General features: G+C 60.4%; 213 protein-coding genes, 3 tRNA genes and 1 other RNA gene (2 of these 217 cut by a window edge). 110 read left to right on the top strand and 107 right to left on the bottom strand.

Features of this window, described 5'->3' with window-relative positions:
- Together glpK and ACPF9B_RS02380 are read left to right on the top strand one after the other, a co-directional pair.
- On the top strand, positions 1 to 1428 hold the 3' portion of the coding sequence (gene glpK, locus ACPF9B_RS02385) for a glycerol kinase GlpK (RefSeq protein ID WP_424178972.1). Its footprint begins 60 nt before the window's first position; only the last 1428 of its 1488 coding nucleotides appear in the window; the start codon falls outside the window, past its left edge; the stop codon is at positions 1426 to 1428.
- Entirely contained in the window at positions 1428 to 2546 is a 1119-nt protein-coding gene (locus ACPF9B_RS02380; RefSeq protein ID WP_424178970.1) for an iron-containing alcohol dehydrogenase, read from the top strand. The genes glpK and ACPF9B_RS02380 overlap by 1 nt, the downstream gene beginning before the upstream one ends.
- Before the next feature lie 42 nt (positions 2547 to 2588).
- On the opposite strand, the gene uraH is transcribed toward ACPF9B_RS02380, so the two are convergent.
- Positions 2589 to 2933 carry a hydroxyisourate hydrolase gene (gene uraH, locus ACPF9B_RS02375; protein ID WP_007205590.1) on the bottom strand — a complete coding sequence of 115 codons (345 nt, stop codon included), beginning with the start codon at positions 2931 to 2933 and terminating at the stop codon, positions 2589 to 2591.
- A gap of 167 nt (positions 2934 to 3100) precedes the next feature.
- Here uraH and ACPF9B_RS02370 point away from each other — a divergent pair, with 167 nt between their 5' ends.
- From ACPF9B_RS02370 to ACPF9B_RS02355, 4 genes are all read left to right on the top strand, one after another.
- Complete coding sequence (locus ACPF9B_RS02370; protein ID WP_424178967.1) at positions 3101 to 4492, top strand: cytochrome ubiquinol oxidase subunit I; 1392 nt, start codon at positions 3101 to 3103, stop codon at positions 4490 to 4492.
- 5 nt (positions 4493 to 4497) lie between these two features.
- On the top strand, positions 4498 to 5508 hold the full coding sequence (locus ACPF9B_RS02365) for a cytochrome d ubiquinol oxidase subunit II (RefSeq protein ID WP_007205592.1): 1011 nt from the start codon (positions 4498 to 4500) through the stop codon (positions 5506 to 5508).
- A 96-nt stretch (positions 5509 to 5604) separates the two neighbouring features.
- Positions 5605 to 5681: transfer RNA gene (locus ACPF9B_RS02360), tRNA-Met, on the top strand.
- 66 nt (positions 5682 to 5747) lie between these two features.
- Positions 5748 to 7160, top strand: coding sequence for an FAD-binding oxidoreductase (locus tag ACPF9B_RS02355; RefSeq protein ID WP_424178965.1), 1413 nt, complete (start codon positions 5748 to 5750; stop codon positions 7158 to 7160).
- Positions 7161 to 7246: 86 nt separating this feature from the next.
- On the opposite strand, the gene hemC is transcribed toward ACPF9B_RS02355, so the two are convergent.
- A complete protein-coding gene (gene hemC / locus ACPF9B_RS02350; RefSeq protein ID WP_424178963.1) occupies positions 7247 to 8191 on the bottom strand; it encodes a hydroxymethylbilane synthase in 945 nt (314 codons plus the stop codon).
- Between the two features lie 94 nt (positions 8192 to 8285).
- On the opposite strand from hemC, the gene hemE reads away from it, so the two are divergent.
- A complete protein-coding gene (gene hemE, locus ACPF9B_RS02345) occupies positions 8286 to 9320 on the top strand; it encodes a uroporphyrinogen decarboxylase (protein ID WP_424178961.1) in 1035 nt (344 codons plus the stop codon).
- Positions 9321 to 9478: 158 nt separating this feature from the next.
- On the opposite strand, the gene hemF is transcribed toward hemE, so the two are convergent.
- Complete coding sequence (gene hemF, locus ACPF9B_RS02340) at positions 9479 to 10357, bottom strand: oxygen-dependent coproporphyrinogen oxidase (RefSeq protein ID WP_007205597.1); 879 nt, start codon at positions 10355 to 10357, stop codon at positions 9479 to 9481.
- 99 nt (positions 10358 to 10456) lie between these two features.
- Between hemF and ACPF9B_RS02335 the strand changes: the two genes are divergently transcribed.
- Positions 10457 to 10843 carry a hypothetical protein gene (locus tag ACPF9B_RS02335; RefSeq protein WP_424178959.1) on the top strand — a complete coding sequence of 129 codons (387 nt, stop codon included), beginning with the start codon at positions 10457 to 10459 and terminating at the stop codon, positions 10841 to 10843.
- Here ACPF9B_RS02335 and ACPF9B_RS02330 read toward each other — a convergent pair whose 3' ends face one another.
- The 3 genes from ACPF9B_RS02330 to clpS are packed head-to-tail and all read right to left on the bottom strand — an operon-like array spanning position 10844 to position 12988.
- Entirely contained in the window at positions 10844 to 11647 is an 804-nt protein-coding gene (locus tag ACPF9B_RS02330) for an SDR family NAD(P)-dependent oxidoreductase (protein WP_007205599.1), read from the bottom strand.
- A gap of 20 nt (positions 11648 to 11667) precedes the next feature.
- Complete coding sequence (locus ACPF9B_RS02325; RefSeq protein WP_424178956.1) at positions 11668 to 12639, bottom strand: class I SAM-dependent methyltransferase; 972 nt, start codon at positions 12637 to 12639, stop codon at positions 11668 to 11670.
- A 25-nt stretch (positions 12640 to 12664) separates the two neighbouring features.
- Complete coding sequence (gene clpS / locus ACPF9B_RS02320; RefSeq protein ID WP_242601250.1) at positions 12665 to 12988, bottom strand: ATP-dependent Clp protease adapter ClpS; 324 nt, start codon at positions 12986 to 12988, stop codon at positions 12665 to 12667.
- Between the two features lie 279 nt (positions 12989 to 13267).
- On the opposite strand from clpS, the gene ACPF9B_RS02315 reads away from it, so the two are divergent.
- Positions 13268 to 14836, top strand: coding sequence for a serine hydrolase (locus tag ACPF9B_RS02315; RefSeq protein WP_424178954.1), 1569 nt, complete (start codon positions 13268 to 13270; stop codon positions 14834 to 14836).
- 66 nt (positions 14837 to 14902) lie between these two features.
- Here the strand turns inward: ACPF9B_RS02315 and ACPF9B_RS02310 are convergent, their stop codons facing one another.
- The 5 genes from ACPF9B_RS02310 to ACPF9B_RS02290 all read right to left on the bottom strand — a co-directional run bounded on the left by ACPF9B_RS02310 (position 14903) and on the right by ACPF9B_RS02290 (position 21348).
- Positions 14903 to 16507, bottom strand: coding sequence for an ABC transporter ATP-binding protein (locus ACPF9B_RS02310; RefSeq protein ID WP_424178952.1), 1605 nt, complete (start codon positions 16505 to 16507; stop codon positions 14903 to 14905).
- The gene (locus ACPF9B_RS02305) at positions 16504 to 17679 is read right to left on the bottom strand and encodes an ABC transporter permease (protein WP_007205604.1); all 1176 of its coding nucleotides are present in this window, start codon (positions 17677 to 17679) and stop codon (positions 16504 to 16506) included. The genes ACPF9B_RS02310 and ACPF9B_RS02305 overlap by 4 nt, the downstream gene beginning before the upstream one ends.
- Positions 17676 to 18758: a microcin C ABC transporter permease YejB gene (locus tag ACPF9B_RS02300; RefSeq protein ID WP_007205605.1), complete on the bottom strand. Its 1083-nt coding sequence runs from the start codon at positions 18756 to 18758 to the stop codon at positions 17676 to 17678. Before ACPF9B_RS02300 ends, ACPF9B_RS02305 begins: the two co-directional genes overlap by 4 nt.
- A gap of 3 nt (positions 18759 to 18761) precedes the next feature.
- Positions 18762 to 20648, bottom strand: coding sequence for an extracellular solute-binding protein (locus ACPF9B_RS02295; protein WP_424178949.1), 1887 nt, complete (start codon positions 20646 to 20648; stop codon positions 18762 to 18764).
- Between the two features lie 187 nt (positions 20649 to 20835).
- Positions 20836 to 21348 carry a c-type cytochrome gene (locus ACPF9B_RS02290; RefSeq protein WP_040483214.1) on the bottom strand — a complete coding sequence of 171 codons (513 nt, stop codon included), beginning with the start codon at positions 21346 to 21348 and terminating at the stop codon, positions 20836 to 20838.
- A 122-nt stretch (positions 21349 to 21470) separates the two neighbouring features.
- Here ACPF9B_RS02290 and ACPF9B_RS02285 point away from each other — a divergent pair, with 122 nt between their 5' ends.
- A complete protein-coding gene (locus ACPF9B_RS02285; protein WP_424178946.1) occupies positions 21471 to 22328 on the top strand; it encodes a prephenate dehydratase in 858 nt (285 codons plus the stop codon).
- 61 nt (positions 22329 to 22389) lie between these two features.
- Here the strand turns inward: ACPF9B_RS02285 and nudC are convergent, their stop codons facing one another.
- Positions 22390 to 23358, bottom strand: a complete 969-nt coding sequence (nudC, locus tag ACPF9B_RS02280) for an NAD(+) diphosphatase (RefSeq protein WP_424178944.1) — start codon at positions 23356 to 23358, stop codon at positions 22390 to 22392.
- Between the two features lie 107 nt (positions 23359 to 23465).
- Here nudC and ACPF9B_RS02275 point away from each other — a divergent pair, with 107 nt between their 5' ends.
- Together ACPF9B_RS02275 and ffs are read left to right on the top strand one after the other, a co-directional pair.
- Positions 23466 to 25304, top strand: a complete 1839-nt coding sequence (locus ACPF9B_RS02275) for a bifunctional 2',3'-cyclic-nucleotide 2'-phosphodiesterase/3'-nucleotidase (RefSeq protein WP_424178942.1) — start codon at positions 23466 to 23468, stop codon at positions 25302 to 25304.
- Positions 25305 to 25344: 40 nt separating this feature from the next.
- An RNA gene (gene ffs, locus ACPF9B_RS02270) (signal recognition particle sRNA small type) lies at positions 25345 to 25441 on the top strand.
- A gap of 536 nt (positions 25442 to 25977) precedes the next feature.
- Here ffs and ACPF9B_RS02265 read toward each other — a convergent pair.
- From ACPF9B_RS02265 to ACPF9B_RS02250, 4 genes are all read right to left on the bottom strand, one after another.
- Positions 25978 to 26735, bottom strand: a protein-coding gene (locus tag ACPF9B_RS02265; RefSeq protein WP_424176587.1) for an IS5 family transposase whose coding sequence is annotated in 2 segments (ribosomal slippage) — positions 25978 to 26411 and positions 26411 to 26735 — 759 coding nt in all. Because the reading frame shifts where the segments join, the coding sequence is not laid out codon by codon here.
- Positions 26736 to 27116: 381 nt separating this feature from the next.
- Complete coding sequence (locus ACPF9B_RS02260; protein WP_424178940.1) at positions 27117 to 28220, bottom strand: tyrosine-type recombinase/integrase; 1104 nt, start codon at positions 28218 to 28220, stop codon at positions 27117 to 27119.
- Positions 28221 to 28223: 3 nt separating this feature from the next.
- The gene (locus ACPF9B_RS02255) at positions 28224 to 28508 is read right to left on the bottom strand and encodes a hypothetical protein (RefSeq protein ID WP_424178938.1); all 285 of its coding nucleotides are present in this window, start codon (positions 28506 to 28508) and stop codon (positions 28224 to 28226) included.
- A 186-nt stretch (positions 28509 to 28694) separates the two neighbouring features.
- Positions 28695 to 28768, bottom strand: a tRNA-Cys gene (locus tag ACPF9B_RS02250).
- A gap of 193 nt (positions 28769 to 28961) precedes the next feature.
- On the opposite strand from ACPF9B_RS02250, the gene neuC reads away from it, so the two are divergent.
- Genes neuC through ACPF9B_RS02235 form a run of 3 tightly spaced genes read left to right on the top strand, consistent with a single transcriptional unit; the run spans position 28962 to position 32659 of the window.
- Positions 28962 to 30086, top strand: coding sequence for a UDP-N-acetylglucosamine 2-epimerase (neuC, locus tag ACPF9B_RS02245; RefSeq protein WP_424178936.1), 1125 nt, complete (start codon positions 28962 to 28964; stop codon positions 30084 to 30086).
- A complete protein-coding gene (locus ACPF9B_RS02240) occupies positions 30070 to 31332 on the top strand; it encodes a 3-deoxy-D-manno-octulosonic acid transferase (protein ID WP_424178934.1) in 1263 nt (420 codons plus the stop codon). The genes neuC and ACPF9B_RS02240 overlap by 17 nt, the downstream gene beginning before the upstream one ends.
- The gene (locus ACPF9B_RS02235; RefSeq protein WP_424178932.1) at positions 31325 to 32659 is read left to right on the top strand and encodes a 3-deoxy-D-manno-octulosonic acid transferase; all 1335 of its coding nucleotides are present in this window, start codon (positions 31325 to 31327) and stop codon (positions 32657 to 32659) included. The genes ACPF9B_RS02240 and ACPF9B_RS02235 overlap by 8 nt, the downstream gene beginning before the upstream one ends.
- On the opposite strand, the gene ACPF9B_RS02230 is transcribed toward ACPF9B_RS02235, so the two are convergent.
- Positions 32656 to 33810 carry an acetoin utilization protein AcuC gene (locus tag ACPF9B_RS02230; protein WP_424178930.1) on the bottom strand — a complete coding sequence of 385 codons (1155 nt, stop codon included), beginning with the start codon at positions 33808 to 33810 and terminating at the stop codon, positions 32656 to 32658. The two genes, ACPF9B_RS02235 and ACPF9B_RS02230, sit on opposite strands and share 4 nt — an antisense overlap.
- Positions 33811 to 33843: 33 nt before the next feature.
- Between ACPF9B_RS02230 and ACPF9B_RS02225 the strand changes: the two genes are divergently transcribed.
- The 5 genes from ACPF9B_RS02225 to ptsP all read left to right on the top strand — a co-directional run bounded on the left by ACPF9B_RS02225 (position 33844) and on the right by ptsP (position 38991).
- Positions 33844 to 34314, top strand: a complete 471-nt coding sequence (locus ACPF9B_RS02225) for an NUDIX hydrolase (RefSeq protein ID WP_007205617.1) — start codon at positions 33844 to 33846, stop codon at positions 34312 to 34314.
- A 55-nt stretch (positions 34315 to 34369) separates the two neighbouring features.
- Positions 34370 to 34759 (top strand): DUF1178 family protein, encoded by a 390-nt coding sequence (locus ACPF9B_RS02220; protein WP_007205618.1) that lies wholly within the window; start codon positions 34370 to 34372, stop codon positions 34757 to 34759.
- Positions 34759 to 35406: an SDR family NAD(P)-dependent oxidoreductase gene (locus tag ACPF9B_RS02215; RefSeq protein ID WP_424178927.1), complete on the top strand. Its 648-nt coding sequence runs from the start codon at positions 34759 to 34761 to the stop codon at positions 35404 to 35406. The genes ACPF9B_RS02220 and ACPF9B_RS02215 overlap by 1 nt, the downstream gene beginning before the upstream one ends.
- 70 nt (positions 35407 to 35476) lie before the next feature.
- Positions 35477 to 36715, top strand: coding sequence for an aspartate kinase (locus ACPF9B_RS02210; RefSeq protein ID WP_213394008.1), 1239 nt, complete (start codon positions 35477 to 35479; stop codon positions 36713 to 36715).
- Positions 36716 to 36750: 35 nt separating this feature from the next.
- Positions 36751 to 38991, top strand: coding sequence for a phosphoenolpyruvate--protein phosphotransferase (gene ptsP / locus ACPF9B_RS02205; RefSeq protein WP_424178925.1), 2241 nt, complete (start codon positions 36751 to 36753; stop codon positions 38989 to 38991).
- On the opposite strand, the gene ACPF9B_RS02200 is transcribed toward ptsP, so the two are convergent.
- Both ACPF9B_RS02200 and ACPF9B_RS02195 read right to left on the bottom strand, forming a co-directional pair.
- Complete coding sequence (locus tag ACPF9B_RS02200) at positions 38982 to 39782, bottom strand: EcsC family protein (RefSeq protein ID WP_424178923.1); 801 nt, start codon at positions 39780 to 39782, stop codon at positions 38982 to 38984. The two genes, ptsP and ACPF9B_RS02200, sit on opposite strands and share 10 nt — an antisense overlap.
- A gap of 15 nt (positions 39783 to 39797) precedes the next feature.
- Positions 39798 to 40313, bottom strand: a complete 516-nt coding sequence (locus ACPF9B_RS02195; RefSeq protein ID WP_424178921.1) for a GNAT family N-acetyltransferase — start codon at positions 40311 to 40313, stop codon at positions 39798 to 39800.
- 70 nt (positions 40314 to 40383) lie between these two features.
- On the opposite strand from ACPF9B_RS02195, the gene ACPF9B_RS02190 reads away from it, so the two are divergent.
- The 3 genes from ACPF9B_RS02190 to ACPF9B_RS02180 are packed head-to-tail and all read left to right on the top strand — an operon-like array spanning position 40384 to position 42403.
- Positions 40384 to 40995, top strand: a complete 612-nt coding sequence (locus tag ACPF9B_RS02190) for a flavin reductase family protein (protein ID WP_424180319.1) — start codon at positions 40384 to 40386, stop codon at positions 40993 to 40995.
- Complete coding sequence (locus ACPF9B_RS02185) at positions 40992 to 41876, top strand: S-methyl-5'-thioadenosine phosphorylase (protein ID WP_424178919.1); 885 nt, start codon at positions 40992 to 40994, stop codon at positions 41874 to 41876. The genes ACPF9B_RS02190 and ACPF9B_RS02185 overlap by 4 nt, the downstream gene beginning before the upstream one ends.
- Positions 41873 to 42403 (top strand): adenine phosphoribosyltransferase, encoded by a 531-nt coding sequence (locus tag ACPF9B_RS02180; protein ID WP_424178917.1) that lies wholly within the window; start codon positions 41873 to 41875, stop codon positions 42401 to 42403. Before ACPF9B_RS02185 ends, ACPF9B_RS02180 begins: the two co-directional genes overlap by 4 nt.
- 223 nt (positions 42404 to 42626) lie before the next feature.
- Here ACPF9B_RS02180 and ACPF9B_RS02175 read toward each other — a convergent pair whose 3' ends face one another.
- The 10 genes from ACPF9B_RS02175 to coxB all read right to left on the bottom strand — a co-directional run bounded on the left by ACPF9B_RS02175 (position 42627) and on the right by coxB (position 51531).
- Positions 42627 to 44039: an FAD-binding oxidoreductase gene (locus ACPF9B_RS02175; protein ID WP_424178915.1), complete on the bottom strand. Its 1413-nt coding sequence runs from the start codon at positions 44037 to 44039 to the stop codon at positions 42627 to 42629.
- A complete protein-coding gene (locus ACPF9B_RS02170; protein ID WP_007205628.1) occupies positions 44040 to 44624 on the bottom strand; it encodes a GNAT family N-acetyltransferase in 585 nt (194 codons plus the stop codon). It lies immediately after the preceding gene.
- Complete coding sequence (locus tag ACPF9B_RS02165; RefSeq protein WP_007205629.1) at positions 44624 to 45892, bottom strand: M16 family metallopeptidase; 1269 nt, start codon at positions 45890 to 45892, stop codon at positions 44624 to 44626. Before ACPF9B_RS02165 ends, ACPF9B_RS02170 begins: the two co-directional genes overlap by 1 nt.
- Complete coding sequence (gene thrC / locus ACPF9B_RS02160) at positions 45889 to 47274, bottom strand: threonine synthase (protein WP_007205630.1); 1386 nt, start codon at positions 47272 to 47274, stop codon at positions 45889 to 45891. The genes ACPF9B_RS02165 and thrC overlap by 4 nt, the downstream gene beginning before the upstream one ends.
- 2 nt (positions 47275 to 47276) lie before the next feature.
- The gene (locus ACPF9B_RS02155) at positions 47277 to 47957 is read right to left on the bottom strand and encodes an SURF1 family protein (protein ID WP_424178912.1); all 681 of its coding nucleotides are present in this window, start codon (positions 47955 to 47957) and stop codon (positions 47277 to 47279) included.
- A gap of 77 nt (positions 47958 to 48034) precedes the next feature.
- A complete protein-coding gene (locus ACPF9B_RS02150; RefSeq protein ID WP_007205632.1) occupies positions 48035 to 48838 on the bottom strand; it encodes a cytochrome c oxidase subunit 3 in 804 nt (267 codons plus the stop codon).
- Positions 48839 to 48863: 25 nt separating this feature from the next.
- Positions 48864 to 49478, bottom strand: a complete 615-nt coding sequence (locus ACPF9B_RS02145) for a cytochrome c oxidase assembly protein (protein ID WP_007205633.1) — start codon at positions 49476 to 49478, stop codon at positions 48864 to 48866.
- Positions 49475 to 49678 carry a hypothetical protein gene (locus tag ACPF9B_RS02140; protein WP_007205634.1) on the bottom strand — a complete coding sequence of 68 codons (204 nt, stop codon included), beginning with the start codon at positions 49676 to 49678 and terminating at the stop codon, positions 49475 to 49477. The genes ACPF9B_RS02145 and ACPF9B_RS02140 overlap by 4 nt, the downstream gene beginning before the upstream one ends.
- The gene (gene cyoE / locus ACPF9B_RS02135; RefSeq protein WP_424178909.1) at positions 49672 to 50625 is read right to left on the bottom strand and encodes a heme o synthase; all 954 of its coding nucleotides are present in this window, start codon (positions 50623 to 50625) and stop codon (positions 49672 to 49674) included. Before cyoE ends, ACPF9B_RS02140 begins: the two co-directional genes overlap by 7 nt.
- A gap of 78 nt (positions 50626 to 50703) precedes the next feature.
- Positions 50704 to 51531 (bottom strand): cytochrome c oxidase subunit II, encoded by an 828-nt coding sequence (gene coxB / locus ACPF9B_RS02130; protein ID WP_007205636.1) that lies wholly within the window; start codon positions 51529 to 51531, stop codon positions 50704 to 50706.
- 180 nt (positions 51532 to 51711) lie between these two features.
- On the opposite strand from coxB, the gene tldD reads away from it, so the two are divergent.
- From tldD to ACPF9B_RS02105, 5 genes are all read left to right on the top strand, one after another.
- On the top strand, positions 51712 to 53133 hold the full coding sequence (gene tldD, locus ACPF9B_RS02125) for a metalloprotease TldD (protein ID WP_424178907.1): 1422 nt from the start codon (positions 51712 to 51714) through the stop codon (positions 53131 to 53133).
- A gap of 174 nt (positions 53134 to 53307) precedes the next feature.
- Positions 53308 to 54438 carry a DNA-processing protein DprA gene (dprA, locus tag ACPF9B_RS02120; RefSeq protein WP_424178905.1) on the top strand — a complete coding sequence of 377 codons (1131 nt, stop codon included), beginning with the start codon at positions 53308 to 53310 and terminating at the stop codon, positions 54436 to 54438.
- Between the two features lie 134 nt (positions 54439 to 54572).
- Positions 54573 to 57200, top strand: a complete 2628-nt coding sequence (gene topA, locus ACPF9B_RS02115; protein ID WP_424178903.1) for a type I DNA topoisomerase — start codon at positions 54573 to 54575, stop codon at positions 57198 to 57200.
- A gap of 73 nt (positions 57201 to 57273) precedes the next feature.
- A complete protein-coding gene (locus tag ACPF9B_RS02110; RefSeq protein WP_007205641.1) occupies positions 57274 to 57978 on the top strand; it encodes a CoA transferase subunit A in 705 nt (234 codons plus the stop codon).
- Positions 57978 to 58616, top strand: a complete 639-nt coding sequence (locus ACPF9B_RS02105) for a 3-oxoacid CoA-transferase subunit B (RefSeq protein ID WP_007205642.1) — start codon at positions 57978 to 57980, stop codon at positions 58614 to 58616. The genes ACPF9B_RS02110 and ACPF9B_RS02105 overlap by 1 nt, the downstream gene beginning before the upstream one ends.
- 54 nt (positions 58617 to 58670) lie before the next feature.
- On the opposite strand, the gene ACPF9B_RS02100 is transcribed toward ACPF9B_RS02105, so the two are convergent.
- Complete coding sequence (locus ACPF9B_RS02100; RefSeq protein WP_424178900.1) at positions 58671 to 59510, bottom strand: lytic transglycosylase domain-containing protein; 840 nt, start codon at positions 59508 to 59510, stop codon at positions 58671 to 58673.
- A 350-nt stretch (positions 59511 to 59860) separates the two neighbouring features.
- Here ACPF9B_RS02100 and ACPF9B_RS02095 point away from each other — a divergent pair, with 350 nt between their 5' ends.
- The 15 genes from ACPF9B_RS02095 to pdeM all read left to right on the top strand — a co-directional run bounded on the left by ACPF9B_RS02095 (position 59861) and on the right by pdeM (position 75358).
- Positions 59861 to 60034 (top strand): Flp family type IVb pilin, encoded by a 174-nt coding sequence (locus ACPF9B_RS02095; RefSeq protein WP_424178898.1) that lies wholly within the window; start codon positions 59861 to 59863, stop codon positions 60032 to 60034.
- Between the two features lie 184 nt (positions 60035 to 60218).
- Positions 60219 to 60392, top strand: coding sequence for a hypothetical protein (locus ACPF9B_RS02090; protein WP_007205645.1), 174 nt, complete (start codon positions 60219 to 60221; stop codon positions 60390 to 60392).
- Between the two features lie 300 nt (positions 60393 to 60692).
- Entirely contained in the window at positions 60693 to 61526 is an 834-nt protein-coding gene (gene cpaB, locus ACPF9B_RS02085) for a Flp pilus assembly protein CpaB (protein ID WP_424178896.1), read from the top strand.
- Positions 61527 to 61843: 317 nt separating this feature from the next.
- Complete coding sequence (locus ACPF9B_RS02080) at positions 61844 to 63274, top strand: type II and III secretion system protein family protein (RefSeq protein WP_424178894.1); 1431 nt, start codon at positions 61844 to 61846, stop codon at positions 63272 to 63274.
- Positions 63275 to 63287: 13 nt separating this feature from the next.
- Complete coding sequence (locus ACPF9B_RS02075) at positions 63288 to 63944, top strand: OmpA family protein (protein ID WP_007205648.1); 657 nt, start codon at positions 63288 to 63290, stop codon at positions 63942 to 63944.
- 234 nt (positions 63945 to 64178) lie between these two features.
- On the top strand, positions 64179 to 65423 hold the full coding sequence (locus ACPF9B_RS02070) for an AAA family ATPase (protein WP_424178892.1): 1245 nt from the start codon (positions 64179 to 64181) through the stop codon (positions 65421 to 65423).
- Positions 65424 to 65432: 9 nt separating this feature from the next.
- Entirely contained in the window at positions 65433 to 66872 is a 1440-nt protein-coding gene (locus ACPF9B_RS02065; protein ID WP_424178890.1) for a CpaF family protein, read from the top strand.
- Positions 66873 to 66880: 8 nt separating this feature from the next.
- On the top strand, positions 66881 to 67843 hold the full coding sequence (locus ACPF9B_RS02060; RefSeq protein WP_424178888.1) for a type II secretion system F family protein: 963 nt from the start codon (positions 66881 to 66883) through the stop codon (positions 67841 to 67843).
- A gap of 10 nt (positions 67844 to 67853) precedes the next feature.
- Positions 67854 to 68804: a type II secretion system F family protein gene (locus ACPF9B_RS02055; protein WP_424178886.1), complete on the top strand. Its 951-nt coding sequence runs from the start codon at positions 67854 to 67856 to the stop codon at positions 68802 to 68804.
- A 14-nt stretch (positions 68805 to 68818) separates the two neighbouring features.
- Positions 68819 to 69379, top strand: coding sequence for a tetratricopeptide repeat protein (locus tag ACPF9B_RS02050; RefSeq protein WP_007205653.1), 561 nt, complete (start codon positions 68819 to 68821; stop codon positions 69377 to 69379).
- 26 nt (positions 69380 to 69405) lie between these two features.
- Complete coding sequence (locus ACPF9B_RS02045; RefSeq protein ID WP_424178884.1) at positions 69406 to 70260, top strand: tetratricopeptide repeat protein; 855 nt, start codon at positions 69406 to 69408, stop codon at positions 70258 to 70260.
- 4 nt (positions 70261 to 70264) lie between these two features.
- Positions 70265 to 70756 (top strand): prepilin peptidase, encoded by a 492-nt coding sequence (locus tag ACPF9B_RS02040; protein WP_424178882.1) that lies wholly within the window; start codon positions 70265 to 70267, stop codon positions 70754 to 70756.
- Between the two features lie 120 nt (positions 70757 to 70876).
- Positions 70877 to 72187: an ATPase gene (locus tag ACPF9B_RS02035; protein WP_424178880.1), complete on the top strand. Its 1311-nt coding sequence runs from the start codon at positions 70877 to 70879 to the stop codon at positions 72185 to 72187.
- Between the two features lie 70 nt (positions 72188 to 72257).
- Positions 72258 to 74675: a ligase-associated DNA damage response DEXH box helicase gene (locus ACPF9B_RS02030; RefSeq protein ID WP_424178878.1), complete on the top strand. Its 2418-nt coding sequence runs from the start codon at positions 72258 to 72260 to the stop codon at positions 74673 to 74675.
- A gap of 38 nt (positions 74676 to 74713) precedes the next feature.
- Positions 74714 to 75358, top strand: coding sequence for a ligase-associated DNA damage response endonuclease PdeM (gene pdeM / locus ACPF9B_RS02025; protein ID WP_040483221.1), 645 nt, complete (start codon positions 74714 to 74716; stop codon positions 75356 to 75358).
- Positions 75359 to 75419: 61 nt separating this feature from the next.
- On the opposite strand, the gene folD is transcribed toward pdeM, so the two are convergent.
- The 16 genes from folD to ruvC all read right to left on the bottom strand — a co-directional run bounded on the left by folD (position 75420) and on the right by ruvC (position 90628).
- Positions 75420 to 76313, bottom strand: coding sequence for a bifunctional methylenetetrahydrofolate dehydrogenase/methenyltetrahydrofolate cyclohydrolase FolD (gene folD / locus ACPF9B_RS02020; protein WP_424178876.1), 894 nt, complete (start codon positions 76311 to 76313; stop codon positions 75420 to 75422).
- A gap of 160 nt (positions 76314 to 76473) precedes the next feature.
- Positions 76474 to 78150: a formate--tetrahydrofolate ligase gene (locus ACPF9B_RS02015; protein ID WP_424178874.1), complete on the bottom strand. Its 1677-nt coding sequence runs from the start codon at positions 78148 to 78150 to the stop codon at positions 76474 to 76476.
- A gap of 103 nt (positions 78151 to 78253) precedes the next feature.
- A complete protein-coding gene (locus tag ACPF9B_RS02010; protein ID WP_424178872.1) occupies positions 78254 to 78832 on the bottom strand; it encodes an MOSC domain-containing protein in 579 nt (192 codons plus the stop codon).
- A 153-nt stretch (positions 78833 to 78985) separates the two neighbouring features.
- Positions 78986 to 80881 carry an ATP-dependent zinc metalloprotease FtsH gene (ftsH, locus tag ACPF9B_RS02005; protein WP_007205662.1) on the bottom strand — a complete coding sequence of 632 codons (1896 nt, stop codon included), beginning with the start codon at positions 80879 to 80881 and terminating at the stop codon, positions 78986 to 78988.
- Between the two features lie 126 nt (positions 80882 to 81007).
- Entirely contained in the window at positions 81008 to 82210 is a 1203-nt protein-coding gene (tilS, locus tag ACPF9B_RS02000; RefSeq protein ID WP_424178870.1) for a tRNA lysidine(34) synthetase TilS, read from the bottom strand.
- A complete protein-coding gene (locus ACPF9B_RS01995) occupies positions 82201 to 83022 on the bottom strand; it encodes a tetratricopeptide repeat protein (RefSeq protein WP_007205664.1) in 822 nt (273 codons plus the stop codon). The genes tilS and ACPF9B_RS01995 overlap by 10 nt, the downstream gene beginning before the upstream one ends.
- Before the next feature lie 17 nt (positions 83023 to 83039).
- On the bottom strand, positions 83040 to 83570 hold the full coding sequence (gene pal / locus ACPF9B_RS01990) for a peptidoglycan-associated lipoprotein Pal (RefSeq protein WP_007205665.1): 531 nt from the start codon (positions 83568 to 83570) through the stop codon (positions 83040 to 83042).
- Positions 83571 to 83648: 78 nt separating this feature from the next.
- Positions 83649 to 84965, bottom strand: a complete 1317-nt coding sequence (tolB, locus tag ACPF9B_RS01985; RefSeq protein ID WP_007205666.1) for a Tol-Pal system beta propeller repeat protein TolB — start codon at positions 84963 to 84965, stop codon at positions 83649 to 83651.
- A gap of 100 nt (positions 84966 to 85065) precedes the next feature.
- Positions 85066 to 86175, bottom strand: a complete 1110-nt coding sequence (locus ACPF9B_RS01980; protein WP_424178867.1) for an energy transducer TonB — start codon at positions 86173 to 86175, stop codon at positions 85066 to 85068.
- A 1-nt stretch (position 86176) separates the two neighbouring features.
- Positions 86177 to 86653, bottom strand: coding sequence for an ExbD/TolR family protein (locus tag ACPF9B_RS01975; protein WP_007205668.1), 477 nt, complete (start codon positions 86651 to 86653; stop codon positions 86177 to 86179).
- Position 86654: 1 nt separating this feature from the next.
- Positions 86655 to 87329 carry a protein TolQ gene (tolQ, locus tag ACPF9B_RS01970; protein WP_007205669.1) on the bottom strand — a complete coding sequence of 225 codons (675 nt, stop codon included), beginning with the start codon at positions 87327 to 87329 and terminating at the stop codon, positions 86655 to 86657.
- Between the two features lie 110 nt (positions 87330 to 87439).
- On the bottom strand, positions 87440 to 87823 hold the full coding sequence (ybgC, locus tag ACPF9B_RS01965; RefSeq protein ID WP_007205670.1) for a tol-pal system-associated acyl-CoA thioesterase: 384 nt from the start codon (positions 87821 to 87823) through the stop codon (positions 87440 to 87442).
- Positions 87823 to 88440, bottom strand: a complete 618-nt coding sequence (locus ACPF9B_RS01960) for a hypothetical protein (RefSeq protein ID WP_424178864.1) — start codon at positions 88438 to 88440, stop codon at positions 87823 to 87825. Before ACPF9B_RS01960 ends, ybgC begins: the two co-directional genes overlap by 1 nt.
- Entirely contained in the window at positions 88441 to 89460 is a 1020-nt protein-coding gene (gene ruvB, locus ACPF9B_RS01955; RefSeq protein WP_424178862.1) for a Holliday junction branch migration DNA helicase RuvB, read from the bottom strand.
- Positions 89461 to 89468: 8 nt separating this feature from the next.
- Entirely contained in the window at positions 89469 to 90125 is a 657-nt protein-coding gene (gene ruvA / locus ACPF9B_RS01950) for a Holliday junction branch migration protein RuvA (protein WP_007205673.1), read from the bottom strand.
- Complete coding sequence (gene ruvC / locus ACPF9B_RS01945; RefSeq protein WP_007205674.1) at positions 90122 to 90628, bottom strand: crossover junction endodeoxyribonuclease RuvC; 507 nt, start codon at positions 90626 to 90628, stop codon at positions 90122 to 90124. Before ruvC ends, ruvA begins: the two co-directional genes overlap by 4 nt.
- 288 nt (positions 90629 to 90916) lie before the next feature.
- Here ruvC and ACPF9B_RS01940 point away from each other — a divergent pair, with 288 nt between their 5' ends.
- On the top strand, positions 90917 to 91120 hold the full coding sequence (locus ACPF9B_RS01940) for a DUF1127 domain-containing protein (protein ID WP_424178860.1): 204 nt from the start codon (positions 90917 to 90919) through the stop codon (positions 91118 to 91120).
- A gap of 55 nt (positions 91121 to 91175) precedes the next feature.
- Here ACPF9B_RS01940 and ACPF9B_RS01935 read toward each other — a convergent pair whose 3' ends face one another.
- The 4 genes from ACPF9B_RS01935 to ACPF9B_RS01920 all read right to left on the bottom strand — a co-directional run bounded on the left by ACPF9B_RS01935 (position 91176) and on the right by ACPF9B_RS01920 (position 94489).
- Positions 91176 to 91529, bottom strand: coding sequence for a hypothetical protein (locus tag ACPF9B_RS01935; RefSeq protein ID WP_007205676.1), 354 nt, complete (start codon positions 91527 to 91529; stop codon positions 91176 to 91178).
- An 87-nt stretch (positions 91530 to 91616) separates the two neighbouring features.
- On the bottom strand, positions 91617 to 92507 hold the full coding sequence (locus tag ACPF9B_RS01930; RefSeq protein ID WP_424178858.1) for a 50S ribosomal protein L11 methyltransferase: 891 nt from the start codon (positions 92505 to 92507) through the stop codon (positions 91617 to 91619).
- A gap of 52 nt (positions 92508 to 92559) precedes the next feature.
- On the bottom strand, positions 92560 to 93210 hold the full coding sequence (msrA, locus tag ACPF9B_RS01925; RefSeq protein WP_424178856.1) for a peptide-methionine (S)-S-oxide reductase MsrA: 651 nt from the start codon (positions 93208 to 93210) through the stop codon (positions 92560 to 92562).
- Positions 93211 to 93259: 49 nt separating this feature from the next.
- The gene (locus ACPF9B_RS01920) at positions 93260 to 94489 is read right to left on the bottom strand and encodes an MFS transporter (RefSeq protein WP_424178854.1); all 1230 of its coding nucleotides are present in this window, start codon (positions 94487 to 94489) and stop codon (positions 93260 to 93262) included.
- Between the two features lie 123 nt (positions 94490 to 94612).
- On the opposite strand from ACPF9B_RS01920, the gene ccoG reads away from it, so the two are divergent.
- The 9 genes from ccoG to ACPF9B_RS01875 all read left to right on the top strand — a co-directional run bounded on the left by ccoG (position 94613) and on the right by ACPF9B_RS01875 (position 104348).
- On the top strand, positions 94613 to 96028 hold the full coding sequence (ccoG, locus tag ACPF9B_RS01915; protein WP_424178852.1) for a cytochrome c oxidase accessory protein CcoG: 1416 nt from the start codon (positions 94613 to 94615) through the stop codon (positions 96026 to 96028).
- Positions 96025 to 96495: a FixH family protein gene (locus ACPF9B_RS01910; RefSeq protein WP_007205681.1), complete on the top strand. Its 471-nt coding sequence runs from the start codon at positions 96025 to 96027 to the stop codon at positions 96493 to 96495. Before ccoG ends, ACPF9B_RS01910 begins: the two co-directional genes overlap by 4 nt.
- Positions 96492 to 98639 carry a heavy metal translocating P-type ATPase gene (locus ACPF9B_RS01905; RefSeq protein WP_424178849.1) on the top strand — a complete coding sequence of 716 codons (2148 nt, stop codon included), beginning with the start codon at positions 96492 to 96494 and terminating at the stop codon, positions 98637 to 98639. Before ACPF9B_RS01910 ends, ACPF9B_RS01905 begins: the two co-directional genes overlap by 4 nt.
- Positions 98636 to 98791 carry a cbb3-type cytochrome oxidase assembly protein CcoS gene (ccoS, locus tag ACPF9B_RS01900; protein WP_007205683.1) on the top strand — a complete coding sequence of 52 codons (156 nt, stop codon included), beginning with the start codon at positions 98636 to 98638 and terminating at the stop codon, positions 98789 to 98791. Before ACPF9B_RS01905 ends, ccoS begins: the two co-directional genes overlap by 4 nt.
- A gap of 189 nt (positions 98792 to 98980) precedes the next feature.
- Entirely contained in the window at positions 98981 to 99265 is a 285-nt protein-coding gene (locus ACPF9B_RS01895) for a co-chaperone GroES (protein WP_007205684.1), read from the top strand.
- Positions 99266 to 99316: 51 nt separating this feature from the next.
- A complete protein-coding gene (gene groL, locus ACPF9B_RS01890; RefSeq protein WP_424178847.1) occupies positions 99317 to 100957 on the top strand; it encodes a chaperonin GroEL in 1641 nt (546 codons plus the stop codon).
- 425 nt (positions 100958 to 101382) lie between these two features.
- Positions 101383 to 102636 carry a Hint domain-containing protein gene (locus ACPF9B_RS01885; RefSeq protein ID WP_424178845.1) on the top strand — a complete coding sequence of 418 codons (1254 nt, stop codon included), beginning with the start codon at positions 101383 to 101385 and terminating at the stop codon, positions 102634 to 102636.
- A 94-nt stretch (positions 102637 to 102730) separates the two neighbouring features.
- Positions 102731 to 103567 (top strand): DMT family transporter, encoded by an 837-nt coding sequence (locus ACPF9B_RS01880; RefSeq protein ID WP_424180317.1) that lies wholly within the window; start codon positions 102731 to 102733, stop codon positions 103565 to 103567.
- A 55-nt stretch (positions 103568 to 103622) separates the two neighbouring features.
- A complete protein-coding gene (locus ACPF9B_RS01875) occupies positions 103623 to 104348 on the top strand; it encodes an alpha/beta fold hydrolase (protein ID WP_007205688.1) in 726 nt (241 codons plus the stop codon).
- Positions 104349 to 104392: 44 nt separating this feature from the next.
- Here the strand turns inward: ACPF9B_RS01875 and ACPF9B_RS01870 are convergent, their stop codons facing one another.
- From ACPF9B_RS01870 to ACPF9B_RS01860, 3 genes are all read right to left on the bottom strand, one after another.
- Positions 104393 to 105460 (bottom strand): 5-(carboxyamino)imidazole ribonucleotide synthase, encoded by a 1068-nt coding sequence (locus ACPF9B_RS01870; protein WP_424178843.1) that lies wholly within the window; start codon positions 105458 to 105460, stop codon positions 104393 to 104395.
- Complete coding sequence (gene purE / locus ACPF9B_RS01865; RefSeq protein WP_424178841.1) at positions 105453 to 105941, bottom strand: 5-(carboxyamino)imidazole ribonucleotide mutase; 489 nt, start codon at positions 105939 to 105941, stop codon at positions 105453 to 105455. The genes ACPF9B_RS01870 and purE overlap by 8 nt, the downstream gene beginning before the upstream one ends.
- Positions 105942 to 106008: 67 nt before the next feature.
- On the bottom strand, positions 106009 to 106227 hold the full coding sequence (locus tag ACPF9B_RS01860; RefSeq protein WP_007205691.1) for a YdcH family protein: 219 nt from the start codon (positions 106225 to 106227) through the stop codon (positions 106009 to 106011).
- Positions 106228 to 106385: 158 nt separating this feature from the next.
- Between ACPF9B_RS01860 and ACPF9B_RS01855 the strand changes: the two genes are divergently transcribed.
- Both ACPF9B_RS01855 and ACPF9B_RS01850 read left to right on the top strand, forming a co-directional pair.
- Positions 106386 to 106799, top strand: a complete 414-nt coding sequence (locus tag ACPF9B_RS01855) for an Hsp20 family protein (protein ID WP_007205692.1) — start codon at positions 106386 to 106388, stop codon at positions 106797 to 106799.
- Between the two features lie 3 nt (positions 106800 to 106802).
- Positions 106803 to 107027 (top strand): DUF1150 family protein, encoded by a 225-nt coding sequence (locus ACPF9B_RS01850; protein ID WP_007205693.1) that lies wholly within the window; start codon positions 106803 to 106805, stop codon positions 107025 to 107027.
- Between the two features lie 59 nt (positions 107028 to 107086).
- Here ACPF9B_RS01850 and ACPF9B_RS01845 read toward each other — a convergent pair whose 3' ends face one another.
- Both ACPF9B_RS01845 and trxB read right to left on the bottom strand, forming a co-directional pair.
- Positions 107087 to 108811 carry a bifunctional sulfate adenylyltransferase/adenylylsulfate kinase gene (locus tag ACPF9B_RS01845; protein WP_424178838.1) on the bottom strand — a complete coding sequence of 575 codons (1725 nt, stop codon included), beginning with the start codon at positions 108809 to 108811 and terminating at the stop codon, positions 107087 to 107089.
- Positions 108812 to 108984: 173 nt separating this feature from the next.
- The gene (gene trxB / locus ACPF9B_RS01840; RefSeq protein WP_040482871.1) at positions 108985 to 109953 is read right to left on the bottom strand and encodes a thioredoxin-disulfide reductase; all 969 of its coding nucleotides are present in this window, start codon (positions 109951 to 109953) and stop codon (positions 108985 to 108987) included.
- 153 nt (positions 109954 to 110106) lie between these two features.
- On the opposite strand from trxB, the gene ACPF9B_RS01835 reads away from it, so the two are divergent.
- On the top strand, positions 110107 to 110607 hold the full coding sequence (locus ACPF9B_RS01835; protein ID WP_040483226.1) for an Lrp/AsnC family transcriptional regulator: 501 nt from the start codon (positions 110107 to 110109) through the stop codon (positions 110605 to 110607).
- A gap of 133 nt (positions 110608 to 110740) precedes the next feature.
- Here ACPF9B_RS01835 and ccoP read toward each other — a convergent pair whose 3' ends face one another.
- From ccoP to ccoN, 4 genes are read right to left on the bottom strand one after another with little or no spacing between them, the layout of a single operon-like run.
- On the bottom strand, positions 110741 to 111613 hold the full coding sequence (ccoP, locus tag ACPF9B_RS01830; RefSeq protein ID WP_424178835.1) for a cytochrome-c oxidase, cbb3-type subunit III: 873 nt from the start codon (positions 111611 to 111613) through the stop codon (positions 110741 to 110743).
- Complete coding sequence (locus ACPF9B_RS01825; RefSeq protein ID WP_007205698.1) at positions 111610 to 111825, bottom strand: cbb3-type cytochrome oxidase subunit 3; 216 nt, start codon at positions 111823 to 111825, stop codon at positions 111610 to 111612. The genes ccoP and ACPF9B_RS01825 overlap by 4 nt, the downstream gene beginning before the upstream one ends.
- Before the next feature lie 11 nt (positions 111826 to 111836).
- Positions 111837 to 112592 (bottom strand): cytochrome-c oxidase, cbb3-type subunit II, encoded by a 756-nt coding sequence (ccoO, locus tag ACPF9B_RS01820; protein ID WP_424178832.1) that lies wholly within the window; start codon positions 112590 to 112592, stop codon positions 111837 to 111839.
- A gap of 12 nt (positions 112593 to 112604) precedes the next feature.
- Positions 112605 to 114200 (bottom strand): cytochrome-c oxidase, cbb3-type subunit I, encoded by a 1596-nt coding sequence (ccoN, locus tag ACPF9B_RS01815; RefSeq protein WP_040482872.1) that lies wholly within the window; start codon positions 114198 to 114200, stop codon positions 112605 to 112607.
- 217 nt (positions 114201 to 114417) lie between these two features.
- Here ccoN and ACPF9B_RS01810 point away from each other — a divergent pair, with 217 nt between their 5' ends.
- On the top strand, positions 114418 to 115251 hold the full coding sequence (locus tag ACPF9B_RS01810; protein WP_007205702.1) for a universal stress protein: 834 nt from the start codon (positions 114418 to 114420) through the stop codon (positions 115249 to 115251).
- Between the two features lie 63 nt (positions 115252 to 115314).
- Here ACPF9B_RS01810 and fnrL read toward each other — a convergent pair whose 3' ends face one another.
- From fnrL to ACPF9B_RS01795, 3 genes are all read right to left on the bottom strand, one after another.
- Complete coding sequence (gene fnrL / locus ACPF9B_RS01805; protein WP_007205703.1) at positions 115315 to 116040, bottom strand: transcriptional regulator FnrL; 726 nt, start codon at positions 116038 to 116040, stop codon at positions 115315 to 115317.
- Between the two features lie 113 nt (positions 116041 to 116153).
- A complete protein-coding gene (locus ACPF9B_RS01800; RefSeq protein WP_424178829.1) occupies positions 116154 to 117035 on the bottom strand; it encodes a lysophospholipid acyltransferase family protein in 882 nt (293 codons plus the stop codon).
- 99 nt (positions 117036 to 117134) lie between these two features.
- The gene (locus ACPF9B_RS01795; RefSeq protein WP_424178827.1) at positions 117135 to 118157 is read right to left on the bottom strand and encodes a LacI family DNA-binding transcriptional regulator; all 1023 of its coding nucleotides are present in this window, start codon (positions 118155 to 118157) and stop codon (positions 117135 to 117137) included.
- A gap of 89 nt (positions 118158 to 118246) precedes the next feature.
- On the opposite strand from ACPF9B_RS01795, the gene ACPF9B_RS01790 reads away from it, so the two are divergent.
- The gene (locus tag ACPF9B_RS01790; RefSeq protein WP_424178825.1) at positions 118247 to 119419 is read left to right on the top strand and encodes a phytanoyl-CoA dioxygenase family protein; all 1173 of its coding nucleotides are present in this window, start codon (positions 118247 to 118249) and stop codon (positions 119417 to 119419) included.
- Positions 119420 to 119470: 51 nt separating this feature from the next.
- Positions 119471 to 119665, top strand: a complete 195-nt coding sequence (locus ACPF9B_RS01785; protein WP_424178823.1) for a hypothetical protein — start codon at positions 119471 to 119473, stop codon at positions 119663 to 119665.
- Here ACPF9B_RS01785 and iolG read toward each other — a convergent pair.
- The 5 genes from iolG to iolD are packed head-to-tail and all read right to left on the bottom strand — an operon-like array spanning position 119662 to position 125188.
- Positions 119662 to 120657, bottom strand: a complete 996-nt coding sequence (iolG, locus tag ACPF9B_RS01780) for an inositol 2-dehydrogenase (protein WP_424178821.1) — start codon at positions 120655 to 120657, stop codon at positions 119662 to 119664. The genes ACPF9B_RS01785 and iolG overlap by 4 nt on opposite strands.
- A 1-nt stretch (position 120658) precedes the next feature.
- Positions 120659 to 121498, bottom strand: coding sequence for a class II fructose-bisphosphate aldolase (locus ACPF9B_RS01775; RefSeq protein ID WP_424178819.1), 840 nt, complete (start codon positions 121496 to 121498; stop codon positions 120659 to 120661).
- A complete protein-coding gene (locus ACPF9B_RS01770; protein ID WP_007205710.1) occupies positions 121495 to 122334 on the bottom strand; it encodes a 5-deoxy-glucuronate isomerase in 840 nt (279 codons plus the stop codon). The genes ACPF9B_RS01775 and ACPF9B_RS01770 overlap by 4 nt, the downstream gene beginning before the upstream one ends.
- A gap of 12 nt (positions 122335 to 122346) precedes the next feature.
- On the bottom strand, positions 122347 to 123315 hold the full coding sequence (gene iolC, locus ACPF9B_RS01765) for a 5-dehydro-2-deoxygluconokinase (protein ID WP_424178817.1): 969 nt from the start codon (positions 123313 to 123315) through the stop codon (positions 122347 to 122349).
- Between the two features lies 1 nt (position 123316).
- A complete protein-coding gene (gene iolD / locus ACPF9B_RS01760; RefSeq protein ID WP_424178815.1) occupies positions 123317 to 125188 on the bottom strand; it encodes a 3D-(3,5/4)-trihydroxycyclohexane-1,2-dione acylhydrolase (decyclizing) in 1872 nt (623 codons plus the stop codon).
- A 111-nt stretch (positions 125189 to 125299) separates the two neighbouring features.
- On the opposite strand from iolD, the gene ACPF9B_RS01755 reads away from it, so the two are divergent.
- The 3 genes from ACPF9B_RS01755 to ACPF9B_RS01745 are packed head-to-tail and all read left to right on the top strand — an operon-like array spanning position 125300 to position 128459.
- The gene (locus tag ACPF9B_RS01755) at positions 125300 to 126415 is read left to right on the top strand and encodes a Gfo/Idh/MocA family protein (RefSeq protein ID WP_424178813.1); all 1116 of its coding nucleotides are present in this window, start codon (positions 125300 to 125302) and stop codon (positions 126413 to 126415) included.
- A 13-nt stretch (positions 126416 to 126428) separates the two neighbouring features.
- Complete coding sequence (locus ACPF9B_RS01750) at positions 126429 to 127319, top strand: sugar phosphate isomerase/epimerase family protein (RefSeq protein WP_424178811.1); 891 nt, start codon at positions 126429 to 126431, stop codon at positions 127317 to 127319.
- A gap of 6 nt (positions 127320 to 127325) precedes the next feature.
- Positions 127326 to 128459 (top strand): Gfo/Idh/MocA family protein, encoded by a 1134-nt coding sequence (locus ACPF9B_RS01745; protein ID WP_424178809.1) that lies wholly within the window; start codon positions 127326 to 127328, stop codon positions 128457 to 128459.
- On the opposite strand, the gene ACPF9B_RS01740 is transcribed toward ACPF9B_RS01745, so the two are convergent.
- A complete protein-coding gene (locus ACPF9B_RS01740) occupies positions 128456 to 129454 on the bottom strand; it encodes a LacI family DNA-binding transcriptional regulator (protein ID WP_007205716.1) in 999 nt (332 codons plus the stop codon). The two genes, ACPF9B_RS01745 and ACPF9B_RS01740, sit on opposite strands and share 4 nt — an antisense overlap.
- Before the next feature lie 186 nt (positions 129455 to 129640).
- On the opposite strand from ACPF9B_RS01740, the gene ACPF9B_RS01735 reads away from it, so the two are divergent.
- From ACPF9B_RS01735 to iolB, 4 genes are all read left to right on the top strand, one after another.
- The gene (locus ACPF9B_RS01735) at positions 129641 to 130576 is read left to right on the top strand and encodes a sugar ABC transporter substrate-binding protein (RefSeq protein WP_007205717.1); all 936 of its coding nucleotides are present in this window, start codon (positions 129641 to 129643) and stop codon (positions 130574 to 130576) included.
- A gap of 72 nt (positions 130577 to 130648) precedes the next feature.
- Positions 130649 to 131764: an ABC transporter permease gene (locus tag ACPF9B_RS01730; RefSeq protein ID WP_007205718.1), complete on the top strand. Its 1116-nt coding sequence runs from the start codon at positions 130649 to 130651 to the stop codon at positions 131762 to 131764.
- Position 131765: 1 nt separating this feature from the next.
- Positions 131766 to 132548 carry an ATP-binding cassette domain-containing protein gene (locus tag ACPF9B_RS01725; protein ID WP_007205719.1) on the top strand — a complete coding sequence of 261 codons (783 nt, stop codon included), beginning with the start codon at positions 131766 to 131768 and terminating at the stop codon, positions 132546 to 132548.
- Positions 132548 to 133342 (top strand): 5-deoxy-glucuronate isomerase, encoded by a 795-nt coding sequence (iolB, locus tag ACPF9B_RS01720; protein ID WP_007205720.1) that lies wholly within the window; start codon positions 132548 to 132550, stop codon positions 133340 to 133342. Before ACPF9B_RS01725 ends, iolB begins: the two co-directional genes overlap by 1 nt.
- Before the next feature lie 18 nt (positions 133343 to 133360).
- Here the strand turns inward: iolB and ACPF9B_RS01715 are convergent, their stop codons facing one another.
- Positions 133361 to 135670 carry an adenosylcobalamin-dependent ribonucleoside-diphosphate reductase gene (locus ACPF9B_RS01715; protein ID WP_424178805.1) on the bottom strand — a complete coding sequence of 770 codons (2310 nt, stop codon included), beginning with the start codon at positions 135668 to 135670 and terminating at the stop codon, positions 133361 to 133363.
- Between the two features lie 184 nt (positions 135671 to 135854).
- Here ACPF9B_RS01715 and ACPF9B_RS01710 point away from each other — a divergent pair, with 184 nt between their 5' ends.
- The 3 genes from ACPF9B_RS01710 to ACPF9B_RS01700 all read left to right on the top strand — a co-directional run bounded on the left by ACPF9B_RS01710 (position 135855) and on the right by ACPF9B_RS01700 (position 139224).
- Positions 135855 to 136286 carry a DUF1489 family protein gene (locus ACPF9B_RS01710; RefSeq protein ID WP_007205722.1) on the top strand — a complete coding sequence of 144 codons (432 nt, stop codon included), beginning with the start codon at positions 135855 to 135857 and terminating at the stop codon, positions 136284 to 136286.
- A gap of 74 nt (positions 136287 to 136360) precedes the next feature.
- Positions 136361 to 137902, top strand: coding sequence for an AMP-binding protein (locus ACPF9B_RS01705; protein ID WP_424178803.1), 1542 nt, complete (start codon positions 136361 to 136363; stop codon positions 137900 to 137902).
- A 101-nt stretch (positions 137903 to 138003) separates the two neighbouring features.
- On the top strand, positions 138004 to 139224 hold the full coding sequence (locus ACPF9B_RS01700; protein WP_424178801.1) for an MFS transporter: 1221 nt from the start codon (positions 138004 to 138006) through the stop codon (positions 139222 to 139224).
- Here ACPF9B_RS01700 and hisG read toward each other — a convergent pair whose 3' ends face one another.
- The 3 genes from hisG to hisS are packed head-to-tail and all read right to left on the bottom strand — an operon-like array spanning position 139225 to position 142465.
- Positions 139225 to 139914: an ATP phosphoribosyltransferase gene (gene hisG / locus ACPF9B_RS01695; RefSeq protein WP_424178799.1), complete on the bottom strand. Its 690-nt coding sequence runs from the start codon at positions 139912 to 139914 to the stop codon at positions 139225 to 139227.
- Positions 139908 to 140987 (bottom strand): ATP phosphoribosyltransferase regulatory subunit, encoded by a 1080-nt coding sequence (locus ACPF9B_RS01690; protein ID WP_007205727.1) that lies wholly within the window; start codon positions 140985 to 140987, stop codon positions 139908 to 139910. Before ACPF9B_RS01690 ends, hisG begins: the two co-directional genes overlap by 7 nt.
- A complete protein-coding gene (gene hisS, locus ACPF9B_RS01685; RefSeq protein WP_424178797.1) occupies positions 140987 to 142465 on the bottom strand; it encodes a histidine--tRNA ligase in 1479 nt (492 codons plus the stop codon). Before hisS ends, ACPF9B_RS01690 begins: the two co-directional genes overlap by 1 nt.
- A gap of 163 nt (positions 142466 to 142628) precedes the next feature.
- On the opposite strand from hisS, the gene ACPF9B_RS01680 reads away from it, so the two are divergent.
- On the top strand, positions 142629 to 142832 hold the full coding sequence (locus tag ACPF9B_RS01680) for a SlyX family protein (protein WP_424178795.1): 204 nt from the start codon (positions 142629 to 142631) through the stop codon (positions 142830 to 142832).
- An 18-nt stretch (positions 142833 to 142850) separates the two neighbouring features.
- Here ACPF9B_RS01680 and dnaE read toward each other — a convergent pair whose 3' ends face one another.
- A complete protein-coding gene (gene dnaE / locus ACPF9B_RS01675) occupies positions 142851 to 146417 on the bottom strand; it encodes a DNA polymerase III subunit alpha (protein WP_007205730.1) in 3567 nt (1188 codons plus the stop codon).
- Between the two features lie 89 nt (positions 146418 to 146506).
- On the opposite strand from dnaE, the gene ACPF9B_RS01670 reads away from it, so the two are divergent.
- The 8 genes from ACPF9B_RS01670 (at position 146507) to ACPF9B_RS01635 (ending at position 156092) form a co-directional block, all read left to right on the top strand.
- Complete coding sequence (locus ACPF9B_RS01670) at positions 146507 to 146803, top strand: ArsR/SmtB family transcription factor (protein WP_007205731.1); 297 nt, start codon at positions 146507 to 146509, stop codon at positions 146801 to 146803.
- Between the two features lie 166 nt (positions 146804 to 146969).
- Positions 146970 to 148325 carry a xanthine dehydrogenase small subunit gene (locus tag ACPF9B_RS01665; protein ID WP_424178792.1) on the top strand — a complete coding sequence of 452 codons (1356 nt, stop codon included), beginning with the start codon at positions 146970 to 146972 and terminating at the stop codon, positions 148323 to 148325.
- Complete coding sequence (gene xdhB / locus ACPF9B_RS01660) at positions 148322 to 150694, top strand: xanthine dehydrogenase molybdopterin binding subunit (protein ID WP_424178790.1); 2373 nt, start codon at positions 148322 to 148324, stop codon at positions 150692 to 150694. Before ACPF9B_RS01665 ends, xdhB begins: the two co-directional genes overlap by 4 nt.
- Positions 150691 to 151428, top strand: coding sequence for a xanthine dehydrogenase accessory protein XdhC (gene xdhC, locus ACPF9B_RS01655; protein ID WP_007205734.1), 738 nt, complete (start codon positions 150691 to 150693; stop codon positions 151426 to 151428). Before xdhB ends, xdhC begins: the two co-directional genes overlap by 4 nt.
- Complete coding sequence (locus ACPF9B_RS01650; RefSeq protein ID WP_424178788.1) at positions 151425 to 152948, top strand: ABC transporter ATP-binding protein; 1524 nt, start codon at positions 151425 to 151427, stop codon at positions 152946 to 152948. Before xdhC ends, ACPF9B_RS01650 begins: the two co-directional genes overlap by 4 nt.
- A gap of 51 nt (positions 152949 to 152999) precedes the next feature.
- Positions 153000 to 154079: an ABC transporter permease gene (locus ACPF9B_RS01645; protein ID WP_007205736.1), complete on the top strand. Its 1080-nt coding sequence runs from the start codon at positions 153000 to 153002 to the stop codon at positions 154077 to 154079.
- Complete coding sequence (locus tag ACPF9B_RS01640) at positions 154079 to 154993, top strand: ABC transporter permease (RefSeq protein ID WP_424178785.1); 915 nt, start codon at positions 154079 to 154081, stop codon at positions 154991 to 154993. The genes ACPF9B_RS01645 and ACPF9B_RS01640 overlap by 1 nt, the downstream gene beginning before the upstream one ends.
- 25 nt (positions 154994 to 155018) lie before the next feature.
- The gene (locus ACPF9B_RS01635; protein ID WP_424178781.1) at positions 155019 to 156092 is read left to right on the top strand and encodes a BMP family ABC transporter substrate-binding protein; all 1074 of its coding nucleotides are present in this window, start codon (positions 155019 to 155021) and stop codon (positions 156090 to 156092) included.
- Between the two features lie 48 nt (positions 156093 to 156140).
- Here ACPF9B_RS01635 and ACPF9B_RS01630 read toward each other — a convergent pair whose 3' ends face one another.
- Positions 156141 to 157706 carry an alanine/glycine:cation symporter family protein gene (locus ACPF9B_RS01630; RefSeq protein WP_424178779.1) on the bottom strand — a complete coding sequence of 522 codons (1566 nt, stop codon included), beginning with the start codon at positions 157704 to 157706 and terminating at the stop codon, positions 156141 to 156143.
- Complete coding sequence (locus ACPF9B_RS01625) at positions 157703 to 158143, bottom strand: universal stress protein (protein WP_424178777.1); 441 nt, start codon at positions 158141 to 158143, stop codon at positions 157703 to 157705. Before ACPF9B_RS01625 ends, ACPF9B_RS01630 begins: the two co-directional genes overlap by 4 nt.
- A 316-nt stretch (positions 158144 to 158459) precedes the next feature.
- Here ACPF9B_RS01625 and ettA point away from each other — a divergent pair, with 316 nt between their 5' ends.
- The 3 genes from ettA (at position 158460) to ACPF9B_RS01610 (ending at position 160982) form a co-directional block, all read left to right on the top strand.
- Positions 158460 to 160115: an energy-dependent translational throttle protein EttA gene (gene ettA, locus ACPF9B_RS01620; RefSeq protein ID WP_007205741.1), complete on the top strand. Its 1656-nt coding sequence runs from the start codon at positions 158460 to 158462 to the stop codon at positions 160113 to 160115.
- Positions 160116 to 160332: 217 nt separating this feature from the next.
- Positions 160333 to 160539 carry a cold-shock protein gene (locus tag ACPF9B_RS01615; RefSeq protein WP_007205742.1) on the top strand — a complete coding sequence of 69 codons (207 nt, stop codon included), beginning with the start codon at positions 160333 to 160335 and terminating at the stop codon, positions 160537 to 160539.
- 233 nt (positions 160540 to 160772) lie between these two features.
- A complete protein-coding gene (locus ACPF9B_RS01610) occupies positions 160773 to 160982 on the top strand; it encodes a cold-shock protein (RefSeq protein ID WP_040482878.1) in 210 nt (69 codons plus the stop codon).
- A 56-nt stretch (positions 160983 to 161038) separates the two neighbouring features.
- Here ACPF9B_RS01610 and ACPF9B_RS01605 read toward each other — a convergent pair whose 3' ends face one another.
- Positions 161039 to 161716 (bottom strand): arylesterase, encoded by a 678-nt coding sequence (locus ACPF9B_RS01605; RefSeq protein WP_424178774.1) that lies wholly within the window; start codon positions 161714 to 161716, stop codon positions 161039 to 161041.
- Between ACPF9B_RS01605 and ACPF9B_RS01600 the strand changes: the two genes are divergently transcribed.
- A complete protein-coding gene (locus tag ACPF9B_RS01600) occupies positions 161715 to 162404 on the top strand; it encodes an ABC transporter ATP-binding protein (protein ID WP_424178772.1) in 690 nt (229 codons plus the stop codon). The two genes, ACPF9B_RS01605 and ACPF9B_RS01600, sit on opposite strands and share 2 nt — an antisense overlap.
- Entirely contained in the window at positions 162401 to 164917 is a 2517-nt protein-coding gene (locus ACPF9B_RS01595) for an ABC transporter permease (protein WP_424178770.1), read from the top strand. The genes ACPF9B_RS01600 and ACPF9B_RS01595 overlap by 4 nt, the downstream gene beginning before the upstream one ends.
- A 2-nt stretch (positions 164918 to 164919) precedes the next feature.
- On the opposite strand, the gene gltX is transcribed toward ACPF9B_RS01595, so the two are convergent.
- Positions 164920 to 166239 carry a glutamate--tRNA ligase gene (gene gltX / locus ACPF9B_RS01590; RefSeq protein ID WP_424178768.1) on the bottom strand — a complete coding sequence of 440 codons (1320 nt, stop codon included), beginning with the start codon at positions 166237 to 166239 and terminating at the stop codon, positions 164920 to 164922.
- Between the two features lie 141 nt (positions 166240 to 166380).
- Here gltX and ACPF9B_RS01585 point away from each other — a divergent pair, with 141 nt between their 5' ends.
- Positions 166381 to 167292, top strand: a complete 912-nt coding sequence (locus tag ACPF9B_RS01585; RefSeq protein WP_424178766.1) for an MBL fold metallo-hydrolase — start codon at positions 166381 to 166383, stop codon at positions 167290 to 167292.
- Here ACPF9B_RS01585 and ACPF9B_RS01580 read toward each other — a convergent pair whose 3' ends face one another.
- On the bottom strand, positions 167293 to 168954 hold the full coding sequence (locus ACPF9B_RS01580; RefSeq protein WP_424178764.1) for an NAD+ synthase: 1662 nt from the start codon (positions 168952 to 168954) through the stop codon (positions 167293 to 167295). It abuts the gene before it with no gap.
- 149 nt (positions 168955 to 169103) lie between these two features.
- On the opposite strand from ACPF9B_RS01580, the gene ACPF9B_RS01575 reads away from it, so the two are divergent.
- A complete protein-coding gene (locus ACPF9B_RS01575) occupies positions 169104 to 170513 on the top strand; it encodes an MORN repeat-containing protein (protein ID WP_424178762.1) in 1410 nt (469 codons plus the stop codon).
- Positions 170514 to 170524: 11 nt separating this feature from the next.
- Here the strand turns inward: ACPF9B_RS01575 and ACPF9B_RS01570 are convergent, their stop codons facing one another.
- Together ACPF9B_RS01570 and ACPF9B_RS01565 are read right to left on the bottom strand one after the other, a co-directional pair.
- Positions 170525 to 172048, bottom strand: coding sequence for a cryptochrome/photolyase family protein (locus ACPF9B_RS01570; protein WP_424178760.1), 1524 nt, complete (start codon positions 172046 to 172048; stop codon positions 170525 to 170527).
- Positions 172045 to 172710: an SDR family NAD(P)-dependent oxidoreductase gene (locus tag ACPF9B_RS01565; protein ID WP_424178757.1), complete on the bottom strand. Its 666-nt coding sequence runs from the start codon at positions 172708 to 172710 to the stop codon at positions 172045 to 172047. The genes ACPF9B_RS01570 and ACPF9B_RS01565 overlap by 4 nt, the downstream gene beginning before the upstream one ends.
- A gap of 242 nt (positions 172711 to 172952) precedes the next feature.
- Between ACPF9B_RS01565 and ACPF9B_RS01560 the strand changes: the two genes are divergently transcribed.
- The 7 genes from ACPF9B_RS01560 to ACPF9B_RS01530 all read left to right on the top strand — a co-directional run bounded on the left by ACPF9B_RS01560 (position 172953) and on the right by ACPF9B_RS01530 (position 181319).
- Positions 172953 to 174509 (top strand): 2-isopropylmalate synthase, encoded by a 1557-nt coding sequence (locus ACPF9B_RS01560; protein WP_424178755.1) that lies wholly within the window; start codon positions 172953 to 172955, stop codon positions 174507 to 174509.
- Between the two features lie 287 nt (positions 174510 to 174796).
- Positions 174797 to 175834: a rod shape-determining protein gene (locus ACPF9B_RS01555; RefSeq protein ID WP_007205754.1), complete on the top strand. Its 1038-nt coding sequence runs from the start codon at positions 174797 to 174799 to the stop codon at positions 175832 to 175834.
- A 24-nt stretch (positions 175835 to 175858) separates the two neighbouring features.
- Complete coding sequence (gene mreC, locus ACPF9B_RS01550; RefSeq protein WP_424178753.1) at positions 175859 to 176782, top strand: rod shape-determining protein MreC; 924 nt, start codon at positions 175859 to 175861, stop codon at positions 176780 to 176782.
- Entirely contained in the window at positions 176775 to 177314 is a 540-nt protein-coding gene (locus ACPF9B_RS01545; RefSeq protein ID WP_007205756.1) for a hypothetical protein, read from the top strand. Before mreC ends, ACPF9B_RS01545 begins: the two co-directional genes overlap by 8 nt.
- Positions 177311 to 179251 carry a penicillin-binding protein 2 gene (gene mrdA / locus ACPF9B_RS01540; protein ID WP_007205757.1) on the top strand — a complete coding sequence of 647 codons (1941 nt, stop codon included), beginning with the start codon at positions 177311 to 177313 and terminating at the stop codon, positions 179249 to 179251. The genes ACPF9B_RS01545 and mrdA overlap by 4 nt, the downstream gene beginning before the upstream one ends.
- Positions 179248 to 180387, top strand: coding sequence for a rod shape-determining protein RodA (gene rodA, locus ACPF9B_RS01535; protein ID WP_007205758.1), 1140 nt, complete (start codon positions 179248 to 179250; stop codon positions 180385 to 180387). The genes mrdA and rodA overlap by 4 nt, the downstream gene beginning before the upstream one ends.
- Complete coding sequence (locus ACPF9B_RS01530; protein WP_424178750.1) at positions 180387 to 181319, top strand: 2-hydroxyacid dehydrogenase; 933 nt, start codon at positions 180387 to 180389, stop codon at positions 181317 to 181319. The genes rodA and ACPF9B_RS01530 overlap by 1 nt, the downstream gene beginning before the upstream one ends.
- A gap of 91 nt (positions 181320 to 181410) precedes the next feature.
- On the opposite strand, the gene ACPF9B_RS01525 is transcribed toward ACPF9B_RS01530, so the two are convergent.
- Entirely contained in the window at positions 181411 to 182190 is a 780-nt protein-coding gene (locus ACPF9B_RS01525) for an SseB family protein (protein ID WP_007205760.1), read from the bottom strand.
- A gap of 4 nt (positions 182191 to 182194) precedes the next feature.
- Positions 182195 to 183064 (bottom strand): NAD(P)-dependent oxidoreductase, encoded by an 870-nt coding sequence (locus ACPF9B_RS01520; RefSeq protein WP_424178748.1) that lies wholly within the window; start codon positions 183062 to 183064, stop codon positions 182195 to 182197.
- A gap of 272 nt (positions 183065 to 183336) precedes the next feature.
- Between ACPF9B_RS01520 and ACPF9B_RS01515 the strand changes: the two genes are divergently transcribed.
- The 4 genes from ACPF9B_RS01515 (at position 183337) to ACPF9B_RS01500 (ending at position 186709) form a co-directional block, all read left to right on the top strand.
- Positions 183337 to 183990, top strand: coding sequence for an ABC transporter ATP-binding protein (locus ACPF9B_RS01515; protein WP_424178746.1), 654 nt, complete (start codon positions 183337 to 183339; stop codon positions 183988 to 183990).
- Positions 183974 to 185533, top strand: a complete 1560-nt coding sequence (locus ACPF9B_RS01510; protein ID WP_424178744.1) for a capsule biosynthesis protein — start codon at positions 183974 to 183976, stop codon at positions 185531 to 185533. Before ACPF9B_RS01515 ends, ACPF9B_RS01510 begins: the two co-directional genes overlap by 17 nt.
- Complete coding sequence (gene kdsA / locus ACPF9B_RS01505; protein ID WP_424178742.1) at positions 185533 to 186366, top strand: 3-deoxy-8-phosphooctulonate synthase; 834 nt, start codon at positions 185533 to 185535, stop codon at positions 186364 to 186366. The genes ACPF9B_RS01510 and kdsA overlap by 1 nt, the downstream gene beginning before the upstream one ends.
- A gap of 268 nt (positions 186367 to 186634) precedes the next feature.
- Positions 186635 to 186709, top strand: a tRNA-Gln gene (locus ACPF9B_RS01500).
- 215 nt (positions 186710 to 186924) lie between these two features.
- On the opposite strand, the gene ACPF9B_RS01495 is transcribed toward ACPF9B_RS01500, so the two are convergent.
- From ACPF9B_RS01495 to ACPF9B_RS01435, 13 genes are all read right to left on the bottom strand, one after another.
- On the bottom strand, positions 186925 to 188175 hold the full coding sequence (locus tag ACPF9B_RS01495) for a c-type cytochrome (protein WP_424178740.1): 1251 nt from the start codon (positions 188173 to 188175) through the stop codon (positions 186925 to 186927).
- Between the two features lie 13 nt (positions 188176 to 188188).
- Positions 188189 to 188344 carry a hypothetical protein gene (locus tag ACPF9B_RS01490; protein ID WP_007205768.1) on the bottom strand — a complete coding sequence of 52 codons (156 nt, stop codon included), beginning with the start codon at positions 188342 to 188344 and terminating at the stop codon, positions 188189 to 188191.
- A 27-nt stretch (positions 188345 to 188371) separates the two neighbouring features.
- The gene (locus tag ACPF9B_RS01485; RefSeq protein WP_424178738.1) at positions 188372 to 189523 is read right to left on the bottom strand and encodes a P-loop NTPase; all 1152 of its coding nucleotides are present in this window, start codon (positions 189521 to 189523) and stop codon (positions 188372 to 188374) included.
- A gap of 21 nt (positions 189524 to 189544) precedes the next feature.
- Positions 189545 to 190528, bottom strand: a complete 984-nt coding sequence (locus ACPF9B_RS01480; protein WP_424178736.1) for a formate dehydrogenase subunit gamma — start codon at positions 190526 to 190528, stop codon at positions 189545 to 189547.
- Between the two features lie 13 nt (positions 190529 to 190541).
- Complete coding sequence (gene fdh3B / locus ACPF9B_RS01475) at positions 190542 to 191138, bottom strand: formate dehydrogenase FDH3 subunit beta (RefSeq protein WP_007205771.1); 597 nt, start codon at positions 191136 to 191138, stop codon at positions 190542 to 190544.
- A 15-nt stretch (positions 191139 to 191153) separates the two neighbouring features.
- Entirely contained in the window at positions 191154 to 194123 is a 2970-nt protein-coding gene (locus ACPF9B_RS01470; RefSeq protein ID WP_424178734.1) for a formate dehydrogenase subunit alpha, read from the bottom strand.
- Complete coding sequence (locus ACPF9B_RS01465; protein ID WP_007205773.1) at positions 194123 to 194335, bottom strand: hypothetical protein; 213 nt, start codon at positions 194333 to 194335, stop codon at positions 194123 to 194125. The genes ACPF9B_RS01470 and ACPF9B_RS01465 overlap by 1 nt, the downstream gene beginning before the upstream one ends.
- A 62-nt stretch (positions 194336 to 194397) precedes the next feature.
- Positions 194398 to 194892, bottom strand: a complete 495-nt coding sequence (locus tag ACPF9B_RS01460) for a TorD/DmsD family molecular chaperone (RefSeq protein WP_424178732.1) — start codon at positions 194890 to 194892, stop codon at positions 194398 to 194400.
- Between the two features lie 240 nt (positions 194893 to 195132).
- Positions 195133 to 195780 carry a DUF3306 domain-containing protein gene (locus ACPF9B_RS01455; protein ID WP_424178730.1) on the bottom strand — a complete coding sequence of 216 codons (648 nt, stop codon included), beginning with the start codon at positions 195778 to 195780 and terminating at the stop codon, positions 195133 to 195135.
- A gap of 3 nt (positions 195781 to 195783) precedes the next feature.
- Entirely contained in the window at positions 195784 to 196314 is a 531-nt protein-coding gene (locus tag ACPF9B_RS01450; protein ID WP_007205776.1) for a DUF3305 domain-containing protein, read from the bottom strand.
- A gap of 10 nt (positions 196315 to 196324) precedes the next feature.
- Positions 196325 to 197314, bottom strand: a complete 990-nt coding sequence (locus ACPF9B_RS01445) for a DUF6352 family protein (RefSeq protein WP_424178728.1) — start codon at positions 197312 to 197314, stop codon at positions 196325 to 196327.
- On the bottom strand, positions 197314 to 197874 hold the full coding sequence (locus ACPF9B_RS01440) for a DUF6505 family protein (RefSeq protein ID WP_424178726.1): 561 nt from the start codon (positions 197872 to 197874) through the stop codon (positions 197314 to 197316). Before ACPF9B_RS01440 ends, ACPF9B_RS01445 begins: the two co-directional genes overlap by 1 nt.
- Complete coding sequence (locus ACPF9B_RS01435; protein ID WP_007205779.1) at positions 197871 to 198605, bottom strand: biotin/lipoate--protein ligase family protein; 735 nt, start codon at positions 198603 to 198605, stop codon at positions 197871 to 197873. Before ACPF9B_RS01435 ends, ACPF9B_RS01440 begins: the two co-directional genes overlap by 4 nt.
- 158 nt (positions 198606 to 198763) lie before the next feature.
- On the opposite strand from ACPF9B_RS01435, the gene ACPF9B_RS01430 reads away from it, so the two are divergent.
- Positions 198764 to 200668 carry a 4Fe-4S dicluster domain-containing protein gene (locus ACPF9B_RS01430; protein WP_424178724.1) on the top strand — a complete coding sequence of 635 codons (1905 nt, stop codon included), beginning with the start codon at positions 198764 to 198766 and terminating at the stop codon, positions 200666 to 200668.
- Positions 200669 to 200742: 74 nt separating this feature from the next.
- Here ACPF9B_RS01430 and ACPF9B_RS01425 read toward each other — a convergent pair whose 3' ends face one another.
- From ACPF9B_RS01425 to ACPF9B_RS01415, 3 genes are all read right to left on the bottom strand, one after another.
- Positions 200743 to 201465, bottom strand: a complete 723-nt coding sequence (locus ACPF9B_RS01425; RefSeq protein ID WP_007205781.1) for an ABC transporter ATP-binding protein — start codon at positions 201463 to 201465, stop codon at positions 200743 to 200745.
- Positions 201459 to 202163, bottom strand: coding sequence for an ABC transporter permease (locus ACPF9B_RS01420; protein ID WP_007205782.1), 705 nt, complete (start codon positions 202161 to 202163; stop codon positions 201459 to 201461). The genes ACPF9B_RS01425 and ACPF9B_RS01420 overlap by 7 nt, the downstream gene beginning before the upstream one ends.
- Before the next feature lie 164 nt (positions 202164 to 202327).
- Positions 202328 to 202882, bottom strand: coding sequence for a YaeQ family protein (locus tag ACPF9B_RS01415; protein ID WP_007205783.1), 555 nt, complete (start codon positions 202880 to 202882; stop codon positions 202328 to 202330).
- Between the two features lie 239 nt (positions 202883 to 203121).
- On the opposite strand from ACPF9B_RS01415, the gene ACPF9B_RS01410 reads away from it, so the two are divergent.
- Genes ACPF9B_RS01410 through ACPF9B_RS01400 form a run of 3 tightly spaced genes read left to right on the top strand, consistent with a single transcriptional unit; the run spans position 203122 to position 206658 of the window.
- Positions 203122 to 204105: a TAXI family TRAP transporter solute-binding subunit gene (locus ACPF9B_RS01410; RefSeq protein WP_424178721.1), complete on the top strand. Its 984-nt coding sequence runs from the start codon at positions 203122 to 203124 to the stop codon at positions 204103 to 204105.
- Positions 204102 to 204578 (top strand): DUF1850 domain-containing protein, encoded by a 477-nt coding sequence (locus tag ACPF9B_RS01405; RefSeq protein WP_424178719.1) that lies wholly within the window; start codon positions 204102 to 204104, stop codon positions 204576 to 204578. Before ACPF9B_RS01410 ends, ACPF9B_RS01405 begins: the two co-directional genes overlap by 4 nt.
- Before the next feature lie 31 nt (positions 204579 to 204609).
- The gene (locus tag ACPF9B_RS01400; RefSeq protein WP_007205786.1) at positions 204610 to 206658 is read left to right on the top strand and encodes a TRAP transporter permease; all 2049 of its coding nucleotides are present in this window, start codon (positions 204610 to 204612) and stop codon (positions 206656 to 206658) included.
- A 58-nt stretch (positions 206659 to 206716) separates the two neighbouring features.
- On the opposite strand, the gene doeB is transcribed toward ACPF9B_RS01400, so the two are convergent.
- On the bottom strand, positions 206717 to 207733 hold the full coding sequence (doeB, locus tag ACPF9B_RS01395; protein ID WP_007205787.1) for a N(2)-acetyl-L-2,4-diaminobutanoate deacetylase DoeB: 1017 nt from the start codon (positions 207731 to 207733) through the stop codon (positions 206717 to 206719).
- A complete protein-coding gene (locus ACPF9B_RS01390; protein WP_424178716.1) occupies positions 207691 to 208875 on the bottom strand; it encodes a M24 family metallopeptidase in 1185 nt (394 codons plus the stop codon). Before ACPF9B_RS01390 ends, doeB begins: the two co-directional genes overlap by 43 nt.
- A 169-nt stretch (positions 208876 to 209044) precedes the next feature.
- On the opposite strand from ACPF9B_RS01390, the gene ACPF9B_RS01385 reads away from it, so the two are divergent.
- Entirely contained in the window at positions 209045 to 210424 is a 1380-nt protein-coding gene (locus ACPF9B_RS01385) for an aspartate aminotransferase family protein (protein WP_424178714.1), read from the top strand.
- Positions 210425 to 210535: 111 nt separating this feature from the next.
- Here the strand turns inward: ACPF9B_RS01385 and ACPF9B_RS01380 are convergent, their stop codons facing one another.
- The 5 genes from ACPF9B_RS01380 to ACPF9B_RS01360 form a co-directional block, all read right to left on the bottom strand.
- On the bottom strand, positions 210536 to 212827 hold the full coding sequence (locus ACPF9B_RS01380; RefSeq protein WP_007205790.1) for an arginine/lysine/ornithine decarboxylase: 2292 nt from the start codon (positions 212825 to 212827) through the stop codon (positions 210536 to 210538).
- Between the two features lie 152 nt (positions 212828 to 212979).
- Entirely contained in the window at positions 212980 to 213375 is a 396-nt protein-coding gene (gene cueR / locus ACPF9B_RS01375) for a Cu(I)-responsive transcriptional regulator (RefSeq protein ID WP_040483235.1), read from the bottom strand.
- 10 nt (positions 213376 to 213385) lie between these two features.
- On the bottom strand, positions 213386 to 215686 hold the full coding sequence (locus tag ACPF9B_RS01370; protein ID WP_424178712.1) for a heavy metal translocating P-type ATPase: 2301 nt from the start codon (positions 215684 to 215686) through the stop codon (positions 213386 to 213388).
- A gap of 249 nt (positions 215687 to 215935) precedes the next feature.
- On the bottom strand, positions 215936 to 216661 hold the full coding sequence (locus ACPF9B_RS01365; protein ID WP_424178710.1) for a DsbA family protein: 726 nt from the start codon (positions 216659 to 216661) through the stop codon (positions 215936 to 215938).
- Positions 216662 to 216694: 33 nt separating this feature from the next.
- Positions 216695 to 217270, bottom strand: coding sequence for a L,D-transpeptidase (locus ACPF9B_RS01360; RefSeq protein WP_424178708.1), 576 nt, complete (start codon positions 217268 to 217270; stop codon positions 216695 to 216697).
- A 225-nt stretch (positions 217271 to 217495) separates the two neighbouring features.
- Here ACPF9B_RS01360 and ACPF9B_RS01355 point away from each other — a divergent pair, with 225 nt between their 5' ends.
- The 9 genes from ACPF9B_RS01355 to ACPF9B_RS01315 all read left to right on the top strand — a co-directional run bounded on the left by ACPF9B_RS01355 (position 217496) and on the right by ACPF9B_RS01315 (position 223978).
- Positions 217496 to 217780 carry an STAS domain-containing protein gene (locus ACPF9B_RS01355; protein WP_007205795.1) on the top strand — a complete coding sequence of 95 codons (285 nt, stop codon included), beginning with the start codon at positions 217496 to 217498 and terminating at the stop codon, positions 217778 to 217780.
- A complete protein-coding gene (locus ACPF9B_RS01350) occupies positions 217780 to 218151 on the top strand; it encodes a response regulator (RefSeq protein WP_007205796.1) in 372 nt (123 codons plus the stop codon). Before ACPF9B_RS01355 ends, ACPF9B_RS01350 begins: the two co-directional genes overlap by 1 nt.
- A complete protein-coding gene (locus tag ACPF9B_RS01345; protein WP_424178705.1) occupies positions 218151 to 220244 on the top strand; it encodes a chemotaxis protein CheA in 2094 nt (697 codons plus the stop codon). The genes ACPF9B_RS01350 and ACPF9B_RS01345 overlap by 1 nt, the downstream gene beginning before the upstream one ends.
- Positions 220228 to 220695: a chemotaxis protein CheW gene (locus ACPF9B_RS01340; protein ID WP_007205799.1), complete on the top strand. Its 468-nt coding sequence runs from the start codon at positions 220228 to 220230 to the stop codon at positions 220693 to 220695. The genes ACPF9B_RS01345 and ACPF9B_RS01340 overlap by 17 nt, the downstream gene beginning before the upstream one ends.
- Complete coding sequence (locus ACPF9B_RS01335) at positions 220692 to 221591, top strand: CheR family methyltransferase (RefSeq protein WP_424178703.1); 900 nt, start codon at positions 220692 to 220694, stop codon at positions 221589 to 221591. Before ACPF9B_RS01340 ends, ACPF9B_RS01335 begins: the two co-directional genes overlap by 4 nt.
- Before the next feature lie 3 nt (positions 221592 to 221594).
- Positions 221595 to 221981 carry a response regulator gene (locus ACPF9B_RS01330; protein ID WP_007205801.1) on the top strand — a complete coding sequence of 129 codons (387 nt, stop codon included), beginning with the start codon at positions 221595 to 221597 and terminating at the stop codon, positions 221979 to 221981.
- Complete coding sequence (locus ACPF9B_RS01325) at positions 221978 to 222337, top strand: hypothetical protein (RefSeq protein ID WP_007205802.1); 360 nt, start codon at positions 221978 to 221980, stop codon at positions 222335 to 222337. Before ACPF9B_RS01330 ends, ACPF9B_RS01325 begins: the two co-directional genes overlap by 4 nt.
- A gap of 127 nt (positions 222338 to 222464) precedes the next feature.
- Positions 222465 to 223451: a CheB methylesterase domain-containing protein gene (locus ACPF9B_RS01320; RefSeq protein ID WP_007205803.1), complete on the top strand. Its 987-nt coding sequence runs from the start codon at positions 222465 to 222467 to the stop codon at positions 223449 to 223451.
- The gene (locus ACPF9B_RS01315; RefSeq protein ID WP_007205804.1) at positions 223448 to 223978 is read left to right on the top strand and encodes a chemotaxis protein CheD; all 531 of its coding nucleotides are present in this window, start codon (positions 223448 to 223450) and stop codon (positions 223976 to 223978) included. The genes ACPF9B_RS01320 and ACPF9B_RS01315 overlap by 4 nt, the downstream gene beginning before the upstream one ends.
- 32 nt (positions 223979 to 224010) lie before the next feature.
- On the opposite strand, the gene ACPF9B_RS01310 is transcribed toward ACPF9B_RS01315, so the two are convergent.
- Positions 224011 to 225879, bottom strand: coding sequence for an acyl-CoA synthetase (locus ACPF9B_RS01310; RefSeq protein ID WP_424178700.1), 1869 nt, complete (start codon positions 225877 to 225879; stop codon positions 224011 to 224013).
- 108 nt (positions 225880 to 225987) lie between these two features.
- Positions 225988 to 227373 carry the 3' portion of an ABC transporter transmembrane domain-containing protein gene (locus ACPF9B_RS01305; RefSeq protein ID WP_424178698.1) on the bottom strand. It continues 405 nt past the right edge of the window, so 1386 of the gene's 1791 nt are visible here — the last part of the coding sequence; the start codon falls outside the window, past its right edge; it ends in the stop codon at positions 225988 to 225990.

The following is a 227373-nucleotide window of genomic DNA, read 5'->3' as shown; positions in this document are numbered from 1 at the left end:
CCCGATATGCGGATCGTGGCGACAGCGCAGGAAGAATTCCCGCAGCATTATCCGGCCTCGGGCTGGGTCGAACATGACCCCTCCGACCTGTGGGCCTCGACCGCGGCAACCGCACGGGCGGCCATCGAAAAGGCAGGTCTGAAAGCCAAGGATATCGCCGCCATCGGCATCACTAACCAGCGCGAAACCACGCTGGTCTGGGACCGCAAGACCGGCAAACCGATCCATAACGCAATTGTCTGGCAGGACCGCCGCACTGCCGATTTCTGCGCCAAATTGCGCGCGGACGGGCATGAAGACATGATTACCCGCCGCACCGGCCTGCTGGTCGATCCCTATTTTTCCGCAACCAAGCTGAAATACATTCTTGATGTCGTGGACGGCGCGCGTGACCGCGCCCGCAAGGGTGAACTGGCCTTCGGGACCGTAGACAGCTGGCTGATCTGGAACCTGACCGGCGGGCGCAGCCATGTGACCGATGCCACCAATGCCGCACGCACGATGCTTTATGACATCCACAAAGGAAGGTGGAGCCAGACAATCTGCGACCTGTTCGACATCCCGCAGGCCATGCTGCCGCAGGTTCGCGATTGTGCCGCCGATTTCGGACATACCCGCGCCGATCTGTTCGGCCATGAAATCCCGATCCTTGGCGTTGCAGGCGACCAGCAGGCCGCGACCATCGGACAGGCCTGTTTCCAGCCCGGCATGGTAAAATCCACCTATGGCACCGGCTGTTTTGTAGTGCTGAACACCGGCGATACGCCTGTCGCCTCGACCAATAAACTGTTGACCACCATTGCCTATCAGCTGGACGGCAAGCCCACGTATGCGTTGGAAGGGTCGATCTTTATCGCGGGGGCTGTCGTGCAATGGTTGCGCGACGGGATCAAGGTGATCCGCGCCGCCCCCGAAACCCAAGGGCTGGCCGAAACTGCCGATCCGTCGCAGGACCTGATCCTTGTGCCTGCTTTCGTGGGCCTTGGCGCGCCTTACTGGGCGCCGCAGGCACGCGGCGCGATCTTTGGCATGACCCGCAATTCGGGGCCTGCGGAATTTGCCCGCGCGGCACTGGAATCCGTCGGCTACCAGACCCGCGATCTGCTCGAGGCGATGCAGGCCGACTGGACCCGCGATGCCGCCGAGCCGTCCTTGCGCGTCGATGGCGGCATGGCCGCGAATGACTACGCGATGCAGTTTCTGTCCGACATCATAGGTGCGCCGGTGGACCGTCCGCAGGTGCTGGAAACAACGGCGCTGGGGGCGGCATGGCTGGCAGGCATGCGCGCGGGCGTCTGGCCGGATATGGACGCCTTTGCCAAGGTCTGGGCCGTTGACCGCCAGTTTACCCCCCAGATGGCCGCAGGGGACCGTGACACGCGCTATGCCCGCTGGGGCCGTGCGGTCAACGCGGTGCTGGCGGTGTGATGATCGCGCCTTTCGGCTTTGCCACCGCTGGCACGATCCGGTTCGGCCGTGGGGTGCTGGCCGAGGCTGCGCCCTTTGCCGCCACCTTTGCGCGCGTGCTGCTGGTGCGGTCTGCCTCGGTCATGGCAGCGGACGGGCTGGCGCGTGACCTGCGCCGGACCTGTGCCGTGCTGGACCTGATCGTCAAAGGCGAACCCGACCTGCCCGCAATCACCACACATCTGGCGACCACCCGTCCGTTCGCGCCTGACCTGATCATCGCCATCGGCGGCGGTGCGGTGATCGACTATGGCAAGGCGCTGGCCGCGCTGATCCCCGCCCCGCACGGCGCGCTGCGCTATCTGGAGGTGGTGGGCGACGGCAAACCGCTGGATGCCGCCCCCCTGCCCCTGATCGCAATCCCAACGACCGCTGGCACCGGCACCGAAGTCACCCGCAACACGGTGATCGGCGTGCCAGAGGCCGGGCGCAAGGTATCCTTGCGCGATCCACGGCTTTATCCGACGCTGGCGCTGGTCGATCCCGACCTGTGCCTGTCCTGCCCCAAGGGTGTCGTGCTGGCATCAGGTCTGGATGCGATCACGCAGGTCATCGAACCCTTCATCAGCGCGCGCGCCAATCCGGTCACCGATGCTGTGTGCCGTGACGCAATCCCGCGCGGGTTGGCGGCGTTGCACCGGATCATGGATCATGATGACGCCCGCGCATGGGATGCTATGGCGCTGACCAGCCTCTGCGGCGGGATCGCGCTGGCCAATGCGGGGCTGGGGGCGGTGCATGGCTTTGCCGGTGTGATCGGCGGGCGGACGGGTGCGGCGCATGGCGCGATCTGTGGCACATTGCTGGTGCCGGTGCTGCAGGCCAATCTGGCCGCAACGCAGGCCGATGCGGCGGCGCGGATCACATGGGTCATCGACCGGATCACGGGTGAATTCGGCAGCCTGACCGATTTCGATCACTGGACCCGCGACCACGGCCTGCCACGGCTGGCCGCACTTGGTCTGCCCCCCGAAACCCACGCGGCAGTGGCGCGCGAGGCGAAAGACGCGTCGTCCTACAAGGCCAATCCGGTTGATCTGGACATGGGGGCCTTGCTGGACATCCTTGCACGCGGATAGGCCTGGCGCGGCAGGGTCGCCGTTGGGCCGATGATCCCGCGCTTAACTGCCGCGATAGGTTGAAAAGCCGAAAGGCGAAACCAGCAGCGGGACATGGTAATGCGATGCAGGATCATTGATGCCGAACCGAATCGGGATGTCGTCCAAAAACCGCGGATCATCGCTGCGGCCAAAATAATCGCCCGCTTGAAACACGAGTTCATACCGCCCGACGGCAAAATCCGCGGCGGGCAGGATCGGGCTGTCGGTGCGCCCATCGCCATTGGTAACCATCGTTGCCAGATGCACCCGCGCATCGCCGTCCAGACGGTACAGATCAACCTTGATCCCCGCTGCAGGCACGCCGCCTGCGGTATCCAGCACATGGGTTGTCAGAAATCCGGCCATAGTTTTCCTCGGCTTACCTAAAGTTGCGCACAAATAGGGGCAGTCATGCCATTCGTTACGCCATAAGATCAATTATCCAGCCGGTCCGCGCCTTGCTGTCGCACCCTGCTGACATAACCCAATACCTTGCTATATGAGGTGCACATCCAGCTTAAAGGTGAAATCAAATGATGGAAACACTCCTTTTATCCCGCATCCAGTTTGCGGCGAATATATCGTTCCATATCCTGTTTCCCACGATCACCATCGCGCTGGGCTGGGTGCTGCTGTTCTTCAAGATCCGTTATAGCCAGACTGGCCAAGAACGTTGGATGGAAGCGTATCGTTTCTGGGTCAAGATTTTTGCGCTGTCCTTTGCCATGGGCGTTGTGTCGGGCATCACCATGTCGTTCCAGTTCGGGACCAACTGGCCCGGCTTTATGGAAAAGGTCGGCAATATCGCGGGACCATTGCTGGCATACGAGATCATGACGGCCTTTTTCCTCGAGGCTGTTTTCCTTGGAATCATGCTGTTCGGCTTTCGCCGTGTGCCGAACTGGGTTCATACAGGGGCCACGTTTCTGGTGGCCTTCGGGACGCTGATGTCCACCTTCTGGATCATCGTGCTGAATTCGTGGATGCACACCCCTCAAGGGTTCGAGATGCGCGACGGTGTCGCCCATGCCACGGACTGGTTTGCGATCATTTTCAACCCCTCGATGCCTTACCGCTTTGCCCATATGGTGCTGGCCAGCTTCCTGACCGTCAGCTTTCTGATCGCCGGTGTCAGTGCTTTTCGCTGGTTGATCGGCGGGCGCACCGAAGGCGTGCGCGTGGCCTTGAAAACCGCCGTATTCACTGCCGCGCTGCTGATGCCGGTGCAGATCTTTGTCGGCGACATGCACGGGCTGAACACCAAGGAATTCCAGCCTGCCAAGGTTGCCGCGATGGAAGGGCATTGGGAAACCAGCGGCAACGTGCCCCTGATCCTGTTCGCCCTGCCCGACCAAGAGGCGCGCGAAAACCGGTTCGAGATCGGGATTCCGAACCTTGCATCCTTTATCCTGACCCATGAATGGGATGGGGTGGTGAAGGGCTTGAACGATTTCGTAGCCGAGGATGGCACTGTGCTGCATCCGCGCGTGGCGCCTGTGTTCTGGTCGTTCCGCGTGATGATCGGCACCGGCGTGGCGATGCTGCTGCTCAGCTGGGTTGCGTCTTTCATGATGCTGCGCCGCAAGCGTGGGGTCGAGGGCCTGCCAAAGCCACTGCTTTATGCGCTGGTCGGTATGAGCTTTAGCGGCTGGATCGCGACCCTTGCGGGCTGGTACACGACCGAGATCGGCCGCCAGCCGTGGCTGGTCCAAGGCGTGATGACAACAGCAGAGGCGGTGGCCGATGTGCCAGCACCGATGGTCCTGTCCACGCTCATCTCTTACCTGATCGTCTATGGCTTGCTACTGACCGCCTATATCTACGTCATCTTCTATCTGGCGCGGAAAATGTCGCGCGGCGAAGATATCGGCACGAGCATCGCGCCCGCGCCTGCGGCGGCCCCCAATCCCATTCCGGCGGAGTAGACAAGATGAACACATTTGGTGATCCGACGATCTGGCTGCCGTTCGTCTTTGCTGGGCTGATGGGCCTGTCCATCCTGATCTATGTCGTGCTGGACGGGTTCGATCTTGGCGTTGGGGTCTTGTTCCCCTTTGCCGATGATGCCGAAAAGGACCGCATGATCGCCACGATCGGGCCGTTCTGGGATGCGAATGAAACATGGCTGGTGCTGGCAGTCGGGTTGCTGCTGGTGGCCTTTCCGGCAGCGCATGGGACGATTCTGACGGCGCTGTATCTGCCTGTCGCGATCATGCTGGTGGGGTTGATCCTGCGCGGCGTTGCCTTCGAATTCCGCGCCAAGGCCCCGGCCCCGCACAAGCATCTGTGGAACAACGCGTTTTTTGCGGGCTCGCTGATGACCTCGCTGTCGCAGGGGTTCATGCTGGGGATGTATATCATGGGGCTGGAATGGACGCTGGTGCATGCGGCCTTTAGCCTGCTGACGGCGGTGTTTCTAACCGTGGGTTACAGTTTCATCGGAGCGACATGGGTAATCCACAAGACCGATGCCGGCTTGCAACGCAAGGCTGTAGGCTGGGCCAAGGGTGGAATCTGGGGGCTGGTGCTAGGGATCGCACTTGTGTCGATGGCAACACCGCTGGTCAGCACGCGGATCTTTGAGAAATGGTTCAGCTGGCCCGAGGCATTGCTGCTGTCGCCCCTGCCAATCCTTTCAGCGCTGCTTGTATTCGGGTTGTGGTCGATGCTGCGCCGGATGCCGTTCATGAACGACCGGCTGTCGTGGTTGCCGTTCGCGGCCGCATCGATGCTCTGGGTGATGGCATTTGTCGGGATGGCCTACAGCTTTTATCCCTATGTGGTTCCGGAAAAGCTGACGATCTACGAAGCCGCGAGCGCACCCGAAAGCCTGTTCATCATCCTGATCGGCACGCTGTTCGTGCTGCCCACGATCCTAGCCTACACGGTGCTGGCCTATACCGTGTTCCGTGGCAAGGCGACAGAACTGCGCTATGACTGATGTAAGGTGGATCATGATCCACCCGACGGGGGGTGAAATCGGGCAGAATCGGTTTGACACCCCCCCGCCCTTTGCGTAATCGGACGCACAAGGTAAGGCGCGGTAGCTCAGTTGGTTAGAGCGATCGACTCATAATCGATAGGTCGGGAGTTCAAGTCTCCCCCACGCCACCATATCCCTTTCTCCTGTATCAAAACCGGATTAGCCTGCAGCCAAGTTTGCACGAAAGGCCGCGCCCCATGTCCGTCATTGACCAGATCACCGCTGCCATCGGCGCGGACCGTATCCTGACCGGCAAGGACGCCGCCCCCTACGGCAAGGACTGGACGGGCGCCTATACCTCGACGCCGCTGGCCGTGTTGCGCCCCATGTCCACCGCCGAAGTCGCAGCCATCATGCGCATCGCCCATGCCACACGCACACCCGTTGTCCCCTGTTCCGGCCGCACCGGGCTGACAGGGGCCACGATGGCCGACAGCGCGCTGATGCTGTCGGTCGAACGGCTCAACCAGATCACCGAGATCAACGCAACAGGGCGCACCGCCACCGTGGGCGCGGGTGTGATCTTGTCCAACTTGCACGATGCGGCGGCCAAGCATGAGCTGATCTTTCCGCTGACATTGGGCGCACGTGGGTCGGCCATGATCGGCGGCTTGCTGTCCACCAATGCCGGCGGGTCCAATGTCGTACGCTATGGCAGCACACGGGGCCTGTGTCTGGGGCTAGAGGTCGTGATGGCCGACGGGCGGGTGATGAATCTGATGAGCGCACTGCACAAGGACAATTCCGGCCTTGATCTGCGCAACCTGGTAATCGGGGCTGAAGGCACGCTGGGCATCATCACCGCCGCCGTGCTAAAACTGCTGCCCAAGCCACAGGCCTATGCCACAGCGATGGTCGCGCTGCCCTCGCTGACCGATGCGCTGCAGCTGCTGCACCGCCTGCAGGACGCGACAGGCGGCGGGGTCGAGGCGTTCGAATACATGCCGCGCAGCTATATGGCCAAGCACCGGCAGATGTTCCCCGACATGCCCCCGCCCTTTGCGCGTGACCATGACGTCAACATCATGATCGAGGTTGCAGCCACCACGCCGCGTGACGCGCAGCCCGGCCCTGACGGGCAACTGCCTGTCGTCACCCTGCTGGAAGATATGCTGGGCCAGATGCTGGACGACGGTACCTTGATCGACGCGGTCATCGCGCAGAATGAAACCCAGCGCCGCGCGATCTGGAAACGCCGTGAGGATGCGGGTGATGTGGCCTTTTTCGGCGGGCATTTCGTGAATACCGACATCGCGCTGCCGCTGGACAAGGTGGCAGCATTCGAGGGAGCATTGACGCCCCGCCTGCGCGCTATTGATCCGGATGTGGAAGAAGTCATGGTCGCCCATCTGGGCGACGGCAATATCCACCACACCAGCTATGTCAGCCGCAACGATCCCGATGCGATGGCAGCACTGGTCGAGGCGGTCGAGGATGTGGTGCAGGAATTGGGCGGATCATTCAGCGCTGAACACGGCATTGGCGTGTCAAAGCTCGAAACGATGAAACGGCGCAAGGACCCCGTGGCGCTGGACGCGATGCGCGCGATCAAGGCCGCCCTTGATCCGCATAATATCCTGAACCCCGGCAAGGTCATCCCGCCGGCATGAACATCGCGCCGAAAAGCGCGCACACAAAGCCTTGCATGACATCGGTCTTGACGTCGCAACAATGCCGCCCCGCAGATTCGATCACATTACATGTGGTCGAAAAACCCCGGCCCCGCCTTTTCCAGAAGCTTGACCGCCATTTCGCGGCCCATGTCCGCGCCATCGGCAATCGCGCCGATCATATCATCGGCCAGAACCTGCGATCCGTCGGTGCGCAGGATTTCGCCGCGCAAGCGCAGGGTGCCGCCATCAAGGTCGGCCAACCCGCCAATCGGCGTCTGACATGATCCGTCCAGATGCGCCAGAAAGCTGCGTTCAGCGGCCAGGCGCTGGCCGGTCGGGCCGTGGTGGATCGCCTCCAGCATGGCCGCAGCACGGCTGTCATCGGCGCGCCGTTCGATCCCGATAGCCCCTTGGGCGATGGCGGGCAGCATCTCTTCGGGCGCGATGGCCGTGCGCGGCACGTCAGTCATATTCAACCGGTTCAGCCCGGCCATAGCCAGAAATGTTGCCTCGGCCACGCCATTGCCCAGCTTCATCAGGCGGGTCTGCACATTGCCACGAAATTCCACGACATTCAGGTCAGGCCGGCGCACCAACAACTGGGACCGACGCCGCAAGGACGACGTGCCAACCGTGGCACCGTGTTCCAGATCATCCAATCCCCTTGCCGTCAGCGACACGAAGGCATCGCGCACATCTTCGCGCGGCAAATAGGTATCGAGCAGCAAGCCACTGGGTTGTTCGACCGGCATGTCCTTCATCGAATGGACTGCAATGTCGATGGAACCGTCAAGCAGCGCATCTTCGATCTCGCGGGTGAACAGGCCCTTGCCGCCGATGTCTTTCAGCGCGCGGTCCTGAATGGCATCGCCCATGACCTTGATCACGACGATGGCAAAGGCATCCTGCGGCAGATCGAATGCCGCCATCAGCCTTGCGCGCGTCTCATGCGCCTGCGCGAGCGCAAGCGGCGATCCACGGGTTCCGATATTGAAAGGCGAAGCGGGTGTGGGCAAAGTAATGTTCATGGCGCGATTGTTAGACGTGTCAATCTGGCCTGACAACTGTCTTGACAACATGTTCCGCAATTGGGACCACAGGCTGGTGAAAAAAGGACAGATTATGGCGCAGAAAAAGACCATCCTTCGGGCCCTTGCGGGCGAAACGCTTCCAACGCCCCCCATCTGGATGATGCGGCAGGCGGGGCGCTACCTGCCCGAATATCGCGCGACGCGCGAACAGGCGGGGGATTTCCTCAAGCTCTGCTACAATCCCGAGCTTGCTGCCGAAGTCACGTTGCAACCGATCCGGCGTTATGGGTTCGACGCGGCGATCCTGTTTGCCGATATCCTGCTGTTGCCACAGGCTTTAGGGGCCGATCTGTGGTTCGTCACCGGCGAAGGCCCGCGCTTGTCCACCATCACCAAACCCGAGGAATTGGGCCGCCTGAAACCGGTCGAGGAGATCCACGACACGCTGAACCCGGTCTATGAGACGGTCAAGATCCTGTCGCAGGAACTGCCCAAAGAGACGACTTTGATCGGTTTCGCCGGCGCGCCATGGACCGTTGCAACCTATATGATCGCCGGTCAGGGCACGCCGGACCAAGGTCCAGCGCACGCGCTGAAAGCTGCCAATCGCCCGCTGTTCGAAGGCATCATGCACCGGCTGACCGAAGGCACCATCGCCTATCTGTCAAAACAGATCGAGGCGGGGGCAGAATGTGTCAAACTGTTCGACAGTTGGGCAGGATCGCTCCAAGGCGACGATTTTACTGAATTTTCGATCAAGCCGATGCAGCGGATCACCGCAGCACTCAAAGAAAAGCACCCCGGTATCCCCGTCATCGCCTTTCCGCGCGGCGCGGGCACGAAATACGCGGGCGTGCATGCCGCGACAGGGGCCGATTGCGTTGCCGTTGATGACGGTGTCGATGCGGCCTGGGTCGCGGACCACGTCCAGAAGGATGGCTGCGTGCAGGGTAACCTTGCGTCATCGCATATGGTGACGGGCGGTCAGGGGCTGGTCGATGAAACCCGCCGTATCTGTGATGCGCTGTCGGGTGGCGCGCATATCTTCAACCTTGGCCACGGCATCACGCCAGAGGCGGACCCCGCCAATGTGCAACTCATGATCGATACGGTGCGGGGCGGCTAAGGCCCCCACTTCTTTTTTCCAAAAATACTCCGGGGTGAACCCCGGACATAGTCCGGGGGAGGGGCAGCGCCCCTTTTGCGGCTTTGCAGCAAGCGCTCCGCGCGGGGATATTTAAGCGCGGAAGATGGGGGCGGCACCTGTGAGGTGCCGCTTGCGTCTCATACCCATTTCGCCAGAGGCGGCAGGCTCATCAACACCGCATTCGCGTCATGCCCTGTGGTCAGGCCGAATTTGGTGCCGCGATCATAGACGAGGTTATATTCTGCATAAAGGCCGCGATGGATCAGCTGGGTATCCTTGTCGGCATCCGTCCACGGCGTCTCGCGGCGCGTTTCCACCAATGGTACATAGGCCGGCAGAAAGGCGCGACCGATGTCTTGGGTCAGGGTGAAATCTGCGTCCCAATCGCCGGTGCAGTAATCATCCATGAAAATGCCGCCTACGCCCCGCGCGCGGTTGCGGTGGGGGATGTAGAAATATTCATCCGCCCAAGCCTTCAGCTTGGGGTAATGATCCAGCCCGTGCGGGTCCAGATGCGCCTTTTGCGTAGCGTGGAAATGGGCGGTATCTTCGGCATATTCGATGCAAGGGTTCAAATCGGACCCGCCGCCGAACCACCAGGCATGCGGGGTCCAGAACATCCGCGTGTTCATATGCACCGCAGGCGCATGCGGGTTTTGCATATGCGCCACCAGCGAGATGCCCGAAGCCCAGAACCGCGGATCATCCGCCATGCCCGGCACGCCGCGTGCGGCCATCGCGCGCTGTGCGCCATCGCCCAACTGGCCATAGACGGTCGAGATATTCACGCCCACCTTTTCGAACACGCGCCCGCCGCGCATCACCGACATCAGGCCGCCGCCTGCATCCGACCCGTCATCGGAATGGCGGCTGGTCTCCGTCACCTCGAATCGACCGGCAGGGGTGTCGGCTGTGTGGCTGTCCTCCAACGCTTCGAAGGCGGCGACAATATCGTCACGCAATGCGCGAAACCATGCCGATGCTTTGGCTTTTTGTGTTGCGAATTCTTCTGCCATGTATCGGCTTAGCCCCTGATATTGAATAACGATGCGTGATACTCTTGGACTACCATACCGGACATCATCCGATGTTCCAGACCAAAACCGGAGAAGACGATGCGCCCTACCCTCATGATCCTGCCATTTTTGGTATTGGCCGCCTGCGCCACGCCGCGCGAACACTGCATCAGTCAGGCGACCCGCGATCTGCGTGTGCTAAACAGTCTGATCGCGGAAACCCAAGGCAATCTGGCCCGCGGCTATGCGATCGAGGAACAGCAGGAAATCAGGACAATACGCCAGACCTGTCGCGGCGAAAACAGCGACGGTACGACATTTCGCTATAGCTGTGACGAGACCGAAACATTCACGACCAACCGCCCTGTGGCCATTGATCTCAACGTCGAAGGTGCCAAGCTCAGTTCACTGATCGAACGGCGCAACCAGCAGCAAACGACGTCGGATCAGGTGGTACTGCAATGCATCGCGGCGCATCCTGAATGATCAATGCGCTGACACGCAGGCCGGGTCAATCAGGGTCCGGCCACCGTCGACGGTAATGATCTGACCGGTCACGAAACCAGCAGCGTCTGACGCCAAATATTGCACAGCGTCCGACACTTCGTCCGGGCTAGCGATCCGGTGCAGCGGCGTGTTTTCCAAGATTGCATCGCGCATTTCGTCATCGTCCTTGAGCGACCCTTTCAAGCTCGCGCTCATCACGCTGCCGAATGCCACTGCATTGACGCGAATCCCGTGTTGGGCAAAGGCCACGGCAAGAGAGCGGGTCAATTGGTCGAGCGCAGCCGAACTGACCGAATAAGCCAGAAGGTCAGCATGGGTGCGCCGTGACGCGATAGACGAGATGTTCACGATCGACCCGATCGTCGTTCCGCCACCCGTCCCTGCTTGTTTGATCATCCGGCGGGCCACCGCCTGGCTGACGCGCATCGCCGTCAGCATGTTTTGCTGCAACAATTCATCCATCGACGTATCGTCAGGATCCAGCGGGTCGGTTGTCATCACCTGGCGCGACGCATTGACAAGAATATCAACCCGTTCGAAGGCGTCGATGGTCGCGGACAACAGGTTGGTGATCGTCAGTTTCTTGCGCAGATCACCCGCAAAAAGCCTGATATTCTTGGCTTTTTCAGCCTCTTCGCCCATCTGAGCGCGCAATGTTTTTTCGTCCATATCGGCAAAAACGACATTGGCACCGCCTTCGGCAAAATGCCGCGCGATGGCAAGGCCGACGCCATTGGCGGCCCCCGTAACAATCGCGGTTTTACCGCTGATGGAAAATGACATGGGGGGGCTCCCTTGCGCGGTCAGCGCGTCGGTTTGGTGGCGTGGAACAGTTTGAAGGCGTTGTTGCCGCCGATTATGTCGACATTGCGGAAATTTTCCGACATGGCCTGTTCATAGGGCAGATGGCGGTTTGCAACCATCCAGAGCTTGCCATGCGGTGCCAACAGGCGGGACGCCGCTTGGATGAAGGCACGCCCAAGACCAGCGTCAGCGGCCCGCCCGACATGAAACGGCGGGTTCATGACGATACCGTCATAGGCTTTGTTGGGGGTGAACCGCAGCGCATCGGCCCAATGGAAACGGGCGCGCGGATCGGTCACGTTCAGCCGCGCGCACTGCAGCGACAGCGCCTCGGCCTCGATCAGGTCCAGCGATGCGACACTGTCGCGTGCCAGCACCGCCTGCGCCAGATAGCCCCAGCCCGCGCCCAGATCGGCCATACGCGCCGGCAATTTCGGCGGTAGTGCCTGGGCCAGCAGGGCAGAGCCGGCATCGACCGCACCGTCGGAAAACACGCCTGCGGCGGTGAAAAACCCATGTGGTCCCTGCACCGGCCCCGTCGCCGCCCAATCGGCAAACGCCGCGCTTGCAGGAAACCAGAACAGCCTGCCATGCCCCTTGGTGATTGACGCGATGTCACCCAAGCGCTTTCGGCACGCCTTGAACAAGCTGTCCACGCCATCGGTGCGCTGGCCATCAACAACGACGAGACTGGCCGTGGCGCAAGCCTGCGCGATCATCGCCTGCGCCTGCGCTTTGGCACGCGGGACAACAACGATCGCGGTCTCACATGGCGCAAGGTCTTGCGTGACGGTATGGCCCGCAATCTGCCAATCGGCCACATCAGGGTAATAGCTGTGCATGACGCTGACCGCATCGCGCGGCAGGTCCGAGATGTCAAAGCTGGCGAGCGGGCGCATCAGGCCAACATGGCCAGCGCCCAAGACCAAAAGGCCGTCTTGGATGGCGGTGCTAAGGCGGGACTGTGGCATATCTGTTACGAATAACGCGCAGGCGCTATTCTTTCTCCATCGTGCATTGCAGCGGGTGTTGATGACGCTGGGCGAAATCCATCACCTGCGCCACCTTGGTCTCGGCAATCTCGTGGCTGAAAACACCGACGACGGCAACGCCTTTCTTGTGGACGGTCAGCATCAGTTCAAAGGCTTGGGCATGCGACAGGCCAAAGAACCGTTCCAGCACATGCACGACAAATTCCATCGGCGTGAAATCGTCATTCAGGATCAGTACCTTGTACATCGGCGGGCGTTTTGTCTTTGGCTTTGTCTCAAGCGCAACACCGAGGTTGCCGCCATCACGGTCCTCTTTGTCAGCCATCATGTGAAACTGTTCGCGCATCAAATGTCCTGTCATAGCCGTACATATAAACCATGCCCGCCCAGAGAAAAGGGGATCATGCGAGAAAGGGAAAACCCGCCAATCGCGGATATAGCGGGTTGACGGTGCGCTTATACCACATCTGCCATATCCACCCGATGAACGCCCCGAAAGTGTTTGAATTTAGGGTGTTTTCCGGCAAGCAAACTTGTGCTAGCGTTTTCGAATAATAATAAGGCCACCGGAAAAATCCGGGGCCAGAGGCAGCAAGAGGCAAACGACATGGCACGTCGTCCGGGACAGTTAGCCCATTACGGGCTGTATTTCTGCGTTCTGATTTTCATTCTGATCGCCGCTCCGATCCGCGGGGTTGCCGCCCCCTATGCGGCGTTGGTCATGGATGCGCGCACCGGCGAGGTGCTGCACGCCCGCAATGCCGATACCCGCCTGCACCCCGCCTCACTCACCAAGATGATGACGCTTTATGTCGCGTTTCAGGCAATCGAACGCGGTGAAATCTCGCTTGATACCGAGGTGACCGTGACATCCCATGCCGCAAACGAACCGCCGTCCAAGCTGGGGCTGCGCGCCGGTCAGCGCATTCGCCTGCGCTATCTGATCCGGGCGGCTGCTGTGCGATCCGCCAATGATGCGGCCACGGCCATCGGGATCGCGATTTCGGGGTCCGAAGAAGCCTTTGCCACGCGGATGAACCAGACCGCAGCCGCGATGGGCATGTCCAACACCACTTTCCGCAATGCGCATGGGCTGACACAATCGGGCCATTTATCCACGGCGCGCGACATGTCGGTCCTTGGGCGGCATGTGATCTATGATTTCCCGCAATATTATAATCTGTTTTCACGCAGGACGGCTGATGCTGGCGTTGCGACCGTGCAGCACACCAATCGCCGCTGGCTCGATTCCTATCCGGGCGGTGACGGGATCAAGACCGGCTTTACCAATGCGTCCGGTTTCAGCCTTGTCGCCTCTGCGCAGCGCGGGGACCAACGGATCATCGCGACTGTCTTTGGCGGCACATCCACCGCAGCGCGCAATGCGAGGATCAGCGAATTGATGGATATGGGGTTCAGCACGGCCCCCCGCAGCGCCAATGTAAACCGCCCGACACCGCCCGGCGCGATGGCCGAGGCCCCTGGGGACGGGTCCGTTGCCGCAGGCGACAGCCTGCGCGGCAGCGCGGGCAAGGTCATCCGCGTGAACGGGCTTGTGACACGCAGCTATCGCCCGGTTGGTCGCCCCGTGACGGCGGAGCCTGAACCTGCGATGTTGTTGTCAGCCACCGCTGACACAGAGGTCGTCGTGGCCGCCGCAGCCGATGCCACGCCGCAGGTCAATGTGGCCGCAAACGTCGATCAGGATATCATCAACGCCGTGCTGGCAGATGCCGTCAACGCAGCCTTGATGGATGTATTGGCCGAACAAGCACCTGCGCAGGTCGCCGAGTCCACCACCCCCGCAGTCATGCCACAGGCCCGTCCAGAACCGCCGGCAGAGATGCAGATGGCGGCAATGGCAACGGTTGCGCCACCTGCCGAAAGCTTTGCGCCGGGTGAGCCAGAGGTTGTGACCCGTGTTTCTACATCGGGCGGGCGCCATTGGGGTGTGAACGTCGGTCGCTATCCCAGCCGGTTCGATGCGGAACGTGTGCTGCTCCAGGTCGCCTTGAACGAGATGAATACGCTCGACGGGGCCTTGCGCCGTGTCGTGCAACGGTCAGGCGGGTTTGATGCCAATTTCATGGGGCTGAACCGCGAAGCCGCTGATCTGGCCTGCCGCCGCTTGCAGGCGCGCGGCACCACCTGTTTCATGATCGGCGCCGACGGGTAGATCGCGGCGCGGCTGAAAAACTTTCTAGCCTCCGGCGGGAGTATTTTTGGAAATAAGAAGTTGGGGTCAGGCCGGAATGGCGCGCCCTTCAAAGGCGGCGGCCATCAACTGACGTGTGTAAGGGTGGTTGGGCGCGTCAAAGATCGCATTTGCTTCGCCCGCTTCGACGACGTCGCCCTGTTTCATCACCATCACCTTGTGCGACAGGGCGCGCACGACTTTGAGGTCATGGCTGATAAACAGATAGGCCAGCCGGTGGTTTTGCTGCAAGTCCCGCAGCAGCTGCACGATCTGGACCTGTACCGTCATATCGAGAGCGGATGTCGGTTCGTCCAGTACCAAAAGGCGGGGCCGCAGGATCATCGCGCGCGCGATGGCGATCCGCTGGCGCTGTCCGCCCGAGAATTCATGCGGATAGCGGTCCATCATCGCGGGGTCGAGACCGACCTCGGCCATAATCTCGGCCACCATGTCGCGCCGGTTGCGCCCGGGATCGACCCCGTGGACGCCCAGACCTTCGGCGATGATCTGTTCGACCGTCATGCGCGGGCTGAGCGAGCCATAGGGGTCCTGGAAGACGATCTGCATGTCGCTGCGCAAAGGCCGCATCTGGCGCTGGGTCAGGGTGTGGATGTCGCGCCCTATGAAGCTGATCCGCCCTTCCGACCGGATCAGCCGCATCACGGCCAGCGCAAGGGTTGTCTTGCCCGACCCGCTTTCGCCGACGATGCCCAGTGTTTCGCCTTCGCGCAAGCTGATCGTGGCGCTGTTGACGGCCTTGATATGCCCCACAGTGCGTTTCAGCAGCCCCGCCGTGATCGGGAACCAGATCCGCGCGGCGTCGGTTTCCAGCACGGTGGCGGCATCGGCTGGCACAGGTGCAGGAAGGCCCGTCGACGAGGCCGCCAGCAGCGTTTGCGTATAAGGATGCTGCGGATTGGCAAAGATGTCGGCGGTCGGTCCCTGTTCGACGATTTCGCCGTTCTGCATCACGCAGACACGGTCGGCGATCTTGCGCACGATGGTCAGGTCATGGGTAATAAACAGCATCGACATGCCGTCGCGCTGTTTGAGATCGGCCAGCAGGTCGAGGATCTGCGCCTGGATGGTCACGTCGAGCGCGGTTGTCGGTTCATCCGCGATCAAAAGATCCGGCCCGTTGGCCAGCGCCATGGCGATCATCACGCGCTGGCGTTGCCCGCCTGACAGTTGATGCGGATAGGCACCCAGACGGGTTTCGGGGTCGCGGATGCCGACGCGGTTGAGCAGTTCGATGATCCGGCCGCGCACGCCATGGCCGCGCAGGCCCTGATGCAGCTCGATGCTTTCGGCCAACTGCTTTTCCAGCGTGTGCAGCGGGTTCAGCGATGTCATCGGTTCTTGAAAGATGAAGCTGATGTCATTGCCGCGCACCTTGCGCAGGGCCGGTTCGCTCGCGCCGACCATCTCGACGCCGTTATAGGTGATCGAGCCGGCCATGACCGCGCTGTCGCCAAGCAATTGCACCGTCGACAGCGCGGTCACCGATTTTCCAGAGCCGCTTTCACCGACGATCGCCAATGTTTCGCCACGCCCGATCTGGAACGACACGCCGCGCACCGCATGGGTCGTGGTGCCATCCTGCCGGAAAGCGACGCGCAGATCGCGGACATCAAGGATAGGCTGGGTCATTTCACGGGGGCCTTTTGCGCGACGGCAAGGTCTTGCGCGGTTACGACCGGAACGGACCCGTCGGCGATGAAGGTCTTGCGCGGGTCGAACGCGTCGCGGATGCCCTCGAAGATAAACACCAAAAGCGACAGCATGATCGCGAAGGTAAAGAAGGCGGTAAAGCCAAGCCATGGCGCTTGCAGGTTCTGTTTGGCCTGCAGGGTCAATTCGCCCAGCGACGGGGCCGAAGACGGCAGCCCGAAGCCGAGAAAGTCGAGCGAGGCCAGCGTGCCGATGGCCCCTGTCACCAAGAAGGGCAGCATCGTCACCGTCGCCACCATCGCATTGGGCAGCATGTGGCGGAACATGATCGTGCGGTCCGGCACGCCCAGCGCCTTGGCCGCGCGGACATATTCAAGGTTACGCGCGCGCAGAAATTCTGCACGCACCACGCCGACCAGCGCGGGCCAGCCGAATAGCACCGTCAGAAAGACCAAGAGCCAGAAACTGCGCCCCAGAATGGCAAAGACGATAATGATGACGTAAAGCGACGGTGTCCCTGTCCAGATTTCGATGAACCGCTGGAATGCCAGATCGGTCCAGCCGCCGAAATAGCCCTGCACCGCACCCGCTGTGATCCCGATGATTGAAGCAGAGATTGTGACCATCAGCGCAAAAATGATCGACAGCCGGAACCCGTAGATCACCCGCGCCGTCACATCGCGTTTGGTGTCATCGGTCCCCAGCCAGTTCAGCGCAGAGGGCGGAGCAGGCGCAACGCCTGGCCGGTCAACGATGGTATTGTAGGAATAGGGGATCACCGGCCAGATCATCCAGCCGCGCTGGAACCCCTCGCCCAGATCCTCGCCTGCATCCACGGCGGCGATCAGCCCGTCAGGGTCGTCGAAACAGGATTCCATGCCGCCGGTCTTGATTAGGCATTGCACCTCGACATCCTGATAGCGGGCCTGGGTTGGGAAATCGCCGCCGAAATCGCGTTCGGAATAAAAGCTGACAATCGGCATCCGCCAGTCGCCTTGATAGCTGACAAGGATAGGTTTGTCGTTGGCGATCAGTTCCGCAAACAGCGACAGACCGAACAGCACGCCAAAGATGATCAGCGACCAGACCGCACGGCGGTTACGCTTGAAATTGCGCCAGCGGCGCTGGTTGAGGGGGGACAGGCGCATCATGTGTTGCGCGCCTCGAAATCAATGCGGGGATCGATGAAGACATAGGTGATATCGGTGATGATACCCACCACCAGCCCGATCAACGAGAAGGCGAAGAGCGTGCCAAAGACCACCGGATAATCACGCGCCACGGCCGCTTCGAACCCCAGCCGCCCCAAACCGTCAAGAGAGAACAGCGTTTCGATGATCAGCGATCCGCCAAAGAACACGCCGATGAAAAGCGCCGGAAAGCCCGAGATCACGATCAGCATCGCGTTGCGGAAGACGTGGCCGTACAGCACGCGGGATTCCGACAACCCCTTAGCCTTGGCGGTGATAACGTATTGTTTCTTGATCTCGTCCAGAAAGCTGTTCTTGGTCAACAGCGTCAGCGTGGCAAAGGCCGAAATCGTGGATGCCAGCACAGGTAGCGTGATGTGCCAAAGGTAATCGAGGATCTTGCCGATCAACGACAGATCCGCGAAATTGGATGAGGTCAGCCCCCGCAGCGGGAAGATGCGGTAATAGGACCCCCCTGCAAACAGCACGATCAGCAGGATCGCGAACAGGAAACCGGGGATCGCATAGCCGATGATGATGGCGCCACTGGTCCATGTGTCAAATGGGGTGCCGTCGCGCACGGCCTTTTTGATACCCAGCGGGATCGAGATCAGGTAGGCGATCAGTGTGGACCACAGGCCAAGTGTGATCGACACCGGCATCTTTTCCATCACCAGATCGAACACGCTGATCGACCGGAAATAGCTGTCGCCAAAATCGAACCGCATGTAGTTCCACATCATATTGAGGAACCGCTCTAACGGCGGCTTGTCAAAACCGAATTCGCGTTCCAGCTGCGCGATGAATTCGGGCGGCAGACCGCGTGCGCCAACATATTCGCTGCCGTTGTCAGCGCCGAAATCGGCATCACCCCCCCCGCCGGAAAAGGATTCGAACACATCGCCGCGCCCTTCGAGATTGGCAAGGATCTGTTCAATCGGGCCGCCCGGCACGAATTGCACCAGCGCAAAGTTGATGATCATGATCCCAAGCAAGGTCGGAATGACCAACAACAGCCGTCGAAGGATATAGGCGCCCATAACTTACCGCAACGCGCCGGCGGCGATCAAGGCATCGGCCTTGCCTTGATTGAACCACCAGTAATCCAGATAGCCGAGGCCAAATTCCGGCAGGTTTTCGGGGTATTCATACATGTCGAAATAGGCGACCCAGTTTGCGCCAAGATACCATGTCGGCACCATGAAATAGTCTTGCCGCATCACGCGGTCGATGGCGCGGACGCCTGCGGCCATTTCTTCGTAATCATCGGCACCTGTCACGAACTTTGCCAGCGCATCAACAGCAGCCGAACAGAAACCCGCAGGGTTGAACACGTCGTCACGGTCTTCGCAGCCATATTTCTGTTCGATGCCAGTGCCTTCCTGCAACCCGCTGCTATAGGCGCCAAAGATCATGTCGAAATCGTTGGACTGGGTGCGCGCCTGATATTGGGACGGATCGACACGGTTATAGGTGGCATTCACGCCCAACCGTTGCAGGTTTTCGATATAGGGCGTGATGATCCGGTCGAAGGCTTGGCGCGTTTCGAGAAACTCGACATCCAGCGTCCGGCCATCCGCATCGCGCAACATGCCGTCATTGCCCGGCGTAAACCCTGCCTGTTCCATCAGATCAAGCGCGCGGCGCAGGTTGTCGCGGTCCAGTGGGCGATCACCGCTGGTATGCGGCATAAAGGCGTCTTCGGTGAAAATCGCCTCTGGCAGCATGGCACGCACGGTGTCCAGCATTTCCAGCTCGCGCCCTGCGGGCTGGCCAGCGGCGCGCAGGCGGTCGTTTTCCCAAAAACTGCTGCGTTGCTGGAACAGACCATATTGCAGATTATCATTGGTCCAGGTGAAATTATACATCAACCCCAGCGCCAGCCGGACATTGCGGTCCTGCAGTTTTTCACGCCGCAGGTTGAACACAAAACCTGTTGCCGCAGGCAAGGTGCCATCGGCCAGCGTGTCGCGCACGACCCAGCCTTGGTCGATGGCGGGGAAATCATAAGATGTCGCCCAGTTGATCGAGGAATTTTCGCGCCGGAAGGTGAATTCACCCGCCTTGAACGCCTCGAACGCGGCGGAACTGTCGGCGAAATATTCCACACGGATGGTGTCGAAATTTGCGCGCCCGATGTTGATCGGATGGGTTTGCCCCCAGTAATCGGGGTTGCGGCGATAGATGATCTGGCGGCCCGGATCGACGCTGTCGACCATATAGGGGCCAGTACCGGGCGCTGTGTTCAGCCGGCTTTCATCCAGTCGCGCGCCGCTTTCCTCGAACCAGTCTTGCGGCATGACGATCGTATTGGCCATCTGGCTGACGCGGCCACGGCGCGGCGATTCCGGATTGAAGGTGAATTTGACAGTGTAGTCGTCCAGCGCCTCGGCCCCTGTCACCAGCTGGGTGATGCCCGCGCGAAACGACGGCGTGCCCTGTTCGGCGAACAGGTTATGGGTAAATACCACATCCTGCGCTGTCATCGGCGCGCCATCCGAAAAGGTCACGTCATCGCGCAGGTTGAAGATGACCCAAGCCTGATCGGCAGGATATTCCAACGTTGTACAAAGCAGGCAGTAATACGACCCGACCTCGTCATCTGTACTGTCCATCATGCGTTCATACATGACAGAGGACAATGACCCCGGCGTGCCCGACAATGTGGCAAACGGGTTCATACTGTCGAATGACCCGTCGGCGGAAATGCTGATCTCTCCGCCTTTGGGCGCAGCGGGGTTTACATAATCCAGATGCGGAAAATCGGAGGGATATTTCAGGTCACCATATTCGTTGAACCCGTGCGACACGATGATGTCGGACGCGGTCTGCGCGCGCGCGTCATGTGCCGCCAAAAGCGCAATCGCAGCGATCGACCCAACGGCCCAAAGACGCATATGCAGTGCCTGGTCGGGCTGCGGCTGTGCCATGACACGAACCTTGGGGCGATAAGACATCATAAACTCCAGTTGCGACAAGCCGTATGGTTAACCAAAGCTACGGCGCGGATCGGCAAAGATTCAAGTTGAGAATGCGTGATCATTCCGTGTTCATGTGCATATGCCAATAAAAAAGGCCGCCCGGTAGCGGGCGGCCTTTGGTCACATGCCTGACCGATTAATTGAACGTGGCCAGATAGGCGATCAGGTTGGCGCGGTCTTCGATCGCGCGCATCCCGTTATACCCCATCGTCGTGCCGGCAGCATAGCCGCGGGGGTTTTCCAGAAAACCGTTCAGATTTTCGGGGGTCCAGACATCGGCAGCTGCGATCAGCGCACCTGAATAGGAGAAGTTATCATAAAATTGCACCGGGCGGCCCACAACACCATAGAGCGCGGGACCTGTGCCATGCACGCCGGGTTCCAGCACATGGCAGGCACGGCAGTTGCGCCACAGCGTCTCGCCGTCAGCCGCGCTGGCGGAGGCCATGATCACGGCGAAATCAACCTCTTCCACGGCCTCGTCCTCAGTGGACGCTGTCTCTTCCACGGGGATGATATAGGCCTGTTCGCCGTATTCATGCCCGCCGCCGAAATAGATCGACGATGCAAGCCAGGCACCCAGCAGGTAAACAAGCAAAGTCGCGCACAGCGCGCCTACGGCTTTGGTGATTGTCATTGTGTCGAACATGTCGCGGTCCATTCAGAGATAAAAGTCAGCAGACATGTATCCGCTTCCCCCCTGCCGTTGCAAGGTATAGTGGCGCGACGAAATGCCCATTTTTGGCCTTTGCTGTCCGGGGGGACACAATCATGTCACGCAACATCGCCTTTCAGGGGGAATTGGGGGCTTATGGCCACGAAGCCTGCGCCACTGCACGCCCCGATCACACGCCCCTGCCCTGCGCCACATTCGAGGATGCCATCGCCGCCGTGCGCAATGGCGATGCCGATCTGGGGATGATCGCAGTCGAAAATTCGACCTATGGCCGCGTGGCGGATGTTCATTCGCTCCTGCCCGAAAGCGGGCTGCATATTGTCGATGAAACCTTTGTGCGGGTGCATATCAACCTGCTGGCCAAACCGGGGGCAAACCTGTCCGACATCGACACCGCTGTCGGCCATCCTGTGATCCTGCCGCAATGCGCGGGATTTCTGCGCAAGCACGGCATTGCGGGCCACACCAGCACCGACAATGCCCGTGCCGCACGCGAAGTGGCGCAGGGGTCAGACCTGACCACAGCGGCGCTTGCGTCGGAACTTGCCGCGCAGATCTATGGCCTGCAGGTGCTCGCCCGCCATATCGAGGATCATGACCGCAACACCACGCGGTTCCTGATCATGGCCCGCGCGCCTGACCAGACACGGCGCGGCGATTTCGGCATGGTCACCAGTTTCGTCTTCCGTGTGCGCAACATTCCGGCCGCGCTTTACAAGGCGATGGGCGGCTTTGCGACCAATGGCGTCAACATGACCAAGCTGGAAAGCTATATGGTCGGTGGCCAGTTCACCGCGACACAATTCTATGCCGAAATCGAAGGCCATCCCGAGGATCGCAATGTCCAGCTTGCGCTGGAGGAGTTGCGCTATTTCACCGATCATCTGCTGGTGATGGGCGTCTATCCCGCCGCGGCACGCCGCCATGAGGCCGCAGCCAACGCGGGCCTTTGATAGTCATCAAAGGGCGATACAGGTCACATCGGCGATCGCGGCATGGATATTGGCCCGCATGTCAAGGCGCATCTGCGCCACCATCATAGCTGCGGTCGGCCAGCCAGTTTTCGATCAGGAAATGCGCGATGGCGCCTTTGCGCGCGGGCTTGATTGTCGGGTGCAATCCCGCAAAGGACAGCGCCATATCCTCGCGGCTAATCCACAGCGCGTCTTCGATCTCGGTCCGGTCAATGCTCAGGTCGGTGCCCAGCGCCTCGCCCGCGCAACCAAACATCAAAGACGCTGGAAAAGGCCAAGGCTGGCTTGCCAGATAGCGCACGGCACCGACATGGATCCCCGCCTCTTCGCGCACTTCGCGGCGCACGGCAGCTTCGATCGTTTCGCCAGGTTCGACAAAACCGGCCAGCAACGAATACATCCCCTCGGGCCAGCCGGGGGACCGGCCCACCAGCACGGCGTTGCCATGGGTAATCAGCATGATGACGACAGGGTCGGTGCGCGGGAAATGATGCGCGCCGCAGGCCGGACAATCGCGCTGCCAGCCGGACATGGCGATCACGCTTTGCGCGCCGCAGCGGGCGCAGAACCCGTGCATGTCGTGCCATCCCAGCACCGCCTTGGCGGTCGCGGCCAGTTCGGCGTCGCGCGGGGTCAATCGCGTCATGATCGCGCGCAATTCGAAAAAACCGGCACCTGCGGGCATCGCCGGATGCTTTTGCTCTGACGGGTCAAGAAAGGTGTCCAGATGCGTGATGTCAAGATCAGGCGGCGTCCAGCCCGATAGATCAGCCGCAAAGACCGGCCCCGCGTCATCGCGCCCCAGCAAGATCAGGTCCGGCGCGGTATCGGCCATCACCGGATGATCCAGCGGCACCTGCACCAGCGTGTCATCAATGACCATCGGCTTGCCACGCCACAGCAGGATCGCGCGCGCCCCCGCCTGCCCCGCAACAGCCGGATCCGCCCGCAAATGCGCCGCACGGTCCAGCGCAGAGCCACCAAAAGTCACTGTTTGAGATAACATCATCGGATCGAAATGACACGGGTCGGGGCAGAGTTCAAACTTTTCTGACAACATGCTGTAGCCATGGCAAAATTTCACCCTATGGTTGTGTTATGGTAAGGACGTGGTTCATGGGGGCAACGAACGGGCGCGGTGCCTGTCAGGCGACATTGCGCATTCTGGCGACGACGGATCTGCATATGCAGATACTGCCCTATGACTACTTTGCCGACCGCGCCGAACAGATCGGAGGGCTGGTTCATCTGGCTGATCAGATCACCGCGTTGCGCGCCGACCAATCGGCCCTGACACTGCTTTTCGACAACGGCGATTTCCTGCAAGGCAATCCGCTGGCCGATACATTGGCGCAGGCCGGGTCGGCCAAGACCCCACACCCAATGATTGCGGCCTTTGCTGCGCTGCACTACGATGCCATCAATCTTGGTAATCATGAATTCAACTACGGGCTGCCCTTTCTGCGGCAGGTCCTGCAGGATGCATCTTGCCCGGTGGTCTGCGCCAATGTCGATTGGCGCGATCAGGCGCAGATCGCGCAGCCCTTTGTGATCCTTGACCGCGTGATCCGCTGTGAGGATGGCCACGATCATCCCCTGCGGATCGGCGTCGTCGGGTTCTTGCCGCCGCAGATCACCAAATGGGACAAGGTCAAGCTGGCCGATGCGATCGCCACTTGCGACATCGTCGAGGCCGCGCACCGCATCGTACCGCAGATCAAGGCGGCAGGGGCGGATATCATCGTCGCCCTGTGCCATGCGGGGATCGACACCGCAGACCACCGGCCCGGAATGGAAAATGCCGCCGTGCCGCTGGCGGCTGTGCCGGGCATTGATGCGATTCTGACCGGCCACACGCATGAGATATTTCCCGACGCCACGCGTCCTGCCACCCCTTATGTCGATCCGGTCGCAGGGCGAATTCATGGCAAACCGGCGGTTGGCGCAGGCTTTTACGGTCAAGCGTTGGGGGCAATCACGCTCAGGCTGCGCCGCGCCGCGGATGGCTGGCATGTCACCAACCACACAAGCGCGGTCCTGCCCGCCGCACCCAAAGTGCCAGACAGCGCAATCAGCGCAAGGATCAAGGCAGGCGTGCAGCCCGCCCATAGCGCCACTTTGCGTCAAGTCAGGCAGCCGATCGCGCGCACCTTGGTGCCGATCCATAGCTATTTTGCACGCATCAGTCCCGACTTGCCCAGCCATATCCTTGGTCAGGCGCTGATCGCGCATGCCGCCTCGGTGCTGCCGGCCAATAGCCTTCCGATCATCGCAGCGGTATCGCCGGTTCGCGCCGGAGGTTTGGGCGGGCCGTCCTGCTACGTCGCCATTCCGCCGGGGCCGATCATGCGCCGAGACGTCTGCGCGATCTATCCTTATGCCGACACGCCAGTGATTGCGCGCCGCACCGGCGCCGAATTGCGCGCTTGGCTGGAACAGGCCGTGTCGGGCTATCATCAGATTATCCCGGGCAGGGCCGACCAAGCTTTGCTGAACCCCGATTTCGCAGGATATGTCTTTGATGCCTTCCATGGGCTGACCTATACGATCGACCTGACACAGCCGCCTCGGCATGACGCGGCAGGCCGCATCAGCGCACCAGCGGCGGCGAGAATCATCGACCTGGAGCACAACGGCACACCCGTCCGGCCAGAGCAATGTTTTGCGGTTGTCGCCAACAGCTATCGCAGCTTTGGCGGCGGCGGTTTCCCCCCGATCCCCATGTACGATATACTGGCCATGTCCCGCCAGCCGGTCCGCGACATCCTGACAGCGAGAGTCCAGCGCCGAGGTGTCGTGACGGCGCCAATCAAGGCGCCTTGGCGCTTTGCGCCGATCCCGGACACTTTTGTCGATTTCATCTCGGCCCCCGATGGCCGGCACCACATGACCGACCGCATTTGCAACGCCGGGACGCAGGCTGACGGTTTCACCCGCTACCGCTTGGCGCTCTGAGACCTTGCGCTTGGCTGCTCGCTGTCCTATGTGGTGGGTCGAGAGGTTGGCGCGGGCGAGTGCCTCGCCAACCTGGTCAGGTCCGGAAGGAAGCAGCCATAACGAGCCCCACTTGGGTCGTTGTCCAACCTCTCACCCTTTGCCAGCCAATTGATGTGAATGCGGCGAAAGTCCATGTTGTCAGCCGACGGCGGTGTCCGCCAGGCGCATGGCCTGACGGGTGCAATATTGCCGTGTCCGGCAAACCGGACAGCGCAAAACCCACGTCAATGATCTGGATTTATTGGAGGCGAGTAGCGGAATCGAACCGCTCTACACGGATTTGCAACAGCTTAACGATCATTAAGTCACTGCTTTACATTGATTTTTTTACTGTGTTTTTTAGTGTGCATGAAAACGTGTAAGTGCACTTTGCGGATTTTACTGTGGGCAACATAGCAAAGTGACCACAGTATCACCCCATAGTAAACAGCCCACAGTCTTCTATCTACACTTAACTGGCGACACAGATTTGCCCATCTTCAATCAAAAAGCTCGTTAAACTTGTCTGTCGCGGCGTTTTTGGCCTCGCCTGTCTCTGGATCGATACCGCCCCATACACGAAACGGAGCATAGTCACCTTTCAGCACACTCAGTTCCTTACGTTTGGCCAGCTCGCCCCTAGGGTCAGGACTCATAACCAGAATATGACGGTTGCGGCGAGAGCGATTGCCGATAGGAAGACCTTGGGGCAACGATCATAGCGGGTTGAGACGCGTCTCCAGTCTTTGAGCCTGCCAAACATGCGCTCGATGCGGTTCCGGCGTTTGTAGCGACGCTTGTCGTATCTGACGACCTTGTTGCGTGACTTTCGACCTGGGATGCAGGGACGAGTCCCTCTGTCTGCTAAGGCTTCCCGGAACCAATCTGCATCATAACCCCGATCCGCCAATAGCCATTCAGCATCCGGTAGACTGCTGAGCAAAGCCATGGCACCGGTATAATCGCTGACCTGACCAGCCGTGATGAAGAAACGGATTGGGCGGCCGCTGGTGTCAGTGACAGCATGCAATTTTGTGTTCATGCCGCCCTTTGTCTCACCGATTAGGCGTCCACGCCCCCCTTTTTAAGCCGCAGGCTTGAGGCCGTGCGGTGTGCTTTGAGGTAAGTCGCGTCGATCGAGATGGTCTTATTGTCGGGTGCCTCCGCTGCCAAGCCTGTCATTATCCGAGCGAATACACCTGCATCGCTCCAACGTTTCCAGCGATTATAAAGCGTCTTGGGTGGCCCATACGCAACGGGCGCATCACACCAGCGTAACCCATTGCGATTGATGAAGATAATGCCGCTCAAAACACGCCTGTCATCGACGCGCGGCTTACCTCGGCTCTTTGGGAAATACGACCGTAGCCGCACCATCTGATCTTCTGTCAGCCAGTAAAGATTGCTCATCGTACCCCCAAATCATTGGTGGTCGTGAATCATGACGACAAACCAGCATCAAGGCATTTAATGGGTCCTGACCCTAAGTAACGACTTTGTAAATATTTCTGGAGACTATAATGTTGCGGCCGTTTCAAAGCCAAATAGAAAGAGAATAGCCCTTGTTTCAGAGACTATGCAGAGCATGTCAGAGGAGCAGAGATCCAGTCTTATTGGTTACATCTTGGACTATTGCAAAGATAACATTAGATTGTCCGAGGATGGTCAAAAATTTGAACTTTCATCTGATAATGAGCTAAAACTTGTGCTATATGGCATTGAAGAGCGCTTTTATACTACGCAGCACAGCAAACAAAAACGGCTCGCGAATTCTGTTCAGACTCTTTGATATTATGGTGTGATGATTTTAATCAACATACTCTCAGCTAGAGTTCCAGCTTCAACTGATGCCAGTGCTCGTACCGTAACAGCGTCAGTGGCGGAGTAACCCTGACGCGACACGCCAAGCGCGGCCAACAGTGCCGCTTCACCAATCTTGCCAGCATCAAACATGTCAAAAGCCTTGGCTGCGGCGGCAGATAGAGCTGGCTGCTCAGCGACAAGCGCTACGGCTTCCACTACTGTCACTTCCTCGTCTTCGGCTATGGATTTTTTTACAAAAGCACGTCCTGAATGCAGTTCGGCGTTCATGAGGGGTGACAATTTAGAGTAGTAACGGTCGACCACCTGCGCGCTATTTCCTAACTGACTGCTCAATTGATCTGAAGTGACCCCGCGCGCCAAGTCCTGCGTCACATAGAAATGCCGGAAACTGTAGAGTGTCCTGGGAAGTCTATCTTGCCCAATCTTCATGTCATTTTCTTCGAGGTATTGGTTGAAGTTGCGGGCCAAGTTGTAATAATCTATGCGCTCGTCGCTGCGTGTTTTGAACACGTAGTCATCGGTCTTGGCTTCAATCACCTCGTCTAGCGTCTTGTCTACCAGTGCTGGGTTCATCGTACGCTGACGGTCAAGGAAGCGCTCTGTTCTGTCCCGTGCAATTGCAAGACGTGGTCCAGTCTTTCCTGAAGGGTAGATAGCCAAGAAACGTTCATCACCCTTCTTCACCCAAGCGATGCTACTCCACTTTAGGTTAAGCGCCTCGGTGCCGTGCCGTATGCCGGTGTTGGCCAAGAACAATACATAGTTGCGCATGACTTCGCGGGTTTCGCGCGCGCCAGGATGAAATGTCTTTTCGTGATAGGTGCGCAGGTCCGTGTAAATCTTCTGGTATTCGTCCAGCGAGAATGCTCCCCGCTTTTGCGCCTTTCTACCTTTGTTAAGCAAGGTAGGGCGTATTGAGCCGGTGATCCAACCGCGCAGCTCGGCTTCATCAAGCACGCGGTTCAGTGCCGAGTTATGCGTGTTGATGGTGCTGTGTGCTGCCTTGCGACCCATTTGCTCCGTGCGCCACACATCGAATTTCTGCAATGATGCCACGTCAATCGACGCCACATCCTATTTACCAAAATAAGGGATTAGATAACGATTAATGGCCGTGATATAGTCTTTGAAAACAACCCGGCCTCCATTGGACGCCAGTTCGTTTCGCATACGTTCACAAGCATATTCGGCGACCTGTTTGAAGCGGCGAGTATTCTGAGGGAGCTTGTTTTTCAGCCGTTCGTCTGCAGCAAAATAAAACTTGAGTGCGACGTCCTTGGCTTGCTCTAGATCAGTGGTCTTGGTTGAAAACCTATGCCATTCACCAGACGCCAGCTTGCCAGCGAGGACTGTTGTCACGCTTGTCTAGGCGAACCCGTTCATTGACAACGATCGTCGTTACGTCTGCACTCACTGTAGTTTCATCCCAGCATCCATGCACTCAGCGTAGCTGGTGATGCACAAAAAACCTAGTGTGTAAGCGCAGGAAATGCTCAAAAACTACCCAAAAATTGGCAGATTTTCCTGTAATTTTAGGGGGTTGTCTGGAGGCGAGTAGCGGAATCGAACCGCTCTAGACGGATTTGCAATCCGCTGCATAACCTACCTGCCCACTCGCCTCATGGGGTGTTTCCCTAAGGATCACGGGACTTGCCGTCAAGCGGATAACGCGGTGGACCTCATCAATCTGTCACAATCACCCCTGTCTGGCCACGCGCGATCGCCAATGCCGGTTTCCTTTCCGCAGAAGCGGCGATAACCTGCGGCATATGGCCCGTCAGGGCCGCCAAACATCCTTGCGACGGAAACTTCATGTCCCGCTACATCCTTTTCGTGACAGGCACCCGCGCCGATTTCGGCAAGCTGGAACCGCTGGCCGTGGCCGCGCGTGATGCCGGTTTCACGGTGGCGTTTTTTGTGACCGGCATGCATATGCTGCAAAGCTACGGGCTGACCAAGCTCGAGGTACACCGGATGGCGGGTGTCACAGTGCATGAATTTCTCAACCAGCGCCCCGGTGATCCACAGGACATGATCCTTGCGAAAACGGTGATAGGGTTTTCTGATTTCGTGCAGGAACATCGCCCCGATCTGGTGGTGATCCATGGTGACCGGGTCGAAGCGCTGGCCACCGCGTTGGTCTGTGCCACCAATTACATCCGCTGCGCCCATGTCGAAGGCGGCGAGGTCAGCGGCACCATCGACGAAATCTACCGTCACTGCAATTCCAAGCTAGCCAGCCATCATTTCGTGTCCTCGGACGATGCCGCACGGCGGGTGATGTCGCTGGGCGAACAGGCCAGCCACATCCACGCCATCGGCTCGCCCGAGCTGGATTTCCATGCAGGCCCGTCTGGTGTCACGATTGCGCAGGTCAAAGACCGCTATGCGCTGCCCTTTGCCGATTACGGCATTTGCGTGTTCCACCCTGTCACATCAGAGGCCGCCAGCATGGGCGCGCAGGCAAGCGCGCTATTCGCCGCACTGGTGGCATCGGGGCGCAATTTTGTGGTGATCGCCCCCAATAACGACCCCGGATCAGCGGCGATCTTTGCCGCAATCGACGCCCTGCCCAAGGACAGGTTCCGCGTGCTGCCCTCCATGCGGTTTGCCCATTTCAGTGAATTGATGAAAAACGCCGCCGTCATGGTCGGCAATTCCTCTGCAGGCGTGCGAGAAGCCCCTTTTCTGGGGCTGGCGTCGCTCGATATCGGCACACGCCAGACCAACCGCGCGAAATCGCCGTCGGTGTTCTTTGCCGATGCAGGCGATTCTACGGCCATCGCCCGGTTTCTGACGGCGCAGTGGGGCAAGTCCTATCCGCGCCATGACGCCTTTGGCGGCGGGTCGGCGGCGGGCCGTTTCGCAGCGGTACTGGCAGAGCCCGACTTCTGGACCGGATCGCTGCAAAAGACATTCCATGACCACGATGCCTAAGGCCAGTCTGGCCCTGCGCGCCTATCTTGCGGCCAGTCACCTGATCCCGCTTGTGGCAGGCCCGGTGCTGGCCCGCAGACGCAAACGCGGCAAGGAACACCCGACACGCTGGGTCGAAAAGCAAGGGCGCGGGCTGGCCGCGCGCCCTGCTGGTCGCCTCGTCTGGATCAATGCCGTGGGCTTGGGCGAGATCTTGTCGCTGCGTGGTCTGATCGCGCGGATGGCGGCGGCATCGCCTGACCTGCATTTCCTTGTCACATCAACCACCGCAGCCTCTGCGCGGGTGTTTGGCGCACAGATGCCGCCTCGCACGATCCACCAGTTTTTGCCGCTAGATGCACCCACTTATCGGCAGCGGTTTCTGCACCATTTCCGGCCTGACCTGTGCGTCTGGGCTGAACAGGATCTATGGCCGGGGCTGGTGCATGATGCGGATAGGCGCGGGATTGCGCAGGCGATGGTCGCAGCGCGAATGAACGCGGATTCTTTTGCGCGCCATGGCAAGGCTGCGGGGCTGTACCGCGACCTTTATGCGCGTATGGCGCTGGTGACGGCGCAGGACGCAGGCAGCGCCGCCCATCTGACGCAGCTGGGGGCCGCGGCACGGGTCAGCGGGTCGTTGAAACCGGCCGCGCCGCCGCTGGATTGTGACCCGTCCGCCTTGCGCGATCTGCAGGCCGCCGTCGGGACCCGTTTCGTCTGGGCCACTGCCCCGTCCCATCCGGCTGATGAGGCGGCAGCATTGGCCGCGCATAGCCTGCTGCGCGCGCAAATCCCCGATGCCTTGCTGATCATCGCGCCGCGCCATCCCGACAGGCGGGATGCGATTGTGGCCGCTTGCCCTGCCCCACCACCAATGAAATCCCAAGCTGCATTGCCCGGCCCCGCTGATCCGGTCTGGCTTTGCGATACTTTGGGCGATCTGGGGCTGGTCTATCGCGTGGCCCGCGCGGTGCTGATCGGCGGCACGTTTGATGCCACCGAAGGGCATAACCCGTGGGAGGCGGCGCAACTGGGCTGCGCCGTGCTGCACGGCCCGAATGTTGACAATTTCACCGCAGATTTCGCAGCCCTTGGTGCAGGCGGGGCCATTGCGGTGCATGATCCTGCCACCATTGCCCGCGCGTTACACGGTGATTTGGCAACAGTGGCAGGCAAGGCAAAGGCCATAGCACAGGACGCAGGTGACGCGACCGATCTGCTGGTCCGCGACCTGCTGGCCTTGGTGAAAGCGCGCCATGACTGACCGCTTTCCTCCCTTGCGTCTGCGGATCGCATTGCTGGCTTACGGGCTAGCCTGGTGGTTTATGCTGCCCGTTGTGATGATCTATCTGCGTGTGCGCGCCCGCAAGGATGCCGATTATGGCGCGCATCTCGCCGAACGCTTTGGCCTTGTGCGCGCCGGTTTGCGCAATCCCGTCTGGGTCCATGCGGTGTCATTGGGCGAAATGCGCTCTGCCACGCCCTTGATCCGCGCGCTGCTGGCGCAGGGCGAATGCGTGCTGACCACCCATTTCACCCCCGCCGGACGGCGCGAGGCTGTGCGCGAATTTGCGACCGAGATTGCGGCGGGCCGTGTGCAGGTCGCGTGGGTGCCCTTCGACATGGGGTTGGCCTATGCGGCCTTTCTGCGCCGCTTTGCGCCGAAATACGGGCTGGTGATGGAGATCGAGATCTGGCCGCGCATGATCATGGCGGCACGCGCGCGCGGCGTGCCATTGTTCATGTGCAACGCGCAATATCCGCAGAAAAGCTTTGACAAGGACATGGCAGGCTGGGGGTTGCGCGCGGCGCTGACAGGCGGTTTCGTGGGTGGGTTCGTGAAATCAGCCTTGCAGGCAGAACGGTTCGCTGCCGCAGGCTTGCGCAACATTCATGTCACCGGCGAGATGCGCTTTGACCAGCCGATCCCGCAAGCACAGCTGGAGGCCGCAGCCCGCTTGCGCGATAGGCTGGTGGCTGACCGGCCAGCCTTTACCCTGACAAGCGTCGTTGAAGGCGAAGACGCGGTCTATATCGACATGATCCGGCGCGTGCCGGATGCGTTTTTTGTCTATGTGCCGCGTGCGCCGGAACGTTTTGACGCAGTCGCGGCGATGCTGGAGGGCGCAGGGTTGCGCTTTGCGCGCCGGTCCGAGGTGCTGGATGCCGCCCTTGGCGCGCATGATTTGCCGCAGATCGACGTCTTGTTGGGCGACAGCATGGGCGAGATGTATTTCTACCTTGCGCTGTGTGACCGCGCCATCGTCGGTGGCGGGTTTGTCACCAAAGGCGCGCATAACATCATCGAACCGCTGGCGCTGCGCAAACCCGTGATCGTCGGCCCGCATATCTGGACCATCGCTTATCCCGCGCAAGAGGCGATTGCGGCAGGCGTCTGCCACCATGTGCAGACCGAGGCCGAACTGCTGGAAGCGGTCCAAGCACCCACGGTCTTGACCGACGACCAGATCGCGGGCTTTTATGCGGATCACGCAGGTGCTGTGGACCGGACACTCGCCGCCCTACCGCGGGCCTTGGCGGGTCTGCCTGCGCCTGTTGGCGCAGTTGAGGCCTCCGGCGGGGATATTTAGGCTCCAACGATGCGGGGTTTGAGTTGGGCCACGCCGGAACGCACCGCGTCGTGGATCATGCCTTGGCGCGGGGCGTCGCGCAGCGTGGTCATCCAGTGATCTTGCGGCTGCAGGCGTTTGGGCGCACCGTCCCAGCGCAGCGCGCGCAGTACGCCTGTAGCCTGATCCGGCAAATGGTCAGGGATTTCGTGGTCGTTCAGCACGGCCCAGACCCCTGTCCAGAGCCGCCCGACGGACCAAGGGTTATAGCCGCCCCCGCCCAGCACCAGATAGCGCGGGGCGATGTCGCGTAGGGCCGCGACCACCGCCCAATGGGCGTTGTTCGACAGGCACAGCCGCGATTGCGGGTCTTCAAGCACCGCATCGGCCCCGCATTGCAGCACGATGGCATCAGGCCGAAAGGCGGTGACAGCGGGCAGGATCAGCTCGTGCAGGATCAGTGCCATGTCGTCGTCATGCAGCCCCGCAGGCACCGGCAGGTTGAACACCTGCCCCGCCCCCTGATCGGTGATCGCCCCGGTGCGCGGCCAGCGGTTCGCCTCGTGCGTCGATATCAGCAGCGTGTCGGGGTCTTGCGCAAAGGCATGCTCGACCCCGTCGGGGTGATGCGCGTCGATATCCACATAAGCGACGCGCTGCGCTCCGTTGCGCCGCAGCGACTGGATCGCCAGCACAGGATCGTTGAGATAGCAAAACCCGTTCGCGCGGTCGGGCAGGCCGTGATGGGTGCCGCCTGCGGGCGAATAGATGATGCCACCGTTTTTGAGCAACTCGCCCGCCAGCAGCGACCCACCCGCCGCCGTGGCCGGACGGCGGAACATTTCCGAAAAGACCGGATTGGACGGTGTGCCAAGGCCATGGCGGGCGCGCACCGCGTCGCTGACGGTTTGGGCGGCTTCTGCCGCTTGCAGGGCAGCCAGGTAGGCCGCGGTATGATAACCTGTCAGCGCAGCGGTTTTCGCGCGCGGGCTGGTGATGAATTGCGCGGGCGGCAGCCATCCCAGCGCGCGCGACAGGTCCATCACCGTGGATACCCGCGGCACCCGCAACGGATGCCACGGCCCATAGGTCGAGCCGCGATAGATTTCAGCGCCGATAAATTGCGGCAGGGGGCTTGTTCGTGCTGACAGGGCGGTCATAACGTCATTCATCGCCGGGATGTAACCCGGATTAAGATCGGAACCATGGCCAATTTACCCGCGCAACAGATTCCATTGAAATTCGCGACCGGGCGCAAGACCGATATTCGCGCGCAATTCGCAGCACTGTGCTGGCGGGTCAACATTGATCGAGTCGAAATCTGTCTGGTCACCAGCCGCACTCGCGGTCGCTGGATCCTGCCCAAGGGCTGGCCGATGCACAAACAGACACCGGCCGCCGCCGCCGCGATGGAAGCCTATGAAGAGGCCGGCCTGCGTGGCGAGGCGCTGGATATATGTCTAGGAATTTATAGCTATATCAAGCCCTTGGGCAATGTGAACGCGCCGATCGTGGCAATGGTCTATCCGGTCCATGTTCAGCAGGTCCTAAGCGAGTGGCCCGAAAAACACCAGCGCAAGCGCAAATGGTTCAGCCCCGAAAAGGCCGCCAAAAAGCTGGAAGAACCGGCGCTGAAAAAGATCGTGGCGACCTTTGATCCGGCCGTGTTGCGCTGACTTGCAAGGGTGGGCAAAAAGCCTAACTGTTCCACATGCAACAACGCCGGCAGCCATGATCCGATTCCATCTCAAATGCGACCAGAACCACCAGTTCGAAAGTTGGTTCCAATCGGGTGCTGCCTTTGACAAGCTGGTCGCGGGCAAGCATGTGTCCTGCACCGTCTGCGGCTCGAGCGTCGTGACGAAATCGGTGATGGCTCCGGCAATCGCCACGACCGCGGCACCGGTCGAAAACCAGATGGCCGCCCTACGCAAGAAAATCGAAAGCAGCGCCGATTATGTCGGCACTGCCTTTGCCAAAGAAGCGCGCGATATGCATGACGGGCTGACGCCGGACCGTCCGATCTATGGCGAGGCCAATCTGGCCGAGGCGCGCAAGCTGGCCGAGGATGGTATCCCCGTGATGCCATTGCCATTCATTCCCGCCAAGAAAGTGAACTGATGCATGTTCTGATCACGGGTGCCAATCGCGGCATCGGCAAGGCCATGGCCGACCGTTACGCTGCGCAGGGTGCGCAGGTCACCGGCACCGCGCGTGTCGCAGGCGCGCGATTGCACAGGATGGATGTGACCGACCCCGCAGCGGTCAATGCGCTGGCCGACACGATGGCGGATCAGGCGCTTGATCTGCTGGTCTGCAATGCGGGTGTTTACGCCGACACGGGCCAATCACTCGATCAGGGCTTTCCGGCAGATATGTGGGCGGATGGCTTTGCCACCAATGTCACCGGCGTGTTCCTGACCGTACAGGCGTTTCTGCCGCATCTGCGCCGCGCGCAGGCCGGCAAGATCGCGATTATTTCCTCGCAGATGGCATCGCATACCCACGCACCGGGCGGCAGCTATATCTACCGCGCAAGCAAGGCTGCGGCGCTGAACCTTGGCCGGAATTTGGCCAGTGATCTGGCAGCAGAAGGGATCAGTGTTGGCATCTATCATCCGGGCTGGGTGCGCACCGATATGGGCGGGTCCACAGCCGAGATCAGCGTGGATGAAAGTGTCACTGGCCTGATCGCGCGGTTCGCCGCCCTTAGCCCTGCGACATCGGGCTGTTTCGAGACATGGGACGGGCGAGTGCATCCTTACTAAGCATTTGCGCTTTGCGCGGCGCACCAGTAAACGGGCGCGGATCAACGCCGCTTGTTTGCAAGGATGACCGATGCCGACGCTTGTGATGAAATTTGGGGGCACCTCGGTGGCCAATCTTGACCGGATCGCGCGCGCGGCCAAACGCGTCGCTGTCGAGGTCGCCAATGGCTATGACGTCATCGTCATCGTGTCGGCCATGTCGGGCAAGACCAACGAGCTGGTGGGCTGGGTGTCCGAGACATCGCCGCTATATGATGCGCGCGAATATGATGCGATCGTGTCGTCGGGTGAGAATGTGACGGCTGGGCTGATGGCGCTGCGGTTGCAGGAAATGGATATTCCCGCGCGCAGCTGGCAAGGCTGGCAGGTGCCAGTTCTGACCACCGATGCCCATGCCTCTGCGCGGATCGAGGAAATTCCGACCAAGAACATCACCGCCAAATTCGGCGAAGGGATGAAGGTTGCCGTGGTTGCCGGTTTCCAGGGCGTCAGTGCCGCAGGCCGGATCACCACGCTTGGGCGTGGCGGGTCGGACACCACGGCTGTCGCCTTTGCGGCCGCTTTTGGCGCAGAACGCTGCGATATTTATACCGATGTGGACGGGGTCTATACAACCGATCCGCGGATCACGTCGAAGGCCCGCAAGCTTGACAAGATTTCGTTCGAGGAAATGCTCGAACTGGCCTCGCTCGGGGCCAAGGTGCTGCAAACGCGATCCGTCGAACTGGCTATGCGGTATAAAGTGCGCCTGCGGGTGCTGTCATCATTTGAAGAACCATCGGACAGCGCCGGAACGCTGGTCTGCGATGAGGAGGAAATCATGGAATCCAATGTTGTGGCCGGTGTCGCCTATTCCCGCGACGAGGCGAAAATGACCCTGATCTCGGTCGCGGACCGCCCTGGCATCGCCGCTGCGATCTTTGGCCCGCTGTCGGATGCAGGCGTGAACGTGGATATGATCGTGCAGAACATATCCGAGGAAGGCCGCACAGACATGACCTTTTCCTGCCCCAAGGATCAGGTGCTGCGCGCTGAAAAGGCGATGAACGATGCCAAGACGTCAGGCGCGATCAATTTTCATGATCTGGTCGCCGATGAAGGTGTCGCCAAGGTCAGCGTCGTCGGTATCGGGATGCGCAGCCATACCGGCGTTGCGGCCAAGATGTTCAAGGTGCTTTCTGCTGAAGGAATCAACATCAAGGTCATCACAACCTCCGAGATCAAGATTTCTGTGCTGATCGACAGGAAATACATGGAACTTGCCGTGCAGGCCCTGCATGATGCGTTCGAATTGGACAAGGCTGGCTGATCCTGTCGGATCGGTCCGCTGATATCGGGGGACCCATGCCGGAACGGTTGGAAAGCGAGAGCCGCAAGCTGCTGGGCCGCCTGCGCGAGGCTTTGGCCAGCGACAGCGAAGGTCAGGCACGGCTGAACCGTGTCGTGGACCTGATCGCCTCGTCCATGCAGGCCGAGGTCTGTTCGATCTACCTGTTTCGCGATGCCGACACGCTGGAGCTTTGCGCCACCCAGGGGCTTGAACAAGAATCGGTCCACCAGACACGGATGCGCCTTGGCGAAGGTCTGGTCGGGCGCACCGCCAAGACCGGCAATATCGTCAATATCGCCAATGCCCCCGCCGAAAAGGGGTTCCGCTACATGCCGGAAACCGGCGAGGAACGGTACTCGTCGTTTTGTGGCGTCCCGATCCAGCGGTTGGGCGATGTGTTGGGCGTGCTGGTGGTGCAGACGAAAACCGAACGGGTGATGACCCCCGACGAGGTTTATGCCCTTGAAATCGTGGCCATGGTCATCGCCGAGATGACCGAACTGGGCGCTTTCGTCGGCGAAGGCGCGGCCTTGTCGGCGCTGCACCAGAAACCGGTATTGTTGCGCGGGTCGATCGCGCAGGAAGGCACCAGCGCGGGTCGCGTCTATTTGCACGAACCCCGCGTTGTCGTCACCAACCCGATTTCAGACGACCCCGAAAAGGAAAAGACCCGCCTGATCGAGGCGGTCGAGACCCTGCGCAAATCCGTCGACAACATGATGGTTGGCGCGCGGTCGGTCGATCCCGAACAGGTGCAGGTTCTCGAAGCGTACCGGATGTTCGCCAATTCCAGCAGCTGGATTCGCCGGATGCAGGACGATGTGCAAAGCGGGCTGTCCGCAGAGGCCGCCGTCGAAAAGGAACAATCCCTGGCGCGCGCGCGGCTGTCACGCTCGCCCGATCCATATCTGCGCGAACGGCTGCATGATCTGGACGATCTGTCCAACCGCCTGCTGCGCATCCTGACCGGCCAAGGCGAAGACCGCAGCGACATGCCCGACGATCCGATCCTTGTGGCGCGCAATATCGGGCCGGGTGAATTGCTGGAATACGGCAAGAAACTGCGCGGCATCGTGCTGGAAGAAGGCAGCGTCGGCAGCCATGCCACCATCGTTGCACGCGCCTGGGCCATTCCGCTGGTCATCAATGCCAAGGGTGTCACGCGCGAGGCGCTCAACGGCGACATCATCCTTGTCGATGGCGATCAGGGGGTCGCGCATCTGCGGCCTGACGACACAGTCCAGGCGGCGTTCCGCGACAAGATCGAAATGCAGGCGCGCGCGCAGGAACGCTATGCCTCGATCCGCGATCTGCCAGCGGAAACGAAATGTGGCACGCGCATGTCCTTGCAAATGAACGCGGGGCTGATCGCGGATTTGCCATCGCTGGCGGGGTCGGGCGCTGAAGGTGTGGGGCTGTTCCGTACCGAATTGCAGTTCCTGATCCGCAACCAGATGCCGCAACGTGGCGAATTATCGGCGCTATACGACCGCGTGCTGAACGCGGCGGGCGGGCGGCGGGTGGCGTTTCGCACGCTCGACATCGGGTCGGACAAGGTGCTGCCCTACATGAAGGCGAACGATGAACCCAACCCTGCGATGGGCTGGCGCGCGATCCGTGTGGGGCTGGACAAACCCGGCGTGCTGCGGATGCAGTTGCAGGCTTTATTGCGCGGGGCGGCGGGGCGACCTTTGACGGTGATGTTCCCCTTCATCACGCAGCTGACCGAATTCCGCGCCGCCAAGGCCGAGATGGACAAGGCGCTCGACCGCGAAGTCCGACTGGGCCATCCCGTTCCGGCCAAGATCGAGGTGGGCGCGATGCTGGAAACACCATCGCTCGCCTTTGCACCCGACGTGTTTTTCCAAGAGGCCGATTTCATCAGCATCGGTGGCAATGATCTCAAACAATTTTTCTTTGCCGCCGACCGCGAAAACGAACTGGTACGGCGGCGATACGACACGCTCGACGTGAGTTTCCTGTCGTTTCTGGAACATGTGATCAAACGCTGCGATGCAGCGGGAACCCCGCTGTCGTTCTGCGGCGAAGATGCCGGCCGTCCGGTCGAAGCCCTGTGTTTCGCCGCCCTTGGCCTGCGCACATTGTCGATGCGCCCCGCCTCGGTCGGGCCGGTTAAGCATCTGTTGCGCCGCGTCGATCTGAACGAGGTCAGGGCCGTGATGGATACGGCCATTGCAAATGGCGATCAATCGGTGCGGCGCGCCGTGTCCGACTGGCTGGTCTATCAGGTCTGAGGCAGGCGCGGTGCGGCAAGCTGGCGGTGGAATTCATCCAGCACCGCCACATCGCCATGTTCGCGCACCAATTGGCGCAGGCCAAAATGCACATGCGCAAGGGCGACATAATAATCCACAAAGGCGTAATTTGTTCCCGCGCCTGCCACGGCGCCCAGCACTGGCACGGTCTGCGCCGCCAGCTTTTGTGACAGCACAGCCGCGAATTTCGGCGCGACACGGCTGATCAGCGTATTCACAGCGGCACCCGACAGGCTAAGCCGCGCACCGATAAAGGCGGTATCGACCCCGTCATCGGCGCTGCCCGGCCCGCCTGATCCGAACACGGCCAGACATTCCATGCGGGTTTCATCCGACGCGGGGTCCTCGCCATATTCGGTGGCGACATGCAGCACCGCGCGAAAGATTAGCGTGGTGGCGATCGGCAATTCCGCAAGCGCCGTGGGCAAACCGCCAAAGCCGCCAATCGCACCTGACAAAGTGCCGATGATCCGGTGGCTCTGATCCGACCCAAAGCGCTGGCCTACGCCACTGCGCGACTGTGCGGCGATATCGTAACTGCGGCGCAGGGCATTGCGCGTCACCTCGTTCAACTGGTCGCGCAGGGGTTTGGGCAGCATTTTCAGCCCATCCTCGACCTGACCGCCGACGAAATTGATCGCTTTCATCAAAACGCCATTGGCCTTGCGCTGGCGCAGTGCCAAGGCCGCGATCCGCGTGCGCGTGCTATCATCCAGCGCAGGTGGCACTAGCAAGGGACTGGCAGATGGGATCACGGTCTTGTCTGTCATGCCCAACAGATGGGGTCAGCGTGGCAAAATGCAATCATCGGCCTTGCGCACCGGCCCATGGATGCCAGCCCAGCTGTCAGAAGTCAGCGACAGCCCCAACACCCGTTCCGGATTGGTGGGCGGCGGCATGATGACACCGGTCAGTTGCTGAAACCCGAACCGGCTGTAATAGGGCAGGTCCCCCACCAGCAGGATGCGCGACCAGCCCGCTTTGCGCGCCACTTGCGTGACACGGTAGATCAGCAGCCCCGCGATCCCTTCGCCTTGCCGCGTCGGATGCACGGCCACAGGCCCCAGCAGGACGACCGGCGTCTCGCCGACATAACAGGGCCAGCAGCGGATCACCCCTGCCAGCACAGCGTCCGGATCACGCGCGGTCCAGCACAGATCGGCGATAGGCGACACATCCTCGCGCAGACGATAGGACGACAGCGCGCTGCGGCCCGGCGAAAAGCACAGATCATAGAGCGCCTCGGCCTCCCAATAATCTGCACCAGTCTCGATGGCCAATGTGATGGATGGAATCTGCATGCGTCTTTCATCTGGCCAAGGCTGTGCGGTCACGCTACCCCTTGGCGGATCGCAGGAAAAGGTCTTGACCATGTTTTACGCCCCGAAAGACGGCCATAATCTGCCGCATAACCCTTTCAACGCCATCGTCTCGCCGCGGCCCATCGGCTGGATCGCGACACGCGGGGCGGACGGGCAGGACAACCTTGCCCCCTATTCGTTTTTCAATGCTGTCGCCTATGAACCGCCACAGGTGATGTTCGCCTCGACCAGCGCCAAACCCGACCGTGACGGCACAAAGGACAGCGTGGCCAATATCCGCGAAACGGGGGTATTCGCTGTCAATATCGTGGAATACGCGATGCGCGACGCGATGAACCAGACATCAGGGCCGTGGGACCGCGCCACGGATGAATTCGCACTGGCCGGCATCACCAAGGCTGAATGTGAAACGATTGCCTGCGCGCGGGTTGCCAATGCACCCGCCACGCTGGAATGCAAGCTTACCCAGATCGTCACCCTGCCCGGTGCCGCCAATTTCGCGGTCTTTGGCGAGGTGATTGGCGTGCACATCCGCGACAATTGCCTTGTCGACGGTCTGTTCGATGTGACAACTTTTCACCCGCTGTCGCGGCTGGGCTATCGCGATTACACAGCCGTGCGCGATGTGTTCAGTCTGACCCGCCCGGGAGAGAAAGCATGACACAGACCATTCTGGGCGTTATCGGCGGGTCAGGCATTTACGACATGGACGGATTGCAAGACCCATCATGGGTCAGCGTCGACAGCCCGTGGGGCGCGCCTTCGGACGCGGTGCTGACAGGGCAGATGGAAGGCGTGAAGATGGCCTTTCTTCCCCGCCACGGGCGCGGCCATGTGCATTCACCCACGACAGTACCATACCGCGCGAATATCGACGCGCTCAAACGGCTGGGGGTGACCGACATTATCAGCATCAGCGCCTGCGGGTCGTTCCGCGAAGAGATGGCGCCGGGCGATTTTGTGATCGTGGACCAGTTTATCGACCGGACCTTCGCGCGCGAAAAATCGTTTTTCGGCACCGGCTGCGTGGCGCATGTCAGCCTAGCGCATCCGACCTGCCCGCGCCTCTCAACCGCTTGCGCCACGGCGGCACAGGCTGCAGGGATCACCGTGCATCGCGGCGGCACGTATCTGGCGATGGAAGGACCGCAGTTTTCGTCGGTCGCGGAAAGCAAGCTCTACCGCAGCTGGGGCTGCGACGTGATCGGCATGACCAATATGCCAGAGGCGAAACTCGCCCGCGAGGCGGAAATCTGCTATGCCTCGGTGGCGATGATCACCGATTATGACAGCTGGCACCCCGACCATGGGGCTGTCGATATCACCGCGATCATCGCAACCTTGAAAGGCAACGGCAGCAAGGCGCATGACCTGATCGCGCGGCTGCCTGCCTTGCTGGGTGCAGACCGTGCTCCCTGCCCGCATGGCTGCGACCGCGCGCTTGATCATGCGATCATGACCGCCCCCGACAAACGTGACCCCGCCCTTCTGGCGCGGCTCGATGCGATCACCACCCGTGTCTTTGCGAAAGAAACCAGATGAAAACCGTCCGCGACTATATCCGCACCATTCCCGATTTCCCGCATGAGGGGATCATGTTCCGCGATGTAACCACGCTGTTCGGCGACGCGCGCGGCTTTCGCATGGCGATTGACCAATTGCTGCACCCCTATGCAGGCACACCCATCGACAAGGTCGTGGGGCTAGAAGCGCGTGGTTTCATCCTTGGCGGTGCGATCGCGCATCAGATGTCGGTCGGCTTCGTGCCGATCCGCAAGAAAGGCAAATTGCCCGGGAAGACGGTGGAACAGGCCTATCAGCTCGAATACGGCGAGGCGGTGATGGAACTGCACGACGACGCGCTGCAACCGGGTGAAAAGGTGTTGCTGGTCGATGACCTGCTTGCGACCGGTGGCACCGCCGAGGCCGGTATCCGCCTGATCGAACGACTGGGTGCGCAGGTCACCGGCTGTGCCTTCATCATCGACCTGCCTGAATTGGGTGGCGCGCGCAGGTTGCAGAACCTCGGGATGCAGGTGCATAGCCTGTGCGCCTTCGAAGGACTTTAATGCGCTCCGCGCGGGGAGTATTTGGGGAAAAAAGAAGTTGTTAAGGAAGATGCGGTATGACGGTTCCACGGTACAGGCTGGAGAGCCGATGACCGTGAAATGAGAAGTCGCCTGATCCCGGACCCCAGAAAGGTCGGCCTGTAGCGGGCAACGGGGTCGGGCGCATCTTTCGTACTTCTTATTTCCCCAAAATACTCCTGCCAGAGGCGCGGCCCCACCGGACCTATCCTTGGGGCAGGATCACGCCGGGGTTCATGATGCCCTGGGGGTCGAGCGCGTCTTTGATCGCGCGCAGCATCGCAAGTTTTGCTGCATCACCGTAAAGCTGTAGATCATCCACCTTGGCCCGTCCGATTCCGTGTTCAGCACTGACCGATCCGTCCAGCGCAGCCACCAGATCATGAATCGTCTGTTGTATGGCGGGACGTAAGGCGTCGTAGTCCATGCGCATCCGACCCTTGGCCGGAAAGACATTGTAATGCAGGTTGCCGTCGCCCAGATGGCCAAAGCAGTTGATACGCATATCGCTCAGGGCTTGCACGGCGGCCGACGCCTGCGCAATGAATGCCGGCACCGCGCTCAGCGGCAGGGCGATGTCATGCGAGACAATAGACCCGATCCGGCGGTTCGCCTCGGGAATATTCTCGCGGATGGCCCACAGCGCCTGCCGCTGGGCCGCCGATTGCGCGATCACCCCGTCAAGGACAAGCCCCGCGTCAAACGCATCCGTGAACAGCCGTTCAAGTGCGGCATCAGGATCGCCACTGGCGGGCAGACCAAGATCGATCAGCACGCTCCATTCGGGGATTGCGTCGAGTGGCTGGCGCACGTCCGGCCCCACTTCGGCCAGAAAGTCGAACCCTTGCCGGTGCATCAGCTCGAATGCCGATAGACCATCGCCAATCTGTGCGCCTGCCAGCGCGAGCAGGTCAAGCGCCGCCTGCGGCGATGGCACCGCCAACAATGCTGCACCCAGATGCACGGGGCGCGGCACCAGCCGCAGGGCAGCGGCGGTGATGATCCCCAGCGTTCCTTCGGCCCCGATCATCAGGTTGCGCAGGTCATAGCCGGTGTTGTCCTTGCGCAGCCGCGTCAGCCCGTGCCAGATCGTACCATCGGGGCGCACGACCTCAAGGCCCAGACATAGCGCGCGCGCATTGCCGTAGCGCAGCACGTTAACCCCGCCTGCATTGGTAGCCAGCAAACCGCCGATCCGTGCCGATCCTTCGGAGGCGAGCGAAAGCGGGAACAGCCGGTCCAGGTCTTCGGCGGCCTGTTGCACATGGGCAAGGATCGCACCCGCCTCGCAGACCAGCACGTTTTCGGAGGGATAGACCGCGCGTATCTTGTTGAGCCTCTCCAGCGACAAAACCACCGGCGCCGGACCATCTGGCATGACCTGCCCGCCGACAAGGCCGGTGCCGCCGCTATAGGGCACAATCGCCACGCGCGCCTGCGCACAGGCCGCGACCACAGCGGCGACAGCGGCTGTATCGGCGGGCGCCACGACCAGCCCGTGCCCCTGCCAGCGCCCGCGTGGTTCGTTGAAATAGGCAGCGCTGTCCGGACGGAAGGCGGCGGCATCCAGAAGCCCGCGCAAAAGGTCTTCAAATTCCGGTGTCACCGCATTCAGCATCTAACCCACATCCGTCTTGCCGCGCCTGTCGTGGCGCAGGTTGGCGTATAGCACATGGTTGCGCCAGCGGCCGTTGATCTGCAAATAGCTTTGCGCGACACCTTCGTATTTATAGCCGCATTGTTCGAGCAGCCTCCGGGACGGGGTGTTTTCCGGCAGGCATCCGGCCTCGATCCGGCTGAGGTCCAGCACGGTGAAGGCGTGGTGGACGACAGCCTGCACCGCCTCGCGCATATAGCCTTGCCGCGCGAAAGGCGCGCCGATCCAATAGCCGGTGATCCCCGATTGCGCAGGGCCACGTTTGATATGGTCCAATGTAATTGCCCCTAAAAGCGCATCATCGGACCGGCGGAACAGGAACAGGGGCAAGGCCGAGCCTTGGGCGATAGACCGTTGCGCCCAATAGACGCGGTTGGTGAACCCCCTGCGCGACAGATGGTCAGAGGCCCAGCTTGGCTCCCACGGGGTCAGGAAATCCGCGCTGGCCTGCCGCAGGGCGGCCCAGGGGCGAAAATCCGTGTGCATGGGCGCGCGCAGGGTCAGTCGTTCGGTTTCGATCCTAACCTTGCGCTTGATGCCCAGCATTACGCGGCAAGCCGTGCTTTCAGCGCATCCAACGTCGGGGCCTGATCGGCCGGGCCGTAAAGCGCCAAAGCTGTGCCAACCTGCCCCGCCATTTGTGCGGCAAAGGTTTTCACGTCGCCGGTGGTCACATCATCGATATGGGCGATGGTTTCCTCTATCCCCGGAATCCGGTCCCAGATCGACAACAGACGCGCCAACCGTTCGGCACGGTTCGAGGGGCTTTCAAGGCCCATCAGCATTCCGGCCTTCATCTGCGCGCGGGCGCGGGCCACCTCGGCGTCAGACATGTCGTCGGCGGCGCGCTTCATTTCGTCAATCGTCAGATGTGCGAGTTCGGCGATCTGCTCGGCGCTCGTGCCGGCATAGATCGTGGTCATGCCGGTGTCCTCATAGGCGCCGGCCTGTGCAAAGATCGTGTAGCATAGCCCACGGTTTTCGCGGATTTCCTGAAACAGCCGCGAGGACATGCCGCCGCCCAAGGCGGTCGCATAGATCTGCGCAGTGTAGATCGCGGGGTCGCGATAGGTCGGCCCTTCGAGGGCAAGCGCGAAGTGCACCTGTTCCAGCGCCTTGGTCGCGCGCCGTTCGCCGCCGATGAATTTTGCAGGCTGCAACAGGCCCGCCGCACGCTCGACCCGTGGTAGATGCCCGAAAAGAGCCTCTGCCTGCCGGACGATCGCGTCGTGATCAACGGCACCGGCGGCGGCCAAAATCATCTGGTTCGGCCCATAATGTTCCGCAACGAAGCGGTCCAGATCGCCCTTGGCAAAGGTGCTGACGCGCGCGGCCTCGCCCAGAATGGACCGGCCAAGGGGTTGGTCAGGATAGGCTTCTTCCTGCAACCAGTCAAAGATGATGTCGTCAGGGGTATCCAGCGTCTGACCGATTTCCTGCAGGATCACGCCGCGTTCAACCTCGATTTCCGCATCTTCGAACAGCGGGTTCAACAGGATATCGGCGATGATATCAAGGCCGAGGGCCACGTCATCTTCCAGCACGCGGGCGTAATAGGCTGTCATCTCGCGGCTGGTATAGGCGTTGATATAGCCGCCCACATCCTCGATCTGTTCAGCGATCTGCAGGGCGGTGCGCGATTTGGTGCCTTTGAAGGCCATATGTTCCAGAAAATGCGCGATACCGTTCTGTTCGATCCGTTCGTGCCGCCCGCCCGCCAGCACCCAGATACCGATGCTGGTGGATTTCAGGCCGGGCATCTGTTCGGTGACGATGCGCAATCCGTTGGACAGGGTGTGTTGCTGGATGGTCAAGATATGATCCGTTCCTTGATGACGGCTTGCAGCGCCGCCAAATCTGCTGCGACAGGTGTGACCCGTTCGGGGCGGTCGTACAAGTCCGCCATCCGCGCGGGTAGCGGGGCCGATATGCCTGATGCCGCCTTGACCGCGTCGGGGAATTTGGCGGGATGGGCGGTGGCAAGTGTGACCATCGGGACGCTGCCCAGATGCGCCTGCGCCACATGCGCGCCCACGGCCGTATGCGGGCACAATAGTTCGCCATGCTGCGCAAGGTAGGTTTTGATCGTGGTGCTTGTGTCTTCTTCTGACGCGCGGCCCGATTTGAACGCAGCCGTCAGCATGTCATAGGCCCCTTGCGAGATTTTGAAACCGCCGGATTTCAGATCTTCCATCTGGCTGGCCACCGCTGCCCCGTCTTGCCCATAAGCATAGAACAGCGCGCGTTCAAAGTTGGAACTGACCTGAATATCCATCGACGGGCTGATTGTCGGCGTCACACCTTGCTTGGTGTAGGCCCCTGTCAGAAGGGTCCGGTGCAAAATATCGTTACGGTTGGTCGCCACCACCAGATCGGCAATCGGCAGGCCCATCTGTTTGGCAATGAAACCTGCGAAAATGTCACCAAAATTGCCGGTCGGTACAGTGAAACTGACAGGGCGGTGCGGCGCGCCAAGGCTGACAGCGGCGGTGAAATAATACACCACCTGCGCCAGCACGCGGCCCCAGTTGATCGAATTGACCCCCGCCAAACGCACATCATCGCGGAAAGCGAAATCATTGAACATATCTTTGACCAGCGCCTGACAATCGTCGAAATCGCCCGCCACAGCCAGCGCATGGACATTCGCCTCGGTGGGTGTGGTCATCTGGCGGCGCTGCACTTCGGATACGCGGCCATGGGGGTAAAGGATAAAGACATCAACCGCCTTGAGCCCGCGAAACGCCTCGATCGCCGCCGATCCGGTGTCGCCGGACGTTGCGCCCACGATCGTCACACGGTCGCCCGAACGGGACAGCGCGGCCTGAAACATCTGGCCGATCAGCTGCATCGCGAAATCCTTGAACGCCAGCGTCGGCCCGTGGAACAATTCCAGCAGGTAATGATTGCTGTCCACCTGCACCAAAGGCGCGCGAGCGGCATGACCGAAACCGGCATAGGCGCGGCTGATCAGATCGCGGAACTGTGCATCGGTAAAGGTGTCGCCGATAAAGGGTCGCATCACGTCGAAAGCGACGTCTTCATAAGATTTTCCCGCCATTGCCGCGATCTGGGCATGCGACAGGGTCGGGATGTCCTCGGGCACATAAAGCCCGCCGTCACGCGCCAGACCTGTCAGCATTGCTTGTTCAAAGGTCAGCACGGGCGCCGTGCCACGGGTCGAGATATAGCGCATGATCAGGCGTCCTTTGGCCGAAGAGTGCGGAGGATCAGGAAAAGGGACATAACGGCCCAGACGATGGCCAGCAAGAACCATGTGACGGCATAAGCAAAGTGGTCGTTCTTGATATCGGCGGTTGCGACAGGCAGCGCCGTCAGGCGCGGGTCGGCGGGGGTGGTCGCGGTGGCGACGACCATCACCGGCAGGCTGTCCATTGCTGCGGCCATCGTATCTACATTACGGGCGAACCAGATATTTGCGGGCAGGTCGGGGTCTGGCGTGCTGCTGGTCTGGTCATCGGGCCACACCAGCGTGCCGGTGACCTGCATCGGTGCCAGCAATGGCGCGGCGGCCTTGGCATCCAGAGGCAACAGCCCCTGATCCAACAGAATCGTCAGACCGTCATCCGTCGCGAACCGTGAAATGACCCGGTAGCCGGTCCCTGCCGCAGTGCCGGACACCAGCACATGCAGCTCCTCGCCCGTGGGGGTGCCCGACAGGGTCACGCGGGTGTATTCATCCGCAGCCTCGGTCACATCAGGGGTGAAATGTTGAGGATCGGCGTCCAGTCGCGCGTTGATATTGGCAAGGATGTCTTGTTTCCACGCCAGCCTGTCGATTTGCCACAGCCCCAGCCAGAGCAGTACGCCACAGCCAGCCACACCGAGCAGCACGGGAAAGATGATCTTGCGCAGCATATCACGCCTTTGATGGAAAAAACGCGCGGGGATGCCGCGCGCTTGATTGTTTGGGGTGGGTCGGGGTGAACCCTGGCTTACGCGCCCCAGATATAGATGGCCGCGAACAGAAACAGCCAGACCACATCGACAAAGTGCCAGTACCAGATCGCAGCTTCGAAACCGACATGCTTTTCCGGTGTGAAATGGCCCCGTTCAGCCCGCAACAGGCAAATCAGCAAGAAGATCGCCCCAATGACAACATGTGCGCCATGAAAACCTGTCGCCATGAAGAAGTTCGCATAATGAATCTCGCCACCAAAGGTGTAGCCGTCCTGCGTCACGAGGATCCAGTATTCATAGGCTTGGAATGCCGTAAAGATCGCCCCGAAGATGATCGAGAGCACCAGACCCAGTTTCAGGTCTTTGCGGTTATTTTCATGGACCAGCGCGTGATGCGCCCAGGTCGCAGCACAGCCAGAGATCAGCAAAAGCAATGTGTTGATCAACGGCAGGCCAAATGGATCAATCGCATAGATTTCCGGCTTGATGTATTCGGTGCCCATATAGGTTTCCATCGGATACATCTGATGCTTGAAGAACGACCAGAACCAGGCCGCAAAGAACATCACCTCGGACATGATGAACATGATAAAGCCATAGCGCAAACCGATCCGCACCACGGGGGTGTGATCGCCTGCTTGGCTTTCGGCAACCACGTCGGACCACCATGCAAACATGACGTAAAGCACGGCAATCAGACCCATCAGGAAGACCCATGGACCCGATTCATGCATCCACAGAACAGAGCCAAACAACATCACGAAGGCTCCTAGCCCCCCAATGAAAGGCCAGATCGAAGGTGGCAGAATATGGTAATCGTGGTTTTTCGTATGCGCCATCTGGTGCGTTCCCTATCGGCTATCTTCAGTAAGTCTCTATGGCGTCTTGCGACGCCGGTGTCAAAGCTGTCGCGTCGGCCGAAGCCTGCATGTAATCGGACGGCAGGTCGATCTCGAAAAAGGTATAGCTCAGCGTGATCGTATGCACATATTGACCTTCGCGGTCATCGACGATGTCGGGGTGCACGAAGAACGACACCGGCATCAGCACCGTTTCACCCGGCGCCAGCACCTGCTGGGTAAAGCAGAAACACTCGATCTTGTCGAAAAATCCACCCGCCTCATAAGGCGTCACATTATAGGATGCCTGCCCTGCAATAGGCACGTCCAACGGGTTATGCGCCTCGTAGAACACCAATGCGGTTTCGCCGATGCGCAATTCGACTTCGCGCTGCACCGGCTTGAAGGTCCAGGGCATGTCGCGGGCAAGCGAGCCGTCAAAGCGCACCTTGATCGTTTCGTCCAGAATAATATCGCTGTCGCCTGCGGCAACGCTTGTTGTCCCGCCAAAGCCGGTGACACGGCAGAACCAATCATAAAACGGCACCGATGCCCATGCCAGCGCCCCCATGACGACGACAAGCGCCGTGGCCTGCGCGGCGCTGCGGTGAATACCTTTCAGGCGCGGGAACAAAGTCACTGGCCAACCTCCGTCTCAGGCACCAGTTGCGGACGCGGCGCGTGGTCAAAGGTTTCAAACTGACGGATATTGTCCAGCTGCAAAACCTTGACCACAGTCAATCCAAAAACGATGGCGATAAAGCCCACCAGCAGCAGACCGACACCGGCATTGCGCCCTTTGCGGCGCGTATGCAGTTCGTGTTCGACGCGGATTACCATGACCAGCCTCCTAAACCGTAAAGCCGCAACGCGGCCTCGACCAACAATGCGCCAAAATGCGCGAACAGATAGTAAAGAGAGACTTTGAAAACCTTGATCTCAACCGCGTGTTTGTCGGCCTCGCAGGCGGCATCGTCGCGCTGCCAGATGTCATAAGCGCCTTTCAGGAACCAAACATTCATCACCACGGCGACCGCCATGTAGAACGGCCCACCAATCGACGTCAGCCCCAGGCCCAGCGCCACCGGCACCAGCAACAGCGTGTAAACAATCACATGCCGCCGTGTCACATCGCGCCCATGGGTTTCAGTCAGCATTGGCACACCGGCACGGCCGTAGTCAGATTTCACAAACAGCGCGAGCGCCCAGAAATGCGGCGGCGTCCACATGAAGATCAGCGCGAACATCAAAAGCGATTCGATGCTCACCCCACCCGTGGCAACCGCCCATCCGATCATCGGCGGGAAAGCACCCGCTGCGCCACCGATGACGATGTTCTGCGGCGTCGCGCGTTTCAGCCACATCGAATAGACAACCAGATAGAAAAAGATCGTGAAGGCCAACAAACCGGCGGCCAGAAAATTCGTCGCCAGCCCCAGCAGCACGATGGCGAACCCCGACAGCGCGGCACCAATTCCCAGCGCCTCGCCCGGTGCAACGCGCCCCGATGGGATGGGCCGGCCTGCCGTGCGTTTCATCACGGCGTCGATATCGGCGTCCCACCACATGTTCAGCGCCCCTGACGCCCCTGCCCCGACAGCGATGCACAGGATCGCCACGAACCCAATGAACGGATGCACCGGCACCGGCGCGACCAGCAGCCCCACAAGGGCCGTGAACACAACCAGCGACATGACCCGCGGCTTGAGCAGGGCAAAGTAATCGCCCATGCCCGCCTCGTGGCCCGCCTTTTGGGTCGTGTGGTCGTTGGCGCTGAAATCAGTCATTGGCAGTCTGTCCTTGCAAAGTGCGGTACAATCACGCTGATGGCGGATCCGTCAGGTGAAAGGTGACCCGCCCGTCGATCAGGACAAGCCCTTCTCGTCGGCCAACCATGCGTCATATGTTTCCTGGCTGACCACTTTGACGGTGATAGGCATATAAGCATGTGCCTGACCGCAAAGCTCCGAACATTGGCCAAAGTAGATGCCCTCACGTTCCGCAGCGAACCAAAGTTCCGCCAGACGGCCAGGGATACCATCTTGCTTGACGCCAAATGCGGGGACAGTCCAGGAATGGATCACGTCGGCCGCAGTCACCTGCATCACGACGGTGGCACCGACCGGCACAACAACGGCTGTATCAGTCGCCAGCAGATATTGGTCTTGCGTATAGCCAAACTGTTCCAGCTCTTCGCGGTTCAACAAAAAGCTCTCAAAGCTGACATCTTCGTCTACATATTCATAGCCCCAGTACCACTGGTAGCCCGTCACCTTGATGGTGATATCCGCCTCGGGGATTTCCTGTTGCTTGAACAGGATCGGCAGCGAAAAAGCACCGATGAACACAAGGATGACGATCGGCACCACGGTCCATGCGACTTCGAGCGGGGAATTATGTGTGAACCCTGCAGGGTTCGGGTTGCGGCGGGCATTGTAGCGCATGATCACATAGATCAGCAGGCCGGTCACAAAGACGGTGATCACCGTGATGATGACCAGCAGCATGGAATCAAGCCACACGACATCGCGTGCCAGTTCAGTCGCCGATGGCTGGAAACCCATCCCGCCGGGCAGCGGCTGGCCCACGATTTCGAGGTCCTGGCCAATGTTTTGTTGTGCCATCGCCGTGCTGCCTGCCAGAACCAGACCCAGCGTGGTCCAGACAGAGGTTGCAAAGGTGTTCAGTCGCATGTTGTACCCTAACTTCATAAAGCCTCGCGGCCCTGATCCCCGGTCAGTCCGCTCGGGCTACGGGCGGAATCCCATTGTCTTGATGCGCCCATGTCCCATATCCTGACGCACAACTCAAGAACTGCTGTTGCGGCAAACAGACGCTTTTGTCCCTGAATGTTGCCGCCAAAGGATATTGCTATGACCGCCACCCCTTTTCGCCCGTTCGAAACCCATCTGGATCAGGCGCGCGCGCTTGCTTTGCTGCGCGCGGCAACGGCGGGGGCTGATGATGGCGAATTGTTTATCGAAAGGCGCAAGTCTGAAATGCTGTCGCTGGATGACGGGCGCATCAAGACAGCCAGCTTTGATGCTTCCGAAGGATTCGGGCTGCGCGCCGTGCGCGGCGAGACCGCAGGCTATGCCCATGCAACCACGATCGACGAGCACGCATTGCACCGCGCCGTCTCGACAGCGCGGCTGGCAGTGGGCGATGGCGGCGGGGTGATGGCGGATGCACCAGCAGGCACCAACGCCAAGCTTTACAGTGATGATGATCCGATGCTGCAGGCCAGCTTTCCCGCCAAAATCGACGTTTTACGCGAAATTGACGCCTTTGCCCGCGCGCTTGATGCGCGTGTCGTGCAGGTGTCGGCCAGCCTTGGTGCTTCGCATCAAGAGGTGGTGATCCTGCGCCCCGAAGGTACGCTGGTTACCGATACCCGCCCGATGTCGCGCATCAATATCAGTGTGATCGTGGAACAGAACGGCAAGCGCGAAAGCGGCGGCATGGGCGGCGGCGGGCGCACCGGCCTGATCGGGCTGATCAGCCGCGACCATTGGGAACCGATCCTGCGCGAGGCGTTGCGCATCGCGTTGGTGAACCTTGACGCTGAACCTGCGCCTGCAGGGGTCATGGATGTTGTGCTTGGCCCCGGCTGGCCCGGTATCTTGCTGCACGAAGCCATCGGACACGGGCTTGAGGGTGATTTCAACCGCAAGGGAACCAGCGCCTTTGCCGGGCTGATGGGCCAGCAGATCGCGGCCAAGGGCGTGACCGTGCTGGATGACGGCACGATCCCCGACCGGCGCGGATCAATCACCGTCGACGACGAAGGCACGCCCAGCGCGCGCAATGTCTTGATCGAGGATGGCGTGTTGGTCGGCTATATGCAGGACCGCCAGAACGCCCGCCTGATGGGGGTTGCGCCCACCGGCAACGGACGGCGCGAAAGTTTCGCCCATACACCGATGCCCCGCATGACCAACACCTATATGCTGGCAGGCGACGCCAGCCCTGAAAGCCTTGTTTCGGAATTGAAAGACGGGATTTATGCGGTGGGTTTCGGCGGCGGTCAGGTCGATATCACCAACGGCAAGTTCGTGTTTTCCTGCACCGAAGCCTATCGCGTGAAAAACGGGATCATCGGCGCGCCGGTGAAAGGGGCCACGCTGATCGGCGACGGGGCGACCGCCTTGCAGCGGATCAGGGGGATCGGCAATGATCTGGCGCTTGACCCCGGCATCGGCAATTGCGGCAAAGCTGGTCAATGGGTGCCAGTGGGCGTGGGCCAGCCCAGCCTGCTGATCGGCGGTCTGACCGTCGGTGGCGCGGCGGCCTGATGCGGGCCGATTCGGGTAAGCGCATGTTCAGGGCCGCAGTACATGCGGCCCGCTGCATGTCAAAAAAGAATTTAAATCAGATATTTAAAAGAATATCGGCTGGGGGCGCGATACGATTCACGGGTTATTAATTGCAAAGGCGTACCCCTTGATCAGCAATAGGCGGAGCAAGGGATGACCCAACCGATTAAGTCTTCCATCCCCCCCCGACTCCCCCCCACCACGGAAGAGGATGTGATCAGCCATCTTCGCCTATTGCGATCCCGCCGCGTCGGCCCCGCCACCTATCGGCGCATGCTGGCCGAATATGGCACGGCCACCAACGCGCTGCATGCGTTGCCCGATGTCGCCCGCGCCGCCGGTGTCGCGGGTTACGAGATTTGCCCGATCGGTGTCATTCGCGCCGAATTGCAGGCCGCAAAGGCCGCGGGCGCGCGCCTGTTATGGGACAATGACGCACTTTATCCTGCGGCCTTGCGTGATATATCTGATGCGCCAGCGTTTTTATGGTGTCTGGGGCAGACAGAATTGCTGACGCGCCCGATGATCGCCCTTGTCGGCGCGCGCAACGCGTCATCGCTGGGCACTCGCATGGCGCGCAAGCTGGCAAATGATCTGGCTGATGCGGGCTATGTCGTGGTGTCCGGCCTCGCACGTGGCATCGACACGGCGGCACATCTGGGCGCGCTGGCGGGTGGCACCGTGGCGGTGCAGGCCGGTGGCGTCGATGTGATCTATCCGGTCGAAAACACCCAGCTGGCCCATGACATCGCCAAACAGGGGCTGCGGATCGCGGAAATGCCGATGGGGCTGCAACCGCAGGCGCGGCATTTTCCGGCGCGCAACAGGATCATTTCAGGAATAGCGCAGGCCGTTGTCGTGGTCGAGGCTGCGGCGAAATCAGGCAGCCTGATCACCGCGCGCAATGCGCTGGATCAGGCGCGCGATGTGCTGGCGGTGCCGGGCCATCCGTTCGATGCCCGCGCGGCAGGCTGCAACATGCTGCTGCGCGACGGCGCGACATTGGTGCGATCCGCCGATGACGTGATCGAGGCGTTGGCACACAAACCGGTTATTACAACACCTGTCCCGCGACAGGCGCCGCAGGCCCGCCCTGCGCTGCGCAATATTGCAGCGCTGCACGCGATGATCCTGCAGCGACTTGGCCCTGCCCCCGTCGCCGAAGACCAGCTGTTGCGCGACCTTGCAGTGTCTGCCACCGACGTGGGCCCCGCCCTTGTCGATCTGGAGCTTGATGGCAAGATCACGCGACAGGCCGGTGGGTTGCTGGCACGCGCGGTGTAGCGACAGGACTTTCTGGCCTCCGGCGGGGATACTTCGGCTCTGAAGATGGGCGGAAATTTCGTGTCATTGACATTCACGTCGTCGTCGCCACATCTTGCGCCACTTGAACAAAGCCGCGCAGATAAAGGATTCCCATGCCCGTCGTCGTTGTCGAATCCCCCGCAAAAGCCAAGAAAATCAACGAATATCTTGGCAAGGGCTATATTGTTCTGGCGTCCTACGGCCATGTTCGCGATCTGCCGCCAAAGGATGGGTCGGTGCTTCCTGACGACGATTTCGACATGAAATGGGAAATCGCGACCGACAGCAAAAAGCACATCAAGGCCATCGTGGACGCGCTAAAAACCGACAATGAACTGATCCTTGCCACCGACCCCGACCGCGAGGGGGAAGCGATTTCATGGCACCTGACCGAAGCACTGACCGAGAAGAAAGCGATCCGCAAGGACACGCCCGTCAGCCGTGTGGTGTTCAACGCGATCACGAAAACCGCTATTCTTGAGGCGATGAAAAACCCCCGGCAGGTCGATGCGCCCTTGGTCGAGGCTTATCTTGCGCGCCGCGCTTTGGATTACCTTGTCGGGTTCAACCTGTCGCCCGTTTTGTGGCGCAAACTGCCCGGTGCGAAATCGGCTGGCCGCGTGCAATCGGTTTGCCTGCGCCTGATCGTCGAGCGCGAGATGGAGATCGAGGCATTTCGCAATCAGGAATACTGGACCGTCAAGGCCCAGCTGCAATCGCCGCGCGGCCAGATGTTCGAGGCGCGCCTGACCGCACTGGCGGGCAAGAAGCTTGATAAATTCGATCTGGGCAATGCCACGCAGGCCGAATTGGCGGTGCAGGCGGTCACTTCGCGCGATCTGAAAATCACATCGGTCGAGGCAAAACCCGCCATCCGCAACCCCAGCCCGCCCTTCATGACATCAACCCTGCAACAAGAGGCCAGCCGCAAATATGGCATGGGTGCCAAGCAAACGATGAGCGTGGCCCAGCGTTTGTACGAATCCGGTCTGATCACTTATATGCGGACCGACGGGATTGACATGGCGCCAGAGGCCGTGACCGGCGCGCGCGACGCGATCAAGGCGAAATTTGGCGCGCAGTACCTGCCCGATCAGCCGCGCATCTATAAAAACAAGGCCAAGAACGCCCAAGAAGCGCATGAATGTATCCGCCCCACCGACATGATGGTTGGTGCCGATCAGGCCGATATCAAGGATGTCGACCAGCGCAAGCTATATGACCTGATCTATAAACGCACGCTGGCCAGCCAGATGGCGGCGGCACAGCTGGAACGGACGGTCGTTGACGTGGCAAGCGCCGATGGGCAGGTGATCCTGCGCGCGAATGGGCAGGTCATGGTGTTCGACGGTTTCATCGCAATCTACGAAGAAGGCCGCGACGATACTGCCGATGACGACGACAAACGCCTGCCACAGCTTGCGCAAGGCGAAAAGGTCGTGAAGCAATCGGTCGATCCAGAGCAGCATTTCACCCAGCCTCCCCCTCGCTATACCGAGGCGACGTTAGTCAAGCGGATGGAAGAATTGGGAATCGGGCGGCCATCGACCTACGCCTCGATCGTGACCACGATTCAGGATCGCGGCTATGTCGAAAAGGACAAAAACCGCCTGATCCCGCAGGACAAGGGCCGATTGGTCACCGCCTTTTTGATGAATTATTTCCAGAAATACATCGGTTATGATTTTACCGCCGATCTGGAAAACCAGCTCGACGAGGTAAGCGCGGGCAACGCCGATTACAAAAAGGTACTGGACCGGTTCTGGCGCGATTTTTCCGCCGCCATCGGCGAAACCGCTGATCTGCGTATTGGCGAAGTGCTGGACAAGATCAACGAGGTGCTGGAACCGCATCTGTTTCCGCCCACTGCCGATGGCACCGATCCGCGCCTTTGCCCCAATTGTGGTGCAGGCCGCTTGTCGATGCGCACGGCGCGGTCGGGTGGTGCGTTCATCGGCTGTTCGAATTACCCCGAATGCCGCTATACTCGCCCCTTTGGCCCACCTGATCCAGAGGCTGAAAAATCCGCGATCCCGCCCGATGGCAAATTGCTGGGGCATGACGCGGGCGATGAAATCCGCATCTTCAAAGGGCGTTTCGGCCCTTATGTGCAGCGTGGCGCCACATCCGAGGCCAACCCCAAACCCGACCGCACCGGCGTGCCCGAAGGCTGGCCTGCGGAAGAGGTCGATCTTGAACAGGCGCTGCGCCTGTTGCAACTGCCCCGCCAGATCGGGCCACACCCCGAAGATGGCATCATGGTCTGGGCAAATATCGGGCGGTATGGTCCTTATCTCAAACATGCGGCCAGCACGTCCGACAAAGGCGGCACCAATGCCAATCTGGACGGGATCGACGAGGTCTGGACCGTGGGCATGAACCGCGCCGTGCAATTGCTGGCCGAAAAGGTCGCCTCGCGCGGCGGGCGTGGCAAGGCCGCGGCCCCGATACGCGAACTGGGCGACCATCCGCAGGCGGGTGGTGCAGTCAATATCTATGACGGCAAATACGGCCCTTATGTAAAATGGGACAAGATCAACGCGACGATCCCCGACACGATCACGCCCGATGATCTGACACTGGCGCAAGCCATCGACCTGATCGACGAACGTGCCGCCAAGGCCGGAAAAAAGAAGCCGTCGGCAAAGAAGCCTGCGGCCAAAAAACCTGCCGCCAAAAAACCTGCCGCCAAGAAACCTGCCGCGAAAAAGCCTGCACCAAAGAAAGCAGCAACCAAGTAACGGTGCTGCAGCGCGGCGATTGACTTTGCGCGGGGACCGCGACAGTTTTGCGCGAATGGCTAAGGGGAGCAGCATGAAAAAGATCTACGGCTCGGCACAAGAAGCGTTGGACGGGCTTTTGTTCGACGGCATGTTCATCGCGGCGGGAGGGTTCGGTCTGTGTGGCATTCCCGAACTGCTGCTGGCGGCGATCAAGGACGCAGGCACCAAGGACCTGACTTTCGCGTCCAACAACGCGGGTGTGGATGATTTCGGCATCGGCATCCTGTTACAGACCCGGCAGGTGAAAAAAATGATCTCGTCCTATGTTGGCGAAAATGCCGAATTCATGCGCCAGTATCTGTCGGGTGAGCTGGAGCTGGAATTCAACCCACAAGGCACGTTGGCCGAACGGATGCGCGCCGGTGGCTGCGGTATCCCCGGATTCTATACGAAAACCGGCGTCGGCACCGTGATCGCGGACGGCAAGGAACACAAGGATTTCAACGGCCAGACCTATATCCTGGAACATGGCATTGTTACCGACCTGTCCATCGTCAAGGCGTGGAAAGCGGATGAAACCGGAAATCTGGTGTTCCGCAAGACTGCGCGCAATTTCAATCCGCCGGCCGCAATGTGCGGCAAAATCTGTGTCGTCGAGGTTGAAGAAATCGTGCCGACCGGCAGCCTGGACCCCGATCACATTCATCTGCCCGGGATCTATGTGCACCGGATCATCGCAGGCACCCACGAAAAACGCATCGAACAGCGCACCACGCGCAAGCGGGAGGACGCATAATGGCCGAACAGATCAAAGGCTGGGATCGCAACCAGATGGCCGCCCGCGCGGCGGAAGAATTGCAAGACGGCTGGTATGTGAACCTTGGCATCGGCATCCCGACGCTTGTCGCCAATTATGTCGGTGACAAGGATATCACGCTACAATCGGAAAACGGGATGCTGGGAATGGGCCCCTTCCCGTTTGAAGGTGACGAAGACCCAGACCTGATCAATGCGGGCAAGCAAACGATAACGGAATTGGGCCGCACGGCCTATTTCGATTCTGCGACATCCTTTGGCATGATCCGTGGTGGCAAGATCGCAGCAGCGATCCTTGGCGCTATGGAAGTGGCGGAAAACGGCGATCTGGCGAACTGGATGATCCCCGGCAAGCTGGTCAAGGGCATGGGTGGCGCGATGGATCTGGTCGCCGGTGTCGGCCGCGTGATCGTGGTTATGGATCACACCAACAAACACGGCGAATCGAAGGTGCTGAAAAGCTGCACCCTGCCCTTGACTGGCAAGGGCGTGGTGGACCGGATCATCACCAATCTGGGTGTGCTCGATGTGGTCGAAGGTGGCTTGCGGATTGTCGCATGCGCCGACAATGTCACCGAGGCTGAATTGCGCGCCGCGACCGAGGCGACGATCGTCTGACATTATTGGGTAGCCCCGCAACAAGGCCCTACCGGATCATCCGGTAGGGCTTTTTTATTGCAGAGCGTTGACGTTGAACACGCAGCCATCGGTGATCAGGTCAGGCGGCGTCTGGCACAGCCCCTTGGCGACCTGCCACGCCGCCAGCACCTTTGGCACATAATCCATCGTTTCTGCGAACGGTGGCACGCCTTGGTAACGCTGCACATTGCCTTCGCCCGCGTTGTAGCCAGCCAGCACCAACACCGGATCATTGCCGAACCGGTCCAGAAGCCAACCAAGATAGGCAACGCCGCCCTTGATGTTCTGGGCTGCATCCATGCTGTCGCTGACGCCAAAGCGGGCGGCGGTTGTAGGCATCAACTGCATCAGCCCCTGCGCGCCTGCGGTGCTGACAACGTCAGTGCGCCCGGCGCTTTCGATGGCGATAACCGCCAGCACCAAGGCGGGCGACACATCGGTGCCGACAGTTTCGCGCAGGATATGCACCCCCTGCGCTGCGGCGATATTCTGCAAGGCTTGCAACCGTGGCGCAGGCATATGCTGTCCGGTCGGGGGATTGTTGATCCGGTTGATCGCCAGTTCCAGCCGCGCGGGGCTTGAACCGGTCAATGATGATGGGACATTATCCCAGAACCAGCCAAAACCCGATTGTGTCCGCGGTGATGCGGCGATAGCCGACACCGGTTCAGCGCGTGGCGCGGCATAGACAGGACCGCGACGGGGGGCATCGGGATCAATCTGCACCGTGATCCGGCCTGTCGTCTGACCCGCCGCCGGCACGCCGACCCGTTTAAAGGTAAAATCCGGCTGCAGACGCTCGACCTGCGGGAAAACTGTTGTCGCGCTCAAGAGCGCGAACGCGGCTGCAAAAGCCACCCTGATAACATACATGGACTATCCTGATCGACATTCTCGTTCATCGAAACATGGCAGAAACCGGTGAAAATGCCACAATCTTGTACAAAAATCGCGATTTTTCCTGTGGGTTGCGGGCCTTTTGGCAACTGGCGTTAGTGAATATGAATATTTGTTAATATTTTCTTTCTATATTTTTCAAAGACTTGCGGGCATTTTCTTGGCACCAGATGCAACAAAGCCCGAAACGCGCGAATATTGCCAAACTCCCGCCCCAATCATCCAACTTAATGGCGAAATCCAAGACGGACCGTGACGCCCAGGGGTTGTCACCATCCCCGGCGAGGAACGGCCAGACCATCAACGATACCCCAGGAGGATCATCAATGCTTAACTTCATCAAGACTTTCCACAAAGACGAAGACGGTGCTGTCACCGTCGATTTCGTGGTTCTGACCGCGGCAATCGTGCTGCTGGGTATCGCTGTTGGCACAGCGATCAGTGGCGGCGCCGGCCAATTGTCGAACAGGATCCAAAACGATCTGGTCAACCAAGTCTGATAATAACGGCAGGCGACGTGCAAACGTATGGGCTGCGCTGACCAAAAGGCGCAACCCATACACCACAAATCCGCGGTGGTTAGACCGCCTGTCGCATCTAGGCCCATTCGGGCGCGAAAATGGCTCACAAAACACAGCCAGCAAGACTGATCCCATGTCTGATGACCAAACGGAAGGCTGATGAATGAAAAGCATCTTGCAAACGTTTCATACTGACGAATCCGGTGCAATCACCGTTGATTGGGTCACCCTCTCAGCCGCTGTCGTGGCGCTTATGTTCTTGATCATGTCGACAATTGGTGGCGCGGCCGAAGGTCATGCAACGTGGCTGCAAACCACCATGGCAAACATGATGTAATCGCCGCTGGCGATATCTTGATCACATATTTGCACCGTGGTCTTTTCAATCGCATCGCCGCGACAGGTCACACTGGGCGGGACACACACCATGGTGTGTGACGACGTGCCAAGTTGATCAATGTGACTAAGTTACATCCACAAGATTGCGTGATTAACGTTTTAATCGCCTTTTGCTTGCAAAGCGGACAACCCATATTGTAAGTGGCCATGCGATAAAGTCGCATTGGTGCGCGCGGGTCACGGCCATGGCAGACCGTCACACGTGAACGGGCGCGAAACTCTATTCAAGGTTTGCATCATGCGCGTAGTTTTTGGTCTGGTCCTTCTGGTTGGCATGGGGCTGGCAGGTTTTGCGGTCTATATGGTGAACCAATATATGGCGACACAAACCGCCCAGCTTGACCGCGCGCGCCAGATCGCGGCACAGGCTCTTGTCACCGTGGACGTCTATGTCACAACGCGATCGGTCACTTATGGTGAATATCTGACAGCGGATGATGTCCGTCTTGTCCCTTATCCGCGCGATTATTTGCCCGAAGGCACCTTTGCCACAGAACAGAGCCTGTTCCCGCAGGGGACACAGACGCCGCGCGTCGTTGTCCTGCCGATGATCGCAAATGAACTGGTCCTGACAACCAAAGTGTCCGAACCGGGGGCCAGCCGTGGTCTGACCGCCCTTGTCGAACCGGGCTTTCGGGCGTTTCCCGTCGAAGGGCGCGTGGCGGCCGGTTTCGGCATCCTGCGACCCGATGACAGAATTGACGTTTATTGGACCGGCAGATTGCGGGACGGCCGCGAGGTGACGAACCTGATCAAATCCGGCCTGCAGATCATCGCCGTGCTGGGCGATGCAGGCAACCGCGGCGGACCACAAAGCGTTGTGGTTCAGGTGACCCCAGAAGAAGTGGCCCTGTTGACGCAGGCGCAGAACAGCGGACAATTGACCCTTGCGCTGGTGGGCACTGGCGATTTGTCAGAAACCGGCCCCGTCACAATCGATAATTCCGCGTTGACTGGCGAGCAGGATATTGTCGCCGCCCCCGCCCCCGTGGTCGAAGAGGCGCGACGCTGTTTCGTGACCCAGCGCAGCGGCACACAGAGCGTCCAAGTTGAAATCGAGTGTTCTGAGTGACGCGTTGATGCCAGAATCCGACCGCGATTCATGCCGGAGCAGGGTACATTCTTTATCGGCAATTAATTTTTGCGACATCCGCTATATTGATCAAGATCACCGAAATTAACAGTTTCGGCACGACATGTAGACATAAACGCCGAATAAACGCATGACGTGTATTAATATAAAAATACACAACTGTTGCGCGATATACACATTCGGCTTGCCCTCAAAAGCACTGATTATTGCAATAAATGCAACCTTAGCGCATGTTCACCGCATCAAGGGCACCAAGACCCATTTCAATGAGGCGTGATCGGAGAGGCAGGTCACTTATGAATTATGACAGATTTCTGAAGGCCGCATTGGCGGGCGTTGCGTTGTCGATGACAGCGGCAGCACCAGCCATGGCGCAGGACAGCACGTTGCGCGTATTGCGCGGTGCCGCATCCAACGCATTGGATGTTCCCATGAACCGGGCCGTCGTCGTCGAAAGCGATGTCCCCTTTACCGAATTGTCGATCGCCAATCCCGGCATCGCGGATATTTCGTCCCTGTCCGATCGCACGATCTATGTGTTGGGCAAGGAACCTGGCCGGACCACGCTGACGCTTTTGAGTGCCGATGGCCGGTTGATCACCAATGTCGAGGTGCATGTCTCGCCTGACATGGCGGAATTCAAGGAACGGCTGACGCAGATCCTGCCCGGCGAAAATATCGAGGTCAGAACCGCCAATGACGGCATCGTTCTGTCCGGCACGGTCAGTTCGACCGCACGGCTGGACCGTGCGCTGGATCTTGCGCAGCGTTATGCGCCAGATCGGGTATCGAACCTGATGTCGGTCGGTGGCACGCAGCAGGTCATGCTCAAGGTCCGCTTTGCCGAAATGCAAAGGTCGGTCAGCAAGGCGCTGTCGTCGTCGCTGTCGTTGAACGGTACGTCGTTGCAGAACGGCCGGAATCTCCGCGGCGGAAGCAACACAACCGTTGGCCAAGCAGGCATCACGAATACGTTGAACAATATTGTTCCAACGGCCAACGACAACAACGGCGCATTCCTGTTCGGTTTTGGCGCCGGTGGCGTCGAGGTGGGCGTGCTGTTGGAAGCACTTGAATCGCGTGGCGTTGTACGGTCGCTGGCGGAACCGAACCTGACCGCGCTCAGCGGGCAGCAGGCCACCTTTCTGGCGGGCGGCGAATATCCGGTGCCTGTGTCGAGCGAAGACGGTGCGATCAGCGTCGAGTACAAACCTTTCGGCGTCGAGCTGAACTTTACGCCACGGGTGGTGGATGGCGATGTCATCAACCTCGAACTTCTGGCAGCGGTATCGGCGATTGACCCCTCAAACAGCTTTTCGGCAAACGGTTTCGAAATCAGCGCCTTCAGTCGCCGCGAAACATCGACCACGGTCGAAATGCGCGACGGTGAAAGCTTTGCTATCGCGGGTCTGTTGTCGGATGACTTTACCGACCTTAGCGGTCAGGTGCCATGGATTGGCGACGTGCCGATCCTGGGTGCCCTGTTCCGCAGTGCCGAATATGCCCGTCGTCAGACTGAATTGGTCATTATCGTGACGCCGCATCTTGTTTCACCGACACGCGGTACCGCACTTGCCCTTCCGACAGACCGAGTGCGGCCGCCCAGCGAACAAGACCTGTTCCTGTTCGGTCGGGTGACTGCGGCCAGCGCGCCGACACGCGGTGGCGCAGGCGAAGTAGCGCGGCAGGACTTCATGGGGTCCTACGGCTACGTCATGGATGAATGAGTGGAGCGCAACAATGAAACGCTATATGAGCACTGCGCTTGTCGCAGCAACACTGTCCGCCTGCGGCCCATCCGGCCCGACATCCTCGTCCTTCTTTACGGAGGCCGGATCAGAAATTGATCAAGGCGATTTTGGCAATGCCACGATGAACAACGCCTTGGTGCAGACGCGCCAGCAGGATTACACCATCAACCTTGCCCGCCGGTTCAATACCGAGGTCGATGCGATGGTGAATTTCGAATTTGATTCGGCCATTCTGGACAGCCTGGCCCAAGCGACGCTGCGTCAGCAGGCTGATTGGATCCGGCAATTCCCCGAAGTCCGCTTCAAGGTATTTGGCCATACCGACCTTGTCGGTTCGGCAGAATACAACCGCAACCTTGGCCTGCGCCGCGCACAGGCTGTTGTGGGCTATCTGTCCACCCAGGGCATCAGCCGCGACCGTCTGGAAGCTGTCGTGTCCTTTGGCGCGACGCAGCCGTTGATCCCCACACCGGAACCCGAACGTCGCAACAGACGCACCGTGACCGAAGTATCGGGCTTTGTCGAAACCAGCCCGCTGTTGCTGAACGGCAAATACGCTGACGTGATCTTTCGCGAATATGTCTCAAGTGCTGAGCCCAACACGACGGTGCAAGACACCACGATCACGACCGGGAGCGGCGGCTAAGTCCGCAGATCATTGTTTACGCCAGCGATGTCTGGCGTAAACACTCTTCGGAATTTGGCAAGATCGTCGCAAAATTTCGTACAATGACGCTGTTTCGGCCCCATTCTCGACACGATTTCCCGCCATATTTATGAACGCGATGATATCGCCACCTGCCCTGCCCGCACGGCGGGTTGCGGGGGCCGTACATCATGCAGTCGGGACATCTGCAAAAATTGACCAAGGACGACCTTTATGACAACCAGCCCCGCCGTGCAGAATGACCCATCCCCGATCGTTGCCTGCACGATCAGTCGGGATGTGCAAATTTTCGATCTGCTGATTGAAGACATGGAATCGGCGCTGGGTGATTCATGGGGCGACCTGAGCTTCGAAGATGCGGCCGCGTTTCTGGCGCAACCTGACGCCCGGGCGCTGCAATTCGTCACCATCGCGCTGGATGCGCAGGACGAAGACAACCTGCAACAAGTCTCTGACATTATCACCGCTGCCAAGGCCGCACGGATCAAGGTAATCCTGATCGCCGAAGACCTGACACCCGCTGCCCTGCACAGGCTGCTGCGGATAGGGGGCGACGAATTCGTCCCCTATCCGCTGCCCGAAAACGAACTGGCCCGCGCAATCGAACGTGTACTGACCATCGACGATACGGCGCAGTTTTCGCCAACAGGCACGCAGTTCAAGGCGACCGGCACCAAATCGGGCGTTGTCATTCCGATCCACGGTCTGGCCGGGGGTACGGGGGCCACGATGATGGCTGTGAACCTGGCTTGGGAATTGGCCAATATCGACCCCAAAGACCCGCCAAAGGTCTGCCTGATAGATCTCGATTTCCAGTTCGGCACAGCATCGACCTACCTTGATCTGCCACGGCGCGAAGCTGTGCTGGAAATGCTGACCGATACAGCGGCGATGGATGCGGAAAGCTTTATGCAGGCGCTGCTAACCTATGGTGACAAACTGCATGTGCTGACCGCGCCGACCGATATGATCCCGCTGGACATGATTTCACCCGCCGACATCACCCGCGTGATCGAAATGGCGCGGATGAATTTCGATTATGTCGTCATCGACATGCCGTCCACGATGGTGGAATGGTCCCAGACCGTGCTGGAGGCCGCGCATGTCTATTTCGCGATGATCGAGCTTGAAATGCGCTCGGCGCAGAACACGCTGCGGCTGAAACGTGCGCTACAATCCGAGGAACTGCCGTTTGAAAAGATCCGCTTCATCCTGAACCGCGCCCCCGGTTTTACCGACCTGAACGGCAAAAGCCGGGTCAAACGTCTGGCGGAAAGTTTGGGTATCTCGGTCGAGGTGCTGATGCCTGACGGCGGCAAGGCCGTCATGCAAAGCGCCGATCACGGCACGCCGCTGGCCGAAAGCAATCCAAAGAACCCCCTGCGCAAAGAAATCATGAAACTTGCAAAGTCGGTACATGAGGTCAACGTGACCGCGACCGCCGACGCCAAAGCATAAAGGCGATCCATGTTTTCAAAATACAAGAAACCAGGCGTTCCTGTTGCCGGTGTCACGCAAACGACAGGGCAGCGGGCCGTTGCGTCAGCGCCCAAACCCGATAGCCCCTCGCTGATGAAAGCCATGCCGCAGCGCAGGCCAGCCGATGCAGGCCCCGCCGACAAGGACAAGCGCCGAAAGGACCGGTTGCAGGAACTCAAGCTCGACCTGCATAAATCACTGTTGGAAAACCTGAACCTTGCCGCGCTGGAAACCGCGACGGAACAGGAGTTGCGCACCGAAATCAACGCAATCGCCAATGAAACCCTAGAGGAAATGGGTGTCGTCCTCAGCCGTGAAGAACGCCAGACCCTCAGTCAGGATCTGTTTTTCGAGGTGACGGGCCTTGGCCCGCTGGAAACCTTGCTCAAGGATGACACGATCAATGATATTCTGGTCAATGGCCCGCAGCAGATTTTTGTTGAGCGCAACGGCAAGCTGGAACTGACCGATGTCACGTTCAAGGACGAACGCCACCTGTTGCGTATCATCGACAAGATCGTGTCGGCCGTTGGGCGCCGCGTCGATGAAAGCAACCCCTACGTCGATGCCCGCCTTGCAGACGGGTCGCGTTTCAACGCGATGGTGCCGCCGATTGCGGTGGACGGATCGCTGGTTTCGATCCGCAAATTCAAGAAAGACAAGCTGGGCGTCGATGATCTTGTGCGCTTTGGCGCCTTTACCGAGGAAATGGCCGCCTATCTGCAGGCCGCTGTTTCCACCCGGTTGAACATCATTGTGTCGGGCGGGACGGGGTCGGGCAAGACCACGACGCTGAACGCGCTGTCTGGCTTTATCGACGATGCCGAACGCATCCTGACGATTGAAGACACCGCCGAATTGCAGCTGCAACAAACCCATGTGGGCCGTATGGAAAGCCGCCCACCCAATGTCGAAGGCAAGGGCGGCGTGTCGCAGCGCGATTGTTTGAAAAACGCCCTGCGGATGCGCCCTGACCGGATTATCGTCGGCGAAACGCGGGGCGAAGAAGTCATCGACATGTTGCAGGCGATGAACACCGGCCATGACGGGTCAATGACGACGATCCACGCCAACTCTGCCCGCGACGGGGTCAGCCGGTTGGAAAACATGATCGCCATGGCCGGGATCGACATGCCGATCAAGGCGATGCGCAGCCAGATCGCATCGGCTGTGAACCTGATCGTGCAGGCATCGCGTCTGCAAGACGGATCGCGCCGCATGACCTCGATCACGGAAATCACCGGCATGGAAGGCGATGTGATCTCGATGCAGGAAATCTTCCGCTATCAGCGCGTCGGCCTGACCCCCGACAACAAGATCATTGGCCATTTTACCGCGACAGGCGTGCGCAGCCACTTTTCCGAACGGTTCAAATTGTGGGGCTATGACCTGCCGCCCGCCATCTTTGAACCGATGGTCGCGGAGTAGACCAGATCATGTCCATTGAACCCATCATATATATCCTGATCTTTGTCGCTGTGCTGGCGCTTGTCCAAGGCGCCTATCTTGTGATTTTCGGCAAGTCGATCAGCATGGATGGCAAGGTCAACCGCCGTCTTGAGATGCTCGACAAGGGTGGCAACCGCGAACAGGTGCTGGACCAACTCCGCAAGGAGATGACACAGCACATGAAATCGCAAAGCATCCCGATCTATTCATTGCTTGCGACCAAGGCGCAAAAAGCGAATATCGCTTTCTCGCCCACACAGATCATGATGGTGATGGCCGTGGTCAGCCTCGCTGCGTTTTTGATGTTGACGCTTTTCACGCAAGTGGCTCCGCCGGTGCGGATTCTGATCAGCGTGCTGATGGGCGTCGGTGGCGTCTATCTTTGGATCAGCCGCAAGGCGACCCAACGGATCAACCTGATTTCCGAACAATTGCCAGATGCGGTGGACCTGATGGTGCGGTCGCTGCGCGTGGGCCACCCGTTTTCAAGCGCGATCAACATCGCCGCCAAGGAAGTCCCCGATCCGCTGGGTACAGAGATCGGCATTATCGCCGATGAAACCGCATATGGGCGCGACATGGGCGAAACGCTCAAGGCGATGGCGGAACGGCTCGACAATCAGGATTTGCGCTTTTTGGCCGTGGCGGTGACGATCCAGCAATCTTCGGGCGGCAATCTTGCAGAAATCCTCGATGGTCTGTCCAAGGTGATCCGTGCGCGGTTCCGCCTGTTCCGCCGCGTCAAAGCCATTACCGCCGAGGCGAAATGGTCCGGCAACCTGCTCTCGGCTTTCCCGATCCTTGCACTGATCGGCATCAATCTGGTGCAACCAAATTATTTTGATGATGTGATGGAAAGCCCGATGTTCATCCCGGCCTGTTTCGTTGTTGCGGCGTTCTTGGTGCTGAACCTGATCGTGATGCGCGCGCTGACCAATATCAAAGTCTGAGAGACGCCGCATGCAAGCCATTCAAACCTTGATCATCGACATTCTTGGCCCGTTCGGCCCCTTGATGGTTATCGGGCTTGTTGGGTTGTTCATGATCCTGCTGACCTTGCCAGTTGTGTTCAGGCGCAAACAAGACCCGCTTGACCGGCTCAAGGCCGCGAACCGGCCGACCAACAAGACCGAAAGACTACGCGCAGCATCCAGCAAAGACACGCTAGAAAAGTATTCAAACTTTCTGGAGCCGCAGAACGCCGCAGAATATTCCGCGGTCAAGCTCAAGCTGCTGCAATCAGGATACCGCAGCAAGAATGCCGTTCGTATTTACCATTTCGTGCAATTTGCATTGGGGATCACCGGCCTGTTCGGCGGCGGCATCTATGCCTTGATCGAAATGGCGCAACGTACGGTCAATACGCAAGAACTGATCATGATGATCCTCGTGCCAGGCGGCATCGGCTATATGTTTCCCAAATACTGGGTCACCCGCCGTGTCGAGGTGCGCAAAGAGGCCATTATCAACGCCTTTCCGGATTCGCTTGACCTGATGCTTGTCTGCGTCGAAGCGGGGCAATCGCTGGACCAGTCGATCCTGCGCGTATCGAACGAATTGCGCACCGGCTTTCCTGAACTGGCCGAGGAATTCGAGATCGTCAGTCAAGAAGCCAAGGCCGGCAAGGACAAGACCACCGTTCTCAAGGATATGGCCGAACGTTGCGGCGTGCCGGATATTTCCAGCTTTGTGACGGTGATGGTACAATCGGCGCAATTTGGCACATCCATCTCGGATGCGCTGCGCGTCTATGCGTCGGAAATGCGCGACAAGCGCGTGATGCGCGCCGAAGAGGCCGCCAACAAGCTGCCGACCAAGATGACGCTGGCCACGATGATGCTGACCGTGCCACCGCTGATGGCGATCCTGATCGGACCGTCGATCTATGCCATCACAACAAGCCTTGGATAGAGGCTGAACCGGCGATGGGCATTCATCAGACCATGCTGACCGTTGCAGTCATCGCGCTGGCTGCCTGCAACGCGGGCGACCTGAACCAATCCAGCGATGGCACTTTTGCGCCGGGTGCTGTCGGGCTTGGCAATATCGACGGGCTGATCGTTGGCCATCGGCTGATGACGGCCGGTGAATTCGATCTGGCGCTGAAAGCCTATCATCGCGCCGCCGCCCAGCAAGGATTGAACGTGGATACGATGTCAGCAATCGGGTCGGCGAACCTTAATTTGGGGCGGCTTGGTCAGGCGGAACACTGGCTCCAACGGGCCGTCGCAGAAGACCCGACCTTTCCGCCCGCATGGAACAATCTGGGCGTTGCCCTGATGGAACGCGGCCAAGTCGGCGAAGCAAGCGAGGCTTTCCGTCGCGCCTTTGCTGCAGATAACGGCAATTCCGACGAAATACGCGAGAACTTGCGCTTGTCTCTCGCAAATCTTGCGGAAGCTGACGAAAATTTCGCAAAAGACGTTCAAAATTTCAGTCTGATCCGACGTGGTGCAGGTGACTTTGTATTGATGTCGGATCTCTAAGCAGAGCAGCAAGAGGACGCAGAAACATGCGCCATCCAGTTTTCATACCGCTTTTTGCGACACTCATCATCTTGTCCGCCTGTGACAGGTCCGGCGAAGCCGATTTGGAACAGGCGCTGCGCGACATCAATGTCGTTGATGAAACCAACCTCAACGACGTGATGCTGACGGTCGGCGACCCGGACGAGGCCGTCAACTACTTTGCCAACGCCAATGCTAACGATCCCGGCCGCATTGATCTGCAACGCGGGCTTGCGCTGTCCTTGATCCGCGCGCGCCGCGTAACCGAGGCCGTCGCGGCCTGGCAGACCGTCACAGCACATCCTGACGCCACGGATCATGACCGCCTCAACCTTGCCGATGCCTATATCCGCGGCAATCTGTGGGACGAAGCAGCGGCAACGCTGAACACAATTCCGCCGACCTTTGAAAACTTTGAACGCTACCGCCTGGAAGCAATGGTCGCTGACAGCCGCCAGCAATGGGACAAGGCCGACAGTTTCTATGAAACCGCCGTCGGCCTGACCACGCGGCCCGCCCCAGTCTACAATAACTGGGGGTTTTCCAAACTGACGCGCGGCGATTACCCTGCCGCCGAACGGCTGTTTTCCGATGCCTTGCGGTTCAATCCAGCCTTGTTCACCGCCAAGAACAACCTGGTTCTGGCGCGCGGTGCACAACGCAATTACACACTGCCCGTCGTGACAATGACACAGGTCGAACGCGCGCAATTGCTGCACACAATGGCGCTAACCGCGATCAAGCAAAATGACGTCTCGATTGGCAAATCGCTGTTGAATGACGCGATCAACACCCATCCGCAATATTTCGACGCCGCCGTGCGCGCGCTTGAGGCGCTCGAAAACAATGCTGTGAACTGATCCGATGGGACTGACCGCCAGCGCCGCTCTGTGGTTTTTGCCCGCCGTCGTCCCGATTGCGATCTATGTCGCATGGAGCGACCTGCGGCAGATGAAAATCCCCAATGTCGCAGTCTATGCGCTGGTGATGGGCTTTGCCGTGCTGGGCCTGATCGCCCTGCCGTTTGGCCAATACCTGTGGCATTGGCTGCATCTGCCGGTCATGCTCGTGATCGGGTTCATTCTGAACATGGCGCGCGTTCTTGGTGCGGGTGATGCAAAATTCACCGCCGCGGCCGCACCATTCATTGCCACCACGGATCTGCCTTTGGTTTTGCCCTTGTTCGCAGCCTGTCTGCTGGCCGGTCTTGTCACGCATCGGCTGGTAAAGATCAGCCCCCTGCGCCGGTTGGTGCCACATTGGCAAAGCTGGTCCGAAACCCGCAGGTTCCCGATGGGATTTCCGCTGGCGATGACGCTGGTGTTTTATCTGTCGCTGGTCGCGGTCTATCGTTGAAACTTTGCGCAATACCTTTGACTGGCACGGCTTTGTTCACGATTTCGCCATAATGGGCTGTATTCTGGCAACCAAGCCCCGATCATCAGACACCCATGCTTTCAGCGGATAGGCAGAACAATGAACGTGCAAACATCGACTGTTATGGCCCCACCCGCCCCGCGCAGTCTGGATGCGATGTTGCTGCCCATGGCCATGATGCGCGACATCCTGATCAAGACGATGTTCCGGATGAACCTTGATCAGGTGTCCCAGATCAGCCGCACCATCTGCCTGCCTGTGGTGGTCACGCAGGAACTGGTCGATCTGGCGCGCGGCCAACTGCTGGTAGAGGCGACAGGCACTTTGAACGCCAACAGCAGTGCTGAAATGGGGTATCGGCTGACCGATGCGGGCCGCGCCCGCGCGCTGGATGCATTGCACCAATCCGAATATTACGGGCCGATGCCCGTGCCTTTGTCCGTTTACGCCGAACAGGTCAAACGGCAGTCGATCCGCAACACCCAGATCACCCGCGAACAGCTGACCACCGCGATGGGTCATCTGGTCCTGCCTGCGGACCTGTTGTCCCATCTTGGCCCGGCTGTCGGTGCCGGCCGGTCCATCTTGATGTATGGCCCGCCCGGCAACGGGAAATCATCAATTTCTAACGGGATCAGGGATGCGCTGGGGGACAAGATCTATGTGCCGCGCGCCATCGCGTATTCCGGTCAGGTCATCACGGTCTATGACCCGGTCGTTCATTCCGCCGCCGAAAATGACGTGGACGATCCCACCAGTTTGCGCCGCACCGCGGGGCGGTTCGACACGCGCTATGTCCGCTGCGAACGGCCCACGGTGATCACGGGCGGTGAATTGTCGTTGTCGATGCTGGACCTTGTTTATAACCCGACCGCGCGGACGTATCAGGCACCTTTGCAGATGAAATCAACCGGCGGCATCTTTATCGTCGATGACCTTGGCCGCCAGACTGAGCCGCCGCAGATGCTGGTCAACCGCTGGATCGTGCCGCTTGAAGAAAACAGGGATATTCTGGCCCTGCAATCGGGCGAGAAATTCGAAGTGCCTTTCGACACGCTGGTCGTGTTCTCGACCAACTTTCACCCCAACGCGATCTTTGACAAGGCAGCGTTGCGGCGGATTTTCTATAAGATCAAAATCGACGGCCCCAATCAGGAAGATTACCTGAAAATCTTTGCCATGGTCGCGCGCAAGCGCCAGATGCCACTGGACGAAGACACGCTCGTCCACCTGCTGAATGTGCGCTATCCTGAGATAAACAACATCTATGCGAATTTTCATCCCACGTTTCTGATCGACCATATGATCTCGATCTGCGACTTTGAAGGGATCCCCTATCATATGTCGCCTGACCTGCTCGACCGCGCCTGGGCCAATATGTTCGTCACCGACGAAGACATCGTCCGCTAGATACCGGGCGACCTTTGCAATCCACAGGCTTCCACCTACCTAAGGGGAAATCTTTTGCATCGGGACATCCATGCCAGACGCCACGCGCCACCTGCCAGCCAAGTTCGACGCGTGGTTCGCAGGCCGCGGCTGGTTGGTGCATCCGCATCAGCAGGCCATGCTGGACCGCGCGAACGACCCCGCGCTTTTGCTGATCGCGCCCACAGGCGGGGGCAAGACGCTGGCAGGGTTCCTGCCCAGCCTCGTCGAACTGGCGGATGGGGCCCATCAGGGGCTGCACACGCTTTATGTCTCGCCGCTCAAGGCGCTGGCGGCGGATATCAAACGCAATCTGCGCCGGCCGGTCGAGGATATGGCCCTGCCCGTGCGGATCGAAGATCGCACCGGCGACACATCCTATACCCAGAAACGCCGCCAGCGCGCCGACCCGCCCCATATCCTGCTGACAACACCTGAATCGCTGGCCTTGCTGATCAGCTATGAAGATGCGCCGCGCATGTTTGCGGGGTTGCAGCGGGTGATCGTCGATGAAATCCACGCGCTCGCCGAAAGCAAACGGGGCGATCAGCTAATGCTGGCGCTCAGCCGGTTGCAGACCTTGGCCCCCGGCCTGCGCCGCGTTGGCCTGTCCGCTACGGTCGAAGACCCGCCTGCCATCGCGCGGATGCTTGCGCGCCACCCCGACCCCTGCCCCATCCTGCTGGCCGACCCCGGCCCCGCTCCCGATATCGCCATGCTGCAAACGGATGCCCCCCCGCCCTGGGCAGGAGGTGGGGCGACCTATGCCATCCCCGCCGTACTGGAAGCTGTGAAACAACACAAAACCACGCTGATCTTTCACAACACCCGCGCGCAGGCCGAGATTTTCTTTCACAACCTGTGGCTGGCCAATACCGATGATTTGCCGATCGGCATTCACCACGGCAGCCTTGCCCGCGAACAGCGCGAAAGGGTGGAATCCGCGATGGTCGCAGGGCAGCTGCGCGCCATCGTCTGCACCGGCAGTCTGGATTTGGGCATCGACTGGGGTGATGTCGATCTGGTCATTCAGGTCGGCGCGCCCAAGAACGTCAAACGACTGGTGCAACGGATCGGGCGCGCCAACCACCGCTACAACGCGCCTTCCAAGGCGCTGCTCGTGCCTGCCAACCGGTTCGAGGTGGTCGAATGCATCGCCGCATTGGAGGCGGTGCAAGCTCATGACCTTGACGGCGACCCCAAAGGTGCTGGCCCGCGCGACGTGCTGTGCCAGCACATTCTGATCGCCGCCTGCGCAGGGCCGTTCCACGCTGATGATCTCTTTGCCGAGGTGTGTAGCGTGGGCGCCTATACCGGGCTGACACGGGCAGATTTCGACGCCTGTCTGGATTTCTGCGCCACTGGCGGATATGCCCTGCGCGCCTATGACCGCTGGAAAAGGCTGTTGCAGACGGCGGATGGCAAATGGCAATTGCGCGACCCCCGCGCCGCCCTGCGCATCCGCATGAATATCGGCACGATCCAGGATACCGACACGCTCAAGGTCCGCCTGAAAGGCAATTTCAAACCCTTGGGCGAGGTCGAGGAATCCTTTGCCGCCACGCTGACCCAAGGCGACACTTTCCTGATCGGTGGCCAAATCGTGCGCTATGACGGGTTGCGCGAGATGACGGTCGAGGTGACGCGCGACGCCAGCAAGACGCCGAAAATCGCGACCTTCATGGGCACGAAATTCGCCAATTCCACGCAATTGTCGCAACGCATCCTGCGGATGTTCGCGCAAGACGACTGGCCCCAATTGCCCGCCCACACCGCTGCATGGCTGGGGCTGCAACGGCAAGTGTCCAAACTGCCCGAGGTTGACCGGATACTGGTCGAAAGTTTCCCGCATGACGGCCGCCAGCATATCTGCGTTTACGGTTTTGCAGGGCGCAACGCGATGCAGACGCTGGGGATGCTTTTGACCCAGCGGATGGAAGAAATGGACCTGCAGCCTTTGGGCTTTGTCGCTACGGATTACGCGGTGCTGGTCTGGGGGCTCAAACCCGTGACCGACGCAGCACCTTTGTTCCGCGCGCCCGATCTGCGTGCCGGGTTCGAGACATGGCTGTCAGGCAATGCTGTGATGAAACGCACCTTCCGGGGGGCAGCCACCATCGCGGGGCTGATTGAACGCAATCTGCCGCAGGCGCGCAAATCGGGGCGGCAGGCGACGTTTTCGTCGGACATCCTCTATGACACTTTGGCCAAATACGACCCCGACCATCTGATGCTGCAGATCACCCGCGAAGAAGCCCTGCGCGGTCTGGTCGATTTCGGCCGGATCGAAGAGATGCTGGCCCGCACTGCAGGCCACGTCGATCACGTCGCGCTGGAGAGGGTGACGCCGCTTGCGATGCCGCTTTTCCTTGAACAAGGTCGCATCGCACTGGCGGGTGCCGGCCGCGAACGGCTGATGGAGGACGAGGCCGCAGCCCTAATGGCAAAGATCGGGTTGCCCGCGGATTGAACCTTGCGCCTGCGAGGCAAATCAGCAAAGAAAATCGTATGAACAGCTATGCTTTCACCCTTTGCGGCACACGCTGCCAAGCACTGCCGTCTGGCGCGCTGTGGCTGCCAGAGGCAGGCACGCTCTGCGTGTCTGACCTGCACCTGGGCAAATCCGACCGGATCGCGCGGCGCAGCGGGGTAATGCTGCCGCCCTACGAAGTCCAAGAAACGCTGGACAAGCTGGCAGATGACATTGGCGCAACGGACCCGCGTCAGGTGATCTGCCTTGGCGACAGTTTCGACGATCTGGCCGCGGCAGGCAGCCTCGATCGCGCCATGCGCCTGCATCTGAGCAGCCTGCAGGCAGGGCGCAAATGGATCTGGATCGAAGGCAACCACGACCCCGGCCCCGTCGATCTGGGCGGTAGTCATCTGTCGCAGATAGAGGTTGGCACTCTGAGCTTCCGACATATTGCGACCAGCGCAACTGCCGAAGTCTCAGGCCATTACCACCCCAAGCACCGGCTGGCAGGCCGCAGCCGGCCCGCCTTTGTGGTTGATGCCAAACGTATCGTCATGCCAGCCTATGGCGCCTATACCGGTGGGCTGGATTGCATGTCGCCCACGATCCGCCAGCTTTTCGGACCGCGCGCCATTGCGATCCTGACAGGCCACAAGGCGCTGGCCGTACCATTGGCGTGACCTTCGTCATCTTCCGAGCCCAAATATCCCTGCCAGAGGCTCCGTCTGCGCAGCAGGCGGATCAGACGGTCAACCCCTCAGGCTCTGCCAGCCCATTGGCACGACAACAGGCGGTGACCGTATTGGCAAGCAGACAGGCGATGGTCATCGGCCCCACACCACCCGGCACCGGCGTGATCGCCCCCGCTACGGCGGCGCAGCTGTCATAATCGACATCACCCACCAAAGACGTGCTGCCATCATCGGCCGCAATCCGGTTGATGCCCACGTCAATCACCGTGGCCCCCGGCTTGATCCAATCGCCAGGCACCATCCGCGCGCGGCCCACGGCGGCAACAACGATATCCGCCTGGCGCACCATCGCGGGCAGGTCAGCCGTGCGGCTATGCGCGATGGTGACGGTGCAGCTGTCACCCAGCAGCAATTGCGCCATCGGCTTGCCCACGATATTGGACCGCCCGATCACCACCGCATGTTTGCCCGCCAACGACCCGTGATGATCCCGCAGCAGCATCAAACAGCCCAAAGGCGTGCAAGGCACCATCGCCTTTTGGCCCGTCCCCAACAGCCCCACGTTCGAGATGTGAAACCCGTCTACATCCTTGGCCGGATCAATGCTGTTGATGACCAGATCGCTGTTCAGATGCCCGGGCAACGGCAGTTGCACCAGAATACCATGTACCGCCGGATCAGCGTTCAACTGCGCAATCAGCGCCAGCAAATCGGCCTCTGACGTGGTGTCGGGCAGGCGATGCTCGAAACTGCGCATGCCGACTTCGACGGTCATCTTGCCTTTGCTGCGCACATAGACCTGACTTGCCGGGTCTTCACCGACCAGCACCACCGCCAGCCCCGGCACGATGCCGTGACCCGCCTGCAAGGCCGCCACATGGTCCGCAATTGTGATACGAAGCTTTGCGGCAAAGGCCTTGCCGTCCAGAACATGGGCATTCATCGGTTATCTTTCCTGTCACTGTCCGGCCCGAGCCGGGTTTTCTCGCAAGCAATCGACCATAACGTTGCAATCGTGCAGTGTGTTCACGTCCGGTCCTCTTTGTCTGCGGTCCGCCTGCCGGATACGCCGCGAACGACCCAATGACAACAGCACAGCTGGCCTAGAACAAGCCTTCGATCTGGCCATCCTCGTTCAGCATGATCGTTTCCGCCGATGGCACGCGCGGCAGGCCCGGCATGGTCATGATTTCGCCACAGATGGCGACGATGAAACCGGCCCCGGCGCTCAGCCGGACCTCGCGCACGGGGATGTTGAACCCCGTGGGCGCGCCGCGCCTTTCGGGATCAGTGGTGAAACTATATTGCGTCTTGGCCATGCAGACGGGCAGATGGCCGTATCCCTGATCTTCCCATTGCGCCAGCTGATCACGGATCTTGTCATCAGCAATAACGCCATCGGCGCGATAGATCTTTTGCGCGATGGTCTGCATCTTGTCGAACAGGGGCATCGCATCGGGATAGATCGGCGCGAAACTGGCAGCATCCAGATCCGCGATCTCGGCCACGCGGGTCGCAAGGTCGATGATCCCCGCAGATCCCTGCGCCCAGTGTCTGCACAACAAAGCCTCGGACCCCTGAGACGCAACATAGGCCTTGACGGCATCCACCTCTGCCTCAGTGTCCGAGACAAAATGGTTAATCGCGACGATGACAGGAACACCGAACGATTTGACGTTCTCGATGTGACGGCCAAGGTTGGCGCATCCCGCCTGCACTGCGGCGACATTTTCAAACCCCAGATCGGCCTTGGCGACACCGCCGTTCATCTTCATCGCGCGCACTGTGGCCACGACGACAACGCAGGCAGGTGCGATCCCCGCCTTGCGGCATTTGATATTCATAAACTTCTCAGCACCCAGATCGGCGCCAAAGCCGGCCTCGGTCACGACATAATCCGCCAGTTTCAGCGCGGTCGTCGTCGCCGTCACCGAATTGCAGCCATGCGCGATATTGGCAAAGGGGCCGCCATGGACAAAGGCGGGGTTGTTTTCCAAAGTCTGCACAAGGTTTGGTTGCAGCGCATCTTTCAACAACACTGTCATCGCGCCATCCGCTTTCAGGTCGCGGCAGTAAACGGGCGTCTTGTCGCGACGATAAGCGACGATGATATCACCCAGCCGCTTTTGCAGATCAGCCAGATTGCGGGCCAGACACAGGATCGCCATGACCTCGGACGCGACGGTGATGTCGAACCCTGCCTCGCGTGGGAAACCATTGGCAACACCGCCCAATGATGCCGTGATCTGGCGCAGGGCGCGGTCGTTCATATCCATCACACGCCGCCAGACGACGCGACGGATGTCGATATCCAGCGTATTGCCCCAATAGACATGGTTGTCGATCATCGCCGCCAAAAGGTTATGGGCCGATGTGATAGCATGAAAATCGCCAGTGAAATGCAGGTTCATATCTTCCATCGGGATCACCTGCGCATAACCGCCACCCGCCGCACCGCCCTTCATCCCGAAACAAGGACCAAGCGAGGCTTCGCGGATACAAACCACCGCCTTCTTGCCGATCGCGTTCAACCCGTCGCCAAGGCCCACAGTCGTGGTAGTCTTGCCCTCGCCCGCAGGTGTCGGGTTGATCGCGGTCACAAGGATCAGCTTGCCGTCGGGGCGGTCCTGCACGGCGTCAATCAGGCGCTGGCTGACCTTGGCCTTGTCATGACCGTAAGGGACAAGATCATCGCTGTGGATACCCAGCTTGGCGCCAATGTCCTGAATAGGGCGCTTGGTTGCCGCGCGGGCGATCTCGATATCGGATTTGACTGCCATGTGATCTTTCCTGTTGCTGGCCATGTCCTCTTTGTTAAAGAGGCGCTCTTGCCTGCTGTCCCCCGATTGCGACGCAATCCGTCCCGACAGCGGCGGGAGAGGGTCAGGGCTGCCAGCTTCGCTGGCCCGGCACATGCAGCGTGACCGCATCGCCGACACGCACAAAGCCTTCGCGTTCGACCCAGGCGGTGACACCGCGCCTGCCCTTGGCCGCCGCCTTGAACCGGTCGCCCGCCCCCGGATGGTCGGCGTTGATTGCCTTGGCAGGCAAATGGCAAGGCTGGTTTTCCATATCGACGACAATCACAGATCCGTCCGGAAATTGCAGGCGCGACGACGGCGGCAGATGCGTGAAATCGGGAATGCCGCGCACCACCAGCGACGCGCCCGCATAGGCCGGATCAAGATCGTCCAGCCCGCAATCAGCGGCGATCAGCGCCAATTCCTCGGCGGACATGACGCAAAGCTGGCGCACGTTGCGGATCTGCGTGCCGCGCGGATGCTGGCTGATCACGCGCGAACAGGACGGGCGGGTCAAACCGCCATGCGCCTCGCCGGGGATACCGGCATAGGTAAGCTGCGCATCCTGTACGGCAACGGATGTGAGGGCGGCATCACGGTCCGGCACAAGACCCAGCCAGACAACTTCGCCGATGGTCTCAGTCTTCTTTAACGCGGGCATCGCCGTCCTCCTGCTGCTGGCGCAACATTGGCCGCGCGGGGCGCGAAAAGACAAGTCATCTTCCGAAAAAAACATCCCCGCCGCAGGCATCCGGCACCGCAAGGGCCGGAGCAGCAACGCAAAACGCCGCCCCGTGGGGCGGCGTTTGATGTGTCAGACCGAAGGTTCCGGTTCCAGCCCGCCATCAGGCGCGCGCGGCTTTTTCGGCTTGGTCTTGGGGATCGCCGTGACCGACGAGCCTGCGGACGGCGGCGTGCCACCCTTGTCGTCGCTTGCATGCGGCAATTCACCCGCCATGACGCGCTTGATCTCGTCACCTGTCAGCGTTTCATATTCCAACAGACCCTGCGCCAGACGCTCGAACTCTTCATTCTTTTCGGTGATGATCTTGTAGGCAAGTTCATAGCCATCCTGAATGAACCGGCGGACCTCTTCCTCGATCATGACCTTGGTATCGGCCGACACCGACAGACCGGCGGTGTTGCCCTGATAGCCTTCATGCGCCTCGGCATAATCGATATTGCCGATCTTGTCGGACATGCCCCAGCGCAACACCATTGCACGGGCCAGCTGGCTGGCCTGCTGGATGTCACCGGCTGGGCCGTTGCTGACAGAATCGGGGCCGTATTTGATGATCTCGGCCGCCTTGCCCGCCATCGTCATCGCAAGACGCTGGTGGCATTCATCCTTGAACATGTTCAAGCGGTCGATTTCCGGCAGGCTCATCACCATGCCCAGCGCACCACCGCGCGGGATGATTGTGGCCTTGTAGACGGGGTCGCATTTGGGCAGTGAAATCCCGACGATCGCATGGCCGGCCTCGTGATAGGCGGTCATTTCTTTTTGCTCGGCAGTCATGACCATCGACCGGCGTTCGGCCCCCATCATCACCTTGTCCTTGGCCGATTCGAAATCGACCATGGTCACGAAACGGCGACCCACACGGGCGGCCATCAAAGCAGCCTCGTTCACAAGGTTCGCCAGATCGGCCCCCGAAAACCCCGGCGAGCCGCGTGCGATGATCCGCAGATCGACATCGGGACCGAGAGGAACCTTGCGCGCATGCACGCCCAAAATCTTTTCACGGCCTTTGATATCGGGGTTCGGCACGGTGACCTGACGGTCAAAACGACCCGGACGCAGCAGGGCTGGGTCCAGCACGTCGCGCCGGTTGGTGGCGGCGACGATGATCACGCCTTCGTTCGCCTCGAACCCGTCCATTTCGACCAAAAGCTGGTTCAGCGTCTGTTCGCGTTCGTCATTGCCACCGCCCATGCCGACACCGCGTGCACGGCCCACAGCGTCGATTTCGTCGATGAACACGATACAGGGCGCGTTCTTTTTGGCCTGCTCGAACATGTCGCGGACACGGCTTGCACCGACACCGACGAACATTTCCACAAAGTCAGAGCCCGAGATGGTGAAGAACGGCACGCCTGCTTCGCCCGCGATGGCGCGCGCCAGCAAGGTCTTACCGGTACCCGGAGGACCGACAAGCAGCGCGCCTTTGGGGATCTTGCCGCCAAGGCGGCTGAATTTCTGCGGGTTGCGCAGGAATTCGACGATCTCTTCCAATTCTTCCTTGGCCTCGTCGATCCCGGCCACGTCGTCAAACGTCACGCGGCCCGATTTCTCGGTCAACAGCTTGGCTTTCGATTTGCCGAAACCCATCGCCCCGCCTTTGCCGCCGCCCTGCATCCGGTTCATGAAATAGACCCAGACACCGATCAACAGAACGAACGGCAACAGGCTGACAAGGAATGACTGGAACACGGATGTTTCCTGGCTACGCGCCTCGAACGGGACATTGGCGCCGATCAACAGGTTGGTGATTTCCGCATCCGACGGTGCGATGGTGGAATAGGTCCGCCCGGCCTCGGAATAGCGGACACGCTCGCCGTCGATCACGGCATCGGTCACGCGGCCAGACTGAACGGCCTCGACAAAGGTGGAAAAGCTGCGCGCATCGCCGCCGGTGGCACCGGGGGGGCTGCTGAACAGGTTGAATAAGGCCAGGACCATCAAGAACATGACGACCCAAAAGACCATGTTGCGTGCGTTACCCAAGGGGGACTCCTATCACATCGTCAAACAGGCGACAGACTCGTGCCTGCGTGGTTACTCCTAGAATAGGGACAAACCGCCAATCTTCAATGCGCAAAGCCGCGCGCAGGGCTAGTCCGCGACAATCTGCGCGGACCAATCACCCCCGAAACCCGCCAAGGGTGCAGAAACCAGCGTCTGATCACGCCAGACGGCAGGTGTGGCCTGCAAAGACCGGCGCGGCAGACCGCTGCGGCGCCAGTCGCAACACAGCTCGATCCCCGCCCCCAGCGCGCGCAGTTGCAGGTCGGGGGCATGTGGTCCCGACAGCCGCCAGCGTGCATCCCAGAGCGCGGTCGTGGGGGTAACGATCTGCGCCACGGCCTGCGGCTCGCGGCTGACGCGCAGGACGGGTCCGTCGAAGGTCATCAGACAACCACCAAGCGTGACGCCCTGCCCTTGCAGCAAGGCGTGCATCAGGCGCTGCTGTTCATCCTTGCGTGGCGGGGTGATCCGCCGATGCACCCGTTCCATCGCGGCCAACACCAGCCGGCGGGCCTGTTCGTGCGACAGATCGCGCAGGGCCAGCATGATCAGCACATCCCCGCTCTGCGGCATCATCACAGCGGCTGCCAGATCAGCGGTGCCACGGTCCAACGCCTCGGTGGCTGTCGCCATATGCTGCGCGACCTGCCCCAGCGTCTGAGACGTCAGCCCCAATTCGGCCAATGTATCCGCCGCTTGCCTGATCCTGATCCGTTCATAAGCGGGGTCGTCATTGCTAGGATCATCGCACCAGACGCGGCCTGTCGCCACCAAATAGGCGCGCAATGCCACCCGTGTGACCTGCAACAAGGGCCGGTGATAATGCAGGCCATCGCGCGACATCACAGCCGCCATCCCCGCCAGCCCGCCGACCCCCGCACCACGCGCCAGTGCCATGACGATTGTTTCCGCCTGATCATCGGCCGTATGCCCAAGCGCAATATTGGCGACCCCCGCGGCGCGCGCCCAATCCGCCAACAAGCCATAGCGCGCGCGGCGCGCCTGATCCTGCAAGTTGCCGCGCCGGTCCCAGCCGGTCCATTTTAATGTCTGATGCGGCAGGCCGTAACTGGTACAAATATCTGCAACCATCGCGCATTCAGCCGCACTTTCAGGCCGCAGGCCGTGATCAACCGACGCCACGCTGATCCGCCCGCCAATCCCGGCGGCCAGATGCAACAGCGCAATGGAATCGCCGCCCCCCGACACCGCAAGCCCGACCGGCGTGCCGCCTTGCAGCAATTGGGCAAAACCGGGCGCAAGCACTGGAGGCAGCGGCGCTACTGACATCCTAGGTTTTGCATCGCGGTCTGGGCATCCCCGACAGCAGGGTTGCCTGCAAACCGCACGCCCACTTCGGCCAGCGTCAGGCAAGCATCCTGCGTTTGCCCGATTGCTCCCAACGACGCACCCAGCCGGACCAGTGATTGCGCGGCACGCTGTCCCGCAGGATCAGCCGAAAAGGATTCCAGAAAGGCGCGTGCTGCACCGGTGTCTTCACCCAAGGCCGCAAGCGCCTGTCCACGAATGAACGCAGCCTCTGGCGCTAAGGGGCTACCCGGATAGGTCGTGCCAAAGGTCGATAGCTGATCCACGGCGCCGCGAAAGTCACCCGAGGCGAGCGCCTCCTGCGCGCGCCGGATGTCATCTTGTTCGCCGATGGCCACGGCAGGGCCGCCCGTCACGGGCGGTGGATTGGCAACGGGCACGCCCGCCGAATTATCGACACCGCCCAACGACGGCGTATCGCCAAGATTGGCGATATCGCAGCCTTGTTCCAGTTCGCACAGCCGGAATTCCAGATCACCGATACGGTTCGTGCCGTCCACGGTGATGCGGTTTACCCGAAATTCAAGCTCCTCGGCTTTCGAGGTAAGGCGCTGCAACTCTGCCTCGATTGCGTCAAGCCGGTCCAGCGGTGTCGCCCCGGCAACACCTGTTGGTAAGGTTCCGGTCGTTGATAATTCTGTGCGCAGGCGCTGCACATCGACATAAAGTGCGGTCAGTTGCTGGCGGATATCCGCCAGCGTCTCGTCCTGTGCTGAGGCAGGCAGGGGGGCCAATAGAATGGCACAAACGGCAAGAATACGGTGCAGCATCATCGGCCCCCGGGTCTGGATCAGCTGGTCATCGCCGAGAACGACAAAACCGTGACGGCACGGCGGTTTTGCGAATAACACGCCTCGTTGGAACAAACCTCGATCGGGCGCTCCTTGCCATAGCTGGTCACTTCGAGACGGGCTGACGGGACGCCGCGCGACACAAGGTATTCGCGCACGGCATTGGCGCGGCGGAAGCCAAGTGCAAGGTTGTATTCACGGGTACCCTGTTCGTCGGCGTGGCCTTCGATAACGGCGCGGTAATCGGCATTGGTCAGCAGCCATTGGGCTTGCCCATCCAGAATGGTGCGCCCTTCGGGGCTGATCGTGGACTGGTCAATGGCGAACAACACGCGGTCGCCGATGGTTTGGTTAAAAAACGCCGGGCTGCGCGGGTCGCTCGCGGAGCCTGCCATACCGGTCGTGGCGTCGAAACCGCCAGCACCAGCACCAGCACCGCCTGCGCCACCGGCACCAAAGCGGTTGGGATTGGTACAGGCTGCGGTTGCCAGCACCAAAAGCAAGAGTGTTGCCTTTGTCATCATCTTCATGGGGTAATCCTGTTTATCTGCTCATTTTCATCAGTATAGCACGGCTATCGGTGTCTGGGAACGGCTTGTGCCGTCCGGTCACGGCTGTAATGGCCCCCAAGACGCATCGGATGCAGCACTCTGGATCGGGACAGCCCGCAGGTTGCGCCCCGAAATATCGACCGAATAAAGCGCGCTCGCCCCATCGGCCCCCTGCGTTTCGCGGGTGAACATGATGACCCGGCCATTGGGCGACCATGTCGGCGCTTCGTCAAGAAAGGACGAGGTCAGCAAACGTTCCTCGGATCCGTCGGTGCGCATCACGCCGATGTGGAACCGCCCGGCATTCTGCTTTGTGAACGCCACCAGATCACCGCGCGGCGACCAGACCGGCGTGGAATACCGCCCCTCGCCAAAGGAAATCCGGCGCGCGTCGCCACCCGTGGATGACATGATATAAAGCTGCTGGCTGCCAGACCGGTCGCTTTCAAACACGATCTGCGATCCGTCGGGCGACAGGCTGGGGGCCGTATCGATCGAGGGTGTGGCGGTCAGGCGCACATGCTGGCCCGTGTCCAGATCGGTGCGATAGATATCGGTCGTCGCGCCATTCGACAGGCTATAGATCACCTGCCGCCCGTCGCGCGAAAACCGCGGGCTGAACGACATCTCGCCGGGGGCTGTCGCGATCTGGCGGCGCGCGACATCGGCGACATCCAGCAGGTTGATGCGCGGGAAGCCAGATTCAAAGCTGGTGTAAAGCACCTGATCGCCGCGTGGCGAAAACCGCGGGGCCAAAACGATGCTGCTGCTATCGGTCAGAAATTGGACGTTCGCACCATCATAATCCATCACCGCCAACCGCTTGAGCCGGTTATCCTTGGGGCCGCTTTCGGCGACAAACACCACGCGGCTGTCGAAATAGCCACCTTCGCCGGTGATCCGGCTATAGACGGCGTCGGACACTTTGTGACCCATCCGCCGCCAGCCCGCGGTCGTGCCCGCGAATTGCAATCCACCGCCCAGCTCTTGCCCGGAAAATACATCGAACAAGCGGAATTTCACGTTGACCTGATCACCCGTCATGCTGACCGCACCGATGACCAGCGCCTGCGCGTTCACAGCGCGCCAATCGGCAAAGGCGACCGGCTGCGCAAAAGACCCCACCTGCGAGATAAAGGCACTGGCCGGTACTTCGCGGAACAGCCCGGTGCCGGACAGGTTTTGCGCAACAAGGCGCGTCAGCTCAGAGGCAAGCTGGCCCGCCTGCGGCGTTTCCGCCTCGAACGACGGAACGGCAAAGGTGATCGGCTCGATCACCCCATCCGTGATCGTCAGGCGCAAAGGCCCCCCCTGCGCGAAGGCAGGACCCGCGAACATCAGCGCGATCAGCAACGTCAAAATTCTTTTCATCATCTTTGCCTCTTTCGCTGTCGGTACTGCATCCCGACAGCATCATTCCTGATCGTTGCGGGCGATCCGCAGACAGCGGCGTGTACCCATATTGGTCGTTCTTTTATCTCAATCGCATACCGCTTGGGTCGAATGTAATCACAACTTCACGCCACTGGTCATATTTATCAGCGGGGAGCTGATATCCGCCACGCTGACAGCGCAGGATCGCGCGGCGGGCCGCCTCGAATGCCGTGCTGGTAGCAGATTGGTCGCCGTCAGACGACAACAAGCGCGGTTCGCCGTCCAGTGTTCCGTCACGGTTCAGGCTAAAGCCTACCTCGACGATCACGCGCGCGGCTACTGACCCTGGGTCAACATTCCAACAGCTGTTGACCGCGATGCGGAAACTGTCGCGTTCGGTGCCGGTCATCGGCGGTCCGGCCTGCACGGCCGGGGCAGCGCTGGCTGCGACAACAGCTGCAAGCGCATCAGCGACAGCATCATTCGTGTCTGGTACGGGCGCTGGTGCCGGTTCTGTGGCTGTCTGCGGCGCGGCTGCGGCGGCAGGCGGGGCCTGACGCGCCGGGCGCGCAATCGGACGCAAGGATGTTTCGACAGCACCACGGGGGCGTTCGTCGGCGATGACGATTTCGGTCGCCGTCTGTTCGGGGGCGGTGGCCTGTTGTTCGGGAACGGCAACTTCGGCTGTGGCGGTTTCATCAGGCACGACTGCTTCGCGCGCGATGTCGGAGATCTGCGCATCGGGCGGCCGCGGCGCCGTTGGGGTCGAAGCGATCCGGTTCGCAGGGGCCTGCGTCGGGTCATCGCTGGGCGGCAGATCGGGCGCAGGCGCAGGCATCTCGGGCGGTGCAGGTGCTGCTGGGGCGGCATCTGTCACATCGGCAGGGGGCATTTCCGGCGCAGGCGGCGGTGGTGCTTCGCTCACGGGCGTTTCCACCGGTATGGGCACCGGCGCGGGCTCTGGCGGGCTTTCCACGGCGGGCGGTGGCGGCGTCTGTTCGATCTGGGGCTGCACGGGAGCCGTGGGCGGGGCATCGCCGGGCGTCGGCGTGCGGGCCGCCATCATTTGTTCAAATTCCTCGCCGGACATGACGGAAACATCCATGACCTGCATCGGCAGCGGCTGCGATTGCATCCCCCACCCCAGCAAAAGCCAGCCGATCAACCCCAGATGGCCAACCGCAGAGATATACATGCCCGGCGTCTGCATCTTATCCGTCGGCACCGTCAAAGGTTGGGCCGCCGATATCCGTGACAAGGCCGATGTCGGAAAATCCGCCCGCGTTCAGCGCGCCCATCACCTCGGCCACGCGGTTCCACGCATTGGCACCATCGGCGCGCAGGAAAATCTTGTTGCTGGTGCGTTCCGCGGCGATGGCGCGCAGGCGGGTCACAAGATCGGCAGGCGGCACTTCGGTTTCCTGGATCATCACGACACCTTGCGCGGTGATCGTCACGGTCAGCGGTTCTTCTTCGTCACCGGGCAGCGCAGTAGCAGCCGTTTGCGGCAGGTCTACCGGCACGCCCACGACAGACAATGGCGCTGCGACCATGAAGATGATCAGCAACACCAGCATGATATCAACGAAAGGTGTGACGTTGATCTCGGACATCGGCACGGCGCGGCGCTGGCGGCGGCGACCTCTGCCACCGCCGCCATCGCTAGATTTCATGGCACCGGCACCCATGTCAGCTGTCCAATTGACGGCTGAGGATGGTGGCGAATTCATCGGCGAAAGCCTCATAGCCCGCGACGATCCGTTCACTGTCGGCGGACAGTTTGTTGTAATATATGACCGCCGGAATTGCGGCCAACAGGCCCAGACCGGTGGCCAGCAACGCCTCGGCGATGCCGGGGGCGACGACGGCAAGATTGGTGTTCTGCGCCTCTGCAATCTCGATAAAGGCGTTCATGATCCCCCAGACAGTCCCGAACAGCCCGACGAAAGGGGCCGTCGATCCGACTGTCGCCAGCACGGCAAGGCTTTTTTGCAACCTTGCGGTTTCCTTGGCGATGGCCACATCCATCGACCGGTCGATACGCGCCGTCGCCCCCGCGATCAGCCCGCCATCCTGCCGGTGCGACCTGCGCCATTCCAGCATACCGGCGGCAAATATCTTTTCAGACGCGCCATCGGGGTCGGGGCCGATCTGGTCGAACAGCTGATCCAACGGTTCACCAGACCAGAAGGCGCGGTCAAATATCTCGGCCTCGGTGCGGGCGCGGCGATACTGGATCGTCTTGTCAACGATGATCGCCCAGCACCAGATGGATGCGAGGATCAGCATGATCATGACGAGTTTGACGATGATCGTGGCGCGCGCGAACAACGCCCACATTGTGAATTCGTGTGCTACTTCCATGTGCCTGCTCTGCCTGACGGCCCGGTTCGGGCTCAATTGAACCTTCAATACCGCAAAGCATAAGGCAAATCCAACCAAACCGGCATCACAAAGCCGAATTTGCCACTATTTTAGCCCATAGCTTGGCGGATCGCCGCCGGTAGCCGCGCAATCGCGCCATCGGTTGTCATGCAAATGATTGTCACCATGGCGGAAAACAGCGTCGCATCGCCACGTTTGACATCCTGTTGCAGGACCAACCGCGCGCCCGATCCCGGCAAAAGCTTCGTTTCAACGCAAAGCAGATCGTCATAACGGGCGGGCAACAGGTAATCCGCCGCGACCCTGCGCACGGCAAAGACCCGCCCTTCGGCTTTCATCTGCGCCTGATCAATGCCCAGATCGCGCACCCATTCGCTGCGCGCGCGCTCAATGAATTTGAGGTAATTGGCGTAATAGACGATCCCCGCCAGATCGGTGTCTTCGTAGTAGACGCGCAGGTTGAACAGATGCATCACATCGGCCTTTGCACACGGGCGGCCAGCCGCAGCGCATGGGCAGGGTCGCGCGCCGCGATTGGCATAACGCGATCATAGGCCGCACGGATCACATCCGCCACTTCTGGTCGCAGCACGGCCTTGCCATCAATCAGCGCCAAGGGCGGGGTGTCGGTAAAGGCAAGGTCCGACCACAGCACGATCACCTGCACCGCCTGGCTGAGCGCCAGCGTATCGGCAGGCACCTGATCCAGGTGCGCATCCAGTCGCAAGAAAACAAACGCCGCCTTGATCCCGCCGTGATCGTCAAAACGGAAAATCCGGTATTGGTTGGCATCCGCCTGCTGCAACCGCGCGACCAGCGGCGCAAGGTCCGGCACCAGCCGGTCCAGATGCGGCACTTCGGTCAGTTCCGCCCAGTCGCGGCAGAAGAACACCATCAGATTGGCGCCAAGTTCGGTATCGACCTCGTCCATCTTGTGGCATGCCAGCACCACGACAGCCTCGATCGCGCCTTTGAACAGCGCAAGCGTCGCATCATCGACGCCAAACACGACCGGCACGATGGGCCGCCCCCAGCGCGCAAAGACATAGGCACCATCGGAACGCGTAAAATAAGGCGAAAGGTCCGTCATCTATCCAAACAATTCCGATTGCGGCCTTGGCGCATCCAGCCCCAGATGGGTCCATGCCGCCTGCGCCAGCATCCGCCCGCGCGGGGTGCGCTGGATCAGGCCCTTTTGCAGCAAATAGGGTTCGATCACATCCTCCAGACTGTCGCGGCTTTCGGACAGGGCGGCGGACAGCGTTTCGATCCCCACTGGCCCGCCGGCATAGCTTTCCGCGATCAGCCGCAGATAGCGCCGGTCGGCTTGGTCCAGCCCCATGTCGTCCACGCCCAGCCGGTTCAGCGCCATATCCGCGATCTCTTGCGTGACAGTGCCGTCGCCTTCGACGATGGCAAAATCGACGACACGGCGCAAAAGCCGCCCCGCGATCCGCGGCGTGCCGCGTGCGCGGCGCGCGATCTCGCGCGCGCCTTCATCGGCGGCGGGTGCGCCCAGCATGCGCGCTGCACGGGTGACGATCAGGTGCAATTCGTCCTGCGTGTAAAATTCCAGACGTGTCGGAATACCGAACCGGTCGCGCAAAGGCGTGGTCAGCAAGCCCATCCGCGTTGTCGCCCCTACCAGCGTGAAAGGCTGTAATTCGATCCGCACAGTGCGCGCGGCAGGCCCTTCGCCAATCACCAGATCGAGCGCGAAATCTTCCAGCGCGGGATACAGCACCTCTTCAACCGCGGGGTTCAGCCGGTGGATTTCGTCAATGAACAGCACATCGCGGGCCTCTAGATTGGTCAGGATCGCGGCCAGATCGCCGGCCTTGGCCAAAACCGGCCCCGATGTCATGCGAAAGCCAACACCCAATTCGCGCGCCATGATCTGCGCCAGCGTGGTCTTGCCCAGACCGGGGGGGCCGTGGAACAACGTGTGATCCATCGCCTCGCCCCGACGCCGTGCGCTTTCGATAAAGACCTTGAGGTTCGCGCGCGCCTCGCGCTGGCCGATAAATTCGTCCAAGGACTGCGGCCGCAAGGCGCGGTCAGCATCCTCGGGCTGCCGTTCAGGGCGCAGGGTGGGGTCGGGCTGGGTCATCCGCCCATCTAGCCTTTTGGCGCCAGCAGCTGCAAGGCGGCGCGGATCAGCACACCGGCATCCGCCTGCGGGTCAGCGCCCAGCGCCTGCACCACGGCACTTGCCGCATCACCCGGCGCATAGCCAAGGTTCGCCAGTGCCGACATCGCATCGGCCTGCGCAGTGCTGGCGGGTTGCGGGGTGGCGCGCGGTGCGGGGGCGGGGTCTGCCTCGATCACCTCATCGCCGGTTGCGGCGGACAGGCCCGCACCCAGCGCCATCACGCCGGGGGCCTTGTCCTTTAACTCGATAATCACGCGCTGCGCGGTTTTCGGCCCCACGCCACGCGCCTTGGCCACGGCGTTCCAGTCGCCAAGTGCTATGGCGCGGCTGACGCCATCCGCCCCCAGCGCACCAAGGATGGCAAGCGAGGCTTTCGCTCCGATCCCTTGCACCGACATCAGCAGGCGGTGCCATTCCTTTTCCACCAGCGTGGTGAAACCGAACAGCTGCAACAGGTCTTCGCGGACAAGCAGGTCAGTATAAAGCGCCACCGCCTCGCCATTGCGCGGCAGGCTGGCCATGACGCGGTCAGACACATAGACCAGATAGCCGACCCCGCGCACGTCAATCAGCACATGGTCGGTGCTGCGATATTCCAGCCGTCCGGCGATTTTCCCGATCATGCGCTCGCCTTTGCAAGGGCGGCGTTCAGCCGGTTCGCAGATTGCAGGTGATGGGCATGGCAGATCGCAATGGCCAGCGCATCGGCAGCGTCAGGCCCCGCCAGTTTCACACCGGGCAGTTGCAACTTGACCATATGCGCGATCTGCACCTTGTCGGCATGGCCCACGCCGACGACGGCCTTTTTGATCGCATTGGGCGCATATTCCCCGATCGTCAGCCCCGCCTGCGCCGTCACCAACAGCGCGATCCCGCGCGCCTGCCCTAGTTTCAAAGTACCAACCCCGTCTTTGTTGACAAAGGTCTGTTCGACCGCCGCCTGAGTCGGACGATGCAGCGCGATCATGGCAGCCAATTGGTCGTGGAGCGACAATAGCCGCATCGCCAGATCGTCACCCGTCGAATGGGCAATGCCGTTGGCAACATGGGTGATCCGTGATCCGGCCACGTCGATCAGCCCCCAGCCCATGTTTCGCAGGCCCGGATCTATCCCCAATACGCGCATTGCTCGCCCCTTATTCTTGGTTGTCAGGACGTTAGCACAAAAGGCGAACAAAGACCAAGCAGCTTTGCGATGGCATGTCGTCGCAAAGCGAAGCTGGGCCGCGTTCTACGTTCTGAAAGCAACCGACTGAAGCCCAATGATTAAAGGTGTTTTAGTGACCTAATGCGCAAAAATTAGTCATTCTATAAACGCATATGACCCATGCAAAAACAAATCTGGTGTAGTACTGAAAAGGCCCCTACATGCCGGTTATCAGATTTTCGCTGCACAGCAGCATGTACAAGGATCATGGCCATGGCCACTTTTGCAACCAACCGCACGACCGCCGGCATGTCCGCCGGATTAGTCGTTTATATCATCGGTGCCTTTGCCGCATGGAACGACGCCCGCATCACACGCAACGCATTGTCCAAGCTGTCGGCGCGTGAACTGGACGACATCGGCCTATGCATCAGCGACATCGACATGATTGCAAGCCGCACCGCACGCTGAACCAACCGCATCATTGCAGATATGGCCGCGCTGGCGACAGTGCGGCTTTGTGTGTTTAGCGCAGGTCGCCCAGATAGGGTGCAAGGAAATCGCCAATCAGGACGGTCGCGGGGTCGATCTGCATCACCCATGCGCCTGCACGGTCCATCACGCCGCCCTGTGCCAGACTGGCGACACGCTCGGCATAGGCGACGTTCCCAATGCTGGCCAACAACAGCCCCTTGAACATAAACCCTAAAACCACAACAGCGATCATGGCACGCAGCGGGAACTTAGGCCGATAGGCGCGCGGCTTCATCACGATCAGGCCGTCCGACGTCACCGACTTTATCGCACCTTTGGCAAGCTGATCATGCTTGCGCGTGATTTGCTTCAAACGCTTTTCAAAAGGTAAATTGGCCTGTGCCATAAAACAGCCGTCCTCGGTAACAACATCATCAACGGCGTCAGGATCGCCAAAAATCCGACCTGAAACAACCCATTTAAGGCATAATCGCTATAAATTTGATGATATCAGTGACTGGCGCCGCACGATCAATGTTGCCCAATCCCCGATACGTGACATTTTGCACAGGTCGAAGCCGTTGCTGGCATAGGTGTGGATCACCTCGTCGGCCTGTTCATTCAGCAACCCCGACAGAATCAAATAGCCGCCGGGCTGCATGTTGCCGCTGATTTCAGGCGCAAGGCTGATCAGCGGGCCTTTGAGGATATTGGCGAAAATCAGATCGAACGGTCCGGTCATGCGCGGATCGCCACCACCAAAGCCCGCAGCGACAAGGCAGTCAACCTGCCCGTCAAGCGCGTTCGCGGTGACATTCGCACGCGCGACATCAATCGCGACAGGGTCGATATCGCTGGCCAGCACCGGCCCGCCCAGCACCTTGGCCGCTGCCATCGCCAGCACCGCAGTACCACAGCCCAAATCAAGGATACGCCCGCCGGTGAAACCCAGATCCAGCACCTGCTCAAACGCCAGCAGGCAGCCCAGCGTCGTGCCGTGGTGGCCGGTGCCAAAAGCCATCGCAGCCTCAATCAGCAGCGGGATGCTGGCTTGAGGTACCTTGTCGGCATCATGGGATCCGTAAACGAAAAACCGGCCCGCAGGGACAGGGGCAAGATCGCGCTGGACCTTTGACACCCAGTCTTGATCGGGGATTTCGGAGATCGTGAATGGCTTGGCACCATGCAGCGCTGACAGCACAGCCAGCACGCCTGCATCGGGGCGGTCGGTCATATAGGCCGCGACTTCCCACAGGCCGGACCCATCCTCAATCTCGAACACGCCGGTACCGATAGGTTCAGGGTCCAGATGTTCCAGCGCCTCGGACAAGGCATAGGCCGCGTCTTCGCCGGGCATCGTTGTCAGGGCAGTATACGTCGTCATGGCTGTCGCTTTCGCAAAGGATGAGGCGGCTTAGGTCCGCATCACGCCGTGGTCAAGCGCCGACACCGATTGGACAGGTCACGCCGGTCCCACCGATCCCGCAATAGCCGTTCGGGTTCTTCGCCAGATATTGCTGGTGATAGTCTTCGGCGAAATAAAACGTGGGGGCGTCGATGATCTCGGTCGTGATGGCACCAAAACCTGCCTGCGTCAGACGCGGGGCGAAAGCATCGCGCGATGCCTCGGCGGCCTGTTTTTGTGCAGCGTTGAACGTATAGATGCCGGACCTGTACTGCGTGCCACGGTCATTGCCCTGCCGCATGCCCTGGGTCGGGTCGTGCCCTTCCCAGAACACCTGCAACAACTGGTCATAACTGATCACGCCGGGGTCATAGACCACGCGCACCACCTCGTTATGGCCGGTCTTGCCGGTGCAGACTTCGTCATAGGTCGCGTTGGGGGTATAGCCGCCGGCATAGCCGACCATCGTCGATTGCACGCCGTCCAGTTTCCAGAACATGCGTTCCACGCCCCAGAAACAGCCCATCCCGAAAATCGCAACCTCCATCCCCGCAGGGACATCCGCGCTGATCGGCGTGCCATAGACGAAATGCGTGGCAGCTGTGGGGATCGGGTTTGCGCGCCCCGGCAGGGCGGCAGTGGGCGAGATCATTTCGGATTTGGCGCTTTTCATGAAAAACATATCAGGCTCCTGTGCTTTGGGTCAGATATAGGGCTGGCGGATGTAATTTCTACTCTGCCGCGGCCAGCAGGCGGTTTTGGAACACTGTTTCGTGGCCAGGTGCTGGATGGCGCGGGATCAGCAGCGACAGACCCAGCGACACCAGCGCCATGCCCGCCGCAAGAATGAACACATAGGCCGGCGAGGTCAGCCAGACATAGCCCAACAATGCGGGCAGAAATACCGCCGCGATATGGTTGATGGTAAAGGCGACCGCCGCTGTCGGCGCAATATCGGCGGGGTCCGCGATTTTCTGAAAATAGGTCTTCATCGCCAGCGCGAGGCTGAAGAAAATATGGTTGATAATATAAAGCCCCGTTGCCAGCGCGATCCCCCAGCCAAAATAATAAAGCCCGCCATAAGCGAAGAACACGCCCGTCAGCCCCACATATTCGACGACCATCGCGCGCCGTTCACCGAACACCTGCACCAGCCGCCCCAGAAAGGGTGCCGCGATCATATTCACCAGCAGCGTGAACATGAACAGGCGGGTGATGTCCGAGACGCTAAAGCCGAATCTCTCGACCATCATGAAGCCTGCGAAGACCACAAAAATCTGCCGCCGCGCGCCAGACATGAATTGCAGCGCGTAATATAGCCAATACCGTTGGCGCAGCACCATCCGTTTGTTCTGCGGATGGGGCGATTCAAACTGTGGATAGGCCAGCAGGCAAAAGATGGCGACAACCGCCGTGAACCCGCCCGACACCCAATAGACAAGGCTGAAACTCAGCCCCAACCTGTCCCATGTCAGCACGATCAACAGATAAACCAGCAGCGTCGCCGCCGACCCTGCCGACAATAGCCAGCCCAGCGTCTGGGGCGCCTTTTTCTTGTCGATCCATTGCAATTGCAGCGACTGGTTGACGGTCTCGTAATAATGAAACCCGATAGACGACAGCATCGTCACCGTCAGAATGCCCGCCATCGACGGAAATTGCGCGGTCACCGCCGTCGCCGCCCCCAGCATGACCAAGGCCACCAGCCCCAGCACCTGTTCGCGGATGAACATGATCAGCGCGATCACCCCGATCGCAAAAAACCCCGGTATCTCGCGCACCGAATGCAGCCAGCCAATGTCGGCCCCATCGAAACCCGCGACCTCGATTACGAAATTGTTCAACAGTGCGGACCATGTCGCAAAGGCGACCGGCATCGCCATGGCCATCACGAACAAAAGCGCGATGGGTCTGCGCCAGAACGGCAAGGACGGGGTGTTTTCAAGGCGGATGATCTGCATGGAATCTGACTTACGCCCGTTCAAAACCAAAAGCGAGCGCGATGCTTGATCCACATCAAGGATGTTTGCGCCCCAGTCTTTAGAACGAAGACTGCGAACAGACCCGTTTTGACAAGGTACTTCATGTCTTCCCCACAACCCCAACCGCTTTACGCACCGCGAGAGCCGATCTTTCCGCGCCGCGTGAAAGGCTTTTACCGCAACCTTAAATGGTGGGTGATGGCAGTCACGCTGGGCATCTATTACCTGACGCCCTGGATCAGATGGGACCGTGGGCCGAACCTGCCCGATCAGGCGGTGCTGATCGATATGGCGCACCGGCGGTTCTATTTCTTCTGGATCGAAATCTGGTCGCATGAATTCTATTTCGTGGCCGGATTGCTGATCATGGCGGGGCTGGGGTTGTTCTTGTTCACCTCGGCCCTGGGGCGCGTCTGGTGCGGCTATACCTGCCCGCAAACCGTCTGGACCGACCTTTTCATCCTTGTCGAACGCTGGATCGAAGGCGACCGCAACGCCCGTGTCCGGCTGTGGAACGCCAAGTGGGACGCGCGCAAAATCCGGCTGCGGGCCACCAAATGGAGTGTCTGGTTGCTGATCGCCGTCGCCACGGGTGGCGCATGGGTGTTCTATTTCGCAGATGCGCCAACGCTCGCGCGGGATCTGGCGACATTTCAGGCGCCATTCGTCGCTTGGGCTACGATCGGCGTGCTGACCGCCACGACCTTTGTCTTTGGCGGGTTCATGCGCGAACAGGTCTGCAATTACATGTGTCCTTGGCCACGCATTCAAGCCGCGATGATGGACCCCGAAACGCTGACCGTCGCCTACCGCGACTGGCGCGGTGAACCACGCGGCAAGCAGCGTGTCGAGGGGGCGGGCGATTGCATCGACTGCATGGCCTGCGTCAATGTCTGCCCTGCGGGGATCGACATCCGCGATGGCCAGCAGATGGAATGTATCACCTGCGCCCTTTGTATTGACGCCTGCGATGACGTGATGGCCAAGATCGGCAAGCCGCGCGGGCTGATCGACTATCTGGCGCTGTCCGACCAAGAGGCCGAAGCGAACGGCAAGCCTGCCAAACCGATCTGGGCGCATGTGCTGCGGTTTCGCACTGTGCTTTACACCGTGCTCTGGGCGCTGATCGGCGTGGGGCTGGTCTTTGCGATGTTCATCCGCGCCGATTTGGAAATGACCGTATCACCCGTGCGCAACCCGACCTTTGTTGTCCTCAGCGACGGGACCGTGCGCAATATCTATGACATCCGCCTGCTGAACAAGCTGGGCGATGACCGGGTCTTTGCGCTGTCACTGGTATCGGATCAACCGCTGGATATCAGGCTGGAAGGCGCGGATCTGAACATCGTCACAGTGCCTGCGAATGAAACCATGCTGCAGCGCGTCTATGTCTCGGCCGTAGCTGGCACGCCTGCTGCAGTTGCCGACCGCACCGACCTGCGGTTCTGGGTTGAGGATGCAATCACCGGCGAACGGGCATTCACGGAGAGTATTTTCAACGGAAGGGCCGCGCAATGACTGCAAATCTGCAAAAACCACGCGAATTCACTGGCAAGCATATGCTGGCGGTCATGCTGGGTGGTTTCGGGATCATTATCAGCGTCAATTTAGGTATGGCCTATCTGGCGATTTCCACCTTTCCGGGTGTCGAAGCGCGCAGCACCTATGTCGCCAGCCAGACCTTCGAGGCGAACCGCACAGCGCAGGACGCGCTTGGCTGGGATGTGGTGGCAACGCTGGACGACGGTCTGCTGACGCTGGCGATCCAGGACGCGGATAGCATCCCCGTCCAGCCCAAGGTGCAAAAAGCAATCTTTGGCCGTGCCACCCATACCGGCGAAGATCACACCCCCGATTTCACATGGACCGGGACCGCGCTGATTGCGATGGTCCCATCGCGCGACGGTTATTGGAACCTGCGGCTGGAGCTGGAATCCGCGGACGGCACGATCTTTCGCCGCCGTATCCAGTTGCGTGACCGATGAGCGATACAGCCGCCTGCCCCGCCTGCATCGGCATCCCCGAAGGAGCGCTGAAAAAAGCGGCGTCGCGCGGGGCCGAACAGATCATGCTGTCCTTGCCAGCGATCCATTGTGTCGCCTGTATCACCGGCGTGGAACGCGCGCTGGAAAAGCTTGACGGCGTCGCCTCTGCCCGCGTCAACCTGTCGATGAAACGCGTGACGGTTGGTCTTGACCAACCGCTTGCGCCAGAGGCGCTGATCGACGCGCTGGAACTCGCAGGGTTCGAGGCGCGCAGCCTTGATCAGAGCCTTCTGAGTGCAGAAAAAGACCCTGTCGGCAGCGCCTTGATGACCCGCATCGCGGTGTCAGGCTTTGCAATGATGAATGTCATGCTGATGTCGGTGGCCATCTGGTCGGGTGCTGTGGGCGCAACCCAGCATATGTTCCACCTGATCAGTGCGGCGATTTCCATCCCTGCCGTGGCCTATGCGGGTCAGCCGTTCTTTCAGCATGCATGGTCGGCCTTGCGGGTGCGGCGGCTGAACATGGATGTGCCGATCTCACTGGCGCTGATCCTGACCACCGGCATGTCACTGTTCGAAACACTCTATGGCGGCGAACATGCCTATTTCGAGGCGGCGGTGTCGCTCGTCTTCTTTCTGCTAATCGGGCGCTATCTGGACCACCGCAGCCGCAAGGCTGCTGCATCCGCCGCCGCACAGCTGGCCGCGTTAGAGGTGCCGCGCGTGATGCGCCTGCGGGATGGCGGGCGCGAAATGGTGGATTTCGCCGATCTTGCCGTGGGCGATCTGGTGCTGGTCCTGCCCGGCGGGCGAATTCCCGTGGATGGTGAAGTGACTGATGGTGCCAGCCAGATCGACCGGTCGATGCTGACCGGCGAAAGCCGCCTGCACCATGCCGCCACTGGCGGACAGGTGACGGCGGGCGAAGTGAATATGACCGGCCCGCTGACCATCCGCGCCGCGACAGTGGGCATGGACACCACCCTGCGCAAGTTGGTCACGATGGTCGATGCGGCCGAGGCCGTACGCAACAAATACACCGCCATCGCAGACCGGGCGGCGGCGCTTTATGCGCCGATGGTGCATCTGCTGGCGCTGGCGACCTTCACGGGCTGGGTATTGTGGTCGGGCGATGTGCGCCTGTCGGTGAATATCGCGGTCGCCGTGCTGATCATCACCTGCCCCTGCGCGCTGGGTCTTGCGGTGCCTGCTGTATCAACCATCGCCGCCGGAAGGTTGTTCCGCGCGGGTCTGCTGGTCAAGGACGGCACTGCGCTGGAACGGTTAGCCGAAGTGGATACCGTTGTGTTCGACAAGACCGGCACGCTGACGATGCCCGTCGCCGCACGTGATACGCTGACCGCAGACGAACAGGCCATCGCCCTTGCCATGACCCAGAACGCCAGCCATCCCGTGTCGCAGGCCATTGCCGCCGCATTGGACGGGGTGACGCCCGCCACGGTCACTGACCAGAAAGAACATTCCGGTCAGGGCCTCAGCGCTGTCTGGAACGGCCAGATTATCCGGCTTGGGTCCGGTGCATGGTTGGGGGCCGGGGTCGGCACCTATCTGCAAATCGGACAGCTCACACCGCGCAAGATCAAACTGGTCGCAGGACTGCGCGACGGTGCGCAGGACCTCGTGATCGCCTGGCAAAAGGCCGGTCTGACCGTGCATCTGGTGTCGGGCGACGATAGGGCCGAAACGGAAAGGGTCGCCGATCTGCTGGGCATCACCCGCTGGCAGGCCGAAACCCAGCCGGAAAATAAGATTACCTATATCAACGCGCTCTCCGCCCAAGGGGCCAAGGTGCTGATGGTCGGCGACGGGCTGAACGATACCGGCGCGCTGACGGCGGCCTATGCATCGCTGTCGCCCGCAACCGCCGCTGATGCATCGCGCGCGGCATCGGATATCGTTCTGCTGAACGACAGCCTTGTGCCGCTGATCGAACTGCCGCTTGTCGCTCGCGCCGCCAAGAAACGGATCGTGGAGAACTTTGGCATCTCGGCCGCCTATAACATCATCGCGATCCCGATTGCGGTTGCCGGTTTCGCCACCCCGCTGCTGGCCGCGATCGCCATGTCCACCTCGTCGATCACCGTGCTGGTGAACGCATTGCGTATGAAAGGACGGGTATGAACGTTCTGGTGATCCTGATCCCCGTGTCGCTGGTGCTGGGGGCCTTGGGCCTTGCAGCCTTTCTTTGGAGCCTGCGGGCCAATCAATACGACGACCTTGAAGGCGATGCCTGGCGCATCTTGTCGGATGACGACAGCAAGCCCCCGAATTGATCTTTCAAAGCGACGCGCACAAGACTGCCGAGCCAAGATTTCGGCATCGGCCAAAACCAGCCGGAAATCTTTGGTACAATCGGCGCGGGCCTGTTGACAGCCGCGTGAACGGTTCATATCTACCTGCCGTTGGCACTCGGACTGGCTGAGTGCTAACATTATCGATAACCGAACTGGAGAAGTTCTGAAATGGCATTTAAACCACTTCACGACCGCGTATTGGTCCGCCGTATCGAAAGCGATACGAAGACCAAGGGCGGTCTGCTGATTCCCGACACCGCCAAGGAAAAGCCCGCAGAGGGTGAAATCGTCAGCGTCGGCGAAGGCGCGCGCAAGGACAGTGGCGAGCTGATCCCGATGGCCGTCAAGGCCGGCGACACGGTGCTGTTTGGCAAATGGTCCGGCACCGAAGTCCGCATCGACGGCGAAGAGCTGTTGATCATGAAGGAAAGCGACATCCTCGGGATCATGTGATCCCGGCGATACCGCCTTTCCCCTTTTCAATAATTCAAGGAGCACATGCAAATGGCTGCTAAAGAAGTAAAATTCGGCACCGACGCGCGTAACCGGATGCTCAAGGGTGTGAACATCCTTGCCGACGCCGTCAAAGTGACGCTTGGCCCCAAAGGCCGTAACGTGGTTATCGACAAATCCTTTGGCGCACCGCGCATCACAAAGGACGGTGTCTCTGTCGCCAAGGAAATCGAACTGGAAGACAAGTTCGAAAACATGGGTGCGCAGATGGTCAAAGAAGTGGCCAACCGCACCAATGACGAAGCCGGCGACGGCACCACGACTGCGACCGTTCTGGCACAGGCGATTGTCCGCGAAGGCATGAAATCTGTCGCCGCTGGCATGAACCCGATGGATCTCAAGCGCGGCATCGATCTGGCGACCTCCAAAGTCGTCGAAGCGATCAAGGCTGCCGCCCGTCCCGTCAACGACAGCGACGAAGTCGCACAGGTCGGCACGATCTCTGCCAATGGCGAATCTGAAATCGGCCGCCAGATTGCGGATGCGATGCAGAAAGTCGGCAACGAAGGCGTGATCACCGTCGAAGAAAACAAGGGTCTGGAAACAGAAACCGTTGTCGTCGAAGGCATGCAGTTCGACCGCGGCTACCTGTCGCCATACTTTGTGACCAACCCAGAGAAAATGACAGTCGAGCTGGAGGATGCGATCATCCTGCTGCACGAAAAGAAACTGTCGTCGCTGCAGCCAATGGTACCCCTGCTGGAATCCGTGATCCAGTCCGGCAAGCCTTTGCTGATCATCTCCGAAGACGTCGAAGGCGAAGCATTGGCGACACTCGTCGTCAACAAGCTGCGCGGCGGTCTGAAGATCGCAGCGGTCAAGGCCCCCGGCTTTGGCGATCGTCGCAAGGCGATGCTGCAGGATATCGCCATTCTGACCGGTGGTCAGGTGATTTCCGAAGATCTGGGCATGAAGCTGGAAAACGTCACCATCGACATGCTGGGGTCTGCCAAGCGGATTTCGATCACCAAGGACGAAACCACTATCGTTGACGGTGCTGGCAACAAAGCGGAAATCGAAGCACGCGTTGCCCAGATCCGTGGCCAGATCGAAGACACATCGTCCGATTACGACCGTGAAAAGCTGCAGGAACGTGTGGCCAAGCTGGCTGGCGGTGTTGCAGTCATCCGCGTCGGCGGGATGTCCGAAGTCGAAGTCAAAGAACGTAAAGACCGCGTTGACGATGCACTGAACGCAACACGCGCTGCTGTGCAAGAAGGCGTTGTTGTTGGTGGTGGTGTTGCGCTGATCCAGGCCGGTAAGGTTCTGGAAGGTCTGAACGGTGCAAACTCTGATCAGGACGTCGGCATCGCGATCATCCGCAAGGCGATCGAGGCACCATTGCGTCAGATCGCGGAAAACTCTGGCGTCGACGGGTCCGTCGTTGCTGGCAAAATCCGCGAAAGCAACGACAAGTCGTTCGGCTTTAACGCGCAGACCGAAGAATATGGCGACATGTTCAAGTTCGGCGTCATCGACCCGGCCAAGGTCGTGCGCACAGCCCTGCAAGACGCGGCATCCGTTGCCGGCCTGCTGATCACCACCGAAGCCATGATTGCCGATAAGCCGTCGAAAGACAGCGGCAATGGCGGCGGCATGGGTGACATGGGCGGCATGGGCGGCATGATGTAAGTCAAATCCGTCAGGATTTGACTGGCAGGTTTCGCCAATCGCAAACAAAGGGCGGTCCCATCGCGGGCCGCCCTTTTGCACATTTAAGGGCCAAAAACCGGGTTATATCGGGAAAAAGCCGCAAAAAGCACCCGATTTTGTCGATATCACAATTCTGCCCAAAATGGCTTGTAACGAAATGTTAGGGTTTATGCCCGCTGCGATTCGTCGCGTTAAGATTGTCTTGTGTTATGAGTGGAAGGCGCGCCATGGGATCCCAAAGTTTTACCTATACGAATAATTTTGATAACCCAGAGTCACCGGCATCAGGCAACCTGACGACGACCATGCAGTCGGGAACCGCCCCGGGGAACACGGGGACCGCCCCTACCTTGAACACGACGATCCTACCAAGCCGTCAGGATGCTGACTCTGATCGGGAATTGGTGCTGTATGACGGCCGCAACGTCGGCGGCTTTGCCGAATTTTTCAGCGAACCGTTTCGTGCAGGTCCAGGAGAACCGGAAAAGCCAGTCATATCAGAATTCTCGATGAACGCGCGGCTGGACCTGATTGACAACGGTGGCGCGACGACAGGCAATGGCAAGATCAATGGTTTCTCGTTCAACTTTGGCGACACCTCGACCCTGCCGGGCGGCACGGGGGGGGCGCTTGAAAACGGTGTATCCGAGGGTTTGTCGATCAGGGTTCTGCCCTCGAGTGACCGGGTCCAGATCGTGTGGAACGGTGTTGTTCTGAGCGAGGCCGTTTCGCAGAACCCCAATGATTTTGCAGCCCGTTTAGAGAATCTCAGAGTTCTGAACATGAGCGTCACAGTCAACGATACGGGCTTTGTCAGGGTGATCTTGAACGAAGAACTCAGTCCGGGGACCCGGTTGGAATTTACAGCCCAGATCCCGCCTGTGGATGGAAAGTCCGGACTGACCTTTGCCGATCAGGCAGACTGGGGCTTTTCGTTTGCGGGACGGACAGCGCAAAATGCGGGTGAAGTCTGGATCGACGACATCAGGCTGAGCGGCACAATGGTGTGCTTTGCAAAAGGCACAATGATCACAACCGCAACCGGCCCCAAAGCGGTCGAAGACCTGCAGCCCGGCGATCTGGTCCTGACCCGCGATCACGGCTTGCAGCCGATCCGCTGGACCGGCTGCTGGCATGCCGATGCGGCCAAGCTGGCGGCAAAACCACAGGCGCAGCCAATCGTGATCCGCCAGAATGCGCTGGGAGCGAATATGCCATCGGCTGATCTGACCGTGTCACCGCAGCACCGCATCATGGTCGCCTCTGCGATCATCGAACGGATGTGCAATGCGCCAGAGGTCTGTGTGGCGGCGAAACATCTTCTGGGCCATCCGGGCGTTGAAACCGCCGCAGCGCCAGATGGCGTGACCTATTACCATTTCCTGTGCGACTCGCATGAAATTGTCTTGGCCAATGGTGCCTGGGCAGAAAGTTTATTGATCGCGCCGGAAATGTATCAAAGCCTGCCCTGGTCCTCTGTCACACGGATTTTCCAGCTGTTTCCCAATCTCAAGGCCCTGCTGGACAACCCGCAACCTGCCCGTCCCAGCATGACCCGCAAACAGGCAGCAAAAATGGTGCAACGCCATGTCCACAATGACAAGCCATTGGTCACAAACGATTTTGCCTGCCCCAAGGGTGTCCGCGCTGCCGGATAAAGGGTCGGACAGGCATCCTGCCCATTGTCGTGTCTTATGGATTGACCTAGTGCAATAGCGGTCAATCCCGCACGGCATATTGGACAGCGATGTGATCAGAATTTTCGTTTTGCTGGCCATGACGATGTCTGCCTTTGCCGCCAATTCGGTGCTGAACCGGCTGGGTGTCGCGCGCTATGGCATGGACCCGATGGATTTTGCAGCGATCCGCGTGGTGGCAGGTGGCTTGATGCTTTGGGTCTTGGTCGGTTTGCGCGGCACCGCGCGCCCGCCGCTGTGGTCTGGCCGCAGGATCGGGGGCGCTGTCTGTCTTGCCGGTTATATGGTCGGGTTTTCATGGGCGTACCTCAGCCTTGATGCGGGCATCGGGGCCTTGATCCTGTTCGGTGTCATTCAGGTCGTGATTTTTGGCTGGTCGGTCGCCGCAGGGCAGGTGATCCCGCCACGGCGCTGGCTGGGGGCAATGGTGGCCTTTGGTGGGCTTTGCGTTCTGCTATGGCCATCGGGGGCGCAGGCCCTGCCTTGGGGTGGTGCCACCGCGATGATCATCGCGGGGATGGCATGGGCGGGCTATACGCTGCTGGGGCGTGGCGAGCCTGATGCGCTGGGGGCCAGTGCTGCGAATTTCGTGCTGTGCCTGCCTTTGGTGCTGTTGGTCCTGCCTTTGTCAGACGCGGGCCAGCTGTCCGTCGCCGGTGTCGCCACCGCCGCCATCGCAGGTGCGGTCACATCGGGGCTTGGCTATGCTTTGTGGTATCACATCCTGCCGCAGATCGCCGCAACCCTTGCCGGTATCGCGCAGCTGAGCGTGCCGGTCCTCACCGTCGCCGCCGGTGCGCTGCTGCTGGCAGAACCTGTGACAGCCCAGCTGATCATGGCGGGGATGCTGGTTCTGGGTGGGATCGCCATCGCGCTGCCCGCGCGACGTTAGGTTCTGGTATGTTCGGGGGTTCCGCATCGGCACAGCGATCCCTACTTATCAGGTCATGAAGACATTTGTCGCCTCTGTCATGATGGCCTTCGTGGCCGCGCCTGTGGTCGCGCAGGACTGCGTTGTCATGTTGCACGGCCTTGCCCGAACCGAAATTTCGATGACCGCGATGGCGTTGGTGCTTGAGGGTGAAGGCTACCGCGTTGTCAATCGCGGCTATCCATCCACCGAAAGCACGATCCCGAACCTTGTCGCCGATTATGTGACCGAGGATGTGGCCGCCTGCGGTGACAGCAGGGTAAACTTCGTGACCCATTCGATGGGTGGCATCCTTGTGCGCGCCTGGCTGACCAATAACCGCCCCGAAAAAATGGGCCGCGTCGTGATGCTGGGGCCGCCGAATGGCGGATCGGAACTGGTGGATATCTTTGGCGATTTCGAGCCGTTCCAATGGGTCAACGGCCCGGCAGGGTTACAGCTTGGCACGCAGGAGGACAGTTTTCCAAACTCGCTGGATTATCTGCCCTTTCAGATCGGTATCATCGCGGGCAACCGTAGCTTGAACCCCGTCTATTCTGCCCTGATCGAAGGGCCAGATGACGGCAAGGTATCGGTCAATTCGACACGTCTTGATGGCATGGCTGACCATATCGTGTTGCCGGTGACGCATACCTTCATGATGAATAATCCGGTGGTGATCACGCAGGTACTGGAATTTTTGCGCAATGGCCGCTTTGACCCGGACCTGACAATGACGGATGTGATCCTCGGGACTGAATAAGGTTTTGCCGCCCCTGCGGGGCGACAAGCCTCCGGCGGGGATATTTAGGCTCGGAAGATGCGGTTGACATGGCCCATCTTGCGGCCGGGTTTTACCTCGGCCTTGCCGTAAAGATGGATCGCCGCATCGGTTTTCGCGTAATCGCCCAACCTGTCCATGTCATTCCCGATCAGGTTTTCCATCATCACATCGGCATGGCGCGACCCGTCGCCCAAAGGCCAGCCCGCCACGGCGCGGATATGCTGTTCGAACTGGCAGATGGTGCAGCCATTCTGGGTCCAATGCCCCGAATTATGCACACGCGGGGCGATTTCATTGACGATCAGGCCCTGTGGCGTGACGAAAAGCTCGACCCCCATGACGCCGACATACTCCAGCGCGTTCAGGATGCGCGCCGCGATCAGTACTGCATCGGTGCGCTGGCTGGCAGTCAGGTTGGCGGGGACCTTGGTCGTGCGCAGGATGCCATCCTGATGCACGTTCTCGCCAGGGTCATAGCAGGCGACCGACCCGTCTTGCCCGCGCGCGCCGATCACCGACACCTCGTGGGTGAAGTTGACAAAACCTTCGAGGATCGCAGGCGCACCCGCCATATCGGCCAAAGCGCGCGGCGCATCTTGGGCCATCTTGATCCGCGACTGCCCCTTGCCGTCATAGCCCATGCGCCGTGTCTTGAGGATCGCGGGCGCGCCGATGCTCGCAAGGGCCACATCGAGTGCCGCCATATCAGGCACATCGGCAAAGGGCGCAGTTTGCAGACCCAACCCTTGCAGAAAGGTCTTTTCGATCAGCCGGTCCTGGCTGGTCGCCAGCGCCTGCCGCCCCGGGTGGATCGGGGCCAGTGTTTCCAGCAGGTCGAGGGCAGAGGTGGGGATGTTCTCGAATTCATAGGTGATCACATCGACCGATTGGCCGAACGCGGTCAGTGCGGCATGGTCTTCATAGCTGGCCGTCGTCACGCGATGCGCCACATCGCCTGCGGGCGGGTTGGCGCTCGGCTCAAAGATATGCACTTTCAATCCCAACCGCGCTGCCGCCACCGCCAGCATCCGCCCTAATTGCCCGCCACCCAGAATTCCGATGGTGGCCCCGATTGGCAAAGCATTATTCATCGACAGGTTCTTCCGGAATAGCGGCAGAAAGGGCGGCGCGCCATGCGTCCAGCCGTGCAGCAAGGGCAGGATCTTGCAAAGCCAAGATACCAACGGCCATCAGCCCCGCATTCGCCGCACCCGCAGCACCAATGGCCATCGTTGCCACCGGAAAACCGCGCGGCATTTGCAAGATGGAATACAGGCTGTCCACACCGCCCAACGCCTTGGTCTCGACCGGCACACCGATCACCGGCACACGGGTTTTTGACGCCATCATGCCCGGCAGATGCGCCGCCCCGCCTGCCCCTGCGATGATGACCTGCAAACCGCGCGTTGCGGCTGTTTTGCCATAATCCCACAACCGGTCTGGTGTCCGATGGGCGGAAACGATGCGTTTTTCATAGACCACGCCAAGCTGGTCGAGCATATCCGCCGCCTCGCGCATGGTGGGCCAATCCGACTGGCTGCCCATGATGATCCCGACCAAAGGGTGCGTCATTGTGCTGATCCCATACCAAAACTTGAAGCGGCACTATAGCCATGCGCGGGGCCACCGCAACGGGCGATCAGGCGATGATATCGGGGAGAATACGGTCTTCCAGCACGACGATCTGGTCCTTGAGCGCGAGTTTTTGCTTTTTCAGCCGCTTGATCGTCAACATGTCGGTCGATGCACGGTCATGCAGCGCGTCTATCGCGGAATCAAGATCGCGGTGCTGGCGCTTGAGCATTTCCAGCTTGACGCGCAAAACGTCGATTTCATCCATCTTGGCAAAGGTGGTCATTGATCCGCATCATCCCGCAGCTGATGCCCCTAGATAACCAAAGTCGGGCCAACATACTAATACTTCCTCTTGATCAGGTCATGATCGGCACCCATATCTCAATCAGGCCGCCGCGCGCGGGGCCATACCGACAGTCGCTTGAACGAAGGGCATGTCTTATGACGAAAATGGCTTTGGGAACCCATCCGTTCCTTTTGGGCTTTGAACAGCTGGAACGGCTGGTCGAACGCACCGCGAAAACCGGCAATGACGGGTATCCGCCCTATAATATCGAACAAACCTGTGCCACATCCTACCGGATCACCCTGGCCGTGGCCGGTTTCGCCGAAAGCGATCTGGCGATCACGGTCGAGGATAATTCACTGGTGATCCGGGGCCGCCAGCGCGACGACAGCGAAGGGCGCATCTATCTGCATCGCGGAATCGCTGCGCGGCAGTTCCAGCGGTCATTCGTGCTGGCCGACGGTGTCGATGTCGGCGAGGCGGTGATGGAAAATGGCCTGCTGCATGTCGATCTGACACGGTCGGTTCCCGACCGCGTGGTCCAGACGATCAAGATCAGGAAAGGCTAGGCCATGAACATGAAATACGATTTGAAAACGCTGGGGCAGGATATCGTCTATGTCAAACCCGTGCTGACAGCCGATCTGCCCGACGAGGTGCGCGCCGAAATCGGCGACCTGCGCGAGGTGTTCGCCGTCCACAACACCAAGGGCGAGCAACTGGCGCTGGTTGCAGACCGCAAGCTGGCGTTTCATCTGGCGCGCGAAAACCACATGCATCCAGTGACGGTGCATTAAGGCGCGCAGACCAGCGCCGCCGCCTGTGACCTGCATCATGATGCAGGCCACGCCACGCTTCAGCCCTTGATCAGCCCAAGGCTTTCGAGCTTGAGCAGCACCTGATGCGCGCAACCGTCAACGCTTTGGTTTTCGGTATCCAGCCGCAGTTCTGGATGGTCAGGCACATCATAGGGGTCGGAAATTCCGGTGAATTCCGCGATCTTGCCGGCGCGCGCGAGCTTGTACAGCCCCTTGCGGTCGCGCCGTTCGCATTCCTCAATGGATGTGGCGACATGGACTTCTATGAAGGCGCCGAATTGTTCGACATCCTCGCGCACAGCGCGACGGGTCGTGGCATAGGGCGCGATCGGTGCGCAAATCGCGATGCCGCCATTCTTGGTGATCTCTGACGCGACATAACCGATGCGCCGGATGTTCAGGTCGCGATGTTCCTTGCTGAACCCCAGTTCCGACGACAGGTTCTTGCGTACGATATCGCCATCCAGCAAGGTCACCGGACGTCCGCCTATTTCCATCAGCTTGACCATCAGCGCATTGGCGATAGTGGATTTGCCCGACCCCGAAAAGCCGGTGAAAAACACGGTGAAACCCTGTTTCGCCCGCGCGGGGCGGCTTTTGCGCAGTTCTGCGACGACCTGCGGAAAAGAAAACCATTCGGGGATTTCCAGCCCTTCGGCCAGACGGCGGCGCAATTCGGTGCCGGAAATATCAAGGATCGTCACCTTGTCCTTGTCTGCAATCTCATCAGCGGGTTCGTATTGGGCGCGGTCCTGCACATAGACCATCTGTTTGAAATCGACCATTTCGATGCCCATTTCGTCCTGATGTTCGCGGAACAGGTCCTGCGCGTCATAGGGGCCATAGAAATCCTGACCGGCGGAATTCTTGCCCGGTCCGGCATGGTCGCGGCCGACGATGAAATGTGTGCAACCGTGGTTCTTGCGGATCAGCCCGTGCCAGACCGCCTCGCGCGGGCCAGCCATGCGCATGGCAAGGTTCAAAAGGCTCATCGTGGTGGTGGCGGATGGATATTGGTCCAGCACCGCCTCGTAACAGCGCACGCGGGTGAAATGGTCGATATCGCCCGGTTTGGTCATCCCGACCACGGGGTGGATCAACAGATTCGCTTGTGCTTCGCGCGCGGCACGGAAGGTCAGTTCCTGATGCGCGCGGTGCAAAGGGTTACGGGTCTGGAATGCCACGACCTTGCGCCAGCCCAGTTTGCGAAACAATGCGCGCAATTCGTTGGGCGTATCACGCCGACCACGGAAATCGTAATGCACCGGCTGCTGGATGCCGGTGATAGGGCCACCCAAGTAAACGCTGCCTGCGGTGTTGTGCAGATAGTTCACCGCAGGATGGGCGCTATCGTCGGCGCCATAGACCTTTTCGGCCTCGTGCGCTTTGTTCGGCACCCATTTGTCGGTGACGGTCATGGTCGCAAGGATCACACCTTCCTGATCGCGCAGCGCGATGTCCTGCCCGATCGTCACCTTGTCGGCAAAGCCTTCGCTGACATCGAGCGTGACCGGCATTGGCCACAGCGCGCCATCAGCAAGGCGCATCGTGTCAACAACACTGGTGTAATCCGCCTCGGACAGAAACCCTTTCAACGGGTTGAACCCGCCGTTCATCAACAATTCCAGATCGCAGATCTGGCGCGGCGTCAGGTCGTGACTGACAAGATCGCCCGCCTCTGCCTTGAGTTTCTGGGCGCTCTCGTAAGAGACATAGAGTTCGGGGATTGGGGCCAAATCTGGTGGCATAATTTTCACTGACATCGCTGGTTACCGTTGCCGTGGCATAGACTCCGCGATGCGCCGTTGTCTAGTAATCCGCGCCGAAAAGACTGCTTTTCCGCCCCGTGCGGCAGGAACGGGACGCTGGAGCGATCTGCCACGCGATGCGCGAACAGATCAGCCCTGTGGTGCCGCAGGCCAGCATGTCTGGCCGGTCATTCCGCCGCTTTGATGTCCTGCATGTCATGCGCGGCGGCCAGAAACCTTTCGGCATCCAGCGCCGCCATGCAACCCATGCCAGAGCTGGTCACCGCCTGCCGGTAAACGTGATCGGTCAGATCGCCGGCGGCGAACACACCGGGGATCGCGGTGCGCGTGGTGCCGGGCTCGACCACGACATAGCCGCCGTTATGCGTCTCAAGCTGCCCCTGGACCAGTTCGGACGCAGGCGCATGGCCGATGGCGATAAACACGCCCTTGGCCGCAATTTCACTGATGGCACCATTGCGCACATCGCGCACGCGGATACCTTCAACACCCAAGGGGCTGTCGGTGCCGAACACTTCTTCGACCTCGTGAAACCAGAGCGTTTCGATCTTTGGGTTGTTCTCCAACCGCTGTTGCAGAATCTTTTCTGCACGCAATTCGTCGCGGCGATGGATCAGCGTCACCTTGGAGGCGAAATTGGTCAGGAACAGCGCCTCTTCCACAGCGGTGTTGCCGCCGCCAACGACGACGATTTCCTGCCCGCGATAGAAAAACCCGTCACAGGTGGCACAGGCGCTGACGCCAAAACCCTTGAACTTGTCCTCGGTCGGCAGGCCCAGCCATTTGGCGCGCGCGCCGGTGGACAGGATCACCGCATCGGCGGTATACACCGTGCCGCTGTCGGATTGCGCGGTAAAGGGGCGGTTTTGCAGATCAAGCGATGTGATGATGTCCTGCACGATCTCGCAGCCCATGGCGCGCGCATGGGCTTCCATCCGCAGCATCAGGTCGGGGCCTTGGACTTCAGTGTCGCCGGGCCAGTTTTCGACTTCGGTCGTGGTGGTCAGCTGCCCGCCTGGTTCCATCCCCTGCACCAGCAAGGGTTCAAGCATGGCGCGCGCCGCATAGACACCCGCGGTGTAACCCGCAGGACCGGAGCCGATGATCAGAACGCGGGTATGACGGGTGGCAGACATGGCAGACCTCTTGCTGGATATTGTTCTGATATAACGCTCCGACCCGCCGGTTGGAAGGGCCAGACAGCGCGTTCTATTATTGCTGAAATGTGAAATATTATTGCGCATCCGTGATGGAAAACGTAGTATTCGGCAAAATTGATGGGGAACCCGATGCCAGGTACGAAACTCGACGAAATTGACCGGATGATTCTGGCGCAATTGCAGGCCGATGGCCGCATGACCAATGTCGAACTGGCCAGCCGCGTCGGCATTTCCGCGCCGCCCTGCCTGCGCCGCGTGCGCACGCTGGAAGAACAAGGGTTCATCACGGGGTATCATGCCGATGTCAACGCGCGCGAACTGGGGTTCGAAGTGCAGGTTTTCGCCATGGTCGGGCTGGTCAGTCAGGCCGAGGCGGATTTGTCCGCATTCGAGCGCAAATGCATCAGCTGGCCCTTGGTGCGCGAATGCCACATGCTCAACGGCGAGGTGGATTTCATCCTCAAATGCGTAGCCCCTGATCTGCGCAGCTTTCAACGGTTTCTGACGGAAGAATTGACCAGCGCCGACAATGTGGCGTCCGTCAAAACATCACTGGTGATCCGTGGCGCCAAGGATGAACCGGGCGTGCCGTTTGACGTGTTAGAAGCGCGGCTGGCCCAGCAGGCCTGACGCATTGCCCCGCTGGGCGCGCGGCTGTCAATTGAGGGATGGGTAAAAGAAAGGCGTCCGGACATCCAGACGCCCTTCTCTTCACGGTGGGTTTCGCCGATGCGCGAACAGGTGACAAAACCCGTGTGAAGCCTTATTCGCCGCCGCCCAGCTGGTGGACATACGCCGTGACAGCACGGATTTCCGCCTCTGACAAACGGGGGCTCCATGGCGGCATAACGCCGAACCGCGCATAGCGGATCGTTTGTTCCAGCGTTTCAGGATCGCCGCCATAAAGCCAGATCGCGTCGGTCAGGTTTGGCGCGCCTTGATTGCGGTCGCCGGTGCCTGCATCGCCGTGACAGGCGGCGCAATTGTCCAGAAACAATGCGCTGCCAGCAGCAGCCAGCGTCGCGTCATAGGTTTGCCCTGAAATCGCCAGCACATGGTTTACGACAGCGTCAATTTCACCGTTAGACAGGATCTCGTCAAAGGCGGTCATCATGGAATAGCGCGCGTCCCAGTCTTCTTCGTTGCGGATGCCGTGACGGACCGTGTAGGCGATGTTTTCGAAATCACCGCCCCACAGCCAATCGTCATCCAACAGGTTGGGATAGCCCACAGCCCCTGCCGCACCGGACCCGTGGCATTGCGAACAATTGTTGCGGAACACCGCAGCACCCGCCGAAGTGGCAAAGCGCATCAATTCAGGGGTCTGGTCCAACGTGTCCAGATCGGCACTGGCCAGTTGCGCCATGATGGCGCTGTTGGCTTGTTCAAAACGGGCGATGTCTTGGGCGACTTCTCCGCGTGTCGAATAGCCTAGCATACCCGATGTCGCAGAACTGATCAGCGGCCAGGCGGGGAAGGCGATGGTATAGCCCACCCCCCAGACGATGGTGATATAGAACGTCCACAGCCACCAGCGCGGGAGTGGGTTGTTCAATTCCTTGATCCCGTCCCAGCTATGGCCAGTGGTATCCGTGCCGGTGACGTCGTCGATGTCCTTGTGGTCATGGCTGCTCATGATTGCAGCTCCTTTGTGTCGCGGGCCACGCCATCGGCATCTTTGCGCGGGGCGGGCCGGTCCTCGTTACGGAAGGGGATGTTGGCGGTATCGGCATATTGCGTGCGACTACCTGGCCGCAGCACCCAGAGAATCACGCCGATAAAAAACGTGCCCATCCAGACCAGCAGCCAGTTGTCGGCGATTTGCTGCAAAAGTGTTGGCGTTTCCATGCGCTGTCTCCTTACCGGCTGGCGTCAGGGGTGAAGGTCGAAAAATCGACCGTCGTGCCCAGCATTTGCAGATAGGCGATCAGCGCATCCATTTCCGACACGCCGGGGCGGCCGTCGAAATTGCGGATTTGCGCGCCCGGATAACGTGCCAGCAGATCGTCATAGGCATCGGTTTCAGGGTCCGCTTGTGCCAGCACATCGGTGGCCGCGACCGCGATCATGCCCTCGGTATAGGGCACGCCGACGATCCGGTGCGTGCGCACCAGATCAGCGGTGTAGTCCGCGTTGACGTAAGTATCGAGCAGATAGGCATAGCCCGGCATGATCGATTCCGGCACCACGCTGCGCGGCGCGATCAGGTGGTCCAGATGCCAGGCGTCCGAATATTTGCCACCCACGCGGGCCAGATCGGGGCCAGTGCGTTTGGACCCCCATTGGAAGGGATGGTCATACATCGATTCCGCCGCCAGCGAATAATGGCCGTAACGTTCGACCTCGTCGCGCATCGGGCGGATCATCTGGCTGTGGCACAGATAACAGCCCTCACGGATGTAGACATCGCGCCCCGCCAGTTCGAGCGGCGAATAGGGCCGCACCCCTTCGACTTTTTCGATGGTGTTTTCCAGATAGAAGAGCGGCACGATTTCCACCAGACCGCCGATGGCCACAACGACCAGCGACGAGACCAGCAGCAATGTGGGCGAACGTTCAAGGATCGCATGTTTGGCAAGGAAACCTTTGTTCGGTGTTGTTGGTGTTTCAGACATTGCTCTGCCCCTTTATTCTGCTGGCACGCCGAGCGCGGCAGTGACTTTGACGCCACCCCGGATCGTCATGTAGATGTTCCAAGCCATGATGATCCCACCTGCGAGGTACAGAACCCCGCCCAGACCGCGCACGATATACATCGGCAACTTGGCGGAAACGGTGTCGGCAAAGCTGTTCACAAGGAACCCGTTGGCATCGACTTCGCGCCACATCAGGCCTTCCATGATGCCGGTGACCCACATGGACGCGGCGTAAAGGATGATGCCAATCGTGGCCAACCAGAAATGCCAGTTGATTGCCGACATCGAATACATCTGCGCGCGCCCCCAAAGTTTCGGTGTCAGGAAATACAGCGCGGCAAAGGTGATCATGCCGTTCCAGCCAAGCGCGCCAGAATGCACATGCCCGATGGTCCAGTCGGTGTAATGCGACAGGCTGTTGACCGCACGGATCGACATCATCGGTCCCTCAAACGTGGACATGCCGTAGAAAGCCAATGAGATGACCATCATCCGGATGATCGGATCGGTGCGCAGCTTGTCCCACGCCCCTTGCAGGGTCATCAGACCGTTGATCATACCACCCCAGCTGGGCATCCACAGGATGATCGAAAACACCATCCCAAGCGTTGATGCCCAATCCGGCAGCGCGGTGTAATGCAAATGGTGCGGACCCGCCCAGATATACAGAAAGATCAGCGCCCAAAAGTGGATGATCGACAGCTTGTAGCTGAACACCGGACGGCCCGCCTGTTTGGGGACGAAATAATACATCATCCCCAGAAAACCGGCGGTCAGGAAAAAGCCCACCGCGTTATGGCCGTACCACCACTGCACCATGGCATCCTGCACACCCGAAAAGATCTGCACGGACTTGCTGCCCCAGATGCTGACGGGGATGCTCAGGTTGTTGACGACATGCAGCATCGCCACAGTGACGATAAAGGCCAGCAGGAACCAGTTGGCGACATAGATATGCCGTTCCTGCCGCTTGAACAAAGTGCCAAGGAAAACAGCAAGAAACGCGATCCAGACCACTGTCAGCCACATGTCGGTATACCATTCAGGCTCGGCATATTCCTTGGACTGCGTCGCCCCCAGCAGATAGCCGGTCGCTGCCAGAACGATGAACAGGTTATACCCCCAGAACACGAACCACGCGAGGTTGCCGCCCCAAAGCCGCGCGCCGCAGGTCCGTTGCACGATATAGAATGACGACATGATCAGCGCATTGCCCCCGAAAGCGAAAATCACTGCAGAGGTGTGCAGCGGGCGCAAGCGTCCGAAATTGCCATAGGGCTGCAGCATTTCAAAGTTCAGCTGCGGAAAAGCCAGCTGGAACGCGATGATCACGCCGACCAGAAAGCCGATAACACCCCACAGCGTCGTCGCCACCACACCGGCACGGACCACATCGTCCATATAGCCGGTCGGCGTGGCCATGGCCGGTTGTTCCATCTGGCGCAAAACGCGGATGAACATGAATCCGGACACGCCCAGAATGATGATGGCATGCACGATATAGGCCGCGTCACGCCCCCAATTCGCCGCCATGGCCGCAAAAAGGGCGATGATCCCCAATGCCGCAAGCTTGAAATAATTCCCCATGGAATTCCCCTTGTCCATCGCACCACAACACGGCCCGATCTTTTGTCGATGATGGGGTTATGCGGGTGTCCGCCGATGCGGTCGTTGATGTGGATCAACCCGTCGTTTGACATGGATCAATGCATCACACCGCGCCACGCGGCATGGATCGGGGAAGGGCCGGTTTGCGCGAACGATCGCTCCCTGACAAGGCTTATGACGGGGAAGGGCCAGACCGATGGCATATAAGATCATTTCGACTGTCTTGACGGATAGCGATGCATCGACCGAAGGGCTTGATGCCGCAATCACGCTGGCCGCGCGGATGGATGCACATCTTGAAATTTTCGTGGTCACCATCTGCCACAGCGAGACGCATAATTACTTCATGGGCGCCGAGGCGATGACGATCGAACGTCAGACCCGCGATGCCATGGCCGAACGCGAAAAGCTCGACGCTTGGGTGAACGACCGGATGCAGGGCGAACCCGTCCGTTGGGCGCTGCAATCGGCCACCGTGCAGGGGCCTGCGCTGACGCCTTATCTGGCACGCAAGCTGCGGTTTTCCGATCTAGTGGTGCTGCCCCGCCCCTATCAAGACAACCCCGATGCCGAAGCCTTGGTCGAGGCGTGCCTGTTCGCCGCCGAACGCCCCGTGCTGATGATCCCCAAAGGCTGCAAGGCGCCAGCGGCGGGCGGCCACATCGTGATGGGCTGGAACGACGCAGCCGAGGCGCTGGCCGCCGCGCGCGCCGCCCTGCCCTTGCTGCAACAGGCCGATGTCGCCGATATCTGTATCATCGACCCGCCGATGCATGGTGCCGACAGGTCCGACCCAGGTGGTGCGATGGCGCAATACCTGATGCGCCACGGCACAAGGTCCGAGGTCGCGGTGCTGGCCAAGACCGAACCGCATGTGGGTGAAATCCTGCTGCGCCGCGCGCGCGAGGTCGGCGCTCATCTGATCATCAGCGGTGCCTATGGCCATTCGCGCCTGCGCGAAGCGGTTTTCGGCGGCGCCACCCGCAGCCTGCTGGAACGGGCCGACCGCCCCATCCTGATGTCCCGCTAGGGCGAGGTTCAGCCGCGCGCCCCGCAGTTCAGGACAAGCTCGGACAGACCCCCGACCGACGCGTCAGGAATAGACATCCTCGCCGGTTTCAGCCTTGAGCACGTCAATGTCAGGCACCTTGATATCGCGGCGGTCGTCAAAGGCGATGATGCCGTCTTTCTTGAGCGCGGTCATCTGGCGGCTGACGGTTTCAATCGTCAGGCCGAGGTAATTTGCCATCGTCTCGCGGGTGATCGGCAGGATGAACGATATCTTCTCGGGCGCGCCGGGCGTCAGCTTCACCATCCGCGTGGCGATCATGTAAAGCAGCGACGCGATCTTTTCACGCGCGGTCTTGCGGCCCAGGACCAGCATCCATTCGCGCGCCGCATCCAATTCGTCCAGCGTCATTTCCAGCAGGCGTTGGCCAACATGCGGGGTTTGTTCAATCAGTTTCTCAAACGGCTTGCGCCGGAAACAGCACAGCATCAGGTCGGTTTCGGCGACGATATCGGTGTCGATGGTTTCGCGGTTCGGGCGTCCCATGAAATCGGCGGGCAACAGCAGACCGACCATCTGGACCCGCCCGTCCGGCAGGGTGCGCGTCAGGCTGGCGACACCCGACACGATTGATCCGACGAATTCCAGCAGATCGCCCGCGAAAAACACGGTCTGCCCCGCCGCAAAGGACCGGTAATATTTAATCTGCTCCAAGATTTCGATTTCATCGGGTTCACATTTGGAACAGACCGCGTTGTAACGGATCGGACAATCCGTACATGATTTCATGTTCGGGACAGAGAATGTCATTGATTTCGTTCCTGGCCGGTCTGGCTGCGGCGATGATGCAGGAAAATGCCAACTTTATCTATCGGAAACTGAAAAAGCTGCGCCCGCGCTTATGGCACGCGGCGCGGCGCAGGCTATGCGCGCGGTTTGTCCCACCGCCGCAGCATCCAGTACCACTGATCTGGACGCGCGCGAATCCGTGCCGACAGGCTGTCATTGAAGGCCTGGGTCATCGTCACCGGATCACTATGCGGGATCGGTGCCTCGAAGATCACGTCGAAACTTTCGCCATCCGCGCGGCGCAATCCGTAGGCCGGTACCATCGGCAGATCGTATTTCAGCGCCAGTTCCGCCGCCGCAAGCGAGGTCAGCGCCGGATGGCCCAGAAACGGCAGCGCCGCGCCGTCGCCTTGTTTTTCGTCCAGCAGGATCGCCATGAAGCCGCCGGTCCGCAGGTGCCGGATCAGGGCTTTCGTGCCCGTCCGCCCGGTTTCAAGGATCGGCATACCCCCCGCTTCGATGCCAGCGCGCAGGCGGCGCTGGTAATGCGGGTTGGGCTGGCGGCGATAGATCGCGCCGGTTTCCATGCCGCGCGCCTTCAGCACGGCGCGCACGGCCTCCCATTGTCCGAAATGGCCCGAGACGATCAGCGCGCCCTTGCCCGCATCCCGCGCAGCAACCAACGCCTCAAGGCCCGGCCCTTCGGCGTGAAACTTGTCCCGACGCGACTGGAATTCGGCACAATGATAAATTTCGAACAGGGTCTGGCCCATGGCGCGGCCCATTGCCTGCCCCAGCTTTGCCCGCGCCTTGCGATCCATATCGGGAAAGACGCGCAGAACCTGACGGTCAAACCGCCAGCGGGCGGGCGGAAACCAGCGCATCACGAAACCGATGGCCGAACCCAGCGCGCGGGACCGTTTGTCAAACCGCCGTGCGCGCGACCACGTCAGCACGGACAGCAACGGCACATAGCGAAACTGGTTCCAGGCATATTTAAGAGGGCGGCGCATCATGCTTGTCGTTTGACCGCTCCGCGCGTCATTGCCAAGTGGCAAACTGCGACAGGCCCAGCATAGCGCGCCATTTCGGCGCGAACCAATGCCGTGACGGCGTTACGCAAAGCGCGGCAAGTTATAGGGTGTGATGATCTGCAAATCGCTGGACGCGCTTGCTGTCTGATTGGCGGTCTTGTTGCCGCCAACAGCGGCTGCGAACAAGGTCGCCATGTCGCGTCCCAGGTCGTGGTGCAAAACGAAACCAATCGCGCCACGGCGCAACAATTGCGTATTTTCACGATCAAGATCATGCGCAACAAAGACCCGGGGCTGTTGGCCGTGCGCCGCCACGGTCCGCAGGATAGCCGCATTGCCGCCACCCATGGAATAGACGCCATCAATGCGGACGCGGCTGGTCAGGATCTTGTCCAGCTGCGCGCTGGTCGATGCCGTCATGCCTGCCCCGCCGGACGCATCAATGATCTGCACTGCGGGTTTTAGCGCCGTGATCAGCTCACGAAACGCGGTAAAGCGGTCCGTTTCTCCGCGAAAGGCATCCTGACTGCGCGATGTCAGGATCGTGGCCCTGTCATCGGGCAGGCTTTGCGCCAGCAGATGGGCGGCGGTGCGCCCGGCCTCTGCATTGTCCAGCCCGAAATAGCCGTGCCGCGCGCTGCCGGGCAGGTCGGTGACCAGCGTAAAGACCGGAATCCGCGCGCTGGCCAGGTCTGCGATAGCCGCGCGCAGCAGTGGCGTGTCGCGCGCCTTCAGGCAGATACCGTTGCTGCCCCGCTTTGCAATGCGCGCAAGAGCGGCCAAGATCTCGGCCTCGGTCATGGTCTCTTGCAGCTGGAACCGCAGCCGCACGGCGACCCCCGGCATGGCGCTGGCGGCGGATTGCGCGGCGATCCGGATTTCACGACAAAACCGCAGCGGCGCTTCGGCGATCACATCCAGAATGACGCTGCGGCCCCGCGTGGCAAGCTGCGCTTCTTGCGCCTTTAATTCGCGCAAGGCGGCGGCAACGCGGTTACGGGTCTGCGGGCTGACATTGGCGCGGTTGTTCAGCACGCGGTCAATTGTCGCCGGTCCCAGCCCCGCCTGCCTGGCGATTTCCTTGATCGGGAAACGATGTGTCATTGATGTGTTTGTGATGTGTTTTTCGCATCGGCACAAGCCTGCATCCGCTACGCTGCCCCAGAACCCATAAACCAGCACTGGAGCGCGCGATGACCTTGGACACCACACCACAAGGAACAGGTTTTTATCACGAAGCCGCCTGCGATCTGGCGGATTTCGCCGCCTTGACCGCGCGGACAGTCGATATGTCGACCATCCCTAACGCAACTGCCGCGCCCAAGAATATTCCCGTCTATGACATGGCGGCATTGGCCGGACATCTGGACAACCCGCAAGCGCGCAACGTGTTGATGGTGGAATGGGCAGCGATTTTGCAATCCGGCGCAGGGGTGTTCGTGCTGAAACAGGCCTGCACAGATCACGTAGCAATTGATGCGGCGACGGTGGCTTACATGGAAATCATTGCGACCGAGCGCGCCCAGGGCGGTGCCGCCGCCGATCATTTCGCCGCAGCAGGCAGCAATGACCGGATCTGGAATTCCCTGCAAAAGCTGGCCATCACCGCACCCGATGTGTTTATTCGCTATTTCGCCACCCCCGCCATTGATGCCGCCTGCGAGGCATGGCTTGGACCGCATTATCAAATGACGGCGCAGATCAATCTGGTGCATCCGGGCGGACAGGCGCAACAGGCACATCGCGATTACCACCTTGGCTTTCAGACCGCCGATATCAGCGCCACCTATCCCGCGCATGTACATGACCTGTCGCCCTTGATGACGCTGCAAGGCGGGATTGCGCATTGCGATATGTCGATTGAATCCGGCCCGACCAAGCTGCTGCCGTTTTCGCAACTTTACCGCCCCGGCTATGCCGCGTGGCGCCGCGATGACTTCCGCGCGCATTTCGAGACGCATTGCGTCCAGCTGCCCTTGGACAAGGGCGATGCGGTGTTTTTCAACCCCGCCCTGTTCCACGCCGCGGGCAGCAATTCCAGCACGGATATTCACCGCATGGTCAACCTCTTGCAGGTGTCATCGGCCTTCGGGCGGGCGATGGAAAGCGTGGATCGCGGTGCGATGTGCCGCGCAGTGTTTCCAGCACTCTGCACAACCGACCCGCCACCCGCCGCCCGCGATGCCGTATTGAACGCCACGGCAGAAGGCTATTCTTTCCCCACCAACCTTGACCGCGATCCACCTGTTGGCGGGCTTGCCCCGCGCACGCAAAAGAACATCCTGCGCGATGCAGTCCTGCAAGGCTGGACGCCACAGGCGCTGGATGAGGCGCTGACTGCACTGGTAGAGCGGCAGATCCCATAACGCGACAGGGCCGCAGCTTGCCACTGCGGCCCTGCCATGTGACAAGGTGACATGCGCCTGATTGACCCGCACCATCCGTTTTATCGTCCCGCGTGGCGCCGCTATCTGATCGTAGCGGCGCCGTTTGTCTGGGCCGGGGTGGAATGGAGCAGTGGTAACACGACCTGGGCCTATCTGTTCGCGGCCATCGGCGGTTATCTGGCCTGGCATCTGGTGCTGAACTGGCGACCAGACAGCAAGGATTAGGCGGCAGACAAATCCACGGGCTGGCCGGTTTCGCGCGACAGCGTCGCTGCATCTGCCAATATCTGCGCCTGCAACCCGTCCACGATCCCCGGATCGGCTGGTGTTCCACCTGTGGCCGCCGCGATGAAGGCACGCATTTCCGCCAGATAGGCCGCCTCGTAGCGTTCCAGAAAGAAATGCTGTGCAGGGTCACGACGGAAACCGGCCTTGGTCGCAATTTCGACGGTGGATTCCAGCTGGTTTTCGGCGCGCAACATGCCCAGCGCACCATGCACCTCGATCCGCTGATCATAGCCGTAGCTGGCACGGCGCGAATTGGATATCTGGCAGATCCGCCCGCTGGCGGTTGTCAGGATCACGGCGGCCGTATCGACATCGCCCGCCTCGCCAATCGCGGGATCGACCAGCGCGCTGCCCATCGCATGCAGGCGCACAAAATCTTCGCCCATCAGAAACCGCGCCATATCGAAATCATGGATCATCATATCGCGGAACAACCCGCCAGAGCGCGCGATATAGGACACAGGTGGCGGGGCAGGATCGCGCGATGTGATACAGACCAACTCGACCGCGCCAATGTCACCGGCCTTGATCCGCGCACGCAGGGCGGCGAAATTGGGATCAAACCGGCGGTTGAATCCGGTCAGGAAAGTCACGCCCGCCTGCCCCACGATGTCGATACACGTGCGGATGTTATCGACGGACATATCGACAGGCTTTTCGCAGAAAATCGCTTGACCGCCTTTGGCCGCGCGCTGGATCAGGTCGAAATGCGTGTCGGTCGGGGTGCCGATCACGACAGCGTCGATATCGTCTGCATTCAGGATCGCGGCAACATCGCGGACCTGCGCGCCGGTGGCCTGCGCCAGCGCCTGTGCTGCCGCAGGCAGGGCATCGGCGACGGCCACGACCTCTGCGCCATCCAGCGCCTTGATGCTGCGGGCATGGACCTGTCCGATGCGACCACAGCCGAGTATTCCGATTTTCAGCATTTCACGCTCTCCCCGATGCGCCGAGCCCGCGAATGACGGCGCGCGCGGCGGACATCACGGGGTCATGTGTTTCTTTCAATATGCTCACCCGGTCAAAGCGCGCGGGGTCCGCGTTCACGGCATCGCGCAGCGCAGCGCCAAAGGCCATGCGCAATTCGGTGCCGATGTTGAATTTGGCGATCCGTGATCCTGTTGCCAGCGCCAGACGCTGCGCATAGGGCACGCCTGATCCGCCGTGAATGACCAAGGGCACATCGGTCAGCGTCTCGATCGCGCGGATGCGGTCCTCGTCCAGCCCGCCTTCATGGTCGGTTTGCAAATGCACGTTGCCGACAGAAATCGCCATCGCATCAACCCCGCTGTCGCGGGCAAAGATCGCCGCCTCGGCCGGATCGGTACCGGCGGAATTCTCGCCACCGGAATAACCGACGAAACCAATCTCGCCCTCGCAGGATATACCCGCCGCATGGGCCAGTTCCGCGATGCGGGCGGTTTCGTCGATGTTCTGCGCAAGCGGCTTGCGCGATCCGTCATACATCAACGACGTGAAACCGGCATCAAGCGCCGCGCGGCATTCCTCGAATGTATAGCCATGGTCCAGATGCATGACCACCGGCACATCGACGCTGGCGGCCAGATGGCGCATCATGGCGCCCAAAACCGGGAGCGGTGTATGCGCGCGGCACGATGGCCCGGCCTGCAAGATCACAGGGGCGCGTTCCTCTTGGGCGGCCATGACATAGGCGCGCATGTCTTCCCAGCCCAGACAGACCAGGCCGGGGACGGCGTAATTGTCGCGCAGGGCCGGTTGCAGGACCTCTGCCAATGTTTTGAGGGTCATTTGAACTTTGCCACCATGTCCATGATGCCGGGGATCGTGTGCAATTGCGCGGCATGTGTGGGTTGGAAATATTGCTTCAGGCTACGCTGGGATTGCCCGCCAAGGATGGTGAAATAATACATCTCATATCCCGGCAGCACGCAGCAGGGGTGATAGCCCTTGTCAATCAGCACGGTGGACCGGTTCATGATGTGATAGGCATCCCCCGGTTCATTATCGATGCGTTGCAGCATTTGCAGACCTGAGCCATAATCGGGTTTAAAGCGGAAATTGTAACATTCGTCGTGCCGCGTTTCATCGGGCAAACGGTCGGTGTCATGTTTGTGGCTGGGAAAGCCTGACCAGCCACCCGCGCCAACGGTGTAAAGTTCCGACACCAGCAACCGGCCCACGCGGTCGTGGTGTGCGGCACCAAGGATATGTTTGATCTTGCGATGGGTCTTGGTGTCGTCGCTGCCATATTGGACAAAGTCGATATCAGCAGCGCGCACGGCGAAGGGCGTCAGCGTTTCGCTGAACTGCGCGCCTGCGATGAACACCTCGCAATCGGTCAGCGCGGTGATCTGTGCAGTGGTGTCGGTCGGGATATAGACGCCTTCGGGTTCGCCGTCCCAGACATCGGCACCGCGATTGCCGATCTGGGCGAAAGTCTGGCCTGCGGTTTCGACCGTGACGGTGCCGGTCGCTGGCACGATACAGGTTTCATACCCCGCCACGCGATAGGGAAAGCTGGCCCCAGCCGCCAGCCTGACGATGTTGAAATAGACCAGCGGCACATGCGGGTCATTGATATCGACGATGGGTTGGTTGGCATTGTCGAAGGGGGCGATATGCATGGTCGTTTCCTTTCAGGCGGCGGTCGGGGCGACATTGGTGCGCAGAAAGCTGTCCAGGTCTGCGCGGGTCGGCATGGCGGGGGCGCAGCCAACACGCGAGACCACGATCGCCGCAGCAGCAGAGCCTTGCAGCACGGCATCGCGCACGGCCAAGCCATCGGCCAGCCCCGCAACAAAGCCACCCAGAAAACTGTCGCCCGCGCCGGTAGGTTTCAGCGCATCGGTGCTGTAAATGCCGGTTATGACCTCGCCCTGTGGGGTGATCGTAATCGCGCCCTTTTCACCCATCTTGTAGACCGCAAGGCTGGCCCCGCGGGCGACGAGTTCGCGGGCTTTATCAAGGCCGCGGTCATAATCCCCCGCCATGAAACCGAATTCCACGTCATTGCCGACGATCACGTCACACATGGCACCGGCGCGCGAATAGACCTCTGCCGCCTCGTCCGCCGAGGCCCATGAATAGGGGCGGTAGTCGATATCAAGGATCAGCGGCAATCCCGCCGCCTTGGCCAGTTCAAACGCCAGAAACGTCGCGCTGCGCGATGGTTCTGCGGCAAAAACCGTGCCGGTGGTGATCAGCGCGTCATAGGCGGTGTAATCCACCCCGCTGACGTCGCTATCGGTCATTTCAAAATCGGCGGCGCCGTTGCGATAGATCACCGACTGATGATCCTCGATCCGGGTTTCCACGACGGCCAGTGAATTGCGCGCCTCACCGCCGACAGACCGGACATGGGCACGGCCAATGCCGTAATGGTCCAGCTGGTTCAGCGCAAAGCGGCCAATGGCATCATCCGACACGCAAGTAACCAGATCCACCTGCCCGCCCAATTTGCAGATCGCGACGCCGATATTGGCGGATGATCCGCCAAGGCAGGCAAAGAACTGCGTGGCAGCTTCGGTTTTGGTGCCGGGGGGGTCGGGGTAGAAATCCATCCCTGCCCGCCCGATGATGACGAAACGGTTGCCGTCGAGTTTCATGTTACACCCCCTGCCGCTGGCGGTCGCGGCCGGCCTCGGTCTCGGCATGTTTGGCGCGGACGGTCGCGCTGTCTGATACCTGTGGCGTGCCGACCTCCCACCATGCATGGCCTTGGGTGGTCCAGCCGTCATAGGGGTCCACCTGCATCACGATCACGCAGGTCTTGTCCGATGCTTTCGCGCGCAAGAACGCCTCGCCCAGCGCGGCAGGGTTGGCGACAGTCACGGCATCGGCACCCATGGCGCGGGCATGAGCCTCGAAATCCACCGCGAAGGGGTCGGGGATCGTCGGGCAATCCGCGATCAGGTTGTTGAAACTATCCTGTCCGGTGTTGTTCTGCAGCTTGTTGATGACGGCGAAACCGCCGTTGTCCAAGACCAGCACGATCAGTTTTTTCTGCGTCAGGACGGATGAATAGATGTCGGAATTCATCAGCAGATAGCTGCCGTCGCCCACCAGCACGATGGTATCCTTATCCGGCTCGGCCTCGGCCTGTGCGATACGCGCGCCCCAGCCGCCTGCGATTTCGTAACCCATGCAGGAAAAGCCGAATTCGACATCAACCGTCCCGATATCCAGCGTGCGCCAGTTGGCCGTCACCTCGGCGGGCAGGCCGCCTGCCGCCGTCACCACACGATCACGCGGATCGCATAGCGCATTCACCACGCCGATGGCCTGCGCATAGGAATTGGGGCGGTTGCCGTGGGCGACGTTGCCTGCGACGTAAGTATCCCATGTCTTGCGGTGGTCCTGCGCTTGCCTGGTCCAATCGGCAGGGGTTTTATATGCGCCCAAGGCCGCGCCCAAGGCGGGCAGCGCGACCTTTGCGTCACCGACCACGGGCAATGAGAGATGCTTCATCGCGTCATGGCGGCCCACGTTGAGCCCGATGATCTGCGCATCCTTGGCAAAGGCGGTCCATGATCCGGTGGTGAAATCCTGCAGGCGCGTGCCGACGGCCAAGATCACATCCGCCTGCTGCGCAATTGTATTGGCGCTGTCCGATCCGGTCACACCAATCGGCCCGATATTCAGCGGATGATCGGCCAATAGATTGGCGCGCCCTGCGATGGTTTCGACAACAGGGATACCGTGGCTTTCGGCAAAGGCGGTCAATTCCGCCACCGCCCCACCATATTGCACGCCACCGCCGGCAATGATCATCGGGCGTTTGGCACCCGCCAACAGGGCGGCGGCATCGGCCAATTCACGCGCGTCGGGCATCTGACTGCGGATGCGATGCACACGGCGCACGAAAAAGCTGGCGGGATAATCATAGGTCCAGCCCTGCACATCCTGCGGCAGCGCAAGAAAGGCAGGCCCGCAATCGGCAGGGTCCAGCATCGTGGCCAAGGCCGCGGGCAGCGATTGGATGATCTGCGCAGGATGGGTGATCCGGTCCCAATAGCGGCTGACCGCCTTGAAGGCGTCATTCACGCCGATGGTCGGATTGCCGAAATGTTCGAGCTGTTGCAGCACAGGGTCCGGCAGGCGTGTCAGGAAGGTATCGCCACATAGCATCAACATCGGCAGCCGGTTCGCATGCGCCAGTGCCGCCGCCGTCAACAAGTTCGCCGTCCCCGGTCCGGCAGAGGCGGTGCAAAACATGAACCGCCGCCGCAGATGATATTTGGCGTAGGCGGCCGCGGCAAATCCCATGCTTTGTTCATTCTGCCCGCGATAGAGCGGCAGGACATCCCGAACCGGATAAAGCGCCTCGCCCAGACAGGGGACATTGCCATGGCCAAAAATGCCAAAGCCGCCGCCACAAATGCGGATTTCAACGCCGTTAAACTCGATGAACTGGTTCACAAGATACCGCACAATGGCCTGCGCGGTCGTCAGGCGAATGGTCGCGCCGGTTGTGGTCATATGATCCTCCCTCAAGGTGCTGCACGGATTGCTGGTTGCGAAGCCCTGCGACTCAAGATAACAATTTTGCAACCGGTTGCAACCGGATCATGTCGGGGGGGGACACGAATCATGACACAGATCGGGATCGGCCTTGTCGGCGGCGGCTACATGGGCAAGGCCCATGCCGTGGCGATGTCCGCAGTCGGAGCGGTATTCAACACGGCACTGCGCCCCAGACTTGCCGTTGTGACAGGATCAACACCCGAATCGTCTGAACGGTACCGCGCTGCTTTTGGCTTTGCCCATGCCGCTGACGATTGGCGCGCCCTTGTCGCCCACCCCGAGGTCGAGGCGGTCATCATCGCATCCCCCCAGACCACGCATCGCGCAATCGCCGAAGCCGCCTTTGCCGCTGGCAAGCCGGTGTTTTGCGAAAAACCGCTGGGCGCGTCACTGGAGGATGCGCAGGCGATGGTCGCAGCAGCCGCGGCATCCGGACTGCCCAACATGGTCGGTTTCAACTATGTCCGCACGCCGGCCACGCAATTCGTGCGGCAATTGCTGGCCGATGGCGCCATCGGCGACGTGACATGGTTTCGCGGCGAACATACAGAGGATTTTCTAGCTGATCCGGCCATGCAGGCCAATTGGCGTTGTTTTGGCAGGCCCAACGGCTGCATGGGCGATCTGGCGCCACATATGATCAATTGCGCGGTGGCGCTGTTGGGCGATATCGCGGAATTGTCAGCCAAAGTCGAAACCATCCACCCCACCCGCCCCGGACCAGATGGGCCGGTCAGCGTCGATAACGACGACCACGGCCAGATGATGGTGCGCTTTGCATCCGGCGTGATGGGGCATCTGTATTTCAGCCGGGCCGCAACGGGGCGCAAGATGGGCTATGCCTATGAAATCCACGGCACCAAGGGGGCGATCCGGTTCGATCAGGAAGACCAGAACGCAGTCTGGCTGTACCGCGCGACAGGGCCAGAGGCCACGCGCGGTTTCACCAAGATCCTGACTGGCCCCGCGCATCCCGATTACCTGCCCTTCTGTCAGGGGCCGGGGCATGGCACCGGCTATCAGGACCAGATCATCATCGAAGCCCGCGATTTCCTGCAGGCGATCCAGAGCGGCCAGCCGGTCTGGCCCACCTTTCGTGACGGTCTGGCCGTAGCGCAGGTGATCGAAACCGCTTTTGCCTCGGCCGCTGATGGCCGCTGGCATTCTGTCCCATCCAACTGAAAAGGTCCCGTTCATGACGATCCGCATTGGCAATGCTCCCTGTTCCTGGGGCGTCGAGTTTCCCGATGATCCGCGCAATCCGCCATGGCGCAACGTGCTGCGCGAATGTGCGCAGGCCGGCTACAAAGGCATCGAACTCGGCCCTGTCGGCTTCATGCCCGAGGACCCTGCCCTGCTGGCCGATGCACTGGCCGAAAACGAACTCGAACTGATCGGCGGCGTCGTGTTCCGCGCGTTCCATGACCCCGCGCAATGGGACAATGTGCTGGACGGTGCCGTGCGGACCTGCAAGGCGCTGGTCGCGCATGGCGCGCAGCATCTGGTGCTGATCGACAGCATCTCGCCCCGCCGCGCACCGACGGCTGGGCGTGCCGCAGATGCCGAACAGATGGACGCCGCAGAATGGGCCGCATTCCGCGACAGGATCGCGACTGTGGCGCGCATGGGGGCCGAGGAATATGGCCTGACCGTGGGCATTCATGCCCATGCGGCAGGGTTCATTGATTTCGAACCAGAGCTGGAACGCCTGCTGGATGACGTGCCAGAGGACATTTTGAAAATCTGTTTCGACACCGGCCATCATTCCTATGCCGGCTTTGATCCAGTGGCCTTTATGCGCCGCCATATCGACCGGATTTCCTATATGCATTTCAAGGATATCAACCCTGCGGTCAAAGCCACAGCCATGGCCAACAGCACCGGTTTCTACGAGGCTTGCGGGCAAGGGATCTTCTGCAATCTGGGCCAAGGCGATGTGGATTTCCCTACTGTGCGGCAGATTCTGCTGGATCACGGGTTCAGCGGCTGGTGCACGGTCGAACAGGATTGCGATCCGACGCTCGATGTCTCGCCTGTCACGGATGCGCGGGCCAATCGTGAATATCTGCAAAGCATCGGGTTCTAGGGGGCAATGATGAAACTGAACTGGGGCATGATCGGCGGCGGCGAAGGCAGCCAGATCGGACCGGCGCATCGTTTGGGCGCGCAGGCAGACGGGAATTTCAATCTGGCGGCAGCGGCATTGGATGCTGATCCCGCAAAGGGCCGCGCTTATGCGCAATCCTTGGGAGTTCCCGCCGACCGCGCCTATGGCGACTGGCGCGAGATGCTGGCAGGCGAGACAGCGCGCGAGGACCGGATTGATCTGGTCACCGTCGCCACACCCAATGCCACGCATTACGAGATTACCAAGGCGTTTCTAGAGGCCGGCTTTCACGTGCTGTGCGAAAAGCCGATGACGATGACGGTGGAACAAGGCGAGGATATCGTGCGCACCGCCCGCGCCGCAGGGCGGATTTGCGCGGTGAATTACTGCTATTCCGCCTATCCGATGGTGCGCCAGATGCGCGCCATGGTCCGCGCCGGAGAGATCGGCAAGGTCAGGCTGGTCGTCACCAACTTTAGCCACGGCCACCACGGCGATGCGACAGATGCAGATAACCCCCGCGTGCGCTGGCGCTATGATCCGGCGATGGCGGGCGTGTCGGGGCAATTCGCCGATTGCGGCATTCACGCGCTGCATATGGCCAGTTTTATTGTGGGCGACGAGGTTGAAAAGGTCTCTGCCGATTTCGCCTCGACCATTGCCAGCCGCGTGTTGGAAGATGACGCCATGGTGAATTTCCGCATGGCGAGCGGCACGGTCGGGCGATTGTGGACCAGCTCTGTCGCCATCGGGCGGCAGCACGGGTTCGATATCCAGATCTTTGGCGAAACCGGCGGCATGCGCTGGGCGTCCGAACAGCCCAATCAGGTCTATTACACCCCCGTCGGCGGGCGCACGCAGATCATGGAAAAAGGCGAATCCGGGCTGTGTTCCGATGCCGCGCGCCTGAGCCGTGTGGCGATTGCCCATCCCGAAGGGTTCCCGCTGGCGGTCGCCAATATCTATGTCGATCTCGCCGCAGCAATCAGGGGTGGCAGCAGTGATGGCCTGCCCCTGGCCGAGGATGGCCTGCGGTCGATGGCGGCGGTCTATGCCAGCGTCGCATCGGCCAAGGCGGATGGCGCATGGACAGACGCCCGCCCGCCGATGTTCCGCTAGGGAAAGGGCCGCAACGTGCCGCGTTCGACGATGCGGCACGGAAACAGCCTTGTTTCGGGGTGCCTTTCAGGCTGGTCGATGGTGCCGACCACCAAATCTACCGACGCGCCAATGATTTCGGCAATCGGCTGACGGATCGTGGTCAGGTTGATGTTTTCCCAACGCGCCATCGCCATGTCGTTCAGCCCGATCACTCCGATATCGTCAGGCACGCGCAGGCCCGCATCGGCGATCGCAGACAGCGCGCCAATGGACAGCACATCATCGCCGCAGAAATATGCCTCAGCCGGGGAGGACTCTAAAAGCCGCGCCATTTCTGTGCGGCCTGCATCAAAGGAATAAGCACTCGCATAGCTGACGCTGACAGCAATATCGGTGTGGCTGGCCATCGCTTCCAGAAAGCCGCGTTCTCGGTCTTGCGTCGATGTCGCATTTTCAGGACCGCCAAGGAATGCGACCCGCCGCGAACCGGTGGCGATCAGGCGCTGGGCCGCCATCCGACCGCAGGCGATATTGTCGATGCCGACGACATGCACCTGCGGGCTGGATGTATAACGGCCAAAGGAATGCACGACGGGGATGCCCACATCGCGAAACGCCTCGGCAAAGCTGGGTGGCAGGGTCGATGACGCGACGATCACCCCGTCCACCGAATATTGCCGCAGCATCCGCACCGAATTTGCGGGATCGGTTTCAGCGCTAAGATTGACCAGCAAAGGCCGCAATCCCCGTTCCTGCAGACCGCGCGTGAACAGGTCGAAAACTTCCAGAAAAAGCGGGTTGTGAAAGTTGTTGGAAACCAGCCCGATCATCTTGGTCCGGCCGGTGGTCAACGACGACGCGAGCGCATTCGGACTATATTTCAGTTCAATGGCCGCTTTTTCAACCTTTGCACGTGTTTTGGCAGAGACCGACGCCCCTTCGGTGAATGTGCGCGACACGGCAGAGCGCGATACACCGGCGCGGAGCGCCACGTCTTTCAAAGTCACTGTCATATCCCGTTATCCATCTGGCTCAGAAGGGTTCTAATACATCTCGGCCATCTCAAGAATAAACATTTATCCACAGTTTTTTGCAACCGGTTGCAATTTGTTAAAAAGCCGCCTAACGTCTTGGATGGGCGTGATGGGAGGAACCAGATTCGCTCGCAACATGTTTGGGAGGACATTATAAAAGCAGTCATGAAAACAGTGACGATCGCTGCGGTCGCTGCCACCGCGATGATCAGTGCCAATGCCGCCATGGCCGAAGGCGAACGTTATGTGCTGGTCAGCCATGCGCCTGACAGCGACAGCTGGTGGAACACAATCAAAAACGGTCTCGCCCTTGGTGGCGAACAGATGGGCGTGACGGTCGAATACCGCAACCCGCCCACCGGTGACCTTGCCGATATGGCGCGGATCATCGAACAGGCCGCTGCCAGCGCACCTGACGGAATCATCACCACATTGGCAGATTTCGACGTTCTGTCCGGCCCGATCCGCAATGCGGTTGATGCCGGGATAGAGGTCATCATCATCAATTCGGGCACACCCGAGCAGGCGCGCGAAGTCGGCGCATTGATGTATGTCGGCCAGCCTGAATACGATGCAGGCTTTGCCGCAGGTCAGCGGGCAGCAGGCGATGGCGTCGCGTCGTTTCTGTGCGTGAACCATTACATCGCGCAGCCCGCATCGACCGAACGTTGCCAGGGCTTTGCCGATGGTCTGGGGATTGATCTGGGCAACCAGATGATCGACAGCGGGCAGGATCCGTCGGAAATCCAGAACCGGGTCATGGCCTATCTGAACGCCAATCCCGACACGGATGCAGTTCTGACGCTGGGGCCAACCTCTGCTGATCCGACCATTCTGGCGCTGGACCAGATGGGCCTTGCCGGTGACATCTACTTTGGCACCTTCGATCTGGGTGGTGATATTGTGCAGGCAATCAGTGATGGCGTGATCGAATGGGGCATCGACCAGCAACCATTCCTACAGGCCTATCTGCCGGTCGTCGTTTTGACAAACTATCACCGCTTTGGCGTGCTGCCCGGCAACAACATCAACTCTGGCCCCGGCTTCGTGACAGCCGATGCGCTGGGTCTGGTGGCGGATCTTGCTGGCGAATACCGCTAAACCGTAACATTTAGGCGAGCGCTGACACCAGCGCCCGCCTTTTTCAATTGCGCAAAAAGGAAGGGTCTTACGATGTCCAAGACGGACGCGACCGTTGACGAACGCATCAAGGAAACATCGAAGCTGCGAAAAGCGCTGATCCGGCCAGAGCTGGGCGCGATTGTCGGCACGATTGCTGTGTTCGCCTTTTTCATCATCTTTGCTGGGAACAGCGGGATGTTCAATGCGCAGGGCGTGCTGAACTGGTCCACCGTTTCTGCGCAATTCATGATCATCGCCGTCGGGGCCTGCATGTTGATGATCGCGGGCGAATTCGACCTGAGCGTGGGGTCCATGATCGGATTTGCCGGCATGTCGATTGCGATCATCTCTGTAACGCTGGGCTGGCCGATCTGGGTCGCGATCCTGCTGACATTTGCGCTGTGTATCGCTATCGGAGCGCTGAACGGCATCATCGTCGTGCGCACCGGCCTGCCAAGCTTTATCGTGACGCTGGCATTCCTGTTCATCCTGCGCGGCTTTACCATCTTTTTCCCCCAATTGATCGAACGCCGTACCATCATCGGCGGCATTTCCGAGGCCGCAGAGGGCGATTGGCTTGCCCCGCTGTTCGGTGGCAAGGTGGGCGGCGGATTTTTCATCTGGCTTGGCGATCTGGGCGTGATCGAGGTGTTTTCGCGTGGCACCCGCGCCGGACAGCCCGTTGTTGACGGCATCCCAATGCTGATCATCTGGGCGCTGGGGCTTGTGGCCATTGCCCATATCATCCTGACGCGCACCCAGTTCGGCAATTGGATCTTTGCGGCAGGCGGCGATGCGCAGGCGGCACGCTATGTCGGCGTCCCCGTCAACCGTGTCAAAATCCAAATGTTCATGTTCACCGCTTTTTGCGCCTGCGTCTTTGCGACCTGTCAGGTGATCGAATTCGGATCGGCGGGGGCGGATCGTGGCCTGCTGAAAGAATTCGAGGCGATCATTGCGGTGGTCATCGGCGGCGCCTTGTTGACGGGCGGCTATGGGTCGGTCATCGGGGCGGCACTTGGTGCGCTGATCTTTGGCGTGGTGCAGCAAGGGCTGTTTTTTGCCGGTGTCGAATCGAGCCTGTTTCGCGTGTTCCTTGGGGTGATCCTGCTGTTTGCGGTGATCCTGAACACCTATATCCGGCGTATTATTACGGGAGAGCGTTGATATGACGACCGAACCCATCATCGAAATGCGCAATATCGAAAAGCATTTCGGCCCGGTGATCGCCCTGAATGGCGTAAGCTTCGACATCCGGCCAGGTGAATGTCACTGCTTGCTGGGCGACAACGGCGCAGGCAAATCGACCTTTATCAAGACGATGGCAGGGGTGCATAAACCCACGGGCGGTGAAATATTGTTCGGCGGTCAAGCGATGCATTTTGACAGCCCGCGCGATGCGATGGAGGCGGGGATCGCCACCGTCTATCAGGATCTGGCGATGATCCCGCTGATGAGTGTCACGCGCAATTTCTGGATGGGGCGCGAACCGGTCCGCAAGGTTGGCCCATTCAAGTTTCTGGACTTCAAGACCGCCAATGACGTGACGATGTCCGAGATGCGCAAGATGGGCATCAATCTGCGGTCACCCCAGCAGGCCGTCGGCACCCTGTCGGGCGGGGAAAGGCAAACAGTCGCCATCGCGCGCGCCGTGCATTTCGGAGCCAAGGTGCTGATCCTGGATGAACCAACCTCTGCGCTGGGCGTGCGTCAGACAGCCAATGTGCTGTCCACAATCGACCGCGTCCGCAAGACCGGGATCGGGATCGTTTTCATCACCCATAACGTGCGCCATGCCATGGCTGTGGGCGACCGGTTCACGGTGCTGAACCGCGGCAAGACGCTGGGAACGGCCGCGCGCGGCGAAATTACGCCAGAGGCGCTTCAGGATCTGATGGCAGGCGGGCAGGAAATGGCCGCGCTCGAAGGATCTTTGGGCGGGACCGTCTGATGGCGAATTTGCTGCGCAAACCCTTGGCCCGCGACGGGCTGGTCCATGCGGTCACACCTGAAAATGCGGGCTGGCGTTATGTCGGGTTTGAACTGCACCGATTGGCATCAGGGGCTGTTGCCAGTGGCCTGACACAAGACCGCGAAGCGATCCTTGTCATGGTTGAAGGGCGCGCGCAGGTGCAGGCGGCAGGACAGGACTGGGGCGTTCTGGGCGACCGGATGGATGTGTTCGAAAAAACAGCCCCCCATTGCCTGTACATCCCCCCCGCGCAAGATTGGCAGGTCACGGCAACGACAGATTGCACGCTGGCGATCTGCTGCGCGCCCGCCAAGGGCGGCTATCCAGCGCGCCGCCTTGGGCCGGATGGCATCACCCTGACGCAGCGCGGCGACGGGTCAAACACCCGTTGGATCAACAATATCGCGATGGAAGATGCGGATGTGGCGGAAAGCCTGCTGATCACCGAAGTCTTCACACCAGCGGGCAATTGGTCCAGCTATCCAAGTCATCGTCATGACGAAGATGATTACCCCCGCATCACCTATCTGGAAGAAAGCTATTATCACCGCCTGAACCCGCCGCAAGGTTTTGGCATCCAGCGTGTTTATACCGATGACGGCACGCTGGATGAAACGATGACGGTCAAGAACCATGATGTCGTTCTGGTGCCGCGCGGCCATCACCCCTGTGCGGCCCCGCATGGCTATGACATGTATTACTTGAATGTTATGGCAGGACCGTTGCGCAAGTGGCGCTTTGTGGCTGACCCGGATCATGCTTGGTTGATGTGATCCGGGTCATGGCGCGCCTTAGCCGCATTTTGAATAGCCGCAAGACGCGCAGGTCATGCAGCCTTCGATCATGCGCAGATCATAGGACCCGCAAGACGAACAGGCCTTGCCGCGCTTACCGCCCTGCAGCGTGACGACATCGGCGGTGGGGTCAGCCTTGAGACCCAGACCTTCGCCCGCCAGAAACCCGATCGCGACCATGTGCCGTTCGATCACCCCGCCGATCGCGGCAAGGATCGAAGGGACATATTTACCCTGCATCCAGGCCCCGCCACGCGGGTCGAACACGGCTTTGAGTTCCTCGACCACGAAGGTGACATCACCGCCGCGCCGGAATACCGCAGAGATCATCCGCGTCAGTGCCACGGTCCAGGCGAAATGTTCCATGTTCTTGGAATTGATGAAAATCTCGAATGGGCGGCGGTGACCTGCAACGACCAGATCATTGATCGTGATATAGATCGCATGTTCGCTGTCGGGCCATTTGAGTTTATAGGTCGCCCCTTCCAGTTCCTGCGGCCGATCCAGCGGTTCAGACATATAGATCACTTCGCCGCCGGGCGAGGTGCCATGAGACCCTTCCGGGTCGCCTCCGGCGGGAGTATTTTCGGAAATAAGAAGTTGTGGTTTTTCTTCCGAGACGGACAGCACCGAGCCGGTCACGTCATTGGGCCGATAGGTGGTGCAGCCTTTGCAGCCCTGGTCCCAAGCGGCCATATAGACCTCTTTGAAGGCATCGAAGCTGATGTCCTCGGGGCAGTTGATGGTTTTGGAGATGCTGCTGTCGATCCATTTCTGTGCGGCCGCCTGCATGCGGACGTGATCGAGCGGAGCCAGCGTTTGCGCGTTGACGAAATAGTCCGGCAAGGGCGCATCGCCTTTCAGGTCGCGCCACATCTGGACGGCGTAATCGACGACTTCTTCCTCGGTTTTGGTGCCGTCTTTTTGCAGGACCTTTCGGGTATAGGCATAGGCAAAGACCGGTTCGATCCCCGAGGAGACATTGCCGGCATAAAGGCTGATCGTGCCGGTGGGTGCGATCGAGGTCAGCAATGCGTTGCGGATGCCGTGGGTGCGGATCGCGTCGCGCACGTCGGCGTCCATCTGCTGCATGGCACCACTGGCGAGGTACTTGTCCGCGTCAAACAGCGGAAAGGCGCCTTTTTCTTTGGCGAGATCGACCGAGGCCAGGTAGGCTGCCCGCGCGATGGCATGCATCCATGCGTCGGTTTGTGCTGCCGCCTCTTCAGAGCCATAGCGCAGCCCGACCATCAGCAGGGCATCGGCAAGGCCGGTGACGCCCAGCCCGATGCGTCGTTTGTTCATCGCCTCGTGCTGTTGGGCCGGCAGCGGGAAACGCGAGGCATCGACGACATTGTCCATCATCCGCACGGCGGTGGCGACCAGATCGGTCAGGGCGTTCGCGTCCAGTTTCGCGCTGTCGCTGAACGGATCACTGACCAGACGCGCCATGTTGATCGACCCCAGAAGGCAAGCCCCATAAGGCGGCAAAGGCTGTTCGCCGCAGGGGTTGGTCGCGGCGATGGTTTCGCAATAATTCAGGTTGTTCATCTGGTTGATGCGGTCGATAAAAATCACGCCCGGTTCGGCGTAATCATAGGTCGATTGCATGATCGTATCCCACAGGTCGCGCGCCTTGAGGGTCTTGTAGACCTGACCGTCGAACAAGAGGTCCCAATCGCCACCTGCCTTGACCGCCGCCATGAACGGATCGGTGATCAGCACCGACATGTTGAACATCCGCAGGCGGGCGGCATCGGATTTAGCCGTAATGAACGCCTCGATATCGGGGTGGTCGCAGCGCATGACGGCCATCATCGCGCCACGCCGTGACCCGGCCGACATGATCGTGCGGCACATCGCATCCCAGACATCCATGAACGACAGGGGGCCAGACGCATCGGCAGCCACGCCCAGCACCGAGGCGCCCTTTGGCCTGATGGTGCTGAAATCGTAGCCGATGCCGCCGCCCTGCTGCATTGTCAAAGCCGCCTCTTTGAGCATGTCGAAAATGCCGCCCATGCTGTCCGGCACGGTACCCATGACGAAACAATTGAACAATGTCACCGACCGCGCGGTGCCGGCGCCCGCCGTGATCCGGCCTGCAGGCAGGTATTTGAAATCGGCCAGCGCGTCGTAGAATTTCGGCTCCCAGGCCTGCGGGTCAGCCTCTACTGCGGCGAGCGACTTGGCGATCCGGTGCCATGTATCTTCGACGCTGATGTCGATCGGCGTCCCGTCGGCCTGTTTGAAACGGTATTTCATGTCCCAGATTTGTTCGGCGATAGGGGCTGCGAAATGGGACATGGGTTTTGCTTTCTGACTGGCAGGCGTGGCACGGTTGCGCCATGCTACGGTCTGTGACTGGATTCGGGAATGGTCTTCTAGACCGCTGCATGTTGTGGTCGCAACCTATTTGCAGGGTATATTTTGCCGCAGGCTTGTCTTTGCGCTGGCCTGCCTTATTTCACGATTATCCCGGGGGGGAGAGATGACCAAGATTGTTCACCTGCTCAAGCTGTCGGTCGGCACGGATGATGTGGCCGATCTTGCCGCGTGGCAGGCGGACAGGCGCGCGCAGACCGAGGACGGGCTGCCGCGCCACATCACACGCATGTGGCCCAAGCGCGAAGACGAAATTCTGAACGGCGGGTCGATTTATTGGGTGATCAAGGGCGTGATCCTGTGTCGCCAGCCAATCGTGCGGCTTGATGAATATATTGGTGGCGATGGTATCCGCCGCTGCGCCATCACCTGCAAACCCGGCCTGATCCGTGTCGCGGCGACGCCCAAGCGCGCTTTTCAAGGGTGGCGCTATTTGCCTGTCACAGACGCCCCACCCGATCTTCCCGCAGGGCGCCAGCATGAAGAAGCGCTGCCGCCCGAATTGTCCAAGGCGCTGGCCGCCATCGGGGTGCGCTAATTCGCCCCGACTTGTGACTGGCTTTCGCATTCGGCCTGACGCATCCTGACCCCAGCATTTCTGGGGAGGAAAGCATGTCAATTTACCACACGTCTTTTGCCGATGTGCCGTTGCGCGCACAATCCATCACCGAACGCGTGTTTGACGGACTTGTCATGCGCCCCGACGACGTGGTGTTGATCGACGGGCCGACTGGGCGCAGCCTGACGGCGGCGGATTTCATGGACCAGGTCAAGCGGCTGGCGGGCGGGCTGAGCGCAGCAGGGTTAGGGCACGGCAAGGTCGTCGCCCTGATGGCCCCAAACATGCCCGAATATTGCATCATCTTTCACGCTGTCGCATGGGCTGGTGGTACAATCACGACGCTGAACCCGACCTATACCGCGACCGAAATCCGCCACCAGTTAGCGGATTCGCGCGCCGATGTGCTGTTCACCATCCCTGATTTTCTGGCCACAGCGCAGGCGGGCGCAGGCGATCTGGACGTGATCGCGATTGGCACCGATGCTTACGCCGCGCTGCTGGGTGATCCTCTGCCCGCGCAGGTGCCGGTCGATATCGTGGCGCATACGGTCGTGCTGCCCTATTCATCCGGTACCACCGGCCTGCCCAAAGGCGTGATGCTGTCGCATCGCAACCTTGTTGTGAACGTGGACCAGATCATCGCCGCTGCCGATTTCCGCGCGGGCGAGGTTGCGGCAGGGTTTTTGCCATTCTTTCACATTTACGGCATGACGGTACTGATGAACGTCCATCTGGCAGGCGGCGGCGCTGTGGTGACGATGCCGCGTTTCGATCTGCCGCTGTTCTTGCAGATCAGTCAGGACCACAAGGCGCGGCGCATGTGGATTGTCCCGCCGGTGGCGCTGGCGCTGGCCAAGCATCCGTTGGTGGACCAATATGATCTGTCCAGCATAGAACAGGTGTTTTCGGGTGCCGCACCTATGGGGGCTGAATTGTCCAATGCCGTGGGCAAGCGGCTGGATTGCATCAGCCTGCAAGGCTACGGGATGACCGAGCTGAGCCCGGTGTCCCATGTTACGCCTGCCACAGCGGCGGTTGCGGGGGCCTCTGGTCTGGCGTTGCCGAACACATCCTGCCGGATCGTCGATATCGAGACGGGCGCCGATCTGCCTGCTGGCGAAGATGGCGAATTGTGGATCAAAGGGCCGCAGGTGATGCAGGGCTATCTCAACAACCCCACGGCCACCGCCGCGACAATCACTGATGATGGCTGGCTGCGCACAGGCGACATCGCGCGGATCGACGATCAGGGTTATATGTTCATCGTGGACCGGCTGAAGGAATTGATCAAATACAAGGGCTTTCAGGTCGCTCCAGCCGAGCTGGAGGCAGCATTGGTCGCGCTTGAAGGTATTACCGATGCCGCCGTGATCGGCCTGCCGGATGCCGAAGCCGGCGAGTTGCCAATCGCCTTTGTTGTTGCGGGTAATGGCGCACCGGATGCCGATGCAATCATGGCGCATCTGGGCCGGACGCTGGCGCATTACAAACAATTGCACCAGATCCATATTGTGCCGGAAATCCCCAAATCGGCCTCGGGCAAGATCCTGCGGCGCATGTTGCGTGACCGGATCGCGGCGCAAGCAGAATGACGCCAGCCGGCGTCGGGACAAAAACGCCACGCGGCGTCGTATTGTGACAAGCCTGGGCGCGCGATGCGCCTAGGGTGGCGGCAATTGAAGAAAGCCGTCCGATGCACGAACGCCGAATACCCGAATGGTTGCGCCATGCTCCGGCGCCCGGTGTACGTGGGTTCGCCACCCTTGCAGGGACCGAGGCCGTCGCGCGCGGCATCCTGATTTCCGTGTTTCCGCTGGCGATGTACAACGCATTGCAGGACGCACAGCTGATATCAGAGGCGTATTTTCTGGTGGGCATCCTGTCGCTGGCGGTCGGGCTGATGGTACCTTTTACGACCCGTTATCTGCCGCGCCGCTGGGTCTATGTGATCGGGGCAAGCTTTTTCGTGACGGGGTCGCTTTTCGCGGCGACAGGCGACCCACTGGCCGTTGTGTTCGGGCTTGGGCTGAACACGATGTCCACCGTTATCACCTTCGTCTGCTTCAACGCCTATGTGATGGACTATATCTCCAAGGTGCAGCTGGGGCGGCTTGAAACCTCGCGGCTGTTTTACAGTGCAGCGGGCTGGACCATCGGGCCTGCGCTGGGGGTCTTTCTTTACAGCTGGTGGTCCCCCGCGCCGTTTTTCATCGCGGCATGCGCTGCTTTTTCCATGCTGAGCCTGTTCTCGTGGATGCGCCTTGGCAATGGCAAGCTGATCACCAAGGCGACACGACCGCCTGCGAACCCGCTGGCCTATCTGCCACGTTTTGCAGGGCAGCCACGGCTGATCGCGGGCTGGATTTTCGCAGTGGTCCGATCGGCGGGCTGGTGGGTCTATATCGTCTATCTGCCGATTTATGCGATTGAAAACGGGCTGGGCGACAGGATCGCCGGGATCGTGTTGTCGATGTCGAATGCGGCGCTGTTCATTACGCCGCTGATGCTGCGCTGGATGCAGAAACATTCGATCCGCTATGCGGTGCGCACCGGCTTTGTCACGGCGGGCTGTCTGTTCAGCATCGCGGGGCTGGCCGCGGGCTGGCCTTGGATCACCGTGCTGGCGCTGGTCGGCGGGTCGTTCTTCCTGATCCTGCTGGACGTGTCGGGCGGCTTGCCGTTCCTCTTGGCCGTCAAACCATCCGAGCGGACCGAAATGGCTGCCGTCTATGCCAGTTTCCGCGATGTGTCGGGTATCCTGACCCCCGGCACGGCCTGGCTGGTCTTGTTGTTCGCGCCAGTGTCGGGTGTTTTCGTGGCATCGGGGGCGAGCTTGCTGGCCGCATGGGCGCTGTCGTCCAAGCTGCATCCGCGCCTTGGGCGGGCGCGGATCACAATCGCGCCAGCGGAATGATCACAGCTCCAGCGCCTGTTCCAGTGACGTGAGGATCTTGCGCTGCTGGGCCGTCCAATTGGCGCGGCTGCCACGAAACAACGTCGCCTGACTGGCATGGATCAGCCCGTCGGACAGGATTTTCAGCCCATTGGCGCGCAGCGTCTCACCGGTCGAGGTGATATCGGCAATTGCCTCGGCAGTTTCATTCTTGACCGTGCCTTCGGTGGCCCCTTGGCTGTCGATCAGCTGGTAATCGGCCACACCATTGTCGCGCAGGAATTCGCGCACCAGCCGGTGGTATTTCGTGGCGATCCGCAGGCGGAACCCGTGCTGCGCGCGAAACGCGGCTGCGGCTGCATCCAGATCATCAAGTGTATCGACATCAACCCAAGCCTGCGGCACTGCGATCACCAGATCAGCCCCGCCAAAGCCCATCAGTGCCATTTCCCGCACACGGCCCTGCCAATTCACCAGCTTTTCGCGCACCAGATCGGACCCGGTCACCCCCAGATGGATATTGCCCAGCGCCAGTTCGCGCGGGATTTCACCCGCTGACAACAAGACCAGTTCCAACCCCTCGATCCCATCCACGGCACCGGCATATTCACGCTCTGACCCAGATTTGCGCAAGGTGACGCCACGCGCGCCAAACCAGTCAAAGGTCTTTTCCATCAACCGCCCTTTGGACGGCACGCCAAGCTTCAGCATCTGCCCACCTCCAGCGCCAGATCGGGGCGGATCACGCCGCCCACCGCAGGCACCGCGCGCCCCTGCCCCAACCGCGCGGTCAGCGCGTCATAACGGCCACCTGTGGCAATCGGCGGCAGTTCGGGGCGCTCGCTCGCGTAAAAGCCAAAGACGAAACCATCGTAATATTCAAGCGAAGTACGTCCATAACTGCCTTCGAAATCGAGCGTGTCAACGTCGATCCCGCGGGCGGCCATCGCATGCAGCCGCGCTTCCATCCGGCGCACGGCACTGCCGATGCTGGGCATGTCCACGGCGATATCGCGCAGCACGCTCAGCGCATCGGTGCTGGTGGCGCGCAGGCCAAGAATCGCATCGATCAGCGCGGTTTCATCGGACGACAAGGGCGCTGCTGCGGCATCCGCACGCAAGGCTGCGATACGGGCCGCAACCTCTGCCTGACTGCGCAAGCCGATCTCGGGACCGGCAGCGGCGAAAGGATCATCCGCCGCCAGCAAGGCCGCACGCAGGGGCGGCACATCACCCGCGCCATAGCGGCGCAGCAGCGCGCGAAATCGGACCGGCCGCCAGATATGGCGCAGCAAAGCTGCCTTGCGGTCCTCGGTCGTGCGCAACCCGCGCACCGCAGCCATCAGCACGCCGATATCGCCTGTTGCCGCCCGCAAAGGCAGGCCTGCCAGCCCTGCGGCGATCACGGCAAAGACTTCGGCATCGGCGGCGGCGGGGTTCTGGCCGTCAAACACCTCGTATCCGACCTGCACATATTCATTGGCACGCGTCTCGTCGGTTTCTTGTTTGCGGAACACCTTGCCCGAATAGGTATAGCGCGCGGGATCGGCATAGGTTTCCATATGCATCTGCACGACCGGCACAGTGAAATCGGGGCGCAGCACCATTTCGCCGCGCAAGGGATCGGCGGTCAGATAGGCGCGCGCACGGATATCATCGCCATAAAGATCAAGCAACAGATCGGCAGGTTGCAGCACATCCGCCTTGACCACGACAGCCCCTTGGGCTGCGAAATGGTCACGCAGGCGGCGCGCCTCGGTCAGGGTCGCGGGCGAGGTCGGCATCAGCCCTGCCCGTCCAGAATGGCGCGCACGCGGGCGACCATCTGCTCACGTGACACTTCGTATTGGCTGGGGCGGTCTTTCCATTCTTCCAACGTGGCGTTCTTGGCAATCTGCGCCCCAAGGATCAAATCCTTGATCTGCACGACACCTTTGGCGAATTCGTCGCCCCCCGCGATGATCGCAACGGGTGATGCGCGCTTATCGGCATATTTCAGCTGGTTGCCGAAATTCTTGGGATTGCCAAGATAGACCTCGGATCTGATCCCCGCCTTGCGCAATTCGGCCACCATGCTTTGGTAATCGGCCATATGCGCGCGGTCCATGACAGTGACGATGACGGGACCGGCAGATGCAGACGTGATGCGCCCCGTGGCGCGCAAAGCAGCCAGCAGCCGGTCCACCCCGATCGAGACACCCGTCGCAGGCACCTCTTGTCCGGTAAAGCGCTTGACCAGATCGTCATAGCGCCCCCCCCCCGCGACCGAGCCGAAATTGCGCGGACGGCCCTTTTCATCGGTGACCTCAAAGGTCAGTTCGGCCTCAAAGACAGGGCCGGTGTAATAGCCAAGGCCGCGCACGACGGAGGGGTCGATGACGATGCGGTCGGGGCCATAACCTTGGGCAGACAGCAATCCTGCGATCTCGTCAAGCTCTGCGACACCGGCCACCCCGATGGGCGAGCCTGCCACCAGTTCGGCCAGCCGCGCGACGGTGGCGGCACCGGTGTCGCGCTTGGCCTCCATGAACCCGATGACGACATCCGCCTGCGCTTGCGACAACCCCGCGCCCTTGGTGAAATCGCCACTCTCATCCTTGCGACCCTCGCCCAGCAGCGCGCGCACGCCCGCTACACCCAGCCGGTCAAGCTTGTCGATAGCACGCAGCACGATGCCGCGTTCGGCTTCTTTGTCATCCCCCGACAGGCCGGCCACCTCTAGCACACCGTTCAGAACCTTGCGATTGTTGACACGAATGACGTAATCACCGCGCGCGATGCCCACTTCTTCCAGACAATCCGCCAGCATCGCACAAATCTCGGCATCGGCGGCGACACTGGCCGCCCCCACCGTATCGGCATCGCATTGGTAAAACTGCCGGAACCGGCCGGGTCCGGGTTTTTCATTGCGCCAGACCGGCCCCATGGCATAGCGGCGATAAGGGCTTGGCAGATCGTTGCGATATTGCGCCGCCACCCGCGCCAAAGGGGCGGTCAGATCATAACGCAGCGCCAGCCAATCGGCATCCTCCTGCCATGCGAAAACACCCTCATTGGGACGATCCACATCAGGCAGGAACTTGCCCAAAGCCTCGACCGTCTCGACAGCGGATGTCTCCAAAGCATCAAATCCATAGCGATCGTAGACAGCCGCAATCTTGGCCAGCATCGCGGCCCGTTCGGTCACATCCGCGCCGAAATAATCCTGAAACCCCTTGGGCGTCACTGCCTTGGGGCGCGGTTGCTTTTTGTCACTGGCCATCGCGATGTCCTTTTGCTTTGGCGCGGTTTACCCCGCAAGCATGACAGGGGCAATGCAATGCAAGGCTGCACCAAAGGCCCTTTCACTTCTTTTTTCCAAAAATACTCAAAGCAGAACCGCGCCACAGGCTTTGCGCGCGCGCAAGGGCGGTGTATCAGACACCATGAACACCATTGACCCGCTCGAAGAAAAAATCGCCCATCTCACGCGCAGCGTCGATGATCTGTCTGATATTGTCGCGCGTCAGGACAAAGAACTGGCCTTGCTGACGCGGCGCGTCGCGCTGTTGGTCGAACGGGAAATGTCGCGCGATCAAGACGCCGGCAACAACGTCACCTTGACAGACCAGCGCCCGCCGCATTGGTAGGGAGGATCACGATCCGGCCTACGCGTCCTCGACCTCGATCACCCCGCCAAGGCTGCGCAAGGCACCCTTGATCTGTGGATTGACCGGAAACGGCTCGCCAAGATCAAGCTCGACCTCGCCGGGCAGATCCGCATTGGTCAGGCAGATATAGACCGGCCCACGCGCGGCGCGCACCCCGTCGCGGGCGGCACTGGCCAGAATGCTGGCAATCGTGTCAATCGCGCTGGGGCTATCGATGAACACGCGCAATCCCGCTGAACCTGCATCGGCCACCACACTGTCGATGGGCGACACCGACCGGCCCAAAAGCTTGAGCTGGTCCCCCTCCATCGTCGCCTCGCATTGCAGCACGATCTGCGATCCTGTCTCCAGATAGGTGCGCGCGACCTCAAGCGTGTCGGAAAACATCGTGACCTCGTATTGGCCCGTTGGATCAGACAATTGCACAAAGGCGAAACGGTTGCCACGCGCCGATTTGCGTTCTTGCCGGCCTGACACGGTGCCTGCCATCTTGACCAGCGCCGCACCCTTTTCGGCACGCGCGATCACCTCGTCCAGCGTCAATACCTGCTTGCGTTTCAGCGCGCCCATGTAATCGTCAAGCGGATGGCCCGACAGATAGAACCCGATGGCCTTGAATTCCTCGGCCAGCCGTTCGGCAGGCAGCCAGTCATCGCCAAAGGCAAGGCGCGGTTCGGGCAAATCCTCGCCCGCATCACCGAACAGCGATACCTGGTTGGATGATTTTTGATCATGGATCGCCGCCGAATAGGCGGTCAGCGCATCCAGCGACGCCATCACCCGCCGCCGGTTGCGGTCAAGCACATCAAACGCCCCTGCGCGGGCGAGCATCTCCAGCGACCGTTTGCCGATGCGCTTGAGATCACAGCGCCGCGCGAAATCGAACAGGTTCACGAATGGTTTCGGTGTCGCCCCGGACGCAGATCCGGGGCCTCCGGCGGAGTGAGGCCCCGGGTCAAGCCCGGGGTGACCCTCACGGCCCGCAACGATCAGCTTCATCGCCTCGACACCGACGTTTTTCAAAGCACCCAGCGCATAGACCAGCTTGCCGTCCTGCACCTCGAAAGTAGCACCCGACCGGTTCACGCAGGGCGGGATGTAATCAATCCCCAGCCCTTTTTTGACTTCTTGGAAATAGACGCCAAGCTTGTCGGTCAGGTGGATATCGCAGTTCATGACACCGGCCATGAATTCGACCGGATGGTTCGCCTTGAGCCATGCAGTCTGGTAACTGACCACGGCATAAGCTGCGGCATGCGATTTGTTGAACCCGTAATTGGCGAATTTCTCCAGAAGGTCGAACACCTCGCGCGCCTTTTTCGGCTCCACCCCGTTGGCCTTGGCGCCGGCCTCGAATTTGGGGCGTTCCTTGGCCATTTCCTCGGCGATTTTCTTACCCATCGCGCGGCGCAACAAATCCGCCCCGCCAAGGCTGTAACCCGCCATGACCTGCGCGATCTCCATCACCTGTTCCTGATAAACGATGATGCCTTGGGTTTCCGCCAGAATATGGTCGATCGACGGATGGATCGATTCCAGCTCTTTGATCCCGTTCTTCACCTCGCAATAGGTGGGGATATTCTCCATCGGGCCGGGCCGGTAAAGCGCCACCAGCGCCACGATATCCTCGATACAGGTGGGTTTCATGCGCTTGAGCGCATCCATCATGCCAGAGCTTTCCACCTGAAACACGGCGATGGTCTTGGCAGATGCATAAAGCGCATAGGATTTCGCATCATCCAGCGGGATCGCCCCGATATCATATTCAAACCCTACGGGCGGCTGATACAGCACATCGCCATCCGCGGTGACATTCAGGCTGCGCCCCGCCTTGCGGATCAGTTCCACTGCATTGTGGATCACGGTCAGGGTTTTCAGCCCCAGAAAGTCGAATTTTACCAGCCCCGCCTGTTCCACCCATTTCATATTGAACTGGGTTGCGGGCATGTCAGAGCGCGGGTCTTGATAAAGCGGCACCAATTCATCCAGCGGCCGGTCCCCGATTACCACACCCGCGGCATGGGTCGATGCATTGCGCAACAGCCCCTCGACCTGCTGGGCATAGGTCAGCAGGCGTTGCACGACCTCTTCGTTCTTGGCCTCTTCGCGCAGGCGCGGCTCGTCAGCCAGCGCCTTTTCGATGCTGACGGGTTTGACGCCTTCGACGGGGATCATCTTGGATAGGCGGTCCACCTGACCATAAGGCATCTGCAACACGCGCCCCACATCGCGGACGGCGGCTTTGGACAACAGCGCACCAAAGGTGATGATCTGCCCCACACGGTCGCGGCCGTATTTGTCCTGCACATAGCGGATGACTTCTTCGCGGCGGTCCATGCAAAAGTCGATGTCGAAATCAGGCATCGACACACGTTCGGGGTTCAGAAAGCGTTCAAACAGCAGGCTATAGCGCAAAGGGTCCAGATCGGTGATCAGCAGCGCATAGGCGACGAGCGAGCCAGCCCCCGACCCCCGCCCCGGGCCTACGGGAATCCCGTTGTCCTTGGCCCATTTGATGAAATCGGCGACGATCAGGAAATAGCCGGGAAAACCCATGCCCTCGATGATGCCAAGCTCGAAATCGAGCCGTTTTTCGTAGTCCTCGATACTTGCCGCATGCGGGATCACGGCCAGCCGCGCGCGCAGCCCTTCTTGCGCTTGCCTACGCAATTCGGCGACTTCGTCATCGGCGAATTTGGGCAGGATCGGCGCCCGTTTATAGGCTTTGAAGGCGCAGCGCTGTGCGATCTCGATCGTGTTTTCCAAGGCTTCGGGCAGATCGGCAAACAGCGTCGCCATTTCGCGTGGGGATTTGAAATAATGCTGCGGCGTCAGGCGGCGGCGCGGTTCTTGTTGATCGACATAAGCGCCATCCGCGATGCAGATCAGCGCGTCATGGGCTTCGTAAAAGGCCGATTTTGGGAAATAGACGTCGTTGGTTGCGACCAGCGGCAGACCCTTGGCATAGGCCATTTCGATATGGCCACGCTCGGACAGCCGTTCCGCCTCGGGCAGGCCACCATCGACAGGGTGGCGCTGCAATTCGACATACAACCGCTGCGGATAGATCGCGGCCAACTGATCCAGCAACAGATCGGCCTTGGCCTGTTGGCCGTGGCGCAACAACCGCCCGATGGGGCCGTCCGGGCCACCCGTCAGGCAGATCAGCCCCGTACCATATTGCGCCAGCTCATCCACGGTGACCTGCGGCAATTCACCGGCAGCATCCAGATAGGCGCAGGAATTCAGCTTCATCAGGTTCAGATAACCCGCCTCGTTCTGCGCCAGCAGCACGATTGGGGCGGGTGGTTCGGGCCGTTTGCCGGGGTCAGGGGTGGCATAGGCCAGATCAAGCTGGCAACCGATGATCGGCTGCACGCCTGCCTTGACAGCGTATTCGGAAAATTCCAGCGCGCAGAACATGTTGTTGGTATCGGTCACGGCGACCGCAGGCATCCCCATGCCCGCCGCCAATGGGGCCAGCGATTTGACCGGCACCGCCCCTTCCAGCAAGGAATATTCGGTATGGGTGCGCAGGTGGATGAATCGGGGGCTGTCTGTCATTTGGCGAAACTAGCGGATGGGCGCGCAGGTACAAGGCCGCGTGCGGCCGCTGCCTTGACTTGGACCGCTTTAGACTGCCACTAGACCCGATGACGGCGAAACTTGATAAATTCTTTGGGGCGATGTCCGACCCAACACGGCGCGCGGTGCTGGAACGGCTGGCCTCTGGCCCCGCCAGCGTGGGTGAATTGCACAGGCCGCACCAGATGGCCCTGCCGACCTTCATGCGGCATCTGAAAGTCTTGGAAGACAGCGGCGTGCTGCGGTCGGTCAAGAAAGGCCGCGTGCGAACCTGCCAGCTGGAAACAGCCCCCTTGATCGAGGTGCAAGGCTGGCTGGCATGGCAACGCACGATCTGGGAAAACCGCGACGCGGGCCAACCCTGAGAGCCGCCCATTTTTTTAGCGAAAGCAGCGTTGCAGGGCAATTGGCGGCGAAAACTCTTGCAAACGGGCGGTCAGGCCGGTTTGATACGCTGTAGTGACGGGCAGATGTCTACGCCGCATCGACATTTGCATCCTTTTGATCTGGTAACGCGGCAGGTCTACACCAATGGAAATCACGTTTCTTCTGAACGGGGAAACCATGCGCATCACCGCGCAACCCACAACGACGTTGCTGGATTGGCTGCGCAATGACCAAGGCCTCTGCGGCACCAAGGAAGGCTGCAACGAGGGCGATTGCGGCGCCTGCACAGTGATGGTGACAGATGACAGCGGCGCGAAATCGCTGAACGCCTGCATCCTGCTTTTGCCCCAGCTGCATGGCAAGGCCGTGCGCACCGTCGAAGGCATTGCCGCACCGGATGGTGCGCTGCACCCGGTCCAGCAGGCGATGATCGACCACCACGGGTCGCAATGCGGGTTTTGCACCCCCGGTTTCATCGCCGCGATGGCGACAGCCCATCTGGCCGGCCGGACCGACCATGATGATGTGCTGGCAGGCAATTTGTGCCGCTGTACGGGCTATGCCCCGATCATCCGCGCGGCCAAGGCGGCAGAAGCCCTGCCCAGCCCTGATTGGGTCAAAGATATCCCGCCTGCGGTCGCACCCGCTCTCTATGCGCCCGAGACTTTGGATGAGCTGGCCGCATATTATGCTGCCCACCCCGATGCGACGATTGTCGCGGGGGCGACCGATGTCGGCCTTTGGGTCACAAAACAATTGCGCGACCTGCAAACCCCCGTATTCCTGCACCGTTGTGTGGACTTGCAGCACATCACCGTGGCGGATGACGCCATTCACATTGGCGCAGGTGTGACCATGGCCGCGGTATTGGGTAAGATGGGTGAATATCACCCATCCTACGCGGAATTGATCCGGCGGTATGGGTCTGATCAGGTGCGCAATGCGGCGACTATCGGCGGCAATATTGCCAATGGATCGCCCATCGGGGACAATCCACCCGCGCTGATCGCGCTTGGCGCGACCTTGCATCTGCGGCACGGGGATGACACGCGGCAAATGCCGGTCGAGGATTTCTTTCTCGACTACGGCAAGCAGGACCGCAAGCCTGGCGAATTGGTGACGGGCGTCACCCTGCCGCGCGTGGCCCCTGATCTGCGCTGCTACAAGATATCCAAACGCTTTGATCAGGATATTTCCGCCGTCTGTGGCTGTTTCAACATCAGCGTCGCGGATGGCGTGGTCACAATCGCGCGGATTGCCTTTGGCGGGATGGCCGGCGTGCCGAAAAGGGCCGCAGCGGTCGAGGCGGCCTTGATCGGTCAACCTTGGACGCAAGAAAGCGTCGCTGCCGCCGCTCGCGCCTTTAGGGATGATTTCACGCCGCTGTCAGATATGCGCGCCAGCGCGGATTACCGGCTGCAGGTCGCGCAGAACCTGTTGCTGCGCTATTTCGCGCAAAGCACGGGGCAAGCCGCCAATGTGCTGGAGGTATCGGCATGAGCGTCGCAACATCCTTGCCACATGATGCCGCCCATCTGCATGTCACCGGACAAGCGCGCTATATCGACGATATCCCCACGCCTGCAGGCACGCTGCATCTGGCTTTTGGCCTGTCGGATGTGGCCAAGGGTGCCATCAACGCGATGGACCTTGACGCTGTGCGCGCCGCCCCCGGTGTGGTGGCGGTGCTGACGGCAGATGACCTTCCATTTGCCAATGATGTTTCGCCTTCGGTGCATGATGAACCGCTGCTCGCCACGGGCGAGGTGCATTATCTGGGCCAGCCCCTGTTTGTGGTCATAGCCGACAGCCACCTTGCCGCGCGCAAGGCGGCACGGCTGGGCAAGGTCAGTATCACGCCAGAGACGCCGATCCTGACGATTGATCAGGCTTTGGCCGCGAACAGCCGGTTCGAGGATGGCCCGCGCATCTGGACCAAAGGCGACGTCGATGCAGCCTTGGCCGCAGCACCCCGCCGCATCACCGGCCAGATCGACATGGGCGGGCAGGAGCATTTCTATCTTGAAGGCCAAGCCGCCCTTGCCCTGCCGCAGGAAGGCGGGGATATGGTGGTGCAAAGTTCCACCCAGCATCCCACGGAAATCCAGCACAAGGTGGCGGATGCCTTGGGTCTGCCGATGCATGCCGTGCGCTGCGAGGTCCGCCGCATGGGCGGCGGGTTCGGCGGCAAGGAAAGTCAGGGCAATGCTTTGGCGGTGGCCTGTGCCGTGGCGGCACGGCTGACACGGCGGCCTTGCAAGATGCGCTATGACCGCGACGACGACATGATGATCACGGGCAAGAGGCATGATTTCCGTATTACCTATGACGTCGGTGTGGATTCGGATGGCCGGTTGCGGGGTGTCGATTTTGTGCAGATGACGCGGTGCGGCTGGGCGATGGACCTGTCGCTGCCAGTTGCGGACCGCGCGATGCTGCATGCGGATAATGCCTATCATCTGCCCGCCGCGCGGATCACCTCGCACAGGCTCAAGACCAACACGCAATCGGCCACCGCCTTTCGCGGTTTCGGAGGGCCGCAGGGGGTCTTGGGCATCGAGCGGGTGATGGACCATGTCGCAGCGGAACTGGGGCTTGATCCGGTGGTCGTGCGGCAGCGCAATTTCTATGCGCCGATGGCGGAAGACGAAGCTGCGCCTGGGGCGCATAGGGGGCTGTCTGCCCCCCACGGTGCTGCGCACCTGCCCCCCGAGGATATTTCCGCTCGAACGATGGAAGCGCAGACCACGCCTTATCACATGCCGGTCACGGATTTCATTCTGCACGGGTTGGCGCAGCGGTTGCTGGAGACGTCCGCGTATCACGCGCGGCGCGCGGCGATTGCACGCTGGAACGAAGGCCAGCCGGTGTTGAGGCGCGGGATCGCGTTTAGTCCGGTGAAGTTCGGGATTTCCTTCACGCTGAGTCACCTCAATCAGGCGGGGGCGCTGGTGCATGTGTATCAGGATGGCTCGGTCCATATGAACCACGGCGGCACCGAGATGGGGCAAGGCCTGTTCCAGAAGGTGGCGCAGGTGGCGGCCAGCCGGTTCGGGATCGACGTGGCGGCGGTCAAGATTACCGCCACCGACACTGGCAAGGTGCCGAATACATCGGCGACGGCGGCATCGTCGGGGTCGGATCTGAACGGGATGGCGGTGGCCAATGCCTGCGATACGATCCGCGACCGGATTGCGGCCTGTTTGGCGCAGTTGCACCAGTGCCATGTGGCGGACGTGCATTTTGCGGATGGCCATGTGCATGCCGGCGGTGATGTGATGACTTTTGCCAAGGCCGCACAGGCCGCCTATTTCCAGCGTGTCAGCCTGTCGGCCACTGGGTTTTACAAGACGCCGGGTCTGAGTTGGGACCGCATTAGGGGCGAAGGCAAGCCGTTTTTCTATTTCGCCCAAGGTGCCGCTGTGACCGAGGTGGTGATTGATACGCTGACCGGCGAGAACCGGATTTTGCGTACGGACCTGTTGCATGATGCTGGCGCTTCGCTGAACCCGGCGCTGGATATTGGGCAGGTTGAGGGTGCCTTTGTCCAAGGCGCGGGTTGGCTGACGACCGAAGAACTGGTCTGGGACGCCAAGGGCCGGCTGCGCACCCATGCGCCCGCGACCTATAAAATCCCCGCCTGTTCGGACCGGCCAGAGATTTTCAACGTGGCGCTTTGGGACCAGCCCAATCCGGCGCAGACGATCTATCGGTCCAAGGCGGTGGGCGAGCCGCCGTTCATGCTGGGGATTTCCGCATTCCTGGCGCTGTCAGCGGCGGTGCAGGCCTGCGGGCCATCCTATCCCGATTTGCAGGCCCCTGCCACGGCAGAAGAAGTGCTGCGCGCTGTTCATCGGGCGCGCGGATGACGGGTATCCGCATCACGGTTGCGCAGACCGCAGGATCGGCCCCGCGCGAGACGGGGGCGCAAATGATGGTCTGGGCCGACCGCATCGAAGGAACGATCGGGGGTGGCGCGCTGGAATGGGACGCCATGGCCGAGGCGCGCCGGATGCTGGTCGACGGCCGGACCCAACACCGCGCGACGATCCCGCTGGGGCCTGCCTTGGGCCAATGCTGCGGCGGGTCGGTGACGCTTGTCTGGGGTGTGGCAGAGGCGCTCGAAGATCCGCCGCGCCGCGCTTTGTGGATTTACGGCGCAGGCCATGTGGGCCGCGCAATCGTGCATGTAATGCAGCCTTTGCCGGATTTCGCGATCACCTGGGTCGATGTGGCCGCTGACAGGTTTCCGCAAACGGACGTGACCACCTTGGTCGCCGTCGATCCCGCGCAAGCGGTGCGCCATGCACCCGATCAGACTGATCACCTGATCCTGACCTATAGCCATGCGCTTGATCTGGCCCTGTGCCACGCGATCCTGTCGCGTCCGTTCGCGAGTGTGGGGTTAATCGGGTCAGCGACCAAATGGGCGCGGTTTCGCAAGCGGTTGGGCGATCTGGGGCATAGTTCTGCACAAATCGACCGCATCGCCTGCCCGATCGGTGATCCGGCGCTGGGCAAACATCCGGCAGCCCTTGCGCTTGGCGTCGCAACCGCCATGATCAGGACTGAGACGCGCCAGAGCAGGGAGCGCCAAGCATGACCACACCTTTGCTGCGCCTGCGCGGCCTGACCAAAGCCTATCCGGGCGTCGTGGCCAATCAGGACGTGTCTTTTGACATCCAGCCCGGCGAGATTCATGCGCTGTTGGGCGAAAACGGCGCGGGCAAATCGACCTTGGTCAAGACAATCTATGGTCTGGTCAAACCCGATGCCGGGCAGATGGAATTGCAAGGTGCAGTTTTCGCGCCCGCAGAACCGCGTGCGGCGCGCATGGCGGGTGTGGCGATGGTGTTCCAGCATTTTTCTCTGTTCGATGCGATGAACGTGGCCGAAAATATCGCGCTAGGCATGGAAAATCCGCCGCCCCAGCGCGAGATCGCGGCGCGCGTGCGGCTTGTGTCGGACCAATACGGCCTGCCTTTGGACCCGTTGCGGATCGTGGGCGAGCTGTCGGCGGGCGAACGTCAGCGGGTCGAGATCGTACGCTGCCTGTTGCAGGACCCCAAGCTGTTGATCATGGACGAACCGACTTCGGTGCTGACACCGCAAGAGGTGGCGATCTTGTTCGAGACCCTGCGCCGGTTGCGCGCGGCGGGCGCGGCAATCCTGTATATCTCGCACAAGCTGGAGGAAATCCGCGCTCTTTGCGATGCGGCAACAGTGTTGCGGCTGGGCCGTGTGGTGGGCAGTTGCGATCCACGCGCCACATCCGCACGCGAGATGGCCGAATTGATGGTGGGCAGCAGCCTGCATGTCCCGCACAAGGCCGCGCGCCCCGAAGGCGAGGTGATCCTGACCTTGCAGGGGCTGAGCGCGAAGGCGCCGCACCGCTTTGGCACCGCGCTGCGCGATATCGATCTGACGGTCAGGCGCGGCGAAATTCTGGGCATCGGCGGTGTGGCAGGCAACGGGCAGGACGAACTGGTTGCGGCCTTGTCGGGTGAAATCCGCACGCGGCGCGACATGGTCCTGTTTGATGGCAAAAGCATCGGGCATCTGGCCCCGAACGCGCGCCGCCGTCTGGGGCTTTTGGCGGCGCCCGAGGAACGGATGGGCCATGCTGCGGCCCCCGATATGAGCCTGACGGAAAATGCGCTGCTGACGGCGGCTGTCAGGCAGGACCTGACCGCGCGCGGGTTTGTGCGATGGGGCAAGGCGCGCGAATTCGCGGCCAATGTCATCGCGGCTTTTGATGTGCGCACGCCGGGGGCGGGCAATACCGCGCGGTCGCTGTCGGGCGGCAACCTGCAAAAATTCGTGATCGGCCGTGAGATCATGCAAGACCCAGCCCTGCTGGTCGTCAACCAGCCGACCTGGGGTGTTGATGCATCCGCCGCGGCGGCGATCCGGCAGGCGTTGCTGGATCTTGCGGCCAAAGGGGCGGCGGTGATCTGCATCAGTCAGGACCTTGACGAGTTGATGGAGATTTCAGACAGGTTTGCCGCGTTGAACGCAGGGCGGCTATCCGCACCCCGCCCCGCACAGGGGCTGAGCGTGGAACAGATCGGGCTGATGCTGGGCGGTGCGCATGACATGGAGGTGGCACATGTTGATGCCTGACTTTGATGCCTCCAGCGGGGATATTTATGCTCTGATGATGAAGGGGCTGGCATGATCCGGTTAGAAAAGCGCACGGCGCCGTCGCGGTTCTGGACTTATGCCGCCCCCTTGCTTGCGGTGGTGTTGACCATGGTCTGCGGTGCTTTGTTGTTTGCCGCACTGGGCAAAGACCCGTTCGAGACAATCCGCACGATTTTCTGGGACCCGCTGTTTTCGGAGTTTTCGTGGTATTACCGCCCGCAGCTGTTAATCAAGGCGGCCCCATTGGTGCTGATCGCGATCGGGCTGTCGTTCGGATTTCGCGCGGGTGTGTGGAACATCGGGGCAGAAGGCCAGTATATTCTGGGCGCGATCTGCGGCGCGGCGGTGGGGCTGGCGTTCTATCCAACCGAAAGCCCGTTCATCTTTCCGCTGATGGTGATGGCGGGTGCTTTGGGCGGGTGGGCCTGGGCGATGATCCCGGGGTTTTTGCGGGTCAGGTTTGGCACCAATGAAATCCTTGTGTCGCTGATGCTGGTTTATGTCGCGCAGAGCCTGTTGGCCTCGATGGCGCTGGGGGCGTTGCGCAACCCTGATGCCAGCGGGTTTCCGGGCAGCCGGAACCTTGCGCGCTATCCCTCCGCGACAAGCTGGATCAATGAAAGTGCCGGGCTGCATTGGGGCGTTGTCTTTGCGCTGATCGCGGTGATTTTCGCCTATATCACTTTGTCGCGGCATATTTTCGGGTTCCATGTGCGCCTGTCGGGGCAAAGCCCGCGGGCCGCACGGTTTGCCGGGGTGAACCCCGGCCTACTGGTGTTGATCTGCATGGCGATCTCGGGCGCGCTGGCCGGGCTGGCAGGGTTGTTCGAGGTGGCGGGACCATCGGGGTTGATCAGCATTGATTTCAACGCAGGTTATGGCTTTACCGCGATCATCGTCGCTTTTCTGGGACGCTTGCATCCCGTTGGCATCCTGCTGGCGGCGGGGCTGATGGCGCTGACCTATATCGGTGGCGAGATCGCGCAATCGAACCTTCGCCTGCCAGCCGCGGCCATTCAGGTGTTGCAGGGGATGTTGTTGTTCTTTCTTTTGGCAGTTGATGTGCTGACGCATTACCGCATCCGGCTCACAGCGCGGGGGGTGGCATAATGGATTTATCCGCAATCAACCCGATCCTGTTGCTGGCCTCGCTGATGGTGGCGGCGAACCCGATCCTGCTGGCGGCGATCGGCGAATTGGTGGTCGAACGCGCCGGCGTGCTGAACCTTGGTGTCGAGGGGATGATGATCACCGGCGCTGTCTGCGGGTTCATCGTGACGATCAATGCGGGATCGCCGCTGCTGGGCTTTGCAGGGGCCGCGCTCGGAGGCGCGTTGCTGGCGCTCGTGTTCGGCGTATTGACGCAGGTTCTGCTGTCCAACCAGGTAGCCACGGGGCTCGCGTTGACGCTGTTTGGCTTGGGCTTCGCTGCATTGCTCGGGCAGGGCTATATCGGGATCAAAGCACCCGTCATCCCCAAATGGCCAGTGCCGGTGCTCAGCGATATTCCGGTGATCGGGCCGATCCTGTTCAACCATGACCCTGTCGTTTATCTGGGCATCGCCATCATCGCCGGCGTGTGGGCTTTCCTGCGCTATAGCCGCGCCGGACTGATCCTGCGCGCGGTGGGTGAAAACCACGACGCAGCCCATGCGCTGGGCTATCACGTGATTCGCGTTCGGCTGCTGGCAATCATGTTCGGCGGGGCCTGCGCGGGGCTTGGCGGGGCGTATCTGAGCCTTGTGCGCGTGCCGCAATGGACCGAAGGGCTGACCGCCGGGGCGGGCTGGATCGCGCTGGCCATCGTGGTTTTTGCAAGCTGGCGGCCATGGCGGCTTTTGCTAGGTGCTTATTTATTTGGCGGTGTGACCGTGTTGCAGCTTAATCTACAGGCGGCGGGGATGGCGATCCCGGTGGCATATCTTTCCATGGCACCATATCTGGCAACTATTCTAGTTCTGGTTATGATGCGGGCGGGACGGGCACCGGGGTCGCTGGCCCAGTCTTTCCACGCCTCGCGTTGAGGCTTTGACCACCAAGGGGATGAAGATGAAATTCAAGAAATTACTGGCCGGGACGGGCATTGCCCTTGCCTTGGCGACAGGCGCTTTCGCGCAAGACAAAACCACCGTCGGTTTCGTCTATGTTGGCCCCGTCGGCGACGGCGGCTGGACCTATGAACACGACAAGGGCCGTCAGGCCGTCGAAGCCCATTTCGGCGACGCTGTCGAAACTGTCTTTGTCGAAAGCGTGCCTGAAGGCCCCGATGCCGAACGCGTCATCACGCAGATGGCTCTGCAGGGTGCCGACCTGATCTTTACCACGTCATTCGGGTATATGGACGCGACGATCAACGTGGCTGAGCGTTTTCCGGACGTAAAGTTCGAACATGCGACGGGTTACAAGACCGCAGATAACGTGGCGATCTATAACGCTCGTTTCTATGAAGGCCGTGCCATTCAGGGCCATATCGCGGGCCAGATGACGCAAAGCAATATCGTCGGTTATATCGGGTCTTACCCGATCCCCGAAGTGATCCAGGGCATCAACTCTGCGTTTATTCACGCGCGTGAAGTGAACCCCGATGTCGAATTCCGCGTCGTCTGGGCCTATACTTGGTTCGACCCCGCGAAAGAGGCCGAAGCCGCCACCGTGCTGATCGAACAGGGTGCCGATGTGATCCTGCAGCACACTGATTCGACTGCACCGCAGGCCGCAGCGCAGGCTGCCGGCAATGTCGTGACCTTTGGTCAGGCATCCGACATGTCCGAATTCGCGCCATTCCCGCGCGTGTCCTCCATCATCGACGATTGGGCGCCTTATTATGTCGCGCGCACGCAGGCCGTGATCGACGGCACTTGGGAAAGCAGCGACACATGGGATGGTATCCCCCAAGGCATGGTCAGCATCGGTGAAATCACCGAAGCCGTGCCTGCCGAGGTCAAAGCATCGGCCGAAGCGATGATCGCAGCGATCCGCGCGGGCGAATACCACCCGTTCACCGGACCGCTGAACCGTCAGGACGGGTCGGTCTGGCTGGCCGAAGGTGAAACCGCCAGCGATGGCGACCTGCTGGGCATGAATTTCTATGTCGAAGGTCTGACAGGCGACATTCCGCAATAAGCGGGCTGAACGAATTGAAAGGCCCCGCCACTGGCGGGGCCTTTTGCGTTATTTGGGCTGTTTGACAATCTCGCCCGACCGCAACCGGCGGCGATAGCTGTGCAGCTCGCGCTTGACGATGGGCATCAGGAAATACAACGCGATGATGTTCACGATCGCCATGGAAAACAGCATCGCATCCGAAAAGTCGATCACCGGCCCAAGGCTTGCCGCCGCACCGATCACGATGAAAAGGCAAAAGATAATCTTGAAGATCAGCTCTTTTACCGCACCTTCGCCGAACAGGTAGGTCCAGGCCTTCAGCCCGTAATAGGACCAGCTGATCATCGTGGAAAAGGCGAACAGCACCACGGCCACCATCAACAGCACCGGAAACCACGAAAACGCCGTCGCATAGGCTGCCGAGGTCAGCGCCACGCCGCTGACATCACCCGCCGTGGTGATCCGGCCCAATTCGGCGTTCCAGATATAGAGGCCCGTTGCGGGGTCCTGCGCCAGCACGCCACTGATCACGATCACAAGGGCGGTCATCGTGCAGATCACCACCGTGTCGATAAAGGGTTCCAACAAGGCAACATAACCTTCGGTCACGGGTTCCTTGGTGCGCACCGCCGCATGGGCAATAGCGGCAGAGCCGATCCCGGCCTCGTTGGAAAAGGCCGCACGCCGGAACCCCTGGATCAGCGCGCCGGTAAAGCCGCCGACGACACCAAGCCCGGTAAAGGCACCTTCGATGATCTGGCCAAAAGCCCAGAGGATCTGGTCATAGTTGATCAGCAGGATCAACAGCGACACCAGCACATAGAAAATACCCATGAATGGCACGATCTTTTCGGTCACGCGCGCAATCGATTTCAGGCCACCCGCGATCACGGCAAAGGTCAGCAGCGCCAGAACGACGCCGGTGATCCAGCCCGGATAATCGCCCACCACGGTCGAGATTTGCGCATGGGCCTGATTGGCCTGGAACATATTGCCCCCGCCCAAGGCCCCAAGGATCGTGAATATCGAGAATACTACTGCCATCGCCCCGCCCAAGGGCAGCCCGCGTTCCTTGAAGCCTTTGACCATGTAATACATCGGCCCGCCGGACACCGACCCGTCGGGATGTTCGTTTCGGTATTTGACGCCCAATGTGCATTCGGTAAACTTGGTCGCCATGCCGAACAGGCCCGCGACGATCATCCAGAACGTAGCCCCTGCCCCGCCGATGCTGACCGCGACAGCAACGCCCGCGATATTACCCAGACCGACAGTGCCGGACAATGCCGTGGTCAGCGCCTGAAAATGGCTGACCTCGCCTGCGTCGTTAGGGTCGGAATAATCGCCTTTGACCAGCCGGATCGAATGGACGAAGCCGCTGAACTGGATCGCGCCGAAATAGACGGTAAAGACAACCGCCCCCACGACCAGCCACAAGGCGATCCACGAAAAATCCGTGCCAGGAAAGGGGGCAAAGATAAACCCGACATACCAGCCGGTGTAATCCGCGAATATCCCGTTGACCCGTTCGTCAAGGCTGACAGCCTCTTGTGCTGCGGCAAGGCCCGGCAGCAGACAGGCCGCCAGCGCGGCCATGATGTGATGCAGTTTCAACATGATAAAGCCTTTCATGGGATGATCGTGATCGGCACGCTGGCCGTCGCAGCAAGCCGCCCCGCAACGCCGCCGAACAGCCGCGATTTCAACCCGCGCGCGCCGATGCGCCCGACGATGATCTGCTTGGCCCCCCGTTCGCGGGCCAGACCGTCAAGGATGTCGGCCGCATCGCCGTGGCGCACGATGCCTTCGATGTCGAACCCTTCGGCCCGCGTCATGGTCAGCGCGGGATTAAGCACGCGCTCATGCGCCATCGCGATCTCGGCCTCGCGGCGTTTGTGGCGTTCGCGGTTTTCCTCGGCTGTCTGAAAGGTGAATGGCGACCATTCGATCACATAGCAAATGACAATGGCACAATCGCCGATAGCCGCGGCGCGGTCCTTGGCAAAGGCAAGCGCGCGCGCCCCCGTTTCGGACCCGTCAAGGCCGACGATGAACGTGGTTTTTTCCATGGTGATACCCCCGTTGGTTGATGTTCCAGTGTGGTTTGCAGGACAAGCGTCACGCGGGCAGGTTCGGGTGCCTGCCTGCCACAACCTTAAGGACTGCATCCTGCTTTTGGGAAAAAATCTGACCGATGGAGCATTTTCAGGAACAACGGCCATCTGATAGATAGACAATAATCCTAAAAGTCGGCCTTTTGTCGCTTTGACAGTCCAAACGCCTTGGCTTTCTTCCGGCGGCTCTGCCCTGCAAGACCGATTGCCCCCCGCGCGGGCTTGCGTTATCGACAAGGCTGATCCTGATCAGAACAGCGGAGCAGCGCCAATGGCAGCCTATCAATACGTCTACTTCATGGACGGCGTGTCCAAGACCTATCCCGGTGGCAAAAAGGTGTTCGAGAACATCCGCCTGAACTTTTTGCCGGGCGTGAAAATCGGGGTTGTCGGTGTCAACGGCACGGGTAAATCCACGCTGATGCGGATCATGGCCGGACAGGACAAGGATTTCGCTGGCGAGGCTTGGTCGGCTGAGGGCGCGCGTGTTGGTTACCTGCCGCAGGAACCCGAATTGGACCCAAACCTGACAGTGCGCGAAAACGTCATGCTGGGTGTGGCGGGCAAAAAGGCAATTCTCGATCGCTATAACGAAGTGGCGATGAATTATTCCGAAGAAACCGCCGACGAGATGGCGCAGCTTCAGGATGAAATCGACGCGCAGAACCTGTGGGATCTGGATGCGCAGATCGACATCAGCATGGAGGCGCTGCGCTGCCCCCCCGATGAGGCCGATGTGACCACGCTGTCGGGCGGCGAAAAGCGCCGTGTTGCGCTGTGCAAGCTGCTGCTCGAAGCGCCTGACATGCTGCTGCTCGACGAACCGACCAACCATTTGGACGCCGAAACTATCGCATGGTTGCAACAACACTTGATCGACTACAAAGGCACGATCCTGATCGTGACGCACGACCGCTATTTCCTTGATGCGATCACAGGCTGGATTCTGGAACTCGACCGTGGGTCAGGCATCCCGCATGAGGGCAATTATTCCAGCTGGCTGGAAGCCAAGGCCAAACGGCTGGAACGCGAAGCAAAGGATGACAAATCCAAGCAGCGCACGCTGGAACGCGAATTGGAATGGATGCGCCAAGGGGCCAAGGCACGGCAGGCCAAATCCAAGGCACGGATCAGCGCCTATAACGATCTGGCCAACCAATCCGAACGCGAAAAGATGGGCCGCGCGCAGATCATCATCCCCAATGGCCCGCGTCTGGGCAATAAGGTGATCGAGGTCGAAGGCCTGAAAAAGGCGATGGGCGACAAGCTGTTGATCGAGGATCTGACGTTTGATCTGCCCCCCGGCGGGATCGTAGGCGTGATCGGGCCGAACGGCGCGGGTAAATCCACGCTGTTTTCGATGCTGACCGGCCAGACCCAACCTGATGAAGGCTCTGTCAGCTATGGTGACACGGTGAAACTGTCCTATGTGGACCAATCGCGCGACGCACTTGCCCCCGACGCGACCGTCTGGGAAGAAATCACCGGCGGTGCCGAAATCATCATGCTGGGCGACGCGCAGATGAACAGCCGTGCCTATTGTTCGGCCTTCAACTTCAAAGGCGGCGATCAGCAGAAAAAGGTAGGCCTGCTGTCGGGCGGTGAACGTAACCGCGTGCATATGGCCAAGCTGTTGAAATCTGGCGGCAACGTGCTGCTGTTGGATGAGCCGACCAACGATCTGGACGTCGAAACTCTGCGCGCGCTCGAAGATGCGCTGGTTGATTTCGCCGGCTGCGCCGTGGTCATCTCGCACGACCGCTTCTTCTTGGACCGGATCTGCACACATATTCTGGCCTTCGAAGGCGATGCCCATGTCGAATGGTTCCAGGGCGGGTTCACCGATTACGAAGAAGACAAAAAATCGCGTCTTGGGGCCGATGCGCTGGAACCCAAGCGGATGAAGCACAAGAAATTCGTGCGCTGAATCCGCCGTTTTGCGCGGGGCGGTATCGTCACCGCGCCGCGCAAAACCCGTGGTTACAAAGTTTCCCTTGCTTTATTGCGGTGCAAGCCTCATGTTGTGGCTGCAAACGTTATTCTTCTCGACCCACTGTTCTCCTTTCGGCCACAGTCACTCGATCAAGTTCTGACTAAGCCGCGCTGCCGCAATCTCGCGGGCAGCATCAAAAAGGGATAATACGATGGCCAATGGCACCGTAAAGTGGTTCAACGCAACTAAAGGCTTCGGCTTTATCGCTCCTGAAGGTGGATCCAAGGACGTTTTCGTCCACATCTCCGCTGTAGAGCGTTCCGGCCTGACTGGCCTGAAAGATGACCAGAAGGTCACTTTCGACATCGAATCCGGCCGTGATGGCCGCGAATCCGCGATCAACCTCGCGCTCGCATAAGATTTCGATCTTGAAATGGCGCACGGCTTCCGTGCGCCATTTTTTTTGGCAAGGGCCTGCCATGATTGGCCCAGCTTTCAAATTTTGTTGATTTTACGGCAGATCGTGGCAACATGAGGCTGCGACGTTGATAAATCGACCACTGTCTCCTTTCGGCCCAGTCATTCGATCTTACGTTGACCGAGCCGGTCCGCTGCACAATGCGAGCGGAAAAAAAGAGGAAAGACAAGGACATGGCTTCAGGCACTGTCAAATGGTTCAACACCACCAAAGGCTATGGTTTCATTGCACCCGAAGGCGGGTCCAAGGATGTATTCGTGCATATCTCTGCTGTCGAACGGTCGGGCCTGACCGGTCTGAAAGACAACCAAAAGGTGAATTTCGACATCGAAGCCAGCCGTGATGGGCGTGAAAGCGCCGTCAACCTGACACTGGCCGATTAAGCTCGGACGTCAGACGTTACCCGATCAGGCCTCCGGCTGGTGACATCCGGTGGCCCCTATCGCGGGACATCCGCGATCAGGTCCAGAATAGCTGGCCCAATGTCGGCCACGATCAGCGCCACACCTTCGGCGCTGGGGTGGATGCCGTCGGCTTGCATGAAAGCCCGCAAATCGCTGTCGGTCACGCGCATCCCCGCGAACATGTCATGGTACAGCGGTACGCCATAGCTGGCGGCAAGGTCTGTGTAATTCGCCTCGAAATCGCGTTTGTAGGCGGGGCCGTAATTCGCTCCAACCTGCAGCCCGACCAGCAGCATCGCAACACCGGCCTGCTGGCCTGCAGCAAGAATGCCATCCAGATTGGTGCGGCTGACAGCAGGATCAAGCCCGCGCAGGTAATCATTGCCGCCCAAGGCCACGATCATCGCATCCACCTGCGGCGTCAGGGTCCAGCCCACCCGCGCCAGACCGCCTGCTGTCGTGTCACCTGACACGCCGGCGTTGATAATCGTCACATCAGCGCCCTGATCGCGCAGCCATTGTTCCAGCTGCGGCACGAGCCCCTGCCCCTGGTCCAGCCCGTAACCAGCCGTCAAACTGTCACCAAGTGCCGCGATTGTCACCGTTTGCGCATGCCCGGCTGTCATCGTCAGCAAAACCACCCCGCCGATGTTGCGCAGGCCACGGATCGCCCCATATGCAAAAGTGACCCCGCGACCAAAGGCTTTGCGCATGACCGACCCTGTTCTGACAATCACTGACCTTAACCTGTCGCTGGACGGCAATGCAGGGCGCGTCGATATTCTGCATGACATCTCGCTGACCGTGGCGCAGGGCGAAACCTTGGGGCTGGTCGGGCCAAGTGGGTCGGGCAAATCATCGCTCCTTATGGTGATGGGCGGGCTGGAACAGGCGACATCGGGGCGGATCATGGCGCTTGACCAGGACCTGACGGCGATGAACGAAGACCAGCTGGCTCGCTTTCGTAGGGATAATATGGGGGTGGTGTTCCAATCTTTCCACCTGATCCCGACAATGACCGCGCTGGAAAACGTGGCAACGCCGTTGGAACTGGCAGGTGTGCGCGGTGCCTTTGCCCGCGCCGAGGCGGAATTGCGCGCTGTGGGCCTTGGTGACCGGATCAACCACTACCCCAGCCAGATGTCAGGCGGCGAACAGCAGCGCGTGGCACTTGCCCGCGCCTCTGCACCGCGGCCCAAGATATTGCTGGCGGATGAACCAACCGGCAATCTGGATGCCACCAACGGGGCCGCAATCATCGATCTGTTGTTCGATCTACGCGACCGGCATGGGGCCACGCTGATCATGGTAACCCATGCCAATGAACTGGCTGCGCGTTGCGACCGCGTGGTGAACCTGCGCGACGGGCGGATCGACACGCTGGCAAAGGCCGCCGAATGACCCTGCGCATCGCGTCACGTTTCGCTTTGCGCGAATTGCGCGGTGGTCTGCGCGGGTTCCGCGTGTTTCTGGCCTGTCTGGCGCTGGGTGTCGCGGCGATTGCCGCCGTGGGCACCGTGCGCGCAGGGATAGAGGCGGGGCTGACCCGCGATGGCGCGGCCCTTCTGGGTGGCGATGCCGAGGTGGAATTCACTTATCGCTTTGCCCGCGCCGAGGAACTGGCCTTTCTGAACAGCATCGCAGACCGGATTTCCGAAACCGTCGATTTCCGGTCGATGGCCGTGGTGGATCGTGACGGCACCACGGAACGCGGGCTGACCCAGATCCGCGCGGTGGATGATCCCTATCCGCTGGTCGGTGCCGTGCAGCTTGACCCCGCAATGCCGCTGGCCGATGCGCTGGCCGATCAGGGCGGGGTGATGGAACGGGTGCTGGCCGACAGGCTGGGGCTGGTGGCGGGCGATACGTTCCGGCTGGGCGAGGCCACATTCACCCTGCGCGCGATCCTTGAACGCTATCCAGACAATGCATCCGCCGGTTTCGGCCTTGGGCCACGCACGATTGTTTTGACCGACGCTCTGGCGGGGTCCGGCCTGATCGTCGAAGGGACGCTGTTTTCCACACAATACCGGCTGGACCTGCCCGCAGGGGCTGATCTCGCGGCACTGGAGCAACAGGCCGAGGATCAATTCCGCGACGCGGGCCTGCGCTGGCGCGATAGCCGGCGAGGTGCGGGCGGGGCTGCACAATTCGTGGACCGGATCGGGGCGTTTTTGATCCTTGTTGGCCTCTCGGGGCTTGCGGTCGGCGGGGTTGGTGTCTCTGCAGCCGTGCGCGCCTATCTGGCGGGCAAGACCAGCGTGATTGCCACGCTGAAAACGCTGGGCGCGACGCGGTCTACGATTTTCCTGACCTATTTCATCCAGATCGGCGTGCTGACATTGGCGGGCGTGACGCTGGGGCTGATCCTTGGCGCAGGCCTGCCAGTGGTGCTGGCCCCCTTTATCGAGGCACGTTTGCCGGTGCCAGCGGTGTTCACGATCTATGCCGCGCCCTTGGTCGAAGCAGCGGTTTACGGCATCCTCGCCGCGCTGATCTTCACGCTCTGGCCCTTGGCCAAGACCGAGGATATCCGCGCCGCGACCCTGTTCCGCGATGCGTTTTCCGCGTCACGCGCCCTGCCGCGCAAGACTTATCTGGCGGTGATCGCGGGGCTGTTGGCCCTGCTGGTGGGAGCGACGATCTGGTTTTCAGGCACGGTTTTCCTGACGCTCTGGACCGCAGGCGGGATCACCGGATCGCTGCTGATCCTGACCCTTGCCGCCGCCCTGATCCGCTGGATCGCGCGCAAATCGCGGCTGGCGGCGCGCGGGAACACATCGCTGCGCATGGCGCTGGGGTCGATTGGCGCGCGGGGGGGGGAATCCACATCCGTGGTGCTGTCGCTGGGGTTGGGGCTGACGGTGCTGGCCGCCGTGGGCCAGATCGACGGCAACCTGCGCAGCGCCTTTGCCGATGACCTGCCTGCGGTGGCACCCAGCTATTTCTTTGTCGATATCCAGCCCGACCAGATCGGCGGGTTCCGCGAACGCCTTGATCAGGACGAGGCCGTCAGCCGCTATGACACCGCGCCGATGCTGCGCGGCATCATCACCCAGATTAATGGCCGCCCCGCGACCGAAGTCGCCGCAGGCCATTGGGTCGTGCGCGGTGACCGCGGCGTGACCTATGCCGATGCGCAGCCTGCGGGCACCGAGATTACCGCAGGCGCATGGTGGCCCGCGGGCTATGACGGCCCGCCCCAGATCAGTTTCGCCGCCGAGGAAGCCGCAGAGATCGGCCTGCAATTGGGCGATACGATGACCGTCAACATCCTTGGCCGCGACATTACCGGCGAGGTCACCAGTTTTCGCAACGTCAGCTGGGAAGATGCAGGCATCGGTTTCGTGCTGGCGATGAACCAAAGCGCGTTGCAAGGCGCGCCGCATAGCTGGATTTCCACTGTCTATGCCACACCGGAATCCGAGGCCGCGATCCTGCGTGATCTGGCCACCGCCTATCCCAATATCACCGCGATCCGCGTGCGCGATGCGATTGATCAGGTGATCGCGCTTGTCGGCGGGCTGTCGGCGGCAACGCGCTATGGCGCGCTGATCACGCTGGTCACGGGGTTTCTGGTTCTGATCGGCGCAGCCGCGGCAGGCGAACGCACGCGCACCTATGAAGCGGCCGTGCTGAAGACGCTGGGCGCGTCGCGGCGCAGTATCCTGGCCAGTTTCGCGCTGCGGTCTGCCTTGCTGGGGCTGGCGGCGGGGGTTGTCGCGCTTGGCGCGGGGATATTGGGGGGTTGGGCTGTCGCAACCTTTGTCATGGACACCGGCTATACCGTGATCTGGGGCAATGCGCTGTTGATTATCGGGGGCGGCATCATGGCGTCTCTGCTGGCGGGGCTAGGTTTTGCCTTGCGCCCCTTGGCCGCGAAACCCGCACGCGTGTTGCGCGCGCGGGAATAACGTCAAAGCTTGGGCTTGACCTGCAACAGGGGCATGACGTCGGCCATTTCGGGGCCGCGTTCAAGCCCTGTGACGGCCTTGCGCAGCGGCATGAACAGGCCCTTGCCCTTGCGGCCAGTCTCGTCCTTGACGAGCGTGGTCCAGTTTGACCATGTATCTGCCGTGTAGGGCGGGCTATCGAGCAGGAACAATGCCTTGGCGATAAAGTCGCGGTCTTCGTCATCGACCAGCGGTGTCGCCCCGTCGCGCAACATTGCCCACCAGCCGGCCACATCGTCCAGCGTGGCGATATTGTCGCGCACCAGCGTCCAGAAAGGCACCCGCAGGTCGGTTGGCACACCAGCCGATGTCAGCACATCGGCCACGTCCTGCGCCGACAGCGTGGCCAGATAGCGCGCGGTCAGCGGGCCAAGATCCTCGGCGTCGAATTTCGTCGGGGCCGATCCGAATTTCGACAGATCGAACCCGGCCACAACCTCGGTCACATCTGCGCGCAATTCCACAGGATCAGCGGACCCCAGCCGCGCCATCAGCGACAAGATCGCCTGTGGTGCGATGCCTTGGGCGCGCAGGTCGCGCAGCGACAGCGTGCCAAGGCGTTTTGACAGCGCCTCGCCCTTGGGGCCGGTCAGCAAGGAATGATGCGCAAAGCGGGGTACGGTGCCGCCCAGCGCCTGAATGATCTGGATCTGGGTTGCGGTATTGGTCACATGGTCCGATCCGCGCACGATATCGGTGATGCCCATTTCCACATCGTCTACAACGGAGGCGAGTGTGTAAAGGATCTGCCCGTCATTCTTGAACAGGACCGGATCACTGACCGAGGCCGCGTCGATCGAGATATCCCCGATGATCCCGTCTGGCCAGTCGATCCGCTGCTGGTCCAGTTTGAACCGCCAATGCGACCCACGCTCAGCACGCAATGCGTTCTTTTCATCCTCGGTCAGGGCCAGCGCTGCACGGTCATAGACCGGCGGCTTGCCCATGTTGAGCTGCTTCTTGCGCTTGAGGTCGAGTTCCACCGGCGTTTCGAAACATTCGTACAACCGGCCCATGTCGATCAGCCGCTGCTTGGCCTCGGCGTAGCGGTCCATGCGGCGCGACTGGTATTCCATCCGGTCCCATGTCAGGCCAAGCCATGTCAGATCGGCCTTGATGCCTTCGACATATTCATCCTTGGACCGTTCGGGATCGGTGTCGTCGATCCGCAAAACGAAAGTGCCGCCGTTCTGCCTTGCAATCGCATAGTTGAACAAAGCCGCGCGCAGGTTTCCGATATGCAGCCAGCCGGTGGGGGATGGGGCGAATCTTGTCGTGGTCATGCGATATACTCCTATTGCGGCACGCTTTGTCATGTCGGGGGCGTTTTGTCCATGCAAGGCACAGCGATCACAAAAGCGTTGGTTGCCAGACAGACAGCGCGAGCTAGGTCTGCTAAAACCAATTTAAGGAAGGATTTCGTCATGCTGATTTCCCGTCGTCAGGCCCTGCTGTCAGGGGCTGCCCTGCCATTGGCTGCGGCTGCCCCGTCGCTGGTGCAGGCACAGGCCGCCACCGCCAGCCTGCCCACGCACCGCGATTTTACGCTGGGCGATTTCCGGGTGACCACCCTGTTGTCCGGCAGCCGCCGTGTCGAAAACCCGCAAGGCATTTTTGGCATGAACGTTGATGCCGATACCTTTGCCGCCGTCAGCGCCGAAAACTTCATTCCAACCGATGCCGCGCAGTTCTTTTTCACGCCCACCGTGCTGGACACCGGATCAGAGGTCATCCTGTTCGACACCGGCAACGATGCCGCCGGGATCACCGCCGCACTGGCCGGTGCCGGTTACACAACCGACCAGATCACCCATGTTGTCCTGACCCATATGCATGGCGACCATATCGGCGGTCTGACCGATGAAAGCGGCGCGGAAACATTCGCCAATGCCGCCTATGTCACGGGTCAGGTGGAATACGACCATTGGGCCGGTGCCGAAAACGAAGGGTTCAATGCCAAGGTTCGCCCGCTGGCCGAAAAAATGTCGTTTCTTGGGGATGGTGACGCCGTGCGCGGCGGCGTGACCGCAATGGCCGCCTTTGGCCATACGCCCGGCCATATGGGGTACATGCTGGAAAGCGGCGGATCACAGCTGTTCTTGATGGCAGATACCGCCAACCACTATGTCTGGTCGCTGGCCTATCCCGATTGGGAAGTCCGCTTTGATATGGACAAACAATCCGCCGCTGCAACCCGCCGTCGTGTGATGGGGATGGCCGCTGCCGACCGGATCCCACTGATCGGCTATCACATGCCGTTCCCGGGCCTTGGGTTCATCGACACCCGCGCGGATGACACGTTCCATTTCGTGCCGCATTCCTATCAGCTGATCTGATCAGCTAGGATCGCGCCAGCGGTTGACGATCGGATACCGCCGGTCCAGCCAGAAGGCGCGATCCGACAACCGCACGCCGGGGGCCGCCTGAAAGCGTTTGTATTCGCTGATATAGACCAGATGTTCGATCTTTTTGACGGTGGCGCGGTCATAACCCGCCGCGACGCAATCAGCGACCGAGGCGTCACCGTCCACCAGCATGGCCAAAATACCATCCAGCACGTCATAAGGCGGCAGGCTGTCGTCGTCGCGCTGGTCGGGGCGCAGTTCGGCTGATGGTGGCTTGTCGATGATTGCGGGCGGGATCACCTGCCCCGCCGGGCCTTGCATCCAGTCGCGGTGATGGGCGTTGCGCCAGCGGCAGATGTCAAAAACACGGGTTTTATACATGTCTTTGATCGGGTTATAGCCGCCCGCCATATCGCCATAGATCGTGGCATAGCCCACCGCGACCTCGGATTTGTTGCCGGTGGTCAGCAGCATTTCACCAAACTTGTTGGATTGCGCCATCAACAGCAGGCCACGGATGCGGGACTGGATGTTTTCCTCGGTCAGATCGGCAGGCATGTCGCCAAACAGCGGCGCGAGCGCCTCGGTCACGGCGGCGCGCGGGCCTGCTATGCTGACGGTGTCATAGCGACAGCCCAGCGCGCGCGCGGCAGCGGCGGCATCATCCAGCGACGCCTGCGACGTATATTCCGACGGCAGCATGACGCAGCGCACCTGATCCGCCCCCAGCGCATCAACGGCGATGGCGGCGACGATGGCGGAATCAATCCCGCCTGACAGGCCCAACAGGACCTTGCCGAAACCGGTCTTGCGCAGGTAATCGCGCAACGCCTCGACCATGGCGCGGTAATCTTGTTCCAGATCGTCAGGCAACAGCGCCTTGGGACCATCAAGCGCGACCCAACCTTGATCGGTTTCCTGAAAATCCACATGTGTGATCGCCGCGTCAAAGACGGGCAATTGCACGGCCAGCTTGCCACCACGGTTCAGCACGAACGACCCACCGTCGAACATCTGATCATCCTGCCCACCGATCATATTCAGATAGACCAGCGGCACATCGTTTTCCACGACGCGCGCAATCATCGTTTGCAACCGAATCGGGAACTTGTCACGGAAATAGGGCGATCCGTTCGGCACAACGAGTATCTGCGCCCCGCTTTCGACCATGGTTTCGCAGACATCGGGGGACCAGGCATCCTCGCAGATCGGCGTGCCGATGCGCGGACCACCCGCCAGCGTGACCGGGCCAGAGATAGCGGCGCTATTGAACAGACGTACTTCGTCGAAGACATTGAAATTAGGCAGGAAATGTTTGCGAAACCGCGCCGTGATCTTGCCCCCGGCCAGATAGACGTAACAATTATAAAGATTGTCATCCTCGACCATCGGCAGGCCGATCCCCAGCACTGGCCCATCCGCGCAGGCCCGCGCCAAGGCATCAAGCCGGCTCGCGGCATCGGCGACAAAAGCCGGTTTGCGCACCAGATCCTGCGTCTGATAGCCGGTCAGAAACATTTCCGGCAGCACCACCAGATCGGCGCCCGCCGCCTTGCCTTCCGCCCATGCCTGCGCCGCCAGCGCCGCATTGCCCGCCAGATCGCCCAATGTGGGATTAAGCTGTGCCATGGTCAGGCGAAAGATGCGTGTCATAGTTTTGTCCCAATATGCTGAAACTGATGTAGCAGAACCGAGCGCGGGGGAAAGACCAATGGCGACATTCACCGCTGCTGCCGTCTTGCACGTTGTCAGGTGGCAGTAGCTCTTTTAAGCTGTGCCAACCTTAGGGATCGGAGACGAGGATGAAGATGTTTGGTTTACCTCAGGGGATCGCCACGGCCCTTTTGATTGCAGGGTTCGCTGCCAGCGCACAGGCGCAGGACATCCAGACAAAGCAATATGACGACGGTGGCGTTTACGAAGGCACCTTTGTCGATGGCCTGCAGGACGGTACCGGCACCTATCGGTTGCCAAATGGATATGAATATTCCGGCGATTGGGTTGCGGGCGAAATTCGTGGCCAGGGCATCGCGCGCTTTCCCAACGGATCGGTCTATGAAGGTAGCTTTGCTGCGGGTAAGCCCGAGGGCCAGGGCAAGATCACCTTTGCCGACGGCGGTACTTTTGAGGGTGACTGGGTCGATGGCACCATCACCGGCACCGGCGTGGCCGAATATGCCAATGGTGTCGTCTATCAAGGCGAATTCCGCAACGCGATGCATCATGGGATCGGTATCATGACCGGCCCCGGCGGCTATTCCTACGAAGGCGAATGGATCAACGGCATCAAGGAAGGCGAAGGCCGCATCACTTATCCCGATGGTGCGCTTTACCAAGGCAGCCTGCGCGCAGGCGAACGCGATGGCACTGGCACGCTGACCATGGCCGACGGTCTGGTCTATACCGGCGACTGGGTCGCAGGCCAGATCGAGGGGACCGGCACGCTGACCCAACCCAATGGCGATATCTACGAAGGTGCTTTGGTCGCTGGCCGCCGCGAAGGTCAGGGCCGCATCACCTATGCCAATGGCGACACCTATGAGGGCAGCTTCATAAGCGACCGGCGCGAAGGTGCAGGCACGTTCCAAGGTGCAGATGGTTACGTTTATACCGGTGAATGGGCGGCCGGTCAGATGTCCGGCATGGGCGAGGTCACCTACCCCGACGGGTCGGTCTATGTCGGCAGTTTTGCAAATGATCTGGCCGATGGCACCGGCAAAATCACCTATCCTGACGGGTCAACCTATGAAGGCGCATGGGTCGCTGGCGTGATCAGTGGCAAGGGCATTGCGACCTATGCCAACGGTCTGGTCTATGACGGCGAATTCCTGAACGCCCAGAACCACGGCCAAGGCAAGATGACCTATGCCGACGGCTATATCTACGAAGGCGCATGGGCCGAAGGCCAACGCAACGGCATTGGCCGCGCGACCTATGCCGATGGCACGATTTATGTCGGCGAGTTCGTCGATGGCCAGCGCAGCGGCCAAGGCGAAATCACCCTGCCCGACGGGTTCATCTATGCCGGTGCGTGGCAGGACGGTGAGATCAGCGGCTATGGCATCGCGACCTATGCCAATGGCGATGTCTACGAAGGCAATTTCCTGCGCGGCCGCCGCGAAGGTGACGGCACGATGCGCTATGCGACAGGGCAGCAAAGCACCGGTTTGTGGTCGGACGGGGCGTTTGTGTCGCAAACAGCGGGCGAGTGACCCAAGCGCATTTATACAGAGGCGCCCGCGTCCATCCGCGACAAGAAATCCGCCGCCTCTGACAGCACCTGATGACGGCGGGCAGGGTCCATCTTGTCCCATACGGCGTACATCTGGCCCATCCGCGGATTGCCTTTGAAACGGTCGCGGTGGCGGTCGAGGAAATGCCAGTAGAGCAGGTTGAACGGACAGGCATCCGCGCCGGTCTTGTCCTGCACGCGGTAGGCGCAGCTGCCGCAATAATCCGACATCTTGTGAATGTAATTGCCAGACGAGATATAGGGTTTCGATGCGATGATCCCGCCATCGGCAAACAGGCTCATCCCGATGACATTGGGCGCCTCGACCCATTCATAGGCATCGGCATAAACCGCCAGATACCATTCATGCACCGCTGCCGGGACGATCCCCGCCAGCAGCGCAAAATTGCCGGTAACCATCAGGCGCTGGATATGGTGGGCATAGGCGTCGGTCTTGGTCTGGTCCACCGCCTTGGCGATGCAGTTCATCTTGGTGGATGCACCCCAGTACATCGCGGGCAGCTGTCGGGTGTGGCCCAGCGCGTTGCGGCTGACATAATCCAGCCCTTCGCGGAAATAGATACCGCGCACATATTCGCGCCAACCAATGATCTGGCGGATGAACCCTTCGACCGCGTTCAGCGGTGCGTGGCCCGCGCGATAGGCCGCCTCTGCGGCCTGACAGACCTCCAGCGGGTCCAGCAGGCCTGCGTTCAGATATAACCCGACAATCCCGTGATACAGGAACTTGTGGTCGTTCAGCATTGCATCCTGATAATCGCCGAACTTGGGCAACCCGCCCTTGATCCAATGCGCGAGATGCTGGCGGGCCTGCCCTGTGTCGGTGGCAAACCAGAACGGGCGCAGATCGCCGAAATTGTTGCCAAAGCGGCGCGCGACCAGATCAAGCACCTCTTCGACCACCGCGTCGGGGGTGAACTGCATCGGCCCTGCGTAATCCACGCTGTCGGGGGCCGGTTTGCGGTTGTCGTGGTCGTAATTCCACTTGCCGCCCTCAGGCTGGTCGCCATCCATCAGAATGCCCGTCTTGCGGCGCATATCGCGGTAGAAATATTCCATCCGCAATTGTTTGCGCCCCTCGGCCCAAGCGTCGAAATCCGCGTGAGACGCGATAAACCGGTCATCGGGCAATGAATGGGATTGCAGCGGCATATCCCCCAGCGCCGCGATCAGCCGCCATTCGCCAGGTTCAGTATAGACGACACCGGCGGCCTTATGTTCGCTGGAACGCCGGATCAACTCGCCCGTGATCGAGCCTGTGTTGTCGGGATCATCCAGCCGCGTGTAGGCGACCTGCCAGCCATCCGCGCGCAGCCGGTCCGCGAATTTGCGCATCGCGGCGAAAAGGAACGCGATCTTCTTGGGGTGATGCGGGACATATGATGCCTCATCCGCAACCTCGGCCATGACCACGACATCCTTGGCCTTGTCGCATTTGCGCAGGGCCGACAGATTGGGCGACAGCTGGTCGCCCAGAACAAGAACCAGCCTCACCACGGCACCTCGGCACCGGCATAGTCGAAAAACCGGCCCGTCTGCGCCGGTGTCAGCCCGTCAATGACCGCCAGCAGATGCGCCGCCGCGTCGGGTGCGGGCATGGTCTTATGACGGCCCGCATAATTTGCGGTAAACGGCGTCTCCACCGTGCCGGGGTGCAGCGCCACGCAAGCGGCCTGTTTGTGCGACCGCCCCAATTCGATCGCGGCCCCGCGGATGATCTGGTTCAACGCGGCCTTGGACGCGCGATAGGCATGCCAGCCGCCGATCTGGTTGTCGCCGATGGACCCTACGCGCGCGGACAGGATGGCGGCCACGGCAGGCCCATCCTTGGCCAACAATCGCGGCATATGTCGCAGAACCAACGCAGGACCAATCGTGTTGACCGCCAGAACCTGCGCCATGCTCTGCGCGTCGATCGCCGATAGCGCCTTTTCCGGCCCACTGCCCTGCGGCGCCAGAATACCGACCGCCACAAAGACCAGATCAAACGGGCCGTCCAGCGCACCCAGGTGCCGGTCAACGGATGAAGGATCGGTCACGTCAAACCCGTCAGCACGGCGCGACAGACGCGTCACCGCGACACCGCAACGTTCCAGTTCCAGCGCCACGGCCGCGCCGATGCCGCCAGAGGCGCCGATGATCAATGCATTTTTCATACTGATCAGGATAGGACGCCCGCCATGCGCGACCAGCCCCCATCCTCGCTTTGTTCCAAATACTCACTTTATCGGCTTTTCAACAGGCACAGGATTTGTATAGTCCCCCTATGATCACCATGGCACAGACATCCGGCACTGCCCCCGCCCTGCTACTTCTTAGCAGCGCCTGAGCGTGCCTGTCGGCGCGACCGCTCGGATGGGACAGCGCCGATACTGCCAAAGATCAAAGGAATAGTGACATGACCAAAGACAAAGTGTTGATTTTCGACACGACCCTGCGCGACGGTGAACAAAGCCCGGGTGCAACGATGACCCACGCAGAAAAGCTTGAAATCGCGGAATTGCTGGACGATATGGGCGTCGATATCATCGAAGCGGGGTTTCCCATCGCTTCGGAGGGTGATTTCAACGCGGTCAGGGAGATCGCCAAGCGTGCCAAACGCGCCACGATCTGCGGGCTGGCGCGCGCGAATTACAAAGACATCGACCGCTGCTGGGAGGCTGTGAAGCACGCGTCATCCCCGCGCATCCATACATTCATCGGCACCTCGCCGCTGCACCGCGCGATCCCAAACCTCGATATGGACCAGATGGCCGAACGGATCCACGACACCGTGACCCATGCGCGCAACCTGTGCGACAACGTGCAATGGTCGCCGATGGATGCAACGCGCACCGAATGGGATTACCTGTGCCGTGTGGTTGAAATCGCGATCAAGGCAGGGGCGAGCACGATCAACATCCCCGACACCGTGGGCTATACCGCGCCGGCGGAAAGTGCGGACCTGATCAAGCGGCTGATCGCGACGGTCCCTGGTGCTGACAGCGTGATCTTTGCCACCCATTGCCACAACGACCTTGGCATGGCGACGGCCAATTCACTGGCCGCCGTGATCGGCGGCGCGCGCCAGATCGAATGCACGGTCAACGGTCTGGGCGAACGCGCGGGCAATACCGCATTGGAAGAGGTCGTGATGGCCTTGAAAATCCGTGGCGACATCATGCCATTTGAAACCGGCATCGACACACGCAAGATCATGAACATCTCGCGCCGGGTCGCGACCGTGTCGGGTTTTGCCGTGCAGTTCAACAAGGCGATCGTCGGCAAGAACGCCTTTGCCCATGAAAGTGGCATCCATCAGGACGGGATGCTGAAAAACGCCGAAACGTTCGAGATCATGCGCCCAGAGGATGTGGGCCTGTCTGGCACCAGCCTGCCCTTGGGCAAACATTCGGGCCGCGCCGCGCTGCGCGCCAAGCTGGCGGAACTGGGGTTCGATCTGGCGGATAACCAGCTGAACGATGTGTTCGTGCGGTTCAAGGATCTGGCCGACCGTAAGAAAGAAGTCTTTGACGACGACCTGATGGCGCTGGTCTATCAAAACGACAGCGGCGAGGACCGGATCAAGTTGAAATCCCTGCGCGTCATCTGTGGCACCGAAGGGCCGCAGCAGGCGGATATGGTGCTTGATATCGACGGCACCGATGTCAAGACATCGGCCACGGGCGACGGCCCTGTCGATGCGACATTCAACGCGGTCAAGGCATTGTTCCCGCATGGTGCGCGGTTGCAATTGTATCAGGTGCAGGCCGTCACCGAAGGCACCGATGCGCAGGCGACCGTGATGGTGCGGTTGGACGAGGACGGGCGCATCGCAACCGGCCAGTCCGCCGATACCGATACGGTCGTGGCCAGCGCCAAAGCCTATATCAATGCGCTGAACCGGCTGCTGGTGCGGCGCGCGCATTCGCAACCTGGCTATGACACCAAGGGTGTCAGCTACAAAGACAGCTAAGCCAGACGACTCGGATGAACGGCACAGGCGGCCCCCACAAAGGGGCCGCCTGTTGCGTTTAATGGGACGAAAGCAGGGTACAGCCAGCAGGTATGTTGCAATATTATTATTAAAGACATTCTTTATGTCTATTTTATCTAAATAATATTGCATTAGTGTAACTAACGCCTTGCTGCCGTCATCACAGAAACGGGGGCTTCTATCCCTGCGCGGCAGTCTTTATAACCTATTCAACCGGGCGCAGCGGGACGGCGCGGGAGAGTGATTTTGAATAGGAAGGCCACAGCATGTTTGGCTTCGGTGGGATTTTTTCCTCGGACATGGCAATCGACTTGGGCACAGCCAACACGCTGGTCTATGTCAGGGGCAAGGGGATCGTTCTGTCGGAACCTTCGGTCGTGGCCTATCAGGTCAAGAACGGCGTGCGCAAAGTACTAGCCGTGGGCGAAGACGCGAAATTGATGCTGGGCCGCACCCCCGGCAGCATCGAGGCGATCCGCCCGATGCGTGACGGAGTGATCGCGGATTTTGACACCGCCGAGGAAATGATCAAGCATTTCATCCGCAAGGTCCACAAACGGTCCACCTTTCGCAAACCTAAGGTCATTGTCTGCGTCCCACATGGGGCGACACCTGTCGAAAAACGCGCGATCCGGCAGTCGGTTCTGTCGGCAGGCGCGCGCCGCGCAGGGCTGATCGCCGAACCGATCGCGGCGGCAATTGGCGCGGGGATGCCGATCACGGACCCCACCGGCAACATGGTCGTCGATATCGGCGGCGGGACAACCGAAGTGGCTGTGCTGTCTTTGGGTGACATCGTCTATGCACGCTCGGTGCGCGTCGGTGGCGACCGGATGGACGAGGCGATCATCAACTACCTGCGCCGCCAGCATAACCTGCTGATCGGGGAATCCACGGCCGAACGGATCAAGACCAGCATTGGCACCGCGCGGATGCCTGACGATGGTCGTGGCCAGTCGATGCTGATCCGCGGGCGCGACCTGCTGAACGGCGTGCCAAAAGAAACCGAGATTAATCAGGCGCAGGTGGCCGAGGCTTTGGCCGAACCTGTCCAGCAGATCTGCGAAGCGGTGATGACCGCGCTCGAAGCGACGCCACCCGATCTGGCAGCCGATATTGTTGATCGCGGCGTAATGCTGACGGGGGGTGGGGCGCTGCTGGGCCAACTGGATCTGGCACTACGCGAACAAACCGGCCTTGCGATTTCGGTCGCGGACGAATCGTTGAATTGCGTGGCGCTCGGGACTGGCCGCGCGCTCGAATATGAAAAACAACTGCGGCATGTGATCGACTACGACAGCTAACTCCGGCCTAAGGACATCCGCCCCTTGGCACGCGACAATTCCAGTGAGACCTATATCACCCCCATCCGCAACCTGCTGGTGGGGGTGATGGTCTTGGCGCTACTGGTTATCTTTGCGGTCTGGCGGATAGATAGCCCGCGCGTTGAACGGTTGCGGATGGCCGTGATCGACCGCGTGGTGCCATCGTTCGACTGGGTGATGGCTCCGATTCACGGCACCGCTAATCTGCTGGCCGATTTCCAAAGCTATCAGCGGCTGGCGGCCCAGAACCAGGATCTGCGCCGTGAATTGCAACAGATGAAAGCCTGGCGCGAGGCCGCGCTCCAACTGGAACAAGAGAACGCGAAACTTCTTGACCTGAACAACGTGCGGATCGACCCAAAGCTGACCTTTGTCACAGGGGTGGTGATGACCGACAGCGGGTCGCCGTTCCGGCAATCTGTCCTGCTGAATGTCGGCGCGCGCGACGGGATCATTGATGGCTGGCCCACCATGGACGGGATCGGGCTGGCGGGCCGGATCGCGGGTGTGGGCCGCCAGACAAGCCGCGTGCTGTTGTTGACCGATACATCCAGCCGGATACCAATCACGATCCTGCCGTCAGGGCAGCGTGCGATCCTTGCCGGCGACAGTACTTCCAACCCGATCATCGAGTTTCTGGAGGACCGCGCTGTCGTGCGTCCGGGCGACAGTGTTGTTTCATCAGGCGATGGCGGTGTCTTTCCAGCCGATCTTTTGGTCGGGCAAGTGGCGCTGGGCACCGACAACCGGCTACGGGTCCGGTTGGCGGTCGATTACCAGCGGCTGGAATTTCTGCGTGTCCTACGCGCGCATCCGCATGAGGTGATCAACGATCCGGGCCGGCTTTTGACGCCGCTGCCAGAGATTTATGGCCCCTCCGCGCTCAGCCCCGCGGCACCGGCAACAGCCGAGGCCGCAGATGGCTGACATCGCAGAGCCGACAATCTGGGCGCGCCGGGCGGTGTTCGTGCTGCTGGCCTGCATCATCATAATCACACAGCTCGTGCCACTGAACCTTGAACCGGTGGTATGGGCGGCGCCTGACCTGCTGCTGGCGATGACCTGCGTCTGGGTCGCGCGCAAGCCGGGCTATGTCCCTGTCTATATCGTGGCGGCAGTGTTTTTCGCCACTGATCTGCTGTTCCAGCGCCCACCTGGGCTGTGGGCAGCGCTGGTTGTGCTGCTGACCGAGGCAATCCGCACCCGACACCGCGAATTGCGCAGTATGTCATTCGCGGCGGAATGGGCCTTTGTGACGCTTGGGCTGGTCACGATCACATTGGCGAACAGGATCGTGCTTGCTATTGTGATAATACCTTTGGCACCCTTGGGGCTGACGATGATGCAACTGGTTGGCACTGTGCTGATCTATCCGCTGGTGGTCTTTGTTGCCCGCTACCTGTTTGCTGTGGCCTATGCCGCCCCCGGCGACATGCGAAAGATTGGACAACGGACATGAGACGCCCGCCAAAGGACGTGATCCAAAGTACGCGCAGCATCGGGCGTCGCGCGCTGGTCGTGGGCGGGCTGCAACTGGGCGTGTTGAGCGCGATCGGCTTCCGGCTGCGCGACATGCAGGTCAAACAGGCCGATCAATACCGGATGCTGGCCGAGGAAAACCGCATCAGCATGCGCCTGCTGCCACCCGCGCGCGGCATGATCTTTGATCGCAACGGCATCGCCATCGCCGCCAATGAACAGAATTACCGCGTCGTCATGGTCCGCGAGGATGCAGGCGATATCGAACAGGTGCTGGCGCGGCTGACCGAGATCATCGACATCCCCCCCGACACCCTGACCCGCGCGATCGAGGAAATGCGCCGCCGCGCGCCTTTTGTGCCAGTGACGATCCTTGAACGTGTGTCTTGGGACGACGTGGCGCAGATCAATCTGAACACGCCTGTCCTGCCCGGTGTGCAGGCCGAGGTTGGCCTCAGCCGCTATTACCCGATGGGCGAGGATATGGCCCATGTCGTAGGCTATGTCGGTCCAGTCAGCGATTACGACCTTGACCAGATTGAAAACCCTGATCCGCTGTTGCAGATCCCGCGTTTCGAATACGGCAAGACGGGTGCTGAAAACAGGCTAGAAGCAGACCTGCGCGGCAAGGCCGGCACCCGCCGCATCGAAATCAGCGCCGCAGGCCGGATCATCCGCGAACTCGACCGGCAAGACGGCATCGCGGGCAAGGATCTGCAGCTGACCATCGACGCGCGGCTGCAATCTTATGTGCAGGCGCGGCTGGACGGCGAATCAGCCAGCGCCGTGGTGATCGACCTTGAAAACGGCGATCTGCGCGCGGTGGTGTCGTCGCCTTCGTTCGACCCCAACATGTTCGTGCGTGGCATTTCGGTGGCGGACTGGCAGGCGCTGATGGAAAACAAATATCGCCCGCTGGCAGCCAAGGCGGTCCAAGGCACCTATCCACCAGGGTCAACCTTCAAGATGGTCACGCTGCTGGCCGCGATGGAGGCGGGCGTCATCACCGCAGAGGATACCGTCTATTGTCCCGGCTACGCCGATGTGGGCGGCACCCGGTTCCACTGCTGGAAACGCGGTGGTCATGGCAACATGAACCTGCATGAATCCGTGAAACAAAGCTGTGACGTCTATTACTACGACATCGCGCAGCGCGTGGGCATTGAAAAGATGGCCGAAATGGCGCGCAAGCTGGGACTTGGCCTGCGCCACGACCTGCCCTTGTCGGCGGTGGCGACGGGCATTGCGCCCGACCGCGACTGGAAATCCTCGGTGCGCGGCGAAACATGGCGGATCGGGGATACGGTCAACGCGTCCATCGGGCAGGGCTATGTGCTGACATCGCCCATACAACTGGCCGTGATGACCGCTCGGCTTGCCACCGGCAATGAGATCACGCCGCGCCTGCTCCGGCTGATTGACGGGGTGGAACAGCCCAGCGGGATCGGGCCAAGCCTTGGGTTGAACGAAAACACCCTGCGCCGCGTGCGCGCATCGCTGGACGCGGTTTGCAATCACAACCGCGGCACCGCTTATGGATCACGCATCCTGACCGAGGGGCGCAAGATGGCGGGCAAAACCGGCACCAGTCAAGTCCGCCGCATCACCCCCGAAGAACGCGCAGCAGGCGTGATCCGCAACGAGGACTTGCCCTGGGAACGCCGCGACCACGCCTTGTTCGTTGGCTATGCTCCGCTGGAAAATCCGCGCTATGCGGTATCGGTCGTGGTCGAACATGGTGGCGGCGGATCCGCGGCGGCGGCCCCTGTGGCGCGCGATATCTTGTTGCAGGCCCAATATGGCGGCCCGCCACCATTGGACGCCTATCCTGCCAACCTGCGCGACCAGATCGCCGCACAACAACGCCGCATCGCAGACCGAATCCCGGCAGGCACCCGCAGCCAGGGCCGCGCATGAGCTATCTGGAGTATAACACCAAGTCGGTGCCTGTCGGGCTGCGCAAGTTGCTGTATCTTAACTGGCCGCTGATCCTGCTTTTGATCGCGGTCGCCTGTGCCGGTTTCTTGATGCTGTATTCTGTCGGCGGTGGGTCGTTCACCCCTTGGGTGGAACCGCAGATGAAACGGTTTGCCCTTGGGCTGGCGGTCATGATCGCAGTTGCGATGGTCCCGATTTGGTTTTGGCGAAACATGTCATTCGTGGCCTTCGGCGGGTCTGTGCTGTTGTTGGTCGGGGTTGAATTCTTCGGAGACGTGCGGATGGGTGCCCAACGCTGGATCGACTTGGGGTTCATGCGGCTGCAACCCTCTGAATTGACCAAGATCACGCTGGTCATGTTTCTGGCGGCTTATTACGATTGGCTGCCGTTTGAGCGCAAATCACATCCGGTTTGGGTGATGGTGCCAGTGGTCGTGATTCTGGTGCCCGTGGCGCTGGTGCTGCAACAGCCAGACCTTGGCACGGCCTTGCTGCTTTTGATGGGCGGCGGGGCGATCATGTTCTTTGCGGGCGTACATTGGGCCTATTTCGCCACCGTGGTTGCCGCCGGGATAAGCATGATCATCGCCGTCTTCCAAAGCCGCGGTACAGGCTGGCAGATCCTGCAAGAGTATCAGTACAGCCGCATCGACACATTTCTCGACCCGGCCAATGATCCTCTGGGGGCAGGCTACAATATCACGCAGGCCAAGATCGCGCTTGGCTCTGGCGGCTGGACCGGGCGCGGGTTCATGCAAGGCACCCAGTCACAGCTGAACTTTCTGCCTGAAAAGCATACTGATTTCATCTTTACCACGCTGGCCGAGGAATTCGGCTTTGTCGGTGCAATTACTCTTTTGGTGCTCTATATGTTGATCGTCGTGTTCTGCATCGCCTCTGCGCTGTCGAACAAGGATCGTTTCGGGGCTTTGCTGACACTGGGGATTGCACTGACATTCTTTTTGTTCTTCGCGGTGAACATGGCGATGGTCACAGGATTAACCCCCGTGGTCGGCGTGCCCTTGCCGCTGGTCAGCTATGGCGGGTCGGCGATGCTGGTGCTCATGGGCGCCTTCGGACTGGTGCAAAGCGCCCATGTCCACAGGCCGCGCTGATGCTGAGGGTTCTGTTTTCCGCCAAGCCTCAGGCATGGGACGAGTACGATGCGCCCCTGTCGGATGCTTTTGCCAAGGCTGGGCTGACTGTCGAGCTGTCGCGCAATCACACCCCGGCACAGACCGATTACATCGTTTTTGCACCCAATGGTCCGGTCCGCGACTTTGCCCCCTATGTCAACACCAAGGCCGTGCTGAGCCTATGGGCCGGGGTCGAGACGGTCGTGGACAACCCCACCCTGACCCAGCCATTGTGCCGTCTGGTCGATCCCGGCCTGACGCGCGGCATGGTGGAATGGGTCACCGGCCATGTGCTGCGCCATCATCTGGGGATGGATGCGCATATTCGGGGGCAGGACGGCATCTGGCGTGATGGGGTCAGCCCACTACTGGCCGCAGAACGCCCCGTGACGATCCTTGGCATTGGCGCGCTGGGGGCTGCCTGCGGGCAGGCGCTCGCGTATCTGGGATTTCCGGTGACAGGCTGGAGCAGGTCGCCCAAGGACGTGCCACATCTGCAGTGCCTGCATGGTGAAGACGGGCTGCAAGAGGCGCTGGCGGGGGCACAGATCGTCGTGCTGCTGTTGCCGCAGACAGCGCAGACGCAGAACATCCTGAGCGGGCACAGTCTGGCGCTGATGGCAAAAGGCGCCTGCGTGATCAACCCCGGTCGCGGCCCGCTGATCGATGACGAAGCCCTGTTGGCGGCGCTGGACAGCGGGCAGATCGCCCATGCCACGCTGGACGTGTTCCGCCGCGAACCGCTGCCCGCAGATCACCCGTTCTGGGCGCATCCGCGTGTCACCGTCACCCCCCATATCGCCGCGACCACGCGCCCCGACACCGCCGCAAAGATCATCGCCGAGAACGTCAGGCGAGGCGAGGCAGGTCTGCCGTTTCTGAACGTCGTCGACCGGCAGTTGGGGTACTAATCTCGCATTCCTGCGGAATACGATGCCTCCGGCGGGGATCACGTCAAATCGCGCTCTGCGCGAATTGACGAGCTCGGAAGATGGGCAAGGATCAGCGCAGTTTGGGCGGCCTTGTCGGGTCCATACCGGGGGCTGCGGGACCGGCGGCAGTAACGGCGGGTTGCGGCAGGTCGAAGCGCAGGCCGACTGTGGCCAGACGCGCGGCCATCGGATCAGCGGCACGCAGGAACAACACATCCATCATCCCCGCCTCGATGCCTGAAAACGTCAGCGCCTCGCCTGCGGCAGAGGCCAGCGCCTTTTCGGCACCTTCAACCGCATCGACGAATGCCAGCACATGGCCTTTCGCGCCGGTGTCATAGGTCACCTCGGCCAGATAGGCCAAGCGTGCCAGACCTGCGGCGATGGCCAGTTTGCGGTCAAGCCCCGTCACCACGCTTTGCGGCAGGTGGCGGGGGGCGGCGATAGCGGTCAGCCGCGCCTCTGTCTCGGCGGGGGCATGCAACAGGGTCTGTGCCAGCCAATCCACCGCATCCGTGGGGATCAGCATGGCCGATGGCGCCACTTCGAGGTTCAGGCCCAGCCCGACCCCCTGCCCTGCAAGCATCTGCACCAGCGCCCGCCCCGGCAGGGCGGCATAGGGGGCAGTCCGACCCACGAAATCCGACAGCCGTTCTTCGCGATCAAAAATCAGCGCATATTGCCCGTCCTCGACATCGAACAGCGCAGGCGTGATCTGGTCGCCTTCGGCCTCGGCACCCAGAAGCAAATAGATCTCGCTGTCAGCCAGCCGTTCGTAGAACCGCAGACGTGCGCCATCGTCTTCTGGCGCGGCCTCCATGGCCGCATGGGCGGTGTCGAGATCGGTCATTGCGTCAGAGTGCCTGCAACCGTTTGAACAAGGCAGACGTATCCCAGCGCCCGCCACCCATTTTCTGCACATCCTTGTAGAATTGATCCACAAGGGCGGTCACCGGCAGGCTGGCACCGTTTTCATCGGCGGTATCAAGGCAGATGCCCAGATCCTTGCGCATCCAGTCCACGGCAAAGCCATGCGTAAAATGATCATCCAGCATGGTCTTGTAGCGGTTGTTCATCTGCCAGCTGCCCGCGGCCCCCTGGCTGATCACCTCGATCACGGCATGCCCGTCAAGGCCGGCCTTGTCGGCGAAATGCATCGCCTCGGACAGGCCCTGCACCAGCCCCGCGATGGCGATCTGGTTGCACATCTTGGTCATCTGGCCCGCGCCGCTGTCGCCGATCCGGCGCGCGAGTTTTGCATAGACCGCGATCACAGCACTGATCGTGTCGTAATCGGCCTGATCGCCGCCACACATGATCGAGAGTTGCGCGTTTTCGGCACCGGCCTGTCCGCCCGAAATCGGCGCATCGACAAAGCTCAGACCCTTGTCCTTGGCGGCGGCGTAAAGCTCGCGCGTGACCTTGGCCGATACAGTGGTGTGATCGACAAAGATCGCGCCCTTGCCCATCGTCGTAAATGCGCCATCAGGCCCGGTGCATACCGCGCGCAGATCATCGTCATTGCCCACACAGGCCAGCACGATATCGGCCCCTTGGGCGGCGGCAGCGGGCGTGTCAGCGGCACGGCCACCGTGTTTGGCGACCCAGGCATCGGCCTTGGCGCGGGTCCGGTTGTAGACCGTCACCTCATGCCCTGCGGCGGCAAGATGGCCTGCCATCGGGAAACCCATCACCCCAAGTCCAAGAAAAGCGAGTTTTGTCATAATCCGAAATCCTGTTCATTTATCGCAAGAATAGAGCATGGCGCACAGCGTCAAGCCCGTCGCCTATCAAAGCAGCCTATGCATCATGTCAGACCATGCGGGAAGGGCAAGCCCGCCAAAGGGCGCATGTTTTGGCCCGATCACGGCCTTAGCGTCGTAATCAGGCCGCATTTCAATAATATATGCGCCCAGCACGCGCATCATCAGGGCCTGTTAACCTCTTAGCGGGAAACCTGTCGCAGACCATTCTGACAGGTACTTATAGGACCCATATGCTGGAATTTGCGAATGTCAGCAAATCATTCTGGACCGGCACCCAGCGCAAGGTGATCCTTGACCGCGTGTCGTTTCGCGTGGAGCTAGGCAATTCGCTGGGCATTCTTGCGCCCAACGGGACCGGCAAAACAACGCTGATCAACATGATGGCAGGGCTGGAAAAACCCGATGAAGGCACGATCACCCGCACCTGCCGGATTTCCTTTCCGCTGGGTTTCATGGGCGGGGTGATCGGCAAGCTCAGCGCGATGGAAAACAGCCGCTATATCGCGCGGATCTACGGGCTTGACCCAGATTATGTCGAGGCTTTCTGTCGGTGGCTTTGCGGCATCGAGGAATATTTTGACATGCCTGTAGGGACCTATTCCAGCGGGATGAAACAACGATTCACATTCGCGCTGATGCTGGCGCTGGAATTCGACATCTACCTGATCGATGAAGGCATGCCGAGCGCAACTGACGTGGAATTCAATCGCAAGGCAGGCGATGTCCTGCGCGAACGGCTCGAAAGCACGACGATCATCATCGTATCGCATCAGGCTGCGACACTCGAACGGTTCGCGCGGTCTGCCGCCGTGCTGCGCAACGGGCAGCTTTACATGTTCGACACCCTCGAAGAGGCAAGGGCGCTTTATGACTATCAAACCTAGGGTCCAAAAGTTCCGCATCCGGCGCGACGCGCCGGCAGCTCCGCAGGCAGAGGCCGTGCAACCCGCCGCCGCGGACGAACCGGCCCCAACCCCGACCCCGACCCCGACCCCGACCATGCAGGACCAGCTTGATGCGATCGCGCAAGAAGGGCTGACAGCCCGCCAATTGCGTATGGCCCGCCGCGTCGCGCAAAAACGCGGATTGATCGTAGGCTCGGACTATGACGCTGTGCGGCAGTTGCGGCTGGCCGGGATCGATCCGTTCCAGCGCCAATCTGTTTTGGAACTGGTCCATCCCAAACCCGATGGTGCAGGGCGGGTCCAACTGCCCGACACAATCGCCAAGGGCAGCACCCTGCCCGAATCCAAGGCAATCCAGCGCGCCAACAAGAACGCATCCGAGATCATCAAGATCCAGCGCGACATCGCCCGCCGCCGGCGGCTCAAGCTGGCGATGCTGACGGTGCGTCTGGCCGTTTTCATCTGTTTGCCGACCATTCTGTTGGGCTGGTACTATTACAATATCGCAACACCGATGTACGCGACGAATTCCGAAATCGTGATCCAGCAGGCGCAGCCCGCCCAAGCCAGCGCAAGCGGATTATCCAACCTGTTCCAAGGCACGTCGATAGCGACCCAACAGGACAGTATCGCGGTGCAATCCTACCTTGCATCGCGCGAGGCGATGCTACGGCTGGATATTGACCATGGCTTCAAGGCCCATTTCAGCGATCCCGCCATTGACCTGATCCAGCGCCTTAGCCCGGACGCCAGCAATGAAGAAGCGTTCAAGCTGTACAAGCGCCATGTCATCATCAGCTATGACCCGACCGAAGGCCTGATCCGGATGGAAGTGATCGCCGCCACGCCGGAAAAGGCCTATGAATTCTCGCAGGCGCTGATCGGCTATGCCGAAGAACAGGTTGACCAGCTGACCCGTCGCTTGCGTGGCGACCAGATGCAGGGCGCGCGGGAAAGCTATGAAGCAGCCGAGCGACGCCGCGCAGAGGCGCTTGCGGCATGGCTTGCAATCCAGCAAGAGGTCCAACAGATCGACCCCGTCAGCGAAGCCGCCAGCCGACTTGGCCAGATTTCGACGCTGGAAGGTGAACGCCAGCGGCTGGAGCTGGTGCTGCAATCGCGGCTGAACGTGGACCGGCCCAGCCAAGTGCAAGTCCAGGCGCTGCGCGATCAGATTGCCAATATCAACGCACTGATTGTAGAATTGCGCACCGAGCTGATCGGCAAAACCAACGATCAGGGGTCATTGGCCGCACGCAACACCGAATTGCTGACCGCCGAAGAAAACTACACTTTCCAGACGGTCATGGTGCAACAGGCATTGACCCAGATGGAAACGGCCCGGATTGAAGCGAACCGTCAGGTACGCTACCTGTCAGAAAGCGTGCGGCCTGTCTTGCCCGATCAGGCAACATATCCGCGCGCATTTGAAAACACGATATTGGCTTTTTTGATATTCTCGGGGATTTATCTGATGATTTCGCTGACAGCCTCTATCCTTCGCGAACAGGTCAGCTCTTGATGCATATCGTTGAAATCGGACAACTGAAGGTCGGCAACGACCTGCCCTTGCTGCTAATCGCTGGCCCCTGCCAGTTGGAAAGCACCGATCACGCCCAGATGATCGCGGGGCGGATGGCCGAAATCTGTGCGGCACATGGCGCGCAATTCATCTTCAAAGGCAGTTTCGACAAGGCCAACCGCACATCGCTGGGCGGCAAGCGCGGGCTTGGCATCGACGGCGGGCTGAAGGTGATGCAATCGGTCAAGGACAGCATCGGCTGTCCGGTGCTGACCGATATCCACACCGCCGACCAATGCGCGCCGGTCGCCGATGTCTGCGATGTTCTGCAAATCCCCGCATTCCTGTGCCGGCAAACCGACCTGTTGATCGCAGCGGGTGAAACCGGCGCTGTCATCAACGTCAAGAAAGGGCAGTTCCTTGCGCCTTGGGACATGCCAAATGTCGTGGCCAAGATCGAAAGCACCGGCAACCGGCGGATTCTGGTCACGGATCGTGGCACGTCGTTTGGCTATAACACGCTGGTGGCTGATATGCGGTCGCTGCCGACGATGGCGCGCATGGGCTATCCCGTCGTGATGGATGCGACCCATTCGGTCCAGCAACCAGGCGGGCAAGGCGGATCATCCGGCGGGCAACGCGAATTCGCCCCCGTCATGGCGCGGGCGGCCGTATCTTTGGGGATTGCGGCGGTGTTTATCGAAACTCACGAAGACCCCGACACGGCACCATCCGACGGGCCGAACATGATCCCACTGTCGCAGATGGACGCGCTGGTCAAAAGCCTTATGGGTTTTGACGCGCTGGCAAAGGCAGACCCGATCCGCGTTTAGTGCGGGTCACCCAGACCGCTGCGCTGTGAAGAACCACGGCACTCAGCGGCGGGCCTTGCAAGCTGCGTCCGGCAAAACAGCAAAAGAACGCGAATACCACGCAGTTTGGCGTCAAAAACCGCCGTGCGCGCGCGCATGACTGATGCTGGATACAACCGCAATTTGACCGAACTGGTTTTGCACCCGGACCACCAAACGGAATAGTCGGCTTTTTGGCAAAACGGGGCTTGAACCGCTCCGCGCTTCGCAGTATCCAGCGCCACGCTGTTGGGATGTAGCCAAGTGGTAAGGCATCGGTTTTTGATACCGTGTATCGTAGGTTCGAATCCTACCATCCCAGCCAGCCTTACTCATTCTCTTAAATAGTTATGCAGTCAGGCTTCGCCTGTCGCGATCTGTGTCAAAGATGACGCTTGGATCGGTGAACCGGACATCGCGCAGCACGGGGTGCAACCCAGTGGCGCATTCATCGACCAAAGGCACAAAATCAATGCTGTTTGTGGATGCGCATCATCTTACCAGATGGCCATGGGTGCAGCCGCGCGCGGGGCTTGCCCGCTATTGCGCATCCGCGACGATGCGCTCAAGATAAACGGCCAAAGCATCACGGTCCTCGGGCGCGGCGATCCTTTGTTCGGGCATGCGCGAACCGGGTGTATAGGCCTCTGGGCCATAGGTGAACAAGTCGGACAGGGTTTGCGGTGTCCAGATGATGGCAAGCTGCTGCAAAGCATCGGAATACTCATACCCCGGTTGCGAGCCGATCTTGCGGCCAAAAATGCCGAACAGGCTCGGGCCTGCCCTGCTATGATCATCCGGCGCCAGTGAATGGCAGACGGCGCAATTTTTCCAAATCTCGGCACCACGGCTGCTGTCATGCGCAGCAGGCACGGCCTGCGTTACACCGCCACCCAAGGCAGCACCGTCAAGCGACCAGCGACGGATCGTTCCATCGGTACCAGAGGTGAACAGCTGCCCCTGCGCGATCGCCAAACCCCAGACAGGACCGTTGGCCGCCATGAACGATTGGCGCGGCACAAGGTCATTGCTTTGTATCAGCCAGACCGTCCCGTCGAGAGTGCCTGCCGCGATATGACCCGACCCCGATGCAACAGACACCAAAGGACGGTCCGTCAGAAACCGGTCAGATCGCAACACGCCAGCGTCATCATATAGCCGCAACGCCCCGTCGGCGAATATGACCGCAATACCGTCGTCCGCGCGCACTAGACCATTGGGCAGCGCGGGAAGTCCGATCCTGAATGTCATATCTGATAGCGGGGTCCAGCGGGCCAGCAGCAGGTCTCCACCGACGGTGACCAGATCACCACCCGGCAGAAAGCCAAGGCCGGTGACGCGGTCACTGTGGGCGACAAAAGTCTGCGTTTCGCGGGTGGCAAGATCAAGGCGCACAACACGCCCATCCCAGTAACCCGCAGCAACCTGCGCCCCGTCATCGCTGACATCCAGCGACGCTATGGCAGATTGGCCCGGTGGCGTGACAAACTCCGGTATCCGTCCATCGGCTTGCCAGACGGCCAGACGCCCATCCTGTCCCGCCGTCATAAAACCGCCCATCGGCAAAAGCCGGACGGCCGTCACATTGCCGCTGTGAAACCGCGTCACATTGCGCGCGGTTGCCGCATCGAGATCCCACAGGATCGCGCGCGTATCAAAGCCGCCGGACACCAACAGCCCTTGCCCTGCATCCAACGCCCCCACCGGCCCGCCATGCCCGACCAGATCCTGCGCAGCCGCAGGCCCGATCAGGCCCGCAGCCACGATCAGCGGTATCAGACCCGAGCGCATGATCCGCGAAGGATCAATAGGCGTACAGATTGGCTCCCGGTTCACCGACCCGCGCACCTTCGGTCGCGTAGGCCGAATAGCTGGGCTGCTGGAACGAGTCTTGCAAAACAGACGCCGCACCAACGGCGACGACACCGGCAAAGATCACGGCAAAAATAAAGGCTTTCATATCGGTTCTCCTGTGTGTTTCAGTCTATCAAATCTTACGCGGGGCAAGCCCCGCCTTTTCGTCGTCCAGGCCATCAAGCATGGTCTGGGCAATATCCTTGTAGATGCGCCCCAACGGGCCATCTGGATCGCGCGCAACAATCGGTTGCCCCGCATCCGACGCCGCCCGCAGCGCCATCGTCAGCGGCACCGCCCCCAGAAATGGCACAGCCAGACGCGCAGCTTCGGTTCTGGCACCGCCATCGCCAAAGATCGCATGACTACTGCCGCAATCAGGGCAGATGAATTGCGACATGTTCTCGATGACGCCAAGGATCGGGACATCGACCTTGCGGAACATGGCGATCCCACGCCGCACATCGATCAGCGACAGGTCCTGCGGGGTGGACACGATCACCGCCCCTGCCAGCCGCGTACCTTGGGCCAGCGCCAATTGCGCATCGCCTGTTCCGGGCGGCATATCTACCAGCAGCACATCCAGCGCGCCCCATTCCACATCGGCCATCATCTGTGTGATCGCCGACATCACCATCGGCCCACGCCAGACCATCGCGGTTTCGGGTTCAACCAGCAGGCCCATCGACATTGCCTGCAGCCCATAAGCCCGCATTGGCCGCAATTTGCGCCCCTCGCCCATACCCGGTTTGCCATGCAAGCCCAGCAGGGTCGGCAAGGAAGGGCCATAGATATCGGCATCCAGAATGCCAACGCGCAACCCCATCGCAACCAACGCTAGCCCCAGATTGACCGTTGTGGTCGATTTACCAACCCCGCCCTTGCCAGAGGCCACGGCAATCACATGGCGGACGCTGTCCAGCGGGTCGATCTTTGCAGGCGTCTGCGCCACGAGTTTTGGCGGCGCGGCACGTTCAGCTGTCAGCACAACAAATGCTGAAGTCACCCCTGCCAATGTCCGCAGACGCGCCTCGAGGGTGTCGCGCAGCGGGGCAAAGGCGCCCGCTTCTTCCGGCGTGATCTGGATCGACAGGCTAACCCGTCCACCGGACTGGTTCAAACCTGCAATGCGCCCCGATGTACCCAAGGGTTGGCCGTCAGGCAAAAGCATCGCCCCCAGAACCCCGGATATATCATCATCGAGATCGCGGTTGCCTTGGGACATATTTCTCACAACGTATTTCAGGGCAAACGACCCAGCCTCTTGTTCGAGGCTGGGTCGCATCTGTTTGTATCAAACGTCCGATTACTCGGCAGGTGTCGACAACGCGCTATCCTTGGAGGATTTTGCTTTCTCTTGCTCGACCCAAAGACCGTGATGCTCTTTCGCCCAGTTGACGTCAACTTCGCCAGATCCCATCGCGTCAAACGCACCTTCCATACCGACCGAGCCGATGTAGATATGAGCGATGATGATGGCCGAAAGGCCCGCTGCGATCAAAGCATGGATCGTCTGGTACAATTGCCAATCCGCCGCAGCACCCGCAACACCGGGGAACAGCAACATGACACCTGTGAAGGACAAGCCAGCGCCGCCAATGATCACCGCCCAAAAGATGACTTTCTGACCGGCGTTGAACTTTTTCGCAGGTGGATGCACGCCTTTTTTGAAGATGCCACCACCCTGCTTGAGCCATTCAACGTCAACCTTGTCAGGGATATTGTCGATCACCCACAAAACAAAGATCAGCGCCAAAGCCACCATGAACGGCCACGCCAGATAGTTATGCGCAATCTTGCCAAGGGATGTCAGCGCACCAAACGCATTTTCCCCCAAAAGCGGCAGGATCACGGACGTACCAATAATCAGGTTCAGCCCGGTCAGCGCCAGAATGATAAAGGTCGAGGCCAGTGTCCAATGCGCGAAACGGTCGATCGCACCGAAGCGCAGTATCTTCAGGCCAGACATGCCTGAATCCACCTTGATCCGTCCACGGAACATATAGAACAGCGCCAGCAGACCGACCATGCCCACAACAGCAATCACAGACAGCGTCTGTACTGTGCCAACCTGAAACGCAGCCCAGGACTTGTTGTCCGGCTTGATCAGGTTTGCAGCATTGCTGTCCGGAATGGAGACGCGCCCGGCCACCGCGTTGGTATCGGTGCCCAATGCCTCGAACATCGATTCCTCGGTCACGGCGCGTTCTGTTGGATTCACCTGCGCATTGGCCTGTCCAACAAAGACAAGAATCGCGAGAGCGATCATAAACTGAGATAAGTATCGCATCCTGATATCCTCCTTAAACCGCTACCGTTTCGCCATAAGCCGTGCGCCAACCCCAGGCGCCTGACCCATAACCGCGTGTGACAACCCGCTCGCGATAGATGTCGGCGATGATGTCGCCATCCCCCGCCAGCAGCGCCTTTGTTGAACACATTTCAGCGCAAAGCGGCAGCTTGCCTTCGGCAAGACGGTTCGAACCATATTTCACGTATTCTGCCTGTGACATGTCCGGCTCTGGACCGCCCGAACAATACGTGCATTTGTCCATCTTTCCACGCGTACCGAAATTGGCAGTTTGTGGATATTGGGGTGCGCCAAACGGACAAGCGTAGCTGCAATAACCGCAGCCGATGCAGGTGTCCTTGTTGTGCAACACGACAGCATCGTCGGTAGTGTAAAAACAATCCACCGGACAGACCGACGCGCAAGGTGCGTCGGTACAATGCATACAAGCCATCGACACTGACCGTTCACCGGGCAGACCATCATTCAGAGTGACGACCCGGCGGCGGTTGATGCCCCACGGCACCTCGTGTTCGTTTTTGCAGGCGGTAACGCAGGCGTTGCATTCGATGCAGCGGTCCGCGTCACAAAGGAATTTCATGCGTGCCATTTTTTTGATCCTCCCTTATGCCGCTGCGATTTGGCAAAGTGTGACTTTGCCTTCATGCATACCGGTCACCGGGTCATAGCCGTAGCTGGTGATAACGTTGACGGATTCGCCCAGAACGATCGGGTCAGTGCCGGCAGGGTAATTGCCGCGCTGATCTTCACCCTGGAACCAGCCTGCGAAGTGGAACGGCATAAAGGCCAGACCGGAATTCACCCGCTCGGTGACCAGCGCCTTTACCCGTGCCTTGGACTCGTTCTCGGGGCCGTAAACCCAGACCCAATCGCCATCGACGATACCGCGGGCGGTGGCGTCTGCGGGGTTGATCTCGACGAACATGTCCTGCTGAAGTTCGGCAAGCCATGGGTTCGACCGGGTTTCCTCGCCGCCGCCTTCGTATTCAACCAAACGACCAGAGGTCAGGATGATCGGGAAGTCCGCGGCAATATTACGGTCCACGGCGCTTTGCTGCACCACTTTACCGATGTTTGGCATCCGCTGCTGACGACGGTCGTCATTGGTCGGATATTCCGCCACCAGCTCAGGGCGTGCCGAATAGATCGGCTCGCGGTGAACAGGAATCGGGTCTGGCAGGTTCCACGCGACGGCGCGGGCCTTGCCGTTGCCGTAGGGGACGCAACCATGTTCGATCGCCACCCGCTGGATGCCGCCCGACAAGTCGAGAGACCAGCTGACGCCATTGATCTTTTCTTCGTCGCCGCCGCCGATACCTTCGATCACAGCCCGTTCGCGCGCCGTCAAATCGGTATCCCAGCCCAGTTCTTTCAGCACGCCCATGGTGAATTGGGGATAGCCGTCCTGAATCTCGGAACCGGGGTTCCAGCTGCCTTCCGCAAGAAGCGTCTCGCCGTCACGCTCAAGCCCGAAACGTGGGCGGAACGCGCCACCACCCTCTTTCACCGGAATATTGGTGTTATAAAGGATGTGGCTGCCGGGATGCCGGAATTCAGGCGTGCCCCAGCAAGGCCAAGGCAGACCGTAAAAGTCGCCTGCGATCTCGGCGGGTGCATCGGGCAGCGCCTTCAGCGTAACCAGATCGAAATGCTGCTGGTTGGCCATATGGGCCTTCAGCCGCTCTGGGCTTTGGCCTGTGTAACCAACAGACCAGCCACCACGGTTGATTTCGCGCAGGATGGATTCTGGTGTTGGCTCCATGCGGAACTTGCCCTGGACCAGCTCAAAGTTCTTGAACATCTCATCGGCAAAGCCAAGCCGCTGCGACAGGCCATACATGACTGCATAATCATTGTCGGATTCGAAAATCGGATCGACAACTTTTTCGCCCCATTGCACGGACCGGTTGGACGCGGTGCGCGAACCGGAACATTCAAACTGCGTGCAGACTGGCAGCAGATAGGTGTTATCGGTGCGCGAATGCAACGCGGCAAAGGTCGTTGGGTGCGGGTCGGCAACGACCAGCAGATCCAGCGCATCCATGCCGCGACGGGCATCCTGCATCCGAGGAACGGTGTTGCCGCCGTGGCCGAAGACCAGCATCGCCTTGATGTTGTCTTTCTGGTCAACTTCTTCGCTGTCCATCGTGACCGCATCGAACCAGCGGGTCGAGGTGATGCCCGGAATGGCCATGTTTTCCTCGGCTGTCCGCGCGTCGCGTCCACCTTTGGAAGGCACTTCGTCAAAACGGCTGACAAAATAATTGTAAGGCACTTCCCAAACACGCGACCAATGCTCCCATGCGCCTGCGCCCAGACCGTAGTAGCAAGGCAAGTTGCCCACATCGAGACCAAAGTCCGTCGCACCCTGCACGTTGCAGTGACCGCGGAAAATATTGGCGCCATTGCCCTGGCCGCCGACGTTGCCCGTCGCCAGCAGCAGAATGTTGTAGGCGCGCACATTGGCCGTGCCGACAGTATGCTGCGTGCCACCCATGCACCAGATAAAGGTCGATGGGCGTTCCTTGGCGAATTTCTCGGCGGCACGTTTCAGCGTGTCACCATCGACGCCAGCGATCTTCTCGACGACTTCGGGCGTGTAGGCTTTCACCACTTCGCGCACTTGGTCCATGCCGTAAACGCGCTGTGCCAGATATTCGGTATCTTCCCAGCCGTTTTCGAAGATGTGGTAAAGCATCCCGTTGATCACGGCGATATCGGTGCCGGGGCGGAAACGGATGTATTCGGTGGCATGGGCGGCCGTGCGGGTAAAGCGCGGGTCAAGCACGATCACGTTGGCGCGCTGGGTTTCCTTGCCGGTGAGGATGTGCTGCATCGACACTGGATGCGCCTCTGCCGCGTTCGACCCCATGAAGATCACGGTTTTCGAATTGCGGATGTCGTTATAGCTATTGGTCATCGCACCATAGCCCCAGGTGTTCGCAACACCCGCCACTGTGGTCGAATGGCAAATCCGCGCCTGGTGGTCGACGTTGTTGGTCCCCCAGAAAGCCGCAAATTTGCGGAACAGGTAAGACCCTTCATTGCTGAACTTGGCCGAGCCCAGCAGATACACGGAATCGGCACCGGAATTTTCGCGGATTTCGCCCATCTTGGCGGCGATTTCATCCAGCGCCTGATCCCAGCTGATCCGCTGCCATTCGCCACCGACTTTTTTCATCGGATATTTCAGGCGGCGATCACCATGCACGACTTCGCGGACCGATGCACCCTTGGCGCAATGCGTGCCGCGGTTGATCGGGCTGTTATAGGCAGGCTCTTGCCCGACCCAGACACCGTTCTGCACTTCGGCGACGACTGAACACCCGACCGAACAATGGGTACACATGTTCTTTTTGATTTCGATCGGCTGCGCCGGATCGGTAAAACCGGCGGCTTCGACCCGCCGCGTCAACCCGGACCCAACAGTCGCGATAACGGCAAGGCCGCCAATGCTGAGCCCTGAGGCGCGCAAGAAACTGCGGCGGTCGATTGGTTTGGCGGCGACGCCTGCGGCCAATTGCGATAAACGGCCTGTCGCTGTGGCCTCACGTGATCTGCGTTTGACCAGCATCAGTTTTCTCCCTGATCATAATAGCGATTGGTACGGTAAAAGGCTGCGACATGCTCTGTTTCGCGGTACCGCGCCTTTGTGCGTTCATCCCCAGTTTGCTGTGCCATGACAGGGCGCGCGCCGCCCATTGTCAGTGCTGCGGCCGAAGCTCCCGTCGCCGCGACGCCGAAAAACGCACGGCGGCTCATCGGATCATGTTTGTCTTTCGTCATCGAGATCTCCCTGGTGGCGGCTGCGGCAAGCGGGCTGGCTTGCCGAGGTAAAAATTAGTCGGTTAGGCGGCGAGCGCGAAGGCACGCGCTTCGATATCAGTCAGTAACCGGCCAATTTCGGCCAGCGGTCGGTAGAAATCTGCACTTGGGGCAATCGCAAGATCATCAAAGAATTGCGCAGCCCAAGGCGCGATATGACGGTTGAAGAACGCGCGCTGGATATCAGCACTTGCCACAACGTCGCCAGAAATCATGTCGGCCATCACATCCATCAACAGGGCAATGTGATCTTCGGGTTCGTGCCGCCCATTGGCACGCGCCACACCCAGACGGGACAGATCATCACGCAACACCGCCAATGGCCGTTCGTTCAAAAATCCGGTCTGGTAAAAGCTCGAATAGGGCAGCAATTCGCCACGCCCAACGCCGATGAACAATTCGAAAAATTCACGCTCTACCCGGGCAGAATCAGCTGTCTTGGCGCACAGCGCCAAAGCGGTAAACGCGCATCCCAGCGGCGTTTTATCGCCCTGCAACTGAGCGACGTGATTCAGCAATGCCTGATCGGGTGCAGACGACAGCATGCGCGCGAGAAAACGATACTGATCGCTTCTCAACGCCTCAAGGGGATCGCTGGCTCGCCCGTTTATGGGCTGGCTATCCGTCATGTTACCTAGTCTCACTCCCTAGTGGTAAAAAAATAATACCACATCCAACATCTTTACGCAGCCAACCGACGTCTGTCCAGAATCTTTGCATATCGTTGCACACATTTCATCACAAATTGCCGCAAGCGCCTAGGCGGGCAAAGCGCCGCCATGGCGACGGCGTGCCGGCGTCAGGTCTGTTTGTAGGTCGATGTCTTGCTGCTGTGCCGTTTGCGGCGCTGTATCGGGTTCAGAACTGGGATCGTTCGCTGCGGTTTCCTGCTGGGTCAGCGCCGCAGTCGTTTGTCGCACGGCACTCTCCTGAGTAGGAATCGACCCAGGATGATCAGAATCACCCTCCGTATCGGCAACCTGCGTCGCTGCGGGATCTTGGCGTGGCGCAAAAAGCTCGCGCAGCATTTGCGCCGCGCGTTCGGGTGAGGGTGCCGCGCCATCGCCCGGCACACCGCCCGGCGTGTTCCAGTCCCAAGCGTAATCCACTGCGGGGTCGTTATGGTCTCTGATACCGGGGACCAGCATCCATTTGCGACGCAGCGCTGCGTTGCGCAGGGCCTGTGGCACGCCCTTTTGCAGGAACACGCGAATATCGGTCTGCGGGGTCAGATCATCAATATCGGGCAGTGCCGCGATCTGTTCTTCGGTCAGCGGCTCTTGCTCTGATTCTTGGTTCGTCGCTGGCTCGGGCTCTGCGACGCCCTCTGGCGTGACGGGCTGCGCACGCTTGTTGCGCGACCAGCGGCCCAGAAAGGATTCTGTCTCATCGGTCGGTTTTGGCATGGCTCACCTCTTGCGGGGGCTATGCGCCCATTTGTCTGCGTCGTGCAAAACACGCGGGGCGCGCGCAGGCGGGGCATTGGGGTCGATCACATCACGTTTGCGCTTTTTGAAGGGCATGTCGACATGGTGTTGCGCCACGAATTCCGCAATCTGCGCTTCGATCACAGCAGGCATCGGCACCGGCTCGACGAAAAGGTCCAGATCAGAGGCATAGCCTTCGCCTTCGTAAGGGTCGGCAGTGACATTCACGATCTCGGCGGTTCTGGGGTCCTGCCCACGCAAAGCGACCCAGAGCGCCGGACGCCCGGAGACAAGATTGTCTTGATGGTGCAGCGTATCACCCGAATAAAGCGACAGGTCGCGCCCGCCCAGGTACCAGGTCTCGACCCCATTTTCGGCGTAAAGCAGTGTATGCGGCGCCGCGTCAGGTTCCTGTGGCAGCACCGAACAGGGACGCAATTCGCCCGCACCCCATTTCGTCACCGCAGGCCGCCTGATGGCAAGAACCGAAATGCGCAGCGTCTTGATCGGCATGGTGATCCTTTCAGTTCAGCACGGGCGCGGCCAGCGGCAACCCGGTCAGCAGGTTCTGTGGCTTGATTCGCACCGCGCCACCGGCACCCAGCCCCAAGAACAGCCAGATCGGCTGGCCCCGCAAATCCGGCGTCACGCGAGAGTGATCCGCGATATCAAGCCGGAACAGCCCCACAAGTGTAGCAGGCATAGGCTGCTTGTTCCATAACGCGTTGCCGATGGCAGTACCGGCCTGATCCAACCCCACAAACCAACGCAAGTCGATGTTGTCAGCAGAGGCCTGCGCCGTGACGGTGCAATCCAGCCCCAGCATATGGCGCAGATAGCCAGCAATCGCCGTGGCCATACCCGCACGCGCGGCCGCGTCACCGCCGAAATTCAGCACCATCGTATGGGCATCAGACCGCGACCAATAGGTCCAGTCGTTATCCGCGCTCAGCACATCCAACCCGTCGATGCCACCCGACAACATCGCCGTCAGCGGCGAGCTGTGCATCTCTTGTTCCAGTAATTGCACCAATTCCTCATCGGCCAGAAACAGGGTGTCGTTCTGGATATGGCTGCGCTGCGGGCGAAAGAAACATTCCGCCGCGCGCAGGACCTGCGGATCGTCGCAGCCGTCCAGCGCGTTACGCAGGATCAGCTGCACAAGCTGCGACATGAACACGACAGGCAGGGTGATTCCGTCTTGCACGATCTGGGCATAGCCGTTTTCAACCGTACCTGCGGCGATCAGCCGGTCACGCAATGTCAAAAGAAAGCGCCAGTTTTCGCGCGCATCGGGGTCTTGCAGCGCGATCAGTTCCATGTCGGACACTTTGGCGCGCGGCTGATCCATCAGCCGCTTGTGCAAGGTGCGTTCGGCCGCGCATGCCTCTGGCGGGGGCAGTACCTCTGGACGCGCTAACCAGGCAAGGATCAGTTCGTCGGTGACGGTCATGCGCCCGGCATTGTCCAGACGGGTCAGGTGATGACCCGAAGCGACCCAGAATTCAGGCATCAGGCTTTTCCTCTTAATGCAAAGATATCGACGTGATCTTCGGGGCCGGTATCCTCGGTTTCCTCGAAGAATTGAAACGCACGGTCATGGCCTTGCAGGTGGGATCCTGAAAAGGCCGTCTCGTCGCGGGGTTTGAGCGTGCGAAATTGTTCGCGTATATCGCCCGCGTCATGTTTACGGTGCAGCGCGATCAGCGTGTTCAGCGGATGCGCGCGGCACAGGCTTTCGGCCAGCGCCACTTCTTCTTCGGCGGCGGGGCGGGCGGCCTCCAACGATGGCGCGCCCAGATGTGTCATCAGTTGACGGGCCAGCATCAGAACCATGGCGTCGCGTTCGTCTGGTCGCGCCTCTTGCACCGTCACCAAGGTCGCATGACCAAAGCTGTCCACCCCCAGAAAACCCGAGCGAAAGGCAATCGCCTCTTTGCGGGTCAGATCATCGGGGGCGCGCCCCCAGAACAAAAACGTGCCCGGCACAGCCCATTCACCGGGGCTGGCAGCACGGCTGAACACGACCTTGTCAGAGGCATCAAGCTGGATTGTCCTAGGCAGGCGGATCACAATTTCGGCCCCTTGGCATCGCGCCAGTCAGTCGCGTTGAAGGATTGCAACAAGGGCTCCGATCTTTTGCCGCCACCCGCTGGCGTGATCTCGACCAGACGGTCACCTTCGATCCGCCGTACCCCCCGCAAAAGCGGCGGGTCGATGCGCATTAAATAGCGGTTGGTCACCGCATCCAGACCATCATGCAGCCAGCGATCAAAATACAGCATCATGTAGCTGGCGAAGGTGGCAATGATATCTTCGTGCGGATCAAAGTCTTCTTCTTTCAAAGATGTCGACTCTGGAAAACGGCCCGGTTCCAGCAAATGGTCACGCTCAGAGATCAGCTCCGCCGCGAAAACCATCCAGTCCGGCACATCCTGCGGTCCGGTGCCGGGGGCGACAGCAAAGCGCCCGCCACCGATACGGGCCTTGTCATAGCGGATTTCGTCGGGCCAGTTCAGCCGCACCGCGCGTTCGGGTGGACAATGTGCCGCAAGCGCATCGGCAACAGCGACCATGCCCAAAGGAAAGGCCATCTGCGCCTCTTGCAGTTTTTGCGTCGGTTCCAGCACCACCGCAAATGCCAGCAATCCCGATGACGCGTGACACACCAATGTTCCGGCCCCGTGTTCGGGCGCAAGCTGAACCGCCTGTTCCAGCACATCTGGCCCCGTCCCCGCATGCAGCGTATAAGGTGGTGGCAGCGCAATATGCCCCAAGCCGTGGGTTTGTGATCTGTCGTCCATGTCGCCTCCCCGATTATCGCGCGCCGAACTCTAGGCTTTGCAATCAATCAAGCGTATATCGGCCAAGACCGGTCAACTTCCAGCCATATCTAGCCAGATGCGAGACACCAATGCCCCAACACGACAAAACCCGTCTGATTTGTAGCTGCGAAGGTAGCATGAAAGTCGCTGTCGAAGCATTAGGCGGACAGGGCAAGGGGGCGCATCACTTGTGCCGCAGCCAGCTTGACCATTTCCGCAAGGCGCTGGGCGATTTCGCCGAAGTGACCGTCGCCTGCACGCAAGAGGCCCCGCTTTTCGCCGAAGTGGCCGAGGATATGGGGTATGAGGGCACGCTGCATTTCGCCAATATTCGCGAAACCGCAGGCTGGTCGGAGGCGGGTCACGACGCCGCACCAAAAATGGCAGCCTTGCTTGCGATGGCAGAAATCGCAGCGACACCCTTTGATGTCATCAGCCTGGAAAGCAACGGGATTACCTTGATTCTCGGGCGCGATCAGGCAGCAGTGGATCTGGCGCAAAGCTTGTCCGACACGCTGGATATCACCGTTTTGTTGCTGCCCGGCGCAGATGTCGTGCCACGTCCGCAGACGACCTGGCCCGTGCTGCAAGGGCGCGTCCGGCAGGCCACTGGGCATCTGGGTGCGTTCGAGCTGACGGTGGATGATTATGCCGCACCTGTTGTGTCATCACGCGCGCAGCTGGCATTTGACGCGGCGCGCAACGGTGCTGTTTCCACCTGTGATCTGGTGATCGACGTGACCGGCGGACAGCCATTATTTCACGAAACCCGTCCGGGCTATCTGCGGGCCGATCCGCGCGACCCGGTCGCGCTGGCCAAGCTGGTGACCGAGGCCAGCCAGATGGTCGGCACCTTTGACAAGCCCAAATACATCAATTTTATCCCCGACCTCTGCGCCCATTCGCGCAATACCCTGACTGGCTGCACCCGCTGTCTGAACCTGTGCCCGACAGGGGCGATCACGTCCAACGGCGATACCGTGGCGATTGATCCCAATATCTGCGCGGGCTGCGGCCAATGCGCTGCGGCCTGCCCGACCGGGGCTGCCGCCTATGCGATGCCTGTGACAGAAAACATTGCCGCCCGCCTGCGCGCGGGGCTTGAGGCGTATTTCGCGGCAGGCGGCAAACATGCGCCCATCGTGCTGTTTCACGATGCAGATCACGGATCCGCCCTGATCGACGCGACCGCGCGCTTCGGCAAGGGTCTGCCCGCGCATGTGATCCCTGTGCAGGTCAACGAACCATCGCAGATCGGGCCAGAAATCATGGCGGCGGCGCTGGCCTATGGGGCCGGCGGCCTGCGGGTGCTGGCCAAGGAACGCCCGGCCCATCCGCTGGACGGGTTGCAGGAAAGCCTGGACCTGATGGCGGTGATCTGCACGCAAACCGGCCATGACCCGGCCGCCTGCGGCCTGCTGTCGATCGACGATCCTGACGCGCTGGACAGCGCGCTTTGGCAACCTGCCACAGCCGCCCGCGCAACGCGGTCGGGCTTTTTGCCGCAAGACGACAAACGCGGCTTGCTGCTGCTTGCGGTCGAGGAAATGAACCGCACGGCCCCCGCGCCAACCGATTTCATTGCGCTGCCACCGGGCGCGCCTTTTGGCGCCGTCACGCTGGATCACGATGCCTGCACGCTGTGCCTTGCCTGTGTTGGCGCCTGCCCTGCCGGAGCCTTGTCGGATAATCCCGACCTGCCGATGCTGCGGTTCACCGAAAGCGCTTGTGTGCAATGTTCCATCTGCGTGGCAACATGCCCCGAAGATGCGTTGAGCCTGACCCCGCAAATCGATCTTGCCGCTTGGGCTGCACCACGCCGCGTGCTGAAACAGGAAGACCCTTTCGCCTGCACATCCTGCGCCAAGCCGTTCGGCACCAAGTCAAGCATCGAGCGTGTGATGCAAAAGCTAGAAGATCACTGGATGTTCGCCGGCGATACGGGGGCAGAGCGCCGCCGGCTGCTGACGATGTGCGATGATTGCCGCACCCGCGAGGTCGTGATGGCGGGCTTTGATCCGCATGAAAAGGCCGAAACCTGATCAGCGCGAACCGCAGGGTTCGAGTGGGTGCGGCCAAGGCTGCACCCTGACGCCCAAGCGACAGACAAGCAGCTTCACAATACCAGATCACCGTTCAGAAACGCCGCTGCCTGCGCCGATGCAGGTCCGGCAAAAAACACCGCAGCGGGCAATATTTCGACGACCTGCCCAGCGTGGACGAACAACACCTCGTCGGCAAGACGGCGGGCCTGGCCCAGGTCATGGGTGGACATCACGACCCTTGTGCCATCCGCACAGGCGGCATGCAGGATCGCCTCGATTTCCTGCGTGGCGTGACCATCAAGATTGGCGCAAGGTTCGTCCAGAAACAGCACCTGCGGGGCCGTGACCAAGGCGCGCGCCAATGCGAGTTTCTGTTTTTCCCCGCCTGATAGCACCGTCGCTGCACGCAAAACCGCAGACCCCAGCCCGACACGTGCGGCCCAAACATCCGCCGCAGCGCGGGCGTCACGGCGGTTCACGCCGCGCAGAACCAGCGGATAGGCGATATTGTCGCGAACCGTGCGGCGCATCATGATCGGCGCCTGAAAGACGAATGATTGCGCCGCATGCGCCTGCGCATCGCTGACGGCCCAAGCTTTGTGACCAGCCGATATCCGGTCAAGCCCGTGCATCGCGCGCAGCAATGTGGTCTTGCCGCTGCCATTCGGCCCGACGACCACGCTGATCCCCTTGCCCTGCAAAGTCAGCGACACCGGGCCAAGAATATGCTTGCCACGCCGCTTGACCGTGATCTCTCGCAATGTCAGCGGCAGGATGTTGTGTTCGTTTACCATCTGCTGCCCTGTTCCGTCCGGGACAGGACATGAATACAAAGGTTAACCACCACCGCGAGCCCGATCAGGATGAACCCCAAGGCAAGCGCCAGCGCGAATTCTCCGCGCCCCGTCTCAAGCGAGATTGCCGAGGTCAGCACGCGTGTCGCATTGTCGATATTGCCGCCGACGATCATGATCGCCCCGACTTCACCGATGCCGCGCCCGAAACCGGCCAGCTGCGCCGTCAACAAGGTACGTCGCCCATCCCAGACCAGCGTGGCGATACGCTGCCTGCGCGACGCATGCAGCGAGATCAGCAAATCATGATAATCCGCCCATAATTCCCGCATCGCCTGATGCGCAACCGAGGCGACAAGCGGCGTGATGATGATGACCTGCGCAATGATCATCGCCGTTGGTGTGAACAACAGGCCCAGCACGCCAAAAGGGCCGGACCGCGACAGCATGATATACACAATCAGCCCCACGACGACCGGCGGCAGCCCCATCAGCGCATTGAGCAGCGCAATCACATAACGCCGTCCGGGAAACCGCGTGATCGCCAGCCATGCCCCCAATGGCAAGCCAATGACAGACGCAACGGCTGTCGCGCTCAGGGTCACATGAAGCGACCGCAGCGTAATCTCGATCAGTTCAGGGTCCAGTGACACAACCAACCGGGCAGCCGTGGCAAAGCCATCTGCAATATCGCTCATCACTTATCCATTGCCGGTGTCACGCCTGAAACCCGCCGTACAACACCACCGCGCTGCACCGCTGGCGTGCAGTATCAGCAATAAGCTTGTGACAACAAGCCCCTCAGCTGCGCGATGCTGACAGGGCAAGGGTGACATTGCAGCAGCGGCCAACGCCTCTTTGTCTAGGCGGCAGGTGCGGCACTTTTCCATTGCTGAGGGGAAACATAGACAATCCGATCATCCAGACTGATCATCACTTCGCCGTCCTGAATATTGACCTGCAACTTCATGGCGCGGCCAGCAAGTGCCGCAAGCGTATCCGTGTCGGCCTGCGGAAAATTGACGACTTGAAGATTGTCGAAACGAATGGTGCTGTTCTTGATCTTGTCCCACCAGATTTCAGCGGTGCGGCCGCCATAGGGATAGACGACCACCTTGCCAGCTTTGCCGCAGGACTGACGTAGCACCTTTTCGCTAGGCAAACCCAAGGCCACCCAAACGTCAAGTTCGCCGCTCAGGCTTTTTTGCCAGATGTCGGGTTCGTCGTCGGTCGAAAGGCCCTTGGTCATTTCCAGATGCTCATGGGCATTCAACGCGAAAGCAACGATGCGCACCATCAGCCGTTCATCGGTCTCTGACGGATGCTTGGCCAGCGTCAGCTTATGGGTCTCGTAATAGTGACGGTCCATGTCCGAGACCGACAGCTCGACTTTGTAAATTGTGGCGTTTTGCGCCATGATCAGCCCCTAATCTTGCACGATCGTGGTGCCTACTCTGTTTAGGGCGCTTTGGAAAGCAGGCGCGCAGATCAATGCGCTGCGGCCCCGTCTGTGCCGCCTTGGACGAAAAATACCGTCACCAGCCCAAAAATCGGCCCAAAAAACTGTCCTCATCCGGCGGCTTGCGCTACACAGTCACCATCCCGGCCATAAACCGGGCAAGGGAGGGCGCAAAGCCCACAAATGGAGGAGACATCATGACGACATCTACCGGTCGGGGGCTGAAAGCCCTTTTCGCACCCATCGCCATCGTAGCATTCGGGATCGGTTCTGCCGCACAGGCGCAAGAACTGTCGATCGCCACAGGTGGCACAGGCGGCGTTTATTACCCCTATGGCGGCGGTCTGGCCGAAGTGATCAACAACCATGTGGACGGCTACAGCGCCAGCGTCGAAGTCACCGGCGCCTCGGTCGAGAACATGGCCTTGGTCCAGCGCGGCGACAGCGACATCGCGATCGCCTTGGCCGATACGGTCTATCAGGCCTATACTGGCACCGGCGCTTTTGAAGGCCGCCAGATTGGTGAAGCACGCGCCTTGGCGTCGATCTATCCAAACGCCGTGCAACTGGTCACGCTGGCCGATAGCGGGATCACCAGCATGCAAGAACTGCGCGGACAGCGCGTTTCGGTCGGCGCACCGGGATCGGGCACCGAACTGAGCGCGCAGATCATTCTGGCTGCCAATGGAATCACCTATGACGATTTCGACCCACAGCGCCTGAACTTCAACGAAACCGCCGATGCGATCCGTGACGGTGACATCGTCGCCGGTTTCTGGAGCGTGGGGCCACCCACATCGTCGATCATGAACCTGGCCGCGACACGTGCGATTTCCATCATCGGCCTGTCTGCAGACGAAATCGCAAACGCCCGCGAAGCCGAACCGACATTTGCGCCCTTTGCGCTGCGCGCAGGCCTTTACGACGGGATGGCCGAGGCCGTGCAGACGATCTCGACACCCAACGTGCTGATCGTGCATGCCGATATGGACGAGGAACTGGCCTACAACATCACCAAGGCGATGTATGAAAACGTAGCCGATCTGATCGCGATCCATCCGGCAGCAAACGACACGACGATCGACTTCTCGGTCGCATCGACGCCGATCCCGTTCCACCCAGGCGCGCTGCGCTATCTCGAAGAGGTGGGTGCAGCGGTACAGGATCACCAGCGCCCATGATCACGACCAATGCAGAGCGGCACGGATGTGCCGCCCTTCTTTGTGCCGCGCTTTTCGCGGGCGGACCTGCCATGGCGCAGCCTGTGCTAGTGGTGGAAACCACTGACGCGCCGCTGGGTGAACTGCCGTTTCAGCCCGGTGCTGAAATCTGCTTGCGGTGGAACCATTCCGTCACCGGTGGTGCCGTGGCAGATTGTTTCGAGAATGTGGCAGGCCAACTGACCCTGACGCGGTCCTATCTGCATGATTTCGCCGCAGGCTTGGGCGAGGTTGCAGGCCGCGGCCGGATCGCGCCAGCCGCAACGGGCGGGTACTGGATCACCGAGATCGCCGAACCGATCCCCGACAATTCACTGGGCCTGCGGGTCGGCCCTGCTGCGGTAAACCACCGCTTGACCAGCGCCGGTCAGGCAATCGCGCTAAGCCAGATTGCCCCCGATACCGCCGTGCGGCTGACACTGCGCCCCAACTGACAGCCGCCATCTGAACCGACAGGAACAAGACATGAGCAGCCAGACATCCGACACGTCCCACAAGAATCAAGACCTGACCGACCTGCCGCCCGCCATGCGGTCGGCCGATGAGGTCCAGCCGCGCCCGATCCTGTGGACCATCACCATCGTCGCGATCACGATGTCTTTGTTCCAGATGTATACCGCAGGGATCGAACCGCTGGGCTTGTTCTATCAACGCTCGGCGCATCTGGGGTTTATTCTGTTTCTGGCCTTCCTGATCTTTCCGGTCACCGGCACCACGCGCCCGCGCGGCAGCATCGGCTGGATCATCGACGCGATTTGTCTGACCGCTGCCTTTCTTAGCGGGTTCTATATTTTCTATTTCCTTGATGACATCATCAACCGCGCGGGCTGGTGGTCGCGCACCGATATCGTGATGGGCATCATCGCCACGCTTGCCGTGCTGGAGGCCAGTCGCCGTGTCGTGGGCCTTGGCATGACCATCATCGGCCTGATCGCCATCGCCTATGCGCTGGCCGGACCGCGCGGAGCGCTGCCCGGACTGGGCGAATGGATGCCTGGCATTCTGTCGCATCGCGGGGCCAGCGTGGACCGTCTGGTGGGCCAGCTCTATCTGGGACAAGAGGGGATTTTCGGCCTGCCTTTGGGTGTTGCGGCAACCTATGTCTTCATGTTCGTCCTGTTCGGCGCATTTCTCGAAGTCACAGGTGCAGGCAAGTTTTTCATCGATCTGGCCTTTGCTGCGACAGGCCGCAAGGCAGGTGGGCCCGCCAAGGCGGCAGTGATCGCATCGGCAGGAATGGGGTCGATTTCAGGCTCGGCTATTGCCAATGTCGTGACGACGGGGGCCTTTACGATCCCGCTGATGAAAAAGCTGGGCTATAAACCCAAAGAGGCCGGCGGGATCGAGGCAGCAGCATCGACTGGCGGGCAGATCACGCCACCCTTGATGGGCGCGGGGGCGTTTCTGATTTCTGAATATACCAACGTGCCTTACATCGACATCGTCATGGTCTCGATCTTTCCGGCGATCCTGTATCTGGGCACGGTTTATCTGTTCGTGCATCTGGTGGCGATGAAGGCGGGCATGACCGGCTTGTCCGCCGCCGACTTGCCCATCGTGCGCAATGTGCTGGCGGCGGGGTGGCAATTCATCGTGCCGCTGGTGGTGCTGATCTATCTGTTGGTCAACAACATCTCGCCCACGCGGGTGGGGTTCTGGGCGATACTGTCGGTGATTGCCGTCACCGCCTTGCGCGCTGGGTTCACGCTGATCGTGCTGGACCCCAAGAACGGCACGCCTCTGACCGCTGACCGGCTGAAGGCATCGATCCTGAGCGGTCTGACGCTGGTCGCCAAAGCACTGGAACTGGGCGCGCGCAATGCTGTCGCGGTCAGCGTCGCCTGCGCTGTCGCGGGCATCATCGTGGGGGTTGTGGGTCTGACAGGGCTGGGGCTGAAGTTTTCATCCATGATGATCTCGCTCTCGGGCGGCAGCCTGCCGCTGGCGCTGGTCTTCGTGCTGCTGGCCAGCCTGATCCTTGGCATGGGCCTGCCAGTGACCGCCGCTTATATCGTGCTGATCGTGCTGGTCGGGCCTGCGCTGCACAACGAGTTTGGCGTGCCGCTGTTGATCGCGCATCTGGTGGTGTTCTGGTATTCCCAAGACAGCAACGTCACCCCGCCCATAGCCCTTGCGGGGTTTGCAGGCGCGGCGATTGCAGGCTCCAAGCCGATGGAAACCAGTATGCAGGCGTGGAAATACGCCAAGGGCCTGTACCTGATCCCCGCCTTCATGGTGTTCAACCCCGAGATCATCATGGGCGGCGAGACGTGGTATGTGATCTGGACCGGGATCATGATCGTGATCGGGCTGATAGGCTTTGCCGCCGCGATCGAAGGCTATCTGTTCACATGGATGGACAATCTGTCCCGCCTGCTGGTGGTGCCGGGTGTGATCGCGATCTTCAACCCCGATGCGATGATCGAGGCGGCAGGCGCGCTGGTGGTCTTGGCGCTGCTGGTCTGGAACTGGCTGAAATCCCGCAGCGCGCAAAGTGTCGCGCGGACAGGCTGACCAACGACCCGCTGTGGTGCAGGTCGCACGGGCCATGTGATTACCCCGCTGGCCGCGGTCAGGTGACCACGGCGACCAGTGCGACGAAATCCCCGACCTTGACCAACCCCGGCACATGCCGCGCGGTCAGGATACCGGTGCAGGCGGCGTGGCAGATCACGGGTGGCACGCCGGTGCGGTCGGCAGGCCAAATCCGCGCGATAGGCTGGTCCTTTGCCACGGGATCGCCCAGATCGACCAGATAGTCGATCAGCCCCGCGTGATGCGAAAAGACAAAGCAGCTGTCGTCGGGCATATCCAGTTGTACGGTCGGACCCACCTGCAATGCGCCCGCCATGATCCCTGCATGGATCAGCAGATTGCGGATGCCCTTGCGCGCAATCGCGACACTGCGCGCCGTCGCCATGCCGGCCCCGCCCAGTTCGGTGGTGACAAAGGTCTTGCCCTGATTTTCAACTTCGGTGTCGAACATGCCGACGGCGTCGATTTCCAGCATCCGCACCGAATAGGGCGCGTTGAAGGCTTGCATCGCGGCCATGCAGGCGGCCTCTTGCGCTTTGTCGGGCAGGATATGGGCGGCGGCGAAGGGCAGAAAATCCAGCGTGCGCCCGCCAGAATGGAAATCCAGCACGATATCGGCCAAAGGCACCAGTTCGGTCGCGATGTAATGGCAGATCTTCTGCGTCACGCTACCATCCGCACGGCCCGGAAAGCTGCGGTTCATGTTCGCGCCGTCAATGGGTGAACAGCGCGCGCCTTTGGCAAAGGCGGGCAGGTTCATCATCGGCAAAATGATGACACGGCCCGTGATCTGATCAGGCTGCAAGGTGGCGGCCAATTCCTGCAAGGCCACTGGCCCTTCGTATTCATCGCCGTGATTGGCACCGGTCAGCAAGGCCGTCGGCCCGTCACCATTGGCAATGACGGTGATCGGGGTCATGACCGACCCCCATGCGCTGTCATCGCGGCTATAGGGCAGTTTCAGGAAACCGTGGTGGACACCCTGTGCATCAAGCGGGATGGTCGGGGTAATCATGCCTTGACCACCAGCGCGCGGGGGGTCTTGCAGAAACATTCATAGCCCGTGTCGGTGATCAGGATAGGTTCGGTAATTTCCAACCCGCCATCATCCAGCCACAACGCCGGCATGAAATGGAACGTCATGCCCGGTTCCAGAATGGTCGTATCCCCCTTGCGGAACGATATCGTGCGCTCGCCCCAGTCGGGCGGATAGCTGATCCCGATGGCGTAACCACAGCGGCTGTCCTTGACATAGCCCGCCTTGTTCAGCGCGGCGTTAAAGGCATTGGCGATATCCTGCGCCTGATTGCCGGGGCGGGCCTGTTCCAACCCCGCCTCGACCGCGTCGAGCACGGCGGCCTCGGCGTCGCGGTATTTGTCGGGGACCTTGCCCAGAAACAGCGTCCGCGATTGCGGGCATTGATAGCGGCGGTGCGCGCCAGCGATCTCGAAAAACGTGGCCTCGCCGGTTTTCATCGGGCGGTCGTCCCATGTCAGATGGGGCGCGGTGGCATCCATGCCAGACGGGGCCATCGGCACAATCGCCGGATAATCGCCCCAATGGCCATCCGCCCCCCTGATCCCCGTAGCGTAAATATCGGCGATCAGATCATTCTTGCGCAGGCCCGGTTCAGCCAGTTCGACGATGCGGGCATGCATGGTTTCAACAATGCGGGCGGCCCGGCGCATATAGTCAATCTCGCGGTCGGATTTGACGGCGCGCTGCCAGTTCACAAGCCCCGTGCAATCGCTGATCCGCGCTTTTGGTAGGCCCGCCAGCAGTGCGGCGTGGGCAGCGGCGGAATAGTAATAATTGTCCATCTCGACGCCGATCCGTGCCTGCGCCAGCCCCAGCTCGGCCAGTAGTTTCGCCAGTTCCTGCATCGGATGCTTGTCGGGGTTTTGCACGAAGGTATCATCATAGCCGCGAATATTATCGTCGCTTTCCATGAACACGGTGCGCCGCGCGCCCAATGTGTCCATGGCGCGGCCCCACCAGACCGGATCGCCGTCATGGGTCAGGATCACGCCCTGAAAGACGTAAAATGACCACCCGTCATAGCCCGTCAGCCACGACATGTTTGACGGGTCGGTGACAAAGATCGCATCCAGCCCGCGCAGCTGCATCTCGGCACGGGTCTTGGTGATGCGGCGCAGATATTCACTGGTCGGGAAATTCGCCTCGAAAGTTGTCATTGGGTGGCCTTCGGTTAGAGCTTTGAGGCCAAAGCTGGGCTGTTTCGCGCCCCCACGCTATACCCCAACACCGGCAAACCATGTCGCTTTCCGACAAAGAGCGTCCGTCATGGGCTGGAGGCCACAGGCCATCCCGCCTAGACTGCCTGTAAATATGATGGAGAATGTGATGACCGAGCAATTTGCCAATGACCAGCTGACCCAATGGGATCACGACCATTTCTTTCATCCCTCGACCCATCTGGGCCAGTTCGCGCGGCGCGAAATGGGCAACCGGATCATCCAGTCGGCCAAGGGCGTCCATATCACCGACCGCGAAGGGCGGCGGTCGCTGGATGCTTTTGCCGGGCTTTATTGCGTCAATATCGGTTACGGCCACCCCGAAATCGCCGAAGCCATTGCCAAACAGGCGCATGAGCTGGCCTATTACCACGCCTATGTCGGCCACGGCACCGAGGCATCAATCACCCTGTCGCGGATGATTGCCGAACGCGCGCCCGAGGGGATGAACCACGTCTATTACGGGCTCAGTGGGTCGGATGCGAATGAAACCAACGTCAAACTGGTCTGGTATTACAACAACGTGCTGGGCCGGCCAGAAAAGAAAAAGATCATCTCGCGCTGGCGCGGCTACCACGGGTCGGGTCTGGTCACCGGGTCGCTGACGGGGCTGGATCTGTTTCATAAAAAATTCGATCTGCCGCTGCCACAAATATTGCATACCGAAGCGCCCTATTTCTACCGCCGCGCGGATCGTGACATGGACGAGGCCGCATTTACCGCCCATTGCGCGGCAAAGCTCGAAGAGATGATCCTGCGCGAAGGCCCTGACACCATCGCCGCCTTTATCGGCGAGCCGATGCTGGGCACCGGCGGGATCGTGCCACCGCCTGCGGGCTATTGGGACGCGATCCAGACGGTCTTGCGCAAATACGACATCCTGCTGATCGCCGACGAGGTCGTGACCGGCTTTGGCCGTCTGGGGACGATGATGGGGTCGGATCATTACGGGCTAAAGCCCGACCTGATCACCATCGCCAAGGGTCTGACATCGGCCTATGCGCCTTTGTCGGGGTCCATCGTGTCGGACCATATGTGGGAGGTGCTGGAAAAGGGAACCGACGAATTCGGCCCATTCGGCCACGGCTGGACCTATTCGGCGCATCCGATTTGTGCGGCGGCGGGGGTGGCGAACCTCAAACTGCTGGACGAGCAGAACCTTGTCGCCAATGCAGGCAGTGTCGGTGCCTATCTGAACGAGACGATGGCGGCCGCACTGGGCAATCACACCCATGTCGGCGAAGTGCGCGGGACAGGCATGTTATGCGCGGTCGAACTGATCAAGGACCGCGATGATCGCGTCTTCTTTGATCCTGCCGACAAAGTGGCCCCGCGTGTCGTCGCCGCGATGCTGGAACGTGGCGTGATTGCGCGCGCGATGCCGCAGGGGGACATTTTGGGTTTTGCCCCGCCGTTCCCGCTGACCCGCGCGCAGGCGGATGAAATCGTAACTGTGACCAAAGACGCCGTGGCGCAGGTCTTGGGATAGAGTGACAGGCACCGGCCCAAGCACCGGCCGGATCGGATCAGGATCAACCCGGCGGCCGCCCTGTGACAAAGACCGCGTAAGGTGGATCAATATCCACCTTACCTGCCCCATTCAGACCGCGACGCAATCGGCGTAATAGCGTTTCACGCCATCCGCGCCGGTTTCAACCACCAGCCCGTGGATGTCATTCTCGAACCCCGGACACAGCCGTTCAAACTCGCGGTTGAACTTGAGGTATTCCACGATCTTGGTGTTGAACACCTCGCCCGGGATCAAAAGCGGGATACCGGGCGGATAAGGTGTGACCAGCGATGTGGTGATCCGCCCGACCAGATCGTCGATCGCCACGCGTTCCGTCGTGCGCCGCGCGATGTGGGCATAGGCGTCGTTCGGGGCCATCGCAGGTTGCAGATCGCTCAGATACATTTCCGTCGACAGGATCGCGATATCGTAACGGGCATAAAGCTGGTGAACATGCTGGCAAAGATCGCGCAGCCCCATCTGTTCGTAATGCGGATGCTTGGCGATAAAATCAGGCATCACGCGCCACAAAGGCTGGTTGCGCCCGTAATCGTCCTTGAACTGCTGCAGTGCGGCCAGCAACGAATTCCAGCGCCCCTTGGTGATGCCAATCGTGAACATGATGAAGAAACTGTAAAGACCGGTCTTTTCCACAACGACCCCGTTTTCCACCAGGTATTTCGTGACGATCGAGGCGGGAATCCCCATTTCTTCGAACCGGCCATCAAGGTTCAGGCCGGGCGTGACAATCGTCGTCTTGATCGGGTCCAGCATGTTGAACCCGCGCGCCATATCGCCAAACCCATGCCACGAATCCGCGCCATCGGACGCCTGCACACCATCGGCATCGGTTTTCTTAAGCACCCAATCCTTGGGATCGCCGATCCCTTCCTCGACCAGCGCATCAGGCCCCCAGACCTGAAACCACCATTCATCATCACCGAATTCCGCATCGACCTTGCGCATCGCACGGCGGAAATCCAGCGCTTCCATGATGCTTTCCTCGACCAGCGCCACGCCACCCGGAGGTTCCATCATCGCCGCCGCTACATCGCAGCTCGCGATGATGCTGTATTGCGGGCTGGTGCTGGTGTGCATGAGATAGGCTTCGTTGAACAGGTGCCGGTCCAGCTTGGTATCCTGACTGTCCTGTACCAGCACATGGCTGGCCTGCGATATCCCGGCCAGCAGCTTGTGGATGGATTGGGTGGCATAGGTTACGGCATGGCGCGGGCGTTCGCGCTTGCGGCCCATCGAATGGAAATCGCTGTAAAACGTGTGGAATGCGGCATGGGGCAGCCACGCCTCGTCGAAATGGAAATTTTCGACATAGCCGTCCAGCAAGCCCTTGATGGTTTCGGTGTTATACAACACCCCGTCATAGGTCGATTGCGTCAGCGTCATGATCCGCGGCTTCACCGTATCGGCATCGATATGGGACAAAAGCGGGTTGGCGCGGATTTTCTCCCTGATCGTGTCGATCTCGAACTCGTTTTGCGGGATCGGGCCGATGATGCCGTAATGGTTGCGCGTCGGTTTGAGAAAAACCGGAATCGCGCCCGTCATGATGATGCTGTGCAGAATGGATTTGTGGCAATTGCGGTCCACCACCACGACATCGCCAGGGGCAACCGTGTGGTGCCAGACCATCTTGTTGCTGGTCGATGTGCCGTTGGTCACGAAAAAGCAATGATCGGCGTTGAAAATGCGCGCCGCATTACGCTCGGACGCGCCAATCGCACCGTTGTGATCCAAAAGCTGGCCCAATTCCTCGACCGAATTGCACACATCGGCGCGCAGCATGTTTTCACCGTAAAACTGGTGATACATCTGACCAATCGGGCTTTTGAGAAACGCCACACCACCCGAATGGCCGGGGCAATGCCAAGAATAAGACCCGTCTTCGGCGTAATCAAGCAGGGCCTTGAAAAACGGCGGCTGGATGCCTTCAAGGTATTTCTTGGCCTCATGCACGATATGACGCGCGACGAATTCAGGCGTATCTTCGAACATATGGATGAAGCCGTGCAATTCGCGCAGGATATCATTGGGCAGATGGCGGCTGGTCTTGGTTTCGCCGTGCAGATAGATCGGCACATCTTCGTTCTTGCGGCGGACCTCTTGGATGAACTGGCGCAGGTTCAGCACGGCTGGGTCCAGATCGGGACCGGGGCTGAATTCTTCGTCATCAATCGACAGCACGAATGCGCTGGCGCGGGACTGCTGTTGCGCAAACTGGGACAGATCACCATAGCTGGTGACGCCCACGACTTCGAACCCTTCATTCTCGATCGCTTCGGCCATGGCACGGATGCCAAGACCGGATGAATTCTCCGACCGGAAATCCTCATCAATGATAAAGATGGGGAATCGAAACTTCATTATATTCTCCTAAAAAAGGCAGCGCCGCTTTCGGTCTACATGACAGAGGCGCCCCAGCGCGTCAAAGCAAGCTTGCGCGACATCCTGCCATCTTCCGAGCCTAAATATCCCCGCGCGGAGCGCCCGTCCCGGGACACCGGGGCGGAATTAACCTATCCATGATGCTTTGCCGCCAGATCCTTGAGAATGGGGCAGTCAGGGCGGCTGTCGCCGTGGCAGGCATCGACCAGATCCGCCAGCGTGTCGCGCATCGCGCGCAGGCCCGCGATCTTGGCGTCGATCTGCGCCAGATGGTCCTGCGCCAGCGCCTTGACCTGCGCCGAGGCGCGGCTGTCATCATCGTAAAGCGCCAAAAGCACACGGCAATCGTCGATGGAAAAGCCCAAGGACCGCGCCCGCGCGACAAACATCAACTGGTGCAGATGCGTTTGCCGAAACAGGCGATAGCCATTGTCATGCCGGTCAGGCCGGATCAGGCCGATGTCTTCGTAATAGCGGATGGTCTTGGCGGGCAGACCGGATTTGATGGCGACTTCCCCGATATTCATCATGGTCCTCCTATGCGGCAGGTTGCTGTGCTGTGCCGCGGTTGACCGTCGGCTGTGGCGGCTTTTCGTCCATGACCGGGCGCAAACGGCGCAGCCGCAGCGCGTTGGACACGACCGACACCGACGACAGCGCCATCGCAGCAGCGGCAAAGACCGGCGACAAAAGCAGGCCAAAGACTGGATACAGAACACCTGCCGCCACAGGCACGAGGGCCAAGTTATACCCGAACGCCCAGCCAAGGTTCTGGCGGATGTTGCGCATTGTCGCCTGCGATACGGCGACAGCGTTCACCACGCCGCGCAGGTCGCCCGACATCAGCACCAGATCCGCGGTCTCGATCGCGACATCGGTGCCGGTGCCGATGGCAATACCGATATCGGCATGGGCCAATGCAGGGGCATCATTGATCCCGTCCCCGACAAAGGCGATCTTGCCCTGCACCCGCAGCTGGTCAAGCGCTGCGACCTTACCATCCGGCAACACACCCGCGACGACATGGTCGATCCCGATTTCGCGCGCAATCGCCTCTGCGGTCTCGGCCTTGTCGCCGGTGATCATCGCGATTTTCATCCCCTTGGCCTTGAGCGCGGCAATCGCCACTGCCGACCCCGGCTTGACCGGATCAGCCACCGCAATGACAGCGGCGGCCTGCCCGTCGATAGCGACAAACAGCGCCGTGCGCCCGCGTTCTGCCAGTGCCGTCTCGGTCGCAGCAAGCGCACCGGTGGCAACCCCGTCCCGCGCCAGCAACCTGTCAGCCCCGATCAGCACGCGCCGCCCGTCGACTGTGGCAGACACCCCGAAACCGGCGATAGCGCGGAAATCGCTGACCTGTGCCGCCCCCAGACCCTCGGCACGTGCAGCGTTGACGATGGCCGCCCCGATGGGATGTTCGGATTTTGCCTCGACCGCCGCCGCAAGGCGCAGCACATCGGCACGGTCGAACCCGTCGGCCAGCACCAGATCGGTCAGATGCGGCTTGCCTGCGGTCAAGGTGCCCGTTTTGTCAAAGGCAATCACGCTGACATCGGCCAGTTGCTGCAACGCCGCCCCCTTGCGAAACAGCACGCCCATTTCGGCGGCCCGCCCGCTGCCAACAATGATCGAGGTCGGCACCGCCAACCCCATCGCGCAAGGACAGGCGATAATCAGCACCGACACACCCGCAACCAGCGCCAGTGTCGGATCAGGGCCAACGGCGAGCCAGACCGCCACCGTCAGCACCGCCAGCAACAATATCGCGGGCACGAACCACAAGGTCACACGGTCCACGACATCCTGGATGGGCAGCTTGGCGCCCTGCGCCTCGGTCACCATGCGGATGATCTGCGCCAAGGTCGTATCCTTGCGCACCCGTGTTGCCGCAAAGGTCAGCCCGCCCTGCCCGTTTACCGTGCCGCCGGTCAGCGCGTCACCTGTGGTCTTGACCACAGGTACGGGTTCGCCGGTCATCATGCTTTCGTCAACCGGGCTGCTGCCCTCGGTCACGGTACCGTCCACCGGCACCCTTTCACCGGGGCGCAGGGTGATGACATCGCCCACGACCAGCGCGTCGACATCGACCGCTACCAGCGTGCCATCGCGCAGCACGCGCGCCTGTCGTGCCTGCAAGCCCATCAGCGCCTGAATGGCCGCACCCGTGCGCCCCTTGGCCCGCGCTTCGAGCAGGCGGCCCAGCAGGATCAGCACAACGATCACCGCCGCCGCCTCGAAATAGACAGCGCGCACATCGGCACGGATCAGCGTGGGCAAAAAGGTTGCGACGACCGAATAGGTCCATGCCGCCCCCGTGCCCAACGCCACAAGGCTGTTCATGTCCGGCGCGCCCTTGAACAGCGCAGGCAAGCCTTTGGCGAAAAACACCCGGCCCGGCCCGAACAGCACCAGCGTTGTCAGCACGAACTGGATGATCCAGGACGTCTGCACCCCGATGGTGTCGGCAATGACATGGTGGAAGGCCGGCACCAGATGCGCACCCATTTCCAGAATGAAGACAGGCAGGGCAAGCGCGGCAGCAAACAGGGTGCTGCGCGCCAGCACAGCGGCTTCATCAGCCTTGCGCGCAGCGTTGACGCTCGTCTGGTCCGGTTCGGCGGCTACCGCCGGATAACCCGCCTTTGTACTGACGTCCGCCAGCTGCGCCGCCGTGATGCGGCGATCATCCAAAGTGATTGTCGCGGTTTCTGTTGCCAGGTTCACGGCGACGGATTGCACCCCCGGCACCGCCGCCAACGCGCGATCAACACGCCCCACGCAGGACGCACAGGTCATGCCGTCGATTGCCAGTCGGATAATTGTAGGCTCTGCCATGGGAAAGGACCTTTCTCGATTGATCCCAACATAGGCATTCCAGTTACTGGAAGCTCAACCCCCTTGTGCAGAAAACCGAAAAACCCCGTTTTTCCACTAAGGCACCTAAGCTATGACCAGCAAAACACGACAACAACCAAGATGGATCGCACATCCCGAACAAGCGCCGCGATCGCCACAAGCTTGGTGCTGCCACGATCGTTCCTGCCCTGGCAGCCGCAGGCGATCGCGCAGCACCGCGCCGAATGTCTAGTCGGCGGCGCGGGCGGCGGATACCAGCCTTTGCATCTGGTCGACGCGGATCATGCCGGGGGCCAGATTTTCACCAATCACAAATGACGGTGTGCCGCTAAAGCCAAGCGCCCGTCCCAGCCCGTCTGACATCTTCAGATGTTCTGTGACTGCGGGGGCCTCCATGTCGCGGCGCAGCTGATCGACGTCAAGCCCCACGCTTTGCGCCACGCGAATGACGCTTTGTTCCTCGGCGCGCCCCTGCATCATCATCAGAGCATCATGAAACTCAGCATACTTGCCCTGCACCCGCGAAGCCAGCGCGGCACGCGCGGCGAATACCGATCCTTCGCCAAGCACCGGCCATTCGCGCAGAACCACGCGGACGTTGGCATCGGCAGACAACAAGCCGTCAAGTTCCAGCTTGGCGTTCCGGCAATAGGGGCAATTGTAATCAAAGAATTCGACCACCGTAACATCGCCTTGGGGGTTGCCGATGACGGGTGCATTGGGGTCATTTTCCAGCAATGCGCGCTGATCGGCCAGTGCGACCTGCGCGGCAGCGGCCTCGGCATTCTGCTGTTCAAGCTCGAGTATCTGCAATGCTTCGACCACGATCTGCGGATTGGCACGGATTGTGTCAAGAACCAGATCGCGGACCTGATCTTCGGTCATGGTCTGTGCCCCGATTGACAATGGAAAGGCGCAGATCGCAGCAATGCTGAAAAATCGTGTCATGGTCATGCTGTCCCTTTCAAGGCAAGCGGCGTAAAGAGGTCAAATCAGACGAACCTTGGTGCCAATCGGAGCGCGTTCATACACTTCGGCGATCTGTTCGTTATACAATCCGATGCAGCCGTTGGATGATTTGCGTCCGATCTTGCGGGTGTCCTGCGTGCCATGAATCCGGTAGAACTGCCACGACAAATACAATGCATGCGATCCCATCGGGTTCAGCGGGTCTCCGCCAGGAATAAACGCTGGCCATTCAGGGTTACGCTCGCGCATCGCAGGCGTCGGTGCCCAGCTGGGGGCAACACGCTTGTCGATCACCTCGGTAAATCCGGTGCGCGTCAGGTCGTCGGACAGGGGGACTGAGGTCGGATAGATCCGCATGTCACCATCGGGCGTCCAATGCTGCAAAAACATCGATTTAGTATCAGCCAGAATCGCACCCACGCCCAGCGAATCGAAATGATCGCGCCACTCATGCACGCGAAAAGCCGCGATATTGCGGTCAACCGGCGGCCGCTCGGTCTGTGCGCGCAGGATCGATGGCGCAAAAAGCGTCGCGGCTGTCGCCCCGAGCAGCAAAGCCCGGCGTGACGGAATTTTGTTATTTCTGTTCTTCATTCTGGCCTCATCTATCTCAACCGTCACTGGCATGACGCGGTCTGCACGGTCAAGCCTCACGATAATCCTGTAGCGCCTGCTTTAGCATGACTTGGCCATAGCGATGCACGCTACACGCAGATTTGAACATACGCGCTGCGGCGATGAATCGATGGGGCCGTTTACATGATCTTAAGCCGTGCCGGCACATAAGACCTTTCGACATGTAACGAAGGATCGCTTCATATGCCGGCCGACACAGCCACAATCGCCCTTCCTCCCGCGCTTACATTCGAAGCCTGCGAAGATCTCTTTGCAGCGCTGAAGCAGGCGCAAGGAAACGACCTCATCATCGACGGCAGCAATGTCAGCCGTCTTGGGGGACTTGCGGCCCAGATCCTGGCCACGGCCAGCGTGGCATGGGCAACCAATGGGCGGAGCCTGACCCTTGTCAATGAAACCGATGCCCTGCGCCAGGGTCTGGAACTGCTCGCGCTTTGGCCACTGCCGCAACAGGGAAGGGCGCTGTAATGACGAAACGCATTCTGGCGATCGACGATTCGCGGACCATCCGCAGCCTGCTAACCCAGACCCTGCAAAAAGCCGGGTTCGAGGTATCGACAGCTGTTGACGGCGTCGATGGCATTGAAAAGTTCCAGCATGAAGACGCCGATCTTGTGATCACGGACGTCAACATGCCCAACAAGGACGGTTTCGGTGTGATCGCTGATATCCGCGGGGGTACCCGCAACCGGACGGTGCCGGTTCTGGTCCTGACAACGGAAAGCGGGGCTGCGTTGAAAGAACGCGCGCGGCAGGCAGGCGCGACCGGCTGGATCGTCAAACCCTTTGATGACGAAGCCCTCGTCGCTGTGATCCGCCGCCTGACAGGAGCAGTGTAATGACCGCCGATATGACAATGCGCGACGTATTTTTCGAAGAATGTGAAGACCTGATCGCCGCCCTGACCGAAGGGCTGACAGCAATGCGTGATGGCAGCACCGACAGCGAAACGGTCAATGCTGTCTTTCGTGCTGTCCATTCCGTGAAAGGTGCGGCCGGCGCCTTTGCGCTCGACGACCTCGTGGGGTTTGCTCACACGTTCGAGACGGTTCTGGATCACGTCCGGTCACAGCGTCTGACCCTGGACGACCGCATCCTTCATGTTCTGCAGCGGTCCGGCGATATCCTTGCGGATCTCATCGAAACCGCAAGAGAGGAATTGCCGACGAACTCTGCCCAGGTGGATCCTGTCCTCGCAGACCTTCAATCCTTTCTGGGTGACGCGCCCGCGGAAGCAGAAGACTTCACCTTCGAGGCACTCACCCTCGCCTTTGACGGGCCAGCGGATGCGGGATCGACCTATGTCGTCGATTTTACGCCCAACGCAGCTTTTTATACCAGCGGCAACGACCCCGTTTTAATCATCGCTGCATTGCAGTCGCTTGGCACAACCCGGGTAACGGTAGATCTGTCCCGGTTGCCGACGGGATTGGACGATCTGCACTGGCAGGATGGGCTGTTGTCGTGGCAATTGGAAATCGAAGGTCTCGGGTCGGATCTGCCGATCCTCGAAGTATTCGAATTCGTCGACGACCTATGCGCCTTGCAGGTCAAACTGCTTGATGAAGATACCGCCGTGCCAGACATTGCCACAGCCACTGCGCCAGACAGTCCGGTCGAGCAAGACGGCATGGATGCCGCGGCAGGCATGGCGGGCGACACGTCCGATCAAAAAGCACGCAACGCCGCCGATAAGGGTAGCACCCGCGCGGCAAGTTCGCTCCGCGTTGACCCCGAACGCATTGATCGCCTGATTAACGCGGTAGGCGAATTGATCATCAACCAATCCGTGATCTCGCAAAGGCTGCAACATGCCAATCTGCCGAATACCGCCGAATTGTTTGCTGATCTTGATGATTACAAATTGCTGGCCCGCGAAATCCAAGAAGGCGTCATGGCCATCCGCGCACAGCCGGTCAAACCCCTCTTCCAGCGCATGTTGCGCATCGCGCGTGAGGCTGCGGATGCAACCGGCAAAGTGGTTGAACTGATCACTGAGGGCGAGGCGACCGAAGTTGACAAGACCGTCATAGAACGGCTTGCCGATCCTCTGACCCATATGATCCGCAATGCCATCGACCACGGAATCGAAGCACCTGACCTTCGCACGGCGGCCGGCAAGAACCGGCAAGGCAGACTGCGGCTGGCCGCACGCCAAAGATCCGGAAGCATCGTCATCGAAATTGCGGATGACGGTGCCGGCCTTAACCGCCCAAGGATTCGGGAAATTGCCGTATCCAAAGGGCTCGTCGCCGAGGATGCGCAACTGTCCGAAGCCGAAATTGACCATTTGCTGTTCGCTCCCGGGTTTTCCACGGCCAAGGAAGTGACCAATCTCTCGGGGCGCGGCGTCGGAATGGACGTCGTGAAGACAGCCATCACCGCTCTTGGCGGGCGTGTGGCGATCAGCAGTCAGTTTGGTCAGGGAACGACGTTTTCGATCACCCTGCCGCTGACGCTGGCGGTGATGGATGGCATGATCATCAACCTTGGCGGGCAGACGATGGTTGTACCCATCTCCAGCATCGTGGAAACGATCAGGCCCAAGGACGCTGACCTGTCGCAGATCGGGCTGAACAACACATTGCTACGCATCCGTGGCGAGTACGTGCCAATCATCGATCTGGCAGAACGCATGGGGCAAGTCGCAACGCTGCGCGACATGACCGACCGAGTGCTTTTGCTGATCCAGACCGACAGCGTGCCGCAATGCGCCCTGGCCGTCGATGATATCTTCGACCAGCGCCAGGTCGTCGTCAAAAGCATGCAGGGCAATTACGGCGAAATATCTGGAATCTCGGGCGCGACGATCCTAGGCGACAGCAAAATAGCCCTGATCATCGATCCCGAAGCCGTCGCACAAGGCAACTCGGTCTACGCCGTCACCAACAGCCAAAATGGAAGGGATGTTTCTTATGTCGCAGCTTGCTGAACTGCAAAAATCCGAACGGCTGGAATTCGTCACACTGGTGGCCGGTGGTCAGAATTTCTGCATTGAAATCACCCAGATCAGGGAAATTCGCCGATGGACGCCCGTAACGGTGCTACCGCATTCGCCTGATCACGTTCTTGGCGTGATCAACCTACGGGGTGCTGTCATTCCGATTATCGATCTTGCAGCGAAACTCGGTTTCGCCAAGATCATGCCTACGGAACGGCATGTCATCATTATCATTGCTGTCGAGGATCGGATCATTGGGCTTCTTGTTGAATCTGTCTCGGAAATACTTGGCGTCGATTCACATACCGTCCGCGAGACACCAAGAGGGCCAGAGGACACGACCACCCGCGCTATTCTTGGGATCATTCCGCTCGGCGATGACATGACAAAGATCATAAGCTTGTCGACCTTGCTGGCTCCGGCAAATCAGGTGGCAGCATGACAATGCCCGATAACATCGCACGATCCGATCAGACCATGCGCGAATATCAATTCACCGACCACGATTTCCAGACAATCGCCACCCTGGCGCACCAACGCTACGGCCTGCATCTGCAGCCATCTAAAAAACCGCTTGTTTATTCACGGCTGACAAAAAGATTGCGCGCGTTGGATCTTCCCGATTTTGAAAGCTATTGCGCGCTCCTGTCGGACCCGCGCGGTCATGCGGAGCAATCACACCTGCTCTCAGCACTGACGACCAATGTCACGCATTTCTTTCGTGAACGGCACCATTTCACCTATCTGCGCGAAAAAATCCTACCCGATCTCGTGGAAAAGGCGAAAAACGGCTCTGCTGTCAGGATCTGGTCCTCCGCATGCTCGGCGGGTCAAGAGGCCTATTCGATTGCCGCGATGATCCGCGATGCATGTCCCGAAGCGTCGCGTCTGGACATCAAGTTACTCGCCACGGATGTCGATCCACAAATGATCCAAAAGGCACGGCAAGCGCGCTATGATCGGGATCAGGCAGATGCCATCCCCGACGAATACAAGAGATTGATGATCGAAGACGATGGTGGCCAGCAATTTAAAATCCGGCAGGACCTGGCATCACTTGTGTCATTCGGCGAATTGAACCTGATCGGGGACTGGCCGATGCGCCGACGGTTCGATGTGATTTTCTGTCGCAATGCGGCGATCTACTTTGACAAGGACACGCAAGTCCGTCTCTGGCAACGGTTCGCAGACGTTTTGCAAGACGACGGCCATCTGATGATCGGACATTCGGAACGTCTGACGGGTCCTGCGCAAAGTGAATTCCGCAGCGTCGCCATTACAACCTACCAGCGGCTGCCTCGCAACACGGCCCTAGCCCGACCTCAAACGAAAGACTGACCCATGAGCTTGAAAGACACATTGCGCGTTATGATCGTGGACGACATGGGCGTCAGCCGGGGACTGCTTGTGCAGGCCATCGAAGAGATGGGGATATGGAAAAACCAAGCGGAAAATGATGGGCGTGCCGCGCTGAACAAGCTGATCGCCGACCCCGTTCACCTCGTCCTTTCCGATTATAACATGCCGGGCATGGACGGGCTCGAACTGCTCCGCGCACTGCGACAGCACAAAGCTACCGCGCGAATCGGGTTCATCCTTGTGACCGGGAACCCAACCCCCGACCTGGTCGCCAAAGGCAAAGCGCTTGGCCTGAACAATATCATCAAGAAGCCGTTTTCAACTGCAAGCATGAAACAATGCATCGAGACCGTGGTGGGCAAGCTATGACGACACAATCCATCACGCATCGACCAGCGGCCGCACGGACGCTCACGAATGTCGGCACCGCCCTACGCGAGGTCGCGATGATCGTTACCCGACTTGAAGAGGCAGCATTGCGGACCTGCGCTTGTGCGGCCGACTTGCCGCAAAAAACAAAATCATTGCAGGATTTTGACCTCGTTCTGCAGTCACTTGCCGATCTTGCGACATTGATAGAAGCGATGGGCGAACCTGGCGCTAACCAAGCTACTTCCGACTGCGGTAAATGGATCGCACAGATGCGTCTGGCTTGGCTACGCGACCTGGTTGGCGACGCCCCAGAGCCCGTTGATCATGACCGGACCCAGATAGCGATCTTCTGATGCAACACAGCTTACACAAGTACACCGTAGCCGAAAAATATCTTGCCCATGCTGCCGGCCTTGCTACGGGTTGCGGTGACAAGCATGGCAGCGTTGGTCAAAACACCGATGCAAGAGGCATTAGCTCATGCGCATCGTGATCGCCCATCGATCCGTGATCTTGTTGGGCCAGCTACAACGCCGCCTTGAGCGGCTCAAGATCGATGTGGTGTGCGCCGCCACCGAGCTCACGGAAGTATATAACTTTGCAGAACATCACGAACCCGATTGCGTCGTGCTGACAACCGATATCGCGGATTGTCCAGAGTTCGAACTCCTCGCGACGCTTTTCGGCATCATGGGCATCGGCTGTGTTGTACTGGGGACACCGAAGCAGGCGAATCTCACCAATGCCGCGCTCAGGGCCATTTCTGCGATCCGCGTTCTGCCCAGCAATGTCTCGGACCGCGACCTGACCGCAGCCCTGGTGCCCGGAGGCCGCCGTCAGCATCCCAGAGCACCGGCGGCAACACCTATACCGGCAGGGCGCGTCGACCCGCGCAGCACGATTTTGATCGGCTCTTCGACGGGAGGTATCGATGCCTTGATGCAAATCCTGCCGCATCTGCACCCGGGCGCCCCCCCGACAGTCATCGTCCAGCACACCGGTGGCAATTTTGCCTCGAGCCTGATCAGGCTACTTGACGGAGGCACTGCTGCAAAAGTTGTTGCTGCAACGCAAGATACGACATTGCAGCGCGGCCATGTTTATCTGGCATCCGGTGACACTCATCATGTCCGCCTCGTCCACGGGTCTCCGGCCCGTATCAAACTGGACGCAGCACCCCGCCAATCCGGCCACCGGCCTTCAGTGGATGCCCTGTTTCATTCAGCCGTCCCCTTTGCATCGCATGTGACCGCCGCGATCCTCACAGGGATGGGTCGCGATGGTGCCGAAGGCATCACGGCACTGCGCGCCGCGGGCGCCCGCACCTTTGGCCAAGACGAAGCAACCTGCATCGTCTACGGCATGCCGCGTGTAGCAAAGTCCTTAGGCGGCATCGAAATCGAACTTCCGATCCACCAGATCGGACCCAGCTTGCTGCGTGCAGCACAGCAAAGGCAGCGCGCATGAGTGAACCAAACACCACATCGCCAAAAATCATGACCATCGTGCAGGGCGACTTTGCCGTATCGAACGATGCTCAGGTGGTTATGTCCACCGTCCTAGGGTCATGTGTCGCGGTTTGTATTTTTGACCTTCAAGCCAAAGTCGGCGGGATGAACCATTTTCTACTGGCGAGCGGTGGTGATTCAAATACCAACGACTTGAAATATGGCGTCAACGCGATGGAATTGCTGATCAACCGCATTTTGGGCGCGGGCGGTGACCGGCGCAGGCTTCAGGCCAAAATTTTCGGAGGTGCGCGCATGACCGTGCATGCCCGCGACATCGGCCAGTCAAATGGTGAATTCGCCCTCGCATTTCTAGAACGCGAAGGTATCCCCTGCCTGTCGCAAAGCCTCGGAGGGACCATGGCCCGCCGCGTCCAGTTCACGCCGACAACGGGGGCTGCGCGCCAGATGCAGATCGCTGAATCGCCGCCGCCCGAAACGCCGGTCGTGCGGCCTCGTCCCGCGCCCGAGATCACGCTGTTCTGATGCAGAGCCACGATCAGCCCGCCACAGGTCCACTATTTTTGCACGATATCCCAAGGGATCGTGTAGGGGCCAAGCGCGATTTCGATCTTGCGCGCAAGTGCGGGGTCGGCGCTGATCCGCGCGACAAGCCCTCGTTTTTTATCCTCAAGGACGCCATCAACTTCCGCCGCAAGATCGGCAAGGGCGGCGGCGTAGATGCGCATGATCGCCCGCTTGCGCAGCTCAGGTTTGAAAATTTTGCCAACGGCAGTTTTCGGCAATTCCGCCAACACCTCCAGGTGTTTTGGATGGGCTGCGCGTTCGTGAATATGCTGTTTTGCGTAATCCAGCAGCGCCTCTTCGGTCACATCCGCACCAGCCACCAGTTCGAGGTAAACACAAGGCACTTCGCCAGCATGCGCGTCAGGCTGCCCGATCGCCCCGGCAAATGCGACAGCGGGGTGCCCGGCCATAGCCTCTTCGATTTCGGCGGGGTCGATGTTATGGCCGCCGCGGATGATCAGGTCCTTGGCGCGGCCCGTGATCCACAGATATCCGTCCGCATCGATCCGCCCCAGATCGCCAGTCCGCAGGTGATCGGCGTAGAAAATGTCACGGTTCTTGCTCGCCTCGGTATAGGTCTGACCGCTGAACACACCCGGGCTTGCGATGCAAATTTCTCCAATCTCGTCGACATCGCACGGCAGGCCGGTTGCCGACGAAACGATGGTCACATCCGTATATGGGAAGGGCAGACCAATCGATCCCACCCGTTTTTCGCCATCGGGCGGGTTGATCGACACAAGGCAGGTCGCCTCGGTCAGGCCGTAGCCTTCGCAGATGGTGACCCCGGCCGCCGCCTCGAATTTCTTGTAAAGTTCGAGCGGCAATGGGGCGGACCCGCAAAAAGCCAAGCGCAGCGACGAAATATCAGCATCAACCTTGCGCTGCATCAGCGCCGACATCGCCGTGGGCACCGTGATCATAAAGGTGACCTTGTGCTTGGCGATCAGTTTCCAGAAATTGTCGAACACGCCGTCGCCGCGATACCCCTGTGGTGTCGGAAAAACGACCTGCGCCCCCGACCCAAGAGAGGCGCCAAGCGACACGGTCGCCGCAAAGACGTGGAACAGCGGCAGTGGGCAGATTTGCACATCCTTTTCGGTGAACAACAGCCGCGCGCCCAGCCAGGCGTTATAGACGATTCCGGAATAGCGGTGTTGCACGACCTTGGGCATGCCGGTGGTGCCGCCGGTGTGAAAATAGGCCGCCACCCTGTCCTTGTCGGAATCAGCAAAGCTCAGGCTGGTGGGATGCTTGGCCAGTTCGGCGTTAAAATCCAACACTTTGGCCTTATGGGCGACCGGGTTCTTGGGCCGGATCAGTGGCACGACCAACCGTTTCAGCCCCGTCAGGTATCGATGCAGATCGACCTCCAGCACGGTGGTGACATCGGGCGCAAGACGCACGGCCTCAGCGGTTTTTTGGGCGACGTCGGTCCTGGGAAAGGCGCGCAGGGTAACGACGACCTTGGCCTTGGTTTCGCGAAGGATCGCAGCGATCTGTTCGGCGTCCAGCAGCGGGTTGATCGGGTTCACGATCCCCGCGACCTGACCGCCCAGATAGGTCAGGATCGTTTCGGTCGCGTTGGGCAGCACGAACGCCACGACATCGTTTTCGCCGATCCCCAGATCGCGGAACAGATTGGCCGCTTGCGCCGTTTTAGCCTGCAATTCGGACCAGGTCAGCGTTTCGCAAAACGCATCCGGATCGGACAGCAAGCTGAAGCTGACTGCCTTGCGCCCACCATGCGCGGCCGCCGTTTGCGACAACAAAGCATAGGTCGTCATCGGCAGGCTGCGTTCAGCCCAAGGCATCTCATTATGAATCGCATCGCGATCCGCCATCGTCGAAAAAGCCATGCCCCATCCTCCCCATTGTCCGTACCGCAGTTTTGCGCCACGGCCCCTCAGGGTGAAATGTTGGCCAATCCCACAAAATGGTGCAAGCCTGACGCTGCGAAAGTCTCGCTATTCGGCGGCGACACCTTCGGTGAATTGCAGCCGCGCCAGCCGCGCATAAAGCCCACCTTGCGCGACCAGCGCATCATGCGTGCCCTGCGCCACGATCCGGCCCGCGTCAAAGACGATGATACGGTCCGCCTTTTTCACCGTCGCCAGTCGATGCGCCACGATCAGCGTCGTGCGAGTCTTGGCCAAATCCTCGACCGCGCGCTGCACGGCATGTTCGCTTTCGGCATCAAGCGCGCTTGTCGCTTCGTCCAACAACAAGACCGGCGCATCACGCAAGATGGCACGCGCGATGGCGATCCGCTGCTTTTGTCCGCCCGACAGCATCACACCGCGTTCGCCGACATAGCTGTCATAGCCACCAGGCAGGGCGACCAGGAAATCATGCGCGGCGGCAGCTTTAGCAGCGGCTTCGACCTCGGAATCGCTTGCTTCGGGACGGCCGAAACGGATATTTTCACGCGCGGTATCCGCAAAGATCACCGGGTCCTGCGGCACCAAGGCGATGTGCCTGCGAAATTCAGCTCGGTTCAGACAGCGCAGGTCGATCCCGTCCAATGTCACCGCGCCTTCCTGCGGATCATAGAACCGCTGGACAAGCTGGATGATCGTGCTTTTGCCCGCACCCGACGGGCCGACAAGGGCGACGGTTTCACCCGCCGCGATATGCAGGTCGATCCCGTCCAGAGCGGAAATCGACATCCGCGACGGATAACTGAACCGCAGGTTTTCAAAGCGCAGATCGCCACGGACAGGCGTGGGCAAGCGGTGCGGTTGCACAGGATCAGTCACACTGTCCTCGATGGTCAGCAATTCGATCAGCCGTTCGGTCGCACCCGCCGCACGTTGCAATTCGCCCCAGACCTCGGAAAGGGCGGCAACGGCTCCGCCGACCATGATCGTATAGATCATGAACTGCACCAGCCCGCCTTCGGTGATTTCGCCCGCGACAACATCCTGCGAGCCCATTTGCAAAAACAAAACGATGGCCGCGAAGACCATGAAAATCACAACAGCCGTCAAGAACGCGCGCGTCAGAATGCGCCGCCTTGCGGACCGATAGCTTTGCTCGGTCACTGCGTCGAACTTGGCCCGGCTGAGGCCTTCGTGGGTGAAAGCCTGGACCGTCTGGGCTGATGTCAAAAGCTCGGACGCATCGCCGCTGGATTCCGCGATCAAATCCTGATTTTCGCGCGACAGGCTGCGCACACGACGGCCAAGAAACAGGATCGGGAACAGCACAACGGGGATAGGCCACAGCACCATGATGCTCATCTTGACCGAGGTCAGCAGCATCAGGATGACACCGCCGATAAAGATCAGGATATTGCGCAGCGCGATCGAGGCGGAACTGCCGATTACCGACAGGATCAGCGTGGTGTCGGT

Source organism: Yoonia sp. TsM2_T14_4 (assembly GCF_049602355.1).
GTDB classification, from domain to species: Bacteria; Pseudomonadota; Alphaproteobacteria; order Rhodobacterales; family Rhodobacteraceae; genus Yoonia; species Yoonia vestfoldensis_A.
The sequence above is the reverse complement of the archived record's forward strand: the minus strand, read 5'-3'. Positions and strand labels throughout refer to the sequence as shown.

Excerpts from the sequence above, each read along its gene's own strand:
- ACPF9B_RS02380 (WP_424178970.1), top strand. The coding sequence starts at position 1,428 with ATGATCGCGCCTTTCGGCTTTGCCACCGCTGGCACGATCCGGTTCGGC.
- uraH (WP_007205590.1), bottom strand. The coding sequence starts at position 2,933 with ATGGCCGGATTTCTGACAACCCATGTGCTGGATACCGCAGGCGGCGTG.
- ACPF9B_RS02370 (WP_424178967.1), top strand. The coding sequence starts at position 3,101 with ATGATGGAAACACTCCTTTTATCCCGCATCCAGTTTGCGGCGAATATA.
- ACPF9B_RS02365 (WP_007205592.1), top strand. The coding sequence starts at position 4,498 with ATGAACACATTTGGTGATCCGACGATCTGGCTGCCGTTCGTCTTTGCT.
- ACPF9B_RS02355 (WP_424178965.1), top strand. The coding sequence starts at position 5,748 with ATGTCCGTCATTGACCAGATCACCGCTGCCATCGGCGCGGACCGTATC.
- hemC (WP_424178963.1), bottom strand. The coding sequence starts at position 8,191 with ATGAACATTACTTTGCCCACACCCGCTTCGCCTTTCAATATCGGAACC.
- hemE (WP_424178961.1), top strand. The coding sequence starts at position 8,286 with ATGGCGCAGAAAAAGACCATCCTTCGGGCCCTTGCGGGCGAAACGCTT.
- hemF (WP_007205597.1), bottom strand. The coding sequence starts at position 10,357 with ATGGCAGAAGAATTCGCAACACAAAAAGCCAAAGCATCGGCATGGTTT.
- ACPF9B_RS02335 (WP_424178959.1), top strand. The coding sequence starts at position 10,457 with ATGCGCCCTACCCTCATGATCCTGCCATTTTTGGTATTGGCCGCCTGC.
- ACPF9B_RS02330 (WP_007205599.1), bottom strand. The coding sequence starts at position 11,647 with ATGTCATTTTCCATCAGCGGTAAAACCGCGATTGTTACGGGGGCCGCC.
- ACPF9B_RS02325 (WP_424178956.1), bottom strand. The coding sequence starts at position 12,639 with ATGCCACAGTCCCGCCTTAGCACCGCCATCCAAGACGGCCTTTTGGTC.
- clpS (WP_242601250.1), bottom strand. The coding sequence starts at position 12,988 with ATGATGGCTGACAAAGAGGACCGTGATGGCGGCAACCTCGGTGTTGCG.
- ACPF9B_RS02315 (WP_424178954.1), top strand. The coding sequence starts at position 13,268 with ATGGCACGTCGTCCGGGACAGTTAGCCCATTACGGGCTGTATTTCTGC.
- ACPF9B_RS02310 (WP_424178952.1), bottom strand. The coding sequence starts at position 16,507 with ATGACCCAGCCTATCCTTGATGTCCGCGATCTGCGCGTCGCTTTCCGG.
- ACPF9B_RS02305 (WP_007205604.1), bottom strand. The coding sequence starts at position 17,679 with ATGATGCGCCTGTCCCCCCTCAACCAGCGCCGCTGGCGCAATTTCAAG.
- ACPF9B_RS02300 (WP_007205605.1), bottom strand. The coding sequence starts at position 18,758 with ATGGGCGCCTATATCCTTCGACGGCTGTTGTTGGTCATTCCGACCTTG.
- ACPF9B_RS02295 (WP_424178949.1), bottom strand. The coding sequence starts at position 20,648 with ATGGCACAGCCGCAGCCCGACCAGGCACTGCATATGCGTCTTTGGGCC.
- ACPF9B_RS02290 (WP_040483214.1), bottom strand. The coding sequence starts at position 21,348 with ATGTTCGACACAATGACAATCACCAAAGCCGTAGGCGCGCTGTGCGCG.
- ACPF9B_RS02285 (WP_424178946.1), top strand. The coding sequence starts at position 21,471 with ATGTCACGCAACATCGCCTTTCAGGGGGAATTGGGGGCTTATGGCCAC.
- nudC (WP_424178944.1), bottom strand. The coding sequence starts at position 23,358 with ATGATGTTATCTCAAACAGTGACTTTTGGTGGCTCTGCGCTGGACCGT.
- ACPF9B_RS02275 (WP_424178942.1), top strand. The coding sequence starts at position 23,466 with ATGGGGGCAACGAACGGGCGCGGTGCCTGTCAGGCGACATTGCGCATT.
- neuC (WP_424178936.1), top strand. The coding sequence starts at position 28,962 with ATGTCCCGCTACATCCTTTTCGTGACAGGCACCCGCGCCGATTTCGGC.
- ACPF9B_RS02240 (WP_424178934.1), top strand. The coding sequence starts at position 30,070 with ATGACCACGATGCCTAAGGCCAGTCTGGCCCTGCGCGCCTATCTTGCG.
- ACPF9B_RS02235 (WP_424178932.1), top strand. The coding sequence starts at position 31,325 with ATGACTGACCGCTTTCCTCCCTTGCGTCTGCGGATCGCATTGCTGGCT.
- ACPF9B_RS02230 (WP_424178930.1), bottom strand. The coding sequence starts at position 33,810 with ATGAATGACGTTATGACCGCCCTGTCAGCACGAACAAGCCCCCTGCCG.
- ACPF9B_RS02225 (WP_007205617.1), top strand. The coding sequence starts at position 33,844 with ATGGCCAATTTACCCGCGCAACAGATTCCATTGAAATTCGCGACCGGG.
- ACPF9B_RS02220 (WP_007205618.1), top strand. The coding sequence starts at position 34,370 with ATGATCCGATTCCATCTCAAATGCGACCAGAACCACCAGTTCGAAAGT.
- ACPF9B_RS02215 (WP_424178927.1), top strand. The coding sequence starts at position 34,759 with ATGCATGTTCTGATCACGGGTGCCAATCGCGGCATCGGCAAGGCCATG.
- ACPF9B_RS02210 (WP_213394008.1), top strand. The coding sequence starts at position 35,477 with ATGCCGACGCTTGTGATGAAATTTGGGGGCACCTCGGTGGCCAATCTT.
- ptsP (WP_424178925.1), top strand. The coding sequence starts at position 36,751 with ATGCCGGAACGGTTGGAAAGCGAGAGCCGCAAGCTGCTGGGCCGCCTG.
- ACPF9B_RS02200 (WP_424178923.1), bottom strand. The coding sequence starts at position 39,782 with ATGACAGACAAGACCGTGATCCCATCTGCCAGTCCCTTGCTAGTGCCA.
- ACPF9B_RS02195 (WP_424178921.1), bottom strand. The coding sequence starts at position 40,313 with ATGCAGATTCCATCCATCACATTGGCCATCGAGACTGGTGCAGATTAT.
- ACPF9B_RS02190 (WP_424180319.1), top strand. The coding sequence starts at position 40,384 with ATGTTTTACGCCCCGAAAGACGGCCATAATCTGCCGCATAACCCTTTC.
- ACPF9B_RS02185 (WP_424178919.1), top strand. The coding sequence starts at position 40,992 with ATGACACAGACCATTCTGGGCGTTATCGGCGGGTCAGGCATTTACGAC.
- ACPF9B_RS02180 (WP_424178917.1), top strand. The coding sequence starts at position 41,873 with ATGAAAACCGTCCGCGACTATATCCGCACCATTCCCGATTTCCCGCAT.
- ACPF9B_RS02175 (WP_424178915.1), bottom strand. The coding sequence starts at position 44,039 with ATGCTGAATGCGGTGACACCGGAATTTGAAGACCTTTTGCGCGGGCTT.
- ACPF9B_RS02170 (WP_007205628.1), bottom strand. The coding sequence starts at position 44,624 with ATGCTGGGCATCAAGCGCAAGGTTAGGATCGAAACCGAACGACTGACC.
- thrC (WP_007205630.1), bottom strand. The coding sequence starts at position 47,274 with ATGCGCTATATCTCGACCCGTGGCACGGCGCCCGTGCTGACCTTTGAA.
- ACPF9B_RS02155 (WP_424178912.1), bottom strand. The coding sequence starts at position 47,957 with ATGCTGCGCAAGATCATCTTTCCCGTGCTGCTCGGTGTGGCTGGCTGT.
- ACPF9B_RS02150 (WP_007205632.1), bottom strand. The coding sequence starts at position 48,838 with ATGGCGCATACGAAAAACCACGATTACCATATTCTGCCACCTTCGATC.
- ACPF9B_RS02140 (WP_007205634.1), bottom strand. The coding sequence starts at position 49,678 with ATGGTAATCCGCGTCGAACACGAACTGCATACGCGCCGCAAAGGGCGC.
- cyoE (WP_424178909.1), bottom strand. The coding sequence starts at position 50,625 with ATGACTGATTTCAGCGCCAACGACCACACGACCCAAAAGGCGGGCCAC.
- coxB (WP_007205636.1), bottom strand. The coding sequence starts at position 51,531 with ATGCGACTGAACACCTTTGCAACCTCTGTCTGGACCACGCTGGGTCTG.
- tldD (WP_424178907.1), top strand. The coding sequence starts at position 51,712 with ATGACCGCCACCCCTTTTCGCCCGTTCGAAACCCATCTGGATCAGGCG.
- dprA (WP_424178905.1), top strand. The coding sequence starts at position 53,308 with ATGACCCAACCGATTAAGTCTTCCATCCCCCCCCGACTCCCCCCCACC.
- topA (WP_424178903.1), top strand. The coding sequence starts at position 54,573 with ATGCCCGTCGTCGTTGTCGAATCCCCCGCAAAAGCCAAGAAAATCAAC.
- ACPF9B_RS02110 (WP_007205641.1), top strand. The coding sequence starts at position 57,274 with ATGAAAAAGATCTACGGCTCGGCACAAGAAGCGTTGGACGGGCTTTTG.
- ACPF9B_RS02105 (WP_007205642.1), top strand. The coding sequence starts at position 57,978 with ATGGCCGAACAGATCAAAGGCTGGGATCGCAACCAGATGGCCGCCCGC.
- ACPF9B_RS02100 (WP_424178900.1), bottom strand. The coding sequence starts at position 59,510 with ATGTATGTTATCAGGGTGGCTTTTGCAGCCGCGTTCGCGCTCTTGAGC.
- ACPF9B_RS02095 (WP_424178898.1), top strand. The coding sequence starts at position 59,861 with ATGCTTAACTTCATCAAGACTTTCCACAAAGACGAAGACGGTGCTGTC.
- ACPF9B_RS02090 (WP_007205645.1), top strand. The coding sequence starts at position 60,219 with ATGAAAAGCATCTTGCAAACGTTTCATACTGACGAATCCGGTGCAATC.
- cpaB (WP_424178896.1), top strand. The coding sequence starts at position 60,693 with ATGCGCGTAGTTTTTGGTCTGGTCCTTCTGGTTGGCATGGGGCTGGCA.
- ACPF9B_RS02080 (WP_424178894.1), top strand. The coding sequence starts at position 61,844 with ATGAATTATGACAGATTTCTGAAGGCCGCATTGGCGGGCGTTGCGTTG.
- ACPF9B_RS02075 (WP_007205648.1), top strand. The coding sequence starts at position 63,288 with ATGAAACGCTATATGAGCACTGCGCTTGTCGCAGCAACACTGTCCGCC.
- ACPF9B_RS02070 (WP_424178892.1), top strand. The coding sequence starts at position 64,179 with ATGACAACCAGCCCCGCCGTGCAGAATGACCCATCCCCGATCGTTGCC.
- ACPF9B_RS02065 (WP_424178890.1), top strand. The coding sequence starts at position 65,433 with ATGTTTTCAAAATACAAGAAACCAGGCGTTCCTGTTGCCGGTGTCACG.
- ACPF9B_RS02060 (WP_424178888.1), top strand. The coding sequence starts at position 66,881 with ATGTCCATTGAACCCATCATATATATCCTGATCTTTGTCGCTGTGCTG.
- ACPF9B_RS02055 (WP_424178886.1), top strand. The coding sequence starts at position 67,854 with ATGCAAGCCATTCAAACCTTGATCATCGACATTCTTGGCCCGTTCGGC.
- ACPF9B_RS02050 (WP_007205653.1), top strand. The coding sequence starts at position 68,819 with ATGGGCATTCATCAGACCATGCTGACCGTTGCAGTCATCGCGCTGGCT.
- ACPF9B_RS02045 (WP_424178884.1), top strand. The coding sequence starts at position 69,406 with ATGCGCCATCCAGTTTTCATACCGCTTTTTGCGACACTCATCATCTTG.
- ACPF9B_RS02040 (WP_424178882.1), top strand. The coding sequence starts at position 70,265 with ATGGGACTGACCGCCAGCGCCGCTCTGTGGTTTTTGCCCGCCGTCGTC.
- ACPF9B_RS02035 (WP_424178880.1), top strand. The coding sequence starts at position 70,877 with ATGAACGTGCAAACATCGACTGTTATGGCCCCACCCGCCCCGCGCAGT.
- ACPF9B_RS02030 (WP_424178878.1), top strand. The coding sequence starts at position 72,258 with ATGCCAGACGCCACGCGCCACCTGCCAGCCAAGTTCGACGCGTGGTTC.
- pdeM (WP_040483221.1), top strand. The coding sequence starts at position 74,714 with ATGAACAGCTATGCTTTCACCCTTTGCGGCACACGCTGCCAAGCACTG.
- folD (WP_424178876.1), bottom strand. The coding sequence starts at position 76,313 with ATGAATGCCCATGTTCTGGACGGCAAGGCCTTTGCCGCAAAGCTTCGT.
- ACPF9B_RS02015 (WP_424178874.1), bottom strand. The coding sequence starts at position 78,150 with ATGGCAGTCAAATCCGATATCGAGATCGCCCGCGCGGCAACCAAGCGC.
- ACPF9B_RS02010 (WP_424178872.1), bottom strand. The coding sequence starts at position 78,832 with ATGCCCGCGTTAAAGAAGACTGAGACCATCGGCGAAGTTGTCTGGCTG.
- ftsH (WP_007205662.1), bottom strand. The coding sequence starts at position 80,881 with ATGGTCTTTTGGGTCGTCATGTTCTTGATGGTCCTGGCCTTATTCAAC.
- tilS (WP_424178870.1), bottom strand. The coding sequence starts at position 82,210 with ATGTCAGTAGCGCCGCTGCCTCCAGTGCTTGCGCCCGGTTTTGCCCAA.
- ACPF9B_RS01995 (WP_007205664.1), bottom strand. The coding sequence starts at position 83,022 with ATGATGCTGCACCGTATTCTTGCCGTTTGTGCCATTCTATTGGCCCCC.
- pal (WP_007205665.1), bottom strand. The coding sequence starts at position 83,570 with ATGAAGATGATGACAAAGGCAACACTCTTGCTTTTGGTGCTGGCAACC.
- tolB (WP_007205666.1), bottom strand. The coding sequence starts at position 84,965 with ATGATGAAAAGAATTTTGACGTTGCTGATCGCGCTGATGTTCGCGGGT.
- ACPF9B_RS01980 (WP_424178867.1), bottom strand. The coding sequence starts at position 86,175 with ATGCAGACGCCGGGCATGTATATCTCTGCGGTTGGCCATCTGGGGTTG.
- ACPF9B_RS01975 (WP_007205668.1), bottom strand. The coding sequence starts at position 86,653 with ATGGGTGCCGGTGCCATGAAATCTAGCGATGGCGGCGGTGGCAGAGGT.
- tolQ (WP_007205669.1), bottom strand. The coding sequence starts at position 87,329 with ATGGAAGTAGCACACGAATTCACAATGTGGGCGTTGTTCGCGCGCGCC.
- ybgC (WP_007205670.1), bottom strand. The coding sequence starts at position 87,823 with ATGCATCTGTTCAACCTGCGCGTCTACTACGAAGACACCGATCTGGCG.
- ACPF9B_RS01960 (WP_424178864.1), bottom strand. The coding sequence starts at position 88,440 with ATGACGGACCTTTCGCCTTATTTTACGCGTTCCGATGGTGCCTATGTC.
- ruvB (WP_424178862.1), bottom strand. The coding sequence starts at position 89,460 with ATGACCCAGCCCGACCCCACCCTGCGCCCTGAACGGCAGCCCGAGGAT.
- ruvA (WP_007205673.1), bottom strand. The coding sequence starts at position 90,125 with ATGATCGGGAAAATCGCCGGACGGCTGGAATATCGCAGCACCGACCAT.
- ruvC (WP_007205674.1), bottom strand. The coding sequence starts at position 90,628 with ATGCGCGTATTGGGGATAGATCCGGGCCTGCGAAACATGGGCTGGGGG.
- ACPF9B_RS01940 (WP_424178860.1), top strand. The coding sequence starts at position 90,917 with ATGGCCATGGCCACTTTTGCAACCAACCGCACGACCGCCGGCATGTCC.
- ACPF9B_RS01935 (WP_007205676.1), bottom strand. The coding sequence starts at position 91,529 with ATGGCACAGGCCAATTTACCTTTTGAAAAGCGTTTGAAGCAAATCACG.
- ACPF9B_RS01930 (WP_424178858.1), bottom strand. The coding sequence starts at position 92,507 with ATGACGACGTATACTGCCCTGACAACGATGCCCGGCGAAGACGCGGCC.
- msrA (WP_424178856.1), bottom strand. The coding sequence starts at position 93,210 with ATGTTTTTCATGAAAAGCGCCAAATCCGAAATGATCTCGCCCACTGCC.
- ACPF9B_RS01920 (WP_424178854.1), bottom strand. The coding sequence starts at position 94,489 with ATGCAGATCATCCGCCTTGAAAACACCCCGTCCTTGCCGTTCTGGCGC.
- ccoG (WP_424178852.1), top strand. The coding sequence starts at position 94,613 with ATGTCTTCCCCACAACCCCAACCGCTTTACGCACCGCGAGAGCCGATC.
- ACPF9B_RS01910 (WP_007205681.1), top strand. The coding sequence starts at position 96,025 with ATGACTGCAAATCTGCAAAAACCACGCGAATTCACTGGCAAGCATATG.
- ACPF9B_RS01905 (WP_424178849.1), top strand. The coding sequence starts at position 96,492 with ATGAGCGATACAGCCGCCTGCCCCGCCTGCATCGGCATCCCCGAAGGA.
- ccoS (WP_007205683.1), top strand. The coding sequence starts at position 98,636 with ATGAACGTTCTGGTGATCCTGATCCCCGTGTCGCTGGTGCTGGGGGCC.
- ACPF9B_RS01895 (WP_007205684.1), top strand. The coding sequence starts at position 98,981 with ATGGCATTTAAACCACTTCACGACCGCGTATTGGTCCGCCGTATCGAA.
- groL (WP_424178847.1), top strand. The coding sequence starts at position 99,317 with ATGGCTGCTAAAGAAGTAAAATTCGGCACCGACGCGCGTAACCGGATG.
- ACPF9B_RS01875 (WP_007205688.1), top strand. The coding sequence starts at position 103,623 with ATGAAGACATTTGTCGCCTCTGTCATGATGGCCTTCGTGGCCGCGCCT.
- ACPF9B_RS01870 (WP_424178843.1), bottom strand. The coding sequence starts at position 105,460 with ATGAATAATGCTTTGCCAATCGGGGCCACCATCGGAATTCTGGGTGGC.
- purE (WP_424178841.1), bottom strand. The coding sequence starts at position 105,941 with ATGACGCACCCTTTGGTCGGGATCATCATGGGCAGCCAGTCGGATTGG.
- ACPF9B_RS01860 (WP_007205691.1), bottom strand. The coding sequence starts at position 106,227 with ATGACCACCTTTGCCAAGATGGATGAAATCGACGTTTTGCGCGTCAAG.
- ACPF9B_RS01855 (WP_007205692.1), top strand. The coding sequence starts at position 106,386 with ATGACGAAAATGGCTTTGGGAACCCATCCGTTCCTTTTGGGCTTTGAA.
- ACPF9B_RS01850 (WP_007205693.1), top strand. The coding sequence starts at position 106,803 with ATGAACATGAAATACGATTTGAAAACGCTGGGGCAGGATATCGTCTAT.
- ACPF9B_RS01845 (WP_424178838.1), bottom strand. The coding sequence starts at position 108,811 with ATGTCAGTGAAAATTATGCCACCAGATTTGGCCCCAATCCCCGAACTC.
- trxB (WP_040482871.1), bottom strand. The coding sequence starts at position 109,953 with ATGTCTGCCACCCGTCATACCCGCGTTCTGATCATCGGCTCCGGTCCT.
- ACPF9B_RS01835 (WP_040483226.1), top strand. The coding sequence starts at position 110,107 with ATGCCAGGTACGAAACTCGACGAAATTGACCGGATGATTCTGGCGCAA.
- ccoP (WP_424178835.1), bottom strand. The coding sequence starts at position 111,613 with ATGAGCAGCCATGACCACAAGGACATCGACGACGTCACCGGCACGGAT.
- ACPF9B_RS01825 (WP_007205698.1), bottom strand. The coding sequence starts at position 111,825 with ATGGAAACGCCAACACTTTTGCAGCAAATCGCCGACAACTGGCTGCTG.
- ccoO (WP_424178832.1), bottom strand. The coding sequence starts at position 112,592 with ATGTCTGAAACACCAACAACACCGAACAAAGGTTTCCTTGCCAAACAT.
- ccoN (WP_040482872.1), bottom strand. The coding sequence starts at position 114,200 with ATGGGGAATTATTTCAAGCTTGCGGCATTGGGGATCATCGCCCTTTTT.
- ACPF9B_RS01810 (WP_007205702.1), top strand. The coding sequence starts at position 114,418 with ATGGCATATAAGATCATTTCGACTGTCTTGACGGATAGCGATGCATCG.
- fnrL (WP_007205703.1), bottom strand. The coding sequence starts at position 116,040 with ATGACATTCTCTGTCCCGAACATGAAATCATGTACGGATTGTCCGATC.
- ACPF9B_RS01800 (WP_424178829.1), bottom strand. The coding sequence starts at position 117,035 with ATGATGCGCCGCCCTCTTAAATATGCCTGGAACCAGTTTCGCTATGTG.
- ACPF9B_RS01795 (WP_424178827.1), bottom strand. The coding sequence starts at position 118,157 with ATGACACATCGTTTCCCGATCAAGGAAATCGCCAGGCAGGCGGGGCTG.
- ACPF9B_RS01790 (WP_424178825.1), top strand. The coding sequence starts at position 118,247 with ATGACCTTGGACACCACACCACAAGGAACAGGTTTTTATCACGAAGCC.
- ACPF9B_RS01785 (WP_424178823.1), top strand. The coding sequence starts at position 119,471 with ATGCGCCTGATTGACCCGCACCATCCGTTTTATCGTCCCGCGTGGCGC.
- iolG (WP_424178821.1), bottom strand. The coding sequence starts at position 120,657 with ATGCTGAAAATCGGAATACTCGGCTGTGGTCGCATCGGACAGGTCCAT.
- ACPF9B_RS01775 (WP_424178819.1), bottom strand. The coding sequence starts at position 121,498 with ATGACCCTCAAAACATTGGCAGAGGTCCTGCAACCGGCCCTGCGCGAC.
- ACPF9B_RS01770 (WP_007205710.1), bottom strand. The coding sequence starts at position 122,334 with ATGCATATCGCCCCCTTCGACAATGCCAACCAACCCATCGTCGATATC.
- iolC (WP_424178817.1), bottom strand. The coding sequence starts at position 123,315 with ATGAAACTCGACGGCAACCGTTTCGTCATCATCGGGCGGGCAGGGATG.
- iolD (WP_424178815.1), bottom strand. The coding sequence starts at position 125,188 with ATGACCACAACCGGCGCGACCATTCGCCTGACGACCGCGCAGGCCATT.
- ACPF9B_RS01755 (WP_424178813.1), top strand. The coding sequence starts at position 125,300 with ATGACACAGATCGGGATCGGCCTTGTCGGCGGCGGCTACATGGGCAAG.
- ACPF9B_RS01750 (WP_424178811.1), top strand. The coding sequence starts at position 126,429 with ATGACGATCCGCATTGGCAATGCTCCCTGTTCCTGGGGCGTCGAGTTT.
- ACPF9B_RS01745 (WP_424178809.1), top strand. The coding sequence starts at position 127,326 with ATGATGAAACTGAACTGGGGCATGATCGGCGGCGGCGAAGGCAGCCAG.
- ACPF9B_RS01740 (WP_007205716.1), bottom strand. The coding sequence starts at position 129,454 with ATGACAGTGACTTTGAAAGACGTGGCGCTCCGCGCCGGTGTATCGCGC.
- ACPF9B_RS01735 (WP_007205717.1), top strand. The coding sequence starts at position 129,641 with ATGAAAACAGTGACGATCGCTGCGGTCGCTGCCACCGCGATGATCAGT.
- ACPF9B_RS01730 (WP_007205718.1), top strand. The coding sequence starts at position 130,649 with ATGTCCAAGACGGACGCGACCGTTGACGAACGCATCAAGGAAACATCG.
- ACPF9B_RS01725 (WP_007205719.1), top strand. The coding sequence starts at position 131,766 with ATGACGACCGAACCCATCATCGAAATGCGCAATATCGAAAAGCATTTC.
- iolB (WP_007205720.1), top strand. The coding sequence starts at position 132,548 with ATGGCGAATTTGCTGCGCAAACCCTTGGCCCGCGACGGGCTGGTCCAT.
- ACPF9B_RS01715 (WP_424178805.1), bottom strand. The coding sequence starts at position 135,670 with ATGTCCCATTTCGCAGCCCCTATCGCCGAACAAATCTGGGACATGAAA.
- ACPF9B_RS01710 (WP_007205722.1), top strand. The coding sequence starts at position 135,855 with ATGACCAAGATTGTTCACCTGCTCAAGCTGTCGGTCGGCACGGATGAT.
- ACPF9B_RS01705 (WP_424178803.1), top strand. The coding sequence starts at position 136,361 with ATGTCAATTTACCACACGTCTTTTGCCGATGTGCCGTTGCGCGCACAA.
- ACPF9B_RS01700 (WP_424178801.1), top strand. The coding sequence starts at position 138,004 with ATGCACGAACGCCGAATACCCGAATGGTTGCGCCATGCTCCGGCGCCC.
- hisG (WP_424178799.1), bottom strand. The coding sequence starts at position 139,914 with ATGCTGAAGCTTGGCGTGCCGTCCAAAGGGCGGTTGATGGAAAAGACC.
- ACPF9B_RS01690 (WP_007205727.1), bottom strand. The coding sequence starts at position 140,987 with ATGCCGACCTCGCCCGCGACCCTGACCGAGGCGCGCCGCCTGCGTGAC.
- hisS (WP_424178797.1), bottom strand. The coding sequence starts at position 142,465 with ATGGCCAGTGACAAAAAGCAACCGCGCCCCAAGGCAGTGACGCCCAAG.
- ACPF9B_RS01680 (WP_424178795.1), top strand. The coding sequence starts at position 142,629 with ATGAACACCATTGACCCGCTCGAAGAAAAAATCGCCCATCTCACGCGC.
- dnaE (WP_007205730.1), bottom strand. The coding sequence starts at position 146,417 with ATGACAGACAGCCCCCGATTCATCCACCTGCGCACCCATACCGAATAT.
- ACPF9B_RS01670 (WP_007205731.1), top strand. The coding sequence starts at position 146,507 with ATGACGGCGAAACTTGATAAATTCTTTGGGGCGATGTCCGACCCAACA.
- ACPF9B_RS01665 (WP_424178792.1), top strand. The coding sequence starts at position 146,970 with ATGGAAATCACGTTTCTTCTGAACGGGGAAACCATGCGCATCACCGCG.
- xdhB (WP_424178790.1), top strand. The coding sequence starts at position 148,322 with ATGAGCGTCGCAACATCCTTGCCACATGATGCCGCCCATCTGCATGTC.
- xdhC (WP_007205734.1), top strand. The coding sequence starts at position 150,691 with ATGACGGGTATCCGCATCACGGTTGCGCAGACCGCAGGATCGGCCCCG.
- ACPF9B_RS01650 (WP_424178788.1), top strand. The coding sequence starts at position 151,425 with ATGACCACACCTTTGCTGCGCCTGCGCGGCCTGACCAAAGCCTATCCG.
- ACPF9B_RS01645 (WP_007205736.1), top strand. The coding sequence starts at position 153,000 with ATGATCCGGTTAGAAAAGCGCACGGCGCCGTCGCGGTTCTGGACTTAT.
- ACPF9B_RS01640 (WP_424178785.1), top strand. The coding sequence starts at position 154,079 with ATGGATTTATCCGCAATCAACCCGATCCTGTTGCTGGCCTCGCTGATG.
- ACPF9B_RS01635 (WP_424178781.1), top strand. The coding sequence starts at position 155,019 with ATGAAATTCAAGAAATTACTGGCCGGGACGGGCATTGCCCTTGCCTTG.
- ACPF9B_RS01630 (WP_424178779.1), bottom strand. The coding sequence starts at position 157,706 with ATGAAAGGCTTTATCATGTTGAAACTGCATCACATCATGGCCGCGCTG.
- ACPF9B_RS01625 (WP_424178777.1), bottom strand. The coding sequence starts at position 158,143 with ATGGAAAAAACCACGTTCATCGTCGGCCTTGACGGGTCCGAAACGGGG.
- ettA (WP_007205741.1), top strand. The coding sequence starts at position 158,460 with ATGGCAGCCTATCAATACGTCTACTTCATGGACGGCGTGTCCAAGACC.
- ACPF9B_RS01615 (WP_007205742.1), top strand. The coding sequence starts at position 160,333 with ATGGCCAATGGCACCGTAAAGTGGTTCAACGCAACTAAAGGCTTCGGC.
- ACPF9B_RS01610 (WP_040482878.1), top strand. The coding sequence starts at position 160,773 with ATGGCTTCAGGCACTGTCAAATGGTTCAACACCACCAAAGGCTATGGT.
- ACPF9B_RS01600 (WP_424178772.1), top strand. The coding sequence starts at position 161,715 with ATGACCGACCCTGTTCTGACAATCACTGACCTTAACCTGTCGCTGGAC.
- ACPF9B_RS01605 (WP_424178774.1), bottom strand. The coding sequence starts at position 161,716 with ATGCGCAAAGCCTTTGGTCGCGGGGTCACTTTTGCATATGGGGCGATC.
- ACPF9B_RS01595 (WP_424178770.1), top strand. The coding sequence starts at position 162,401 with ATGACCCTGCGCATCGCGTCACGTTTCGCTTTGCGCGAATTGCGCGGT.
- gltX (WP_424178768.1), bottom strand. The coding sequence starts at position 166,239 with ATGACCACGACAAGATTCGCCCCATCCCCCACCGGCTGGCTGCATATC.
- ACPF9B_RS01585 (WP_424178766.1), top strand. The coding sequence starts at position 166,381 with ATGCTGATTTCCCGTCGTCAGGCCCTGCTGTCAGGGGCTGCCCTGCCA.
- ACPF9B_RS01580 (WP_424178764.1), bottom strand. The coding sequence starts at position 168,954 with ATGACACGCATCTTTCGCCTGACCATGGCACAGCTTAATCCCACATTG.
- ACPF9B_RS01575 (WP_424178762.1), top strand. The coding sequence starts at position 169,104 with ATGAAGATGTTTGGTTTACCTCAGGGGATCGCCACGGCCCTTTTGATT.
- ACPF9B_RS01565 (WP_424178757.1), bottom strand. The coding sequence starts at position 172,710 with ATGAAAAATGCATTGATCATCGGCGCCTCTGGCGGCATCGGCGCGGCC.
- ACPF9B_RS01560 (WP_424178755.1), top strand. The coding sequence starts at position 172,953 with ATGACCAAAGACAAAGTGTTGATTTTCGACACGACCCTGCGCGACGGT.
- ACPF9B_RS01555 (WP_007205754.1), top strand. The coding sequence starts at position 174,797 with ATGTTTGGCTTCGGTGGGATTTTTTCCTCGGACATGGCAATCGACTTG.
- ACPF9B_RS01545 (WP_007205756.1), top strand. The coding sequence starts at position 176,775 with ATGGCTGACATCGCAGAGCCGACAATCTGGGCGCGCCGGGCGGTGTTC.
- mrdA (WP_007205757.1), top strand. The coding sequence starts at position 177,311 with ATGAGACGCCCGCCAAAGGACGTGATCCAAAGTACGCGCAGCATCGGG.
- rodA (WP_007205758.1), top strand. The coding sequence starts at position 179,248 with ATGAGCTATCTGGAGTATAACACCAAGTCGGTGCCTGTCGGGCTGCGC.
- ACPF9B_RS01530 (WP_424178750.1), top strand. The coding sequence starts at position 180,387 with ATGCTGAGGGTTCTGTTTTCCGCCAAGCCTCAGGCATGGGACGAGTAC.
- ACPF9B_RS01525 (WP_007205760.1), bottom strand. The coding sequence starts at position 182,190 with ATGACCGATCTCGACACCGCCCATGCGGCCATGGAGGCCGCGCCAGAA.
- ACPF9B_RS01520 (WP_424178748.1), bottom strand. The coding sequence starts at position 183,064 with ATGACAAAACTCGCTTTTCTTGGACTTGGGGTGATGGGTTTCCCGATG.
- ACPF9B_RS01515 (WP_424178746.1), top strand. The coding sequence starts at position 183,337 with ATGCTGGAATTTGCGAATGTCAGCAAATCATTCTGGACCGGCACCCAG.
- ACPF9B_RS01510 (WP_424178744.1), top strand. The coding sequence starts at position 183,974 with ATGACTATCAAACCTAGGGTCCAAAAGTTCCGCATCCGGCGCGACGCG.
- kdsA (WP_424178742.1), top strand. The coding sequence starts at position 185,533 with ATGCATATCGTTGAAATCGGACAACTGAAGGTCGGCAACGACCTGCCC.
- ACPF9B_RS01495 (WP_424178740.1), bottom strand. The coding sequence starts at position 188,175 with ATGCGCTCGGGTCTGATACCGCTGATCGTGGCTGCGGGCCTGATCGGG.
- ACPF9B_RS01490 (WP_007205768.1), bottom strand. The coding sequence starts at position 188,344 with ATGAAAGCCTTTATTTTTGCCGTGATCTTTGCCGGTGTCGTCGCCGTT.
- ACPF9B_RS01485 (WP_424178738.1), bottom strand. The coding sequence starts at position 189,523 with ATGCGACCCAGCCTCGAACAAGAGGCTGGGTCGTTTGCCCTGAAATAC.
- ACPF9B_RS01480 (WP_424178736.1), bottom strand. The coding sequence starts at position 190,528 with ATGCGATACTTATCTCAGTTTATGATCGCTCTCGCGATTCTTGTCTTT.
- fdh3B (WP_007205771.1), bottom strand. The coding sequence starts at position 191,138 with ATGGCACGCATGAAATTCCTTTGTGACGCGGACCGCTGCATCGAATGC.
- ACPF9B_RS01470 (WP_424178734.1), bottom strand. The coding sequence starts at position 194,123 with ATGCTGGTCAAACGCAGATCACGTGAGGCCACAGCGACAGGCCGTTTA.
- ACPF9B_RS01465 (WP_007205773.1), bottom strand. The coding sequence starts at position 194,335 with ATGACGAAAGACAAACATGATCCGATGAGCCGCCGTGCGTTTTTCGGC.
- ACPF9B_RS01455 (WP_424178730.1), bottom strand. The coding sequence starts at position 195,780 with ATGCCAAAACCGACCGATGAGACAGAATCCTTTCTGGGCCGCTGGTCG.
- ACPF9B_RS01450 (WP_007205776.1), bottom strand. The coding sequence starts at position 196,314 with ATGCCGATCAAGACGCTGCGCATTTCGGTTCTTGCCATCAGGCGGCCT.
- ACPF9B_RS01445 (WP_424178728.1), bottom strand. The coding sequence starts at position 197,314 with ATGCCTGAATTCTGGGTCGCTTCGGGTCATCACCTGACCCGTCTGGAC.
- ACPF9B_RS01435 (WP_007205779.1), bottom strand. The coding sequence starts at position 198,605 with ATGGACGACAGATCACAAACCCACGGCTTGGGGCATATTGCGCTGCCA.
- ACPF9B_RS01430 (WP_424178724.1), top strand. The coding sequence starts at position 198,764 with ATGAAAGTCGCTGTCGAAGCATTAGGCGGACAGGGCAAGGGGGCGCAT.
- ACPF9B_RS01425 (WP_007205781.1), bottom strand. The coding sequence starts at position 201,465 with ATGGTAAACGAACACAACATCCTGCCGCTGACATTGCGAGAGATCACG.
- ACPF9B_RS01420 (WP_007205782.1), bottom strand. The coding sequence starts at position 202,163 with ATGAGCGATATTGCAGATGGCTTTGCCACGGCTGCCCGGTTGGTTGTG.
- ACPF9B_RS01415 (WP_007205783.1), bottom strand. The coding sequence starts at position 202,882 with ATGGCGCAAAACGCCACAATTTACAAAGTCGAGCTGTCGGTCTCGGAC.
- ACPF9B_RS01410 (WP_424178721.1), top strand. The coding sequence starts at position 203,122 with ATGACGACATCTACCGGTCGGGGGCTGAAAGCCCTTTTCGCACCCATC.
- ACPF9B_RS01405 (WP_424178719.1), top strand. The coding sequence starts at position 204,102 with ATGATCACGACCAATGCAGAGCGGCACGGATGTGCCGCCCTTCTTTGT.
- ACPF9B_RS01400 (WP_007205786.1), top strand. The coding sequence starts at position 204,610 with ATGAGCAGCCAGACATCCGACACGTCCCACAAGAATCAAGACCTGACC.
- doeB (WP_007205787.1), bottom strand. The coding sequence starts at position 207,733 with ATGTTTCTGCAAGACCCCCCGCGCGCTGGTGGTCAAGGCATGATTACC.
- ACPF9B_RS01390 (WP_424178716.1), bottom strand. The coding sequence starts at position 208,875 with ATGACAACTTTCGAGGCGAATTTCCCGACCAGTGAATATCTGCGCCGC.
- ACPF9B_RS01385 (WP_424178714.1), top strand. The coding sequence starts at position 209,045 with ATGACCGAGCAATTTGCCAATGACCAGCTGACCCAATGGGATCACGAC.
- ACPF9B_RS01380 (WP_007205790.1), bottom strand. The coding sequence starts at position 212,827 with ATGAAGTTTCGATTCCCCATCTTTATCATTGATGAGGATTTCCGGTCG.
- cueR (WP_040483235.1), bottom strand. The coding sequence starts at position 213,375 with ATGAATATCGGGGAAGTCGCCATCAAATCCGGTCTGCCCGCCAAGACC.
- ACPF9B_RS01370 (WP_424178712.1), bottom strand. The coding sequence starts at position 215,686 with ATGGCAGAGCCTACAATTATCCGACTGGCAATCGACGGCATGACCTGT.
- ACPF9B_RS01365 (WP_424178710.1), bottom strand. The coding sequence starts at position 216,661 with ATGACCATGACACGATTTTTCAGCATTGCTGCGATCTGCGCCTTTCCA.
- ACPF9B_RS01360 (WP_424178708.1), bottom strand. The coding sequence starts at position 217,270 with ATGAAGAACAGAAATAACAAAATTCCGTCACGCCGGGCTTTGCTGCTC.
- ACPF9B_RS01355 (WP_007205795.1), top strand. The coding sequence starts at position 217,496 with ATGCCGGCCGACACAGCCACAATCGCCCTTCCTCCCGCGCTTACATTC.
- ACPF9B_RS01350 (WP_007205796.1), top strand. The coding sequence starts at position 217,780 with ATGACGAAACGCATTCTGGCGATCGACGATTCGCGGACCATCCGCAGC.
- ACPF9B_RS01345 (WP_424178705.1), top strand. The coding sequence starts at position 218,151 with ATGACCGCCGATATGACAATGCGCGACGTATTTTTCGAAGAATGTGAA.
- ACPF9B_RS01340 (WP_007205799.1), top strand. The coding sequence starts at position 220,228 with ATGTCGCAGCTTGCTGAACTGCAAAAATCCGAACGGCTGGAATTCGTC.
- ACPF9B_RS01335 (WP_424178703.1), top strand. The coding sequence starts at position 220,692 with ATGACAATGCCCGATAACATCGCACGATCCGATCAGACCATGCGCGAA.
- ACPF9B_RS01330 (WP_007205801.1), top strand. The coding sequence starts at position 221,595 with ATGAGCTTGAAAGACACATTGCGCGTTATGATCGTGGACGACATGGGC.
- ACPF9B_RS01325 (WP_007205802.1), top strand. The coding sequence starts at position 221,978 with ATGACGACACAATCCATCACGCATCGACCAGCGGCCGCACGGACGCTC.
- ACPF9B_RS01320 (WP_007205803.1), top strand. The coding sequence starts at position 222,465 with ATGCGCATCGTGATCGCCCATCGATCCGTGATCTTGTTGGGCCAGCTA.
- ACPF9B_RS01315 (WP_007205804.1), top strand. The coding sequence starts at position 223,448 with ATGAGTGAACCAAACACCACATCGCCAAAAATCATGACCATCGTGCAG.
- ACPF9B_RS01310 (WP_424178700.1), bottom strand. The coding sequence starts at position 225,879 with ATGGCTTTTTCGACGATGGCGGATCGCGATGCGATTCATAATGAGATG.